This is a genomic window from Natribaculum luteum (genome assembly GCF_023008545.1).
Lineage (GTDB): Archaea > Halobacteriota > Halobacteria > Halobacteriales > Natrialbaceae > Natribaculum > Natribaculum luteum.
In genome coordinates this window covers 113829-344514 of the sequence record NZ_CP095398.1, presented here as the reverse complement: position 1 = coordinate 344514, position 230686 = coordinate 113829, and the positions used below count along the sequence as shown (strand labels likewise).

The window sequence follows — 230686 nt, the reverse complement described above, 5'->3', positions numbered from 1 at the left end:
CGTCTCGCCACTCGAAGACTCCTTTGTAGAGTCCGGCTTTGGTGACGGAGATGGCTTCGACGGCGGCGTCTCCGCCAGTCTCGAGTCCGTGCCTCAGTAGGGGAGCGACCGCCGCCCAGTCCGGGGAACACGTGACGACGATCGTTCCAACAGTCTCGATGACCGTCTGGTCGACGGTTGCAGCGTCCGAACGGATCGCGTCGTGGAAAAATTGCCGACCCCGGTCGAGGTCGACGTGGCCGTTGACGATTCCGTCCCGAACGCCAGCAATCGCCTTCGCGACCGTGTCGGGTTGTCGGTCGAACGTCGCTTCCAAGACCGACCGCCAGGTGGTAAACGGAAGGTCTCCGACAGACACGCCCTTCGCAATGCCGGTGATCGCCACGTGGACCGGCCGATCGTCTGCTCGATCCGCTCCCCGTTCGAGAAGCGGCGCAACTTCGGCCCACTCGACGACGTCTTGCGACGGGAGTCCGACGACGATTGACAGGGCGTCGTTGGCTACACTCGAGGACGGGTCGTCGACGGCGGTCGCAAAATCGTCCTCGACTGCCGGCCATTCGACGTGATCGGAGACGAGCGCGGCCCCGATGGCTTTGACCGCTTCGCGTCGCACCGGCACGCGGTCGCTTTCGAGCGCGCCGATCAGGATGCTCCGGCACTCCACCCACGACACGGTCGAGTCGGTCGCCTGATCTCCAAACCGGGCCGACAGATCGTCGGGGAACCTGACGTCGTCGCTCCCGCTCCAGTACAGTCCACTGCCAATGGCGTGGATCACCATCTTCCCGGCGACGCCGCCTGCCTGCTCGAGCCCGTACCACAGCAGGTGTTCGACGTCCTCGAACACGAATCCGCCCATCATCAACCCAACCTGTAACACCGTGTACCCGGCGCTGACCACGTCGTCGGCTGGATGTCGAACCACGTGTTCGAGCAGGTCGACCAATCGATCGCGAGCCGCCGTCTGGGAGATCGTCGCGTGGAGTAATGCCCCGACGGCCTTGTGCGCCACGAGGACCGATTCGTGGAACAGTCCGTTCCGGATCAGGTCCTCGAAGGGCTCCAAACGGAACCGCTCGCGTTCGACCTCGACTGCGATCAAGGTCAGGACCGCCACCCAGGTATCGTCGGGAGCGCCCCTGACACCCCGGTCGAGGATCGTCGCGACCACCGTCGTATCGACGGTTCCGTTCTTGAGGACGCCAGTGAGGAACCCAACGACTGCCTCGGCGGTTTCGACCGACCCGACCCTAAAGCAGTCCGTCAGAAACTGTTCGACGACCGGAAGGCCGATTTGTCCGTCAGTAACCTGTTTGGATACGACCGGCAGTACTAGCTGTCGCTCCCGGTCGGTAAGGTTTGCCGGTAGGTACTCGACAAGTGATCCGATCTGATCGGCGTCGACGGCACCCCGGTCGAGCAGCGTGTGGACGAACAGCGACGTGACCGGAACCTCGTCACCACCGAACTCGTCGGAGAGGGTCACCGTCGAATCGGAACCGAACAGCGGCCCGAAACAGTCGAGGGCGTCGCGCCAGGGGACGAGATCGTCGTCGACCGCCCGCGCGAGCGAGCCCGTGATGGTGACTCGAACCTCCTGGTTACCGACCTGGAGACCGCGTTCGACGACGTGAGCGAGCGGTCCCTGACGCCAATCGACGACGCCGCGTCCGACGAGGAAGACAGCAGCGAGTGCAGCCGCTTCGGACGGCTCGTCTTCGGATTTGGTGACTGCAGTTCGGTAGATACTCTCGACGTCGTCCCAGTCGGCGACGCCTGCCTGGACCGCAGTCGTCGCGGTCGTGACTGCCTGCTCGGCTATCTTCGGTGGTCGTTTGGCGACCGCCCGTTCGATCCGCGATGCGACGCCCTCCCACTGGACTACCCCGGCGTCGAGGCAGTAGCCGATGCCGACCAGCGCCCCGTGACAGGCTGCCGGATTCTGACTGGACAGCGCGCTGGTGAGCAGCGGACCGGCGCCAGCCCACGCCGCTTCGTCGGTGGCTACGGCCCGTCCCAGCAGTTTCAACTCGAGGTTGAGTCGAATCGGCCGACCGGCGCGGGCCGCGAGCGTCTCGTTCGGCGTCCCGTCCAGCAGCCGATCGAGGTCGTGGACCTCGTTGAGCTGTCCGGGTGAGATGGCTTCGTCGCAGAGCGCGTCGTCGAGAGCTCCGAAAGCCGCGATCTGGACACGGAGATCCGGGTCGTCGATCGCCGATCGGAGTCGATCGGCGACATCGCGCCAGGGGTACGCGACGGCTGACTCAAAAGCATCCCAGGTGGCCTGGATCGCGGCCTTCCTGACGGTCGCAGCGTCGTCCTCGATCGCCTCGTCGATGAGCGCGTCTAGCCGCCGTCGATCGTCCCGGTCGATTTCGTCGGAAGCCGACTGATAGCGTTCGGCGATCGCCCGCGTGGCAGCGATGCGGTGCTGTGGCGTATCTGCCTGGTGGAAGTACTCTTCGATCGCCGCCACCGGATCCGCTGCCGTCGTCAGCTCGGTCACACGATCGTCGAACCACTGCTTGCGCTCGTCGGGGCTCCGCGAGTCGGCAGGGGGTCGCTCCGAACCGTCGTCGAGATCGGGGCGCCGACAGCCCCCGCCGTCGACCGAGGGGGATCGCTCGGATTCAGATCGATCGCTGGAATCACTCGACGCGTTCCGGCCGCTCTGGGACGCGACGTGGTTGCTATCGTCGCCGTCGTCGACCAGGCGAAAGTTTGGCCGCAGGCTGCCACTATCGAGTTCGTCGCCGTATTCGTCCCAGATATCCAGGGCGAGTGCGTGTGTCCGACGGTCCGAGAGCACGTACTCGGAGACGGCGACCGCGAGCAGTTCGTCGAGGTGGGCTCGAGGATCCGTAGTTCCACTTTCGATGACCGACCGCTGGAGATCGGTCGCGTCCGCCGCCCCGTCGAGATACCGCTCGACGGCCCGCAGCGTCGACCGGCGGACCTGTTCGCGCGTATCAGTGATCAAGTGCCCCAGCGCGAATAGGGCGGTATCCCTCGAGCGATCGGTTTCGGCTGACGCGAGGGTGTGTCCGATCGCGTGCGCAGCCGCTTTGCGACGGTCGGGGGCATCGGCAGTCACCAGCGCCGAAAGCTGCTCCGTGGCGGCTTCGGCAACCTCTTCCGGACCATCGAGCGCGCGACAGGCGGCGACAGCACTGGCCTGGAGCAATCGAGGTACCCCATCGTCTACGTCGAGTGGCTCAGCGCCGATCGACCCTGCCCCCACACTCGTCGGAGAGCAGTCTTCGGATTCGGTCGACGACTCCGATCGGGGCTCGAGCGCCGCCTCTCCGGACTGCGGTTCGAGTGCGGCTGCAGACGGGTCGTACGGGCCCCCGTCTGCACACAGGTCGCTTTCGTCGATCGGGGCCGGCGCTTCGCCGAGCAGCATCCTCGCGGCCGCCCCGTCGACGTTCACCTCGAAGATCGCTTCGTCGGGTTCGATACCGAGATCGACAGCCGAACCCGAACCCAGGGAAAGGTCGCCGTTGCGGAACGCGACGGCGAGTTCCGTTCGCGGGCGGTCAGCCGCGAGCGCAGTCCCGGCTGCGCCGATGGCGACGGCACGAACTGCCGGGGACTCGTGGTTGAGCGCTCGCGAGAGCAGTCGAACCAGCGCGTCGGACTGCGGGTTCGCACACAGTCTTTCGCCCAGCAGTTCGAGAGCGTGTCCGGTGACGGACGTGGGCGGACCGTCGAGCGACCTGCGAATCAGCGGTTCGTAGTGGTCGTCGACGGGCCCAGCATCGACGTGTGGCGCGAGATCGCCGAGCAGGTCGATCAGGCGGATACTGCCTGTAGTGTCGACCGACTGGGCGAGGTTCGCTATCCGAGCGATCCGATCCTCGGTCGCGAGTTCGGTCGGTGAGCGCTCGGCGATAGCTTCCAGTGCCTCGATGGCCGCGTCCCGGACGTCGTTGGGTCCGGTTCCCGTGATCCCCGCCGCGATCCGATACTTTTGCCCGACTTTGCTAGCGTCCGTGAGTGCGTCGAGGACGAATCGGAGGCGATCGATTCCCTGAACTGGATCGTCCGTGACGGCGTTCAGTGCCGCAACGATCTCTGCGTCCGATCGATGTGATAGCCTGCTATCTGGATCTTGCATGCGTCCCAACCCCCGCAGGCGGCCGCTGGCCGCCTCGATCGTCGTTCGGAGTTGTGGGATAGGACTGTTAAGTATACTGGACGGGGCAATCCGATCGTTCGAAGCGGGACTACGGTATCGGCAGTGTGTCGACGTCGGGGGTCCCGCTACGTCCGATTTTATACGAGGCGACATTACCGCTGATGTATGTCTAGAGCAGTCCGCCGCGAACTACGAACGATCGACGACCGGCTCTCCGAGCGCGGCGACGGGCAGTTCACTGACGACGAATTGCAGGTGATCTCTGGGGCCCTGACCGACTCCGACCCCCGGACACAGGGGCGCGCTATCACCCTCCTCGACGACGAAGACGTCGACGAGTCGTCACTTCCACTCGAGCGTCTCAAGCCAGATCTGGCTTCGGTCATCAAGACTGGTATCGATGCCGACGACGTCCGCCCCAAGCGAAACGCCGAACGTGCGACCCGCGTCTTAACGAGTGGTGACGGCGATGACCACGAACTCGTCGCCGACCTCTCGCACCTCGGGGAGTCGATGCTCCAGGTTGCCGATCCCCGACTCAGGACCGGCGGCGCGACGCTCCTGGCGCCGGTGACGACCTTCGGCGAGTACATTCCCGGGGCAGACGAGGTCGAGGCGATGGCTGACCACGTGGCATTGAGCGTAACGTATCTCGATGGCTTCGAGCGCCAGATCGACGCGATCGCCCCCGCGTCGTTGACACTCGCCCACGCGCCTGAAGAGCACATGGACCTGATACCACCGCGGCTAGAGCCGATCGATCTGGGACCGTTCCTCACCGGCCCACACGCCAAGGGCCGTACGATGGTCGCGGAACTGTTGCGCTCGCTGGCCGGGTCGGAGCCAGAGGTCGTCTCCGACTACACCCTGGAACTGACGACGCGACTGGACGACGAGGAACCGCTCGTGGCGCAACTGGCGAGCGTGGCGCTGGTCGAACTCGCCGACGAGACGGAGAACGACGCTCTTCGGCCGGCTGTGCACGTCCTCCCCTCGGCTCTCGATCACGACGAGGAGAGGATCATCGAAGCGGCGTTCCGGGTCGCCGACGCGATTGCAGACGCGATTCCGCGTGAACTCGATCGATTGCCGATCGAGCGCGTAGAGGCGATCGCACGGGAGACGGACCCGAAAACGAAACCGCAGCTCCGGGCCCGCAGCGTTCGGGTCATCGGTGCACGTGCCACGGCGACCGAGTCGGCTGCACTGGCCGAGTCGGCCACGTCGATCGCGTACGAAACGCTCACAGCGGCCGACCCGACGGACCTACTGGCCTCGCTAGTGCCGCTCCAGAACGGACTTCGGGACGCGTTGCTCGCCGCCCCCACCGACGCTGCGGGTGCGATCCCGACAGACGCGTCGTGGCCACAGGTCGCCGACCTGGGGCCGGAGCTGCCGCTCGTCCAAATGCGTGAGATCATCGAGGACAGTGAGCCGGACCTCCTCGGTGTAGACGCTCCCGACCCCTCGACATCCGACGACGACAGGTCTTCGCCCACTCCAGCTCTGCTGACGTACTGGACGACCGGCTACGCAGTCCGGGAGGCGATCGTGACCGACGAGACAGTCCTCGACGCAGTCGCTGCTTTCGTAACCGACGGCGAGCAGCCGACGCCGCGGCGGCGACTCCTCGCAGGCGCTCTGGGTGTGCTCCAGGTGCTCGAGCGAACAGAGGAGACGACGCTCGATCGGATCCGATCGGTCGGGGACGAACTCGAGGAGGCAGACGACGATTCCCTTTCGCGGGTCGGCGTGACGTTGTCCGCGAACTGACGGCCCCGGTCTGGACAGCCGTACGGGCGTCGGAGCGTCGATCGAACGTAACTCGCGACGGGAGTCGGTAAGAAAGACGACAGACAGTTCCCTGGCGAGTCGGTTGGCTAGAGCTGTCGTGTCGACCACTCCCTGCTTCGACTGGTCCGCTTTTCGCCTGGACGATCCCGATCGGTCGTCTAGCAAACCCGCTCGACGAGCCGTTGGTTTCCGCCGATAGGCGCGGCTCGAGCTGGTGGCCGAGCGAGCAGTCAAACTATGGACAAAAACGTAACGGTTTCCCCCGCTCCGACGAGCAAGTTACCAGCGAGCGATTCGACCCCATATACATGAAGATCGGACTGATCTCGGACGTCCACGCGAACCTGCCAGCACTCGAAGCGGTACTCGACGATCTGCCAGCGGTCGACGAACTGGTCTGTGCCGGTGACGTCGTCGGATACAACGCATGGCCGGCAGCGTGTCTCGAACGGATCCGCGAGGAAGCGTCGATCGTCGTTCAGGGCAATCACGACCGAGCAGTACGGAACTCCCGCCGGTACGCCGGCAACCCGATGGTGAAGGCAGGGCTGGATCTGGCGAACGACCGACTCTCGGACGAGCAGATCGAGTGGCTCGAGAACCTTCCAAAGCGGACCGAAATCGCTGACGGGAGGTATCGGCTGGCGCACAGTCATCCCGACCCGGACCTCCTCGGCGACTACGTCCGTCCGAAGGATGTCCCGCAGATGCGTCCCTACCTCGAGCACCACCGTGGAATCGTGCTCGGGCACACGCACATTCAGCACAAAGCACGGATCGACGGTCGGCTGATCGTCAACCCCGGCAGCGTCGGCCAACCTCGAGACCGCGACCGTCAGGCAGCCTACGGCGTGCTCGATACTGACACCGACGAAGTCGACCTCCGACGTGTCGACTACGACGTCAACCGCGCACAGCAGGGCGCTCGAGACGCCGATCTCCCGCACCTGACAGCCAAGCGTCTCAGGAAAGGAAAGTAACCGCTAGTTCGAGAGTTAAAAAAGTTACGTCGACTGTAGGTAGACCACAACCGATCTTGTCGACGTGAGGTGACCCTCGAACGGGAATGATCGACACCTATGCGGAGGTAGATCTGGCGCACCGACCGACGACCGGAAGTTTCGACAGAGACCTCAAACGCGTCGTAGACTGTATGAAAACGGCCATGTCCGTCGGACGTGATCGCGAACAGTTCGACACGACTGCGTTCGAAGAGGCCAGACGACTGCTCCGACAGTACGAAGCCGACGGGGTCCCACCGGAGACGGCGGTCGCAGCAGCCTGGTTCACGATCCTCTTTCTGAACGGCCAGACGGGGAATACGCTTCAGTGATCACAACGACTATGTGCGACCTACACACCCACGTATTTAATACAGTTCGGCTAGAGATTGTTTACAATATGGGAGACAAAGGCGACCGGCCACTCGCCTGTACGGGGGGAGGGCATGACTGAATCTCGAACGCCCGACAGCCGCGAGATCCCGATCGTGGACTTCGAGTGGAGCGATAACAGCGTTCGTTACTGGCAAGAACTCTGCGATCGCGTATTCCCCTTCGAGAAGCGGTGTGAGATTCTCGACGCGATGGCAGAGACCGACGGCCTCGCGATGACGAACAAAGCACTCGCGGCCGATGTGTCCGACGAACTCGAGCGTGAAGTAACGACACAGACGTTGATCGGGCACCTAAAGGTGTTCGAAGAACTCGGAATCGTCGCCCTGCTGCCGCGGTGGGACAGAGACCAGAATTCCGTGATCCAGCGGCGGCCCCTGACGGAAGATTGGCTGTCTGCACAAGAGTACCAGAAAGGCGCTGAAGTCGCACCGCTGTCACCGGCCACGCAGCTGGCGATCGAGTACATCGGCTGGGAGTATCGGCCGGTGTCGCCGGACGACGTGGTCCTCGATCCGAATGACGGTCGATCGCTGCTGCCGTTGAAGGGGACGCTGTACGCATTTCTCCTCTCGGCGACAGAGAGAGTCGATCCAGGTCGGATAGCCCGGGATGGCAAGCTCGTAAACGGGATCGACGATCCTCCAAAAATCGAACTCGAGATCGGCAGTCCAGAGACGCTCTCGGATGCAGCCTACGACCAACTCACAAACCTCGGCATCGAGGTGCCCGAAGAGGAGCCGATCGGCGACTACTGGCACACCCGAGCGGTTGTCGGTCGGGTGTCGGACGTCGAGTGGGGGGATCGGGAGAAGGTGCCGATCGATCAGACGCTCCGACGGTTCTCTGACTCGTGGGTCGCAGCACCGATGGAGCTGTACCCGCGACAGAAGGCCGACGACGTGGATCCGCCGGGGATCGATACGGAAGCGGTCGAGGCGCCGGATCCGGAACTCGTCGTCCAGCGGATCGGCGAGAACGCCATCGATAGCCGGAAGTCGGCATTCGTCGGCCACCCGTCGACAGGAGGCAGTTCGCGGTTCGCACAGGAAGTCGAGTTCGGCGACGGGGACGCGATTACCTTCGGAACGCTCGTGAGAGATCGGATCACCCCCGACGAGGGGTCGATTCAGTACTCCGAGGACGAGTCGACGGCGGATCTGCACAGAGGTGAATGACGATGCCTGTCGACGACAGCGAACAAGAGCAAGAACTGGTCGAGGAAGTCTGGCAGCGCCGGCTTCGCGAGGCCGGTCTCGACGAGACGACGGCCAAGGCAGTCACTGCACGGTTGCAATCGAGCCAGGCCCTGACCGTGGGGGCGACGGATCCAGAGACCGTTCTCCAGCAGATCACGCACGCGATCGAGCGCCTCGATCTCGACGCCTTCGACGTGCCAGAGGCGGAGCAAGAGGCCGTCAAGGCGGACCTCCTCGAGGCACTCGAGGCCGCTGTCGATGGTCGACTCGACGGACCGGTTGCACTTCGAACGCCCGGTGCCAAACGAACGTTACAGCCGACGAACGAGTCCATCGATTACGATACCGATGATAGCACTCGAAGCGAGCGAGAGTTGGTCGAGGAAGTCTGGCAGCGCCGGCTTCGCGAGGCCGGTCTCGACCCGTCGACTGCCAAGGCGGTCACCGCACGGTTGCAATCGAGCCAGGCCCTGACCGTGGGTTCAGCGGACCCGGAGACCGTTCGCCAGCAGATCACGCACGCGATCGAGCGCCTCGACCTCGACGCCTTCGACGTCGACGACGAGATATCGGAGATCAGGTCTGACCTGCGTGCGGCACTCGAGGCCGCACTCGAGGGCGATCTAGCGGGGCCGATAGCACTCCGATCGCCAAGTAACGAACCACGGTACCGCCCGACGAACGCTGCTATGGGGGACGCAACCGACGATACCGGCAGCGAGGATCCCTCGGAGCCGGGAGAGCCAGACCAGTCGGTCGATTCCGAAGCAAGACCTGATCCCCGTCTTGGGGCGGCAAATATCAACTTCGGCGCCGCCGACCATGTCGCAGACGAAGCGGACACGTCGGGGCAATCCGATGGGATCGAAGCGTTCGCCGAGGAGATTGGACGGATCGCCCGTAGTGTCGGACTCACTACCGGAGAGCTGCAAACGGCGGTAACGGTAGTGACCGGCGATCGCTCCGTCGAGGAGCTAGAAGAACCCCTTCGATCGCTGGCGGCAGACCTCCGACAGCTGGTCCAAGAGAGCAGTGTCACGGAGCGCGACCTCCATGCTGCCGTCCGATCGCTCGAGAACGAGGATGAGTGACGAGCGTAGCGGCGCCGAGTCACTACCGATCCACCAACACCCCCTGTGGCGGACCGCACACCAAAATCTCGCCATCAGCGAAACCGACGCGCGCGCCGCGGCACACTACGCGAGCAACACGTTGTTGCTCAACGTCCCCCCGAACGATCTGGCGGATATGACGGTGATGTACGCGCTGGTTTCCCGCGAGGAGTTCATGCACGGAGAATGGAACGAGGCGCTACTCAATACTGCGGCCCACCTCCGACACGCAGCGGCAGACTACCTACTGGCACTCCTCCACCCCGATCGCGACAGCAACGACGCATACCTCCGGGCAATGCTCGCGGCCTTACAGGTCGCCGACGAGATCGACCGCGTCACGGGACCGTTTATCGAGGCTGTCGACCGGTTCCACATCATCTCGACGATCGGTAACGACGACGAATACTACCGGTCTGTCAAGGAGAACTACGAGGCAGTCGTCGACGAGGACGACACAACGGACATCACAGACAAACTCAATCGAGAGATCGAAGAACAACGAGCACTCGCGCGCGGCGAGTCGACCGTGACTGACGCCAGGACTGTCGTCCAAGGTGGACAGGACCGTGCCTCGACGGAGTACGTCAATCCGCTCTACTATCATGCTCTGACTGAAATCGCGAAGACAGACTGGTCGACCGCGAACGAGATCGGCGAACGAACGCTCTCGACCTACACTCGAAGCGGGTTGTTGATCGCCGAGGAGGTAGCAAAGGCCGTCTTGGACGTCCCTTATCCGATCGAACCACTGGGATCGCTCGAGGCGAGCGAACTGTTCGATCCAGATACCGTCGACGTTGAGCCAAAGTCACTCGACGACCTGCAAGCGATCGTTACGGTTGATGACGAGGCCTACGATCACTACTTGCGACGCTATGAGTCACGGGTTGACCTGCAGGTGGCACCCGCTCGAACGTGGCTGAGTGACCTGTTCGTGCAGACCGTACGGGAACTCGAACGAATAGCTGCTGAGGAGCCTGTGACCGCCAAGACGGGTGACGAACTTCGCCGCCAACTCGTCGAAGGCGTATTCGAAACTGAGGTAGGGTCGACAATGCGGGATCAACAGACGCCGCTGCTAGAGGTGCCCCAGCGCGCACAGGCTGCAGTGCCGGAGCAGCACTTCTCCGACCTCGACTACGAACCACTCCCGAAGCTGCTTGTCGAGGCATTCGAGAAACACGGTGCGTTCGCAAGCGTTCTCTATCGTCCCCTCGGAGACCGAGCGAACAGTCGTACCCGTTACCAGTATAATTACAACATGATCGGGTGGGAACTGGATCAGGATCGGTACACCCTGCCGCCAGGTGTCGAGACCTACCGCGAACTCTGGGAACGATACTTCGTCGGTGACGTCCTTATCAATGAGGTGCTCAAGCGGCGCGACGAGTACCGTACACACCTGGTCGAACAACTCGGAACGGCGTTCGATACCCGGGCCGCACTCAAAGCCGCCGTGGACGGAAGGGGCGATCCCGATCGGTCCGACAACGAGAACGAATTCAATCTGTTGCAGCGAGATCGTATCGACAGCATTCTTTCAGATCCCGGCGTGTTTGATCCGGTGGAAGTCACTAAAGAATACACGACCGGCAGACTCCTCTGGGCCGTCGAGGAGGCAGAAATCCCCCACACCTCCATCGACGAGTTCGACTTTACACCGGTGCAGTGTCCCCTGTGTGCCGTCCAGCGCGGCAGTTGCGGTACCGACGGGTGTCGGAATCAGGAACTGGTCAAGCCACTGAACGCACCGCTCTCGACCTACGTCGCGAGACTGCTCACGGCTGAGTTCTCGGAGGTGACAGAAGAGCCAGGTCGGGTGCGGGACAGTTGACTAGAGCATGATGACCGGATCGAGCGACCACCTGAATCGGAACTTGCGCTGCTCTCGATTGAACGTTTCGAACGAACTAAAGTCCCGAATTGCCCGCCGACGTGCGTCGGTTCGGGTGTCCGTCTCGTCGTCGGGACGGGCGTAAACCCCGATCCGGAAGATATCCTTCCCGTGGGCGGCGTATTCGACGTACTCCGCACACAGAGTCTCAAGCTCCGACATCAGATCGGTGTCGTCGTCTGACCCTCCCTCGGAATCGGCCTCGAGTTGGCCCTCGATGACAAACCCACGAGCGTGCTCGTGATCGGTCACGCTCGGCCGGAACGTCGTGAATGTCACGCGGTCGACGTCGATATCCAGCCGCAGGGCGAGTCGGACGGCGGTGTAGAGTTCGATCGCGAACGGATCGATCGGGAGGTCCCGGACTGTACCGGACTTCCTCCGGGATTTGGTGTGGTCCCGTTCCTGGTTCCGACGGTAGTATTCGATTGCGAGTTGAACGGATTCCGCGGTCGGTGCGTGGTATGGGTCGACGAGGTACTGACAGAGGTCCCGGAACGGGACGACGTAATCCACGCTCGGGCGGGCGATCTTCGGGATCGGCAAGACGGCCCCGACGTCACGCAGGGGCTCGAGGTCGCCGTTATCCCCGAGATCCCCTCCGCGGAGCTTGTCGCGATCGCTGAAATGAGGGTATGAAAGAGCCCTCGTGGCGATTTCGGTTTTCTCTAGACAGCACCGCTCCGAGGCCAGATCCCGTACCGCGAGGAAGACATCACGTTTCCGTGACGACCCGAGGATGTCGTTCCACACTGTATTGCGGAATGCCGGATCGACCCGCTGCCGAGGGTTCCAGGCCGCTCCCTGATCGGACGTTCCCGCCTCCTCCGTGTGCTGGGCTGGGGTCATCACTGTGACCGTTCGAATCCTCTGGACAGGATGCTGTCTCTGACTCCCCTATCGACGTGCGTTTTATACGAACTCTTCTTGTCACTCTTCATCGGTCAGGTTGTCGACCTGGATGAGGGGAAGTTCATCGTCGACGAGGAGGTGAGAAGCGACTCCAACCACGAAACACGTGCCGACGACGAGCCCGATTTCGAACGCGCCTCCCGACTCGAGTGCCCGTCCGACGGTCGTGACGACCGTACCGAGGACGGCAGCGAGGCCGAGGCCGACGGTGATGCTGTGGGTTACCGTTCTGTGAGAGGGGCGAAGCACGGGAATCATCCGCGTGGTCAACCGATATACCGCAGCGACCGCGACTGTGCAGACAGCGCCCGCGATAAACGCCGCCCTTCCTGGAACTGGGAGCAGCTCGATCAGCTCGATCACAAGTGTACGTTCTGCAACGAGTACGGTCCCAGTCACGGCAGCAAACGTTCTCGGAAGCCAGATCTTCGCGAACAGATACGGCTTGCTGCTAGGATGGTCAACGTCGGGAAACCCAGCGCCAGCGATCGTTGCTGGATAGCCAACGACGACACCTGTCAGGATGGCCGCCGGCGCACCCAGTGCCGTTCCCAGGACGGCCGCGAGCGCGAGTCCGAGGTACGCTGCCGTGGCGTACCGCACATGACTCTCGAAGCTAGGCATCCTCTTGTCTTTCTCCAGGTTCGAACGTCGGGCTTGATGGTGCGGCGTCCGATTTGATCTGGCTCGAGTCGATGTACGGAGCCCCATTCGCACATACCGGACTGACCGGCCTGACGACGCGTCGTGTCGCTTTCATCGGCTGGAGGCTGGGGCCGACGCGAATCAGTACTAGCGTCGTCGATACCTCCGACGTTTGGTTTTTATGAGGGAGATACGAACTGGAGGTCTATTCCCGTTGATACAGGAAGGGATCAATATCCGTCGGGGACTGCCGGAGATGTGCCAGAAGCAGCCGCCAGGCGGGTCAACAATCCGACCATTGGCACCTTAATCGAGGGATCGAGTTCTGGAACAGCACCCAGGAACGCCTCGATGCGGCGTCGTGCGTTCCGCCGGTGACGGAGGATCCGAACGATCCGATCGCGGTCCGCAGTGGCCAGGTCGACGATCGTCTGCCCGGTTTCGATCTGGACAGCCAACTCCGCATCGGGGTCGAGAAACCGATTGAGTACCGTCTCGAGCAATGTCCGCTGAAGTGGCCGGTCAATGTCGGTATACGTGACGGCAGCAACCCCGAGTGCAGCCTGCCGAAGGTCACGATCCGCTGTATTAACCCCTTGCTCGATCGCGGTAACGAGGTCGGCGTTGGGGAGGACCGTTGTGGGAACGTCGACGAGGCGACTGAACGCGACGACCCGAGCCCCAGTTGCGAGTTCACGATCGCTCGCTACCTTGACCAGCAGGTGGGCGTAGCGTTGATCAGAGGGGGCGAACCGCTGCTCTGCCGCGTCAAGTACGGCGACCTGCACGCCGAGATCATCGTCGCCGAGCAACTGGTCGTAGAGTGCCCTGGCTTCGGTATCGTCTCTGATGACAGCTCTGTCGCTCAACGCCTCGCGAATCAACGCGTCTCGCACACCAGCCTCGAACGTCTCCAAGAGAGTCTCGACAATGGCAACCGCGTCCACTGGGGAATAGGCCGTCTTGCGAAGCCCTGAGACGATTCCGAAGGCCGCTGCGTCCGGCGGATCAGGACACGCCGCAAGCACCGTCATGATGAGCGGTTCGAGATCGGTCCATGGTGTCTGGACCTCGTCGCTTCGGATGACCCCATCAGCAAGCCGGAGGAGTTCCTCGAGCACCGGAGCGGAATCGCAGTCCACGGCATCGTCGACGATCGCCTCCGCATCCTGCCACTCGAGCAGTCCCGTCGAGAGCGCCTCCCGGAGAAGTCTAAGGCCATGTTTCACAGCTTCGTCGTTATTATCGTCGATCGCATCTCTGAGAATCGAATGCACGGTGCCAAACTCGATTTTGGATTCGAGAACGCCCAGCGCGATAGTCTCGAATGCCCGCTTCGTCACGGCAGGTGACCGGCGGTCGATCGCCGATCGGAGAAGCGAAAGCGCATTCGTCCAGCCGATCTGTTGCTCGTCGAGCCCCTGTTCGAGTGCAGATAGACCCACGATCGTGGCGGGCTCCGCACCGTCTTCGACCGTCGACGCGATCACTGTCGTCGCGATCGTAGCGTCAAAGTAACCTGCAGGAAGACCAATCTCGAGGACTCCCATCGCGGCGGTAGCAACGGGTGCACGATCGTCTTGAGCCGTTCGTTCGAGGAATGCCCGTGCATCGTCCCTGTTGGGCCAGCCGCTGACGATCGCATATCTGAGGCTTTCGGCAGCGGTCATTGCTACCGGATCGTACTCGGAGTTCAGCGCGTCAGATACGAAGGGTTCGACGTCGTACCACGCCAGCGTTCCTTCGCTGAGTCCTGTGTTAACAACTTTTACAGTCTCGAGTTCAACTTCAGAATCAGGGTGGGTTCGGGCGCTCCGGAGCAGGCCCGCAATCGCATCCCACTCGACTGCTCCGCTTTCGACCGCGGCACCGATCGTCTGGACGGCTTCGTGAGCCGGCCGCCCCGGCGTACTGCTGATCGTCTCGGCGAGAAATGATCGAACTTGTGTCCAGGCCGCCATGTCTGTCGAGATTGTCCTTCGAACTGCGTTGACGCCTTTTTCGGCGACCGCCGCGTTCTCGGCATCCCGAACTGTCCGGAGAACGGGAACAACCTCGTCCCAGCGGAAGGTCTCCGTCCTTAGCCCGACAGCGATCGTCTCGATCGCCCGTTTCCGAACGGAAGACGGCTGATCTGGAGCCACGTTCGCCTCTATGAAGGACTCGAGGTTCTCCCAATCGACCGCCCCGTGGCGAATCGCTATGCTGGCAGCGTACACCATCCGGACTGCGGTCTGTTCGTGTTGGTGGCCGAGACCCGCCCATAGAATCGGCTCGACATCGTCCCATTCGAGGGGTCCATCTCGGAGGCTGACTATGACAGCTCGTGTGACCTCCTTCGTGACGCGGCATTCGTCGTGGTTCAATGCCTCCCGGAGCAGGGGTCGAACTTCATACCACTCAAAGGTGCCCACCTGAAGACCAGCACCGACCGTCTCGACAGCTCCGAGGGCAATATCGGCCGATCGCTGCCGCAGACACTCCCGAACGATCGGGGCGACAGCGTGCCACTCGGGATCGTACTTCAGGGTGAGAAGCTTCGTTGCGCTGGTCACCGAGTTACCAACGTCGTCCTCGGGGCGTTCCAGTGCGGCCTCGATACAGCTTTCGACGTCATCCCACGCCAGGTCACGCTCTTTGACGCCGTACGCGGCGGCGGCCGTCGCTTTCGCGGCGACGGACGCCTCGCCGGTCTCGATGGTCTCGATCAGGAGCCGCTGCCCCGCAGACCACGGGATCGCTTGCGCTGCCAGCCCATGTCCAAGTGCTTCCACAGCGGCCCTTGCGATCCCGGCGTCGTCGTGTACGAGTCCCTGTCGAATGATTGGAGCGACCTCGTCCCAGGTGAAGTTTCCCTCGACGAGTCCGATACGGGTGACGACGACCGCCCCGCCTAGATCGTGGACCTCGAGTGCGTCTTTGATCGTCGTCCCAACGCTCGACCACTCTAGGTCATAGGTCTGCATCGCTTCCCTTATCAACGTGACTGCGAGCGCGCTCGCGTCGGGATGGCCAAGCGCATCCCGGAGTATCTCGTGGACCCGTTCCCAGCGGATCGATTCCGTGTCGATCCCTGCCTCAATTGCCCTGAGAACGATCGTATCGGCCTCGTTGACGCCGGATTCGAAGGTTGCCTCCAGGAATTCCCCCACCTGCTCCCACTCGAGCTGCTCATGACCCAATCCGGACACAACAATCCCGACAGCCTCCGTCACCAGTTCGGCTCGCTCCGTACGGAGAACGTCCCAGAGCAACCGCTCGATCTCCGGCCAATCCAGCTCGTAGTCACCGACTGCGGTTCTGATAGCTTTCAGCCCGTCGACAACCGCTGACGGAGCGCCGTCCGCGACGACGACCCGAAGGACAGAACAGGCAATCGAGAGTGGAATCGTCTGGTTACCGAGTTCAGTCTGGAGTACCTCCACGACAGCATCGCCGACATCGGCAACATTGACGGCCTCGCGGAGGTACTCCTCGCAACCGTCTGGGTATGGCGGCCCACGACTGAGCAGTATGCCGACCACGAAGACGCCGTTGGTGACGACCTCGTCGTCACACTCTTCTAGGACCCACCACAGGGTCGCACTCAGGTCAGCCCAGGTCACCGTGGCCTGGTTGACGAGACCAGCGAGATACTGAAGGACGGTGACTTGAGTCTGAGCGGTTCCGGTTTCGACGAGCGTACGAACGACAGTCTCTACCGACGCCCAGTCGTATCCCTCTTCGCCAACGCCGACCAACGATGCTCGCGCTACCTGATCGTGAATCTGGGGATCGTCTACTGCGATCGCCTCTCGCAGCACTGGTTCGACAGTCGACCAGGCCAGCGTTCCTGTCATCGTTCCCAGGGTAAGTGCCTGACACAGCTCGTGTGTGACCGCGTTGTCGTCGACCTCGAGAGCGGTATCGAGGAACGAGCCGATATCGATCGACTCCTGTTGGTTGATGGCGACCCCGAACAGCCGAATCGCTTCGATGGCTACGTTCGGAGGACGTTTCAACCCTAAACAGGCGAGGTTCTGAACCTGTTCCCACTCTAAGAGTTCCCGCTGGACCCCCTCCCGGAGCAACTCCAGTGCGGCCGTGGTGACTTCCTCGTCAGGATGCTCCAGCGCCGTCGAGAGGTGGTCTACGGCATCGTCCCACTGGAACCGATCACTGTTGAGCAGAAGCCAGTGGACGTCGACAGTCCGTCGCGCGACCGCTGTCGAGGCGTCGTTGAGCCCGGCCGTCAGCGTCGTCTCCACCCATTGCCGGCTGATCGCATCAGTTGTAAATCCCTGACACGCAGCTTCGATCGCCCCTTCTCGAGTCTGCTCGTCCGAATGGTCCATCGCAGCCGACAGCACTGGTTCGATTAGTCCCCAGTCGAGCTGGCGCTCCTCGAGGACGTCGGCGATCGCGGCCATTGCACTGGGCGAGCCAGGTACCCCGTCGGATTCGACGCCTTCACGGAGGAACGCAACGACGGCAGCATCGTCGATATCGGCGGCCAGTGCAGTAGCGGCAACAGAATGAACCCGCCTGACGACGCGTATAGACCCGCTGGCCCTAGCACGTCGAAGTGCCGGCTCAACCTCGATCCACTGAAACGAGGTGCCAAGGCCGGCCTCGACCGTATCCAGCGTCGTGAGCGTAAGCACCGGCGGAGCGCGATCGATCGCCTCATTGAGCAAGGGGGCTACGTCCTCCCATGTCGCTACGCTAGCTTCGACCGCGGCGGAGACGACCAGGAGAATCGACTCGGCGACATCCTCGTCCTGGATCCAAAACCCGTGCCAGATAATGTCGTGGACATCTTCCCAGCGTACGCTGTCGTGTCTAAAGGCCGCCTGAAGCGCTCTAGTCGCCTCCAAGGCGAGCTCTTGCTCCTCGTTCTCCAGTGCGCTCGTGAGGAACGGCTCGGCTGCCGACCAACTGATCGCATCCGCTTGGAGCCCGTGGCCAACGACCACGAGCGCGCGACGACAGACATCGGTGTCGCTGGATTGGAACGTCGCCTGAACGGTGGGTTCGATCTGTGTCCACGTGAGGGAGCCGGTAACCAATCCGGTTCGAACTGTCTCCATCGCTGCCGTCGCGAGAACCCGCGAGTCACTGGCAGCTTCCCGAAGGAAACGCCCGACTGCGTCCCAGTCTGCGACGCCGGCTTGCAGCCCTTTCTGGACGACTGTAAGCGCTGCCCGACGAACAAGGTCGATCCTGCTTCGGAACGTCTGATGCAGAAGAGGTACCACGTCGGACCATCGCAAGTCGCTCTCATATAGCGCCGCGCGCAACACGTGGTGCGTTTGCTCGACGAAAAGGAGGTCCGCTCGACTTGGCGTCGCATCAGGAGCAACCCCCGTCAACTGGTCATCGCGGAGAGCCTCTGTGACCTGGCCATAGATTCCAAGGTCGCTCCACTCCACCACGCCCGCACGAAGCAATGTCGCGATTGTCTTCATCGCCTGCGCGCGGACGCTCGAAGCGTCGTCGTCGATCGTTACGTCAATGTGATAGGACGCGGTGTCCCAGCCGATACCAGGATGATTAACGATCGCCGCCCGGATTGCTCCCGGGACGGCCCGTCGAACCGCCGGCGACTCGTGATGGGTCGCATCCGAAACGACCTCCCACAGCGCCAGCACCTCTTCACGATCGAGCTGGTTGTCGGCTGCCTCGAAACACTCCTCAACCGCCTCGACCTGTGCACGGGACTCGTCGACCGAGGTCGCGCTCTCGTACCCAGAGCGGATCGCCTCGGGCGATCCGGCGTGGGCAGTTTCCGAGACGGGAGCTGATCCGTTCTCCGAAGAGGCAGATTCCGATTGGTCGGTCGGATCGGACTGCTGAAACAGGGGATCAGGATCCGAGCGCTCGGCATCGAAGGATGTGTCGTCGAACAGATGTTGCTGGAGATACTGCGCCTTGCCCCGGAGTTGGTGGTCCTCGTGTTCACTCACAGCAGTTTCAGCGATCCGTTCTTGGAGGGCCTCTTCGGCCGAATCCCTCTCTTTGTGCAGTCGATCCCCGTAGGTACCGTACACCCCGAGTGCGAGGTCGTAAGACCGACGATCGGAACCATCGAACGTCTCGATCACGTGTCGGACGAGGACACCGAGATGTCGCTCCGGATCAGTCCCGTCACCGGTCAGCAGCGCCCGCTGGAGGTCGGTCCGCTCGGTCGCGTCAGTCAGGTACGATTCGACGGCTCGGAGCGTCTCGTATCTGATCGTTGGGCCGTCGTCGACTAGATGGCCGAGCAACAAGAGCTGAGCGTCCGTGGCACGGTCACTCTCGACGTTCGGTAACGCAGTCCCGATCGCGACTGGAATCAAGGCGCGTACGACGACACGATCGCTGGAGAGGAGCGTCTCTAAGATCTCCTTTCCGATCCGAAAGGCGGTATCGTCCCCGTCGAGCGCCTTAGCTGCAGCAATCGCCTGCGCCTGTCGGAGTTGGAGTGTACCCTCGTCGCCCTGTATGGGATCGACCTGCGGCAGCGTATGATGAGCACCAGCGGAGGAATCGTTACGCTCTCGATGGTCCAGCGAGCCAGAATCGGACGCAGGACGTCGATCGGCCGTTCGACGCTGGCTCGATTGCATCAGGCCGGCGTCGAGTTCCCCATCCTTCGAGGTGGACGTCGCCGATGCGTCTTCGTGGTCGAAGCTTCCTACCTCTGGCGGGTCGTACCCACTGGCCGACGACTGTAGGACGTCCTCGTCGGACTCATCAATCTCCAGAAACGGCGCCAGTGGTTGTGATCCGACGTGATCCTCTGCCAGCGGCATTCCGAGTGCGGTGACCGTCACTATCCGAACTGCGCCGTCATCGTGGTAACGTGCCTGGCGGAGTAGGTGGCCGACCCGCTTGTCGTTGGGATAACACGCGTAGGCGCCAGCGAGAATCTCCGTTGCGAGAAGTCCAACTCGATCGGTCCGCCCAGGCACGTATTGCCTAATCGTCGGCAGGTAGACTCGGTGGAGTGTCGCCCGCGGTACCTCATCGCTGACTGCCCCCAAAACCGACAGCGCTTGGAATTTCTCCTCGGCTGAGAGTTGCTTCTGGATTTCTGCGAGGCGGGGGAGCGCACCGCTTCTGATCAGGGCATCCGGACGATGCAGTGCGATCTCGGAGAGAGCGTCGAGCGCAACCGCACGAAGATCTGCGGACGTGATCGCTTTGAAATCGGCGAGGATTTCCGTCTTGCCGGTCACCGCCTCCTGTTGTAGCACAGTGACGATTTCGTTCACCGGTAGCGCTCGTTGAGTCGGCTGTGTCGCGATCGTTCGCAGTGCCTCGTGCTTCTCTCGATCGGTCCCCGTTCGTAGAACGGTTGCGACCCGTTGTGGATCGAAGCTCACGTTCAAATATCCCCCCCGGCGGCTGTCATGCTCGACTATCCCACCGAAGACGATTCGGACCACGGAGAGGAATCCCTTAAGCGTTCATCAGACTGCAATCGACGCTGGCCATTATGGGGAGACCGTGGTCGCGATAGGTCGACCAGACTCGGTCTCGGTGAAACAGTCAGTCGCGAGTCGTACCGACCGGTCGACTCACCCGAGAGAAGAGCCAACACGTCCGGCCCCGTCGATCGTCGTCCTTAGCAGGCAATACAGACGCGCATCGAGCAGTATCTGCGACTCAGCCTTCGAGTCGAGCAATTTCGAAGGGGCAGGAAGACATACTGAGCGAGTGGCGACGCCGCCTACCGGGCGGCGGCGACCGCTCGTACGCGACGACCAACGGCGGTGCATCGGCACGCAACCGACCACGAGACACGAGAGATCACACACGCTACACATGGGACAGACCGTTCGACTCGAAGGACAAGAGATTCCGATCGAGAGCAACATGACCGCGGCCGAACTCAAGGCCGAAGCGAACGTCGATGAGGACGCAGTCCTCACCTACCGCACCGACGACGGCATCGAATCACTCAACGACGGCGACGTGGTTGCCGACCACGTCGACGACGGCCAGGAGATTCAGGCACAGCCCCTGGCCGACTCCGGGGTGTTCGGCACGAAATGAACGTCGAGCGGACGGTGAGTGAACTCCAGGAACTTCGAGAGACGCTGGCCGAGCGCGGGCAGGTCCGGGTCAGCCACGATTTGAAGAACCGTGGCGTGATCCGGATCGACGGGCTGGAGTTCCCGCCGGGCTGGGAAACCCACGACGGCAGCCGTCGCGGCGCCATCCTGCTGGACCTGCCCGAGGAATACCCCCAGTACCGCCCCCAGATCTACGTCACCGAGGCGATGCAGTTCCGCGGAAACCGCCCGCCGGTGATGGCCCCGGAACGGTTCGACGGGGGCGGTCGCTGGGCGCTGGTCGACGTCTTCGCCACGGAGGCGGAGTGGGATCCGGAGACGGACGACCTGACGACCGTGGTAGAGGCGCTAGAGCGTCGGCTCCGCGCCTGCGGAGGGGCAGACGCGACGAGCGACGCAGAGAACAGGTAACGACCACCCGGCCTGCGTGCCGGGAGTTCGAGATACTACGATCATGACCGACGACACGACCACGAACTCGAGAGCGATCGGGAACGCACAGCGGCCCGAAGAGTCCGACGCGAGGCCCTCCGGAAGCTCCGGCACTGACGGCCGAAACGCCTCCGCGGACGAGAACCGAGACACCACGGAACTGGTATCCTACCGGCTGGAAGGCGAGGAAATCCTCGTTCCGGAGGGGACGGCTGCCAGCGCGCTCAAGCGCGACCACGACATCAGCGACGCGGCGGTACTGACCTTCCGAGACGAAGACGGGGAGGGGATCGATGCGCTCAACGACGATGATGTCGTCACCGATCGAGTCCCCCCGGAAACAGAACTTCACGTCCAACCGTTGGCCGAATCGGAGGTGTTTGGACGCCGATGAACGTCGCCGAGGTGATCGTCGAGATCGAGGAACTCAAGCAGGAGATCGGACGCCGACAGAGCGCCAGGATGGACTACGACCTCACCAAGGGCGTCGTTACCATCGAGCGCCTGACCCTGCCGGAGGGCTGGGAGAACGAACACGGAACCCGGCACGCCGACGTGATGTTCGACCTGGACGACTCGTATCCCCGGACCCAGCCGACCGTCTACATCAGCGGTGACGTCCGATACGAGGGATCGAGCCCACATGTGCTGTACGCCCGATCTTCGGCGCCACCCGGCTACATCAAGTACTGTATCCACACGATCACAGACTGGGATCCGCAGGAGCACGACCTGGTGACGATGTTTCGCATCCTGGAAGTGTCCCTCGAGGATCCCCACTCCGACAATCCACTGATGGAGGCCTGAGATGACGGAACAACGTCACCGCGAGACAGTGACCGACGAGTACACGCTCGTTCTCACGGCCACACAGGTCCAGGAGCTCCAGGAGTGGCTCCTCCAGGAGGACGGTATCGAGCGGTTCGCGTACGTCTACTGCGAGCCCTCGAACGGCCGTCTGCTGGCGACGACGATCGACCCCGTCTCGGGCGCAGAGTGCGAGGTCCAGGAGGCGACTGCCGTTCGGCCGAAACTGTCGGTCGAACGCGAGCGGATGGGGTCGGCGCTGGAATCGGGACTGGTTCCGATCATGCTGCACAGTCACCCGTTCAGCGACCACCCGACGTTCAGCGGCCTCGACGACGACATCATGGAGTCGTACCGCGACTGGTTGGGACCGCTGTACCCGGAGACGCCGCTGTGCTTTGGAGTCGTCGGGCACGAGGGGATAGACACCGCCGTCTACGTCGACCCCGAGTCCGAGCGGCGGAGCAGGCTCCCGGTCGAGGTCGTCGGCGACTGGGCGCTCGACGCGCCCCTGGAGACCCCCAGCCCGGCGACGGCGGTGTCCGTCGACGACCAGCGGTACGATCGGTCGATCCGGGCACTGACCGCGGATGGCCAGCGACGACTCGCCGGAACGACCGTCGGCGTCGTCGGCCTCGGCGGCCTCGGCTCCATCGTCGCGACGCAACTGGCCCGCATCGGCGTCGAGGACTTCCTGTTCGTCGACCCCGACCACGTCGAGCGGTCGAATCTCCCGCGGATCTACGGCGCGACGGAAGATGACGTCGGACGAGCGAAGGTCGACGTCGTCGGCGAACACGCCGTCCGAGCGAACCCGAAGGCGACCGTCGATGCCTACGAAGCACGCGTGCAGGACGTCCCCGAAGACACGCTCGCCGAGTGTGACGTCCTGATCGGTGCCGTCGACCGGCTGACCGCCCGCCTCTACTGCAGCGAGTTGGCGGTCCGCCACCTGCGCTACTACGTCGACGCCGGCGTGGCGATCAAGACCGGCGACGAGGGCGAGATCACCGAGGAACGGGGGCTCATCCAGCTGGTGGCACCCGGCGTAACCGGCTGTCTCGACTGTCTCGGGCGGACCGATCCCGATCGCTTGCGACTCGAGTCGATGGACGAAGCGGAGATCCAGGCCGACGTCGAACGGGGATACCTCGACGAGGACGTCACCGCCCCTGAACCTGCGATTACGCCGCTGAACGCCCTCGCGGCCACCACCGCGGTCCGGATGATGACCAAGCTCGTCACCGGGTACGAGGAGCCCGCGGATTACGTCCGCCTCGACGGTGTCTCCAACGAACTGGTCTCGGTCGGCACCCACCCCTCCGACGACTGCATCACCTGCGGTGCCGACGGCTGTCTCGGCGAAGGTGTCCAGAGACTCGACGAGGAGATCATTGCCGAGGTAGAATCGATAGGCCTCGACGTGGACGTCGAGGAACTCCGAGGCTTCGAGGCCGACGAGCCTGTCGAACCGACGGAAATCGTGGGCGATTCGGTCCGCGAGGACGCCGGAGACGGGGTCGAGTCCATCGCCGGCGACGACGGCGACCGCCACGTTGAACAGTCGTCTCCGGTCACGGGTGGCTGGCACAGCATGGAGTCTGCCACTGCGTCCTGGAACTCCGACGCCGGCGACGACGCGAACGGTACTCGTGGCGAGGGTCGGGTCGGTCGTTCGGCCGAGCGCGACCGTCCTACGACTGCCGACTGGACCGTCGCAATGCTCCGGGCCTACGGCTGGCCGCTCGCGCTCGGGTGCGTAGGTGTGCTCGCACTCCGTCGGCTTCTTCGTCGGTGAACACTCGGCGACTGCCCGTCGCTTCTGCTTTCTCGTGGCGTGGCCGGCGTCTGTGCGTGATCGGAGTTAAAAACCCGAGATCGATCGACCGACGACGTCAGCGTCCAGCCGACGGCGATCCCGAAATGAGGTACATGTCGTCGAACACCGACACCATGGAGGGCAACAGGACGACTGACTCGGTCGCCGTCGACGCTCGCGGTCGTCCCGGGCGACTCACGGCGTTCTTCTGTGACTGTGGCGGACTCTTGGTCCCGGGTGACGAGTGGACGTGCCAGGCTTGCAACGCCTCGAGCGAGATGGACGGAGTCACGTTCAGTACAACGACCGAGCAGACCCGCCGAGAGCTCTCGATCGTGACCGATCGGTTCTTCCGCGGGCCGAAGACGAGTGCGACGTGCCCCGAATGTGGTCACGACGAGGCGTACTTCTTGCTCGCACAGCTCCGGAGCGCCGACGAGAGCGGGACCCAGCTCCTCACCTGTGCCGAGTGCGAGCACAACTGGCGTGAGGACGACTAGTCGGACCCGTAGGTCGACGTTTCCGAACGACAGCACTGGCTCCGTCGACCGCCTCGTCCTTCTCAGAGACCACCAAACGATACCGACAGCGGTCGCCTCGACGTCGATTCGATGAGAGGCTGTCACTCGTTCAGGAAGGCTTCCGGAACAATCGTCGGGCGAGGTCCCGCAGCGTTCTGTCGACCGACGATGGCTCGGCATAGAGGATCCGGTCGAACCAGGCGGCGTGTTCCTTGATCGTGTCGGTGACGTAAATCCCAAAGACCGGAAACGTACAGCGGTCGAGCTCTCGCTGATATGCCTCGCCGTTGTTAGGCACCCCATCTGTCAGTACGATCATCAGCGGCACCGACCCACTTCCCTGGGACAGTCGGTCCCGACCGATCGCGATCGCCTCACTCAGCGGCGTTCCGCCCTGAGCCCGGCCGGAGAAGATTGACTGGGCGTACTGTCGAGGCTGTGCGCCAAGGGGGAGTTCGAGCCGCGGCCGTTCGGAGAGCAACGACAGGACGCTCACGTCGACGCCGACCGAGGAGAGCGCGACGACGAGCTGGGCCGTCGCGTCTTCAGCGGCATCGATCGAGTCGCCGAACATCGATCGCGATCGGTCGAGCACGATGAGACAGGAATAATCCCGGTCATCGCCGTCGGCACGACGCCTGAACACGTGCGATCGGCCTTGTGACGCCGCGACGAGCCGGTGCGGATCGATGTCCCCGATCCGATGGCCAGGGTCGGGCGAGACGCGTCGGAGACGGCGAAGCTGCGCCCGGAGATCGGATTCGAGAGCTCGAGCCGCCTCGCGCGCACTGAACCATCGCTGGGGTGGCTGTCCCCCTGGATCTGGCTCGCAGACGTCGACGGCCTCGACGGGTGTTTCGTCGCATCGAACGGTCCTCAAGAGCGCACGCGCCTCGCGTTCGATCGGTGGCTGCCGATCGTCGTCACTCGTCCCGAGACGGTCGACGAGCGTGTCGATAGCGGCTAACGAGGACTGATCGCGGGTGGGTGTCTCCCGAACGGCAGTAGTGACGCTAACGGTGGCGCCCGCGTCGGGATCGGCCAGGTCATCGGCCCGCTTCGCAGGACCGAGATCTCGCGTCTCAGACTCGAAAGAGCGCGGCTCGCGTGTCTGGACGCGTTTCAACTGAACCAGCGGCAGGTCCTCAAGCACCGGTCGGATTCGCTCGAAGCACTCGAAGACCCGGTCGACGCGGCGAGTTCCACAGGGTATCGATCCGACGTCTTCGACCATGGAGCGGACCTCTGGCAGCACCTCCAGGAGGGCGGCACGTCCCTCGCCGTGGACGCAGCGCGCGTCGACGGACGTATCGAGGATCGCCGGCTGCCGATCCAGTCGACCGAACCCCGAATCCTGAACGAGGACCGTGAGCGCCTCGAAGACGGTGTAAGTGAGCGGCTCGTCGTCGGCATCGAAAAACAGCTCGACGTACCGGCGGTGCATGTCGTCCTGGAGTCGGCGGAAGGCGTCGTTCGTGACGGCGAAGTCGGCTCCGATCGAGAACTCGCTGGCCATCTGCCGTTCGATCGCGACGTCTTCGGCGGAGTTGCAGATCGTCCGGAACAGCTCACGGAACGGGCCGGAGAGTCGTGCTTGTCGTTCCTTGAAGCGGCTAAAATCAGAATACTTGACGTGTCCGAGCTCGTGAAAAAGGATCGCGATCCGCGCCCGAGCAGAGATACTCCGTTGCTCACCCGTCGCTGGCTCGCCGAGGGGGTGCTTGGGGACGTGAATCTCGTACTCTGCAGTGTGTCCCTCAGGAGCCGGCCTCGCGAAGGCGCCGTCCTCGTCGATCGCGACGTGAATCCGTGGCTTCGCGAGGACGTTCACCAGCCGTTCGAGGCGGCGGCGGGTCTCTTCGATCGCTTCCCCCTCACCGGAGAGGGCGACGAGCTCTGTATCGGAGGTTTCTGGCGTCAGTTCCATCGCTACAGACACCGGGTGATGAGCGTGTCGACCAGGGCTTCGTCGTGACTGTCGACCCGCGGGAGGAGTTCGTTCCTGGTCGCCTCCTCCAGCCGCATGAAGTCGTCGCGCATGAACGCCGCGACCCGCACCAGCTCCCGGGTCGTGATCGGCGTCGACAACTCACCGTCCTCGTAGGCGGTCCGGAGACGGTTGGCAAACTCCACGAGACAGCGGACCGCGTCCTCATAGGACCGGTCGAGACCGCCGCGTTCGAGAACGAGGGTCACTTCGACGGCGGGCTCGAGGTAGTCGAGCGAGACGTGCTTGAATCGCCCCTCGAATGCGTCGTTGAGTTCGTAGGTTCCTTGGTACCCAGGGTTCGCGGTCGCGATCACCCGAAACTCGTGGTGCGGCTCGATCGTCTCACCGGTCTGTGCGACGGTCAGCGACCGCGAGGACCGCTGCTCCATGACTGCGTTCAGCGCCGCAGCAGTGTTGGCGTCGGCCGCGTTGATCTCGTCCAGCAGCAACACGCCGCCGACCCGCGCTGCGCGGGTGAGCGGTCCGTCGACCCAGGAGGTGACGCTCTCGCCGCTGGGGGCCGAGACGAGCTGGAGATGACCCAGCAGATCCTCGCGGTAGGTCGTCTCCGAGAGGGTGATCCGGTACAGCGGGCGGTTCGTCCGCGAACAGACGTACTTCGCGAGGAAGCTCTTGCCGACGCCCGGCGGGCCCTTCAGCAGTACGTTCATCCCTTCGGCCAGGGCTCGTGTGACGATCTCAACGTCGGTCTTGCCAGCCATCGTCTCCCGTTCGTGGTAGGCATCCTCGAGGACTTCGGGGACCTGATCGTGGCCCACGTCCTCCAGGACGGGCAGTGCCCCGAGGGTTTCGCCGGTCGCATCGCCGACGGTCATCACGTTACGCGCACTGTCGCCGGCTGCTCCAGCGTCGATCGTCGAACCACCAGCCATCTCCGTGTCGGCGACACCGCCGTCCGAAGTGCGGAGCAGCGAGACGCACTGCGCGACGGTCTCGCGGTCCACGTTCTGGAGGCTCCGGGTAATGTCGTCGACGATCGTCGCATCGCTCACGCTCCCGTTCTGGTCGCCGATGTACTCGCTAACGGCAGCGGCGAGCAGCTCGTGGTCCCGTGTCACGATCCGATCACCCGTCGACGACGCCCGCGGTAATCGTCTCGACGGTGCCTGGCAGCGGACTCGCTACCGACGTCGAACGGATTTCGGCAGAATTCACTTGGATCACACTCGTCACGAGTGGGTGGGAGGACGATACGGAGTCGTCGGAACGGCCCCACACGTCACCTTTTAAACGATAGGCAGCGCGCGGCAACGACAGACGCCGCGCGGAGCGATCTCGTCGGTTCCTGGAGACTACCCGTGGCTTCGCGAACCGACCGGCGCTCGGCCACCGACCACGCTACACACTTCACCCGACCCGACAAGTCAGTACCTGCGTGACGAACCAGTCACGGACGTTCACAGCTCCAGTTCGGACGCATTCTTCACATCCATCGAGGAGTGGCAGTTCGCTACGCACGCTGTGGTCGGGTGCGACGCCCCCACGGAATCGACCGGATGGTTCCGTGCGATCGCTCCGAACACCGTCCCGACTGTACCGGTCGGAGACGCTGCTGCGAACGCACGATTACCCGTCGCCGTCGACCGGATCAGTGGACGCGAGCGACAGCGCGTTCGAGAGAAGCACGGCGCGTTCGCGCCCGATCCTGGCACGGAGCCGCGCCGTGGCCGCGTCGAGAGCGTCCCGACCTGCGCCAGAGGGTGGCTTCGAGAGTCGGGTCAGCCGCTGGAGATCCGAGCGGTCGCCGACGTGGCCGAGTCCGCGGATTGCCGCCGTGGTGGTCTCCGGGTCTGGGTCGTCGAGACCGTCGCGGAAGACTGCTCGAGCTCGACCCCGAATCCGACCTCTGCCGACTTCCGCCACGTCCGCGAGCGCCTCCATCGCCCGACGGCGCGGAAGGTCGTCGTCGGCTGCGACGAGATCACAGAACTGATCGACGGCGACCGACTGGACGCTCACGTCGATCTGGGCGATCTTTCCGAGCGCCAGTGCGACACCGCATCTCGCGGAGCGATCGCCGCGCCGAGAGCGATCGACGACCTCGGAGGTCACCTCCATAGCGTCGACGGCGTCCGTTTCGACGAGTTCGGCGAGGGCGTCCGCCGCCCTGGCCCGAACCGTGGGACGTTCGTCACTGAGACATCCGATGGCGGCTGACGCTGCCATCGCCGACGACAGGAGATCATGATGGCCGGCGGTAGGGAGCAGAGAGACGGCCGTACTCCGGAGGTCCCATCCGCCGTCGAGTGCGTCGAGGATCGCGCTTCCCACCCGGTCGCGGTTGGCGCCCGCCGAGAGTCCTGCTCCCACCCGGACGAGGGCATCGAGAGCGATCGCTCGCTGGCGTTCGTTACCGGCGGTCGAACTCGCCAGCAACCGATCGACGACCGAGACGAGGAGGTCGTCCGGCAGGACGTCGGCGGCGAGGTCGGCGACCTCGCGGCGCGTCTCGCAGTCGGTCGAACACAGATACGCCGCCGTCGGCACGGGATCGAGCGGTGCGATCGGATCGCCCTCCTTGTAAGACGAGACGAACTCGGAAAACTCGTCGTGACCGATCCACGCGATCGTGCGGGCGATTGCCTGCTTCCCCGGCTCGTAGAGGTCGGTCCCCGTCGCGAGGTCGATCAGATCGTCAGCGAAGTCGGTAATCGCACCGGGACGCTCCCGGGCGACCGCTTCGGTGGCGAAGACGAGCGCCCGCGTCGTGTCGGAATCGTGCGCACTATCGGCCACTGTATCGAGGTCACCGATAGCACGCCCGACAGCGGTCGGATCCGCACGGGCGGCGGCGAAGAGGCGGTCAGCAGCCCCTGCGCGATACCGGTCCGACTGCACGGTGATGTCCGCTGGGGGGACCGTGCCGTTTACGATCGAGACGAGGATCTCCGGGCCGCCCTCGACGTCGACGATCGCAGAACCAGGAAGCGCCTCGATCGCCCGAAGCACGGCAATCGGAAAACCCTCCTCCGGCGGAGAGGTAACGAACTTGAGGGGCGGGGCAGCGATCATCGCCCCGGCGTCATCGCTGGCGAGTGCAGCCCTTTCCATGGTACGCGCGGCGTACCACCGCCCGATTGGATCTGTCGACGCGAGCGGTGGAAGTGCATCGACGATCCGCTCGGCGGAAGAGGGGTCTACGGTCGTCAGTTCCGCCGCCGCTCGCATGGCAGCCGGTCCCTCGAGGCCGTCGGCGCTCTTGACGAGCGCGTCGGTAGCAGCCGATTCGGAGACTGAGAGAGTGGCGGCAACCGCTCCCACGGCGTCCGCGGATCGGGCCCGGACGAACGGGGCGGGATCGGAGAGCCCGTCGACCAGCCCCGACCTCACCGCCATCGACGCACCACCGAGATCGGACCCGACCGCCTCCGCGAGACTCGCCGCCTGTGCCCTGACCAGCGGGGCCTGATGGTCGAGGAGGGCCCCGATCAGGCGATCGAGCTGATGGGACCTATCGGCCGGCGACTCGGTCCTCGTGTCGTCGTCAGCGTGCGCCGTAAGCGACCTGACGGCGGCGATGGTCCGGTCGGCCTCCGCAGACCGCTCACTGGCAGCCAGACACAGGAGCAGGTGGCAGATCGCTCGCGACCGAAGCGCCGGGGCAGCCTCGGCGCTCGTCTGGACGCGATCGATCGCCGCGGACGGATCGGTCGCTAACCCGGCGGCAGCCGTGTCGATGACGGCAGGGGACGGGTCGACGGGGGCTCCCTCCGGCATCCAGTGAGAATCCGTCGGATCGGCCAGCGCGGACGACGCTGCCGCCCGTATCGATTGGTGCGGATGACCGGTGAGTTCCCGGAGCGCCTCGCGTGTCGACGGCGTGTCGGTTGCAGCGAGGCCGGGGATCGCCGCCAGTACGAGTTCCGGGTCGGCGTGATCGAGAAGGCCGATCAGTGCCGACTCGAGTATCGGACCGGCGTGGGGCCACTCGGTGACGAGTCCGCTGGCGATCCGGGTGGCGCGGACGCGGTCGGCAGTGTCGGGGTGCCGGAGCCAGTCCTCCAGAGCCAGTGCCAGCGGAAGTGCGTACGCTGGGTGAGCGGTCCCAGCCGCGACAGCGGCGTCGGCGACCGCCGGACCGAGGTCCGGAACAGTCTCGTCGGGAGCAGTATCGGGCTCCCGGTGCCGCTCTTCCAGCGGATCGGAATGGCTCCGTGCGCGGCTCGCCGCGATCGCGTACTCGACGACCGGGGCGGCAGCCCGATCGGTCGCCGGGGCGAGTTCGGCGAGGACGGTGCAGGCGTCCTCGGGTGACCGTGAAAGCAGCCGCGTGAGCAGATCGAGCGCGTCCGACGCCCGGGCGGAAGTCGGATCCACCGCTGCGATCGCGCCCGCGAGAGGGATCGATCTGACCGAATCAGTCCCCGGATCGGCGAGGATCGATTCGAGTTCGTCGACGCGGCCCTCGACCGAATCAGGGTCGGCAACGGCGATCCAGAATACCGCCCAGGCGGCCTCGGACGCGCCGTTCGACGCGCTGTCGATCGCTGCATCGATCATCTCATCGGCTCGATCCAGAACCACCGCCGGCTGCTGCCGTGCTGTACTTGCGATCCACCGATAGACTTCCTGGTCGTCGACTCGGTCGGCACCGAGCGCACCAACAATGTCGTCTCCGATCTCCGGTGCGAGATCCGGGTAGCTGTCGACGAGCGAACACAGGGCGTCGACAGCGGGTTCGCCTCGGTCCAAACGCTCACTGAGCGCCTGTCGGAGCGTAGAGACAGCACGAGGTGCCTGGCGCGGCCAGAACCGGGCAGCAGTCGCGAGCCAGTCGGCGACGACCGCTGCAAACTCGGGATCGGCCGCTGCGAACGCGTCCGAAAGTGCCGCAACGATAGCCGGCCTGCAGCCTGGATGACAACAGCCCAGATCGATCAGGCAGCGAACCGCGGTCTCGCGAACGTCCTCGTCCTCGTCGTCGAGTCGCTCGATGAGAGCTTCCACGCCGAACCAATCCACGACTGCCGCACCGCCACTCGCCAGGGCGACCAGCGCGAGGCGCCGGCGCTCGTGACGGTCGGCAGAGAGCTGGGACAGCGGGAGTACGTACCCCTCGAGCCGCGATTCCGGACAGTGCCGCCAACAGCACGCGATCGTACCGAGAACGCGTTTGACCGGCCAGAACTGGTCGGCGATCCCGGGAACGACGAGGGCGTCGAGACGGTCGGCAAAGACGTTCGGCCGGGCGTGCGCGATCCGGTGAATTCCCCAGACAAGTGATCGTGCGAGCGGCGACCGCCAGTTGCACCCCTCTCGCGATTGGAGCGTCAGGTACGCCTCGAGAACTGTCGACGCGGCATCGCGGGTCGCATCTCGTTCTCCTGCGGGCAGGCCGACCGGATCCAGGCGTCCGTCCCGGCCGGCCAGCCGGACGCCGAAGTAGTCGGCAACCGCGTCGATCGCCTCCGCGGACATCGACTCAACGTCGGTCGGATCGAACAGTTCGTGCGGCTCGAACGAGGGAATCGCATCCGGGTTCGAGAGGCCAATCTGGCCGAGGTCGCTCGCCGCCTCGTGGACGGGGCTCGGCTCTCGGCCCTCGCTGAGCAGTTCGCTGAGCCCACTCTCGTCGTCTTCTTCGCCGGTCGATAGATCGGCCGTTCGAGGCGGGGTAGCCGTCCCTCCCGACTGATCGATCGCGAACAGCCGATCGGTAATCGCACGTCTGACGACCGCCGGCTCAGCGTGTAGAAGTCGATTCACCAGTCCAAGATGCTCGTCGACGGGGAAGACGTTCGAACCGAACCGGGACAGAAACATCGCGGGGGTTTTTCGACCGATCGCCATCGTCGCCCACGTCCCACTGTCCGTCAGTTTAAGATGCGGTGGGAGCTGGTCGACAAACTGGAGCGTCGTCCCCACGGGCAGCCGCGCGATCTGGAACGCCGAATGTGCGTACAGAGAGTGGACCATGCTAAACGGGAACCCGTCGATCGCGTCGACGACATCGTCGGCCAGGGCCGGCCGCCGGTGCGCCGCTTCGAGGAGGACGCTGACCGCTCGTGGTCCGACGTACCGTTCTCCCGAACCAACGTGAGACGAGAGCCGATCGAGGACGTCTTCGGGGTCACGCCGGCCAGCCTGGAGATCGAGACGCAGCTGTTCGAGTGTCCGAAGATCGATCGATGGCTGGTGGTCCGTCGTCGGGTCGTCGTCGATCACGAGCGAAACCACCCGACAGGGTTGTGGACGACCGATATGGAGCCGGTCAATCGCCGTCTGCAGTTCGTGTATTTCGTGTCCCTACTGATGCCGTCACCACACTTGGTGCACTCCCAGCGGTCCTCGGAGTCGGAGGCGATAACGCCCGAACACCCGCCGCGGTGGTGTGTGGGGCACTTGCCGGTCCCGCAGTCGGGATAGCGGTCCTTCTTCACGCGGAGTTCCGCGGGCATATTTCGATCGACGGGAGTGTCCCCGTCTACTCTTACGTGGCGGGGGATCGGCAACGTGCCTTTTATTATCTGCTCGATCTCCGGGCAGCCGATCCGAGTTGAGGCTGACGATACTCCTGGAACTTGAAGCTTACGTGTCGATTACGATGGCCGTCACACCCGACCGAACTGAGTACACAGTTTGAACCGCGATGTCGACCGACTCCGAGACTCCGACCAAGGGCGACGAGAACTGGCAGAACGATACCGACGAGGGGAACAGCCCGTCTCCGAACACGCCGAGCGACGAAGGAACCGACGTTGCTGTCCGTATCGACGAGCAGGGTGAACGGATCACCGAGACCGTCACGGAGATAATCGCCCAGCGACGGGTGGACAGCGAGGTCGCCCAGCAACTCCACGACGACCTTGGCTCACAGCTTCGCAAATTGACGCACGAGCACGAGGAGGTGACCGTTGCCGAGGTTGCGGTTGCGCTGTGGAGCGAACTGGAATATATAGTGGAAGTGATGGAGGAGGCGAACCAGGATACCGACGAAGGGGAGACTGGTACCGCAGACGAAGACGGTGATGGGGCCGAGAGCGCAGAGCGGTCCTCGAGCGCGCTCTTCTCGGACGATGAGAAGGTCGAGGAGCCGCCAACGGATCCGGCGTTCCATTGACGACGTCGCCGGCATTTCCTGACAGAAAGACGAGGGAGATCACACGACATCAGTCGCGGGTGGATGTCTATCTCTGTTCCTTGTGTTCATTCCGAACGGATTCGCTAACGAAGTGACCTCGAGATCAATACAAAAACCACGGGTTGTGCAGGGCCTCACGTCACTCCTCCCATGCGTCCGTCTCTTGGGTCAACTGCGATGTCCGCAAACCACTACGCGAGCGAGACCGACAACCAGTCCGCACAAAATGACTTCGAAGCGGATCTCGAACGGATCGGAACCGTTGCAGGTGGCGCGATCAAGCAGTCCGTGGAGAAACACGAAGACAAGATGACCGCAATGCAGACGATCGGAGAACACGTCGCGGAGATGAACGATCTCCTCGACGGCCAGGACGTCCCACACGACGAGCAGGCCGCCGCTGCCTGGTTCTTCCTCCTCCAGTTCGCGCAGTAGCCGTCGAGTCGTCTGAGGGTCGGTTAGCCCTCACAGGAAACGCGAATATTTGGATAGACTGGCCGAAAGCACGCATAACAGCGGTTTGAGGAGAACACCCACGACTGAAGTCCTGTCTCTTACCCACACGTTGCGCCACCAATCTGTGAGCGATTCACCGGAGAGTGACTATCGAGACACCAGTATTCAGCGACTTCACCCGGCGAAAACCCGTGATTTTGGATCCACAGGCAGTCGACTCGAGTACCACTCTCCGTGACCAGGCGTCGATCTCGTCTCTCTTCCGGTGGGTCTCAGCTCGTGCTCGCCGGTCTCGAGAGTCTCTGAAACGCCGACTTCGCGAGACTCCGACGTCTGGGGAAGAGACAGGACGTCAGTCATGAGTGGATGTCAACACTGCTTCTCTCGTCTGCCAAGTCATCGGATAGGTGTCACTACTCCCATCGTCGTGGCTCGGCCGTCGGATCGATCAACAGTTCGACCACTGGTGTAGTTTTCTGCGGGTCCCGACGAGGACCCGAAGCGAGCCGCCCTCGACACTGGACGACTGGCGTGCGGACGTTCGTCGACGTACGAACACATAAACCCGACGTTGAACGGGGGGCAAGATCAACAGCCACCCGTTCCGAGTCCGTCTGCTCGATCAGATGCGCGCTCGGCGACGACGGCCCGACATCCGTGCCGGTGATCGCACTCCGACTTCGAGTGTGGCGACGGATAGACGCGCATCGCATCCACGATACCATGAGTGAACGAAAGCACCTCATCATTTCGGTCGGTACGAGCGGCTTCCGGACCGCGCGGACGCTCTACAGGCTGGTCAACGAGCACGGGCTCGGCGATCAGTTCAAATTCGTCTCCATCGAGACTGCGGCGCTAGACGACGAGGACGTCCCCGAGTCCCTGGAGGCGGTGGAGCTGCGCCGAGACGACGCCGCAGCCCAGCGGTTCGAGCAGCTGAAGGCGGACGTTCCCTGGCTCGACGAGAGACTCGAGCTCGCCAATCAAGGTGCTACCAGCAAGCCCCCGATCGGACGTTTCCTGCTGGAGTACTACCACTCGACCGTCTACAACAGCGTCGACCAGATCCTCGGCGAGTTCGTCGATCCCTACGAGACCGACGAACTGTCGACGTGGCTGATCGGTGCACTCTCCGGGGGCACTGCCGCGGGAATGTTCCCGTTGCTGAGTAGCATGGTAGAGCGGATCGTCGGCAGCTACGCCGACCAGTACGACATCGAGCCCCGGCTACTGGCCGCGGGGACGGTCTCGAAGTTCGAGCACCGCCACCAGCAGACGACTCTCGGTCCGATCCCCTCGACGTACGTCAATACCAACATCTCGCTCCAGCAGTTCACGACGCTGCTGAACATCCCCGACGAGACCGGGCAGTGCCCGGATCCGTACCCGGTTACGCTGCCGATGGACGCGGCGCCCGACAGCAACGTCCTCGACGACGAATTCGAGATCACGGAGCCGCCGCTCGACGCGCTGCTCTTGCTGCCGGTCGACGAGGAACGGATGTACAACGCCTCGCGGAGGGGCGACAACGAGGTCGAGAACTTCCGCGAACGGGTCAACTGGACGATCGCAAGCGCGGTGCTGTCGATCACGCAGACCGACGACGGATTCGAGAACATCACCACGCGGACCTTCGACAACCGACTCATGACGGTCTCGGCAGCCAGTGTTCGCGTTCCTCTCGACGAGGTGTCGACGTACTTCGAGAAGTTCGACGAGCAGGAGGCGTTGAACCAGGTGATCGACGTACTCGAGGAGTGGGAGGACGAGCTGGAGGACTCGGTCGATCGGGTCGATCGGCTGCTCGCGCACGTAGAGGAGACGACGGACGAGGACTCGACAGACGAAGACTGGATAGCGTCCAACGAGATCGAGGAGCTCAGCACTCCGGTCGCGAGTGATCTCAGCCGGATCCGACAGACGGTTACCAGTCTATCGCTCGCCAGCGTCGCCGTCGAGAATCTCGAAACCCACGCCGACGGGATCGTCGAGAGCGACACGCCGACCGCGGTCCGTCTCGAGCGGGTCCGTCAGACGATCGACGACCTCGCCCTCGCAGACGCCGATACCGAGGACCTCCGGACCTACGCGGATCGACTCGCCACCCGTATCGAGGGGGACGACGATGCGATCCCTCACGGGACGATCGCCAGACTGCTGTTCTACCAGCTCGTCGCCGATCGGATCGACGACGAACTCGACGTCCACGAGTTCGTGACGGAGGTGGAGGACTTCTGGATCGACAACAACGAGACGATGACAGATCGGGCACCGAGTCTCGACGACGCCGGTGCCGTCGAGAAGTACGAGCAGGCGATCCGACCGGCGCTCCGAGAGAAGCGGTCGACGATCAAAGCCAAACGCGAGAACACCCGCTCGATCCGCATCGGCGTGCGCAGAACGCTCAAGGATCGACTCGACGCCGTCGAGCAGCGACTCGGCGTGTTCGACCACCTCCACGACGAGTACACGTCGCTGGTGGACCTCCGAGAGACGCTCGACGAACAGCTCCTGCCGGACGTCCGGGTCACGCTTCGCAACCATCGGGACGCCCTCCTCGCGGAACTCGAGACGCTCCGCGAGGAGGAGCTCCAGGAGTTCCGGAACAACAAGTCGGACGTGGAGTCGGAACTGGCCTCGGCGAAGAATCGCCTGACGGGTGACCGAAAGAACTCCATCCGGATGCTGCCGCTGAACACCGACTCCATGGACGAAATCAGCGAGCGCACCCTGGAAAATGCCGGGAACGTCCACGACCTCATTGACGCCGGCGTCGTCGATCAGGACGACCTGGTCGAGGCGCTGCGACAGGCGCTCGCGAGTCACCTCGACGAGCCTCTCGAGGATTACATGCACAACTCGCTGAACAACATGTCACAGGGTACGCTAGCGCTGTTGACCGATAGCGACAACCGGAACGCCCTGGACTTGACGAACTCGTCTGGCCAGGACGCCGAAGCGGTGATGGCGGCTCAGGACATCGATCGACGGCTCGACGTCAAGGGGATCGACGCTCCGTTCGAGCTGACGCTGGTGGCGCTGTACGAGAACGTCTACCTGACGAACACGTCCGAACTCCGGCGCATCCACGAGCGGTGGGAGTGTGGGACGCTCGACGAGCTGTTCGAGGATGAGGTTCCATTCGAGCAGAACATCGCGTACCCGCAGCTGTTCGTCTCCGGAGCGACCGGCGCCCCGGATCCGGACCAGGGTACCATCACCGAGACGAGGGGTGACTGACGATGCGAGGGCGATACGCGAACCTGGTACTGGTCGTCGTGTTGGTCGTCGGGCTGGTCGGCGGAGGCGCCGGTGCGGTCGCGGCGGCGGGAGCGGAGAATGGCGACGCCGCCACCACGGTAACTGCCGAAGACCCCGGCGCGCCGTTCGAGGTCGAGACCGAGCGCGACCCGGACCCGGCCTCGAACCTGGTCACGGTCAGGGTGACGATCGAGCCCGATGACGCGTCGCTGGTCGACCTGCGGATCGCGATGGAACGCCAACCCGAATCGTTACTGGTTCCCAACAGCTACACGACGACTATCTCTCCGAGCAACAACGCCGTCGAGGTCGATCACGCCGGCGGCAACGAGTTCACCGTCGACGAACTCCAGCCCGGCGAACGAGTCGTCATTGAATTCCAAACGGTCACGACCGTCTCGGAAACGGAATCCGTGGACGTGGCCGATATCGACGTCGGGTACACGCGCAATGGACAGCGTCTCTCGACCGAATTCGTGGCGACCGGCGACACGACCGTTCCGAAGCAAAACGCCAGAGACGACGTGTCCCTGTCGTGGCTCGCCGGCACTGGCGCGATCGCACTCGTGGTCGGGCTGGTCGGCGGCGTCACGATCGGCAGGGGAGGCGGCGGGAGTTCGGACCGCCGCGAAGAGTGGGTTGAGACGCTCGAAAACGTAGAGCAACTCGTCGAGAACCCTATCGCGTCGTCACGACTCCAGAACCTCAAACAGCAGATGGCGGTCGAAGAGTCGGACGCCACCTCACACAGCGTCAGCGGGTACCAGGATCAGGCGGACGAGGACGACTCGAGACAGTCGGTCCTGGGACGGGTCTCGTCGCTGTTCAGCCGAGACGAGTCGTCCAGCGAAGCGGAAGACGACGAGTTCGATCTCGAGCTGTGAGCGACCCGCAGCAATTCGCCCTCATCCACTGGGCACTGTCGGCAAAGCGACGGTGGCCCGAAGCCAGTTTGTGTCCCTCTCGACCGGTGGTCTGACGCGAGAATAGTACGTCGTCGGTCGACCACTGCACTGTCGATGGGAAAAGCATTATCCAGCAAAGCGACTCTCTCAGAGAAATCACATGATTGACCACCTGCAGCCGGCGGTTGGGACCGCATGCGCGGTAGCGTCCGTCGGCAACACGGCGATCGACCAGAATCATCATCCGACAATGACGAACAACCAGGAACTTCACGACCACGAATGGGTAGAATCGGCATGGAAAGAGCGATTGAGACGGGCCGGAATCGACGAGTCGACCGCCCGCAAGCTGGCGGCGTGGTACCAGTCGGACCCGGCGCTCACTACGGGGAACGCTTCCCCAGCGACTGTCCGGGACGTCGTCGAGCAAACGATCGACCGGACGTCTCTCGCATCCCACGGCGTCGACGATCCGGGTGCTGTCCGGCAAGACCTTCGACGAGCGCTGGCTGCAGGGCTAAATGGTCGACTCGAGGGTCCCGTTGCGCTACTGTCACCGTCGACGGCGCGACAGTACGGTGTGTCGGGGAGCGACGAGTCAGCGACGGGCACAACGGGTCGGCGGACGATCACTCTCGACGGCACCGGAACCGAACTGGGAGACCCTCGATCGACCCGGAGCCGGTCGGCCGGTTCGCGGGTGCAGACGGAGCCCCTTCCGAGCGACCGGCGAGTCAGCAGGGACCACCTCCGGACGGAGGTCGTCGACGCGGTCCGCTGGGACCTTCACCAGACTGTCGACTCGAGGCCCGTGACCAGGGCTGACCTGGTCGTCGCGGTTTCGATACTGACCGGAGCATTCGGCAAGGACGACGTCGAACCGCCGGTGAGTGGCCTCGTCGACGACTTCGAGCGCCTCGTCGCACGGGGAATCAGAGTTGAGGAGCTCATCAGGGCGATCAAGATGGTGGAGTGACGGATCGCAGAACAGCACGACGAACCACGCGATCACCGACTACAGGGTGGATGCCCCGGTATCGGCCGAACTCCAGGCCGGACTCCTCGTTGGCGGGGACGACGAACTGCTCATCGGTGATCGTCCGCAGGACCCGGTGGCCACACGCGTGTGAACCACCAGCATACTGAAATTGGACGCGATCTTTCCGGGGAAAACTCGACTAGAGAAGCGGATTCTCCAGAGAAACGATGTCACCCGGTCGCCTACTGCCGGCAGGCACCAGTCGGCGCGAGACGGCGAATAGCCTCGTCAACGCTCGGACTGGAGGGCTCGGTCCGGGTCGGCACCCGGTCGAACCAGGAGGTGTTCACCGCGCTTTATGTACCGGAAGAGTTCGGTGACAGGAATCGGCTCGAACCCCAGGAGTTCGACCGAGACGTTGATCCGCCTGGCATCGGGATCGAAGAACGGAAACTCATCTTCGTGGTTGTTGTGGTGATGGCCGTAGATCCCCCAGCCGCCCCAGTCGTCGGGGATGTCACTCGGATAGTGCGTGAGGTACAGGCTGTAATCGTTGACTTCGTACTCCAGGTACTCGTGGGTCTCGATCGGGACTGTTTCGTCGTGGTTGCCGACCACAAACGTGATCGACCCGTCGAGCTTATCGAGCCAGCCCTGAACCACGTGCGGACGATCCTCGAACGGTACGAGATCGCCCAGGAAGAGCACTTTGTCGTCCGGCTCGACGACGTCGTTCCAGTTCTCGACGAGTGTCTGGTTCATCTCGCTGGTCGACTCGAAGGGTCGATCGCAGTACTCGATGATGTTGTCGTGACCGAGATGCAGGTCGGAGACGATGTAGATCATGACGTTGTCGGTGAGAGGGTTCTCCGGGGAAGCCGGAGTAGTGACGGCAGTCCACCGCACGACGTGATGCTTTTGTGGATGGACTGACGTCCAACACCCCACGCAGCATCGATCGCGAGACCGTGCCCGGTGGATACCGATCGTGTCCCCAATCCCCCCCTTCCCCCAGGACGATTGTTTGGGCGTCGAAGTGCTTAGTCTCGAGGGCGACGTCGGTCGATTTCACTCTCTGACTCTGTCCGCAGTCGACCCAATAGTGACCGTCGGGGATCGCTCGGACGAACGTCTTTCATCGATGTCCAACAACAGATAACCGATCGACAGTCTATGCCTGAGGTACCGCTCAGAACGACTCGAGACCAATCGCTCGACCCGCGCAGCAAGTACAAAGACCGCTGTCGACTCTCGCGACACCTGGCCGACGAGCTCGATCTTTCGGCGGGAAGCCATGTCAGAGTCGACGAAGGGCCGTATTCGACGTACTATCGAGTCCAGGAGATCGACGACGCTCCAGCCGCGCCGATCGTCGTTCACGAGGACCACCTCGACCGATTCGGGATCGACGGCGAGACCACGGTCGAACTCTCGACGACGATCCCACAGGAGTCCCGGACCGAAGCCAGGAAAGGCGGCGGACTGGCAGAGACGCTGCTCGACGACGGATCCCAGGACCGAATCCTGTTGACTGCACCCCACGGCGGCGCAGTCGAACGAGGGACTGACGAGATGGCCGAACGCACCTACGAACTGCTCGAGCGCGCCGGCGTGTCGGCATCGCTGTGGATGCTTCACGGGCACAATCCGCCGGGCGACAGCGACGTGACGGCCCACAGACGGTGGCACGTCGGGAAGCTCGCCGACGGGATCGACGGCTATCCCGGACTGCGACGGATCGCCGACCGGGAGTTCGACCTCGTCGTCGGCTTCCACCGCTCCGGGTACGATCAGATCGAGGTGGGCGGCCGGATCGGCGATGCGACGAGAGAACGGGTCGCCGAGCGGTTGCGCGAGCGGACAGGGCGGAACGTCTGGACCGATCTGGACCGGCTCCGACTCCCCGGGACGCACCCGCGAATCTCGACGAATTACCTGTCGAAAGACGGCGAGCGGGGACTCCACCTCGAGTGTACGCCAGGGACGTGTGACCGGTATGCAGAACAGGCCGCACAGGCGGTCGTCGACGGGATTCGACCCCACTTCGGCTGATCGACGGCTCCGCCACTGACGGCGTTGCCCCTGGCAGTGCGACCGGGAGAGCACCAGCCACTATCGTCACTATCTGGATACAGCGCGCAAAAAAACAGGCCTGCAGTGTGAGCCGGTTACTCGCCGACGTCACCGGCGTTGACGGTCGGTCGTCCAGAGTCGGCGGAAGACGAGGAGGACGAGGAGCGACCCCCGAACACACCGAGCCCGCCGACGCCGGACGAGGACGACGAAGACGACCGGCAGTCGCGGCACTTCAGTTTCTTCCGACTCGTTCCGCGGACTCGAACTCGCTTGTCGGCCTTGTGGCCGGAGTGTCGTTTGCCGCAGTCTGGGCACTTGTACCGGGACTCTGTGATCAAGATTCCCATGTCTGCACCGTTGCGCCAGTGAATATAAAAGCGGACGTGCGGGTGGAGGTGAACGTCAGGCTCGATGGGGTCGTTCGAACGCCTCGTAAAAAGCCCGCGTCCGGGAAACCGGCGACGTCGGGGACACCGTCCCGCGAATCGGACGCCAGACTATGCATCCGACGAGTCGACCGACGATGATCCAGACGGCACGCGACGGCGTCCGGCCTACGTTTTTTATCCACCTGTTATCAAATGTGACTGTGACCTGCGACGAACTGAAGTGTGACAGTCTGATCGGCAAGGAGTGGGGGGACGCATGAGCGGGCTCGAAGGGAACGTCGCCCGCGCCGAGACGGTTCAGTCAGCTGGAGAGCGGACCGGAGACCGATTTCGCAACCTCGGGATCCTCGAGGACGTCGGCCACAGGCGCGTGCCGTCGCTCGCACAGGACACCTATCACGAGCGGACGGGTGCGGGCGGCCGCACGGACCTCGAGGTGGTCACGCACGCGCTCGAACTCGGCATGAACGTCGTCCTGAAGGGACAGCCGGGTGTTGGCAAGAGCTTCCTGGTCAAGTACGTCTGTGCACAGACCAACCGTCCCCTGTACCGGATCACCCTCTCGGAGACGACCTACCGCGAGGACCTGCTGGGGACGCTGCACCTGGTGAGTACCGACGGCGGCGAAACCGAGACGGCGTGGATCGATGGGCCGTTGACTCGTGCCGCCCGCGCAGGCGGGGTCCTGTTGCTCGACGAGATCAACGCCGCGGCCGCCAATACCGTGGCTGCACTCAACGCCGTGATGGAACAACGGCAAACCCGGACGCTCACCATCCCCCAGACCGGCGAACAGATCGACCCGCACCCGGAGTTCAGGGTCGTCGCGACGGCAAATCCCGGCTACCAGGGCACCTACGAACTGAACGACGCCTTCGAGGACCGCTTTCGGCACGTAAAACTGGAGTACCTGCCGGAGTCCGTCGAGGTCGACCTCGTCTTCGAACGAACGGCTCTCGACGAGGGCAAGCGGCCGGAGATCGAGCGGTTGGTCGCCTTTGCCAATCGGCTCCGGGGGGCCTACGAGGACGGCGAACTGTCGACGCCGATCACGACCCGCGAGATCGTCCGCATCGCCCGGTTCATGGAAGGTGAGTTCATGTCTGTCCGGGAGGCGACGCGGAGCGAACTCGTTGCCCGGGTCGACGAGTACGACGAGTCGTTCGTTCGAACGCTCATCGACAAGCAACTCTGAAATGCGCGTTGGACCCGACACCGACCCGGACCTGATCGACGAGTCGTGGAGCCGACAGCGTGACTCCGAGGTTCGGCGCGAGGAGCTCCAGCGGCTCGTCAACTTCTGTGTGGATCGATCGACGACCGTCGACGTTCGTCTCCAGCCGTCGGGAGCCGCATGTCGGCTGAACGACGATGGCGACGGCTACGTCGTACTGGTTCCGACCCGAAAGTACGAACAGGTCCACACCGACCTCGAGCCTGCGATCTGGGACAGGGCGATGCAGATCGCCTTCCTCTTTCACGAACTGGGACACGTCCGCTACTCCGGGTTCGACACCTTCCACGACTACCTCGACTCGATCGATCCGCGGTGGATCCACCTGTTCAAGCACGTGTACAATGCAGGCGAAGACGTGGCGATCGAGTCCCAGATGGCGGCAGAGCTCCGTCTGCGGGACGACTTCGCTCTCAAGAACGCGACACTGGGTGCAACCATCGATCGGAAACACGCACGTTACGTCGAGTTGTTCGGTCTCATCGATGGAGAGACGCCAGTCCGTACGTACACCGTATTCGAGGCGATTCAGTTCGGGATTCTCGACTACGAGTTCGGTGCAGCGAATCGGTTCGACGAGATCATCGATCCCTCGGAACCGGGACGAGTCGTCAAGGGAGGACGCCACGACATCGTCGAATCCATCGAACCACATCTGCGGGCGTACGTCGAGGACATGCTCTCGGAACCCGATCCAAAAGCGCGAGTCGATCGTGCGTTCGAGTTCTTCGAACTCGTCCGCTCGGAACTCGAAGTGCTGCCCCCGTTGCAGCGCCAGCGGCTCCAGACACCGGACGTCCGGCCCGCTGATGTCCGCGCGGTGTCCGGGTGGTCGCCGGACAGCGCGGATGCATTGAGCAGCGACGCCAGGAGAGGTGGCCACGGCGGGCGATCCCCCGCCGGAGGCACCGGAACCGACGAATCCGACGCGGAGTCGTGGAAGGACGAACCGAGTGCAAACGCGTTGCGGCGAGCCGCTCGTCGGTGGGGAGACGCCGGCGGCGAGGCGACGTCCGCGTTTCGCCGAACCGTCGAGCGCCTCGTCGGGATCGTCAGCGATGAGGAGACCGCGGTCGACGAGGTGCTGGTCGTCCCGCCGGCGGAGGAAGGTGGGGACACCGACCGATGGACGACCGTCAAACAGTCGGCGAGGCGGCTCCTGACGGACCTGGACGCTCAGCTCCGGCAGGAGCGACGACCCAGACAGTACTCGGGCGCTCGACGTGGGACGGTCGACTCGCGGAACCTCGTCGCTGCCGTTCGGGGCTCCGAGCGCGTGTTCACGCGCACTCGACCCGGCCGAGAGAAGGACTACTCGTGTCAGGTGATCCTCGATCGATCGACCTCGATGTCGGATCGGATCACGGCTGCCGAGGGTGCCACGGCGCAACTCGCGTACGCCCTGTACGCACTCGGCGTCGACGTGTCGGTCCTCTCGCTGTACGAGCACCGCGTCGGCCTCGAGTTGCCGTTCGACGTCGATCCGGAGACGCAGATCGACCGGCTCGTTACGGGACGGTCCAGTGGCTCGACGCCGCTCTCGGACGCACTGGCCGTCGCACGGCGCCGCGTCGGTCGGGGAGACGGGGCGGTGTCGTTCGTCATCGTCGTGACCGACGGCGAAGCCAACGACGTCGAACAGTACAAGGCGCAGCTGGATCGCTGTGGCTGCCCGGTCTTCGGCGTCTACGTGGGCGATGGACCCGACGATCACGAGCAGTACTTCGATCGGGTCGTCTACGCCGCGCCGGCGGAACTGGACGTTGTGCTCGGGCATCTCGCACGCCGCCTGTTCCGGAGGGGAGCATGAACGGGGCCGACGACCGGTTGTCGGCCGCGGACGTCCGCGCCGTCACCAGTCGATGGGCGGCAGGCCGCATCGACGACGACGAGGCAACGGCGAAACTCCTGGACGCGCTCGAGGCGAGGGACGCGGTCGTACGGACGAACGCACTCCACGGACTCACCGAATTCTACGAGGAGACCGACCTCGAGGCGGTCGAGATCGTAGACCGGATCGCGACGGCAGCCGCGGCAGGGAAGCGCGTGCTCGTATCGCAGGGCGACGACCTGCGGTCGCTCTATCGCGACGATCCAACGGCGATCACGCCGCTGCTGGAACACTTCCGGCAAGTTCTTGGCGGTGGCGACGTCCCCGCCGAAACGAACGTCTACTTCACCTGTGGAGTCGTCGGCGACGTCGGATCGATCGCTCCCGGCGTCGTGAAGGGGCTGCTCCCCACGCTCGTCGGTGCGATCGGAGCCGACGACAGCAGCGTCCGGTGGCACGCGACCTGTTCGCTCGCCCGCATCGGCCGGACCGAACCGGCGGTCGTTCGGTCGGTCGTCGCCGGACGGATCTGGACGCTCGATGCCGACTCCCCGCAGCCGATCGCGACTGCCTGCATCGAACTGGGTTACGTCGGAATCGCACTCCCGGACCTCGTCCCCGTTACGGCGGAATTCGCCACGCTCAGTGATCACCACGACCCGGACGTCCGCACGGCGTTCGCGGAAGCGATCGGCCGGATCGGTGGACTCGAACGGAACGACGACGGGTGGTACGGCGTCGCGGCACTGGAGGCGGTCGCCGACCACTACGACGACCTCGCCGCGCTCGCAGCCGATCCCGACGACGACGTCCGGGTCGCGGCTGTCAGTGCGATCCGCCGGCTCTGTGCCGCCGATCCGTCGCTCGTCGGCCGGTTCCAAACGGAGCTACGGGACGCGATCGACGACGCGAATTCGGTCTCGACGGAGGCTATCCACGCGGTGAGAGCAGCGATCGAAGCAGGAGAGCCGTGTCCGTGGGCGATCGATCCACTCCGTCGGGCGCTCGCAGCGGACACTAGATGCCGTGTCGTGGCCGCTCGAGCGCTCTGCTGGGTCGCAATTCGCGACGGGTTCGGGTCTCGAGCGGCCGCACGCCACGCCCTCGCGCTCGCCTGCTGGGCCCTCCTCAACCGGCGAGTGCAGCCGTCGAGGATCGACGATCCGGCGATCGCGCGGCTGGCCGAGGCCGTCGACGAGGTCGGCCTCGAACGCGACTACCTCTCGTGGCTGCTGGAAATCGAAGGAGACCTGCGGTCCAGCACGAACCGGACGATAGCGCTGTTGATCGCCCGGATCAGTGCGGAGACGGCAGCCGACGCCGATCGCGTCTGCTCGCGACTCGAGATGGCGGCGACGAGTTCCTCCTCGAACGAACGGAAGGTCGGACTACTGGGTCTGCGGTTCATCGCCGGAACGAACGAGGCGTTCGATCGTCGAGTCCCGCCGGTCGTCGAGGACTACCTCGAGAGTGAGCACGAGACTGCCCGGGACGTTGCGGCCGACGCCGTGGTCGCGGCGACGGAGCAGGCACCCCTGGAGGCGGTATCGGTGCTCCGACTGTGCTGCCGGCAGGTGACGGCCGAGGACGACGGTTCGACCGTCGGTCCGGCCGAAACCCTCGAATCGATCGGGACGCGCCGCCCGCACGCAGCCGCCGAGCTCCGGACGGAGCTGTTCGACCTCGTTGCGAAAGGTGGCGAGGGCGGACGGGCGGCTGCGGCCATCCTCTCGGCGGCGATCGCGGCGGACGAACTGGCGCTGACGCCGTCGGAATGTGGTCGGCTCCGGACGGCACTCGAATCGGCGGAGGGATCGTGGCAGTTCCAGGGGGCTGTCGCGACGTGTCTCCTGCGGGCCGATACCGACCAGGAGACGGCTACGCTGGCCCGCCGACGGACGATCCAGGCGTTCCGGTCTGGGTCGTGGTCGGGCACAGCGGACGAACCGCTGCTCGCCGAGGATCGAGAACTGGCCCTCGCGATGGCGGGAATCCTTCCCCACAACCATCCGACTAGCGGGAAGCCCTACTACGTGCCGGCAGCGACACACCTCGATTGCGCGGCGAAGTCGGTCGTGGCCCTGGATCGGATCGTCACGAAGATCGGCGGCCACGCGGTCGACCGGTCGGCCATCGACCTGCTCGCCGAATTCGGCGATCAGCACCCACACGCGCTGTCGTCGACCATCGGATCTCCCGACGAGATTATGATGTACAGCGAGTCGAACGCCGTCGTAAAGTGGATCTCGCTGGCGCGATCGAGCAGCTTCGGGTTCGACGATCAGGAGGGCGTCGTCGCATCACACCCGGATCCGACGGTTAGAGACGCCGCTGCCGCCGGCGGTCTGTCCGATCCGTCACCCCTCCCCGATCCGGAAGCGGTGACCGATCCAGAAGCGATCGACGACCTGGCGGCCGACCTCGCGTCGACGACAGTCGATCGCGAGCGGGCGGCGCGACGCCGACTCGTCGCCGTCGCCACGTCGAATCCCGAACACCGCGAGCGCGTCGTCCTCCACCTCCTGCTCCGGGTGACGGCACTCGATCCAGGCACGCGGCACGACGAGACCGTCGACGCGCTAGCGAGCCTCGCCGACCAGCCGGTATCTCCGTCGGCGTCGCTGGCGGACGTACTGGTGGCGTATCTCGACTCCAAATCACCGCGGCTTCGCCGCCAGGCGATCACGGTCGCGACCGCTCTGGCACCGACCCTCGCGGCGGACGGGCTCTCCGGTGACCTCGAGGTAGCGATCGTCGACCGACTTCGAGACGACGACGCTATCGTCAGAGAGTGGGCCGCATTCGCGACCAGGCGATACTCGAGATCGCTGGCCACGTCCGATCGGGTGGTTCCCCGGCTGATCGACCTGCTTACCGACCGGTTTCCGGTCGCTCAAACCGCGACGTACGCACTTTCGCTGCTTGCGCGGACTGCTCCTGACCGGGTCGCGGCGGAGCTAGACGGGACCACCGTCTCGGCGATGCGACCCTCGCTCCAGGACGGGCTGCTCTCTATCCTGCGGAACCTCGCGAGTGCCGACCCGGCGTACGCGGAGCTCGCACTGGACCTGCTCCCGGCAGACGAACTCGTCGGGACAAGCGGGCAGGCCGTCTTCGAGTTGCTCGGGTACGCACCGATCGACCGGGTGGCGACTCAGCCCTCGATCCTGAACTGGCTCGTCGACAGACTGGAAGCGACTAGCAACGTCGACGAGGCGCACGCGATCGGTCACCTCCTGGTGCGGTCCGCCCGGGTCAGGCCGGAGGCTGTCTGGCAGGCCCTCGAATCCACCGCCGCCGCTCTCGAGTCCGAGAGGGTCGCCGTCATCCACGCCGAAGACGCCGTCTATCGGACGCTCGCCGTGCTGGTGGCGGAGAGCGGATCAAACGTTGCCGGTCCGTTCGCGGAGCCGATCGCGTCCATACTCGACGTCGACGGCAGTAGCTACGGCACCGAGTCCAGCACCCAGGAGTCGGGGACGGTGAACCTGTCGCACAGAGCACTCCGCGGCTCTGCCGCGAGGGTCGCCGGCCTCGCGGGGCTGGACTGTTACGCGACGGCGGTCGACTCGTTCCCGTCGACGACCGACGCGCCTGCACTCGATCCGACGGTGACCGCACGATTCCTCGTGACCGGCTCCGACGACGCCGTCACGGCGGTCCGGGATCGACTCCGCGACCACTATCCCCGGGAGTTCGTTGCGGCCACGGTACGTGAACTGGCGAGGCTCGAGCTCGCCGAGCGCTGGCGTCGGCAGGCCCGACTCGACGCGTTCGTGGCGCTCCTACCGGTTGTAGACGAACCACCGGTCCGACGTCGAGCTGTTGACACGGTACTCGACTCGATCGAGGCACCTAACTGGACGACCCGGTCTCGAGCGGTCGAGACCCTCGGTTCGCTTGCCGACAGCGAGCTCATCCCGCCCGACGAGGTGATAACCCATCTCCTGCCGGCGGTCACTGCCGACCACGAGCAGGTCTGGACCGCTGTCCGCAATATCCTCGTAGCGGCCTGTAGCCGGGCAAAACTGACGCCGCCCTCGCTCGTGCGACTGCTTCGCTCGTGGTGTGATCGCGCCGCCGACGGGTATGGAATCGAGCCGATCGTCGCGGACCTCGGTCGGCGCCACCTCCGTGCACGTCCGGCCGCGGTCGGGGTACTGGCCGACCTCGTCGGTCACGAGGCCGTCGCAGTCCGCAAGCGAGCACTCCAGGGGCTGACAGCGATCGCAACAGTCGATCCGGCCGCGATCGAGACGGTCGTCGACGCCGTCGAAGACCGGTTGGACGACGTCGATCCCAACGTTCGGGCTTACGCCGAAGAGTGTCTGGCGACTGCGGGAACCGACGGACGGGACCGATCACTCAATTAAGTCATTCATAAGGGTTTCTTCGCTGTACTGCTGGAGAGGGTAATGACTGTCGAGTTCTCGCTCGATCACGAACGTAGAGTTCGTTCGATCGACTTGGTCGAGGTCTTCGAACTCAGAAATGAGTCGTTCAACGCTATCACTACCCGGTAGCCGAGCTAATGCAATGAAGTCCGTGCTTCCCATTGTGAAGAAGACCTTTGTAACTCCTTCAATATCGGCGATCACCCGGCCACTCTCAGCATGGGATTGATCATTTTTTGTGAATATCTGGACAAGAACTGTCACTCCTAAGCCAAATTCGTCGAGGTCGAGATCCAATCGATCATTCGTAATGATGCCAGCGTCTCGGAGATTGTTGAGGCGGTAGTGAATCGTCGATAGCGGGATTCCTGTCGCTTCACTCACCGCTTCGGTACTCGTCGTCTCTAGGTCTTCAAGTGACTTCAGGATCTGAATGTCCTTCTCATCCATAGCGTATGCATACCCACAGAATTCGTAGTGACTTCAACTTTTACTGAGCTCGCCGGCTCAATATCGAAGTTCCTCCAGATAGACCGAAACTCGAGCGGAGGACTGCCGTATTCGTCTCATTATTGCCAATTCTGAATCTACTAGCTAACACAACATGGGAACGACAATCCAGAACCGGTTTCATATCCCGGCGGGGCTTGCCCTCATCGGATTGGGTTTTCTCTGGGGTGCAGGCTTCCCCGCCATCGATATTGTAGTAGCACAGCTCCCCCCACTTGGTGCGGCGGGTATCCGCTACGCTGTCTCCGGCTGTATCGTCCTCGGATATGCACACATAGCGACTAACCGACTGCTGCCGCAGACAAACCGTGAACTCATGAGTATCGGTATCGTGGGCGGATTCATGTTTGGTGGTTATCAGGCAGGCTTATACCTAGGTACACAGCACGTCTCGGGTGCGGTTGCGTCTGTCGTCACCACAATGTCGCCAGTCGTAGCAGCCCTCGTCGCTGTCCCCATTCTCGGTGAATCTCGAGGCTTGCTCGACGTTATCGGGTTCTGTCTCGGTCTGAGTGGTGTCCTGGTTCTCGCACAACCATCGACTGGTACCATGTCTCTGTCGTCGACGGCACTCGGCGTTGGATTGGTCTTCTTGGGAACAACACTATTTGCAGTTGGCTCAGTCACGCTCCAGTTGTTCGATGACGAACTACCGGCGGAAACGCTCCAAGGATGGGCGATGCTTCTCGGGGCGGCACTATTGTTCTGCGGAGGAATTCTTCGCGGTGAATCGCTTCCGACCGTCCAGTCTCTCACTCCGGTGGCACTCGCCTCGTTGCTATATATTACCCTCGTCGCTGGCGCTGGTGGTTACCTCTTGTACTTCCGGCTGGTACAGCAGGTTGGAGCGACAGAAACAACACTCGTAGCGTATTTAGAACCGGTTGCCGCGACACTCGTGTCGGTTTTATTTCTAAACAAGGCAATTTATATGACAACAATTGTCGGATTTCTTGCCGTTGCTGCAGGATTCACACTCGTTAGTCGAAACACGATGCGCCGAGCGATTGCCAGACTCCGAACGGCAGATTCAACCACGAATTCCACACATCGAAACCGTAGTAATTGATGTCAGAAAGTGGGACAGCGGCGAACTCGAAATCACACTCTCCAGTGGGACCGCGGTCGAACACAAGATCCACGACAGCCACGAGCGCAAACACGGATGAGAGCAGATCAAATAACTGCCCGGTAGCAACTAGCCCGGGGATGTCGGCCAGATGATCGAGGCACCAAACTCGATCGAGCACGACGGCCGGTACGATCTGATAGGGAGTAGCAAAACAATCCATAGTTTTGCTTCAGTGTTCTTCAGAGACTGACAGATATGCGGTGATGGATACAGCGCGCGAATGAGGCATTGGCTGAGATCCGATCTGCGAAGAGTAATGATCGATCAGTACAGGCAAACGATGGAACGCTGCGTGGGATCTACTCAACATCTATCAAGAACGGCGTACGAATCCATCTGACAACTACCAAGAACAACGTTTTGAGGGGCCACTCGTTTATTCATCCGAGTGGAAGGTGCGCCTCGACTCGTTTTTTTTTCGGGAGTACTATCTCATGTCCAACAATTGTGTAGGACTGGTCTATCGGGTAACCAAGACGACCCCAATAACTGCGAACGCTATCCCGGCAAGTCTCGTTATCGTAACTTCGTCTCCGAGGACGACCATACCGATGATGGCCGCAACGACGAAGTACATCGCACCGAGAGTAGAGACGATTGTTGTTGACCCTCCGGAGAGGCCGACGTACATCGAAATAAGGCCGATTCCGGTGAACAATCCGGCCGTGCCAGCGAGCAGTCCTCCCCTCGCAGTAATGGCGAGCGAGGCGTCTGAAACGAGGATGAATCCGAGTGCAAGAGGTCCCGCAACAAGATAGGAGATCGCGGCGGCCGTCCTCGGGTCGATGGACTCCGACGCAGCGTTGCCCAAGACTACCCAGATTCCCCACGTTACCATTGTAATCGAACCAAAGAAAACAGCCGAATCTATCTCGGGGAAACCCATCAGTGTACGATCTACATCGCCACTGAAAAACACCTCTCCCTTTATTATCTGTGATTCTTAAATGGCCCCTGTTCAAGAATGGCGGTGTTTAGTTACGCGTGAAAAGTGAGGCGTGCTGATTTTCAGCTGGTTCATGGCAGAAATCGCATGCCTCAATGGTAGTAGCGACTGGATTGATTTGGATTTTGTGGAGCGCGAGCGGACACCGCGTCAGCTGATGGAATTAGGTATTCGGCTGCATCTGTCCGAACTATCGCTTTCGAATACAGTTCGAGAATTGAAGAGGTTTGGTGTTAATCGGTCGCGGAAAGCTGTTCACAATTGGGTTCGCAAGTGCAATCTACAGCTCGCCGACAGTGCGTCGCCGAATCACGTTGCGTTCGACGAGATGGTGATTCGGATCGACTACCAACAGCACTGGCTGTACGCCGCCGTCGATCCTAAATCGAACGAACTGCTGCATATACGGCTGTTTTCGACAACGACGACCGTCCTTACAGAGATTTTCTTACGTGAACTGAGCGAGAAACATGACGTCAAGGACGCTGTGTTTCTCGTCGATGGCGCAACTCATCTCCAGACAGCACTCCGCCGACGCGGGCTCCGATTTCGATACGAGAAACACGGAAATCGGAACGTGGTCGAACGTGTCTTTCGAGAGGTAAAACGACGTACTTCTTCGTTCCCAAACTGTTTCAGTCACGCCGATCCAGGAACGGCTGAATCGTGGCTCCAGGCCTTCGCCGTCTAGCATAATGCGACTAACTACTTGACTTCGCACCAATATTAAGAGGCCTTCGACTTCGTGCATGAGATCGTCGATGCTTCGGCTTGGGCTGGAAAGAGCCCATGAAAGGAGGTTTTGAACGGCTTCACGGAACAAGAGCTTGAGATCAGCTCGAAGTGACGTGGCTCGTGAGATCACCGTTCCTAGAGCGCTTTGTGCAACACCGAACTTCAGCAAACTGTAGGCGAGCATCAGCAGGTGCCAGTGGCGACTGGCCCTGCGAGGCTTCGCAGCTCGCAGTCTCCCAAACCGAGGTCCTGCTTCGTGTCTCTGAAGAACGTCTCGATCCGCCATCGCATCGCGTACAGCGCGATGAGATGGCTCGCTGGCGCGTCGAGCTTGTTACTCACAAGATACTTGATACTCTTCTCACCGTCTTCGTTGCTCGATTCTTTCTCCGTAATCAGTACTTTCACCTTCCCAAGTTTCGGTACCTGCAGCTTCTTCGTCCAGATGTGGTAGGTCTCGCCATCGACACGCATCCGGTCACCTGCATAAACGACGTTTCGGTCGCTTTTGATCGCAGACACTCACTCTTTGTTGTATCCTTCGAGATGCTCAATGAATTCGCTCGACCAGTACGGGAACGGGATATCGAAGAGACAGGTATCCGCCGGGGCACCTATCTCGATGCACTCATCGACGAGTTCTTTCGCTAGCTGGACGCGAGTTTTGCTGTGTTTCTCGTAGAGTCTGAAACCCAGCCGTTCCCTGTTGAGGCGGCACTCATCCCAGTCGTATTCAGTGAGGAGCTTGTTGAGCGCCCGTTCACTTTTCGCCGGTAAGACGTGTGTAGCGATGCCATTTACGGTCTTGTTACGGCCAGCAACAAGACCGGTGACGTACGTCTTTGCGTGGTGTTTCTGATGATACGAAAATAACTCATCGATTGGATCTGTGCAGGAGAGAAACGACGTGATCGGGAGCATCTTGCCATCTACAGGAGATAGGCGTCGAGCGAAAATAAACGTGCGAAGTCAAGAAACTAGACAGTGACAACTCGGTATTCGCCTTCATCTGGCGATATTATCAATTTAAAATATAGTATCTGAGATTCAGGAGTTCGATGTCAAACGGTCGCGGAAAACCGTTCACAACTGGGTGCAGAAGGCCGATCTACAGCTCGCCAGCGATACGAATCCGGTCACGTCGCGCTCGACGAGACGGTGATCCGAATCAACACCCAGCAGTTCCGGCTGTACGCCGCTGCAACGACATCCCTCCATTCCTCGGCATCCCGGTGGGTCCGAGAATTGCGAGGACTGATAGTTGTCTCTTTCGTCGAAATCTCTCGAGCACTGTTTAAATTCTAACTCACCACCACTCGAATATACAGGCAAATAGTTTTCAAACGAACGACCGACTCACGAATGTGCGAATCACAATCGACAGAGATCGGTTCGTGGAAACGATGAAAAAACAGGCGGAGATCGGAGCCATCGACGGTCGCGGGCTCAATCGATTGACGCTGACCGACGCCGACCGCGAAGCCAGGGACTGGTTCCGCGACCAAATGGAGGCAGTTGGGCTTGACATCCGCGTCGACGAAATGGGCAACATGTTCGGTCGACGTCCGGGAATCGACCCCGACGCAGGAACGGTCTTGCTAGGATCCCACCTCGACTCACAACCGCAGGGAGGGATCTACGACGGTCCGCTTGGGATCGTTGCAGCCCTGGAGTTCGTGCGAACGCTTGAGGACGAGGGTATCGAGACAGAACGGTCTGTCGAGGTCGTGAACTGGACAAACGAGGAAGGATCCCGATTCCAGCCCGCGATGATGTCGAGCGGCGTCTGGGCGGGCGAAATCTCTCTCGAAGATGCCTATGAGACGATGGACGTTGACGGTCACCGATTTATCGACGAACTGGAACGAATCGGCTACTGCGGGGACGTCCCCGCCGAACCCCAGTACGACTACGATTCATACCTGGAATTACACATCGAGCAAGGTCCGTATCTCGACGAGGGTGACTACGACGTCGGGATCGTGACGGGTATTGCGGCGCTCCGGTGGGGCGAGGTCACCTTCTTCGGCCAGGCCAACCACTCGGGAACAACGCCGATGCACTACCGGAGTGACGCGTTAGTCGCTACAAGTGACGTGGTCACACAGGTCCGTCGTCTCCCGGGTACGCTTGGCGAGCGAACTGTCGGGACCGTCGGTGTCCTCGAGGTCGAACCTGGATCAATCAATATCGTTCCAGAAGAGGTACGCTTCACCTTCGACGTTCGCGATCCGGACGATGCCGTCGCCGATGAAGCCGTCGAATGTGTGAAGGAGGAGATAGTGGCGGCCGCCGCGAGAGAAGGGGTAGAGTGGGAGTACGAAAAGCGGATGGAAACGGAGAGCGTTTCGTTTGCCGACCGCTGTATCGAAGCCGTCCGGGCTGTGGTCTCCGACTTAGGATACGACGGTAGGGAACTCGTCAGCGGGGCCGGCCACGACGCCACGTATGCAGCCGTAGTTTGCGATGCAGCAATGGTGTTCGCCGTAAGCGAAGACGGGAAGAGCCACACGCCCGAGGAATACACAAGCTGGGATGACTGTTACAAGGCTGCTAACACGTTGGCGAACGCTGCGCTTGACCTTACCGGCGTCGAGACTGTGGGCGAGAATTGACAGTGGATCAGGATCAACGGGACGTGGCCACCGGTCGTTTCTTCAAGCCACGTTTCCATTTACATAACAAGATTAATATATTATTATAAATAATTAAGAGGTACAACTGATAGTGAAATTCGGCACAAAACTGCCGTTTCGTATGAGGCGGACTCCATTGGCTTCGTCTCAGCCCCCGGTCTGTCGCAGTCGTGAGCGTCTATTGGGGATCGGTCGTTCTGGTCACTCTTCTGAGTGTCTTCGATCAACCGTTCCAACAGCGGCGGCGGTGAGTAGTCGAGGTACTCGTCTCGTTCCTTAAGGATGGCAATCAGAACTTCGGAGACGCCGCCGACATACATCGAGAACGTGTCACGAGATTCGGCGCTAATCCCTTCCTCGTTCTCACGAGATGTTCGTGGCCGAGTCCACAGCGTCTGTGGGAAACTTGATGTCCTCGTCGAGGTGTTGGGCGATGAGTTCGTCCACGCGTTCACGATAGTGAAGCACCACGAACTCGACCTGTTCAACGCTGAGACCACGGAGTGGAAACATCGCTACTTCGAGGTGCTGTAATCGCGGGTACGGAACGATATCGGATATTTCGTTCCGCCGCGCTCGGTCGTGGTGCAGCCACAACAGCATGCGAAATGGCAATCGGAAACCAGGTCGCGGCCGGTGGCTATTCGTTTTCGACGATGTCGCAGTGTCGTGCGAAGTTATCAAATACACGAGGCGTATTCACTTCGTCGAACGAGTGGTCACCGGGGTTCCAGTCGCTCACACCGTCACTGATCCCCTCGGTGAACTCGGGGTGAAACTGGACGGTCCAGACTGGCGCGTCACGGTGGCGACTGCAGAAGTTGTCGTCGTATCTGGTGCGTGCAACCGATCGCATCCCCTCTCCGAGTTCGGTCACGAGATCACCGTGCAGCACCGGAACGACTGGATCGACACCATCGAGAACGCCCTCGTCCGACTGGTCGTATTCGATCATCTCCACGAAGGTCGCCCGTCGGCGATCCTCTTCGATCCGTCCTCCGAGTGCATAGTTTACGATCTGGTGACCATAGCAGACTCCCAGTAGCGGGATCTCCTCGTCGAGACACTGGTCGATTAGCTCGAGTTCGACATCGAACCACTCGTCGTGATCGTCGTAGACACTGTCGGTGCTCCCGCTGAGCACGACCCCGTCGAACTGATCGACGGGCGGGTGGTCAGGGTCGTCGACGATAACGTAGTACTCTGCGTCCGGGAGATGTCGAGCAATCTCTGGTCCGAGGATGCGATAATCGGGCTTGATCTCGTTATCGAGTACAAGTATCATACAAAAACATAGCGTGAGGGGGAAATAAATCCATACACTCACCGTGCCGATTGTCAAACTGAGCGTAACGACAATTTATTCTGCTAGTGAACTACCCCTGCCTACTCGCCGCCTTCGGCGGCTCTTTGGGGAAGGGAGCTTACCGCCTGTGATTAGCTAAATAGCTTATTGGTTCTGCCATACCACGACGGTGCGTAAGGGGTAAAATAGATGTCTACGAGCAGCAAATCGAAGAGATCTAAAACAGGGATAATCTTGCCGTAGCTGAGGAGATCATTGCACCGAAATACGTCAATCACTACTGCGATATAGTGGGTCAAGAGGAGTACAAGGGAGTCGTCTCCAGGTTCGGGAAAGCGTTTCCAGATTACCAGTATTCCTCTGACGGACAGTCCAGGGACTCCGATTTCTCAACCCAGGTCCCCTGGACAGCCGTTTAGGAGTGGTACCGGGGGACGGTCGACGCCGCCGGAACCGAGCAGATAATGTACACCCCGTCCAGAGCCGAGGAGCCCCACGTCAGCCGGCAGGTTCGCGAGATTACTTCAAGGAGTCGTTGCAGCGTTTGCCGATGGTATCTGTCCTGCGATCACTCTTCGACCTCATCGGCGATTTCGGATTCGATATCTCGTTTCGTCTCTTCCAACTGGTCGATGAGGCTCTGATCAAGCCCCTCATCGAAGAGATAAGAAGGCCATCCGATACTGATCGCCCCAAATATCGTATCATCAGGGTACTTCACCACGGTGGCGGCGTTCTCGAACCCCTCATGGACTTCTTGGTGGGCCATTGCGTATCCCTTTTTTCGAGCCGCTTCCAGCTGCTGATACAGGGTATCACGGTCCGTTACCGAGTATGGTGTCTGTTTGGGGAGCCCCCACTTATCGAGAATCTCTTCGACCCGTTCGTCGGACATCTCCGCGAGCATCGCCTTTCCCGAGGCAGTGTTGTTCATATAATAGAATATCCCGACTCCTTCCCAGTCGTCGTCGATGTTACTGTATCCCGGGGCGTTTTCGGTGATATCGATGAGAGAGATAATGCGCCCGTGCTCCTCGACGAGGAACTCTACTTCCATGTTCGTCTGCTTCGAAAGTTCGTTCGCATGGCGCCGTACGATCTGAAAGAAGGGTGTGTTACGACGGGCCGACCGGCCGTAATGGAGAAATCGAAATGGTATCTTGTATACGTCGTTCTCCTTGACGAGCCACTCCTGTTCGTAGAGGGTCGCCAGATGATTGTGTGCCGTGCTGTATCCGATATCGAATTCTTTCGCGATGTCCGTCAATCTCGCCCCCCGTTCCTCTCGGATGAATTCGAGTATCTGTAACGACGTCATCGTGGACTGAACCAACCGCGACGCGTTGTCTTCGGTCATATCAATGAGTCTCCATGGTTTGTCATTAAATTTTCGCCATATGTGAAACGATTCTGCCGAACAGAGGGAATTCATCGGTGTGAGTGAACCAGACCCAGTCGATCACATCGATTTAGAGAGCGGACGAGACGGAGGCGCTGTACTTCTCCCAGGCGAAACGGGGAACCACCGCCTTTGATGCCTACGTTAAATCGTTTGCTTATGACCGGTTTGGCACCATTCCAGAGAATTTTGAACTGCATGGAACATTTGAAGCAACTAAAGTATCAATAGGTCATTTAGACTGCTGTCGTTTACGCAGTATCGTTGGTATCCGATCATGGAATGATCGATTCTATTTACAAATATATCTCATTCGACGAAAGAACCGAAGGGTAGAATATCAGTACAGTATATCCGTTTAGGAATGGAAACGATTCTTCGAGTTGAAGATGAACTGATTACCGAGAGAACGCACCACTAACGACAGCACCAATCACCATAATTGTGATAAGAACTGTCGAGAGAGCGCTGATTTCAGGACTCAAGCCTGCTCGGAGCATCGTATAGATAATAACGGGGACCGTGGTCGTGTCAGGGGAGATTAGAAACTGCGTTGCTGTGAATTCTCCGAACGATACAACGAAAGCAATCACCATCGCAGAAACAACGGTCGGCGAAATAATCGGTAGAGTTATGTTGAACACCGTCTCGAGACCGTTCGCACCGAGAACGCGCGAGGCGGCCTCCAGATCCTCGTCGAAGGTGACTAGCCGGGAACGGACGATCAGGAAGACGTACGGGAGCGTCAGGATGGTGTGTCCGAGTATGAGCGTCAGATACCCGTTCGAGAGTTCGAATCGTGTGGCGAACTGAATCAGCGCGAGCCCCGTAATGACTGGCGAGATCATCAACGGGAGCAGCATGAACGTCGCGAGTTCTTCCTGGTAGGGAATGTCGCTACGGACGAAGCCGAACGCCGTCGTGGTCCCGATGATGCCGGCAAGAATTGCGGCGACGGTCGCCACGATGAAACTCGTCGTGAGCGTCCGCATCAGTTCGTCGTTCGACAGCATTTCGGCGTACCACTGGAAGCTGATGCCGTCGCTCGGAATTGTCGGGAAACTGGACGGGGTCAGTGACGTGAGCACGATCACGGCGATCGGGATCAGCAGCAGTCCAAGCACGACTGTCGCGAGAAGCCACGCCGCGAACCGCTCGGCCGTGTCGTAGAGCTTCATAGTTTTTCGAACACCTCGCCGAGATTGACGTAGGAGTTGAACGCCGCGATCAGTGCGAGCAACGCACCCGTGTAGATGACCGACAGCGCTGCGGCCAGTTCGATGTTGTACAGTTCGGTGTACGATCGTTCGATCATGTTCGCGATCATGAAGGTGTCGGGGTTACCGAGCACGGCCGGTGCGAGGAATGACCCGGACGCCAGAATGAAGACGATGAGCCCGCCGGCGACGATCCCGGAAACGCTCAACGGAAGGATCACCGAATAGATCGTTCGCAACTGTCCGGCCCCGAGTATCCGAGAGGCCTGCACGTAGGACTGGTCAACCGCGCTCATCGAGTTGTAGATCGGTAGGATCGCGAACGGAAGGAACGCGACGACCAGCCCGAGAATCACGCCGCGCGTCGAGAACAGTAGGCCGAAATCGGACCCGAACAGTTCGACGAACGGGCCGGTCGGCGAGAGGAACAGTTGGATTCCGAGGTAGCGAATGATATACGCGATCCAGAGCGGGAGCACGACGAGGACGAGGAAGAGCCGCTCCATGGACGTCCAGAAGACCACGAAGTACGAGAACGAATACGCCAGCGCGAGCGTGATCGCCGTCGTGACGATTCCGTAGAGGAACGATCTGAGGATCGCTCGAAGATAGAGTTCGGAAAACGCCCGCTCGTACGCGGCCAGCGGGTTGCTCGTTCCAAGACCGAGGCTCTGCCAGAGCAACACCAGCAGCGGGACGACGAAGAACAGCACCAGCCACCCCAACCCGAACGCGAGGAGGTGGACCGGCGTCGTCCGCTCGCGGAGCCAGTCGGGAACGGTGAGGCCTCTCACGATCATAGGACGATCACGTCCTGTGGGTGGAAGCCGATGGTCACGTCGTCGCCGACCGAGAGGTCAGGGAACCGATCCGATTCGACCACTACCGGCGTCCCGTCCTCGAGTTCGAGTTCGAGTTCGCTGTGGCTCCCGACGTTCGCGACGTGCGAAACCGTCGCTTCGAACTCGTTCTCGTATCGGCCCGCCGGTTCCAGAACGATGTCTTCCGGTCGGACGTAGAGAGTCACCTCGCCGGGTTCGATCGAGCGGTCCGGATCGACGACGAACGTCGCGGTCCCGTTCCGGATGACGGAGGGATCGCGCTCGTCGGTACTGCCGGTGAACCGAGACGACTTCCCGATGAACTCCGCCACGAACGAATTCGCGGGACGTGCATACAGCGACTCCGGATCGCCCTCCTGCTCCTTCCGCCCGTCGTTGAGGACGATCACCTGATCCGACAGCGACAGCGCCTCCTCCTGATCATGGGTCACGAACAGCGTTGTGACATTGATTTCGCGCTGAATCTGCTTGATCTCGTCCCGGATCTGTTCGCGAAGGACCCGATCGAGACCCGTCAACGGCTCGTCGAGCAGGAGGATATCCGGTTCGTACGCGAGAGCGCGAGCGATCGACACACGGCGCTGTTGACCGCCGCTTAGCTCGGTCGTCAGGTGGTCCTCGTACCCTGCCATCTCGACCAGCCCGAGGTACTCGCTGACGCGCTCGTCGATCTCGTCGTCCATTCCGTGCATCTTCAGCCCGTAGGCGATGTTCTCCTTCACCGTCATGTGGGGAAAAAGCGCGCTGCTCTGAAACACCATACCGATGTTGCGCTCGTCGGGCTGGCGGTCGGTCACGTCCTCGCCGCGGAGGCGGATAGTCCCGTCGGTCGGTTCGATCAGTCCGGCGATCGTGTGGAGCGTCGTGCTCTTACCACATCCGCTTGGACCGAGGAGCGTCGCGAAATCGCCCTCGTCGACCGAAAACGAGAGGTCGTCGACTGCGAGGAGATCGTCGTAGTACTTGGTGAGTCCGTCGATTTCTAACATAGATCTATGACGGTATCGGTATTTGTCTTATTTGACTTGGTCGAACGTCTCTTGCCAGTCATCAAGCACTGGGTCGACAACCGACCAATCAACCCATGCCAGATCATCGGGATCGTCGACGTAGTCTGGGAGGTTTGTGATAACGTCAGGGGTGTCGACAACCGGAATTGGATAACCAAGCATATCGGAGAGATCGACGAGATTCTCCCGCTGGTAGACGAAGTCCAGTAAATCGTAGACAGTCTCTTTCTTTTCACTGTCCGCAGGGATCACGAAGTCTTCCGTGATCGTTGCAGCACCTTCCTCGGGAATGATATACTCAATGTGCTCATAGCCGTCTTGCTGAAGTGCCCGAGTTCGGCCACCCCATGCTTCGGCAACCATTGCATTCTCTTCTCGGAGGTACTGCATCGCTTCCGCACCGGCCCCCCAGAGACCGAAGGCATTTGCATGTTGAGCCTCAAGTTCGGCGACGACGTCGTCAAAGAGCTCGTCATCGTCGGGGATTGCGTTCACGTCCTCTCCAATCGCTAGCGCTGCGTTCGTGAAGCGGCTCGCGGCGGCGTCTCGTAGAGCAAGCTCACCATCAAATTCGTCGGCTTTGATATCCTGCCAAGAGGCCATCTCTTGATCTACTTCATTAGTGTTTATCGAGTAACCTTGGGTTAGAGCGTCACGGAAGAAAGCATCATTCTCGATATACGGCATGTCTTGCCATTCTTCCTTCATGTTCTCTCCGTAGTTTGGGACCTCGCTGTAATCAACCTCCGATAGGAGATCTTCTTGCCGTGCCAAATGAACGCCGTATGAGGACAGTAGGCATAGGTCGACATCACCGCGGTTTTGTTGGAAATATGAAATCATCTCGGCGTCTCCACCCGCGGACTCATGTCGAACTTCAACGTCCGATTCTTCGCTCCAGCGCTCGAAGATTTCAGCAGCCGAATCCTGCGTATTGCCGCCCCATCCGAGATACCGTATGTAATCGTCACCGCTACCTCCCATACACCCGGCTAGTCCGATCGTCGTCGTCACGGACGCAGCGAGGTACTCTCTCCGATTAAATCCTTGTTCGGTATTACCTGATCTTTTTCGCATGGTTTCCTATGTATGTGATAGGGTTCGAATATTATAACTTATTACAGTATTCATACAAGAATATGGTGATCTTTATCACGGATGTCAGTATCAATCACTCTAACAATGCGAGCGCTCGATCGAACGTGGTCGCGATCGCTTCGAGGTCGTCGTCGTCCATCGCCGTCGAGAGGTTCCCCATTCCGCGCGGGGCGACGAAGACACCCTCTCGGCGCATCGCGTGGAAGAGCTGTTCGGATCGAGGACCGCCGGCCGCGGACGTGTGGTGGTTCCGAACCGGACCCTCCGTGAAGTGGATCTGGAACAGCGATCCCTCGCCGGTGATCGTAATCGCGTGCGCCGAGTCGTCGCCGATTCGTTGCAACCGCGTACGCAACCGGTCGCCGTGGCGGTTCAGCGCCTCGATGGCGTCGCCGTCGAACGCCTCAAGAGTTGCCGCGCCACCGATCATCGTCGCGGGGTTGGCGTTGAACGTCCCCGAGTGGTCGACCGAGCCGGTTTCGGGATGGAACTGCTCCATGAGTTCCTCGCGACCGGCGACCGCGCCGACCGGAAGACCGCCGCCGACGAGCTTGCCGAGCGCCGTCAGATCCGGTTCGACGCCGCGACGCTCCTGCGCGCCGCCGGGGGCGAGCCGAAACGACATCACTTCGTCGAAGATTAGCGGGACATCGGCGTCATAGGTGACGTCCCGTGCGGTTTCCAAGAACTCGTCGCTCGCGGGAATCATGCCACTGACGCCTAGAATCGGTTCGAGGATCAGACAGGCGAGGTCGTCTCCGAGGACCTCGAACGTCGCCTTGAGCTGCTCGACGTCGTTATAGGTCACCGTCTGGACCCGACGTTCGACAGAGCGGGGAATGCCCTCGTGCTCTCGACCGTCGCCGGAAACGCCGACTTCGACGATGTCGTGGGTGCCGTGATAGCCGCCGCGAATCTTGCAGATCCGCTCGTTGCCCGTCCGGGCCATCGCCAAGCGGATTGCGTTCATCGTCGCTTCGGTCCCCGAGTTACAGAAGCGGACCCGATCGGCCGACGGCAGGCGGTCGACGAGCCGCTCGGCCAGTCCGACTACTGGTTCGGTCGGCGCGGCGATTCCGTTCCCCGCGCGAAATTGGTCGCATACCGCCTCGACGACCGGCTCGGGCGCGTGCCCGAGGACGCTCTGCGTGTAGTTGTTGAGGGCGTCGAGCAGCGTCTCCCCGTCGACAGTCGTCAGTTGCGCGCCGCTCGCGGAATCGACGTAGGAGGGGTACGGCCGGTGGTAGGTAACGGATCGGGTGTCACCGCCCGGCATCACCGCTCGAGCCCGGTCGGCCAGGGCTCGAGACCGCGGCGTCCTCCGTTCGTACGCCTCCCGGAGATCGTCCGGAATCGCTGTGTCGTCAGTCTGGTTCGTCATCGACTCAGGCGTCCGGCCACCGCTCAATGTAGATGGCCTTGTCGGTGTAGAACTGAATCATGTCTTCGCCCTGGGCGTGAAGGTCGCCGAAGAACGAGTCCTTCCTGCCGCCGAAGTGGAAGAATGCCATCGGCGCGGAGGTGCCGACGTTGACTCCGAGGTTGCCGATGTCGGCCTCATGACGGAACTTCCGCGCATCCGCGCCGCTGCTGGTAAAGAGGCTTGCGGCGTTCCCGAACCGACTTTCATTCATCCGCTCGATCGCCGCGTCGACGTCCTCGACAGGCGACAGACCGAGCACCGGTCCGAAGATCTCCTCCTGGGAGATAACCATGTCCGACGTGACGTCGCCGAAGACCGTCGGTCCCAGGAAGTTGCCATCCTCATATCCTTCGATCACGACGTCGCGACCGTCGAGTAGGAGTTCCGCGCCCTCCTCGATGCCTGTCTGGATGTAGTTGCGAACGGTCTGCTCGTGGTCCTCGCTGATGAGTGCCCCAATATCGGTCTCCTCGTCGAGGCCGTAGCCGACGACCTGCGATTCGGCCTCCTCGACGACCAGTTCGGCGAACTCGGCGTAGACCGACTCCTCGACCAGGGCGATGTCGTTGGCGAGACACCGTTCCCCGCCGCAGGCCGTGGCCGACGAGACGGTCTTCTCGGCGGCGAACTTAAGATCGGCAGTCTCAGTAACGATGATGTGGTTCTTCGCGCCACCCTGAGCCTGAACGCGCTTGCCGTTCTTCGCTGCGCGCTCGTAGACGAGCTTCGCGATGGGGGTGCTGCCGACAAAGGATGCGCCCTCGATGCCCTCGTGATCGAGCAGCGCGTTGACGGTGTTGGGACCGCCGTTGACGAGTTGGACGACGCCGTCTGGGAAGCCCGCTTCGTCGATCAGTTCGAACAGCCGCTGAGCGACGAGCGGGTTCTGCTCGCTGGGCTTGAGGATGAAGCTGTTACCGGTCGCGACGGCGTAGGGCAGGAACCACAGCGGGATCATCCCGGGGAAATTGAACGGCGTGATAGCGGCGAACACGCCGAGCGGCTTTCGAACCGCGCTCTCGTCGATCTCCGGCGCGGCGTTCAGCAGGGAGCCGCTCTGCATCATCGAGGGGATGCCGCAGGCGACCTCCACGTTCTCGATTCCGCGGCGGAGTTCGCCGCGGGCCTCCGCGCGAGTCTTCCCGTGGTCCTTGACGAGCAGTTCGGCGAGTTCGTCCTGGTGGTCCTCAAGGAGCGTCTTCAGGTGGAACATGGGCTGGATCCGCTCTTCGACTGGGCGAGCGGACCACTCCTCGAACGCCTCGTTGCCGCGTCGCACGATCTCGTCGATGTCGTCGATAGAACTGAACGGAACGGTCGCCAGTTCCTCGCCCGTCGCCGGGTTCACGCTCGTCAATTCCTCGTCGCCCGAGGCGTCTCGCCACTCACCGTCGACGTAGTTTCGAACTGTTCTGTTCTGACCGATCGCTTCTAGTTCGGCCATGGGGTCGGCTACTGCGAGCGGGGAAATAAAATCTTTGATGCATCAGGAAATTGTTCGATCAATAGTCGACCTATTTCAATCCACTCCTAATATCCATGTTCTATTCAGTATTCTTATAATAAATTATATCTGGGTGGAGAAATTAATTACTCGGTGTCCCATAGGCCTGCAAAAGGATGGCAGACGAAACACCATTGTCCGACGAGCGGACCGAGGTAGAGCGACTCGACAAGGAGTACGTCTTCGGGACGTGGTCGTTCCAGAAAGAGGTCGATCCCACTGAAGTCGTGGGCGAAGAGGGCATCCGGTTCACCGACGCGAACGGGAACGAGTACATCGACCTCTCCGGGCAGCTCATGTGCTCGAACCTCGGCCACTCGGCCAATGGCGTCGTCGACGCGATCGCCGAGCAGGCCCGCGAGGGAGCGTACTTCGCACCCGGCTTCGCGACAGAAGCGCGTGCTCGTCTCGGCGAGAAGCTCGCCGAAGTGACACCGGGGAACCTCTCGAAGACGTTCTTTTCTACCAGCGGCACCGAGGCCGTCGAGGCCGCGATCAAGATCGCACGCATGTACACGGGCAAGCAGAAGATCTTCTCCCGATATCGGTCCTACCACGGCGCGACGGCCGGCTCGATTAGCGTCACCGGCGATCCCAGTCGACTGAAGGCCGAACCCGGCATTCCGGGCGCGATTAAGGCACCCGATCCGTACGCGTACGGCTCGACGCTCACCCCGATGGAGAGTCTGAAGTACATCGACGAGATGCTGATGCTCGAAGGAGATACGGTTGCAGCGGTCCTCGTCGAGCCAATCGTCGGCTCTAACGGCATTCTGGTTCCGCCGGACGAGTACCTGCCGCGACTGAAGGAGATCGCTCACGACCACGGCGCCTTGCTGATCTGTGACGAGGTGATGGCTGGCTTCGGTCGCACCGGCGAGTGGTTCGGTTGCGACGTCTTCGACGTCACCCCGACATCATGACAATGACGAAGGGACTCTCGGGGGCCTACGCGCCGCTCGGGGCGACGATCGTTACTCCCGAGATCGCCAATCACTTCGAGGACGAGATGTTCTGTCACGGCCACACCTACGCCGGCCACCCTGTCGCCTGCGCGGCCGGTCTCGCCGCCGTCGAGACCTATCAGGAGGAGGACCTCATCGAACACGCCAGCGAGGTCGGCGACTACCTCGGTGACCGCCTCGAGGAACTTGCCGAGGCCCATCCGAGCGTCGGCGATACACGGGGCATCGGCCTCTTCCGGAGCATCGAGCTGACGAAGGACCCAGACGAGCGCGTTCCGTTCGGCGAGCGTGAGGACAAGATCTCGACGGGGTCGACAGTCGTCGACGAGGTCGCGGCGGCCGCCGCCGACGAGGGCGTCTACGTCGCCAACATGATCAACACGCTCATCATCGCGCCGCCGCTGCCGATCACCGAGTCCGATATCGACGAGGCCGTCGCGGCCCTGGACACGGCGCTCGACGTCTCCGACACGGCGATGAATCGCTGACGAGCGAGCGTCGTCGCTCGCGACGTTCGACAGGCGCGAAACCGACCCGAAATCACGTATCTCGGTACTATTGCACACGAACTATGCCCGACGAATCTATCGGACAGAACGAGCCGTCCGCGAACATCCCTCACTGGTACGCCCCGTCGAAGACCAGCATGACGATCCCCGACGGCGATGGCACGCGCGTCGTCGCCGACGACGGGACGGAGTATCTCGACTTCGTCTCGCAGCACTACTGCGTCAACGCCAGCCACGGGAACGAGGCGATCGTGGACGCGATGAAAGAACAGCTCGAGCGGATTCAGTACGTCTCCTCCGCGAAGCGAACGCCGGCGCGGGCTAGACTGAGCGAGGATCGTGAGCTAATTCGGGTACGGTACGCGATGTTCCCGTGTTACAGCACCTCGAGGTAGCGTTGCTCCCAATCCGAGACGTGGTCGTTGAACAGGTTGAGTTCGTGCCGTTTCACCGTCGTGAACGCGTGGACAAACTCTTCGCCCAGCGCTGCGACCAACTCGTCGTCCGCTTCGAGCGATCGAAGCGCGACCTCGGGGGAACGCGCCAATGCTGGGCGCTGGCCCTGCGCATCGCCACTGACCGGTTCACCCGGATCGAGTCCCGCACGGACACCGTGCAAGCCGGCAGCGAGCGTTCCCGCCAGAACGAGATACGGGTTGGCAGCAGCTCCGGAGATACGGTTCTCGACTCGGGTCGGCGAGGATTCAGGAACTCGAACTGCAGCTGTGCGGTTGTTGTACCCCCACGATTGGGTGAACGGAGAGAAGCTCCCAGGAGTGAAGCGCTTGTACCCGTTGAGGGTCGGACAGCCGAGGGCAGTGAGCGCATCCGAGTGTTCGAGGAGCCCGCCAACGAATGCCTCGCCCGTCTGGGAGAGCCGGTTATCGTCGGCAAACAGATTCTCCGACCCGTCGAACGCACTCAGGTGGAGATGGTATCCGCTTGCTGAAGAATCGGTCATCGGTTTGGCCATGAAGGTTGCTTTCCATCCCTCCGCAGCGGCGGCTTCTTTCACCACTTCACGAAACGTAAACGCGCGGTCGGCTGCTTCGAGTGGTGGAGCATGGTCGAACAGTACCTCGAACTGGCCGGCACCGTACTCGTGTTCGATGCTCTGGACTGGGATACCTAGCGCCTCGCTCCAGTTCTTTACTTTATCGTAGAACGTCCGAACTCGCTCGGTATGGTGTGTCACACATTCGTGTGGGTGATCGGTGACTGGTTCGTAGCCACCGTCGATTTCCTCGAGCAGGTGAAACTCGAGTTCGTTACCGACGCCGAAAGACGCGCCGAGTTCGTCACGAGCTTTGGCGAGTACCCGCTGTAGCACGCCCCGGGTGTACGCTCCCGCTGGTTCTCCTCGGAACTCGAAGTCACAGATTACCCGTGCTGTGTTCTCGCACCACGGAACGGGCTCGAACGTCTCCGGGTCAGGAATAACGACGCCGTCTGCGAAGTTAAGTTCCTCCCCGTAACCCGTTCCTTCGGGGACGTCGGTCATCGACGATACCGCGAGGAGAAGCATGTTCATTGAGAACCCGTCCTTCCACTTGTCGCGTGCATAATCGGCGTCGATCTGCTTCGAGCGCGAGACCCCGTCGATATCCGGGAACTGGACGAGCAAATGTTCGATGTCCGAATCCTCGAGTACAGTCTCCATTTTGTCTCCCGATGTCATTGCTATGCGATGCGGTCGCACAGTTCTTAAACGTTCGGTCTATGTTTAGCTGAGCTACTTCCGCTACTATTCCTTCTGGAAGCGTTTCGGGAGAAAACGATGGCAATCTCGCCGATTACGTCGTCTCACACGCCAGTCAAGCGGTATTTTCCCGTTCGTATTAACTGATCCACGACGGCGGGCGTCTCACGTTCTTCGGCGCCTCCATCGGGTACGAGATGGCGGTCCTCGGTAAGGGAGGATAAGCCACGCCGGACGAGATGTAAGGATGGACGAACCGCTGGCCCGGACAGGGTGTCCTCGTGTGGTACGGGACGCCCGAACAGGTCACCGGACTCGAAGACGCCGTCGGCGAAGCCGCCATCGAGAACGCCCTCGACAAGCTCGCCCGGGTTGCAGTCGTCACAGAGACGGACGCACAGGCCGAGTACGTCGACTCCGAGTACGACGTCGGAGGGACAGTGAGTATTGAGACTCTGGCTGCGGAAGACGACGACTTCGAACTCGTCGATCCACTTCCGCCACCGGAGTCGCCCGACCTCCTCACCGTCGGTGCGTACTCCAACAAGACGCTCAAGCCGCTGGGGAAGGCGGTTGGAAGCCTGCTGAAGACTCCGAACAACCCCGAAGTTATTTTCGAACGGGCTGGACAGGGCACCCTTGGCGTGTCCGCCATGCTGTGTGCCCCCTTCGAGGGCGGAATGATCTACCCCGAGTATATATCCGGCCAGCGTTACCCCTTCTACGCTCCGCAAGTGTGGATGCGTCAGCGTCGAATTATAATTCAGACAACATAAATCTCCGGGACCCACATGAAGAACACCTACGAGGTGATCCTCGGCTGAACTACCCGTGTGGTCAATGTTCTGTTGTGAGATGTCCTTCTGAACGCGAGAGGACGGTTGGATCGGTTTCACACTCGGTGTTGCCCTTGCACTGAGAAGCCGGCGATCAGCAATTCACGGGTTTAGCCCGCAAGGGCCCGCATACGCACCTAACAAATCGCAGGGCCTGTTCTGACTCTCCAGAATAGTCAATCAACGAGGGTCTGTCCCCTGTATACTTTCGAACTTCGAGTCATCATTCCATGACGTTGAAGAAATATTTAAGGACTGGCGGACCAGTTCACAGCTACATGTTGTCATATCTTGGTCAGCAGGGGAGCGAACGATGACCGACGTACCATTGGGAGCGGAGCCGCTCGTTGCCCAGCCCCCGACGTTCGATGAATCGAAGGCTGCGAGGATTGCCGAACGAAGTTTCGGGAAACGTGGAACGGTGACGGAACTCGGCGGCGAGCGGGATCAGAACTTCCGGGTCGATACCGACGATGGAGAGGCGTACGTACTGAAAATCTCCAGTCCGGCAGACGACTCAACAGCGCTCGACCTACAGACCAAGGCCCTGCAGCACGTGTGTCGGACTGATCCCGACCTACCGGTGATGCGGATCGTTCCGACGGTCGACGGATCACCCTGGACGTCTGTGGAGGACGGTGAAACTCACTTCGTCAGGATGTTTACGCACGTCCCGGGACAAACTGCATCGGGCGAAGATCTCGACTACGACTCCCTGTACGAGTACGGGGCGATAGTGGCGAGACTCGGAAAGGCCCTCCGCGGGTTCTTCCATCCCGACGCGGAGTATGACATCCTCTGGGACCTCGGGCACGCGTCCGAGTTACGCTCGTTCCTCGACAGCGTTGCTGATGACCAACGCCGTGCCCTCGCCGAGCGCGTTCTCGACCGGTTCGATGATCGCGTCGAACCAGTGTTCGATACGCTCCGCGCGCAGGTAATCCACAATGACCTCACGCTCGATAACGTGCTGCTGGACGACAGCACCCGGGTAAGCGGCATCGTGGATTTCGGCGATCTCACCCACACGGCGCTTGTGAATGATCTCGTTATCGCACTCGCAAGCGTGATGTACCGCCGCGAAGATCCAATCGATGCCGCTCAGGCGGTTATCAGGGGTTACGTCAGCGTCACCCCGCTCGAAGATGAGGAGACTCGCCTGCTCGCGGATCTCGTCGCGGCGCGACTCGTCACTTGGGGCGTCATCGTCGCGTGGCGGGTCGACGAACATCCGGAGAAGACTGACCACACAGTCGACGGCGTCGACGATGGGTGGAAGCTGCTGCGGTCGTTGGACGAGATGGGTATCGACGTCGCCAGTCGACGCCTGCGAACAGCCGCACTCGCCAGTAACGTCCCGTACTCCCGGATGGACACGTCCGAACTGGTATCCCGTCGGCGCCGAGTTCTCGGATCGTCGCCGCTATCGTACCGCGACCCCACCCACTTCGTCCGCGGGGAAGGGGCGTGGTTGTTCGATTCATCCGGCCGGCGCTACCTCGACGCGTACAACAACGTGCAGGTGGTGGGCCACGCACATCCCGGGGTCGCCGCCGCCACCGGGGGACAAGTACGTAAACTCGCCACCAATACTCGCTACCTGCACGAAGCACCCGTTATGCTGGCCGAACGAATTCTGGCGACGATGCCTGACGAACTGGACAGGGTCATGTTTGTCAACTCCGGGAGCGAGGCCAACGATCTCGCCTGGCGTCTAGCGACTGCTGCCACCGGAGGCAATGGGGCGATCGTCTCCAACTATGCCTATCACGGGATCACCGATGCCACAATGGCGCTCTCGCCGGATATTTGGCCAGACGGCTCTCATCCGGACCATGTAGAGACTGTCCCACCACCGGCCGACGCATCCACACGCCAGAGAGGCTCAATCCTCGACGCAAGCGAGGCGATGACAGAGGGGCTCGAACGTCTCAGGAAGCGAGGGGTTGCCCCTGCTGCGTTCGTGTTTGACTCGCTGTTCACCAGCGACGGTATCTTCCCGCCGGACGCGGAAGGACTGAAAGCGATGACCGACCGCATCCACGACGCGGGCGGGCTCGTCATCGCCGACGAAGTGCAGGCTGGACACGGGAGGACAGGTTCGAACCTCTGGGGTTTCCAGGCAACGAACGTCGTCCCGGACATTGTCACGATGGGCAAGCCGATGGGCAACGGGCATCCTGTCGCGGCCGTAGTGACGCGTTCGGACATTGCGTCGACTCTCTACGATCAGACGGGATTCTTCAGCACGTTCGGCGGAAATCCGGTGTCCTGCGCGGCCGCGTTGGCGGTCCTGGATGAAATCAAGGATCAGGATCTGTTGGCTCACGTCGTTGACGTCGGCGAGTACCTGAACGATGGCCTGAAAGAACTGTCTGCTGAATACGACCTCATCGGCGAAATTCGCCAGCAAGGACTCATGATCGGCGTCGAACTTGTTCGAAATCAGGAAACTTGGGTGCCGGCACCAAGTGAGACGACGGCAGTAGTAAACGAGCTCCGCCAGCGTCAGGTTCTCATCGGTTCTGTCAGTGAAGCCGGCAATGTGCTGAAGATCCGTCCACCGCTGGTGTTCGAGCGGAATCACGCGGACCGTCTCCTTGAAGCGCTCGACGACGTCTTCTCCGAGCAAAACGACGAAAGCAGCTAGTATATCCGGGTAGACCACTGAACCCGCCGTAGATGAAGCAATTCCACCTTCTCATTGGTCAGTCCGAATCTGCTTCAGGGTATCCGTTGAGCCAAATTGTCGATGTGTCTGTGATTCTCGCCGGCTGAACGGACAGTCACCACTTTCGCAAGAAACGAGAACAGCGGCGACTTTCTCACCGTCGTCGAACTCCTGTGTGTTTTCCTGGCGTCGTGACTCTCCCAGAAGTGGGTTCCATCCGTGATCGAACCCTCTCCGTCGACCCGGAGAGACTTTTTGAATTCATAGTTGTTCCGGAAAGTCTACTCCTATCTATCAGTAGCCTTGACTTCATGGGGTGGCCCCGTGCCAGTAATACATCACTCGATTGACTCCACCGATCGTGTGTGGCTCGGTACCTGCAGCAGCCGACCTGCTCCACTAGGAACACTCACGTGGCGGACAACTACCTCCCGGTTCAGTTCTAACAGGGTCACAGAAGCGGCCGACGCCATCTCTGATTGTCCCCGGTCGTTGAGCGATGCGATGGACAGCTACATGCAGGTGCTGATGCATGAGTACGGTGAAGGATAGAACGACGACGTCCTGACGGAGGCACCGGGCGAGGAGATTATGCGTGCGTACACCTCGGTCAAGCGCCACGAGCCGGGAAGTTCGACGACCCTTTCGCTGACTGGGAACGACGATCTTTGGGAGTCTCTGACAGCGAAGCCGAGTGAACAAACGACATACCCAAGTACCGGGCCACGGTAAATCGGCGTATGTCTGCTGAACGGCGAGACGTAGTCGTGGTCGGTGGCGGAGTCGTCGGCTGTGCCGCCGCGCGATGGCTCGCACCCGACCACGACGTCCTGCTCCTCGAGAGCGATCAGATAGCTGGAGACGCGTCCGGAAAGGCGTCTGGGTTGGTGACCAACGGTGCGTCCTTTCGGGCACATCCCAAGTTCGCACGCACGGCCGCGGACTTCTTCCCCAAATTCGACGGCACCGGTTCGTTCACCTTCACCGAACGCGAGAGCGTGGGCCTCGTTGCCGAGGGAAGCGGCGACTGGGCACGTGATGAGGCAGAACGGATGCGGGCGTCCGACTTCAGCGTGGAGTTTGCCGATGTGCCGACGCTCGAAGACCGCTATCCCGACGTCTTTGACCTCGACGCCTACGAGGGCGCACTCATCTACCACGACACCGGGTGGCTCGACCCCTACACCTACACGGTGACGCTCGCGGACGGGGCAGCCGACCGGGGAGCAGACGTGCGGACCGGTGTACGGGTCACAGATCTCCTCGTCGATGATGGTGCGGTGGTCGGCGTCGAATCGACAGACGGGACTGTGCACGCTGACACTGTCGTCGCCGCCGCGGGGTGGCGAACGCGTGAGTTGTGCCTCCCCCACCTGGAACTCCCGGTCAGGCCGTTCCGCTGGCAGGCGGCGACACTCGATCCGGGACGGGACATCCCTGACTGGTACCCAATGGGCTGGGATCCGACGGTGAATCGATACTGGCGACCGGAACACAACGGCTCGATACACATTGGTGGTGGCGAAGCCGCTGTGACGAATCCGGGATCGCGGCGTACGACAGTTCCAGAAGATTTCAAGCTCCAGTTGGCGACGGAGATGCCCGATCGGCTCCGCCACCTCAAAAAGGCAATGTTCGTCTGTGGCGACACCTGCCTGACCGGCGACGCCTCGACACCGGACACGTATCCCATCATAGATGCACCCAGCGAAGGCCCCGAGAATCTCGTCGTGGCGACCGGTCTCCACATCGGCGGCATCATGTCGTCGCCCGCCATCGCCGAAGCGGTTCGGTCGCTCGTGACCGGTGAAGAACTCACCTTTTCGCTCGATCCGTTCTGTCTGGATCGTTTCGATACGCGAAGTGCGGATTTCCCGTTCGTGCGCCACATGGCAGAGACGGAGATAACCGAAGCGCGAATCGAGGCCCGTAAATCACGGAACGAGGCTGACTGAGACGTCCACACCGGAGATCATTCAGGATCCAGATCGCGGCTACGAACGAACGTCGTCTATCTCACCTGCTTTTTCTCTCGGTCGATGCTATTCTCGCATCGCACCGCCACCGATCGGCTGGAACTCGAAGTCGACACCCCGAGAGTCGAATCTGTCCAGGGCGATCCCGTCGAGCGAGAATGGCGTGTCCTCACCGGTAATCAGCGAGCGCACGGCTGTCCCGGTAATCGGCGATAACATCATTCCCAGGCCGTGGAAGCCGGTGGCGATTACGAGTCCGTCTGGCGCATCGGTGGGCGCGTCAACGATTCCGACCGCGTCTGGCGTTGCGCCGTCGATACACGCCCAACTGTCGGCAATTCCCGCCTTCTCGAAGTCCGTCAGGCAGGTAGGGAGTGTCTCGGCCACGAGGTCGACGTACCACTCGTCGACATCATCGCTGGCCGACTGTGGCTCGTCGAGCGTGTACTCGCCACCGCCGACGTGGATGTGTCCTGCAGCGTCGGGCCGCCAGTAGAGGTCGGTGCGTGCGTCCCACGCCATCGGATACTCGTCACCCAGTTCTTGGCCGGGATCGAGCGTGACGATCTGAATGCGGAATGGTCGGACGGGAATTTCGATCACGTCAGAGAGCATCTCTCGAGTTCGCCACCCTGCCGCACAGACGACGTAATCCGCCTCTATGTGGCCCGTCTGCGTCTCGACGCCCGTCACGGCGCCGTTATCGAAGGTCACGTCCTCGACCTCAACGCCTGTCCGGAACTCCGCCCCCTGAGATTCGGCCTCCTGCTGGAGAGTGGTTGTGTAGGTGTAGGGATCGACCCACCCCACGTCCTCGTAAAGGACGGCGCCGGCGAACGAGTCCATTGTGAAGGTATCGGGGTAGTGGGCTTCGAGCTCGTCCGGCTCCAGGTAAGTCACTGCGAGGCCGTCTTCCTGAAGGTCGGCGACGTAGTCACGAGCGCTGTCTTTCTGGTCGGGTGGGACGAGTTCGATCCCCGGACGCTCGACGAACTCGAACTCACCAGTGCCGTCGAGGTCGCGGACGTAACTGTTCACGTGTGATGCCATTGCCGGAACGTCAAGCATCTCCGCTCGTGGCACGAGAACGTCAGTGGTGACTGTGATAAGTCCCGAAGAGCGACCTGTGGTTTCGCCCGCTACCTGCCCTTTGTCAATCACGAGCACGTCGTGATCCGGTGCGAGTTCATATGCACTGATACACCCTGCGACACCTGCACCAACAATGACAACATCGTAGTCTCCCGTCGTCATGGTGCGACCGAAGCACCGCTGTGAGTAAACTCTTACGACAGTCTCGGAAATGGAAGAATACGAGCGGCTCGCATGGGTGACCAATTCGTCTCAACAGCTGATCGGGTTTCTACCGTCTAGGTGACCGAGGCATAATCTGCTGCAGCTCTGCTCTCGCCGATTCGGTTCACTGCTCAGAATTCGCTGGCAACCCCACACTTCACGCCGATGGTACTGCCCTCACAGGTGGTGACGACTGTTGTCGTTCTGGCGATACACCTCGGTGGCGAGGTCGTCGTCTGATACACCCACTTTCGTCGAACTCCCGACTGTGAGTATCTGTACTCGGCTTTGCACGTTAGCCTCGGCTGTTGAGTGAACGAAGCGGTCGTCGATCTCGTCCATGAGGTCATTGACGCCGCGATCACCGTTGTCTCGAACCCACGAGAGGAGATTATGGGCTGTTTCTTTCAAGATCAAGACGAACGAGACTGTAGGCAGCTATCAGAAGGCGCCAGTGGCGACTGGTACCTTCGTCGTCCTGCATCTCGCAGTCTCCCAAGCCGGTATCCTGCTTTAAATCCTCACGCTCTTCTAGCGGAGATTGTTGATCTTCTGTAGCTGTCGCTCAGAAGTCGAAGAGGGCAAGGGCACCGCGCCAGCGGTGCCCATCACGAATGATTCCGCTGGATGTGTTTGTCTCGGAATCGCTCGCAGCGGACCTGTTGCAGCAGGTTCGCTGGCGTGACGGCGTTGAATGCCCCCGCTGCCGTTCTGACCGGGCGGTCAAGAACGGCAGCTACGGGCACTTTCAACGGTATCTCTGTAAGGATTGCGACCGCACGTTCAACGACAAGACCGGCACGATTTTTGCCTACTCGAAGATCGCGCTCCGCAAGTGGTTGTTTTCGATCTACGCGTTTCTCCGGTTCAACACCAGTATTCGACAACTGCAGACCGAGATCGACGTCACGTACGAAACGATCCACCGGCACGTCGAGCGCTTCGTCACAGCGCTCGACGCGCCTCACCTCGACCTCGTCGGCCCCGTCGAGATCGACGAAGTGTACGTGACCGCCGGCAAGAAGGCTCGCGACCGCGAACGGGAGTCGCGGTCACGTGGCCTCTCCGCGCGTGGACGCGGATCGTACCAGAGCGACAAGCCACCGGTGTTCATTCTCGTGGATCGTGACACCGGTGACCGCTACGTCGTGCCCGCGAAATCCGCCGACGAACCGATCGTCCGACTCCTCCTCGCCGACCGCGAGGAGGAGTCGTTGACCGTCTACACTGACGGATTTCGGGCCTACGACCCACTTGACGAAGACGATGAAATCACCCGAGAATACGTCGTCCACAGCGACGGTGAATACGCCGACGACGAGGTCCACGTCAACACCTGCGAGAGCCACGGGTCGCTCCTGCGACCCTGGCTCTCGCCCCATCGAGGCGTCTCGAAAGACAAGCTCACTCCCTACGTTCGGGCGTTTCAGCTAGGCAGAGAACTGTTCCGGAAGCCGGGGAAAGCAGCGCTCAAACACGCTATCCGAGCAACGCTGTGAATCAACAATGTGCCCTAGAAGAGCGAATCCTCAAAAGCCACGGTTGATGGTGGTCCCCGCTACTCGGTCGTGCGTCCGAAACGAGCCACCATTCGATTGTCATTTGGTGGCGTATGCATCGCCGTGCAGGCTCCAAAGACGACATCACCGCTGATCTTGGAGCGCGCTTTACGATTTCGTTCACAAATATTTTCACCTATGCTAAAATTAGGCGCGATATGTTGCTCCGTTCAACCATTGTCCGCTATCTCTCATTTACTGTTTGCCATCATATACCGTGGCCATTAGTGCCAGATAGTGATTCGACCTTGGATGGTTTCTGCTATCGTGAAATACTCCGGCTCAGTGGACGTAGTATCGTTATGTATAACAACGGTACTTCTGTTATGTTTGTCCAGAGTTAATTGTTGTCATACCTCACTTCGGGGCGGATTGCGGTGGTAGATCAGTGATAACTCTGTTTCACCAGATGTGAAAAACTTCAATGAACATCAACGTAGTTTGTAGTTGGATCATCCACCGATTCGTATGTACCGAGCTCATATTGCCAACGTATTCGTATGGCTTCGGCGGCCCAACCTCTATCGCTAGCCACATCGGTCACAAGAATGCGGAATCGTCGACCCGTTGTACTGGAGCTGATCGTGCTATCGAAAAGCCTCACTCTGCAAGAGGAAACGCACTGTCCGATTAGCGCTGGGGCGCCTGCAAGCCAGTCACGTAGTCGCACTCGAACTCGGCCGATAGGTCCTCGAATCTATCGAGACTGAACGGCTCAACTGGGAACGGTGCCGTTTCTTCCGTCACGATCGACCGGACAGCGGTAGATACGAACGGCGAACACATGATACCGCCAACGGGGCCGGTGATCGCGACGACCAGACCGTCGGGTGCGCCGTCGGGTGCGTCAATGATAGGGTGATCGTCGGGTGTCGCTGCGTCACCCGTCGGGCAACAGTCCTCGCTCTTGAATCGGGCGTCCTCGATATTCTGGACGCGCTCGCCGATGGTCGTGGCAACCGCGTTGCGAAAGCTTTCGGTAATAGTCGAGCGGACGTCGCCAGAGTCCTCGACGAAGTAGGTTCCGCCTCCAACGTGGAGATCTCCGTTGTGTTCCGGGCGCCAGTACATCCGGGACTGCCGATCCCAGCATATCGGGAACTCCTCACCGAATTCGCGACCGACCTCCAGATTGACTGTCTGCCAGCGGAAGGGGCGGACGGGCACCTCGACGAACTCCGAGAGAAGTTCTCTGGTCCGCCAGCCGGTCGCACAGACGACATGGTCGGCCGCTATCGTCGCTCCCTCCACACGCACACCGGTTACCGAGCCGTCCTCGATCACGATATCCGTCACTTCAGTGCCGGTCTCGTATCGGACACCTTCGTCCTCTGCTTCTGATTTCAGCGTCATCGTGTACGTGTAGGGGTCGAGCCAGCCCGACTGAGAGAACTCCACGCCGCCGACGAACTGGTCGAGCACGAGTGCACCTGGATAGCGGTTCTCGATTTCCGCGGCCGTCAGATACGTCACGTCGAACCCCTGGGCGGCTTTCGTAGCGGCGTGTTCTCGGCCCCAGCTCTCCTCCTCGGCGGTGACCAAATGTATCGCTGACCGTGACGTGAATTCGAACTGTCCCGTGCCGTCGTACGACTTGAAGAATTCTAGGGCATGGCGTGCAGCAGCTGGATACTCGGGGAGGTCGGCGACGATAGCCATCAGCCCGGAGGCTTTCGGGCTCGCCTCTCCGCCTGCAGATCCCGCTTCGAGCACCAGCACGTCGTGATCGGGAGCGAGTTCCCGTGCTACTGCACAGCCAATGACACCACCACCGACGACGATGACGTCGTATGCGTTGGTCGAATCCATCAGAGTCACGCTGACGTGTCCCTCTTGTCTTTGCCTCGTTCCTCGCCTGACAGGGGTTTCTTCTTTGACCAGCGCAACCATCGATCGCGTTGCTTCCAGTAATGGACGTGCAATGGTGGTCTCATGGTTCTCTGATGACTTCACCGTCGTTCGAATTAAAGCCAACACTCAGTTGGTCACCCTCACTATACATCCGCACGCTGTTCGATCGCTGCTGTTGGACTTTCAGAATTCGGTCGCCAACATCGATCTCGTACAGGGTTGTTGACCCTTTGTATATCGCGTCCTGGACTGTCCCCGTCCACATGTTGTCGCACTCTTCTTCTCCCTCCTCTGGAATTATCATACTTTCCGGGCGAACCGTAAACGCGCAGGATGCGTTGTCCGCAAGCCTGTCACTGTCCACGGCACCGGTATTGAGTTCGACGTTGATCTCGTCGCAATCCAGCTTGATGTGACCGTTCTCCCGGTGGGCCGTCCCTTCGAACAGGTTGGTCTCGCCGAGGAATTCGGCGACGAACGTACTCTTTGGGTGTTCGTACAGCTCCGTCACCGGACCGACCTGTTCGACCTTCCCGTCGTTCATCACGGCGATCCGGTCGCTCATGGTGAGCGCTTCCTCCTGGTCGTGGGTCACGTAAATGAAGGTAACTCCGAGATCGTCCTGAATGTTCTTTAATTCCACCTGGAGACGCTCACTGAGGCTTCTATCGAGGCTCGCCAGAGGTTCGTCCAGGAGCAACACATCTGGCTCGATGACAAGTGACCGGGCCATGGCGATCCGCTGTTTTTGCCCGCCTGAGAGCGCCGAAACCTTGCGGTCCTGGTAGCCAGATAGTTCGACCAGTTCGAGGGCGTCCTTCACTCGTTCTTCTCGCTCGGATTTAGTGACATCGTTCATCTCGAGGCCGAACGAGATGTTCTCACCCACCGACATATGTGGGAACAGCGCCCATTCCTGAAAGACGATACTCGTGTTTCGGTTGTTCGCCCGCAGGTGAGTTACGTCGTCGCCGCTGATCGAGATGCGTCCTGCCGTGGGAGTCTCCAGTCCCGCGATACACCGAAGTGTGGTCGTCTTCCCACAGCCTGATGGGCCGAGTAGCGTGAAGAACTCTCCGGCGTTGATCTCGAGATCGATTCCGTCGACGGCGACGACGTCACCGAACTCCTTCCGAAGGCCTTCGAGACGAACGCTGCCTTTTCCCTCCATGGTTACTCCTTCTATTGCAAACAGATAATAATATTGGTGGTCTGCCCGAACTGACTGTCTCAGAGATCTGGGCACGATATTATCGAAAATACTAGAAAAAGTCTAAATACGGGTGACTAAATCGTGTTTATGTGCCATGAGAAACCAAGACATGATATTGAACCGGAGACAGGTACTGGAAGGTGCTACAGTTGCTGGGGCGGCGGCACTTGCTGGCTGTGTTGGCGGAGATACCAGTGGCGGAGGTGGCGGTGACTTCGCAGGCGAGACACTCAACGTCCTCTCGTGGGCCGGTTATGAAGGGATTGCCAAGAGAATTGAGGAACAGACCGGGGCCACGGTCAACCTAAAACTGATCTCGAGTGACGTCGACGGGTTCAACACGCTCCAGGGTGGCGGTACCCAGCAGTTCGACATCCTACTTCTCGATAACACGTGGGCGTTGCGTAATGCCAGGGCCGACACGATCATACCGGTCGAGAAGGACGATTATCCGAGCACCAACAACTGGATTGACCAGTTTAAATGGCCGTACCCCACCTTCACTCACGAGGACAACATGTATGCGGTTCCGCCTCGGTGGGGCTGGGGCGGGCTCGGCTACAACGACAACGAAGTCGACGTCAGTGTACTGGAGGAGAAAGGGTACGAAGCCGTCTGGGACGGGACGTTCGAGGGAGAGGTGACGCTAGCGGACTGGCCGACGTGGGTCATTCCACTGGTGATCATGCAAATCTTCGATATCGGGGACAATAACCCGATGGATATCGAACTCTCGGACTCCCAACTCGAAACGCTCGAGGAAACGTTGGTGCAGATGTTCAACAACGCGGTGGCGATCCATGGTGGAGCGGCAGCGTTTCGGCAGGATATGCTCCAGGGGAATGCTAATCTCGTGTTCGGAACCGGGAACTTCGGCCTCAGCCAGATCAGAGCGGAAGGGAACGACTGGATGAAGATCATGTATCCACCCGATGTCGGTGGCTGGTATTGGACCGAGGGACTCTGTCTCGTCAATAACCCCAATCTGAGCCGCGACCTCGCGAACGAGTACATCAACGCCTGTATGACTCCTGAAGGTCAATACTCTATCTGTTGGGAAGACGCGAGTTCCAAGGGAGCACCGGTGAACACCGAAGCGTTCGACCAGTTCAGCGAGGAAGAACAGAAGAAGATCATGATGTACGAAGACAAAGGGTTCGAGGCGACGGATACGCTCCTCCAGAACCTCGTCCAGTACAAGATTTCCCCTCAGCAGGACAAGTGGCTGGATATCTGGTCATCCGCGAAGGCAAGCTCGGGCATCTGAGTCAGAAACCCACCTTCTCGATATCGGGACGATACTGTCCACCGTCACAGCGTGGGCTCTCGGGTCCCTGCGTCTCGGTTGCTCCCCCGAAAACCCATAACGTTTATTTACTATCCTGTTCCACGCCATGGTATGACACTACAGCACTGGCCGCAATCCCGAATACCAATTCAGCGGGATGGAGGAGATCACGATGGCAGGTAGCGTCAAACAGACTTCGGACTCTCTTTCTAACAGTTTCGACGAGTTTACCGACAACGAGTACATCACGCTGATAGCTACCGCCGGACCGGTGTTACTGCTCGAAGGGATTTTCTTCCTCGGTCCACTGTTTATTATGTTCATGATCTCAACGATGGCGATGGAGAACTACAACCTCATCCATGATTACGGTCTCTCCAACTTCATCGACGGGATCACCAAGCACCAGAACATAAGTGCATTCAAGACGACTACGATAATTGCAACCCTGTCGACGATCTCGACGGGAATTATCGCGTTCCCCATCGCCTACTTCATGGCAAAGTACGGTGGTCAGTACAAGAATCAACTCGCCGCAATCGTCATTGTCCCCTTCTGGACTAACTACGTCGTTCGCATCTTCGGCTGGCGAATCATCCTCTCGAAGGATGGCGTTTTCAATACGATTCTCATGCGTATCGGCATCATCAACGAACCGCTGTCCTGGATCCTTAATTCGCGGTTCGCCATCTGGTTGGGACTGGTCTACCTCTGGCTTCCCTTCATGATACTGCCACTGTACTCGTCTCTTGAGAACATCGACGACGTACTCCTTGAGGCCGCCCGTGACCTGGGTGCCTCCCGAATAGCGGTGTTCACTCGCGTCATCTTGCCACTGTCTGTTCCTGGATTACTTGCTGGGACAATCTTTGTATTCATCTTTAGCATGGGGGCGTTCGTCGTCCCGTCGCTGCTCGGCGGCGGCATCCCGTTCGTGGGAACGCGCATCCAGTACGAGTTCGGATTCGGTGCAGACTGGCCCGCCGGCGCCGCACTGGGGAGCATCCTGATGTTTATCGTGGTGCTCACTCTCGGACTGCTACTGCGCCACGCCGACCTGGAGGAGCTGTTCTGATATGAGTACTGATAACCCACCGTCGACGAAGGAGAACAGGTTCTCGAAAGCGGTCCGACTAGTTGAGAGACACTGGATGCGAGTCTGGGCTGTCCTCGTCATTCTGTTTCTCTATACGCCGATTATCGTTATCGTGCTCTTCTCGTTCGAGAAGGGGTCTTTCTCGGGGTTCCCATGGGACGGGTTTACCCTTGAGTGGTACCAGACGCTGCTTGAGACACCGTCAGCGATCAACGCGACGATCAACAGTCTGTGGGTCGCCCTGTTCGTGACGTTCTTCGGGACGGTACTCGGAACGCTCGGGGCCATTGCGCTCGTGCGACACAACTTCCGGCTGAAGCAGACGTATCGGATGCTCGTCATCGCCCCGATGACCATTCCGGGGCTTATCCTCGGCGTCGCCCTTTTGATGATGTTCAATTACCTCGAGATTTCCCGCTCGCTCAGGACCGTTATCATCGGCCAACTGGTGTTCGTGGTCCCATTCGTGCTGGTGACTGTGAGTTCTCGGCTCGCGGGATTCGACCCGACGCTGGAGGAGGCTGCACGTGACTTGGGCGCAAGTAAATGGACGACCTATCGGAGAGTCACCCTACCGCTCCTGGCGCCCGGGATCATCAGCGGCGCACTGTTCGCGTTCACTCTCTCGTTCGACGATTTCCTGATCGCGTTCTTCACCAGTGGCGTGGAGAACACGCTTCCCGTGTACATCTTTTCGACCATCCAACGCTCGCAGTCACCGGTCATCAACGCGATCAGCACCGTCGCACTCGTCATTAGCATGCTAGTTATCGCTGTCAGTCTCTACTTCCGAAACTGATAGTCGGTAACTCTCCAGAGGGCACGTGCGTTACCGTCTCGCATTCTGGTCGGCGAGTCCATTCGTCCGCCAGCAGCGGTTGCCGTCTTCACACTTACTCACCAGCGTGAACACGTAACTCGACTGTTCACCGTCTGCACCAGTTGCCGTCACACTCTGTCTCACCCCCGACCCGAATCTGACGCCGGGCCGTACTCGGTGTGCTGTGGGCCGAGCAGGTTCTCGAACGGATAGCTCGTTTGAACCCGTTGTACGTCCCCGCATGGCGGCGGAACTCGTGACTTTCGAATTCCCAGACAGCCTGGACTCCATCCGCGGTTCCGAGCGCTTCGATCTGGTATTTGACAGCCTCGTCGGGTAGGTGGATACCTTTCATGGCGAGTCGCGGTGTCGAGCGTGTCGACATCTGCCTCCTCGGCACCTGTGATACGTGTTCCGTCCCTTCGCGTGATGACGGCGTCGGCCCGTTCCGGCTAGATTCGGAACCAGATGCTTCTGTCCTTGACGGCGAGTCGCTCACGACGCATCTGCGACCTCGATTCGGCTGACCGTGTCACAGTGATCACCCGGCAGTCGATCTGCGTCTCCCATCCCCGGCACGCCAGAGGTCGGCCACGAAGACCATGACGGGTTCGTAGCTGAGTTTCCGAAGCTTGCGTCGGAACACTTGATGCGAGATGGACTCCATCGGTCACCTACAGCTATTTTCTTCAGTGATATGAATAATGTAGCGAGATCACACGGCCCACGACGAAACCACGAAACGGGGAGCCACGGAGGCGAGCCGTCGTTGCCTGCTGGTCGCTGTTGTCTCTCTTCCTGTCGCTACCGTTGCGTCAGAGGCCAGTACGTGGCGTAGTAGTCGGCAACGTCGTCGACGGCTCGTCGGGCGGAGTCGAAATCCTCGTCCATCCACGCCATCGGGTCCTCGATTCCCGTCTCGCATTCCAGCACGCCCTCGAGGACGCCTAGCGTGGCGTACGCGAGATGACTGATCTGGTAGCCCCCCTCCTGGATCAGCGCCAGCCTACCACCAGCAGTAGCCGCGGCGAGTTCGCGGACCCGCCGGCCCAGCATCTCGAACCCATCCTTGGTGAGTACGTTTCGACCCAGCGGATCGACAGTGCCACCATCTTGGCCCGCACTGGCGATGATGAGGTCCGGATCGAAGTCGGTAACGACCGGCTCGACGATTCGATCGATGGCGTACTCGTAGCCCTCGTCGCCGGTCCCGGGTGGGAGCGGGACGTTCAGGTTGTATCCCTCGCCAGCGCCACGACCGTGCTCGTCGACGTCACCCGTCTGCGGATGCGCTTCCGGATCCCACGACCAGTGGTCGTTGTGGATGCCGATAACGAGTACGTCGTCGCGTTCGTAGAAACACTCCTGTGTCCCGTTTCCGTGGTGGACGTCCCAGTCGAAAATCACCACGCGCTCTGTCTCTGTCGTCTCGAGTACGTGTTCGGCAGCGACGGCCACATTATTGAAGAAACAGAAGCCGTCGGCCTGTGCGGGCTGGGCGTGGTGTCCGCTCGGTCTGACGAGAGCGTACGGGATGTTCTGCAGGCCGTGCTCGAGTGCGTGTTTGGCCGCCTGAACCGCCGCTCCAGCGGCATGTTCGGCGGCAGGGTAGCTCGCCTCGTTGGCTCCCGTCTCGACCGTCAGACGTCCACCACCAGTCTCGCAGAACGCTTTGAACTCGTCGATATACGCCGGATCGTGGACGCGCTCGAGCTGTATACGGGTCGCCGGCGATACCTCGGCCCACGTGACCTGATCGGTGATTGTCTGCTCGATTATGTGACGGATGTTTTGAATGCGTTCCGAGCGGTCGGGGTGTGGTTCCTTAACGGCGAGGCGGCCGGTCCACTCCGCTTCGAACTCCCCCGCGGGGGGTTCGTGGTCAAGACATCGGTCGTCCCAGAAGACGGTGAGCTCGTTGGTTTCACTCATAGTCGGATTCTGAACCCAGTGGTTGTTTGTGAGAGAGTCGTATAAACTATTCTGCACACCGATCGAGTCCAGCGACCGGTCCGAGGACGGAACGCCCGGTACAGAACAGACGGAGAACCTATGGTACAACCATGAGCTATATTAACAAGTACCTCTAACCGGTGGTTGCAATGCAATTGTGGGAATCGGTTGAAGCAGAGTATCGCGAACGGACTCCGACGAGTAGGAAACTGTACCGCGAGGCTGGCGACCACGTCCCGGTGGGCGTTGCGAGCTCGTATCGGGCGTGGGACCCCCATCCGTTGTTTATCGACAAAGCTCAGGGAGTGTATCTCCACGACGTGGACGGGAATTCGTATATGGATTTTGATATGAACAACGGCGCTGGGATGAGTGGGCACGCTCACCCCGCTGTGACGGAGGCAGTGACCGAGCAGCTCCAGCGTGGGACTCTCTTCACTCATCCACACAAGCTGCTCACTGAGGCGGCGACGGAGCTGAAGAAACGCTGGGATTTGGTGGACAAGGTCCGTTTCACCAACTCTGGGACCGAGAGCACGATGCACGCCATCCGCATTGCCCGGGCGTACTCGGGCAAGGACAAGCTCCTCAAGATAGAGGGGTCGTACCACGGGTGTCACGATTACGTGCTCATGAGCAAGTCTGCGCCCGGCCGGCTCAGCGGGCACCCCAAGCGCCCCGCCCGTGTCGTCGAGAGCGAAGGCGTCCCGGAGAAGGTAGCGGAGACGGTCGAGATCGCCCCATGGAACGATCTGGATGCGGTCGAACAGATCATGCACGACAACATCAACGAGATCGGGGCGCTCATCGTCGAACCGATCGTGATGAACGTCGCTATGACCCAGCCGCACGGGGACTTCCTGCAGGGGTTACGCGAGCTCTGTGACGAGTACGGTATCACCTATATCTTCGACGAGGTGAAAACAGGGGTGAAGGTCGCCCCCGGGGGAGCAGCCGAGTACTACGACGTCGAACCGGACCTAGTTGCGATGGCAAAATCCATTGGTGGGAACTTCCCTGTCGGTGCGATCGGTGGTAAAGAGGAAGTCATGGAGCGGATCGACGACGGTGCCGCCCACTACGGAACGTACAACGGCAATCCCCTCGTCCTGCAGGCGCTCGTCACACAGTTGAAGGATGTCCTCACCGAAGATGCCTACGAACACGTTGATGCGCTTGGTGAACGGATGGTTCGAGGGTACGAAGACGTCATGGAGGACGAAGGCATCGTGGGTCACGTAGAACACGTCAACTCTCAGGGAAGCATCCTCTTTACCGACAAGCGGATCGAGAACTACCGTGACTGGATCGACAACATCGATTACGGCCTTCACGAGAACTTTTGGTTCTCCATGCTCAACCAGGGAGTCATGCCCCATCCACACAGCGCTGACCAGCAGTGGACGATCAGCGTCCAGCACACCGAGGAGCACATCGACGAGACAATCGAGGCGTTCAAGAACGTTGCACCGAAGCTGGCCGAGGAGCAACAGTCCTGACGGAACGACCGTCCCGCAACGGTACTAGAGCGTCTCGACGTACTGATCGCGTTCCCATTGCGTGACAGTCGACCAGAACGACTGCAACTCCTGTCGCTTCGACGCGAGATACGCTTGAATCACGTCCTCACCGAGAAGCTCTCGGAGTGCGGTGTCGGCTTCGAGTGCTGCGAGCGCCTGAGATGGTGATCGCGGGAGCGGCGTCCGTTGTCCAGCAGGATTCCCCTCGACAGGGTCGCCTGGCTCGAGTTCGTTTCTAACGCCGTCGATGCCGGCTGCGAGAGTGGCTGCAATCACGAGATACGGATTGGCGTCGGCGCTACCGATACGGCTCTCGACGCGGACGATTCCAGAGGGAATACGGACTGCAGTCTGCCGGTTGTCGTACCCCCACGACGCCGTACAAGGGACGAACCCGTCAGGGACGTAGCGCTTGAATCCGTTGAGCGTCGGCGTCCCAATAGCAGCGAGTGCCGGTGCGTGTTCCATCAAGCCGCCGACGAAGTACTGTCCCATGTCCGAGAGCGTGTCGCCGTCGGCGAACGCGTTCTCTTCGCCCTCGAACCCGCTCACGTGGAGGTGGTATCCGCTTCCCGACTCGTCCGCGAACGGTTTGGCCATGAACGTCGCGTATCGGTCGGAAAGACGAGCCGTCTGCTTGACGAGACGCTTGAAATCGAACGTCCTGTCTGCCTGTGAGAGCGGGTCTCCGTAGTCGAACAGAACCTCCAGTTGTCCCGGACCGTGTTCGTGCTGAAGTGACTCTAGTGGCACGCCGTACTGCTCTCCCAGCTTCGAGAGCGCCTCGTAGAACGGTCCGACTTCCTCTGTCGCCCACGAGACACACTCGTGTTTGTCGTCGGTCACCGGAGCGTACCCTCCATCCGTCGCTTCCAGCAGATAGAACTCCAGTTCGCTGCCGACGAACAGATCGATCCCGAGCCCATGTTCGTCGAGCAATCGATTCAGGACCTGTCGTGGCGCAGCCGCGACGGGCTCCCCGCGATACTCAAGATCACAGAGGACCCGTGCAGCGTTCTTACGCCACGGAAGAGGTCGGAACGTCTCCGGAAGGGGTCGGAGTCGGCCGTCCGCGAAGCCAATCTCCTCGGCCAGTCCAGACCCCTCTGGAACTTCGTTCCGGGGCGTCTGGACCAGTACGGCGAGGTTCATCGTTGGACCGGTCTCCCACGTCGAAAGAAACTTCTCGGCGGAAAGCTGCTTCGACCGGGAGATTCCGTTTATGTCCGGAAATTCGACGAACACGTGGTCGATACCCAATTCGTCGATCTGTCGCTCCATTTCCGTGCCCGAGCTATCGCGTTCCATACATATGATGGACTAATTTACCACTTATACTTTACCCAGAAGAATTCACAGCTAGGCTTCGTCCGCCGGATGGCGCGACCGTCTGCGTCGAAACACTCGGGCACCGGCGGGAGGAATCGAGCAGTTCCCGATGTCGCGGCGTACCGTTCGTTCTACGTTCGCGCGCGTCTCCAACTCTCCAGTGAGACTCGCTGCCCCGTACGTCCCGCCATGATATGACCGCCACCGGGTGAGTACCTTGGAGGCGTCCTTGTACTCCCGAGCGAGCTGGATGGCGACCTCGTTTGCCTCGCTACCGAAGATGGCGAAATACGCGCTCACACCAGAGAGATGCTAATGACGGTTCCCCGCATCATTCGCTTCACGTCGGTGAGAACGATAGCCTCGACTCCCGTCGCGAACACCGGCGAGAGCCCTGAAAGTGCCGAAGAGATCGCCACTGAGCCGTGATCGAACGCCGAAACCAAGCCACCACTAGCGGTCTGTGAAGCAGAATGTTTTTATCTGTTCGACCCAGTTAACACGTACGCCATGGCTGAAACAACGAAGTTACAACACGGTGAAGTCCAGAACTACGTCGACGGGACGTGGGCCACCGCCAGTGAGGACGGTCAGCGAGTCGACAATCCAGCGACGAACGAGTCAATCGCGAGGGTCGGATTCAGCTCCGAGAGCGACGTCGACGACGCGGTGACGGCTGGACAAGACGCATTCAAAACGTGGCGGCGGACGCCTATCGAAGAGCGAATCCAGCCGCTGTTCGAATTCAAACAGCTCCTCGAGGAGCACCAGGACGAACTCGCCGAGCTTCTGGTCCAAGAGCATGGCAAGACCATCGGCGAGGCCAAGGGAGAACTCCGTCGCGGGATCGAGAACGTGGAGGTGGCCTGTGGGATGCCAACCCTGATGCAGGCTGGGCACGTTGAGAACGCCGCCCCGAAGATCGACGAGACCGCAGTCCGCCAGCCGCTCGGCGTGTTCGCGGCAGTTACGCCGTTTAATTTTCCGGGAATGATCCCGCTGTGGTTTCTCCCTTACGCGGTCGCGACTGGAAACAGCTTCATCCTGAAACCGAGCGAACAGGCCCCACTGACCGCACGGAAACTGTTCGAACTTCTAGACGAAACGTCTCTCCCCGACGGCGTCGTCCAGCTTGTCAATGGTGGTGTTGATACGGTCGACACCATCCTCGAACACGACGGTATCGAGGGCGTTTCCTTCGTCGGGAGTACCCCGGTCGCGGAGACCATCTACGAAAAGGCCGCCGCCAACGGAAAGCGCGTGCAAGCCCAGGGTGGCGCGAAGAATCACGTCATCGTGACTGAGTCGGCGAACCTCGAGTTCGCTGCCGAGAAAGCCGTCTCGTCCGCACTTGCCTGTTCGGGTGAGCGGTGTCTCGCCAACGACGTCGTGGTCGTGGAGGAATCCGTCTACGAAGACTTCGTCGATCTCGTGGTCGCCGAAGCCGACCGACAGGTGGTCGGCTACGGCCTCAACGACGACACGACGATCGGTCCGCTGATCTCCCCTGAACACGAACAGCGCGTCCGCAACTACGTCGAAACCGGCATCAGTGAAGGCGCGGAACTCGTCTACGACGGGCGTGATGTGACGATCGACGGCTACGAGAACGGTAACTTCCTTGGCCCCTGCATCTTCCGAGACGTGACCACCGATATGGTCATCAGCCGAGAGGAAATCTTCGGACCAGTACTCGGCCTAATGCCCGCCGCCGGTATCGACGAAGCCATCGAAATCATGAACCAGAGCCAGTTCGGCAACGCTGCGAGCCTCTTCACGGGCAAGGGGAGCGAGGCGAAGAAATTCCGGCACGACGCCGAAGCCGGGAACCTCGCGGTCAATGCCGGTACCGCCGCACCGATGGCGTTCTTCCACTTCGGTGGACAGAAGGACTCCTTCTTCGGAGACCTCCACGCCCAAGCAGAGGACGTGGTTCGGTTCTACACCGACGAGACCGTCTACATCGAGCGCTGGCCGGACAACTGACTCCACCGTCAGGCACTACTTCACTTCGGTTTGTGAGTCCGTACTGTCAAAGTGGGGAGTGACACGGCAACTCGTACTGGCGCCCGGCAAAGCGAAAGTAATTAGACGACTGCTGTCCATATGATACCCAGTAGCAATGAGCCAGAAGTACGATGTTATTATCGTCGGTGGAGGAATCGTCGGCTGTATGGCCGCTCGAGAGCTGGCACCGGACCACGATGTCCTCGTCGTCGAACGGGACCAGATCGGTGGAGGCGCCACGGGCAAGGCGTCTGGGCTCGTCACGGTCGTAGAAGAGTACTCCGATACCCCGGCCGCCGCAGCACACGCTATCGAGTTCTTCCGCGAATACGACGGAACCGGTCACTTCTCGTTCCACGAGCGATCGTACGTGGAGCTCCGGTCGGATGAACACGACGTCGCGTCACTGCGTGACCACGCTGCGACGCTCCGTGAAAACGGGTTCGACGCGGCGTTTCACACCCCGGATGAACTGGAGAACCGCTTCCCCGATACGTTCGAACTCGACGGCCACGCAGGTGGCATCGTCTACGAGGACGCCGGCTGGCTCGATCCGTACACGTTTGTGACGACGGTGAAAGAGGACGCTGAGCGTGACGGGGCGACGTTCCTGACTGGCGTCGAGGTTGACGATCTCGCTGTTGAAGACGGCAGCATCGTCGGGGTCGACACCGAAGCAGACGAGCGAATCCGGGCTGAACAGGTGGTCGTGGCCGCCGGCTGGCGGACCAGACAGTTTGTTTCCGAACACGTCAGCATCCCGACTCGACCGTACCGGTACCAGACGTACAACCTCGACCACGAACGCACCCTCACAGAGGAGTTCCCGATGGCATGGGACGAACACTCGCACCTCTACTTCCGTGCGGAGCCAAACGGGGAACTGCACATCGGAGGTGGAACGTACTTCGTGAAACCGCCAGGAACGCCTCGGTCGACGACGACAGAAGGGTTCCAGCGTCTCATCGCGGGAACAATTCCCGAGCTGATCACCAACCTCGGTGAGGCGCAATTCGTCGCCGGTGACACCTGCCGATTTGGCGATTCTGCCACCCCTGACCGGTATCCGATCATCGATGCCCCTGCTGAAGCGCCCGAGGGGCTCGCCGTCGCCACCGGGACACACGGATTCGGAATCATGGCAGCCCCCGTGATCGGCACGGCGATTCGGATGGTCGTCACCGACGAGGATGGCCCGTTCTCCGTGGACGAGTTCTCGCTCGACCGGTTCGAGGATCGGTCCACCGACTTCGGTTCGTCGTACATCGCCGAATCACCGGAGTTGGTCGGTCCACAGAGTTGAGGAAACGCGTCGGCAGGTTGGAAAAGCCAACATACCCGCAATGGTACTGACCGAACGTTACCTTGCGATCCTTCGATCGTGGATTACAGTAGCGCTCGAAACGGAGGACGAGGTCGTGCCTGCCCTCACCGAGTATCTCGGCGCGCACCAACCTGCAAGCACGGTCATCGAGGTACCGCTAGTTGAAGAGGAAGATACTCGTCGATATCGAATTTGATGCAGTCATCGAGGGCGAATCGGTCCGAACTGCCAGGGACAGCCCGGCGTCCGAGAAGTGCAATGGCCATGCGATGGTAATAGCGGTAGATGACAACGGCGAAAAAACGGCGAGTTACCTGTGGAATGACTAAACGGCGTCCAACTGTTCCATGAGTCCCAACATGTCGGCGCTCTCGTAGGTCGCCGTGATCTCGCCGTCGTCGATGTGGAAGAAGATGGAGCCAGCGAACGAGATTTCCTTGCCCGTCGGCTCGATACCCCCGTACTCGCCTTCGTGGGTTCCCGTCGCAGTGAACCGGAGGGCGACCGAGTCGCCGTTCACGACGAGTCCCTCGATGTCCTTCCCGAAGTCGGGGAAGCTCTCCCGGGTCTCCGTGACATACTCCTTGAGCCCCTCACGGCCGCGGACGTTGGGCTCGCCCGCGAAGTAGTCGACGTAGTCCTCGGAGACGATCTCGTCGATCACCTCGAGTTGGCCCTTGCTCCAGACCTCCTCGATTAGTCGCTGCGCCAGTTCTGCACCGTCCGATCTCGTTGTCGTGTCGGTCATGAACCTCAAGATAGATCATTATCCGTGAATTGTTAATTGTTTTGTTGAAGGGTCACTGCGAGGCCGTCCTCCTGAGGGTCGGCCACGTAGTCACGGGCGCTATCAACCTGGTCGGTCGGAACAGGTTCGCCGCCCGGGCGCTCGAAGAACTCGAACTATCTGGTTCCGTCGACGTGAGACGCCATCTCTGGAACGTCGAGTATCTCCGACCGAGGCACGAGCACGTCGGTGGTGATGGTGATGAGTTCCGACGAACGGCCGTGATTTCTCCTGCTACCTGCCCATTTGCAATGACGGGCACGTCGTGGTCCGACGCTAGTTGATAGGCACTGATGCACCCAGCGACGACTGCACCTGTAATTACGATATCGTACCCCACCGTGTTATGTGAGACTGTAATGGGGATGAGTTCTTTTAGCTGCTTGTGCGGCCGTGTGCGATTCGAGCCGTCCCGGTCCCCGTGAGCGTCAGTCTTCGCCAAGTCGAGGTGCAAATTCGAAAGACTCGACCGAGACGCCCTCTGTCGGGCCCAAACCACCACGACGCCTGTACTGCACTCCCCTCGAGACTGTGAGCAGACTTCTCTTCGACCCCGTGATTTACAAGTGACTGGGACAGTAATTAGTCATGGGTCTTATTCCAGACGTGTATCTGTTCGCACTCCTCGCAGCGCTTTTTTGGGGAGCTAGCCCCGTGCTGACGAAGTCTGGTATCGTTCGTGGTGGGACGTCACTCCAGGGATCTCTCGTTGTCGTCGCCGTCGGAACGATCTGCTATTTTGCTAGCCTTGCTGTTCTCGGTGATGTCACTGACCTCCTGTCGCTCTCGCCGATTGCAGTGCTCGTGTTTACTTCGTCGGGGGCGGCCGGTGCGGTAGCGTGGATGGCGTCTTTTACTGGCGTCGACCGAGTCGGGGCAAGTATCAACAGTGCCGGGTTCAACACTCATCCGCTCTTTGCCACAGTCATCGCGCTACTCTTCCTCGGAGAAGCAATGTCGCTCCAGACTACGTTTGGGATCGTCGTCATCGTCGTCGGCCTCACAGTTGTCGCCACGTCGAAGGGCGGAGATAAAGCTGGATGGGACATCGCCGAGCTCGTCTTCCCGCTTTCGGCTGCAGCGGCCTACGCCGTCTCGAACGTGGTGCGACGGTACGGACTGACGCGTACGAGTGTGACGACGCTAGAGGCGATCACCGTGAACGCGATCGCTACTCTCGCCGCTCTCCTCGTCTACGCCGCGGTGGCTCGCGACAGACAACTCGTTCCGCCGGTAGATGCACTACGGCCGTTCATCTGGAGTGGTCTGCTCTCGGCATTTGCGCTCTTCTTTCTGTTTGAGGCGTTCGCCCGCGGATCAGTTGCGATAGTCTCTGCCCTCTCTGGTCTATCTCCCGTCGTCGCTACCGTTGTCAGCGCTGTCGTTCTCACCGACATCGAACGAGTGACTCTCGGAATCGCCACCGGTGTGTCTCTGGTTGTGTGTGGGGCGACGCTCATAACGTTGGCGTAGTGGACTCATAAGCCGTGGCTAACGCTATATTCACATTCTAGTATACAGTATCACTACCGGCAGTTTGGTTCTCTCTCGCTCTCTTCGCAGCCCATCTCGAAATATACCTATTCGAAATGTCAAGTTCAATTTCGTAATCTGATCGAATCTCTAACGGCGCTATCGAGGGTTCAAAGAGGTCTCAAAACATAGGCCGATTTTGCTTCAGTCGACCATGCTAGTAGTTCACTTGTCGGAAATCGCCGCGAGTGCCTCGATCTCGATCAGCAGTCTGGGTGTGGCGAGCCCGTTGACGACCGCGAGCATTCCGGTCGGATACGGTTCCGAGAGGTACTCGTCGCGGACGTCTTTGACCGTTTCGTAGTACTCAAGTTCGGTAATCGAGTAGCGAAGTTTGAGTACGTCGTCCATCGATGCATCTGCTGACTTGAGCGTCCGGTCGAGATTCTCGAACGCCTTTCGCGTCTGTTTTTCGATGTCCCCGATGCCGACGACGTTGCCGTCGTCGTCGTAGGCGACTTGTCCAGCCGTAACCACGAACGAGTGATCGGCGGGGACCGTGGCAACCTGTGAAAACGCAGCGTCTCCTTCCCAGTTCGTCCCGGTGTGGTGTGTCTCGAACGTCATGTTGGGGTCTCTCTTGGTGGTATCTGTAGTCGATGCTCAGAGTTCCGTGGCCGTCTCGAAGGCCTCCCAGACTGCCTCGTCCAGCGAACGAGGGGCCCAGCAGTCACCGACGCGATGTACCGGCACGTCGCGTGTCGCGAGGGCGCGGTACTGTTCGTAGTCAGCCTCGCCGGCGTGTGCGAAGACCACCGTGTCGACGCCCGTTCGCCGTTCCTGTTCGTCGTTGAAAACGTTCTGGAGAACGACGGCTTCGGCCTCGACGGCGTCGACGCGATGGTGCGGTGTCAGCGTCACGTCTTCGGCGTAGAGGTCGCCCAGCAGTGTGTTCTGAATGTACTGTTGAACGGACTCACCCGCCGTATACGCCGACGTGACGATTTCGACGTCGGAACCGGTTGCGACCGCTTGCTTTGCCACGTCGAGGGCCGCCTCGTTGCCCTCCCAGTCAGAGATGAGAACGAACTCGCTGAACGGGTCGTCTTTCTCGAGTATCTCCACGTCGGTGTACGTCGACGCCCCGTCGGCAATCTTCACGTCTGGTGTACGTCCTTTCGCCCCTGTCGCAAGGATGAGTTCGTCGGGATCGTACACGGTGACGTCGTTGGGAGTGAAATGGGTTTCACACTCAACGGTCACGTCGTACTCGCTCAGGCGCGAGACGAGCGTATCCAGCCAGTCTTCGTACCGCCCTCGGTGCTCCAGGTCGGCGTAGGCTGTCACCTGCCCGCCGAGTTCATCGGTGGCTTCGAGAAGCGTCACGTCGTGTCCGCGTTTGCCCGCCGTCGTCGCCGCGACGAGGCCTGCAGGCCCACCACCGACCACGAGGACTGACTTCGGCGTGTCCGCGAGGTCTGGGTCGCTGTACTCGGTCTCGCGGCCGGTGACGGGGTTTATTGTGCAGCGGATTGGCAATCCCTCCTGATACCGGCCGATGCAGCCCTGATTGCAGGCTACGCAAGGTGTAACGTCGTCCCATTCGCCAGACTTCGTCTTCCGTGGGAGAGACGGATCGGCGATGAGGGCCCGTGTCATCCCGACGACGTCGGCTCCGGTCTCTTCAAGCATCCGTGTCGCCTTCTCGGGAGTGTTGATACGTGACGTGACGATGACCTGTCCGTCGACCATCTCGTCGATGACTGCGGCGGGTGACCGGGTCACCGTTTCTGATTCGGTGGCCGGAGGGACGATGTAACTGCAACCCTCTTGCGTACTGGAACTACCGACGACGATACTCCAGTAATCGAGAGATGTCTCGTCGTCAATCTGCTTGACGATGGGGAGTGTTTCTTCGAACGAGAGCCCCTGTTCGGATCGTTCCTCGGCACTGAATCGGAGACCGACGCCGAAATCGTCGCCCGTCCGGTCGCGGATGCGATTGATAACTTCCGTCGTGAATCGACAGCGGTTCGCGAGACTGCCACCGAACTCGTCGTTTCGGTCGTTGACGTTCGGGCTCCAGAACTGCGCCGGCAGATACGTGTGTGACCCGACGACTTCGACACCGTCGAGACCTGCGCGCTCTATCCGCGCCGCAGCGTCGGCAAACGAGTCTATCATTTCGTACACTTCCTCGCTCTCCATCGGCCGTGGCACGACGTGGAGCCGATCCGTCGGTTCGGCAGACGACGATAGTGCAGGCGGAGCGTACTCCCCAGCGTAGCGCTCTCGGCCGCCGTGGAAGAGTTGTGCCACAACGCGGGTGTCCGCGTCGTGCATCGCTTCTGCGAACGGCTCGTACAGATCGACGATCGCATCGTTGGACGCGTCGATAGTGTGGTCGGTCAGCAATCCACTTTCGTGGACGGCGTGAGCCTCGAGAACGACGAGTCCGACCCCACCGCGAGCACGTTCGAGGTGATACGCGTTGAACTCCTCAGTCGGCAAGTGGTCGTGTACGAGCGTCGTCTGATGTCCCGAACTCATGATACGGTTCGGCAGCCGGATTGGTCCCACTTGTGTCGGCTCGAAAAGTGTGTCGTGTGCCATAGCGAGTTTTCGCGTTTGTGTGCGCACATGTCGGACTGTTCGTCCCACTGGACGGCCATCCGACGAAGGCGCCTGAAACTGTAATGTTTATGATTACTTATTAACCTTGTGCCGCGAGAGACGCTGGGGGCTCGCCAAATCCCACTGACTGTGATCGAGAACTGCTCGTGGCTCCAGTCGGCGGATCCAACTCGGCTTCACGACAGATCACGATACTGCCCCTGTCTCACCGAGACATCTTTATGCGATGGTTGGCACATATCTGGTAATGGAAAACACGAGTTCCGGACGGTTGGTCCAATCGACGATACGTTCCCTGCGGATTCTCGAGTACGTCGAAAAACACGGAAATGCGAGACTGACCGACATCGCCTCCGAACTCGATATCGGACACAGTACGGCTCACAATCATCTGACCACACTCGAACATGAGGGTTTCCTCGTCAAGAAAGACGGCAAGTACACTCTTGGAATGAAGCAACTCAAATATGGAATGTCTGCCCGAAGGAATATTCCGTTCATACGAGAGATCAGGCGCAATATATTCGAGGTCGCCCAACAAATAGAACTGGATACAGAGTTTCTCGTTGAGGAAAACGGCCGTGTCGTTTCTGTTATCGATACAGGATACGAGTTGACAAAATACTCCACCATCGACACAAGCCTGAACGTCGGAAAGTTCTACCCGATGACCTGTACAGCCTCCGGAAAAGCGATACTCGCAGAAATGACCGACGAACGGGTCGAAGAGATACTGGATATGTGGGGGCTTCCCGAGATGACGTCGTACTCGATAACGAGTCGGGATACATTATACGAACAGCTAGAACAGATACGAGAGAGGGGGTACTCCAGAGCCGATCAAGAAGTCGTCGAAGGGTTCGACAATATCGGTGTCGTCCTAACACATCCTGACGGAACGATAATCGGGGCTGTAACCGTGGGATGGCCGACCTACCATTTCGAGAATGACGTACCTCAATGGATAATCGACAAACTACTCCGCACTAAGGAGTCCATCGAAGCTGATATAGCAGCCACAGAGTCGTAAGATCATCTGCTAACAATTGTTTCACACAGCTCATCGACGATTCTCAGAGGGTTGTTTCCTGTTCCGATTCAAGTCGGTATCGACCCTCCTCTCTATGCTTCCTCGATCAGTCGTTGCGATCCTTAGCGTGACACCGCTCAGCAAAGCGGCTCAACCACTTTCTGATGCTTGAAAGTATTTCTCCGCCGAATTATTCGGTTGAGTGCACACACCATTCGAATATTTCGTGTCCCCAAGTTGCAGTCCTTCTGGAAATCTGAAACAATCATTGGACTAAATAATCACGACTCCGCAGCGTAGTGTGAACACAAGATTCAGAACATCAGACGACAATCTGGAGGGGTTGTTCGGCAACACCTGCACCGCATCTTGTCGCAGGACGATAAACTCAACAGGGCGTAACAGTTAAGTCGACACCAAGTTACCATATAGCAATGCCTGGTACCTCTTTTGACGCCGTTGTCGTCGGTGGTGGCATCGTCGGTGCAAACTGTGCGGTCCAGCTCGCCCGTGCCGGCGTGGACGACATAGTCATGCTAGAACGTGATGCGCCCGCGAGCAAAGCCAGTGGTCGTGCAGCGGGGAGTCTGACCATCTATCGGCACGAACGGTTCGGTGCAGAGGCTTCCCGCGTCGGGCGTGACCTCTACGAAGAATACGAACGAGCGTACGATGGCCTCACATTCCACCGGGAAAAATCGTACTCCATCGCGTACAGCGACGAAGGGGCTCACTACCTCAGTTTAAAAGACGAATCGACGACTGTCGAAACGGAGCTATTGAGTGCTGCCGAGCTAGCCGATCGAGAGCCGGAATTTGCTACTGACGACGTCACAGCAGCCCTCTGTATAGATGAAGCAGTTTACACTGATCCAGAACAGCTGACGCACGCAGCCCACGCCGTCGCCCGCGACGAAGGGGTCTCTCTGAAGATCGAGGAGGTGAGAGATTTCGAGGTAGAGGGAAAAGATATCTCCGTAAAGACGACCAACGGCAGTTACGAGGCACCCGTCGTGATCATCGCCGCCGGTGCATGGACGAAACGTCTCCTCCAACGGGCCGGGACTGACGTCGCTCTCCGACCGCGAACGAGCCAGATTGCTATCCTCGATCCGCCAAACAATATAGACCTCCCTATGTGGGGTGCGCCTGATTGGAGCGTCTACGGACGACCGACGCCAGACGGCAGGGTGCTGTTCGGCGGCGGAACCACAACACCGGTGACGGATCTAGAAGACTTCCACAATCGGGCCCGGGTACCTTTCCTCCGACAAGTCGGGGAGCGTGCCCCCGAAATAATACCGCTCCTCGAGGACGCAACTCTCCACGACGACTGGGCCGGACGCGTTTCGGCAACGCCCGACCGGTATCCCCATATCGGTGAGACAGACATCGAGGGGCTTTACGTCTGCAGCGGATTCAATGGTGAGGGTATCTCCAATAGCCCATTCGGTGCTCGACTGCTCGCTGATCTGATCGGCGGTGACGACCCCCTCGTCGACCCCTCAGAGTTCGATCCGACGAGGTACCAGGGCGGCGAGGAGTTTGAAATAAATGACGCCGTTGAGTGGTGGGACGACCGCTGAGAAAACGGGGGTGTAGTAATGTTTGCATGATATTAACGTAATTTTACGCCCAATCACTTGTTCATATATGGAAGAACAGCCCTATCACCTATCTATTCATGTCACGGTTTGATGAGACAGTGGCACATTACGGGAGCAGTCTTGAGATGTGATCTCGAATCAGAATCCAGGCAGCGATCCTCAACTAACTCTCTCGAAACGCCGTGTAGATATTCATCAGTGGGAAATCAGACGAGCGATCATCAAATCGGGAGAGTTGGAACGGTTCTAGCGAGAACGGCGCAGGCTCGTCTGCCACGAGTGACCGAATCGCGGCTCCCGTACACGGAGAACTCATGATTCCACCTTTCTGGAACCCGGTGGCGATAACCAGTCCATCGGGCGCGTCTGCAGGCGTGTCGTAGATCGGCAACGCGTCCGGAGTCGCGGAGTCGCCTGTGGGGCAACACTCCTCCCGAACGATCGTCGCGTCCTCTAAGACTGGAAGGAGCTCGGGGAGTTGCTCCCGAACCATTGTTTGGAAGGAGTCCGTGATCGTCGACGGCTCCGACGCCGGGGAACCGACCGTAATAGGCCTCCCGCCGATCAGGAGATTGTCGCCGTTGATCGGTCGCCAGTACACCTCCATCGATGTCTCGGATCCCATCGGGTATGCAGTGGGGAGGCCGTCGGAAAGCTTGACTTCGACGGCTTGCCATCGGAACGGGCGGACCGGGAGTTCGGCGTGGTCGGCGAGCAGTTCGTTTGTTCGCCACCCAGCAGCGCAGACGACCTTCGGAGCGTGTACGCGCCCGTATTCCGTCTCGACACCGGCAACAACGTCATTATCTACTAAAACGTCCAAAACTTCTGTGTCTGTTCGGAACTCCGCACCTCTGCTCTTGGCCTGGTTTTTCAACGAGTGAGCGTAGTCCATGGGATCTATCATCCCGGTACGCTCGTACTCTAGGACACCGTCGTACCCTTCGAGAGCGTCGAGACGGGCGACGTTCGGGAATCGCTCGTTGAACTCGTGTGGGTCGTAGTAGTGGACCGGATTGTCCTGTTCAGATTGCTCTTGTGCGTGTTGTCGTGCCGCCGCCTCTCCACCGTTCAACACCGGTTGAATCTTTCTTCGAGGCTTGTAAGAAAATATCCCGGTTCCGCTGAACTTCTCGAAGAAGTCGATTGCATAGGCACCGAACGCGGGCATGTCCGGAAATACCTGTGGGGTCGAGATGAGACCCGACGCTCGGCTCGTTGCGTCGTTTGCCACTCGCCCTTGATCGATGACGAGCACGTCGTGATCGATGGCGAGTTCATAGGCGCCGATGATTCCGGATATTCCAGCACCAATTACTACGACGTCGTAGTTTGATTTACTGTCTGTCATACATTAGTGTGCTACCTATTCACTAATAAAACTGGGGAGTCGACGGGGGTAGTTCGTCTCGTACCGTAGGGTTGACGCTACGAATGCAGCGTCGCTAATCAGAATCCCCGTCATCCTCCACGACACGCGGGCACCCCGCTCACAGGATACAAAAGCGCAGTGTAAGGGTTCGATTTGGACGTAGTCGCGGATGCCTGCCCATCTGTGAATCTGTTATCGGTGTCGAAAATCACTGATCATCGACTCGAGCTGCCAGACGTCGCGGTTGTCTCGGGATGGGACACACAGCCCAAACACCCTTCGTCCGCATCTCCAACGAGCCGCCGTGATCAGGTCTGCGAGGACCCTCGACTGGTTCTCGAACAGTTCGTTCTCGGTCAGTGTGTCATCTTAGTAGATTGCTAGTTTCAGAATACGTTCACTACAGTCCGGGAACCGCTGTTGAGTTACTTGACTTCGCACGTTAGACGACCATGCCTTCGATCTGGTGCATTAGCTCGTCGGTACTTCGGTTTGGGCTGTTGAGCGCCCAGGACAAGAGGTTTTCAACGCTTTCGCGGAAGGATCGTTTGATGTCGTTACGCAGTGAGGTTGCACGTTCGAGGATCGTTCCAAGGGCGCTGTGTGCACCTATGGAAATTCTGCTGGCTGAGCAAACCACGTTTGCCAAGATAATTTTTCGGGGTACGAAGACTTGCTCTACTCGTTGAGCAAAGAATCGACAACCGGCGAACCGATGGCTACTGTAACAACCATCAGGCGGGGGACTTCTTGTTAGCGAGAGCAGTCGCTAACGTTACCACCGGCCGGCCAATGAGCGCCGCCGGGGCGGCGCTCAGGCACTCACCCCTGGTGGATCGTACACCTCCTCACGGTCAAGCATGTGATACATTGAAACCAGCAACTTCCGAGCGGTTGCCACAATCGCTGTTTTCGAGTTCTTCTTCCGAGCTAACCGGTTGTAAAACCGGCTGAGGTACTCGTCTTCGCATGTATGAACCGCCGTGTACGACGCTTGAACGAGCAGCCACCGGACCCGTCCTGATCCTCGCTTCGAGATGCCTCCCTCAAACCGCGAGTCGCCAGACTCGCGGATTATCGGGTTCAGCCCGACGTAACTTACGACCTCTTTGGCCCGGTCAAACCGGTTGACCTCGCCCAACTCCGCGTAAATCGTCAACGCCGTAAAGTAACTCACACCAGGAATCGTCATCAGGAGCTGGGTCTCCTTCAGAGACCCAGCTCGTTCCTCGATCTCCGCTTCCAACGACTCGATCTGCTCAGTGAGTACCTGAATGAGTTCCAGGTATGACTCCAGCAACGCATCCCACGGTTCCGGGAGCGAGAGTTCCGCCAGGAACTCTCGTCCCTCCACACTCAACGGCTTTACCTCCCGAGTGATGCCGTGATCACTCAACAAGCCGTGGATCTTGTTCGCGTACTCGGTCCGGTTCTCCACGAGTTTCTGTCGCCCGCGCACAAGTGCGCGGGCTTGCCGAACCTCGTCGGTTGGAACGTAGCTCTCAGGAATCGATTCCAACCGAACCATCCGAGCGAGTTGTTTCGCGTCAACGCGGTCAGTTTTCTTATCCGAGTCGGAGATCAACTTCAGTTCGCCTGGATTAGCGACACTAACATCCAGATACTCTGAAAGAGTATCATGGATGTGGTAGTAGTTGCTGGTCGCTTCAAGCGCGGCTTTGGCCCCAGCGTACCGCTGGGCAAAGTCGTCGAGGCTCGCGTTTTCGACGCGAACCTCTTCGACGATCTCACCGTTTTCGTCCAGTACTGCGATCTGTGAGTACCGCTTGTGTACGTCGATTCCAATGAACATTGGATTCACCTTGGAACGCCGGTGCGTGAAACAGAGATGCACCTATACGGGCTTTCCCGACTGCCGCTCCTGGCGGCAGTCGGGCTGTGATGCCCATGACTCGGCTTCCTACGCACTCGGACCAGTCAGCACCACGTGCTCTCGGGCACGGCATACAGCACGGTCTCTTGCGTCCCATACTTGTTTCACGCTCTCATGGGATATAGCAGAATTTCCATCGAGTCAGCACCGAGCTTGAGGAGGCTGTAGGCCAGCATCAGCAGGTGCCAGTGGCGACTGGTACCTGCGGCATGCCGGAGCTCGCAGTCTCCAAAACCGAGATCCTGCTTGGTGTCCCTGAAGAACGTCTCCACTCGCCATCGCATCGCGTACAACGCGATGAGATAGCTCGCTGGTGCATCGATTTTGTTCGAGACTATGTACTTCACGCTCAGTTCTTCCTCGTCGTTGTTGGATTCTTTCGTTGTAATCAGGAGCTTCACCTCACCAAGACGGCTCACTTCGCGTTTTTGTGTCCAGATGTGGTAGGTTTCGCCGTCGATCGTGCGTGGAACGGTGTCGATGCGCTCGGCCAGCGCATCGACTCGGATTCGCTCACCACCGTACATGACGCGTGCGTCGCTTTTAACGGCTGAAACCCACTCTTTGCCGTAGGTTTCGAGGTGAGTGACGAACTCCTGGGAACAGTAGCTCATGTCGAAGAGATAGGTGTCCGCCGGGACACCTATCTCGATGAGTTCATCGACGAGTTCAATAGCTAACTCAACCCGTCGCTGTGCATCTTTTTCGTAGAGACGAAATCCGAGTGGATAGGTGGTTTTCTCGTCGGCGTAGAGTGCATACACCAGATTCTGGCCCCAGATATAGCCGCGAATCGTGTGGTCGTAGAATTTTCCGACGTTCGGGATTTTCTCGCCGGTTTTGTGCGTGAAGGTGTCGTCAATGATGACGACACCGTCACTGCTCCACTTCGTGTCGTTCGTCTGTTGGAGAAGCGCGAGACGTTCTCTGTTGAGCTGGTCTTCGTCCCAGTTGTACTCGGTGAGGAACTTGTTCAGGGCACGCTCACTTTTGGCCGGAAGAATGTGGTTCGAGATGCCTTGGACGGTCTTGTTGCTGGCCGCAACAAGACCTGTAACGTAGGTCTTGGCGTGGTGTTTCTGCCTCGTCGAGAAACACTCTAACTGGTCGATTGGCTCAGTGCATGACAGGAACGACGTAACAGGGAGCATCAGCGTTCAATGCTGGTTCTACGCGTTCTACCAGCATAAGGTGCGAAGTCAAGGAGTTAAGAGATCAAGGTGCAAGTGACTCCGAATCACGGTGCACGTCTATCTACAAGGATTCGAAAGCTCCTTCTGTGATATATTGGCCCCAAATAAAGAAATACTTACACAACATTTTTATTGGAGGGTTGAGTGATAGTGGGTGTAGCTATGAGAAAAGAGGACAACCAACATAGTCGTAGAGACTATCTTAAAGTGAGCGGAACAGCAGCAACAGGTATTCTAGCTGGCTTTGCGGGCTGTACTGGTGGTAGCGATAACTCCGGTAACTCCGACCAGTTGAACCTGTTCAGCTGGGGTAGCGGATACGCCGACGATCAGTTCATCGAGCCGTTCGAAGAGGAACACGACTGCGAGGTGGTAGTCGAGACGTTCACCTCTAACGCCGACGCCGTCAACAAACTGCGGTCGATCCCCGAAGGAACCTACGACATCGTGCAGCCGACGAACTACGCTGTCGAGCGGATGATGGGGAACGACATGCTCGAACCACTCCGGCTGGAAAATATCCCGGCGTACGAGGAGTATATTTTCGACGAGTTAAAACTCGACGTGTACGAGGAGGACGGTGACGTGTACGCCGTTCCGGCGACGTTCGGGTCGACCGGGTTCACGTACAAGACCGATACAGAGAGAGAGATCAGCACGCCCCCAAGTATCGATATTTTCTGGAACGATCGATTCGAGGGCCGAATGTCCACCCGGGATAACGCAAAGGTTCAGGTGTTTTACGCGGCACTAAAACTCGGCCAGGACCCGAATAACCCAGACGATCTCGAAGCAATCGAGGAGGAACTGTACAAACATGCAGAACTCGTGCGCACGTTCTGGACCAGTGGAGAGGAAGTTCAACAAATTATGAAATCCGGTGAGGTCGACATCATGTACACGTGGGACGGCGACGCGAATCTCCTAAAGGATGAAGGCCTCCCCGTTGAATACTCGTTCTTCGAAGAGGGGACTAAGGGCTGGGTCGACAATCAGTGCGTGGTCAAGGGTGCGAAACACCGCACACTCGCCGAGAAATGGATCGACTTCTGCGCCAGCGACGCAGCACGTGATTGGATGGAACTGAACGGATACGCCATCCCATCCAGTGCGGTCGATTACACCGAAGAAGAGACAGAGAAGTACCGGTTGAATTCCCTGGACCAACTAACTATCATGAACATGGTTAGTGACGAGATGCAGCGCGAGTACGACGAGATTTGGTCTCGCGTGAAGTCGCGGTAACAGAACGAAAATCTCACTTGTTATAAACTATGGCTACGAACAACGCGAACAACGACGTTGTGTTAGATGGCGTCACCAAACAATTCGGTAACGTTGTCGCTGTCGACGACCTCGACCTGTATGTGGAACAAGGGTCGTTCCTGACGCTTCTCGGACCATCGGGGTGTGGAAAGACGACGACACTTCGAATGATCGCCGGCTTCGAGGAGCAAACGGAAGGGACGATCACGATCGCCGACGAGGACGTCTCCTCGGTGGCGCCCTATAGCCGTCCGACGAGTATGGTGTTCCAGAGCTACGCGCTCTTCCCGCACAAAACCGTGGGGGAGAACGTCGCTTTCGGACTGAAAATGCGGGACGTGTCCAAAGAGGAACGACAGAGACGTGCCGAGGAAATGCTCGAACTGGTCTCCCTCGGCGGGTACCAAGACCGGAGTATCGACGAGCTATCTGGAGGGCAACAGCAGCGTGTCGCGCTTGCGCGAGCGCTGATTACGGAACCAACCATACTGCTTCTGGACGAACCGCTCGGTGCACTCGACATGAAACTGCGCGAAGAGATGCAAGTCGAGTTGAAGAATCTCCAGAACCAACTAGGGACGACCTTCGTGTACGTCACTCACGATCAGGAAGAGGCGCTGACGATGAGTGACTACATCGCAGTGATGAACGACGGGGACGTTGAGCAGGTGGGCACCGCGACGGAGATTTACGAGGAGCCCGAAACGCGGTTTGTCGCCGATTTCATCGGTGACACCAATCTGATCGACGGTAGGTATCAGACCCGGGGCAGTGAAGCTTTGGTCGTGTGGGGTAACATCGAGATCCCAGTCAAGGATACCGACGGGTTCTCCGACGGGGAGAGCGTAACAGTCTCGATTCGCCCCGAGAAGATCCACCTCACCGGCGACGATCCGCGTCTCTCTGGAGCTGTCGATGATGTCATTTACCAGGGGAACACGATGAAGATCCACATCGACATAGATGGTCAGACACTAGTCGTCGAAGAACACGTTGAACGGATCGACGAGCTACCGACGATAGGGGAGGAGGTATCGATGACATGGGACGATACGCAAACGAAGCTATTCAGGAATTCAACCGATGAGTAATAAATCACCGGTTCGTGAAACCGATCTCGCCACAGAGGGAGCACCTACCAGCCCGGACGGGGTTAGAGCGTGGGTCATTGACGCCCTTCGGTCGGAGTACCGGAAAGGGTTGGCGACGTTTGGTCCCGTCGCGCTGTTGCTGACGGTCGTCTACATGTTACCATTCTTCCTCCTGTTCCTCTACAGTATTAACCAGTTCCAAGAGGTTCCGATGGAGCGCTTCGCCTTCACGATCAACCACTACGTGGCATTCCTGACCCCAGACGCGCTTCTCTCTTTCAACTGGGAAAATGCCACGTACGTTAAACTACTCCTGAAGTCGTTGCGTGTATCTCTCGTCGTAACATTCATCTGCCTGATCATATCGTATCCGATCACGTACTACGTCGGGCAGAAAGCGCCACAGCGGTACAAGACGAGCCTGATCATGCTGGTAATCATCCCGTTCTGGACGTCGTATCTGATCCGAACGTACGCCTGGGTTCCGATTCTCTCGCAAAACGGGATCATCAATACGACGCTCTCGACGCTGGGGCTCCCGAAACTGCAGCTGCTGTACACGGGACTCGCGACGACGGTCGGCCTCGTCTACGTCTACATCCCGTTCATGATCCTCCCGCTGTACGCGAGCATGAACGGCCTCGACAACTCGCTCATCGAAGCCGCACAGGACATGGGTGCGACCCGCGTCGACGTCTTCAAAGAGGTCATCTTCCCACTGACTCTGCCGGGAGCAGCCGCCGGCTCACTGTTCATCTTCATCAAGTGCGCCGCGGCGTTCATCACCCCCACACTTCTCGGCGGCAGCAACGGAATCCTCTACGCCAACGTCATCGTCTCACAATTCCGTGAACTGTTCAATTGGAACCTCGGCGCTGCCCTGTCGTTCATCCTCTTGGTCGTTGTGCTGTTCCTGTTGTGGCTTGGCAGTCGACTGGGACTGAACGTCAGCTCGAGGAGCATGGGGTAAAACATGCAGGTGAAGGAACTCTATCGGTACGGTCTCAATGCGGCCACAGCGGGGACGTATCTCTATCTGTACGCTCCAATTCTGGTCGTCGTCGCTCTTTCGTTCAAGAAAGGAGGAGAGGGATTCGGCTTCACGCTCGAATACTACAAAGCCCTATTGAGCGCGCAGGCACTGACGAGTGCACTGCTACTCAGTGTGAAGATTGCACTCGTCGTAATGGTTATCACGACGATACTCAGCATCATGGCTAGTTTCGGCATCGTCCGATACACCTGGCCGAAGCGGAAGAGCTTTGCAATGGCATACCTCAGCCTTCCACTGATGTTACCCGTGATCGTCTACGCCATCGGACTGTTCGCGGTCCTATCGAACCTCGGCCTCCAGCGGGGTGAAGGAGCGATCATAATCGGCCACATCGTCTATGCGCTTCCGTTCGCCACACTTGTGATGGTTTCCGGGTTACAAGACTTCGACACGTCGCTCGAGGAGGCGGCAATGGACCTCGGCGGCGACGAACTGACCATCATGCGTGAAGTGACGCTGCCGCTGCTCGCGCCGAGCATTATTGCCGCTGCGCTGTTCAGTTTCACCCTCTCATTCGACGAGTTCCTCATCGCCTTCTTCGTTGGAGGACTCGGCGACACGACGCTCCCGATGGAGATCTGGTCGCGTGTCCGACGAGGTATCACCCCCGAGATCTACTCGATCAGCGTCGTGGTGCTGGTAATAAGCATCTCGATTGCGGCGCTCGCAACGCGGCTTGAACGCTCCTAGCTGGTTCGACCGCGTTGTCTCTTCGACGCCGGATGTTGGCTCGGTTCCTCGGAGGCGATTCCCCACGTTTGTTCGTTTTGTCGTCGGAGAGATACAACTCTCCCGGCTTCGATACGTTTCGACTATATTGTGCCAGCAAAACCGCCCATACGGTGCCGCCGACTAGTTTCTCCTCATTCGAACGGTTCACCGACGGTATCCATCAGACGCGGCTCTCAACCCAGCGATCCGGGTTACGCCTCGAACTGTTCTATCAGCGCCGGCACTACGTCGAAGAGATCGTCGACGATCCCGTAGTCGGCGATGTCGAAGATTGGAGCGTTCGGATCGGTGTTGATCGCGACGATCGTCTCCGAGTCCTTCATGCCGGCGACATGCTGGACGGCTCCGGAGATACCGATCGCGATGTAGACATCTGGCGTTACGACCTTGCCGGACTGACCGACCTGTCGACCTTTCTCGAGCCAGCCGCTGTCGACGATTGGACGCGAGGCTGACACCGTTGCGTCCAATTCGTCCGCCAGGTCAAAGATGAGGTCCAGGTTCTCCTCTTCGTCGATCCCGCGACCGACGGAGACGAGGATTTCAGAGTCCGTGATGTCGATATCGCCACCGGTGGTCTCTTCGAATCCCCTTACCGTGGATCCGATCGTGGACTCGTCAATCGTCACGTCGGCGGTTTCTATCTGGGCATCTCCGATCGCCTCGGTTTTCGGCCACTCCGCAGGCCGCACCGTCACGGCGGCCCGTTCGCTCCCGACTGCGATCGATGTCTCGACTTTCGATCCGTACAGCTCCCGGGTTACCACGAGGTCGTCCTCGACCGCCAGACCGATCGCGTCAGATACCAGCGGCCGATCCAGGCGTGACGCCACCGCAGGCGCGTAATCCAGCCCGTTCACCGTGTGTGGCATCAACAATACTGCCGGATCGAGGTCCACGGTGAGTTGTTCTACTGTCTGGACGGAGACATCGTGGTTGAACTCCTCACCTTCGGCGACCGTGTAGACGACGTCGACGCCCTCGCGGTTGAGTTGTTGAGCGTACTCGTCGACCCGGCCGCCGATCACCGCCACATGGAGGTCGCCGTCCGTCGCTGCTGTGACCTGCCTCCCTGCAGTAATCATCTCGAGGCTCACGTCCCGTAGCTCCCCACGACGGTGCTCAGCGACGACCAGCACGCTCATTGGCCTACCCCCTTCTCCTGAAGCAGTCCAGCGAGTTCGCCGGCCGTCTCCGAAGGCTCACCCTCCCACAACGTCGCTTCGCCCTCTGACTCGGGTTTGTACAGCCCGGTCTGTTCCAGCGGACTGTCGACCAAGCCCGCGTCGAGATCGAGGTCCTCCAAAGAGTAGACGTCCAGTGGTTTACGCTGAGCCTGTCGAATGCCACGCAAGCTCGCGTACCGGGGCTCGTTGATCCCCGACTGGATCGTCAACACCGCCGGTAGTTCCACCCCAACAAGCTCCTCGAGTCCGCCTTCCAGTTCGCGGTGGACGTTCGCCAGGCCCGCCTCTTGGTCGAGGTCCAGTTCGTTGACCACGGCCGACCATTGGAACCCCAGTACCTCCGCGAGTGTCACGCCGGTCGCAGCGTTCGCCTCGTCGTCCGACTGGACTCCGGTCAGCACGAGGTCAGGTGATTCTTCGGCGACAACGGCGGCGAGTAGGTCGGCTTTCGCCCTGGTGTCAAGATAGCCGGCCTCCGCAAGCGCGCCGTCCCAGACGCGGATTGCGCGATCGGCACCTTTCGCCAGCGCCATCCGAATCGTCTCCTCTGCCCGCTCCGGTCCGATCGTCACTGTCACGACCTCAACGTCTTCCTTGGCTTCACTCAACTGGACGGCCTCCTCGACCGCGTAGTCATCCCATTCGTTCAGGTCGTACTCAAGGTACTGCTCGGGGATCGAGAGGTCCTCGATCTCGAACTCGTCCGCGACGTCGGCAACCTCACTAACCGCTACGAGAATTTGCATACTCACAGGAATATATGTTGTATCATTATTAAGTGTTTTCATAGTCTCGGTCGAACGGAGGACAGATATCGCGAGCGCGACCAGATCCGACCGCAGTAGCGACTCACGAGGGGGTATCGTGACTGGCGTGATTCGGGGGGTCCAATTCGGAGAGTGGCAAAGATTCGCGTTCAGGTTCCGATTTCATCTGGTGATTCGTTGATGAAGGTCGCACTCCAGTCGTGTGGTCCGTCGTCGAAGCGGTCGAGGGCGTACTTCGATATGGGGAACGGTGCGTCCTCGCCGGTGACGAGAGAACGCACGGCCGCACCGGTGACGGGCGATCCCATGATTCCGAACCCGTGCATCCCCGTCGAGATGATGAGACCGTCGGGACAGTCGTCAGGAGCGTCGTGGATGGGGCGCTCGTCGGGGGTCGCAGTGTCGCCGATGTGGCAAGTGTCCTCACTGGAGACGCGGGCATCCCCGACGTTACTCACCTGCTCGGGGATGGTCATGGCGACGTGACGCCTGAAGTCCTCGATGGTCGTCGTGCGGACCGAACCCGGTTCGTCCACGAAGTAGGTGCCGCCCCCGACGTGGAGGTCGCCGTTGTGTTCGGGGCGCCAGTAGAGTTGACTCTGCCTGTCCCAGGCGACGGGGCAGTAGTCGGGGAAGTCCCGCTCGACCTCGAGGTTGACCCACTGATAGCGGAACGGTCGAATGGGAAGGTCGACCCATTCGGAGACGAATTCTTTGGTGTGCCAGCCCATCGCCACGACGACGTTATCGGCGGCGTACGTGCCAGTATTGGTCTCGACGCCGGTAACGGCGCCGTCCTCGGTGGTGATGTCGGTTACTTCGACACCGGTCTCGAAGTCGGCACCAGAGTCCTCAGCGTCCTCCTTGAAGGTCATCGTCAGCGTGTAAGGGTCGACCCAGCCACCTTGCTCGACTTCGATGGCGCCGACGAAGGGGTCCAACTCGAAGATTCCTGGATATCGGTCCTCGATCTCACTCGTCGACTCGATGTAGTCCATCTCGAAGTGCTCCTCGATGCGTTCGGCCTCGGACCGGGCGAGTTCTTCCGTCCCCGGCGGGATGAGGCGGAGATTCGTGCGCTGCGTGAATTCGAAGTTTCCCGTGCCGTCGTACTCGTCGAAGAAGTCGGCCGCGTACTTGGCGGCCTCGAGATGGTCGATGTAGTCGTGCGCGACCGAAATAAGTCCCGACGCCTTCGCGGTCGTTGCACCCGCAATTTGGTCTTTCTCCAAGACGAGTACGTCGTGGTCGTCGGCGAGGAACTTCGCCGCCACGCACCCGTTGATGCCGCCGCCGATGATCGCTACGTCGTAACTATGGCTTGCCATAGGTACTCAAGTAACAGTATTCCGCGCTCCTAACTCTTTGGGTTCTCGAACCGTTGTCAGCGTTGCCTCTTCGACTGACTGCGGAGTCGGGGGCGGGAGATCCGCCACATCGAGGAACGAGGGCGGCCTGACACGGATGGAGTCGTCGCTCCGACGGTAGTATCCCACGTGGCTCTCGACGTCCTCGGCGAAGCATCCCAACAATTATACCCCCATACGATAACATTTACGCCGCCACTGTCGAACTATGAGTTCACAAACGTTCACAGAGTCCGTCGAAGAGAATCACACGAAGGCTATCGAACGAGCGGCGGCAGACACGACGTTCGGTCACTGGATCGACGGGCGGACCGTCGCCCCGTCGAGTGGTCGCCAGTTCGAGACGATCGACCCAGCCGTAGCGCAACCGATCAGCGACGTGGCACGCGGAGACGCCGAGGACGTCGACAGGGCTGTATCCGCCGCACGTTCCGCGTTCCGAGAACACTGGCGACAGATGACACCCGCTGACCGCGCCGGGATCATTCGAGAGTGGATGGACCGGATTCGAGAGTACGCCGACGAACTCGCGCTGCTCGAATCGCTCGACACGGGGAAACCGCTCGCGTACGCCCGTGATGAAGTCCTCGACGCGATCGAGTACTTCGAGTACTACGTTTCGGTCGCACGGGCCCACGAAGGTTCCCACCTTCCACAGGGTGAGGACAATCACGTCTACATCCGCAACGAGCCATACGGTGTAGCCGGCCAGATCCTGCCGTGGAACTATCCGATCGACCTCTTCGCTTGGAAAGCAGGTGCGGCGCTCGCGGCCGGCAACACCGTCGTCTGTAAGCCATCGGAAGAGGCACCGCTGTCGATCACGCGGGCCGCACAGCTGTCCGAAGATATCCTGCCCGACGGCGTGTTAAACGTCGTCAACGGGTACGGCACGGAGGCCGGTACTCCGCTCACAGATCATGAAGACGTGGACAAACTGTCGTTCACGGGCTCGGTCCCGGTAGGCAAACAGGTGATGGAGACCGCGGCCGATCACGTGACACCGGTGACGCTGGAACTCGGCGGGAAGTCGCCGTTCGTCGTCTTCCCGGATGCGGACATCGAGCAGGCCGCCGAGACCTCTGCCGCGGGGATCTTCTATAACACTGGCCAGTCGTGTGACGCCTGCTCTCGCATCCTCGTCCATGAGGACGTACACGAGGAGTTCGTCGACGCCTTCACCGAAGCGGCCGCCGATTGGGAACCCGGCGATCCGCTCGTGGACGGGACGACGATGGGGCCGCTGACCTTCCGGAATCAGTACGACAAGGTCTCAAAGTACGTCGGCGTCGGCCGAGACGAAGGAGCAGAGCAGGTCTACGGCGAGGGTGTCCCGGACCGGGAAGATGGTGAGGGATTCTTCGTGGGGCCGATAGTGTTCGACCAGGTTGACAACCAGATGCGGATCGCACAGGAAGAGATCTTTGGTCCGGTGCAGTGTCTCATCACCTTCGAGAACTACGACGAGGCAATCGAGCTCGCCAACGACGTCGAGTACGGCCTCGCAGCGGGAGTCGCTACCCGGGATGCGTCACTGGCACATCGGGCTGCGGCGGACATCCAGGCTGGGAGTGTCTGGATCAACGAGTACCATGGCGGCGGGCCGGGAATTCCTTTCGGCGGCTACAAGGCTTCAGGTATCGGCCGGGAGTGTGCCAAGGAGACGCTCGCCGAGTACACCCATACGAAAGCGGTCAACCTCTCGCTCGACGAACCGTCCTTTTGACCGCCCACTGACCGGCATCACCTCGGCGCGATCTACGGCGCTTAAACGAATCAATTGCATCCGAGCGAACTCCCAGCTGTAGCCGCAGACTATACTTCGACGACGTCCGAGATTTCGGCGTAGCTGGCGGGCCATCGAACGTTAACATCGTACACGAGATGATCTCCTGAAATCACGCTGGGATGCGCGGCATCACGGACACTCGATCATCGACCAGCACCTTCCATCTCGAACGTGCCCCGCAGGTCGAAGTCTCCGGTGCTGTCGGAGAATCTATCGACGTCGAACTGCTCCAGCGAAAACGGCGTATCCTCGCCGGTCACGTGGGATCTGACCGCCGCTGCCGCAACTGGGGAGTTCACCATCCCGAGGCCGTTGAACCCGGTCGCGACTACGATCTCGTCCGGGAGCGAAGCCGAAGAACCGAGAAGGGGGAGGGTGTCAGGCGTGGCCGCGTCGATGCCAGACCATCCGTCGACGAACTCCGCCCGTTCGAACCCGTCGAGGAAGGTCGGAACAGTACTCGCAACGTGTTGGCGAAACTCGTCGTCGATTCCCGACCCGGACGAAATCGCCTCCGGATGTTCCTCGAAATACTCGCCACCGCCGAGGAGGAGGTCGCCGTTGAGTTCACCACGGAAATAGAGCTCCTCCCTGGCGACACGGCCGAGCGGGAACGTATCATCGAGATCCTCATCCAGCCGTAGCATCGCACACTGGAGACGGAACGGGCGGATGGGAAGCTGGACGTATTCGGCCAGAAAGTCCCGCGTCCGCCAGCCAGCAGCCATCACGACGTACTCGGCGGACAGCGATCTCTTCGACAGTTCGACCTCTGCTATTCCGTCCTCCACGTGAAAGCTGCTCACCGGCGTGTTTGTGAACACATCGACGCCCCGGTCCTCGGCGGCTTTCTGGAGGGATACAGTGTACTCGTAGGGGTCGACCCAGCCCGTGTCCGCGTACTCGACGGCGCCGGCGAATCGCGACGCGTCGAACCACGGATACTCCTGCTCTACCTCCTCCGGATCGAGGAACGAGACGGGGAATCCCTCATCTGAGAGGTTTGCGGCGCGTCCACGCGCGATCTCTTTGCTGTCCGGCTGGACAAACTCGATCCGTGGACGTTCGTGATACGAGAAGTTCTGGGTACCGTCGAACGCTCGGAACCACTCGTTCGCGTACCGCGCGACGTCCGGGTGGTCACCGTAGAACAGCGTCGGTGCGACGAGTCCGGCCGCCAGGCCGGACGCCTCGCCCGCGATCTGGCCTCGTTCGACGATGGCGACGTCGTGATCGGATGCGAGATGGTACGCGGAGGCACAGCCGGCCACGCCGCCACCGACGATGACGACATCGTAGTCTGTATCGGAATCTGTCATCACTGGTTGTATGGGATCCCCAGTATTATAAAAGCTGACCGTACCTCACGACGATCAGTAGTGAGACGCTGACCGCCGTCTGTCCGGAAGGTTCACGAGAATGACCCGACGTACTCAGCGTCAACCGGTACACTCCCCTGGGGACTCTTTTTCCCGGTGACGTAGTCGGGCTCGAAGTCAGTCGACGGTCCTGGAGCCGAGCGAGACGGTGTGGATCGGCCGGAAACGGCGCGGTCTCCTCAGTTACGAGTGAACGGACAGCTGTCGCAACGAACGGCGAGCACATGATGCCTCCGACGAGGCCCGTGATTGTGACGACAAGGCTATCGGGTGCGTCGCTGGGCGCATCGATGATCGGAAGGTCGTCGGGCGTGGCCGCGTCGCCCGACGGACAACAGTCCTCGCTTTTGATTCGAGCGTCTTCGACGTTCTCGACGCGATCTACGATGGTCTCCGCGACCACTTTGCGGAAATTCTCGGTGATTGTACTGCAGACGTTACCGGAATTCTAGACGGAGTACGTGCCACCGCCGACGTGGAGGTCCCCGTTGTGCTCCGTGCGCCAGTACCTTCTGGAGTGTTGATCCCCGCCATCGGGAACTCCTCGCCGAATGCTCGGCCCACCTCCTGGTTCACTGTTTGCCAGCGGAACGGGCGGATCGGGGTCTCGACGAGGTCCGAGAGGAGGTTTCGGGTACGCCAGTCCGTCGCGCATACCACGTGCTCCGACGAGATAGTATCTCCGTCCACACGTACTTCAGTCACCGAGCCGTCTTCGGTCTCGATTGCCTCCACTTCCGTTCCCGTCTTATAGCGTGCGCCAGCGCCCTCCGCGTCCGCTCTTAGCGTCATCGTGTACGTGTAGAGATCGACCCAGCCGCAATCAGTGAACTCCACGCCACCCCACCAACCGCGTTGGACGTTTGAATATTCCCCTGCTGACCGATCCTGCCACCCAGTGTGAACCGTAGGCCCCGCGAAAACACCATGGTTTCACACATAGAGAAATTTTCGCACATACATAGTCGAGTTGCCAGTGCCATTACAGACATATGGTTGTAATGTTATGTGTGTTGTTATCTCTACTCGATGCGCTAACAAGCAGTTTGAAGGACGTTTTGGCGTTTCACGAGACGTGAAATGCTACTCTCCCCGTTTTCTTTATCTCCGGGAGTAATGGCTGATGAGATAATCTTTGATGACGGAATCTCCATCGTAGTTGGATAGCGTGACCAGAATTCACCAGCCAGTGATACCTCTCATCCTGATCTGAGTTCTTTCCCACCGAGATGGACTGGAGCTGTTCGGGCGGATCTAGTCCTCGCCGTTTCCACGTGGCCAACATGGTCGTGATCGTCTCGTGAATCTGGACCCCTTCGGCTGAGCGGAGGGTCCGGAACATCTTCCGAAGCACAACTTGCTCGCGCAGAGCGCGCTCTGCGCGATTATTCGTCGAACTTACGTCTGGCTCTGTAACGAACGTCAGCCAGTGCCCTAACCCGTTCCTGATCTTCTCGATCAGCTTCTGAACCTCCTGTGCCTCGTGGTCTTCCCTGATCAGGCCTTCCAGATGTAACGACGCCTCCGCCCGCTTTTGCTCGCGGGCGGAGGCGGACAGAGCCTCCTCGTCGAATGACGTTAAATCGTCGTGAAGAGCGTGTAACTCCGCAGATAACCTCTCTGCTTCCTCGTACCGTTCAGCAACGTACTCCGCCTCCCGCAACAGATGTGCCCAGCACCGCTGGAGCTTCGTGTGATAGCTCGGATACGCTGACCAACCGTCACAGCTGAACGTCGAGTCCTCGGCGAATTCCTCGTCGAGGACGTCCTCTAACACCTGGCTTCCACGACTCTCATCAACCCAGAACAGCACCTCTTCGTCAGTAACGAACGTCCACGCCCAGTGTTGCTCTCCGTCAACAGGAAAGCCCGTTTCATCGCAGTAGACGACATCACTTTCCTGAATACGGGCTTTGAAATCGTCATACGCGGGTCGCAGCCGGTCTGCGACCCGCTTGGTCAGGTTGTAGATCGTCCGATAAGAGATGGGTGTATCGAGCTCCCAGTCAAACAGCTCCGCCTGTTTGCGGTTTGGAAGTCGCTGATGGAACCTACCGAGGGCGGTTTGGGCCATGATATTTGGCCCAAACCGCCCGGTTTTCGGGCAGTCAGGATGTTCAGCAACGACTTCGTTTCCACAGGAACAGCGGTGTTTGCCGAGTTCGTACTCGACGACAGTGGTTGGAATAGGGAGAGGTATGTCGATAATCGTCCGTGAGACGTAGCTGTCCGGGTTAGAGAGGATTTGCTCACAGTCTGGGCAATATCCCTGATCGACTCGGATAGTTTCCTCTGGTTCAGGTGGCGGTCGAGTTGTCCCTTCGTGACCTTCGTTACGTCCAGGGGACGAGTCGCTGGCGGCGTCAGCGTCGCCGCCAGCGTCGTCTTTCTGGTTTTCGTTTTCTTCCTCGTCGCTGTCGTCGCTGCCAGGTGATCCAGCCGCACCACCCTGCTTACTGGGTGGTGTGTTTGGGTTTTCGTACCGCTTGAGACTCGCCTCAAGTTCCTCTATCTGCTGTTGCTGTGCAGCGAGTTGGCGACGGAGAAGACGGTTCTCAAGCTTTTGGACGACGAGTTGCTGGCGGAGATACGTACTGTTCTCGGTGCGGATCGCGGAATCTATCGATTCCGGCGATCCGCCAATCCCCAGCGACACACTTAGCTCACCATTGAGAGACCATTCATGAGACTGCTACGAAATTGGTCTGACGGCAAATCGCTATCCAACTACTCTCCATCTAGCATCCTTCATTTGAGGAAAGCGGTAACGAGCGTTGCTCTGATTTCCAGTTCAGTATCGGAACAGCCGGCGTTCAGAACTGCAGACAGTAGTGTCGCCAAGCGGGCTGCCTATCACGTGCGACTACTGCAGCACCGAATTTAGCCAAGACGCTTGGATCGTTGAATTGCAGGGGATACTCAATGCGGTACGTTGACACCATCGTGATTTCGTAGCGTTCACAACTTCCGCTCCGAGATTTTGTACAATTTTGATCAGTTGATCGACAGTCTCCTGGCCATCGTCATCATCGAGGATCTACGAAGACCATCCGATACTGAGTGTACTGATAATCGAATAGTTCGGATACTTGATCACTACCACGACGTTTTCAAGTCGATTGGGCCAACCGAGATGAGGTGGTGGTCATTGCACACAGTGGTATCTGTGAGAAAGCCCGGTTCTCTCAAGAGATTGGTGTATGGAACGAGTTTACACACACCACGAGAAACTCCCTCGAGGTACCCGTCGAAAGATCCTCTAGCATCAAGGACCGGTTAACATAACGTGACGATTCTCCCTTCCGACCGATCGTGTTCAGCTATGCTCGTGAGTCATAACCCGACGAAGAGTGGCTATTATGGCGCTTCTTGGGCAGAAGAGGAATACCGCCGATGTCCGCTGTGTAGCCGGTTGGCGATGGCTGAACGGCTTGATTCACTCTCTTGACCGGTTATGAATCACAGATACCGAGACCTGCACTAATTGATTACAATGAGTATTGTCTGAACACTATTATCGACGGACCCCAATCTATTAGACGACTCTCTCGCTATGACTCTATGATGGAGCAACTCGAACGACTGTTCGATCCGCAAGCTATTGCCGTCATCGGAGCATCCCAAAACCCGAAAAAACGCGGTCACACCACGCTATCGGATCTCCAACGCTGGGGATACGAAGGCGACATCTATCCGGTGAATCCAAAATACGAGGAAGTACTAGGGTTGCCGACGTATGACTCGGTTCTCGCCATCCCGGAGCAGGTCGACCTGGCGTTCATCGCGATCCCTGCGCAGTACGTCCCTGATACGATCCGTGAGTGCGGCAAAGCGGGCATCGCGGGTGCGGTGATCAACACGGCAGGATTCGGTGAGGTAGGTGAAGAAGCCCTCGAGGAGGAACTCGCCGCGGCCGCCGAAGAAAGCAACGTACGGATCATCGGGCCCAACATCCAGGGTGCCGATTTCGTCCATCAGCACGTCCACTTGTTAGGCGGCGTCCGGACGAATCCCGGGCAATTGGGAATGGTAACCCAGTCCGGGAATATGGGGGTAGCGCTCTCGATCGACGCCGAAGACAGGGGAACCGTCGGGTTCAGCTACAACATTGGTGTCGGGAACGAGACCGACCTCGAGTTCCACGAGTACCTCCAGTTCCTCGGCGAGGATGACAACACTGACGGCGTTGTCGCGTACGTCGAGGGGATGAACGATGGACGAGCCTTCCTCCGCGAGGCCCGCAGCGTCTCGCGCGAGAAACCGATCGTGGCATACAAATCCGGACGAACCGCTGAAGGAAGGGAATCCGCCAAGTCCCATACCGCGTCACTGGCTGGCAACATCGACGTGGTGGAAGCGTCCTACCGACAGGCTGGGGTCTACCCTCTCGACAACATCGACTTACTTGTTCCCGTTGCTGAGGCACTGACAACCTGTCCGATCCCGGACGGTCCAAATGTGGCCGTACTCACAGACGGGGGAGGTCACGCGACGGTAACGGCTGACGCCATCGAACGAGCCGGCCTTGAAGTCCCGAATCTGACCTCGGAGACCCAGAAAACGCTTGAAGAACTCTACGAACTGTCACCAAACCTTACCAATCCGGTTGACGTGATGGGGCTGTCTGACCACGAGACGATGTGGTACGACACCGCACGTCACATCCTCGAGGATCCGAACATCGACGCCCTCCTGATCACGGGAGCGGCGCTCGGTTACGAGGAGTGCTGGGACGAAGACGAACCCGAACGCGATATCGCCATCGCTCGCAAGCTCACGGCGCTGGTCGACGAGGTCGATAAGCCAATCGTATTCAACAGTATGTGGGAGGAACTTGGGTGTTCGACTGCGCTGAGTCACCTCTCAAAGAACGGTGTGCCGGTGTACGAACAGATCGACACGTCGGTGGCAGCACTCAGAGCGCTCGCCGAGTACGGCGACCACCTGTCTCACGTAGACGAAAAGTCGGATTTCAGTCTCGATACCAACGAGAACGCGAGCCCTGTCGTCACCGACGCGGTCCATGACGGCCGGACGACTCTCTCCGAGTTCGAATCCAAGACAATGCTCGCAGATCACGGTGCCCCAGTGACATCGTTTGAACTTGCGGAAACGGCCGAAGAAGCCGTCGACATTGCAGACGAGTTCGACGGATCTGTCGCTATGAAGATCTCGTCGCCGGACATCGTCCACAAGACCGAAGCTGGCGGCGTCGAGCTGGATATTGAGGATGAACAGGGAGTTCGCGACGCGTTCCACCGGATTCGTACCAGCGTAAGCGACTACGATCCGTCCGCCCAAGTAGAGGGTGTCCTCGTCTCCCCGATGGTTCCGAACGGGGTCGAACTGCTGGTGGGCGTGGTGAACGATCCTGAGATAGGACCGGTCGTCACCTGCGGAATCGGTGGAACCCTCGTCGAGGTAGTTGACGATGTCGCGTTTCGAGCACTCCCGGTCACCGAGCACGACGCCCGAACGATGATAGACGATATCGAAGCCCAGGCGCTACTCGACGGCCCACGCGACCTCCCAGCAGTCGATAGAGACGAACTGGTCGAACTCCTCCTGTCCGTCTCCGATCTCGTGACGAACAATCCCGCAATTGAAGAACTGGACATCAATCCGGTGGTCGCCACCGAGGACGGACTGTCAGTACTCGACGCGAGCCTCGAACTCGACGCCGAGTGACTCTCAGGACAAACGCTGACGAGCGATTGCAGTCTTGACGGACACGGCTCACAAGAAAATGGACTCCGGCGCGGATTTAGCGTTGTCGACGCGACACCATCGCCCATGATGGTGTGTGTACGATGACTCTCCCACTTCTGAGCAGTAATTACGGCTCGTCAGGGATACTGTAGCGTTCTTCCGCTAGTCCTTCTCCGTGGTGTTCATCCACTCGATAGCCGCGCTCACACCCTCTTCATCGACGATCTCGTGAAAGCGGTGGGCTGTCTCGGTTTCGGAGGTCACCGCAAAGAGGTACTCATCGATCTGTCCTGCCGAGTTCGAGCGATATCCCTGCGTCTCCTGGATATCATTGAGCGTGTCCTTCAGGAGCTTCACGACCGAACTGGGGGTCTTCTTGATGTGGGAAACCTCTTCCTCGACTGCCGCCTCGAGCGCGTCTTCATCTTCGACGACTCGATTCACCAGCCCCATCTTCGCGGCTGTGTCAGCGTCGATGTGCTTGCCGCCGTACAGGAGTTCCCGTGCCTGTTTCAGCGAGTCAGTCACGAACGGCAAGATCAGACGCGGTGGAAGTTCGCCCATGTGAACGTCTGGAAAACCGAACTCAGAACGCTCCGTCGCGATTGTCAGATCACATACCAGCGCCAGATTACATCCGCCTGCGAGCGCGTATCCATCCACGGCTGCGATCACTGGCAGGTTCAGGTTGAAGATGGTATCGAGGTGCGTGTACGACGATTTTATCAGATCGTCCATCGTCTCGATTCCCTCCTCGCCGAAGTCGTATCCCGACGAGAACGCTCTTCCCGCTCCAGTTAGGACTACGGCACGGATCTCGTCGTCGTCTTCCGCGGTCAGGAGCGCGTCCTCCAGTTCCTCGCGCAGGGAGATGTTCAGCGCGTTGAGGGACTCTTCGTTGTCAAGAGTGATTGTCAGTGTGCGATCATCCGTCTCTGTCTCTAGGTATTCGTAGTCGAGCACGGACAAGTATTCCGAAACAGCATTCTTATAGATTTCGGTGGTCCTAATTCTCACGGATGATGACGGGTCAGGTCCGGTAGAGAACGCTACGTCAAGGCCGATCTCCGCCATGAATGTTCGTCCACGGACACTGCTGTCGCTGCTGCCGGCATGGAGCCAGCGAGGACGCAATCCCCACGAGGACCTCAACCGAGTCATCCCGAACAACAAGATGGTTTCACGAGCTCACGCTGTGCCAGCTATTGTGTCTACGGAGTGTATGATTGCAAAAATTATATAAATGGGGAGTTAGTCATAAACGTCACAACGACTCATGACAGACGGTAACTCAGCAGCGGACGATGAGGTCAGTGACTGTAAAGACGTAACCGTCGGCGTCGAACCCAGTGACGAGGTGATCGAAGAGTTGGTCGAAGCCGACGAACTGCTTGAAGTCGGTTCTCCCTTCTTACCCGACGAGACACCGATCCCCGACTATCAGTTCGCGTGGGGCATCAACAGCGACGAAGACGGGAATCCAAACCACGGGACACCACTCGGTGACGGCGCAGAAAAAGAGCTGCTCATTCCCGTTGAGGAACCAGGCCCGAACGAGGCGCTGGTCTACATGCTCACCTCCGAAGTGAACTACAACGACGTCTGGGCGATAACGGGGATCCCGGTTTCGACGTTCGGTAATCACGACCGCGACTGGCACATCACAGGCTCGGGCGGCCTCGGAATCGTCACGGACATGGGCGACGGCGCCTCAGCCGACAGCCGCTTCGAAGTCGGTGACCTGGTCACCATCTACTCCGGGCAGTACGACGCGTTCTCACCGGAGGTGGGGCGCGACCCCATGGCTGCCAACTTTCGTATCCAGGGATACCAAACCCCCGACGGCTCCCACCAGCAGTTCATGCTCGCGCAGGCCACGCAGCTGTTCGAGCCGCCCGCGCCGCTCAATCTGGAGGAAGCTGGCAGCTATCTGCTGACGATGGGGACGATCCACCGGGCGCTCTTCAACACGCTCGACGTCGAAACCGGATCGAATCTCTTCGTCGAGGGTGCTTCGACGGGGACCGGGCGCGACACGGTCGTCCTCGCGGACACTCGCGATCTGGACATAACGGGACTCGTCTCCAGTCCCGAACGTGGCGAACGTGCCCTCTCCGCCGGTGCGGACGCGTACATCAACCGCAAGAGCGACGAGCATGCGGACGCCATGCGTATGGTTCCCCACGACCCCGACAAATGGGAGGACTGGCGGGCCGCAGGTGACCCCCTCCTAAAAGAGTTCCGGGATAAAAACGACGGCGACCTCGCCGGTTACGTCGTCTCGCACGCCGGTCAAGCAGCGTTTTCCCGTTCGTATCAACTGCTCGATGACGGCGGACGTCTCACGTTCTTCGGCGCCTCCACCGGGTACGAGATGGCGTTCATCGGAAAAGGTAAAGAATCCACGCCGGACGAGATGTACGACCGCACGAATCTCCGGCCCGGCCAAGGTGTCATGGTCTGGTACGGGACACCCGAACAGGTCACCGGACCCGAAGACGCCGTCGGCGAAGCCGCCATCGAGAGCGCCCTCGATAATTTCTGTCGGGTCGCAGTCGTCACAGAGACGGACGCGCAGGCCGAGTACGTCGACTCCGAGTACGACGTCGAAGGAGCAGTGAGTATCGAGACCCTGGCGGTGGAAGACGACGACTTCGAGTTCGTCGATTCGCTTCCGGAACTTCCACGGCCGGAGTCGTCCGACCTTCTCCCTACCGTTGGTGCGTACTCGAACAAAATGTTCAAGCCGCTGGGGAAGGCAGTCGGAAGCCTCCTGAAGACTCCGAACAATCCCCGTGGAAATCCCGATGTCGTCTTCGAACGGGCCGGACAGAACACCCTCGGCGTATCTACCATGCTGTGTTCGTCCTTCAAGGGAGAGGTGATCTACTCCGAGGACATGTCCGGCCAGCGCTACTCCTTCTACGCTCCGCAGGTGTGGATGCGTCAGCGTCGGATTATCATGCCGACGACGGAAATCTTCGGGACCCACATGAAGAACACCTACGAGGTGATGAAGTTACACGAGGAGATCGAACAGGGGACCATCGACGTTCCGAAGACCAATCTATCCGCGTGGGCGGACACGCCGAGCGTGCACGAGGATATGTGGAACAACGAACACAAAGAGGGGTCGTACGTCATCAATCACGCCCTCCCGGACTCCTCACTCGAATCGAAGGAGGACCTGCTCGACGCCTGGAAGAATTGATCACTCCTGACACGGGCGAATCCCTCGGCTGAACTACCCCCTGCGGGCAATGTAATGAGGGAAACCCGAACACGAGAAGATGGCTGGATCGTTTTTCCGACCCGGTGTTGAATTCTTGCTGAGGGGGACCCACTGTCGTCGTTCTACGGTATCAGAAACCGCGTACGCGACGACTTCCTCGGTGTCATCGTACTCCGTCATCCCGAATCGCCAGGAATCGAGCGCGATGCTATCGTTGCGATACGAGGAACGAACCGTCGTTTCGGTATCGGCGAGCATCACTGTGCCATCGTCAGTGTTGATGACCTTGTTGTATCCGTCTGCAGCCGATCTCGAGAGCATATCCGAGACGGTGGTCGATGAGTCGGTACTGTGGCCGCGTTGTTCCTCGTAGAACGGATCGCTACTGGTTACCGTGATCATTACGGTCGTTTCGCCGTCACCCTGTGAGACTGGGCTACGGAACGAGATTACCTCCCGTTCGCCGTATTCGTACGTGTTCGTGTAGCTCGACTCGAAATTTGTCGTATCGATAGAACCGGACGACGTATCGGCGATGGCGACCGATCCTGACGTCTTCGTCCTGTGATGGCAGCGCCGGTATCCGGGAATCGGAGTCGACGGATACGGCGAGAGTTGGAACGGAGGCATGGTACCGCCGCGTCGGAACGGCACCCCAGTCGACCGTTCGGTTCTGTCCAGCCACAGGAGTCGTCGGCAATCACGGGCGACCGGTCGTCCACAGTGGGTGATTCGGGTACTTATTTATACGCTGAATAGAGTATGATTGGTAATGTCACGGGCAACTGTCGAGGTCCCAGAACAGGTAACGCAGTTGGATAAACTCGTCAGAGTTGATCTCAGCGAGCGAGAGGTTACGATCGAAACGATTCCACAGGAGTACCGGGACCGGTTCATCGCCGGGAAGGGGCTCGGAGCAGCGCTGTTACTCGACGAGGTCGAGGCCGGAACGGACCCGCTTTCGCCCGAGAACAATCTCTATTTCCTGTTCGGGCCGCTCACGGGATTCGCCCCGGGTACTTCGCGGTACGCTGCCGTCACGAAATCACCACTGACGGGGGCGTTCGTCGACTCGTATTCCGGCGGCCACTTCCCGACGATGGTTCGGTACGCGCTTCCGAACGTCCTCGCGATCGCGATCGAGGGTCGTGCGGATGAACCGGTGACGCTGCGTATCACCGAGGGGGAGATAACCCTCGAGGACGCGACCGATCTGTGGGGGCTCGACACGAAGGAGACTGCGCGGCAGTTCGACGGAAAGCAAACGAAGACAGCCTGTATCGGACCAGCGGGCGAAAACCAAGTCAAGTTTGCGACGATATCGAGCGACGAAGGCACGCACCACGCGGGTCGTGGCGGAGTCGGTGCCGTCATGGGGTCCAAAAATCTGAAGGCCGTCGTCGCGACCGGTGACTCACCGCCGACTGCGCCGAACGTGCAGGAGTTGAAGGTCAAACACACCCAGCGTCTCGGGACCGACGACGAAGTCTCGTGGGCGAGAAACGGCGGCACACAGCTCATCGTCGACTGGACGCAAGAGGTCGGCGCGCTTCCATCGCACAACTGGTCCCGCGGAATGATCGAAGACGTCGACGACCTGAACATCGACGCATTCGAGGCAGGACACGTCGACACCGATTCGTGTTTCGGCTGTCCGGTCGCGTGTGGTCACGTCGTCGACTTCGAGGAGAGCGACGTCGGAGGTGCGTTCCCGAACGCGAACGTCGACTGGGGACCGGAGTACGAGACGATCGGCATGATGGGTGCGAACACGGATATCACGAACGTGACCGAAGTGACGGAGCTGGCGAACCTCGCTGATACGCTCGGGATGGATACGATCTCGCTCGGAAACGTCCTTTCGTGGTTGATGGAGGTGACGGAAAAGGGACTTGTTGACGCCGACCTGCGCTGGGGCGACGCCGAGGCGGCTGCCGAGGTCATCCGGAAAATCAGTCACCGCGAGGGAATCGGCGACGATCTCGCGGAAGGGACCGCGCGCGCGGCCGAGTGCCTCTGTGACGGGCATCCGGACGCTCGCGAGGCTGCGGTCCAGATCAAGGGTCTCGAACTCCCCGCGTACGAGCCGCGTGCATCGTTCAGTATGGCGCTGGCGTATGCGACGTCCGATCGGGGGGCATGTCACCAGCGCGCGTTCCCCATCGGATCGGACGCGTTGGGTGGCGAGCGGGATCCCTTCGACACCGACGGTCACGCATCGGTCGTCATCGAGGAGCAAAACGAAACTGCGCTGACCTATAGCATGGTTTCGTGCTCGTTTACTGCGTACAACTATGAGAGAGTCTGCGAATGGTTGAACGCGCTCGCGTACGACGTAGCGGTCGACGATCTCCATGTGGTTGGTGAACGCGCCTGGAACATGACGCGGTTGTTCAACGTTCGTGAGGAATTCGACAGGGATGACGACGCGTTACCGCCACGGTTCACCGAACCTCTTGAGCGTGGCGGGCCCGCAGACGGGAACGCCATCAGCGAAGCCGAGTTTGAGACGATGCTCGAGGAGTATTACGACCAACGCGGCTGGACGTCGGACGGGAAACCCACCCGCGAAACGCTCGAGCGGCTGGACATCGCGCCGCTCGCTCCAGACTCCCTCGTCACGTAAGTCGTCTCACCCGCTCAAGTGTTCGCCGGCCGCTGTTTGCGACTTACATCTCGTCGAACTAGCGTCGAGTGCGTAACGAGTCTCTTTCGAGGCTCTCAGTGAACGACCACCGAACGCTCAGCTTTCAGCAGGGTAGTATCTCAAGACAAGAACGTTCGGATCACGAGCTGCTTGGTTGAACCTTCCATAGCATTATTTCTAAATTATTATATATTGATAAAATAAAGTATTGGCAATTTTTAAAATGTCTGATGATTTTTCATAAAAAGATGGAGGAGTACCGGTCGGCCCTTCTTGAACTAGGCAATGGTAACGATGGGGAGGAACAGAGAAAATAGCGTCCTCTGATTGACAGTGCTCCGGTGGTCGTGTCCGTCTATGCCAGACAGTAGTACGCGAAATTCTCGAGCACCCGCGTCGCGTTCGAGTCATCGAACGAGTGATCGCAGTCGGACCAGTCACTCGGCTCGTCTTTGATCTGCTCGGTGAACTCAGGATGAAACTGGACGGTCCAGATCGGTGCATCGTTGTGACGGCTACAGAAGTGGTCATTGTATGCCGTCCGTGCGGTTGTGACCAGTTCGTCACCCGGCTCGATGACCAAATCAGCGTGTAACACGGGTACGATAGGGTCGAGGCCGTCGAGCACGAGATCGTCTTCGATGTGCTCAATCTCGATGAACGTGGCCCGTCTGCGGTCTTCTTTGACAACGCCACCGAGTGCGTCGTGGATTAGTTGATGACCGAAACAGATCCCGAGCAACGGGACCTTCTGATCGCGACAGCGATGGACGATTTCTGCCGCCGGTTCGATCCAGTCGGCGTGGTCATCGTCGTAGACACTCGCGGTACTGCCGCTCAGAACGACCCCGTCGTACTGCTCCAAGTCGGGACGAAACAGCTCGTCAACAAATACCTGATACTCCGTTTCACCGGGGAGCAGACGATCGATGTTTGGACCGAGGTAGCGATAATCCGGTTGTACTTCGAGGTCGAGGACAAGTATCATTGGCGTATAGATAGTAACCTATTATATTGAGTCTGACGGAATGCGATTTCGCTCGTCGGCAATCCAGTAGCTGCGGTCAGTTCACGCAACGCCGCGTCAGGGTCCTCGAGATCGCGTCAGTCGTCCGGTTCAGCATGCTCACGAACGCCGTCGACCCGTAGTGTGGCTCGAGCTCGAAGTCAGTGTCACGCGAACCGAATCATCCGAGTTGATACGTCCCCAGGAAAAACGGTGCCATGCTCCCGGCAGCCAGTTCACGAACAGCCGCACCGACGACAGTCGAAATCCTGATTTCGCCGATGTGGGGGTCGTCACGACGAAATCGTCTGGTGCTTCGAGCGGATATCTATGATGGGACACTTATCCGGTGTGGTCGTGTCGCCGGTTGGGAACAGATCACCGCATACGAATCGAACGTCCCTGAACCGACTGGAGCGTTTCGGAACCACCGTCCTGGGTGGTGTCGAAACGATTCCCTGACAGAATTACTGACCGAACCGGAATCCGTAATGCGGTACTCGCCGCCGACGTGGTGCGTTCCGACCGTCAGTAACGTTCCATCACCGGATCCGCCCCGTCGAGAAGTCGTCTCCGAGTTCCCCGCCGAAATTGAAGACCGTGTTCTGCCACCGGAAGGAATACGCAGTCAATGAACGTACTCTGTAACGAGACTGCGGGTTGCCTGCCGGCCGTGGCGACGACCCGATCGGCCCTAATCGTGCCGTCGAACGTTACGACCGCCGTTATTTCGTCATGGTCGGCCGCGATGCCTCCTCTCGTGACGCCGGTCTCGGCCGTGAGTCGGCCGCCGCCATCAGCACAGAAGTCCCGCAGGTCGTCCACGTGATCGGCTGGGTGGGTCCGTTCTAGTTGGTCGCGAGTCGCTGGTTTGACGTCGGCCCAGTCGACGTACTCCGCGAGTTGCCCCTGAATGATCGATAGACGTTCTTCATCCGCTCGGGTCAATCGGAAGGCAGTTCGCGGTACGCGATCCGACCCAACCACTCGTCTTCGAACTCGCCAGCAGGTTGTTCGTGGGCGATGAAACTGTTTCGATACTCTGAGGATTCGTGGCGTTCCGTCAAACCCCCTCGAGAACAGCTACTGCGATCGTTCGGGTCGATAGCATCTCCGTCAGATCGCGCATCGCGATCCGAACGCGAGCGTCCGCCGGTTACGATGTGGAGAGCAAATCGAACTCCGTACCGCTCCCGCTCTGCCGTGCGTTTTGGTAGGTGACGTGTGCCGCTGCCACGTCCTGAATCGCCAACCCGGTGCTATCGAAGACAGAAATACCGTCGTCCGCTCGTCGCCCCTCTTTTTCACCGACGATGATCTCTCCGAGATCGCCGTAAATCTCGTCGTCGGTTAGTTCGCCCGACGAGTACGGCACGTTGATTTCCCCCGAATGCGTGGTCTGGGCGTGATCGTCGATGACCAACTTGGCCTCGAGACCAATTTCGGTAGCGAGTTCCTGCTTTCCTTCGGCATCTGCCCCCATCGCATTGATGTGTGTGTGGTCACCAACGTCGTCGAGGGAGACGATAGGGTCTCTGACCGGCGTTACCGTAGAGAGGACGTCGGACGACGCAGCGTCTTGGATCATCCCTTCCTGGACGTCGTACCGATCACTGAAGTGGTCGATAAAGTCGGCTATGCGTTCGTTATCGGGATCGCTGACAACGATTTCTTGAATCGGCCGGATCTTCGTGATCGCGTCGACCTGCGCGTATGACTGGATTCCTGCACCGACGATTCCAAGCGTGGTCGCGTCCTCGACCGCGAGGTAGTCGGTCGCGACCGCGGCAGCGGCACCGGTCCGCTTCATAGTCAGCGCTGTCCCGTCCATGATCGCGAGCGGAAGTGCCGTTTCTGGATCAGAATAAATCATCGTCCCCATCACCGTCGGGAGATCGTGTTGGTCCGGATTGTCCGGGTGGACGTTAACCCACTTGATACCGGCAGCATCCCACTCTCCAGCATCCATGTACGCCGGCATCGAGCGGAAGTCTCCGTTGTACCGATCGAGATCGATGTATGACTTTGCAGGCATTTGTGCAGTTCCGCGCTCGTAGGCTGCGAACGCGTCTTCGACTGCCGGTATAACACGTTCCATCGTTGCGTTTTCGTCGACCTCCTCGCTGGAAAGCAAGAGTACGGACATACATGAAGAATCGAACGCAGAGTAATAATATTATTTCAACCGGCAATATTTCACTATACTATGTTCGAACTCTGGTAGTGGAACTGACTCACGTTTAAGAAGACATCTTTCACGAAAAACTTTATACTACTGCTATCCCATTATCTTCGTATGTCGCTCAATTCGGAGTCTGAATCGACCGATTCATCGTTTCATTCAATTCCGCACTGGTACGGTCCTGACGGCGATCCGCTTGAGATCACCGACGCATCTGGTGCGTGCGTATACGACGAGGGGGGGACGGAGTACCTCGATTTCATCGCCCAGCTGTACTGCGTCAACGCCGGGCACGACGAGCCTAGGATCATCGAGCGAATCAACGACCAACTCGAACGGGTTCCGTACGTCTCATCGGCGAAACGGAACGACACACGCGACGAACTCGCGAAACGCCTCGTAGACGTTGCGCCCGACTCGTTCTCCGACGTCTTTTTCTCCATCTCCGGGAGCGAAGCGAACGAATCGGCTATTCAGATCGCCCGCGAGTATACGGGCGCGCAGAAGGTGCTCACTCGATGGCGATCCTACCACGGGTCGACGTACGGCGCTGCCAGCCTGACGGGTGATCCCCAGACGCGCTCGGTCGTTGAACGACACGCCGCGGTGACCGGAGCCGCGAAATTCCTCCCCCCGATGATCCACCGATCCCCGTTTGACGGGGACACGCCGGAGGAGATCGGTCGGCAAGCTGCGGAACACCTCGAGTTCGTGATTCGAAACGAAGGACCGGATTCGATCGCTGCAATCCTCACCGAACCGATCGCCGGTACAAGCGGTGCGTATCCAGCACCGCCGGGCTACTTCGAACGCGTTCGCGAACTGTGTGACGAGTACGACATCCTGCTGATTTCTGACGAGGTCATCTCGGGCTTCGGTCGGTGCGGAGATTGGTTCGGCATCCAGACCGAAGACGTCGAGCCGGACATAATTACGTTCGCCAAAGGCGTTACGAGTGCGTACGTTCCGCTCGCCGGAGTCCTCATGAACGACGAGATCGGAACGTGGTTCAACGAAACCGGAACCGACCTCGGTCAGACGTTCGCCGGCCATCCGGTGGGGTGTGCTGCCGGACTCGGCGCACTCGAGGCCTACGACGATGGCTTGCTCGATAACGTCCGCGAACTTGAAGACGACTTCCGCGAGGGACTCGAGGCGATCAAAAACCGACACGACGCCGTCGGGTCGGTCCACGGACGGGGGTTCCTCTGGAGCGTCGAGTTCACTGATCCCGAGACGGGCGAGCCGTTCTTCGATCCGCGCGTCGACGACGGTGAAAATCCGGCCGAACACGTCAGACAAATTGCGAAGGAGAACGGCGTACTCTTCGGGAGCGGTCGACCCGATCTACAGGTTCTCTTGAGTCCGCCGCTCTGTATTGATGGCGACCAGCTGGAGGAAGCGATCTCGGTGCTGGACCTGGCGATCGGCGAAATATTCGGTTGAAACGTCTGAAAACTGAGGAGCAACTATGTTCGAGATAGAAAAATTACGACGCGGAACTGACCTGGTAAAACGCGGGTTCGCCCGAATGCAGAAAGGTGGCGTCATCATGGACGTCGTCAACCCCGAGCAGGCGCGCATCGCCGAAGACGCTGGTGCGGTCGCGGTGATGGCACTCGAGGCCGTCCCGGCCGACATCCGGAAACGAGGCGGCGTCGCCAGGATGGCCGATCCTGCGGACGTCGAGGAGATCATCGAGGAGGTCTCGATCCCCGTGATGGGCAAAGCGCGGATCGGGCACACCAAAGAGGCCCAGATTCTCGAGGCCGTCGGCGTCGACATGGTCGACGAGTCGGAGGTGCTGACCCCCGCCGACGACGCCTACCACATCGACAAGCGCGACTTTACCTCCCCGTTCGTCTGTGGCGCACGGAACCTCGGCGAGGCGCTGCGCCGGATCGGCGAGGGCGCAGCGATGATCCGCACCAAGGGCGAAGCGGGCACTGGTGACGTCAACCAGGCCGTCCACCACCAGCGCACGATCAAAGGCGAGATCCGCAAACTCGAGGGGATGAGCCACGAGGAACGCGAGGCCTACGCCCGCGAGATCGAAGCGCCTGCCGAACTCGTCCACGAGACCGCCGAGATGGGTCGGCTGCCCGTCGTGAACTTCGCGGCCGGCGGCATCGCGACGCCCGCCGACGCCGCGCTCATGATGCACCACGAGTGCGACGGCATCTTCGTCGGCAGCGGCATCTTCGGCGCGGAGGACCCCGTAGCCATGGGCGAGGCGATCGTGAACGCGACGAACAACTGGGACGATCCCGAAGTGCTGGCCAAAATCTCGAAAAACCTCGGCAAAGGCATGAAAGGCGACGCCAACGTCGACCTTCCCGAAGAAGAACAGTTGCAGGGACGGGGCGTCTAGTGAGGCTGGCGAGATCCGTTTTCTCTCGCGCGGCGCGAGCGGGTCGTCAAGTCGGAAGCCAAAGATGACGACCGATCGATCCTAGAATAGAGTTCGGGTATATCAAGTCACCTGGGATGCTATTTTGTTTTACACGAACAGGTCGTACATTGTAATCATCGCCGAGGAATTCACTTCAATTGTTCTAATACATCTCCCGTGGTCGAATTGGATTCGTTAGGCCAAGACAACACGGTTCGCAACTACGTCGCCGACGACTGGGTAAAGCCCGGCAGCGACGAAGACGTACCGACGATCAATCCCACAACTGGCGCGGAATTGGCGACGGTCCCGCTTAGCTCCCAGGCGGACGTCGACGAGGCCGGCGAGGCAGCGAACGATGCGTTTGCGGAACGGTCGAGCCCCGCCGCAGAGGAGCGAATCCTGCCGCTGTTCGAACTAAAAATCGCTCCTTGAGGGCTACAAGGACGAATTGGCGGAATACTCGTTTGGGATCACGGGAGGACTATCGGCGAAGCGCAGGGCGAACTGCGGCGAGGCATAGAGACTGTCGAGATAGTGTGTGGAATTCCGTCAATGTGCAGGCTGGCACGCTGTTGTGCACGCACAGGGCGGGGATATGATCCAGTTCTATACCGACAAGACGATCTTCATCGAACGGTGGCCCAACGCCTAGGGGTAGATCTTGAGGAGGGGCCTTTTCCGAACTGTTTCGATAGCACTGCTGTTCTCACAACAGTGGCCGAAGACGATATGAACTGGACTCCGATGGCAGATCGTGTTTCGATGGAAGCCAGGTCATAGTGTGATTTATCTACCGACGCCCGGTCACCGTTTCGTCGCGACCGGAAGTCTGGTTACTGTTCCTCCGCGAACTTTCGTTCGAGGAGCGTCACGAGGAGGTACGCTGCCAGCGTCTGCGTCGATCGCGTTGGGTCGTAGTTCGGCGCGACCTCCATCAGATCGACGGCTCCGACCTCGTCGTACGTACCAGCGATTTCCATAATCGTGAGTGCCTGGTGACTGCTGAGACCGGCGGGTTCGGGGGTTCCCGTCCCGGGTGCAACGCTCGGATCGAGTGCATCGATGTCGAACGTCACGTAGACGGCGTCGGTGTTTTCAGCGGCGCGTTCGATCGCTTCGGTGACGACGTTCCGGATCCCCGACTCCTGAACGTCTCGCATCGTGTATAGGTTCAGGCCCGACTCCGCGACGAATTCGAAGAAGTCCGGGGACTCGTAGCCGCGAATCCCGATCTGGCTTATGTTGTCGTACGCACCGTATTCGGACTCCGCGATCAGTCGAGTCGACGAGCCGTGAAACCGCTCACCGAAGATCGGGCTCTCCTCGGCAGTATCTGTGTGGGCATCGATCTGCACGAGACCAACGGAATCGGCATCTATCGCCTCGGCGAACCCGAGATACGACGGATAGGTACAGTAGTGATCCCCACCGAGAACGACCGGAAACGCCCGGTCAGCCACGGTTGCAACATGAGCAGTAATGCTCTCGGTGGACATCGCTATATCCTGGGGAAACACCGGGACATCCCCACAATCCGCTACGGTCACGGAGCTGAAGTCGACCGCCTCACGAGTATTTATGTTCGTCAATCCGCCCTTGTATCCGGACAGGTACGCCCACCACGAACTCGCCCGCCGAATAGCATCTGGTCCGTACCGGGCTCCGGGTCTGTTGCTCGCAGCCCCGTCGAAGGGAATTCCGAGAACGCCGATATCAGCGGTTTCGAGGTCCTCTACGTCCCGCGGTTCTCCCTTGAGAAACGTATTGTGGCCCGCATAGGCGAGTTCCACAGTCGAACCCTCGTGAGCTTCGCGAAATATACGTACACGTGATTGATCACTTGCCATTGTTTGCTCTCGTACAGAATACGAGCTCGACTTCTATGAAAGTTCGTCTGGATAGCCAGGGCGCGGTTCAGATTAGAGTTTGAAGGACTGATAATGATGTCTGTGACTGGTTGCCGACGCAACCGCGAACCGTCTTGCGGTTGCGGCGGTAACGACTCACAGCTATCGTTATGAGGCGGTGGAGTTCGTGGTGCCTATGCCAGAATCCACCGTCCTCAACGGCTCTAGCACAGAGATTCAGTTAGGTTTTGTGGAGCGAGAAGCGACACCGCGTGATCTGATGCGATTGAGTATCCAGCTCTATTTGTCCAAATCATCACTTTCAGACACTGTTTCTATACTGGAGAGATTCGGTGTCGGACGTGCAAGATCGACGATTCATAATTGGGCACAAAAGCCGATCTACAGCCGACAGATTGGAAAGAGCCGAATCACGTTGCGCTCGACGAAACCGTGATCCAACTCGACGATCAGCGCTACTGGCTGTACGCTGCGGTCGATCCAGAGACGAACGCAATACGTCTCAAGGCCTCACTCGACAGATCTCGGGTCGAGTCCGTCGTATAAACAGGAAGAAATTGGCGTATTTCACCATTAGTTCTAGAGTGGAAAATTAGGTCACCCGTAGAACTGAGACCAGTAAGTACAGAGCTTGTGAAGACTTCTGCACCACCGCCTGTTCTAGAATTGGTAAATAGTTGGCACAGATATCTATCTTCAGGCGGAAGTAGAGGCACCGGCGTCCGCTGACTAACGTCGTTCTGCCGCCTGTCGCCGACGTGTTTTTTGAGACCCGCCAAGGGGCGGCGGTCTTCTCGAGCTCGACTCGAGAAGCACTGATCGAACACGACTACGAGCAGCACCCAGGAATCGTTCGACAATTCGGACACCCGGCACGACGAGATGCATCGTCCGATCGGAGCGTGGGTTGAAGACCGTCTCGAGGAGGTCGATGACGCCGTCTCGAGCGGCCAGTTCAGAGAGTGGTTGGACGGCCAGAGTCGCTTCCACGACTACTTGCACCAAAGCACGCTACTGATACAACGTCACTGCCGGCACGCAACGAGCGGTCGTGTTTGTTGATGGTTTACGTGACTGAAACAGTTTGAGAACGAAGACGTCCGTCTTTCCATCTCTCTGAAGACACGTTCGACAGCGTTCTGATTTTCCTGCTTCTCGTCTCGAAATCGAAGTCCACGTTGGGGGTGTCGTCTGGAGCTGACGTGCTTCATCGACGAGAAACACGATGTTGTCGACGTCGTTTTTCTCGGCCAGTTCTCGCAGAAAGAGTTCAATCAGTACAGCCGTAGTCGTCGAAAACAGCCGTGTGTGGAGAATCCTGTTCGTTTCGGGATCGACTGCGGCGTACAGTCAGTACTGCTGATCGTCGATGCGAGTCACGGTTTCGTCGAGTGCGATGTGATTCGGATTTGCATCAGTTGCAGACTGTAGATCGGCTTTCTGCACCCAATCATGAACGACCTTGCACGACCGCTTGACACCGAACTTCTCGAGTTTCAGAACAGTATTCGAAAGCGACAATCCAGCAAGATGAAGGCGAATGTCGAGCGCCAGCAACTGTCGCGGTGTCTGTTCTCGCTCCACAAAACTCCAATTGATTCAGTCGCGACAGCCGCTGTGACGGTTGATTTTTGCCATAAACCAGCACAAAACCGTACCGTCTCACTGTTCACGCTTAATTTAACACCGCCCCCATCAGAACGCTTCACGTTCTGAGGACGGCACAGCCGTCGCGGCTTGGAATTGATAACACAGTTGTTAAGATCAATAGGAATTGGTCTTGTGTATACTCTGCAATAGATATTGAGTCGAAACTGATTCTCGACGTCGCAGTTTTTGCGCAACGAGGTGCCGATCCAGCCGTTGCATTCCTGCATCGCTTAACCGAGAAACACGATTTCTCTGAGGTTGTGCTTCTTGTCGATGACTACCACTATCAGACTACCTTCTCTCGGTTAGGGTTGAGCGGCCAACTCAACTGTGTCGACTGAAACCGTATCGAAAAGTGGTTTCATACATTCAAGATGCGCGTTAACCGCGTCCACAACTCGTGGGTGGGCAGTCGGGCCAATATCAGAAGGTGACTTGAACAATTAGTACACTACTATAACACACAACGTACACACTAATCACATAACGGACAGACGTCACCGGAGGCGTTAAACGAAACAGTGGCAGAGTATAGTATAGAAATCCGTGAAATAAACCATATTGGGATGGACTACTATCATATAATATTCGTTTCTTTTATACCTATAGAACATGGCCGATTCGGTCGGAACGACCGCTGTAGCTTGGATATTTCGACAGTGGTTCAAACCGACTCTCCGTTTGGATGGCTGAATCGACTCGGGAATCAGGAAAGGAGAACGAATTCGGTATTGAGTCTAGCCTTCGTGCCGATCCAAATCCGTATCTGTTATATATATTTATCTGTTTCAATGAGTCTTCCACCGAGATGTCGTGTGAAGATGCAATCTGCCCAAGACTATTTACGGCCGAAAAGAGAGAGTCACTGGCAATCACACCCGCCCTGTTCGATCAGTTCGTCGACCCCGTAATCAGTCCCGCACTTGTCACAGACGACGCGAACGTTAACGAATACATCGTAGTCACTGTCAGTCAATAGGTCAGCGCGGACCAGTTCATCGAGCGTCGAGTCCGTGACGACTCGCGTCTTGTTCGCTAACCGCTGGATGGTCTCTTTTTTGCGTTCGGCGCGATCTTCGTCGTCCCGCGTGAGCTCGGCTTCCCGAACGTTCGTGAGGTACGTGTGGACCGCTTGATGCGTGACGAAGTCCGAAAGAACCTCGTCGACGTCGACCCCGTTGCGCTCGAGTTCGCGTCGTTTTCGGATCTTGTCAGATTGAGAGACGTCGTCGTCCGTAAGCGTGTGGTACGTGCTCTCGACGTCGGCCGTGATCGTCGACATTCCCGCATCGCGCAGCGCCGCTCGTAACACGGCGAGATTGAATTTGGTCGCGAGATCGCGCAGACTCGTCCGTTCGGTACCGTCGCCGATCCACTCTGCTTCGAGACGCGCACCCCACCCCTCGAGGTCGTAGTCGTCTATTACCCGCTCGACCTTGGTTCGTCTTCGATTATCCGTTTTATCAGTCATAGTTTACAATTGGACGTGGCCATTACAAGTGTTCCGCTCTGTCGTTTCACCATCTGAGATAACGTTCTAGTGGCTCCGATGCGGTCCTGAGAACGAGTATCTTTACACACGTACTCGTGTCATACTCGGGTCGGAGGAGACGGCGATCAACGTCACTACAGCGGTTCGACGAGTGGCACACCGAGGGAAAGTCGGGCAGTTCCACCCCGATAGACTCGAGCGTACTCCCTGGGGCAAACTCACGCAATATCTCAGAGTGTTCCAACTACGGCGAGAGTTATATCGAAAACCGGGACGAGATGCACTCAAACACGCTGTCCGAGCAACGTTCTGAAATCAACAATGTGCTACGCAAGAGCGACTACTGTAGTGTTGCTTCTCGCTCCACAAAACCTACCCCAATCTAGTCGAGACATCGATTGAGACTAGCGTTTTCGACCATAGACACGCAGAACACGTTATGCCTCACCTTTCAATCCGCATCTGAACACCGTTCTTCAGGGCAGGAAGAGCATAAAGTACCCACGCCCCCAACTGAACGTATGGACGAGAATTCAAACCCGCGCACGTGCCACCGCCGCGATTGCGACGAGCCGGCGGCGTTCGTCGTCCTCGAGCGCTACCAGGAAGAGACCGGACACGGCGCCGTCGAGGCGGAGGCTGTTTTGTGCCGAACGCACACCGCCGAAGAACACCCCACGAACCTCGATGGCGTCTACGCCGACTACGTCTTCCGCGTCGAGCCCCTCCCGGAAGCGACTGCCACCGATCGAGCCGAGTAGAACTCCCTCTCACCGCTATCGGGATAGTGGATGTCTGCTCCATCGGTGCGCAGCGGTGCAGTCACTTCACTCGCCGGCGGCTTCCGCAACCGCGTCGCGAACCTCCATGACGAACGCGTCGAAGTCCGGATTGTCGCCGTCGCGAACCCACTTGTAGACGACGGTGCCCTCGTCGTCGAGGACGAAGACGCTCCGCTGGGCTGCCTCGACCAGTCCGTACATGTCCTCGAGAACGACGTCGTACTGGTGGATGACGTCGTGGTTCCAGTCGGAGAGCATCGAAAAGTTGAGATCGTGCTCCTGGATCCAGATGTTCTGGGCAAACGGTAGATCGACGCTGATCCCGTAGACCTGCGCGTCGAGGTCTTCGAACGCGTCCATCGAATCGCGGAACGAGCACATCTCCTCGGTGCACCCGCTCGTGAACGCCGCCGGGTAGAACGCAAGGACGATCGGTCCGTCGCCGAGCGCCTCCGACAGGGTGAACTCCGCGACGTCGTTGTATGCGTCCCCGTCTGCCCGTGGAACCACGAAATCCGGTGCCTTCTCACCAACGTGTACCATACCTCATCTCCCCGCTACTAGTATAAGTGACCTCCTCTTCGCCGTACACGGCGAGGTTCCCCACGGTACCGTACCGCTAGGTGAGGATACCGGTGATTTATAAGACTACTGGTAAGATCTACGGCGAGTGGTCTTGGATATACACTACAATAAATATCGAGTCACAGCTGATTTTCGATGTCGAAGTTTTTGCACGACGAGGCGCCGGTCCAGCCGCTGTGTCCCTGCATCGATCGACCGAGATACACGATCTCACCGACACTGTGCTTCTCGTCGATAGTTACCGATATATGACTGTCATATCTCGGTTAGAATCGAGTTGTGATGTTGATTTCGACTAACTAATATAATCAAAAATCAGCCTTACACCTTCAGAACACGCGTTGACCGAGTTAATAACTCGTGAGTGGACCGTTAGGCGAAAGTCAGAGAATGACTTGAATAGTTTTCACACGACTATAAAATTCCATATAGGATAGGTAAATTGATATATGGGAACTAGCGAAGGCGCTAAACTAGACCGTCCTTCCGGCCTTCGTGATGGGACGCGGACCGAGCTATCGTGAAAACGGTTGCGACGCACCGATCACCTTAAATCCGAGTCGGCTCTCGGCGTCTTTGACCGCAAAACGACCCTCCGAGAAGTCCGAAAATCCAAGGTGAGGCGTTCATAACAGGTACTAACAGATGGCATTCGAGAAACGCAGAGAAGTAGACGCCGATGGAGCGCTCGCCGTCGACGACCGAGCCGACTACGACTACGTCGGTGACGACGTCGAACGACCGGAGCTGGTCGACGACCTCCGTCTCCGGATCGATGGAGAGGTTCGATTCGACGTCTATACCCGGCAACTGTACGCAACTGACGCATCCGCCTACGAAGTGACGCCGATCGGTGTCGTCTTTCCGAGGACCACCGAGGATGTCGCCTCGGTCATGACCTACTGCGCCGACCGGGAGATTCCGGTCCTTCCCCGCGGCGGCGGGACGAGTCTCGCGGGGCAGACCGTCAACGAGGCCATCGTCCTCGACTTCACGCGACACATGGACTCCATCCTCGAGGTCGACGCCGATTCTCGACTGGCGCGTGTCCAGGCGGGAACGGTACTCGAGGACCTCAACCAGCGACTCGCTCCCGAAAACCTCAAATTCGCGCCCGATCCGGCCTCCGGGAACCGGAGCGCGATCGGCGGTGCCATCGGAAACAATTCGACCGGTTCTCACTCCCTGAAGTATGGCAAGACTGACGCGTACGTCGAATCTTGCGAGGTCGTGCTGGCCGACGGTACCGTCGCGACGCTCGGCGAGATGGACGTTTCGGAACTACGAGAACGGGCCGACAGCGATGCCGACGACCTCCTCCCCCGGATCTACGCGTACGTGCTCACGATTATCGACGAGCACGCCGAGGAGATCGAATCGCGCTATCCTTCACTCAAGCGCAACGTGTCGGGGTACAATCTCGATCGGCTGCTCGAGGAGGCCAAGACGGGAACGGTAAACCTCGCGCGGTTGCTCGCGGGCAGCGAGGGAACGCTGGCGATCGTCACGGAGGCCACGGTCTCGCTCGAGCCGGTCCCCGAGACGAAAGCGATCGCGCTGTTGGCCTACGAGCGCCTGTACGACGCCGTCTCCGACGTCGAGAACGTGCTCGAGCACGATCCTGCGGCGGTCGAACTCGTCGACGATATGCTCCTCGAGCTGGCGGGCGAAACCCCGGAGTTCGAGGAGACGGTGTCGCTTCTCCCCTCGGGAACCAACGCGGCGTTGCTCGTCGAGTTCTACGCGAGCGACGATCGGGACGGCCGCGAGCAAACTGCGGCCCTCGTCGAGGATCGCGTCCGCGGCGAGGTTGAGCACACCCAGACCAATGGGGGAGCAGAGAGGCAGACGGCGCGCGCGGAACGGTACGCCTTCGAGGCACTGGAGGCCCACGAGGCCGACGACCGGGCGATGTTCTGGAAGATGCGCAAGGCCGCGAATCCGATCTTGCTCTCGCGCACCTCGGACGCCAAACACATTAGCTTCATCGAGGACTGTGCCGTTCCCGCCGAACACTTGCCGGAATTCGTCGACCGGTTTCAGGCAATCCTCGAGGAGTGGGACACGTTCGCCTCCTTTTACGGCCACGCCGGACCAGGCGTCTTGCACATTCGGCCGCTCATCGACACGAAGTCGGCGAGAGACCGCGAGGCGATGGTCGCCATTTCGGATGCTGTGACGGACCTCGTCGTCGAGTTTGGCGGGGCGGTCTCCGGCGAACACGGCGACGGTCGGGCCCGGACGCAGTGGAACCGGAAGCTCTACGGCGAATCACTCTGGCAGGTGTTCCGCGAGTTGAAGACGGCGTGCGATCCAGACTGGCTGCTCAATCCGGGACAGGTCTGTGGGGACGTCGATATGACCGAAAACCTTCGGTTCGACGGCGAGTCCGGCGTCGACCTCGAGTTCGAGCCAACCCTCAACTGGGACAACGAGAACGGCATGCAGGGGATGGTCGAACTCTGTCACGGCTGTGGGGGCTGTCGCGGAACGCAAGAGACGACTGGGGGCGTGATGTGTCCGACCTATCGAGCCGCAGACGAAGAGATCACGAGCACGCGCGGTCGAGCGAACATGCTCCGACAGGCCATAAGTGGCGACCTTCCCGACGATCCGACCGACGAGCCGTTCGCCACCGAGGTCCTCGACCTCTGTGTCGGGTGCAAGGGCTGTGCGAGAGACTGTCCGAGCGGTGTCGACATGGCGAAGCTCAAAGTCGAGGTCAACCACGCCCGCCATCAGCGAGACGGTGCAGCGATCCGGGACAGGCTATTTGCGAACGTCGACACCCTCGCTCGCCTCGGAAGCCTGACTGCACCGTTTTCGAACGCGCTCCCGAAACTTCCCGGTGCTCGACGCCTCGCCGAACGGACTCTCGGGATCGCCCGAGAGCGCACGCTGCCGACGTTCGAGCGGGAATCGCTCCAGCGGTGGTTTCGCGAGCGCGGCGGTTCGAAGGTTAGCCGATCTGACGCTGAACGCCGAGTGATTCTTTTTCCGGATACGTACACGAACTACAGTCATCCGGAAGTCGGCAAGGCAGCGGTTCGGGTCCTCGAGGCCGCAGGCGTCTACGTCGACCTCGCGGAGCGAACCGACAGTGGTCGCCCCGCCCACTCGAAGGGTTTCCTCGAGAAATCCCGCCAGACTGCAGCCGAAAACGTGGCAGCGCTCGCCCCACGCGTCGAGAATGGGTGGGACGTCGTCCTCGTCGAGCCCTCGGACGCGGTGATGTTCCAGTCGGACTACCGCGACTTGCTCTCGGGGAAGCGAGTCGAGACTCTCGCCGAAAACACCTACGGCGTCTGTGAGTACCTCGACGTGTTCGAACTGGGCGACTCGGTCGACTTCGAAGCGGCGTCGGTCTCGCTCGCCTACCACGGCCACTGCCACCAGAAGGCGACGAAGAAAGACCACCACGCGGTCGGCGTCCTTCGACGTGTAGGATACGCGGTCGATCCGATCGACTCGACGTGCTGTGGCATGGCCGGAACGTTCGGGTACGAGGCCGAACACTACGCGATGAGCACGGCGATCGGTGAGATTCTCGAGACCCAACTCTCCGACAGTTCCGGGGAGGTCGTCGTGGCACCGGGGGCCTCCTGTCGGACGCAACTCGAGGATCTGAACCTGGACACGCGAGCAGTCGATCTCACGCCGGACACCCAGGGACCACTGACGCCGATCCAGGCGCTTGCGGCCGCCCTCGAGAACTGAGACCGCTCTCGATCCTGCCCGTCCTCTCGTCCTGCACTCGCTCGATCGGATCAGCCGTGTTTCCGGGATCAGATGCCAGTGTCGGTGGGAAACCGCTCTCAGGCGTTCACTCGATCGCGTAACTGAGCGCGTTGGTCGCCTTGTTTCCGGCCCCGGTGTTGATGATGAGGACCTCGTCGTCTTCGTCCAGTTTCCCTTCTTCGGCCATCTGCATGGCCGCAGCCAGGGCGGCACCGGGTTCGACACACATCTCGACGCCGGCGTGTCGTGCGCTCGCCAGGGCACCCTCGAGTGCCTCGTCGTCGGAGACGGCGACCCCGGTGCCGCCGGTCTCGTAGACGGCCTCGAGCATCCAGGGTGAGGCGCCCGGATCGGGGACTTCGATCCCGCGGCCGATGGACTCGGGACACTCCCAGGCGTCGTGTTCCTCGCGGTGGTCTTCGATCGCCTCGACGACCGGAGCACAGCCACTCGACTGGGCAACGTGCAGGCTAGGTGGTGTCTCGTCCTCGAGCCAGCCCAGGCGTGATAGCTCCTGATAGGCTTTCCAGATGCCGATCAGGCCGACGCCGCCGCCGGTGGGGTAGAAAATCTCGTCGGGACTGTCCCAGTCGAACTGCTCGAAAATCTCGAGTCCCATCGTCTTCTTTCCCTCGTGTCTGAACGGTGTTTGAAACGTCGCGACGGTGTACCAGCCGTGTTCGTCTCGCAACTCGCCGAACGTTCCGCCGGCTTTGTCGAGTTTGCCGTCGACGAGGTGAAGGTCCGCGCCGTGAGCTTCGACCATCGTCTTCTGGATGTCGTTCGACTGGTAGTTGAGAACGACGTGACAGTCGATCCCGGCTCGAGCGGTGTACGCCGCCGCCGCCTGACCGGCGTTTCCGGCCGAGGGGATCGCGACCTCCGCGATGTTCTGCTGGGACGCTCCGGAGATGGACGCGGAAGCGCCGCGATCCTTGAACGTGTTCGTCGGGTTCTGTCCCTCGTCTTTGATCGCGACGCGGGCGACGCCCATCTCCTCGGCGAGTTCGGGACAGTCGACGATCGGCGTGTCCCCTTCGCCCATCGAGACGACATCGTCAGTGTCGCGGATGGGAAGGAGTTCGCGATACTTCCACATCGACCCGTTTCGCGACTCGACTTCCTCGCGGGAGACGTCGATCTCGTCGTAGTCGTACTTGGGATCGAGAATACCCCCACACTCGGGACAGGGGAACTCGGTGTGCTCTAAGTCGTAGGTCGCGCCGCAGTCGTAACACTCGAAGTGGCTAACGAGGCTCTCTGTTTGAGTCACGGTAACGAGGGTTGATCGGTCGCATCTAATAAAAAATATACGTTTTGTGGTGAATTCTGCCGCCAAGGATTTAATAGACGTCGTTTGGAGGGAGTATGCATGGATCTCGAGGCAGTGATCGGTAACGGTTGTGACCGCGACTGGGAGAGGGTCGACCCGAGCGACGTCGAGCCGGTTCGATTTGCCGTGATCGGACTCGGCTGGTTTACCAAAGGGAGAGCCCTCCCCGCACTGGAAGCGAGCGAGCGATGCGTTCCGACTGTACTCGTCAGTGGGTCGGCCGAGAAGGCCGAGCGAATTGCCGAAAACACGGACGGTGCGACCCACGGGATTTCCTACGATGAGTTTCACGATGGCGTCGCGACCGACGCCTACGATGCCATCTACGTCGTCACTCCCAACGCCCTTCACATGGAGTACGTCGAGACGGCTGCCGACCACGGCAAACACGTCCTCTGTGAGAAGCCGATGGAACGCTCGAGCGAGCGCGCACGTGAACTCGAGGCAATCTGTGCGAGTGCGGGCGTCGAGTTGATGATCGCCTATCGGATGCACACCGAACCCGCGGTGCGGCGGGCCCGCGAACTCATCGATGCGGGTTACGTGGGCACGCCGATGGCTGTCGACGGAGACATGTCCCAGCGACTGCTCGACCGCATCAATCCCGACCCCGATCAGTGGCGCCTCGACGAGTGGCTCGCCGGCGGCGGTGCACTCTTCGATATCGGGATATACCCGCTCAACACCGCCCGATTCCTTCTCGATACGGATCCGGTCGCCGTCACCGGGACCACCTCGAGCACGCACGACGCCTTCGACGACGTCGACGAAACGGTCTCGTTTGCGCTTCGGTTTCCCGACGGCGTGACTGGTCGCTGTTACGCCAGTCACAACGCCCGTCAGTCCAGTTCGATCACCGTTACGGGCACGGAAGGACAGGTTCGCGTCGAACCCGCCTTCTTCCAGGACCAATCTCGGGCCCTCCACGTCTCGCGCGGCGACGGCCGCGCCCGCATCGAACTCGAGCCAGTCGACCAGATGCTCGAGGAGTTCGACTACTTCGCTGACCGTATCCGCGGCGACGCGCCCATCTATCCGGACGGCGACCACGGTCGCATCGACGTGGAGATCATGGAAGCGATCTACGAAGGGGCCGCGGACGATCGGTGGGTCTCTCTGGAGTGAGCGAGGGCGAACAACGGGTGAAGATAACTGAACAGCCTACACGTCCGTGAATCCCTGGTGAAACCCGACGAGTTTCTCCCGCGAGAAGTGCTCGACTGCGTATTTGATTCCCTCTTTTCCGACGCCGGAGTCCTTGAACCCGCCGTACGGCATGTGATCCGCCCGGAAGCCGCTGACCGTGTTGATGTTGACGCCGCCGGCGTCGATTTCGTCTGCCGCCCGTTTTGCTCGATCGATATCCTGGGTGAACAGTCCTGCTTCGAGGCCGTAGTTCGTGTTGTTGGCCTCTTCGACCGCCTCGTCGAACGAAGCGACGCTGATGACTGGGACGAGCGGACCGAACGTCTCCTCTCTGGCTGCTGGCATCGCCGGGGTCACGCCCGAGAGGACGGTGGGTTCGAAAACTCGCTCGCCGAGCTCACCGCCGTAGTTGCCGCCGCATTCGACGGTCGCCCCCTGTGCGACGGTCTCCTCGTATATCTCGACGACGTCGTCGAACTGGTCGTCGTCGACCATCGCCGCAATCTCGGTCGTTTCGTCGAACGAATCGCCGATCGTCAGGTTTTGACAGGCATCGACCATCGCGTCGACGAGTTCGTCCGCTACCGACTCGTGGACGATGACTCGTTCGACGCTGTTACAGACCTGCCCCGCGTTCGCACATGCCCCGCCGACGACCTGCTTGGCTGCCGCTTCGACGTCTGTATCGTGCCAGACGATCGTCGGATCGTTCCCGCCGAGCTCGAGAGTCAGCTCTTTCATGCTGCTGTTTTCGGCGAGGTACTTCCCGACGTCGGTGCTGCCGGTAAAGGAGATCGCCTCGACGGCGTCGTGGGCCAGGATCTCGTCGCCCACCGTACTGCCGCTGCCGGTGACGACGTTGACGAGACCGTCCGGAGCGGGCGAGTCCTCGAGCGCTTCCTGGAGGCACTCGAACAGCAGAAGGGCGCTGAGCGGCGTGTTCGTCGCCGGTTTGCCGACGACGGTGTTTCCCGCCGCGAGCGCGGGACCGACCTTGTGAACCATCAGGTTGAGCGGAAAGTTGAACGGCGTAATGGCGGCGACGACACCGAGGGGTTCACGCTGGGTGAAACAGTGGTCCCTGGCGAACCCCTTCTGGGCGTCCATGGGAACGTACTCGCCGAACAGTCGCTTTGCCTGCTCACCGGAGAGGCGCAGGGTCTGAACTGCCCGGTCGACCTCGGTTCGAGCCTCGGTGATCGGTTTCCCCTGCTCGCCCGTGATAACTTGCGCGACCTCCTCTGTGCGTTCCTCGAGTCGATCGGCGGTGTCGATCAGCAGTTCGTATCGCTGGTAGGCCGAGAGCGTCGTCGATTCGAAGGCAGACTGAGCAGCGTCGATGGCCGTCCGTACCTGCTCGGCATCGGCCATCGGAATCGAGCCGATCCGTTCACCGTCGTACGGGTTGATGACGGCTGCTCGTTCCTCGCCGTCGACCCACTCTCCAGCGACGAGCATCTGCATGTCGAGACTGCCGGCTACGTCAAGACTCATGACCGAACAGTCGGGAAACGAAGAAATAAATCTTGTGTCGAGCTACCATCCATCCCAAAATATAACTTGTCGGTAGACAACTACGGCGTATGGAACTGTCGGGAACAGTCGTTCCCATGGCCACGCCTATCGACGCCGATGGCCAGGGAGTCGACGAAGAGACACTCGAGGAATTCACACGTACGTTGATCGACGGGGGCGTTCACGGCCTCTTTCCAGGAAGCTCGATCGGTGAATTCTCGAGTTTGAGCACTAGAGAACACGACACGATCGTTCGAACGGTCTCCTCGGTCGCCGACGGGGATACCACGGTACTCGCAGGGTGCTGTGGAACGAGTATCCAGGAGGTACGAGCGAAGATGGAGACGGCAGCCGATGCCGGGGCAGACGCAGCCGTCGTCGTCGCCCCGTACTATCTGAATACGACCCAGCGCGGTCTCTCGCGTTTTTTCACCTCGCTTGCCGAGGAGAGTCCGCTTCCGGTGGTACTCTACAACATTCCGGCGCTGACCGGCAACGAACTTGCCGTCGAAACTGTCGCCACACTTGCCGAGCACGACGCGATCGTCGGCCTGAAAGACACCTCGGGGGATCTCATCTACCAGCACAGAGTCGTCGAGGCAACGCCCGAGTCGTTCGCCGTCTTTAACGGGACGACTGCCACCGCCATCCCGTCACTCGACGTCGGTATCGATGGACTCATCGCGGGTCCGGCGAACGTGTTTCCGGCGGCTCTGACCGAACTGTACGAAGCCCACCGACGCGGAGACGACCGGACGGCCACGCGACTCGCTCGAGAACTCGTATTGCCACTCGTCAGTACCTATCAGAATATCCCAACGGCGGCGGCCATCAAACACCTGGTGAAACTCGATGGGCTCGATCTCGGTGAACCGCTCCCACCGCTTGCACCGCTCTCGAGGGACGAACGGAACCGACTCAGCGCGTGTCACAGGCAGGTTACGGAGCGGTTCGACGCAGATATCGTCGAGTAACGTCGACTCTTGGACCGACTGGCCACAGGCCTCGTTCTGAACGTAGGTACATTCACGGACACGATACGGTCTGGGACTATCGCATTCACGGACACGATACGGTCTGGGACTATCGCATTCACGGACACGATACGGTCTGGGACTATCGCATTCACGGACACGATACGGTCTGGGACTATCGCATTCACGGACACGATACGGTCTGGGACTATCGCATTCACGGACACGATACGGTCTGGGACTATCGCATTCACGGACACGATACGGTCTGGGACTATCGCATTCACGGACACGATACGGTCTGGGACTGTTGATTCCCAACGTGATCCCTCTCGCCAACGAACCGAGAAAACGAAAAAATCTGTGAAGACGGACCTGGTCAGGCCTTGCCGACTCCGGCAGTCATGCCCTCGACGATCTTCTTCTGGAAGACGAGCATGAACACCATAAGCGGGACGAGTGACATGAAGACCGCTGCCGTAATTATCCCCCAGGGGGAGTTGAACTGGCCGCCAAAGAGCGCGATACCCACCGTAATCGTTCGCTTTGAATCCTGCGTCATGAACGTCAGCGCGAACAGGAACTCGTTCCAGGCGTAGATGAAGACGATGATTGCCGTCGTCGCCATCGCTGGCATCGATACCGGGAGGATGATGCGAAACAGCACGCCGACTCGTGAGAGCCCGTCCATGAGCCCGGCTTCCTCGAGCGAATCGGGAAGCTCGTTGAAGTACGCCTGGAAGATCCAGACGGCAAACGGCATCTGGAACGCCGCGTAGGGAAGGATCAATCCCAGATACTGATTGAGTCCGAAAAACGGTCCGAATACCGTTCCCTGCAGGTCGATCGCCAGCTTGTACAGTGGAATGAGTCGGGAAATGAACGGGAGGAGTGCTGCAAACAGGATGAGCAGTAGCACGTGCAGTTTGTACGGGAACCGAAGTCTCGAGAGCGCGTATCCGGCCATCGAACCGAGGACGACGTCGATGATGGCCGTCCCCGAGGCGACGATTGCACTGTTGATCAGATATCGTCCCACGGGACGTTCCTGGAGGGCAGCCCGGTAGTTCTCGAGGGTGAGCGGGAACTGCTGGACGACGGTAAGCTGTCCGTCCTGAATCGTGATCACGTAGGGGAGAAATTCCTGGGGGAAGACGAAGAGTTCCGACGGCGGCTTCAGGGAACTGAGCAGGATCCAGAAGACGGGAAACATCGAGATCGTGACCATGGCCGCGATGGAGCCGTAGAACCCGAATCGTTTGCCGATGTCCCAGAGTGCGACGTCCTCGAGAGTCATCTCTCGGGCGGAGTCGACGAGGCTCATACTAGCGCACCTCCGGTTCGTAGAGAGTAGCAACGTAAATCAGCGCGATCACCAGTGCGATCATAGTGATGACGGTGGCTGCTGCCGAACCGAGAGCGAACCCGCCGTTGGTTGGTCCGGGATTGTTGTACGCGGCCTGCTGGGTGTAGAGGACGAGCGTCGTCGTCGCCTCTCCTGGTCCACCGCCTGTGAGCCCGTAGGGCAACCCGAACGCCTGGAACGCGGGCAACGTTCGAAAAATAAGTGCCACGAGGATGGTCGGTTTGAGCAATGGCAGCGTAATGTCCCGGAACTGGCGCCATCTCGACGCCCCGTCCATCCGTGCGGACTCGTACAGGTGATCCGGGATACTCGAGAGTCCGGCGAGCAAGATGAGCGCCATAAACGAGGTCGTCTTCCAGATCGTAATCGCCGTCATCGAGTACAGTGCGACGTCGGGACTGGAGAGAAACGGGTACGGCTGGCTGAGGATACCCACCCGCACGAGAATGTCGCTTATGACACCGTAGTCGGGATTCAGCAGCCATGCCCAGATTTTCGCATTGATTACCGTTGGCAATGCCCATGGGAAGAGGATCGCAGCCTGTGCGAAGTACTTCCACTTGAAATCGGCCTTGAGGAGCAAAGCCAGTCCGAGCCCGAAGACCAGTTCGACCGGGACGCTCACGAACGTATAAAAGAGGCTCACCCCCAGCGCGTTCCAGAAGCTCCCGTCGGTAAAGAGTGCCCGGTAGTTTTCGATTCCGACGAATTCAGTGGTCTGTGTGGGAAGTTGAACGACGTATCCCGTATGCAGGCTCGCCCAGACCGTGTCCACGATAGGATAAAACGAGACTGCGAGTAAGAAGGCCAGCACCGGCATCAACAACACGACTGCAAGCTCCTCTTCGGTGATCCTGAGTTCGCGATAGCGTTCGAGCCGCCCGCGTAAACCCTCCTCACCGATTCGGGTGATATCCTGTTTTCCCGTGGTCGAATCTACCATCACTTCTCGTTGTGGTCTCATGAGCCATAAATGTGTCTGACGATACCACAAGTCACGAAAAGGCGAACGTCCGGCTATCCGATAGACTGTGGTCGGACTCCCGAGTCGAAACAGCGAATCGGGCCCGGCAAAGAGCCGATCTCAGGCGTTGTTGATGTCGCTATCGATCTGCTCTTGAGCGTCGTCGAGCGCCTCCTGTACACTTTTCTGTTGAGTCAGTGCGTTATTGCACTCGGTGTACACGATGTTAGACCACTGGGAATAGTTTGAAATTGCCGGGCGGGCGCTCGTCTGATCGAGGATCTCGCTAAATCGGTCGAGGAATGCGGGTTTGTCGGTATCACTGTCCTCCCAGTACGCGTCCTCGTAGAGTTCAGCACGGACCGGAAGCCGGCTCCGGTCGACGGCTAGTTTTTCCTGCGCTTCGGCCGTGCCGACGTAGGTCGCCAGCTCCTGGGCGGCGGCCTTGTTCTGCGAGAAGCTGTTGATGAACAGGCTCCAGCCGCCGATACACGAGTTGCTTGCGTCCTCGTGTCCCTCGGCTTTCGGCATCGTCGTCACGGCGAAGTTGTCTGTAACGGGGGTGTCGTCCTGAAAGAGTGCGTACGCGTACGGCCAGTTGCGCATGAAGATCGTGTTCCCCTGTTGGAAGGTTTGCCGATTCCCGTCGGTCCCACTCGAGGGGATGGATTCGGGCGTAATCTCGTACTCGTGGATGAGATCGACGGCGTGCTGGAGCGCCTGGACACCCTCTTCGGTGTTGACGACCAGGTTGCCGTCTCCGTCTCTCACCGAACCGCCCATCCCCCACAGCCAGTTGAGCCACATGATCGTCAGCCCCTCGTTGGCACCCCCCTGCCAGATGTAGCCGTTGAGGTCCTCGTCGGACTGGCCCATGATATCCTGTGCCATATCGACGAGTTCCATATACGTCGATGGCGGTTCGTCGTATCCGGCTTCCTCGAGTAGGTCCGTCCGATAGTAGAGCCCGTTCGCATCTGTGAACATGGGCATCCCGTACAGAGAACCGTCGATAGTGACGGTTTCGACCGGGGTCGGGAGCATCTCGTCGGTGTGGTTCTCCGGATCGTCGACTTCCGACGCCCAGCCCGCACTGACGAACTCCGCCGGCCAGACCACGTCCATCATTCCGACGTCGAATTCCGAGGACTGCGCGGCAAACTGGTTGACGTAGTATTCCCGGCTCGAACTCGATTCGGCGGGCGTCGACTGAACCTCGAGGGTGGCGTCGCTCTGACTGCCGTAGGCTTCCTTGAAGTCGTTCGCCGACGGCTCGAACGAAGAGATGTGGACGAAGTTGATCGATCCCGAAGAGGATCCGCCGTCATCGTCGCCGTCGCCGCCGAGACAGCCCGCAACGAACGCGCTCCCCCCTGCAGCAACCCCTTTGATGATCTGACGCCGTCTAATAGCACTACTATCCCATGCCATGTGAATGTCATACATTCATGTTAAATATATACTTTTTTATTGTGGACCTGATACGAGAGCACCGGCTGGCCGGTTAGATAGGCACAGAAGCGAAGTAGCGAGTACCAAGCGTAGTGGGTAGACGAGCGCTGAAATAGCTATAGACGCGGGTGCATCCACGAGCAGATTACCGATCTTCCCCAGAGAGACGACTCACTGGTCTACTCGAGTGTCGGGAAAATTCGACCGGCGTACGTCTAGACGATGAGTTCCGAGTCGTCGGCCAGGAACTCTCGGCACAGGTCACGGTCGAGCCGCACACCGAGTCCGGGGCCTTCAGGAAGGTCGATGTAGCCGTCTTCGAGAATCGGACCGCTTCCCTCGACGCGTTCGACCATGTCGTTCCACCAGGGGACGTCCCGGGAGTGGTATTCCATCATGAGGAAGTTCGGAATCGACGCCGAGGCGTGGACACCGGCAACGGTTCCGAGCGGGCTCGAGATGTTGTGAGATGCGACAGGAACGCCGTACAGATCACAGATCGTAGCGATCTTGCGATACTCTCCGAGACCGCCACACTTGTTCACGTCCGGTGCGGCGATATCGAAGATCCCCTTCCGGGCGGCCTTGTTGAACTGGTGTGGCTTGACGAGGTTTTCACCGGTCAAAACCGGGATATCGAGCGCATCGGTGACGCGTTTTTGGGCTTCGAACTTCTCCGGTGGCACGGGGTCTTCGAGGAATGCCAGGTCGAACGGCTCGAGTTTCTTGCCGAGGCGGGCCGCCGTCTCGACGGTAAAGTTCCAGTGGAGGTCCATCCCGAGGTCGATGTCGTAGCCGATCTCGTCCCGAACGGCCTCGACGAGACTCACTTTGTGTTCGATGGCCTCGTTGTCCATCCGCCGGTTAGCCTCGTCGTACGAACTGTGGGTCGGGACGTCGAGATCGAGTTTCAGCGCCTCGAAGCCCTCGTCGACGACCTCGCGAGCGGCCCGTGCGTACGACTCCGGTGTGTAGACCTCCATCGGGTCGTAGGCTGCGGCCTCGCCGAGGGATTCCCCGCCGTGGGTATCACAGTATATTTTGATTTCGTCGCGGTACTTCCCGCCGAGCAGTTCATAGACGGGAACGTCGAACACTTTCCCCTTGATGTCGTAGCAGGCTGTCTCGATGGCGGTGAATGCGGCCTGCCCGATGCGGCCCGTCGCGGTGTAGCGCTGCTCGAGGAGTTCGACGATCCGGTCGGTGTCGAGTGGATTCTCTCCCTCGAGGTCGATCGACATCCTGTCGGCCATATCCAGAGCGGCCTCGGCACGGAAGGTTTCACCCAGCCCGTAAACGTCCGAGTCGGTTTCGACCTTGACGATGCCCCAGGTGAAGTTTCCGGCGATAGCCATCGTCTTCACGTCGGTGATCTCGATGTCTCGATCCGCGGGGCGATGCGATTCCTCCATCCCCATGCTCCGCCAGGGAACGCCGCCACCCTGTGGGATACGGTAGTCCGGTTCGTCCTCGTGCATCGTCTAACCGATCCGTGAACGCTCGAATAAAGCTTGTGGTACGTTTACACTGCCGACCGGAATGGACGGTCGTCCGTCGATCGCGGCCGCCGAAAACGGGCCGTCACCGGTCGACGGTGCTATCCGAAAACGCGACTGGTGACGATGGCGGTGTCGGAGCGCCCGTCACTGCGATCGTCTCACGCAGCCGGATATCCGCCGCAGAGCGCCCGACCTGTACCTCGAACGACCCCGGTTCGATCGTCCACTCGGCGTCCCGATCGACGAGTGCAAGTGCGTCGACCGGCAGCGAGAACGAGACTCGTCGACGCTCGCCAGGCGACAGGGAGAGCCGACAGAAGCCACGGAGTTCACGATCTGGACGCGTCACGCTGGCCTCGCGATCTCGAACGTAGAGCTGGACGACCTCGATACCGGGTCGGTTCCCGACATTTTCGACCTCGAGAGCGAGATCGATCGACCCGGCCATCGAAACCGTCTTCGCGTCGACCTCGAGTTCGCCGTACTCGAAAGTCGCGTAGCTTTCCCCGTGGCCAAACGAATACCACGGATCGGCGGCCTCGTCGACGTAGTGCTGGTTGGTCGAAAGCGCCGTCCGACGGTAGTGGGCGGGAAGCTGACCGACCGACCGCGGAATCGACACGGGGAGTCGTCCGACGGCATCCACGTCCCCGAACAGCACGTCCGCAATCGCTAGCCCGCCAGCCTGTCCCGGAAGCCAGGCCTCGAGGATCGCACCGGGCGCGTCGAAACGACCATCGAGCGAGAGCGGACGGCCGCTGACGAGCACGACGACGACTGGCGTTCCGGTTTCGGTAACCGCCTCGAGCAGCGCGTGCTGATGCCCCGGCAGCCCAAGTGTCGCCCGGTCGAGTCCTTCCCCAGCGGTGCCGGTCGCGTCGCGTTCGACGTCGATACCGGATCGACCACCGACGCAGGCAACGACGACGTCGGCTGTGTCGGCGATGGTCCTGGCCGCATCGAACTCCTGCGACTCGAGGTCGGCCTGCCCGCCCTCGGCCAAGATACCACAGCCCCGTTCGTATCGGACCGATGCCCGTCCAAGTCGGTCACGGATGGCCTCGAGTGGCGTGGTGACCTCGAGACCGTCGTCGTCGGACTCCGCCGCCGCGTAGGTGTAGTTGCCGAGTAGATGGCGCGGTTCGTCCGCGTTGGGCCCCACGACCGCGACGGACGCCTCGTCCGAAATGGGGAGAGTCCCGTCGTTTTCCAGCAGAACGAGCGATTCTCGAGCAGCTTGTCGAGCGAGGAGGCGCTGATCGTCGGTACCGAAGGCCGCGCTGGCTCGTTCCGGGTCCGGAGCCGCCGAGTCGAACAGGCCGAGACGGGACTTTTGCTCGAGGTGGCGACAAACTGCCCGGTCGACGAATTTCTCGTCGATCCGTTCCTCACGGACGGCCTCGAGAAGTGACGCGCCGAAACACTCGATCTCGGGAAGTTCGACGTCGATACCCGCACGGAGTGCGGTCGTTCCAGCACTCGCGTGGTCGGACACCACGTGATGATCGTCACAGAGAAGTTCGATCCCACGGCCGTCCGAGACGACCGTGCCGTCGAACCCCCACTCTTCGCGGAGTATCCCCGTGAGGAGGCGATCGTCAGCGTGGCAGGGTACGCCGTCGACGGCCTGGTAGGCAGCCATGACAGATTCGACCCCGCCTCGTTCGACTGCCGCCCGAAACGGCCAGAGGTCGTTCTGTTTGAGCGTGCGAAACGAGTGGGTCACCGGGGCGCGGTTCCGTCCGCCTTCGGGGCGACCGTGGCCGACGAAGTGCTTGGCGGTTGCGAGGACCGATTCTCGATCTCCGGCCTGAAATCCCTCGATTGCGGCGAGCCCCATAGAGGCCACGAGGTACGGGTCCTCGCCGTAGGTCTCCTCGACCCGCCCCCACCGTGGATCGATCCCGATATCGAGTACCGGTGCGAGCGTCGCCTGACAGCCGACGGCCCGGAGCTGTCCCGATATCTCGTCTGCCACCTGCTCGAGCAGAGGCGGATTCCACGTACTCGCCATCCCGATACTCTGTGGGAACGCGGTACCGCGCCGGCCGGCGTAGCCACAGAGGGCCTCCTCCCGGCAAATAGCCGGAATCCCGGGACGCGTTTCTCCCTCGAGAAACCGCTGTATATCGTGGACGACGCGCGAGAGGGCTTCCGGATCGAGACGACTCTCCCGGCCAACGCGCGTGACGCGGCCGATCCCGTGTGGAATCGTCTCGAACGCGCGTTCTCGAGAGAACTCTCCATCCTCGAGCAGCGAGCCGATCCGAACCGTGCCGAGCTGGGCCACTTTCTCTTCGAGAGAGAGGTCCGCGAGAATCGTAGCAGCTATCTCTCTGTCTGTCGCTTGCATAGTCAGCCGATGAAACGCTTCGGGGAATACGCATATATATCCCGTGGCAAGTGACGGAGACGGGTCCAAAACCGGCCGATACCTCGACGGAGACTTTATTACCCAGAGACACACCACTCCAGGTACCGATGAAGCGTGAGCGACTGACGGTTTCGGCGGTCGAATCATACGATATCGAGGACGGCACGGTTCGACTGGAGTGTGCGGTCGAGGGCCCCCCCGAGGCCACTGAACGGACGTGGCCCGTAACGCTTCGGTTCTACGACGATCGGACGTTTCACTTCGAACTCGAGACGAATCCCGAGGTATCTGCCGATCGGCCGTATCCGGAGTACGACGAGTCGGCTCTGGAGGAGCCTGTCGACCTCACGACTGCGGAACACGACGGTGAACTGCATCTCGACACGGGCGTACTCACAGTCATCGTCGGTCTCGAGGAGTGGCGTTTCCGCGTCGAGGACGAAAACGGGGTCGTCTTCGAAGAACAACGCGAGGACCAGGACGTCTTCGGGGTCGACCGCGTCGAACCACTCGGCGGCGTCCAGGAGCAGATCAACCACAACCCACGACGGATGGCGGAAACGGGAACGGGATTCCGACTGACGCCCGACGAGAAACTCTACGGCGTCGGCGAGCAGTTCGTGGAGTTCGACCGTCGAGGCCGCACGATCGAGGCCTGGCACAAGGAACCCCTCGGCACCGAGACCGAACGTGCGTACAAGAACATCCCGTTTCACCTCTCGATCAACGGGTACGGGCTCCTCGTCGATACGACCGCCAGAGTCACCTACGATTTCGGCACTGAATCGACCGCCAGCGGTACCATCACCGTCGACGATGATCGCTTCGCGTTCGTCTTCTTCTACGGGCCGTCGTTGAAAGAGATCGTCCGCCAGTACACCGCCTTCACCGGTCGACCCGATCGGCCGCCTAAGTGGAGTTTCGGAACGTGGATGTCCCGGCTTGGCTACGAATCGAGGGCCGAACTCGAGGAGATCGCCGATCGACTTCGCGAGGAGGAGATCCCCTGTGACGTCTTGCATCTGGACCCGTTCTGGATGCCACCCGGCGAGTCCTGCACCCTCGAGTGGGACACCGACCAGTTCCCCGACCCCGAGGGGATGATCGCGGGGTTGCGCGATCGGAACTTCCGACTCTCCCTGTGGGAACATCCTCACGTCCCCGTCGGCACGGACGCGTTCGGCGAGGGCGTCCGGAACGGGTATTTCGTCACCGACGGGGCCGGAAAGCCGTACGTGATGGACGACACCTGCCAGGGGGAGTATCGTGGCGCCCTGGTCGATTTCACGAACCCCGAAGCCGTGGAGTGGTGGAAAGATAAACACCGGCGGCTTCTCGAGATGGGCGTTGCCGTCTTCAAGACGGACTACGGCGAGTACGTTCCCGAGGATGCGATCTTCGACAACGGGAAGAGCGGTCGGATCATGCACAACCTCTATCCGTACCTGTACAACCGGGCGGTCTACGAGACGGTCGGCGAGGTCAACGGCGACGAGGAGGCCCTCGTCTGGGGTCGAGCCGCCTGGACGGGCAGCCAGCAGTTCCCGATGCACTGGGGTGGCGACCCACAGACTTCCTGGAATGGAATGGCCGCGGCACTCCGCGGTGGACTGTCGGCTTCCCTCTCGGGAATCGCCTTCTGGAGCCACGACATCGGCGGCTTCCGTGGCTCCCCGAGCGACGACCTGTACGTCAGGTGGGCGCAGTTCGGCCTGCTCTCGAGCAACAGCCGATGTCACGGCACGACGCCGCGAGAGCCCTGGGCCTTCGGCGAAGAAGCCCTCGACATTTTCCGCACGTACGCACAGCTTCGCTATCGGCTGCTCCCCTATCTGTACACGTATGCCGAGATCGCTGCTCGAACCGGTCTCCCCGAGGTTCGTCCACTCGTCCTCGAGTACCAGGACGACCCGCAGACCCACCGACTCGACACCCAGTACCTCATCGGCAAAGACCTGCTCGTGGCACCTGTCTTCCAGTCCAAGACGACCCGCGACGTCTACCTTCCACGAGGTGAGTGGCGCCACCTCTGGGACGGCGAGCGATACGACGGCGGACAAGCCGTCGCGATCGACGCTCCACTCGAGACGATGCCGATTTTCGTCCGTGCGGGAAGCGTCCTCCCCCAGCAGGAACCGACCCAGTTCGTCCAGCCGGGAACGCCGGACGACCTCATCCTGCAGGTCACCCTCGCGGACGGGACGGCAAACGGACGCTATTACGACGAGACCGCGGATCGACTCGTGACCGTTTCGGCCGAGACGAACGACCAGGTTCTCAACGTGGAGGTTCCGTCGCTCTCGGCCACCCAGCTTCGACTCGAGGTGGTCGATACCGACGACGTCTCCAGTGTCGTTATTAACGGAGAATCGCTCTCGCATACCGGGGACGACCCGAACCCCGGTGAGTGGACGCTCTCGTCAGATTCACTTATCGCCGTGGTATAAAGACCCATCGATGCGCCTCGTTGTCTCGGAGCAAGGAATTTAATATCGTGGCCTGAAACGCTATAGACACGACTCAGGATCATGGGAAAACTCGAGCTGAACGATCTGACGAAGGTGTTCGACGAAGGCGGCAACGACATCGTCGCCGTCGACGAATTGAACGTAACCATCGAAAACGGGGATTTTCTGGTCCTCGTCGGGCCGTCTGGATGTGGAAAATCGACGACACTTCGGTGTATCGCTGGGCTGGAGCGTGCGACCAGCGGCGAAATACGGCTCGACGGGCGGAACATCACCGACGCCAAACCGAAAGACCGGGATATGGCGATGGTGTTCCAGAATTACGCACTGTATCCCCACATGACGGTCCGAAAGAACATTGGCTACGGGCTAAAGATGACTACGGACCTTTCGGACGACGAAATCGCCGAACGGGTGGAGTCGACGGCGGAACTGCTCGAGATCAGTGCTCTTCTCGAGAAGAAGCCCAAGGAACTTTCGGGTGGACAGCAACAACGCGTCGCGCTGGGGCGGGCCATTATCCGTGAGCCAGAAGTATTCCTGATGGACGAACCCCTCTCGAATCTCGACGCGAAGCTCCGAACGGCGATGCGAACGGAGATCCAGCAACTCCAGCAGGACATGGACGTCACCACGATCTACGTCACCCACGACCAGACGGAGGCGATGACCATGGGTGACCGAATCGCCATTCTCAACAACGGACGACTGCAGCAGATCGGCACACCGCTCGAGTGTTACCACCAGCCCAGTAATCGGTTCGTCGCTGGCTTCATCGGCTCACCGTCGATGAACTTTTTCCCGACGACTCGCGAACAGGACCGGTTGCTCAACGACTCGTTCGAATACGAACTCTCGGAGGAGACGGTATCCACGCTCGAGGGGGCACCGGATCAGTTGATACTCGGAATTCGTCCGGAGCACATCGAACTGAGCGACGGATCCCAACCGAACGCTATCGTAACGCAGGTAGACGTCGTCGAACCGATGGGGGAAGTGACCTATGCCTATATCCAGATCGGTGACGAAACGTATACTCTCAGCGTCGACGGTGAAACCCGTATCGACGCAGGTGACGACGTTACCGTACATTTCCCGGAAGAGAAGATCCATCTGTTCGATAGCCGATCTGGTGACGCAATCAAAAACAGCACGTCGACCGATCTCGTCGAGCCGACACAGCAGTTGTAGTGTAGCTGTTTGGTCATTGCGAACAGTTAAGTCACTTCTCTAGGTATGGCTAGCCATGAGCAACCCATCGACATCGTCCGAAGGCGGACGACGGATACAGGCGGTGGAAACGACGTGTGAACTGCTGAATGCGCTTCGGGAGCGAGGCGGTGCGGGCGTCTCCGAGCTCACTCGAGAGACCGGCTACTCGAAGGCAACCGTTCACGCCCACCTGGCGACGCTCCTGGAAAACGAATTCGTGGTCAAGCGTGGAAAGAGATACGAGATAAGCCTCAAGTTCGTCGACTTTGGCGAGTTCGCAAAAAATAGCGTTGCCATTCACGACATCGCCAAACAGGAAGTCGATAAACTGGCCGAGCAGACGGGAGAGGTCGCCCAGTTCATGGTCGAGGAACACGGTCGTGGTGTGTACCTGCACAAGGCCCGTGGGGAAAATGCAATTCGAACCGCCTCATACACGGGAGAACGAAAGGACCTCCATTGCACCGCACTTGGGAAGGCGATTCTGGCGCAGTTTCCCCGCGAACGCGTCGAGGAAATCATCGACGAACACGGAATGCCTGCACATACCGAGAACACGATCACGACTCGAGAGGAACTGTTCGACAATTTAGAAACGATTCGTCAGGAAAACGTCGCCTACGACGACGAAGAGGCGTTATCCGGGCTTCGGTGTGTTGCGGCACCGATCGTCTATAAGAACGGCGATATTCAGGGTGCAATCAGTATTTCGGGGCCTACCAGTCGATTCAAAGATGAACGGTTTCGTGATGAGTTAGCGGAGGTCGTTCGGGGTGCAGCAAATGTGATCGAAGTAAATTCGACACAGGTCTGACCTTTCGTCTCTCGCGAACGATTTCGTACCCTGGATACAACGATATAATCAGAAATTCCTCAGGTAGAGTTCATTTCCACGACTATCTCTGGCGTATGGGTATATCGATCTGGTATTTCGCTGTGGTTCACCGTGTTTGTAGTCGCCAAACGCATGATCGGGGCGAACAAACGGAAGCACGACGAGTAGTGAGGGGTCGCGATATCGTCGATACGGTTCGGGTATGGCCATCTCCGTTACACGCATAGAACCGTAATATCGTTCAGAACAGGCGGTGTTCAGCTAGTATCCGTAGTAACACGATCGTGAGGGAACGGCGATAGCCATCGGGATATTCTCTGTTCAGCTTCACGTAAATCAGTTATTCGCTCCGAGAGGCAAGAGCCATTCTCCGTCTGAGTAGCGTTTAACACTCTTATCAAGCGGTCTGACAGCACACATATTTGATATCTGACAATAAACTAGACCCGACGACGGCCGCACCGTCGCAGATCGAAATTGATAAAAATAATACTAACCCGAACGATAGCTAGTCTTGAGTATCTATTTCAATATACCCTGATTCACGGCTCACTCTTGATATCGTAATCTTGTGACGACGAGACACCGAGCTAGCCACTGGAGTTCTGCACAGATCGATCGAGACACGATCTCTTCAAACCGATATTTTTCGTCGGAGCTACGACTATCTGATACTCTTTTGATTAGAATTACGAAGTTCAATTGGCTATGACAAGATCGATTTCGGCGAAAAATGGTCACACGCCTCCAAGTCCGGATTAGCTGCTTCGATCATTCGTGTATCAGCAGTCGGTTGGTCGTCAGAAATATATTGATTAATTCATACACTACTGTGATGAACAGCAGTTGAACTAATCACATAACAAATATATACTGTCGGGGTGCATTAGACGGCGCTATCAATTGAATGATATCATATATCTGGGACTAATCGATGGCACTCAACGAGTGCGGAGAAGTAGACGACGTAGCGCTCCCCATCGACGATCGAGCCGACTACGTCGAACGACCGAAGCTGATCGACGAACTCCGGCCGAATCGAGGGTGAGGCCAACTGCTGGTTGATTCCGTACTCTCGTCCAGAGTTCAACCGATTCAGCTACCAGTGTCGGTGGAAAAGGGCGCTCTCAGGCGTTCACTCGATCGCGTAACTCAGAGCACCGGTCGCCTTGTTTCCGGCTCCGGTGTTGATGATGAGGACCTCGTCGTCTTCGTCCAGTTTGCCTTCTTCGGCCATCTGCATGGCCGCAGCCAGGGCGGCACCGGGTTCGACACACATCTCGACGCCGGCGTGTCGTGCGCTCGCCAGGGCACCCTCGAGTGCCTCGTCGTCGGAGACGGCGACACCGGTGCCGCCGGTCTCGTAGACGGCCTCGAGCATCCAGGGAGAGGCACCTGGATCGGGGACCTCGATCCCGCGACCGATGGACTCGGGACACTCCCAGGCGTCGTGTTCCTCGCGGTGGTCTTCGATCGCCTCGACGACCGGAGCACAGCCGCTCGACTGGGCAACGTGCAGGCTAGGTGGTGTCTCGTCCTCGAGCCAGCCTAGTTTCGCCAGCTCTTGGTAGGCTTTCCAGATGCCGATCAGGCCGACGCCGCCACCGGTGGGATAGAAGATTTCGTCGGGGCCGTCCCAGTCGAACTGCTCGAAAATCTCGAGTCCCATCGTCTTTTTGCCCTCGTGTCTAAAGGGCGTCTGGAACGTTGCGACGGTGTACCAGCCGTGTTCGTCTCGCAACTCGCCGAACGCTCCGCCGGCCTTGTCGAGTTTGCCGTCGACGAGGTGAAGGTCCGCGCCGTGAGCTTCGACCATCGTCTTCTGGATGTCGTTCGACTGGTAGTTGAGAACGACGTGGCAGTCGATCCCGGCTCGAGCGGTGTAGGCTGAGGCTGCTTGACCGGCGTTTCCGGCCGAGGGGATCGCGACCTCCGCGATGTTCTGCTGGGACGCTCCGGAGATGGATGCGGAGGCGCCGCGATCTTTGAACGTGTTCGTCGGGTTCTGTCCCTCGTCTTTGATCGCGACGCGGGCGACGCCCATCTCCTCGGCGAGTTCGGGACAGTCGACGATCGGCGTATTCCCTTCGCCCATCGAGACGATGTCGTCGGTATCGAGGATGGGAAGGAGTTCACGATATTTCCACATCGACCCGCTTCGGGATTCGACTTCCTCGCGGGAGACGTCGATGTCGTCGTAGTCGTACTTCGGATCAAGAATGCCCCCACACTCGGGACAGGGGAATTCGGTGTGCTCTAAGTTGTAGGTCGCGCCACAGTCGTAACACTCGAAGTGGCTAACGAGGCTCTCTGTTTGGGTCACGGTAACGTGGGGTGGTCCGTCGCACCAGATAAAAAACGTACTGCTTGTAGACATTCTTGCCGGAGAGGTTTTAGCAGGTCACGAACGTTCGCTACGATGGGTTCTCCGACGAAAATGACCCGCTTCGCTCGACGTCTATAAGTGTCTCTGTAACGGTGATACTTGCGCGGTTAACGCTCATAATCGCCAAAGTCGGGTACCCAAGCGGAACCGAATCCTAAATGGGTCTTCCCACCTGGTGGTGACGGTTCAGATGGAGAATTCCAGACAGCGCGACGAAAGCCAGCCCCAGAATGATGAGAGTAAAGAACTCTATCGGAACCAACGACGCTGGCAGGATCAAGAGGATCGCTCCGACGACCGCCAACGATCGCGCAATCTGTCCCTTGACTGGCCATCCCCAGATACCAGCCTGGATCGCGATCACTGCGATCAAGAGGATACCTAGGTCGAGCAATACGTACTCCCACGACATCTGGATCAGAATGGCTGGATGCAAGACGTAGCGAACCGGGATGATGAACGTCGGGAGCACCATCTTGATCGATTTGAATGCGATCCGGATCGGGTCCGCGTCGGCGACCTGGCCAGCTGCGAACGCCGCAAGTGCGACTGGCGGCGTCAGTGTGGAGTAGACGGCGAACGTGAAGATAAAGAAGTGACCTGGGAGACCAGAGAGTTCGACTGCCGATAGCGCCGGCGCCAGCAGCGACGCGGCAAGAATGTACGCTGCGGTGGTTGGCATTCCGAATCCGAGGATGATCGAGAACGCTGCGACGGCGATTAGCAAGAGTGCGACGCTACCTCCTGCAAGCGATACGATAAACTGACCAAAGACGACGCCCAGCCCAGAGATGTTCAGCGAACCGAGGACAATCGACGCGGCGGCACACGCCATGGCGATCTGCGTGGCGTTTCGCGCTCCTTTGTCCAGAGCGACGACTAGGTGTTTGACTCCGACTCGAGAGTCAGCCTGAACTGAACTGACGATCATTAGGATACTGGCTGCGAGGAATACTGAGCGGTAAATCGTGTATCCACGAACGAGCATGTAAATCAACACGGAGAGCGTTAGCAGCAACGTAAGGGCCTGTCCGGGGGCGTCGCGCAATACAGCCAGCGCATTTTTCTGCTCCTCGCGGGGAAGCGGGTCAACGTTCTGAACGATCGATTCGGCATGCACGGAAAAGTACACAGAGATATAGTAGAGAAATGATGGAATGATCGCTGCCAGAGCGATAACGGTGTACTCCACACCGAGGAACTGCGCCATGATAAACGCGCCTGCACCCATGATCGGCGGCATAAGTTGCCCGCCGCAGGAGGCAGTTACTTCCGTTGACCCTGAGAAGATACGGTCAAGACCGCTGTTTTTCATCATCGGAATCGTGAATATTCCGGTCCCGTATACGTTTGCAGCTGCGCTCCCCGAGAGGCTCCCAAAGATCGAACTAGCGACAACCGCGACCTTCGCCGCGCCGCCCTGTAGATGACCGACGAGCGAATTTGCTAGATCGATCAGGAACCGACCCGCTCCCGTACTCTCGAGAAATGCCGCAAGAATCACGAACAGGAATATGAAGGTCGCGGAAACGCGCGTTGGGATTCCCCACAGTCCCTGTGTGGTGACGAACATCCCGTCGACCCAGTTCGAGGGGGGCGCCGTGGGTGTCGTCATCGGCTGTGGTAGCGTGTTCGAGAAAAATCCACCCATGAGGAAGAGGACGACGACGGCGGCGAGCAACCGACCAACAATTCGCCTCGTCGCTTCCACCACGAGTACGATCGAAATGACTGCGAAGATCCAGTCGTAATACTCTGGCGGGGTGACGTATGGTGTCGCGTTGAGGAGTCGTGAATAATTTACTAGTACGTAACTCATCGAAACGAGTGCCAGTACGATCAACCCGACGTCGACGAAACGGTATCGGATTTTCTTCCCATCGATAAACGGTACGATCGCGAACGTCAGTGCAGTCAGGAGATACACGTGTACCGAGCGCTGGACGAGTCCACCAAAGATCCCAAACGCGCCCGTGTACAAGTGAAACAACGACGTAGTAATTGCGATCATCGATATCGCGTACGCGCCCACCAATCGTACACGTGACTCCCGTACAACCGTTACCATGATGGTAGATATCATTACTCACTAATATTAATGTTTCCCTGGCTGATCGTGAGACACTATACCATCGAGCCGATGGATGATTGGGGATTAACCTGAACGTATCTTCTAGACTCGAAATTACAGATTTTTAAAACGAAAGCCCACGGCTGTAACTGGTGGGGATGTCAGAAAATATTATCACTCTATAACTGGAGTACCTGGATATGTACCGAGTGCTACTGGCTGTCGACGAGGATGAACAGCACGCGGTTGACATGGCGAATGCGGCTACGGAACTTCCCGACACGTCACAATCAGTAGAAGCGACGGTTCTCCACGTTTTCCAGAACGTGGAGGCGCCACCAGCTGCTGCCGTACAGGAACCACCACGTCGAGAATCCCCCGAAAGCAACGATACGGGGGATCGGAATCGTTTTCCCACCAGCGTTGAGCGTGTGTGCGACGTATTCGATACTGCCGGTATATCATATACTGTTCGGGGAGAAACCGGCAGTCCGGATGAGGAGATTCTTGCTGTTGCGGACGAACTATCCGTGGACGCAATCTACATCGGCGGAAAGAATAGGTCCCCCACGGGAAAGGTATTGTTCGGTAGCGTCACGCAAGATGTGTTATTCAACACTGAACTCCCAGTCACGATCATCGGTGCGATCGAATCGTAGATGGAGGGGATATATTCGCCGAATATTCCTAATTAAAAACAGTAACATATATACCTCTGGTTTGTATTATCGATAACGATGCATGAGTGAGATTGACATCCTCGAGCTGGTTCCGCTCGAGTTGTTGTTCGTCGTGGCGTTTGCAGTCATACCGATCGTCAACACGATTTACGAAGAAGGGTGGGACTCGATAAGCCTTCGAGAACGCCTAGCGTTCGGCGTTATTCTGGCAGGGGCAGTTATGCTGGCGGTCCTGTCGATGTCCGTTGGCCGGAACCAGTTCAACGTGTGGCCCCCCTTGTTGGTTATGGCCGGTGGATTCCTGTGGTATCTCAAACTCATGCGTGATCGTGATCAGCTCCACGAAGAACCCGAAATGGGTGGTACGAGCTACGAGTGAAAACAATGACGGGTAACGACTCACACAATGGTGCTCGGCGACGTAGAGTTCTCAAGACGATTGGCGTAACTGGCCTCGCCTCCTTCGCTGGCTGTATGGGTGGCGATGGTGGCAATGGCAACAGTAGCGATGGTGGTGGCGGCGGTGGCACTCAAGGACAATTAACGACCGCTGGCGGGACGCCCGGTGGGACCGGCTATGCGATCATGAACGCGGCGCTATCGACTGCGTCTGCGGAGTTCCCTGAACTCGGGTACAACATCCTGCCGGGTGGTTGGGTCGGAAACAATACCCGGCTCCAGAACAAGGAACTGGACATCGCTCACACGACGATCGTCGCCGCCACCCTGGCGGCCAACGGACAAGATCCATACAACGACAAAGACTGGGAGCAGCCGCCAGCGAACCTGCGAGCAGTGATGGCAGACCAGACCGAATTGTTCTACTACGTCGTAGCCCAACCAGATTTCCAGTACGATACCCTCGCTGGGGCCGCCGAAGACGAGGCCGCCCTCACGGTGATGAACCAACCCGAGGGCACATTTGGCGGGTTCGTCTGGGATACGGCCCTCGAAGAGCTAGGGTACGGGCAGGACCAGATTGAGGAGTATGGTGGCGAGTACCGCCGGACGACGTGGGACGACGCTGCGCAGATGTTCGTCGACGAGGATCTCGACCTGATCCTCGCAGTGAGCGGGAGGTCGGTCGGGTGGCTGTCGACGATTACGGCCACTAGAGACGTCAACTATCTCGATTGGACCGAGGAGAACCGCGACTACTTCAGCGAGGAATACGGCCTGCAAAAGGCCGATCTGGAAGCTGAGACGCTCCCGCAACAGAGCGATACGCTCAACACGATGCAGGATAGCGGTCTCATCGCTGGTCAGGTCGACGCACCGGACGAGGCAGTTCGGAAGGTCGTGCAGGGTGTTATCACGAATGCGGATCAGTTCCGTCAGTCGACGGATATCCTCGCGCCCTTCGAGGCGAGCGAGGCCATGTTCGACTCGCTCCCATACGAGCTTCACCAGGGTGCTCAGCAGGCTTACGAAGAGGAAGGGATGATGTAGATGACAGACCTGAGTGACTGGGACTTTCCGATCCCAGACTCCCTGATCGCACTCTGGCTCTCGGTGCTCGAGAGCATTATCGTGATAGGGATGCTCACGTTCGTAGTTGCGCTTTTCGAACGTGGAGGGATCGTCCCGCCGTTACCACTTCCCGGCGGAATGACAATCTTCCTTGGCGCGATGCTCCTCGTCACTGTCGTTCTCACGTTGTTTCGGTTGGAGCGCTTCCCAGGCCAGTAATCCTGTTTCGATGAGCCTTTGATCCCTCGTTTTCGGGTGCACCGGTTACCCTCTCAGGTAATTCAATCCGTCGTCTATCGGCCGACCACGACGGCCAGTGGTTCACTGTTCTGCGCCGCTAGACGATAGCACAGCCGTGTTCGAAGATCAGCAACCCAGGTAGTCAGTCTAGGGCGTTCCAACTGGGGATGACCTGGAGATAGAGATACCACATACCGAAGTAGATCACGAAGAACGACCAGATCGGCCAGTCGAGCTGATCGATCATGTATGCGACGGCACCGGTCCACAGCAGCGCGACGCTCACGTCTCGGAGGACGTGTTTACGATTGAGACGATAGTAGGCATACGTTCTCTCGAGCGGGTCGTCCCTGTCTGTCATGGAATGTGGATGTCGGTGACGCGATAAGTATGTTCGGTAGCAACTAATTCGCAACCCAGCTACGGCGGCGCTGACGAGTACTCGTCACCGCGTCTACGAACTATACTGCGACGATCGGTGTTCTGGGTTCTGCTAGCCAACGAGTCGATAAACGAACAGTGAGAGGACGAAAAGGCCGACGAGCCAGATTATGACCGTCTTCAAGCGGGACGACAGACGCGTCTCGAGTGTCGTCGCTCGCACTCCGAGAAACGCATGCAACAGGACGATTCCGAGTGTGAGGCTGAGAAGGGGCTGATAGATATTATACTGGTATATCGCGTCGAATCCGTACTGCGGGTACACCTGGACGCCGACGTGAATCGCTAGCAGTGGAACGAGCGCGAGCGCGCTCAGTCGGTGGAGAAGCCACGACAGATATCCGACCCTCGCAGGATCTCGCGTCGGTGGGGTGTACTCTGTACTCATAGTACCACCCCCAGCAAACTAATCAGGATTGCAGATAGTATGATGGAGAGAAAGAACGCGACCCGGTTGTGGTCGGCTGTCGTTCCCCCCAGTTCAGCCAGTATTAGACGGATTCCGTTGAACCCGTGAAAGACGAGAATCGCAAGTAGGGAGACGATCACCGCATTCGACCCTGGAATGTGAACTGCATCCGGCGATGTTCGGACTGCAGGCACGACGAGGTGGATCAGAATCCAACCGAGTAGTAGCCACCCAGTCAAGCGATGCAGAACGAACGCCGCGTGTCCAGTCGAGAAATCCGTCCAACTACCGAACTCGAGCAGCTTCCGCCGGTAGATCACACGATCTTCTTTCATCGAAGCGACCTCTGGTGCCGTGTCATTGTATGCCATATTATTTGTGGTTTTTGGATGATTGATGACATATTGTGTTTCTCAGGGCAGTGTTCAGCGGGATAGCTGGCGGCTCATGCGGGAGTGTCCTCGAGTAATCGCTGACGCGTACTCATCTCGAGGTTGGACGGTGGGTTGGTTGGGAGGCTGCTCGCGATGCAACGCCGAGGCCGCTTCGCCCGGTATCCTCGATTGGCTGTGACAAGGCATCCTCCTTCGGTAGAGATACTAGGGCGTCGGACGACCGCCGAGACGTGCCGGTGTTCTCCAGGGGCGCTCAGGTTGAGGGACCGATACGGTGGATCGCGAACTGGCTTTCACCGAGCACTTCACTCAACGTCTGTTTACCATTCACCACATCTATGATCTCGTTCCAGAGCTGGTCGGTCGCCCACTCGATCGTCTGGTCGCCGACCAGCGCCTCGCTGACGTCGACGTCGGTCTCCTCGGGCACGCGTTCGGCGCTGCCAGGATTACCTGTGATCTTGATCGTCGGCATGATGGCGTTCGAAAGCGTGTGTCCCTGGCCCGTCGAGATGATCATAAAGTGTGCCCCGCCTGCGCCGATCCCCGTCACCGATTCGGCGCCGTGGCCTGGCGTGTCCATGATGTACATGCCACTGTCGTCGGGGATCTTCTCACCGTAGTCGACCAGATCCTGGATCGGCCCGTCGCCGGATTTGACGAGTGCTCCGAGCGCTTTTTCCTCGATTGTCGTGAGACCGCCGTCCATGTTGTCCGGTGTCGGCTGGGCACCCCGCACGTCGTAGCCCGTCTCCTGCAAACGCTGTTCCCAGCGGTCGACGTAATCGAGGATTTTCTGTGCGACTTCGTCGTTGACGGCGCGATCCGCTAGCCCCTGTTCACCACCGAAAAACTCCGGCGTTTCCGCGAAGACAGCACGGCCCCCCTCGTCGATTAGTCGCCACGCTGCCCCTGCAGTCGCCTTGTGCTGACAGAGCCCGCTCGTGGTGTCCGACGTCGCGCAGTTGATACCGAACGTCAGGTTCGAAACGTCGTGGGGTTGGCGTCGCTGAGCGCTGGCGTCCTGTACCATCTCCTGTGTAGCCTCGACGGTCGCTTTCAGTCCGTTCATCACACCGTTCTCGTCGTGAATGTTGATGCTCGCGCTGGGGCGACCGGTCTCTGCGATATCCTCGGCCAGCTCGTCACCGTCGACGATCTCGCCAGCGTGAGCGACCACGACTGCTCCGTACGTGTTCGGATGCGTACCGTAGCCCAGTAGCGTTCGGTACGTCTGGAACACGTCGGGTTTGGTCTGACACCGACCGAGGGGATGTGTGATCGGAATCGCGTCGTCGACGATTCCCGCAGCGCGCTCGACCGTGTCGTTGGCGTACGGTGCAGTCGCGATGATGGGGACGAAGTTTCGAATGCCGATACTGCCGTCGGGTCGTTCGTATCCCAGGAAGTCTGTCATGGTCCTCTCTGGATCGTAATTCTACGCGGTAGCGCTTTCGTCTGCCAGGTCGCCACGGCCGTAGTTGCTCTCGACGTTGTGGACGTGTACCCACTCGCCGGCCTCGACGTCTTCCGAGGCAGTTCCGATGCTGAGCCCGTACTTGTACACTGTCTCGCCCTCGGGGATCTCCTCGAGTGCGATCTTGTGCCCAAATTGGACGTCCTCTGCGACTTCGACCGTGACTTCGTAGTCGCCGACATCGACGGTCACCGTCTCACCGCTCGTTATCTCACGGATAGCCGTCGCAACATTATCGTCTGGTTCGACTGCGACGATGTGGGTGTCACCCATAGAAAGTAGATACGACTCGTGGATGATATAACTTACCACGCCAATCACATCATGATTCTTGAATTTTATCTTGTGCCCGGGGCAATCAACCTGGCGAGTATCGAGGGAATCGTCGGCGCTGATTCAGCGTATCGGCCACTCGACGCGGATCGTCCGGCCACGAGTCGTTTTTGGCTGCCCCGCGAGTCTGGGTGTTGTCTAGAGCCCCCTCGAAACGAGTGCCCACAAAAACCAGCCCCCTTTCCGGAATCCGCGCCTTTGTGTCAGAATAGATAACAGACACCGAAAAACACATGGAATAATCAGAGTAATCTATCAAAAGACCAATGGAGTTGGGTGCACTCGCCTTCGCTGGCGTCGAAGTCACCGCAGTCGGTGTACTAATTGCGATCGCTGTCCTGTTACTTGGCGGGTTCGTCAAAGGAACGGTCGGGTTCGCAGTCGGCCTCATCACTATCGCCGGAATCGTGCAGGTGTTTCCGCCGCAACTCGCTCTCGTAGCGCTCTCGATTCCGTTTCTCGTGTCCAACGTAGTTGTCTTAGTTAATGACGGTCTCCCCATCGAGTTTCTCCGGACGCAGATCGGGTTTTTGATCACGCTCACGGTTGGATTGTTCGTCGGCGTGTGGCTCCTCGAGGCCCTCTCAGCGCAGTTACTCTATCTCTTCATTGCCGCCTACGTGGGCCTGTTTCTCGTGTTTCAGCACGTCGAAGAGAAAATATACGAGTACGCTGAGCGTCCCAGTGTGAGCGTCTTCGCCGGCACACTAAGCGGATTACTCGGTGGTGCGGTGGGCGCTCCGGGACCGCCGCTCGTCATTCACTCGTATCTCAATACGATCGACGAAAATCGAACTGTGTTCGTCACGGGGACGTCTGCTCTATTTCTGGTCGCACACGTCGTCCGGGTGGTCTTTCTCGCGAACGCTAATCTACTGCAAACGACAGAGTTCGTCCTGGGTGCCCTCTTTACGGTGCCCGTCTTCGTCGGCGTGTATCTCGGGACGGTATTCCGCCCGTATCTCGACGAACGCTTATTTGCGCTGTTCATCAAACTGCTACTCGTACTGATCGGGATTCGACTCTTTCTGAACGGCATCGGTTGGTGAGACACGACGAGTCCACGTCGGCTGCAGTCCACCGATCGCGGCCTCACTGCAAATCTGCCTGTGAACGCGAATAGAGCGTCCAAAAACGAACGAGGCGGATATCGAGCGGTCAGGCGTAGATCGATTCGACGCGATCGGCGAGTTCCCGACTCGCGTCCTCGATCTTCTCGTGACGATTCGCGACGTCGACCCTATCCTCGTCGAGGGTTGCTCGGCGATCCTGGATCATGCGCCGTACTTCTCGCGGTGCCGGGCCGCCAGGTACGTCGTGGGCTTCGACGAATGCTTTGGGATCGAGCGCAGACTGGACGAAATCGTCGTCGATGTCGAGCGACTCTCCGGTAATCTCGCGTGCCGACTCGTTGACGAGTTCGGCGTCGACCGCTGTCGCGTCTAGATCTCGACTCAGCGCACGCTGGACCAGATCGCCGACGATCCGGTGTGCAGTTCGGTAGGTTAGATCGGTCTGTCGGTCGATCTTCGCTGCGAGTTCGCTGCACGAGGCGAACCCTTCTGCGGCACGTTCGAGCATGGTGTCCGCCTTGAACTCCGCACTTGCGACCGTTCCATCGAGCAGCCGTAGCGCTCGATCGACCTCCTCGAACGCCTCGAACAGCGGGTGGACCGCGTCTTCCTCGACGTCTTTGATGTCCTGGAAGTTCGTGTTGTGCAAGGTTTCGTGGACCGAGCACATGTAACCCGTCGCATGAGCAGCCCTGGCACGGACGTATTCGAACGGATAGGGGTTCTTCTTTTGAGGCATCATACTGCTGGAGCCCGAGAACTCATCACCGATCTCGACGAAGTCGAACTCCCAGGTGTGCCAGGTGTACAGGTCCTGGCACAATCGACTTAGCGTCACCATCATGTTCGCCATCGCGGCTGCAGGCTCCATGTGGTGATCACCACCGCCGACACAGTCGATCGTGTTCTCTTTGAATCCGTCGAAACCGAGTAAATCCGCGACGAGCTGGCGATCGAGGTCGTAGGACGCGCCAGCCAACGCGCCACACCCGAGGGTACACTCGTTTACCGTCTCGTAAGCGTTGAGCAATCGTCGTGTATCGCGCTCGAGCGAATCGACGATCGCCAATAGGTAATGGCCGACGGTCGAAACCTGTGCGTGCTGGTAGTGCGTCCACTGTGGCATGACCGTCTCGAGTTCCCGTTCGGCGAGATCGAGGAGCGTTCCCCGAAGCGACAGCGCCTGCTCGAGGATGTCTAGCAGCTGTTCGCGGGTGACCATCCTGGCGAGCGGCTCGGGCCGCGTGCGCCCGATATTAATATTTCCAGCTACGTCTTCCCCGATTCGCTCGTTGAGCTGGTGTTCCATGTGCGAATAGAAGTACTCCAGTTGCGGATTGTACTCGCCGAGCACCTCGGGCCCCGTCGCCTCGAGATCAGCTATCGCGTCGAGGAGTTGGGTACCGTCCGATTCGTCGATCAGTCCCGTCTCGACTAGCATCACCGTCCAGGCCTTGTTCGTTTCGATGAGGTGATAGAAGTAATGCTCACGTTTGAACTCGTACGTCGGCTCTTGGATCGTCTCGGTGTACACGTCACCGGGCGCTGCCCCTAGTCGCTCTCGAGAGATATTCTCGTCTGCGGGCATCACTAGAAATTTCTATTTCGTTTGTTATAAAACCGTGGGTGGAAGACACACAGGAGGTCAACGGAATAGATGGGAACGTTATTTGATTCCGATAGCAACACAGTGACCGGTGCGATCTTGGCCAGGGACCGGGTACTGGTGATCGGGGAGGTGGGGGAGTAAACTGAAATACTTCTAACGAAATGCATAATGTGAGATGCCAGCTCGAAGAGTACGAGAGACGGATGTGCTAGTCGTCGGCGCCGGCGGTGCAGGGCTATTCGCCGCGATGTATGCCGACGAAGAGAGTCCTGACGACCTCGATATCACGATCGTCGTGAAGAAGTTGGCGGGAAAGAGCGGCTGCACGCGGATGGTGCAGGGTGGGTACAACGCCGTCCTTCATCCCGACGACTCACTCGAGGCACACTACCGCGACACGGTAGAAGGCGGAAAGTGGATCAACGATCAGGAACTCGCGTGGACGCTGATCGAGAACGCTCCAACGGTGATCCGAAAACTGGAGAACGATCTGGGCGTGTTCTTCGACCGCGACGAGGACGGATACGTACACCAGAAGCCATTCGCGGGTCAATCGTTCGATCGAACGGTTCACAAGGGCGACCTGACTGGCATCGAAATTATGACGAAGATCCGGGACGAACTGTTGACCCGCGACGTGACGTTCCTCGAGGAGACGAGAGCGGTCGATCTCCTCACGCACGACGACGAGGTGGTCGGCTGTGTGGTTCTCGACATGCGTTCGGGCGAGTTCGAGGTGATTACCGCGAATGCGGTCGTCCTCGCGACCGGTGCAGGTGCGACGATGTACCGGATTTCGACACCCGCACTCGAGAAGTCTGCGGACGGCCAGGCGATGGCGTTCCGTCGGGGAGTGCGACTCCAGGACATGGAGATGATGCAGTTCCACCCGACCGGGCTCTTGGCCGGAGATACGAAACTCACCGGCGGCGTCATCGAGGAGGGAATCCGTGGTGCCGGCGCACACCTGTACAACACGGAGGACGAGCGGTTCATGAGCCGGTACGCACCCGAGGAGATGGAACGCGCCACTCGAGATATCGTCTCTCGAGCGAGTTACCAGGAGATCATGGACGGGCGCGGGACCGACCGCGACGGCGTACTGCTCGATGCGACCCATCTCGGTACCGACTTCGTCGAAGAAACGTTCCCCGGGATGACCGACCGAACACGCAACGTCGGACAGGACCTCTCGGAGCAACCCGTCGAGGTCTCGCCGACGTCTCATTATCACATGGGTGGTGTGACGATCGACGGCAACTGCCGAACTGAACTTCCTGGACTGTACGTGGCTGGTGAAGACGCTGGCGGGGCTCACGGAGCAAATCGACTCGGTGGAAACGGCGTGGTCGATTCGACGGTACTAGGCAAGCAAGCGGGCCAAGCGATCGCGAGTGAGGTCCGCGACCGAGAGCCCGCCCCGTACGATCCCGAGCAAGTCGAAGCGATAATTACGCGCGTGACCGCGCCATTGGATCGATCTGACGGAGCCGACATCTACGAACTGCGTGAATTGCTGGAGGAAACGATGTGGGAACACGTTGGCGTCGTACGGACCGAAGAGAAACTGATCGAGGGCATCGACGAGATACGGCGAGTGCGGGAGCGCCTCGACGAGGTTTCTGTCTCCGGTAGTTGTCAGTACAACCTGGAGTGGAACGAGTACATGGACGTAGAAAACCTCTCGCTCGCGGCCGAAATGGTCGCTCGAAGCGCCCTCTATCGAACCGAAAGTCGCGGCGCTCACTACCGTGAAGACTACCCGACGCGAAACGACGACCGCTGGTTAGCGAACGTGTACGTACAACGAGCCGAAGACGGAATGCACATTTGGGACGAAGCAGTAGAATTCTCACGGTTGACACCCGACGAAGAAGAGGGAGTTGCTGCCGCTCCTCCAGAGCGTGAGCACGCAGACGAGGGCTGATCTACCCGCTGACGTTCGACCTCACTCACGAAAGTTCACACGTGTGAAACGCAACAACATCAACGCACCAGACCATGACTAAGACGACGTTTACCGTTCACCGGTACAACCCAGAAACCGACTCCGAACCAACCTTCGAATCGTACGACGTCCCGACGAGCGAATCGACGTCGGTGCTCGACGGACTCTTCCATATCCAAGAGACGATCAAAGAGAACCTCTCGATGCGGTTCTCTTGCAGACAGGGCGTCTGCGGCAGTTGTTCTATGGAGATCAACGGACAGGCACGACTCGCTTGCCAGACGCCAGTCTCCGAGTTGGAAGGTGAGATCACCGTTCGCCCGATGTACAATCTTCCAGTGATAAAAGATCTGGTTGTCGATATGGAACCCTTCTTCGATAGCTTCGCCGAGATCGAACCCTCGTTCGAATCAGACGAACTGGACGAGGAGACCGACCCTGCGGTCGTAAAACCTGATTCTGACGAACGGCAAGTGATCGATCCCCGAACGGATTGCGTCGGCTGTGGTGCCTGTTACTCGAGTTGTAGCATCGCAGACGAGAACTATCTCGGTCCTGCGGCGATCAACAAGGCGCTGACGCTAGTGAAAGATTCTCGAGAGTCGAGAACCGAAGAACGGCTCGAACGCCTCATGGACGCTGACGGCGTCTGGAGCTGTCACGTTCAGGGCGAATGTACGCAGTCGTGTCCGAAAGATCTCCCGATTTCAGAAGGAATTCAACTCCTGAAGCGAGAGGCAGTAAAGCACGGAGTCAAACAGCGATTGTTTCCCTCTGACTGAGTGCATCCACAGCTGTGGTCGCGACTCTTGTAGATCGATTTTCGTTTTGCCGTTCCACCGGAAATTCGACCTGATCGAACGAAGTTTTTTGCGTGATTAAGTTGTATGGTGTCACATGTCACAGAAAGACGGTCAAGGAAGGACGATCAAATCGGACGAAAAACTGTTCGACATCGTCGAATTCATTCGCGAGAACGAGGACGTAGGTGTAACCGAGATCGCAGAGGGTGTCGGAATGGCCAAGAGTACCGCACACGGGCACCTCACAGCGTTGCAGCGGCGTGGATACGTAGTCAAAGAGGGCAGAAAGTATCGACTGGGATTAGAGTTTCTGAATCACGGTAAGCACGTGCAGACCTCGTACGATCTCTACTCGATTGCCCCGAAGAAAGTGAAGCAACTGGCTCACGAAACCGGGGAACGAGTCTGGTGCATCGTCGAGGAAAACGGACTCGGGTACTATCTGACTGGCGCTGAGGGTGAACATCCGGTCAACCCTCCCGTCCGGATTGGTGAGGGGGTGCACTTGCATACGATCTCTGCTGGTAAGGCGATCCTCGCAAACCTCCCGCGTAGTCGCGTCGAAGAGATTATCGAGCGCCACGGACTGCCCGAACAGACGCAGAATACGACTACACGAGAAGATGAATTATTCCAAGAACTTGAAACCTCACGAGATCGAGGGTACGCAATAAACGACGGGGAGTCCCTCTCGGGTCTGTACGCCATCGGTGCGCCCATCGTCGGTGAAAACGACGAAGTCAGAGGAGCATTGAGTATCTCCGGACCCGCAAACCGACTTCGCCGCGAGGAGATTAGCGGTGAGCTTGTCGATCTCCTGTTGGGAGCGACGAACGAATTAGAGATCAATCTCACTACTCTCTGAGACGACGATTCGATGCTGTCGAACGATACACGTGAAAACCGCGAACTGTCTCGTGTACTTCTAGCCGACACTTCAGCCAGTTCCGGGAGTGGTGTAACACATACGATGAATTCTGCTCGCGGTCGAAGCGAGCAGGACAGCACCTCTAACGTCCTGATAACTGGGTCCGCCCTCGTGAATTACACGCATACATCTGTAATGAGTGCTATTTCCTTTAAGAATTCATAACTGTGACGTCCTACTACATTCAGTAATAGCTTGACTGTAATATTTCTACAGCCACATTCGATAACAAAGAACAACTGTTACTGACTGGACAATCATGCCCTCAAATGTCGTCTTTGGAATTTTCGAATTCCGGTCCTAATAGCCGAGTTCAGTAAACACTGAAACATAGATGATGTTCGAAATAATCAATGTGTGACCGCTATTCCCTGATGTTTATTAATAACTGCAGTCACACGTAATTCTCTCAGCCGCGCCTATCTATCGTAGACAGACAAGAATTAGTGTTGGTGCCACCAGTTGTTAAGTATGGACGACTCAAATACGGGGAATTCGCCCGGGAGACGAAGCAAGGTTGTGCGACTCATCGACGAGTACGAACTCGAGGGCATCGGCGCTGAGATGGAGCGACTATGGACGACGTCGGGCGACGACCGGATGAGTCTTCGGTCGCTGGCGGATTACTTCAATCAGCAATTGCTCGCAGAAGCGATGGCCGCAGCCGGCATGCAGCCGCTGACGGGGGAAGTTGAAAATGTATATGAGTTGTTAACAAGTGAAGACACGAACAGCGCAGATCGAACCCGAGCACAGCGCCGACTGGAACGCGAGGGCGTCGACGTCGAAAAACTCACGAGCGATTTCGTCACGTATCAGGCTATCCGGACGTATCTCAAGGAGTACCGTGATGCAGAGTACGCCACAGACAATCGTGATCGGACTGTTATCGAAGCCGAAAACGTTCGGCGGTTTCGGAGTCGACTGGCGACGATCACGGAGAGTAAACTCGAGCAGCTCGAGAACAGTGACGATCTTATACTCGGAGAATTTAGACTTTTCGTTGATATTAACGTCCTTTGTGAGGACTGCGGTCAACAGTACGAGATCGAGGAGCTTTTGGAACGGGGCGGCTGTGACTGCCCGGAACTCGATAACGAGTAGATGGATCACAGGTGTAGGGACGTTCGATAGCTCGAAACGGGGTCGATTCAGAGTAGGCGATACTCAGACCGTCATACAATATAAAGCGTTATAACCAACGGAGTCTAACGAACGGACATGGAACTGCAACAGTCCAGTCAGCCAGACGGGACGATTCACGCCGAGAATATCGGCGGAATTCAGGAAACGACCGTCGAGTTCTCGCCGGGAATCACGATCCTCGTCGGCCGGAACGCGACAAACCGGACGTCGTTTTTGCAGGCAGTAATGGCGGCACTCGGCAGCGAAAACGTCTCTCTCAAAGGCGACGCCGACGAGGCGTCCGTCGAACTCACCCTCGGCGACGAGACGTACACACGACGGTTGAGCCGGCGTGCCGGCGGCGTCGTCACCGATGGTGATCCCTATCTGGAGGACCCAACCCTGGCAGACCTCTTTGCGTTTCTCCTCGAGTCGAACGAGGCACGCCGGGCAGTCGCGGCCAACGACGATCTGCGTGAGCTCATCATGCGACCGGTCGACACTGAGGCGATCCAGAACGAAATCGACCAACTCGTTCAGGAGCGCCAGTCCCTCCAGCGCAAACTCGAGGAGATCGACGACAAGAAAGGTAAACTTCCCCAATTAGAGGCGCAACAGACGCAACTGAAAGACGACATCGCCGAGAAGAAAGCCGAACTCGAGGCCAAAGAGGAGGAACTCGAGGCAGCAGATGCGGACGTCGAAGAAACGCGTGAAGAGAAATCGGAACTCGAAGACAAACTCGCCGACCTCCGTTCGAAACGGTCCGATCTCGACGACATCCGGTTCGATCTCGAGACCGAACGCGAGAGCCTCGAGGCACTCACGAGCGAGCAGCGAGAACTCGAGAACGAACTGGACGAGCTTCCAGAGACGCCGCTCGGCGAACTCGAGGAGATCGACTCCGAACTCGAGCGGCTCCGTAACCGGAAGCGGGCACTCGAGACCGAAGTGAACGAACTCCAGAGCGTCATCGGCTTCAACGAGGAGATGCTCGAAGAGGCAGACTCGGACGCGTTCGAGGCGCTCACCGAGGATTCGTCGGGAGACGTCACCGACCAGTTGCTGCCAGACGAGACCGTCACGTGCTGGACGTGCGGGAGCGAAGTCGAAACCGCACAGATCGAGTCGACGCTCGACCAGTTGCGCCAGCTCAGCCAGACGAAGCTCGGGGACGTAAACGACATCGACGACGAGATTTCGGAGGTGAGTGATCGAAAGCGCGAACTCGAGCAATCCCAGCGAGAGCGCGACCGCCTCGAACGCCGACTGTCTGACATCGAGACCGAAATCGACCGCGGTGAGGACACGATCGACCGTCTCCAGACGCGCCGCGAGGAGCTAACGGACGAAATCGAGACGATCGAAGCGGCAGTCGAAGAGCGAGAAGACGAGAACTACAGCGCCGTGCTGGATCTGCACAAGGAGGCAAACCAGCTCGAGTACGAACTCGGACGGCTCGAAAACGACCTCGAGCGCGTCGAAGGAGAGATCGCCGACATCGAGAGTCAGATCGACGAACAGGACGACATCGAAGCGCAACTCGAGGAGGTCAAAGCCGAAATCGAGGACCGTCGGACGGCGATCGATCGAATCGAGGCGAACGCCGTCGAGGAGTTCAACGAGCACATGGACACCGTCCTCGAGATGCTCGACTACGCGAACATCGAGCGCATCTGGATCGAACGCGTCGAGCGCGACGTACGTGAAGGCCGGCGTAAGGTCACCAAGAGCATCTTCGAACTGCACGTCATCCGGACGGCGGAGTCGGGGGCGGCGTACGAGGACACGGTCGACCACCTCTCCGAGAGCGAACGGGAGGTGACGGGGCTGGTGTTCGCGCTCGCTGGCTACCTCGCTCACGAAGTGTACGAGAAGGTCCCGTTCATGCTGCTGGACTCGCTGGAAGCGATCGATGCAGACCGGATTGCCACGCTCATCGACTACCTCAACGAGTACACCGGTTACTTGCTCGTCGCGCTGCTCCCCGAGGACGCTGCTGCCCTTCCCGATGAGTACGAACGTGTGACCGAAATCTAATCCAGAATGGCCTAGTAGTCTTCTTCAAAGCAGTACAGTGAATCACGGCGTACTTCACATATTTGCGCTCCACCGCTGACGAGTAATATTGGCTGTATATTACTGTGAATTTGATTTAGATATCCACTAGATAGAACGCTTGAAGCGGCCAGAAACAAGGTCATAGCAAGTTAGTTCCTGGGTGAATTATACGAGAAAAACGACGTCGGCGATATCGTGTTTCCCGTTGATGGTAACAAATCACCAAACTACATTTATCAGCGACAGATCTCGATGCAAATACGGACGGCATAGTGATCAAAGCCATCTCGAATAGGTCCTTGAGAGACGTACAGTTAAATACTCTAATTCCAAACTATTCTATATAATCCACTCATCTGGACTCAACTATCCGAATTAGACATTACATGCCTATTGTCGTAATGAGAATGGGTCGTCATCATAGAGAGAGAGACTGTGTTCGAGTACATCCGAACTGGCCTGTGACACCTCCTTCACTCGTGATATTCGAGTCTCACGTCCAGATCTAGTCCTCGTCTGTAGCTAGTAGCAGATGTTCCCTGATACCGAACACAAAACGGGAATTTAATCAATTAAGGAACAAATTATCGGATTGTTATATATTTAATAGTTGTATTTGGTGTAATTTGGCTTAATTTAGAAATTATCTCGGGAGAAACACCAATCAGCCAATAGTCGATCTGCGATGAGAGAGGTATTACAATCGTGAACAGGGCAGATGTTCGGTGACGCTGAACACGTCCTCGAGCGATTCTCCATCGAGAGGAGAATCACGGAGCTCGATCGCGTGTATCGGGTCTTACCTTCCTTTCTTTCGCGACGGATTCAGTGTTGGTCGTCTCAGTGGCATCCAGTATCGACTGTTCGCCAGTAGGGAACTCCTCTAAATGAGACCCGTCTCGGTCGACTGGTGAGAGCATACGGGGGAGATGGGCATCGTCAAGGGCCTCAAACGGACCTGTATCCCTAGTGGTCGAGTGCTGTGTTTGATGTTTGCCATAAACCGGTACTGACAAATGGCCGTCGGTAGCCTCTCGCGCAGGCCGGTACGGCGCACCAGTACACAGCTCGCCGATGTGTTCCCTCATGGCGAACAAGTGACCGGATAGTACGGACAAAGGGATAGCCAGCTACGAAGATGGGTACAGACCGATTGAGTAGCGAGACTGGACAGAAGTTAGTCCTTTGTCGTCGCATTTCCGTTCATGTCTACCCCAAGATTTGAATACTGTATCTCCGAAGCCGTACGTATGCCTCGTAACTACCTTCGGACACGCAGTGCAGTCAACTGTAATACTTGGATGCCGACGAGTACCGTAGAGCGTGCTGTGAGGGAGCGGACCGGTTTCTATTACCTTGGAGGGATGGACCGATGAGCGCACTCGAAGGAAAGGTCTGTCTCGTCGGCGGCGGTGGAAACGGGCTGGGGGCAGCAACTGCCCAGACGCTAGCCGACCACGGTGCCCGTGTCGTCGTCAACGATCTCGGCACGTCCGTCCACGGGGAAGGATCGGACCCGTCCGTTGCCGGGGAAGTTGCAGCGACTATCCGGGAGAACGGCGGAGAGGCCGTCGCGCACGCGGGCGACCTGACAAACGCCGAGTACGCTGCCGATCTCGTGACCGCCACTGTCGAGGAGTACGGTCGGCTGGATGCCGTCCTCAACTTCGTCGGCATTCTCCGGGACAGTATCGTCTACAAACTTGACCCAGATGACTGGACCGCTGTCCTCGAGACGAATCTCACGGGCCAGTTCACACTTCTTCAGGCAGCCTGCCAACACTGGCGACAGGAAGCTGGCGATGACGGGTTGGACACACAACGTTCCTATTTGGCGGCCAGTTCGTATGCGGCTCGTGGGAACGTTGGTCAGGCCAACTACGCAGCCTCGAAGGCCGGCGTCCTCGGGCTGGTCAGGACGGTCTCGTCCGAGATGTACCGTTCGAACGTCCGGGTCAATGCAATGATCGCCAACGCGTTCACACGAATGACCGAGACCGTCCCTGAAGAGCACCGCCCGTACACACGCGAGGAGATGCCGCCGGAGCGCGTCGCCACCTTCGCTACGTACCTCGCCAGCGACGACGCGACCGACGTGACTGGCTGTACCCTCTATGCCGGCGGTGACCGAGTCGGCGTCTTCTCTCCTCCGTCCCTGGACCACGTCGGCGTCAGGCCCGGGGGCTGGTCACTCGACTCGCTGGCCGAACACTTCAGGGCAGACGTCGCCGGAGATCTCGACCTCACCAGAACGGAGAGTTATTTCTGACGAACCGGCTACCGATCAGCGAACCGCTGCGCGCGACTTCTCGAGGCCGCGACGTCATTACAACCAGCCCAGTGGAGGGCGTCAGTTCCCTCTCGGACGGCGATGCGATCGACGTAGCGATCGAGTTCGTCAGTTCGATGGTAGTTCGGTTACGACGGTTTGGCCTCGGCGTAGAAGTTGAACGCTTCGAACACCGGACGGTCGGTGATTCCGAGAAGGATCGCCTCGTCGTCGGGTTCGTGGTGGTGAGTCTCGTCTGGCGGCACGAGGAAGATATCTCGCTTACTCCACTCCAGCGCCTCGTCACCGACGTGAGTCACACCGTCACCCTCGATGACGAAGTACGCCTCGGTGGCGTTGTGGAAGTGCGGGTCTGTCGCGTCCTGCAGCAACTGTGCGCGGAACGACATCGTCGGGAATAGCGGTGGCTCGCCCGTCGCCGGGTTGACGTAGGAAAGGCTGTACCCGTCGTGGGGGTCCGGCTCGTCGTTCTCGGCTCGCTGTCGAAGTGCTTCCTGCGTGTCCGACCACTGGAAACGGTACGGGGGTGTCGCTTCACGATTACCCTGGAACGGTCCCGGAATATCGTCTTCCTTCTTGTCCTCGAAGGGGCGGGCCCGACCGTACTGTGACTCCCAGTAGCCCCGGGACTTCGTGACAGGTTGGCGTTCGAGTTCGTGGTTCTCGAAGGTGTTTCGGGCGTTCAACGAGTCCAGCACGAGTGGCAGGTCGAGCACGTCGAGCCACGCCGCTGTTTCGCTGGAGTCGTTGACGTGATCGTGCCACTCCCACTGTGGCGTCGTGATGAGATCGTTGTCTAGCATGGGGAACTCCTCGCCTGCAACGACCGTCTTCATGTCCTCGTTTCCGTCGATGGTGAATCGAAGAGCGTTCGCCCCGTGTCGGTGTGACGGCGCAGTCTCACCGGGTGAGACTGTCTGAATGCCGAGATAGATAGTATTCGAGACCGCGTTTCGGTAGCCAGTATTGACCGGAACCGCAACGCGGCGCTGGAATCCAGGGGGGAGATCGGCTATCGGAACGTCATCCTCGATGCTATCGATCGCGTTCTGAATGTCCTCCCACTTCCAGATGTCCGGGTCGATGTCGCCGACGAGGTTCCCTAGGTCCTCTTCGACTTCCCAGAGTGGCCGGAGGTCGTTGTCCTCGAGGATACTCCGCGTATCTGCACTCAGCTCTAGGAGGTCCTCTGGCTCTTGCTGTGCCATACATGGACACTATGTATGATTCTATATAAGTGTACTGGACGTATCAACTAAACTTATGACGGACCGAACAGTGCGTCGATGGTACGTGGATTAGAGCGAAGAAACGCGCTGCACTGGTTACGGTTTCACCTGTGCCTCGAAAACCTCGTCAGCGGAGAAGACCGATCGACAGTCTTCACAGACCATCTGTCGCTGAATCGCGTACTCCCAGAGTTTCCCCCCACAGTTCAGGCAATCGAAGTGCGCTTCGACGAACGGATCCTCCTCTGCGTACGGGTTCGTGAACTCCGCCATACCAGGGTCTGTGTGTGGCACTCATAAAAGCGTACCGTCCGCTGACGTACATTACACTACGCCCGTCTTTGAAAGACAACACCGGGCGGTTTTCATACATGTTCGACACTCGGAACACAGGCCCACGTCGACATTCATCTGCTAGAGTGTCCGACGAGGGAACGAGATGGCGTTTCGACCTGTGATCTTCGACTCGCTCGCCGCTCCAACTGGAACACCTCGCTCCTTGCGGAGTCAACAGTAACGAACAACGTCAGAGACGTCTCCGCGATCGCGTTCTGAACAACGGACTTTTGTTTTCAGCTGCCGTCGCGGATTTCCTCAACCGAAGTGTTCCTCGACAACACGTTCCCGCTCTATCGTTCCGGTCTCCGTCCGTGGGAGGGGTTCGGTGCGCGTTGCGTACTCACGAGGTCGCTTGAAATCCGCGAGAGAAGGGTGTTCCCTGCAGAAATCGTCCAACTTTTTAGGGCCAGCCTGTCCATCAACGACGACGACGGCAGCCACCTTGTTTCCCCAGTGATCGTCGTCGAGGCCGACCACGAGTGCCTCGCTGACATCCTCGTGTGATTCGAGAGCGTTCTCGACCTCGGTTGGATAGATGTTCTCACCACCACTGGTGAACATGTTATCAACCCGATCGACAATGTAGAGAAAGCCGTCTGTGTCGACCTTCGCGACATCTCGAGTTCGGAGCCAACCGTCGAAGAAGTTTCGCGCCTCCGCTTTCGGGTTGTCGACGTAGCCGTCGGGGAGACCGGGACCGCGAGCGATAATTTCGCCTCGTTCACCCGGTTCGACTGTCGCCTGGGGGTCAGGACGTTCGTCCAATCCGACCTGTTCGACGACGCGTAACTCCCAAGAAAATGACTTCTTGCCGATCGTTCCGGGGTGGTCATCTTGCACTGATGGGTGTGCGAATGTCAGATTCGGACCCGCCTCGGTCATTCCGTAGGTGTTGTACACCGCTTCCGTGAACTGATTTCTCACGCGGTCGATGAGCGTCTCCGGAACGATTGCCCCACCAGTCCGGACGTACGAGAGCGAGTCGACGTCGTAGTTCGCGTCGGCTTGTGATTTACAGAGTTCGTCTAGCTGTGCCGGCACTGCGAGCAGCCCTGTCGCATCGTGTCGCTCGAGGAGGGAGAGCGTATCGTCGGGCTCGTACTGTGACTGCAACACCGTCGTCGCCCCGGCGGCCCAGTGTGGGTAGAGCCACGAGGCGGACGTGACCATGTGGTACCAGGGCGTTATTACGACTGCGACGTCCGTTTGATCGATGCCGTGTTCCATGACGGCCTGGTACGCCCCGATCCACATCTGCTCGCCGTCGAACCTCACTGCTTTGGGTAAGGTCGTGGTTCCGCTTGTGTAGAAGACGTTCGTCTTCCCGTCGGCCGGGAGGTGTTCGGGGAGGTCCCGCGGTGCCTTCGCAAGTACGGATTCGTAGGATTCAGCCCAGTCCACGCCGAGATCCCTCCTCCCAGCGTGAATTCCTGCATCGAAATCGCCTAACTCGAACAGACGACGAGCCGTTTCGGCGTTCGCATCGTCGAAGACGAGCGCCGTGGCACCGGCCGTCTCCGCCATCTGGACTAGTTCTGCAGGTTCGTCGCGAAATGGCAGTTGGACCGTCGGTGACCCCCGTTTGTGGCTTGCAATCATCGACTCGGCTGCTTGGAGGCCGTTGCAAGCAAGGACGGCACACGGACTGTTTCCAACGCGTTCGTCGAGTGCGTTCGCGAGTTGTGTACTTCGATTGTCGAACTCGGTGTATGTATACGTGTCACCATCCATGGTGACTATCGCTGTGTCTGACCCGTGAACGTGCACTGTTCGATCGAACGCTCTGAGATAGTCCATGTGTTTCGTGTCCCGAAAAGCTCACTAGTAGGTAATAATCTTAACGATCAACCCGGTAAGATGGTACAGAAAACAGTGCGAACGAGCCGACGGTGCTCTCGCCAGAACGACGGTCCGCTGGCGGGTCTTTCGACCATAAGACCGAATACTGTCCGACTTCTGACCGGAGTGTCCGAGGTAGCTCTCATCTGGTGGTCGATACTGCCCCGTCGACGCGGACGCCCGTTCGTGGCCCCATCGCTCCTGCGTCGAAAGCCGATCGCTCGTATACGGTCTCCGAACGGATCAGTTGATAGGGGCGGACAGTCGCCACATCGAACGGCGAGACAGGTCAGTGTTACAGCGACTCAGGTGTACGCGAGATTGAGTTCGATGTCGTTTCTGGCTGCGAACAGCATCTCCGCGAGTTCGTTCTCACAACGGTCGAGATCGACGCGATGTGCCGGACCGGCGATGGAGAGCGCACCCTTCACCTCACCCTCGAATACGAGCGGCACCCCGACCGCGTGGATCCCCTCGAGGTCTTCGCCGAGGTTCAAAGCGTAGCCTTGCTCTCGAATCCGTTCTAGTTCGGTAAAGAGCTCGTCGGAGTCAGTGATAGTGTTCGATGTTTGAGCTGGGAGGCCGTGATTGTCGATTATCGCCTCTACCTCGGAGTCGGGAAGCTGTGAGAGAATGGCTTTCCCGGATGAATTGCAATGCATGTATGCCCACGAACCGATGAGGGAGTTGGCGTCGATGTTCGTATTCCCGGCGAACCCATCGATACACATAACGCGGCCGTTCTCGTGGGTGAACAGCCACACCATTTCTTCCGTCTGATCGTACAAGGAGTCGATGACGGGTTCTGTGGCCCTGTAGATGTCGAATCGATTACGAACCGATTGGCCGACATTAAAAAACTCCAGCCCCAGCTGATACTCGTGGTCGCGTTTCACAATGAACCCGTGCTCGCCCATCGACGTCAGGTGGTCGTGGACTGTGCTCTTTGCCAGGTTGAGATGCGCTGCGATCTCGGTTACACCAGCACCGTCGACGTCCCCCAGGTAGTCGATGATAGACAGTAGCGTCTCGTCCGATTTCACCCCCGGCCGCGTCGTACGTTCGTTGGGCATTCCTACCAAATACCGTGGGACCTAGATCCTTAGTCTACTCGGTTCGAAAATGCGCCATGTCACACGTCACTAGAACTCCGCGTCTTCCACACGACGGCTGACGGACGGCTGACGTTGTCTTTTGCTACTGGGCCGTTCGCCGTCCGGAGACGATGTTCGATAATCGAACTGTTCTAGGCTCCTGAACAATGCCCGTTCACTAACTCAGTAGATGCCAACAGCTTAGCTGCATAATCCGGCCGAGATATCAGCTCTCATTGCGTCCGGCAGGAGTGAGAACTCTGCCACCTGACGGAATTTTGTGACTTCTGGACAGATACGTTCCGAAAACCACAGGTAGGTGTTGTTCCAAACGGGAAATAGTAGATGAGTTCAGATTACGACGAGAGCGAATCCCGGCTAGATCCGTCTCCCGCTGCGCACGACGACCGATCCGACTACGAGTTCGTTTCTGGAGACGTCGCACGTTCTGACCTCGTACGCGACCTGCAACGACGGGTCGATGGTGACGTTCGGTTCGACACCTACACGCGCCAGCTATACGCAACGGACGCCTCCGCTTACGAGGTGACTCCCATCGGTGTCGTGTTCCCCGTCGCCACGGCTGATGTCGTCAGCGTCGTTGAGTACTGTGCCGACCGAGAAATTCCAGTCTTACCTCGCGGTGGCGGGACGAGCCTCGCCGGTCAAACCGTCAACGAGGCAGTCGTCCTCGATTTCATGCGATACATGGACGACGTGCTCGACATCGATCCATCAGCTCGCGAAGCCCGCGTCCAGGCAGGGACGGTGCTAGCAGACCTGAACGCGACGATCTCCTCTCATAACCTGAAGTTCGCTCCTGACCCTGCAGCCGGCGACCGAAGCACTGTTGGCGGGGCCATCGGCAACAACTCGACGGGCGCACACTCGTTAAAATACGGCAAGACCGAGGCATACATCGAGGAGTGTGAGGTCGTCCTTGCGGACGGGACCGTTACGACGCTTGGCGAGATCGAAGTCGAGGAGCTCCGGACGAAAGCCGACGCCGATGCCAGCGAGTTGCTCCCGCGTATCTATGCCGGCGTCGTCTCGATAATCGACGACCACGGCGATGAAGTCGACGAGCGCTATCCGGATCTCAAGCGGAACGTTTCGGGGTACAACCTCGATCGGCTGGTCAAGGAAGCCGAGACGGGGACTGTCAACCTCGCCCGACTGCTCGCGGGCAGCGAGGGAACGCTGGCGATCGTAACGGAGGCAACGGTATCACTGGAACCGATTCCGGAGACGAAATCGGTCGTCCTCCTCACCTACAACGGCACGGTCGACGCAGTCGCGGACGTCCAGCACGTTCTCGACCACGATCCTGCGGCTGTCGAACTCATCGATGATACGCTCATCGATCTAGCCGGTAATACTGCAGAGTTCGAGAACGTCGTCGCGTTGCTCCCGGATGGCACTGAAGCGGCGCTGCTCGTGGAGTTCTATGCCGAGAACGAGGAGGACGGACGCGAGAAGACCGCCGACCTGATCGCCGACCGAGTGAGTGATAGCGACGAGCAGCACGCGTTCGACGGGTTGGAGGCTCACGATGCCGAAACGCGCACCAAGTTCTGGAAACTTCGGAAATCAGGGCTCCCTATCCTCCTCTCGCGCACCAGCGACGCTAAACACATCAGTTTCATCGAGGACGCCGCGATTCCGCCCGAACACCTCCCAGCGTTCGTTACCCGGTTCAGAGAGATCCTCGACGAGAACGATACGTTCGCTTCCTTCTACGCTCATGCTGGCCCGGGCGTCTTGCACGTCCGCCCGCTGGTCGATCCGAAGTCCGAGACCGACCGCAAAGCGATGGAGAACATCGCGGACGCAGTCACGGACATGGTCGTCGAGTTCGGTGGGTCGGTGTCGGGTGAACACGGCGACGGCCGTGCACGGACCCAGTGGAACCGGAAACTGTACGGCGATGAACTCTGGGAGGTGTTTCGCAACCTGAAGACGGCGTTCGACCCCGACTGGCTGTTGAATCCCGGGCAGGTCTGTGGCGACGTCTCGATGACAGAGAATCTCCGGTTCGGTCCCGGATACGAGTTCGACGCCGGATTCGAACCGACGCTCGAGTGGGACATCGAGAACGGCTTCCAGGGAATGGTCGAACTCTGTCACGGCTGTGGTGGCTGTCGCACCCAGAAGGACACAGGTGGTGGCGTAATGTGTCCGACGTTCCGGGCGGCGGACGAAGAAATCACGAGCACTCGTGGACGGGCGAACATGCTCCGCCAGGCGATGAGCGGGGACCTTCCCGACGATCCGACCGACGAGGAGTTCGTCAGCGAGGTGCTCGATCTCTGTATCGGCTGCAAGGGATGTGCGAGAGACTGTCCCAGCGAAGTCGATATGGCGAAACTGAAAGCCGAGGTGATCCACGAGTATCACCAGCAAGAGGGAGCAAGTCCCCGGGATCGACTGTTCGCAAACGTCGACACGCTCGCACGTCTCGGAAGCACACTCGCACCGCTGTCGAACGCAGCATCGAAACTGCCAGGTGCGCGGACGCTCCTCGAGCGGACGGTCGGCATCGCCCGTGAGCGTTCCCTGCCGACCTTCGAGCGAGAGACGCTTCAAGATTGGTTTGCGGCTCGTGGGGGATCGCGAGTCGCTGCAGCAGCGGCGGAGCGACGGGCCGTACTGTTCCCGGATACGTACACCAACTATAGCCACCCCGAGATCGGAAAGGCGGCCGTCCGGGTCCTGGAGACTGCAGGGGTTCACGTCGACCTTGCTACCAACACGGATAGTGGTCGACCCGCTCACTCCAAGGGATTCCTGGATGCGTCACGAAAGACTGCCCGGGAGAACGTCGGTTCGCTCGCACCGCGCGTCCGCGATGGGTGGGACGTCGTTCTCGTCGAACCGTCGGACGCGGTGATGTTCCAGTCGGACTATCGGGACCTGCTCTCGGGCGACGCGGTCGAGGCCGTTGCCACGAACACGTACGGTGTCTGTGAATATCTCGACATTTTCGGACTCGCGGAGAATATCGATTTCGAGCCGCCGTCGCTTTCGCTGGCCTACCACGGCCACTGTCACCAGAAGGCGACCAAAAAAGACCACCACGCCGTCGGCGTTCTCCGGCGAGCGGGCTACGAGGTCGATCCGCTCGACTCGGGCTGTTGTGGTATGGCCGGGTCGTTCGGCTACGAGGCTGAACACCACGCCATGAGCACTGCCATCGGCGATGCCCTCGTCGAGCAGGTCGACGATAGCTTCGCTGAGGTACCCGTCGCTCCCGGTGCATCTTGTCGGACACAGCTCGAGGACATGCTCACGGACGCCGACACCCATCCAGCACTCCCAGACCGCGAGAGCCCCCCGACCCCGGTCGAGATGCTGGCAGCTGGGCTGACGGAGTAGCCTCTCGGTTTGTCGACCACTGCTGGCCTTCCCCCTTCCCCCTTCCCGGCGGATTTGTCTCTAAGATTTCGTCTGGACGATTGAGGCATTGAATTTTGGTCGTTGACGGTAGATTTTCAAGATGCCGCTTCCGACAGTGACAGGATAGCCGAAGTTATCAGCAATCACGGAATTACCCGCATTCTACGTAGCTGTGACGACACACTGACAGCCAGGCAGGTTCCGATGCCAATCTGTGGAAACCTATAGCATTTATATTGTCGGAATGAGTGTTCTCTGCCACCGAATGGTACACACTGATTACGAACTTGTCGTCTTCGACGGTGACGAAACGCTCGTTGACGGGGACATCATCCATGCTCTCGGGGCTCACGCAGGAGTCGGTGACGAAATCGAGCGTATTCAGGAGCGCGTCTGGCAGGACGATCTTGAACCGATGGAAGCGCTATCCGAACATATCTTCCCGCTTTTTGAGGGGCTTACGATCCAGGAAATCGAGGACGTCGTCCAGTCGCTTCCGTTCGCGCCCGGAGCGACAGACGTGGGACGTCACGTCAGTTGCCAGACGGCGATTTTTACTGCCCTCACACCGCTCGCCCGTCACGTCGCGGCGGAACTAGACATGGAGTACTACCGTGCGAATGAGCCGGTCATCGACGACGGAGCACTGACTGGCGAACTCAGGGGAGACATCGTCGAGCGGGGCAAAGGCCCAGTACTCGACGATCTCGTAGCGTCGCTAGGTATCGACCACGATCAGGTAATCGCTGTCGGTGATGGCCCCCAGGATCGCCCGCTTTTCACCCGTGCTGGCTTCTCCATCGGTATCGATCCGAAACCAGCCGTCCGCGACGTTCCTGATGTCGTCGTCTCGGAACGAAATCTCTACTCTGCCGCACCACATCTGGCGGAAAAGGGTGTTCTCGATCTCGGTGAATTGAACGAGTAACTTAGCGGCTGAACCTGAGTCGCTGCTTCGATCGCCGAGCATGACGCCGTCTGACTGTAGCTGAACAGCCCTACAGGCAATCGAGAATCCGATCTGCCGTACTTTGACTTCCGGAACTCGGTTTGCTCTGTTGCTCGTCCGACTTCGCCTCTTTCTCCTTGTTCCACGTCGTCTCGGGGCGACTCTGAAGCACGTAGAATCGCTTGTCGTCCCCGTTCTCTTCGATGGCCCACTCGATGTCCTGTGGCGCACTGTAATGTCGTTCCACCATCTTGGCGATGTCCGTCAGTTCGACGATTTCGTCGGCAGTGAGCGATGGGACGTCTCGTCTATCGTCGTCGACCGGGATTTCCTCGGTCCCCGCATCAGTGGGCGCCGTCATGATGTTCTTCTCTTTGATGTCCCGGTCGACGATCTTGTACACTGGTTTGTCGACGAGGAAGCTATCGGGCGTAACCGTCCCGCTCACGACCGCTTCGCCGAGTCCCCAGTTCGATTCGATGCGGACCTTCGACCGGTCGCCGTTCGCGGGGTTCACGGTGAACATCACGCCGGAGGTGCGTGCCTCGACCATTTTCTGGATGCCGACACTGATGAGGACCTCGTCGTGGTCGAAGCCGTGCTCCTCGCGGTACGTGATCGCCCGTGCGGTAAACAGACTTGCCATGCACATCTTCGTGCGCTCTTTCACTTCCTCGAAGTCACGCACGTTGAGGTAAGTGTCCTGCTGGCCGGCGAAGCTGGCATCTGGCAGGTCTTCGGCGGTAGCCGACGAACGAACCGCGACTTGGAGGTCGTCCGATGGGTCGTCTGCTTGGAGTTGTTCCCACGCATCCTCGAGTGCTGCCTCGAGAAACGACGGGAACTGTGCGTTCTCGATGTGATCTCTGATGTCGTCACTCGCTGCTGCGACCGCGTTGTCGTCGCTGTAGTCGACGTCGGCGAGACGGTCGGTGATGAAGTCCGTCAGATCTTCTTCTTCGAGGAACGCCTCGTAAAAGTCAGTCGTCACTGCGAACCCAGGTGGCACTTGCACGGACTCACCCGCGTCCATCAGTTCACCGAGCGAGGCGTTCTTTCCACCGACGAGTTCGACATTGTCCTTGTGACACTCCTCGGCTTCGAAGTGAAGCGTGTACGTTGGTTCAGTCATGGACTAGTATATCAGTATCAATAGTGAAGATTGGTATATATCTGACGATTACGCTGCCTTTTCGAGAATTTCTACTTCACCCGTCTCGCCGTCGAGTCGGACTTTGTCACCCGTCTCGATGAGCGAGGTCGCGTGTCCGGTTCCGGTTACGGCGGGGAGGCCGTATTCGCGACAGACGATGGCCGCGTGACTCGTGATCCCGCCGTCGTCGGTGACGGCACCCTCGGCGCGCGGGAAGACCGGTGCCCACGCGGGATTCGTGAGCGGGGCGACGAGAATCTCGCCTTCCTCGAGATCGTCGATGTTCTCCGAGTTCTCCACGACGCGTGCTCTCCCTTCGACCTGTCCGGACGACGACCCGAAGCCTTCGAGGACAGTTTCGTCGCCGGTCTCGGACTCGATATTGAGCCAGTTGTTGACCTTCTCGGTGGTGATGCCCCATAGCATCTGCATGAGCGGGTCGGTGACCTCCTCTGGGGGTTCACCCAGCGCAGGCGATGGGTCCCACTCCTTGGCAGCCTCGAAGACCTCACGGCGGTCGGCTGCACGGTCCTTCCAGCGACTCGAGACGAACGCGCCCTTCCCGAGTGCCCAGCTTTCACAGGCCTCCTCGAGGAGTTCGGCGACCTCGAACCGGTTGAACAGGAAGACGTCCTCGGGGTCGTCCAGCAGGTCGTGGTTGACCAGGAACTGGCCGAACTCACGCATCTTGCCGAAGATGATCGTGTGGAGCCAGTTTTCGATCCAGAACTGGTGGTTCTCCGCGTACTCGTAGACCGTCATGCAGGTCTCGTAGGCGTGGTCGAACTCCTCGCGCTCGTCCGGGCCGAGGTACCGCCGATACTCGTCGACGACCTCGTCGCGCTCGGCTTGCAGTTTGTCGAAGTCACGTCCGAGTTCTTCGCCGGATTCCAGCCGATCGATCTTCGACTCGAGGTGGTCGAACGGCGCCTCGAGGTCTTCGATCCACGAGCCCTTGTAGCTATGAAACCCGTCTCCGTAGGTCATGTAGAACCAGGGATCTTTGACCTCGTCGAACAGGTCCATGAACTCACGTCCCTGCTCGTCGTTCCGAAGCGTCTCTATTTTCTCCTCGGGCGTCCGGTCGGACGTCAGAATCTCGGGAACGTCCCCCCCGAGCTCGAGGGCCTTCTCCGCCAGCCGGTTCAGCTCCTGGTCGGGGCGGAAGACGTCGGCTTCGACCGCGGAAACCATCTTCCCGATTGCGTCGTCGGAGATGTCTGGGAACAGCTGGCGACTCGTCTCTGTGAACTGCATGTACGCGAGGTACGCGAGATACAGGAACTCGAAGTGGCGCTGCCACCCTTCCAGCGCGAGTTCGGTAAGTCGGTTGTAACTCCGGATCACGTCCACCGTTTGATCGCTCTGCCCTTTCCCCTCCGTAATTACAGCGCCAGGAACGTACTCGGGAAGCTGGTCGGGAACCTCGAGCGAGCGGATCTCCGTCCCGATGTCCTTGACGGCTGGCAGCCAGACGCCGTTGTACAGCGCGTCGTAGTTGTCGTAGTAGTATTCGCTTCGCTCCTTGAAGATCTGGCTGCGTTCTTTCAGCAGTTCCTCGTCCTCGACTTTGATGCCGCTGAAGTACGCATACCCTGCCACGACGCGGATATCGACCGACATCGACGGCGGGATCGCAAACACGCGACTCGTGTTCTGTGCCATCGCAATCTGCCACGCCTGGGCGCTTATCGTCATATCCCACGGCATCAGTGGCTCCGTCGTGTCCTTCTTGTCCCAGAACCAGAACCGGTCGCGTTCGTACTCGGCTCGGTCTTCGGACAACTCGAACTGGAAGTATTCCGGGTACATTTCCTCCCACCCCTCCAGTTCGTCGGGTAGCTCCAGTTCCCCTGCAAATGGGAATCGTTCTCTTACCTCACTCCGTTCTTCTGCTTCTGTGGACACTTTCTCCTCTGTCCCCATGGCAACAAGGATCGTACTAGTGGTATTTATACTTGACGGGGCATCGATTATTTTGGAATACTTGAGGGAGGTTTCGGCATTTTTTGTCTTATGAAACTGGCTAGGTCTCCTCCAATATTCGATCCAAGAGGAAACGTTGATTGTAATACGCTAATAACGGTCATACATGAAAATTGGATTGCTAAGCGACGTACACGCCAACCGACCAGCACTCGAAGCCGTCCTCGAGGATATGCCCGATGTCGACAACTACGTCCATGCAGGCGATGTTATCGGTTACGGCCCGTATCCTCGAGACGTGATCGAGCTATTCCAGGAGTACGACATCACCTCGATACAGGGCAATCACGACCGGGCCGCGCTCGGTGAGTTTCACGACAATTTTCACGAAATCCCGAAAACGGTTGCCCTCTGGACGAGTGACCGCCTCGGCGCCGACGAGAAGGAGTACGTCGACTCGCTGCCGCTCGAACTCGAGTTGTACGACGGCCGCGTACACGTCGCACATGGAGCACCCGAAAAGCCGAACACGTACACGTATCCGGAGGATTTCTCGGCCGATCTTCTTGGCGAGGAATCTATCCTCGTCCTCGGCCACACGCACATGCAAGCCAAGTCCGAATTCGACGAGGGAATCGTCGTCAATCCGGGAAGTGTCGGACTTCCGCGGGACGGAGACTGGCGCGCGGCCTACGCCATCCTCGACCTCGATGCTGAGACCGTCGACCTCCACCGCGTCGAGTACCCGAAAGCGGAGGTGCAAGCACGCCTCGACGAATACGATCTGCCCGAGGCACTAATCGAAGGGCTCGAATACGGGGAACTGGTGTTTGGTCGCGCAAAACGGTCCGTCGACGATGCTGTCGAGTAACGCCACATCACACGTTGGCTTCGTCTCCTTTCTGGCGTCTTCTGAGTGAGTTGTCCTGCTATATTCCGTTTCACCCACGTTCGGAGGGGACTGCGACGATCGCCCGCCGTTCGATCCGCCTAGAAGGAATAATCCCGCGGCTCGTGCTGGATCGAGGTCCACTTCGGCTCCGTAAGCTCGTCGATAATCCACTCTCCGTTGTACCGGCCCATCCCGGACGCCTTGGTCCCGCCGAACGGGACGTGTGGTTCATTGTTGATGGGCTGATCGTTGATGTGGACCATTCCGGCTTCTATCTCGTCGGCGACGTCGCGGGCACGAGAGATCGTCGTCGAGTGCACCGATGCAGCAAGCCCGTACTCGGTCGCGTTCGCGAGCTCGATCGCTTCTTCGTCGGTTTCGAACGGAATGATGGGCGCGACGGGGCCGAAGTGTTCGTTACACGCGGCGGCCATGTCGTTGTCCATCTCCGACAGCACCGTCGGTTCGACGAATAGGCCGTCGGCCGATCCGCCAAGTTCGAGTGTCGCACCCTGTTCGACCGACTTCTCGACGTATTCGAGGATGTTGTCCCGTTCAGTTTCGTTGATTATGGGCCCGACGATTGTATCCTCGTCGAGCGGGTCACCGACTGGAAGTTCTGACGCTCGCTCGACGAACCGCTCGACGTACTCGTCGTATAGCGATTCGTGGACGAGATGTCGATTGATGGAGATGCAGATCTGCCCCTGGTGCATGAACGACCCAAAGATGCCCGCGTCGACGGCTTCGCCGACGTTTGCGTCCTCGAGTACGACGTGCGGATTGTTTCCTCCAAGTTCCATCGCAGGAAGTGCCAGCTGCTCGGCCGCGTTTTTGGCGACCCGCTGGCCGATCTCCGTCGAGCCAGTGAACGCCACGGCCGACAGCTCCGGGTGGGAAGCCACGCGGTCACCGATCTCCGAACCGTGCCCCGTGACGACGTTCAAGACGCCATCGGGCAAACCTGCCATCTCGAAGAGACGTGCGATAAGCAGGCCGCCGCTGATCGGCGTCTCGGAGGCGGGCTTCAGAACGACGGCATTGCCGAGCGCGATGGCCGGAGCAACTGCCCGCAGCGAGAGCTGAAACGGAAAGTTCCACGGCGAGATGACACTCACTACTCCGACTGGTTCGCGCTTGACGATGTTTTCCTTGCTCGCGATCTTCGACTGGCTGTGACTTCCCGTCATCCGGAAGGGGTAGGTCACCACGTCGTGCATCATCTCGCCCGTCGAAGTGAACTCGCGGGACGCCTTCGGGCGTGCGCTCCCGGACTCTATTGCCAGCAGTTCGGTCAGTTCGTCGTGGTGTTCCTCAACGAGGTCCTGCACCTCCTGGATTATTTCACCGCGTTCTTGCGGCAGGACGTCCTGCCACTCCTCCTGGGCGGCAGCAGCCACCTCGAATGCCTCGTCTACGTCGTCGACGGTCCCTGCTGGGACCTCGTTTACCGTCTCTCGAGTGGCCGGATTCTCGACTGCGATCGTCTCGCGATCGCCCGGTGAGCGCCACTCACCGTCGATGTAGAGGCCATTCCAGTCTGCGTCTATCGTCAGTTCTGTCGTTTCAATCTGATCGCTTCGTGCCATGGTTGCTGTAGCTGTCGAATCGTGTCGCGGTGGTCAGTCTCTCAATGCGCATGTCCGCCGGGGCCGTGGGGCGTCTCCAGGAACTCGGAGAAGATGGTGGTGTCCTGCTGGGCCAGGGCCTCGAGCCCTTTCGCATCTACCCGCATACTAAAGTGTTTTTTCGGCGCCTCGATGACGAGGCGGTCTCCGTTGGGCGTCCGGAGACCCCGGACGACGATGTCGGCGTACTCGTTACTGAGGGTAAACTCACAGATGACTTCGTCGCTCTCCTCGCTCTCTGACCGCCCGGCGAGGTCGTACTCGTGTCCGAGGAAGTCGGCGAAGACATCCAGGTCTTGCCACGAGAGGCTCTCCAGACCCAGTGCGTCGGCGCGGATTGCGTCGTCTGCCGATCGCACTTCCACTCGTTCGCCCTTGGGCGTCTTTATTCGACGGACGGTCACCGTTGTCTCGTTGCCCTCGATTTCTATCTCTTCGGCGACGTCAATGTAGTGTTCCGTCGGTGTGGTGTCTGTCATAAGAATATCGAGACGTTGTCCGTGCTCAGGACGGTCTGGTTCAACAGGATCTCACGGTCGACGAGCTCGAACGTGTCGTCGCGTCGCCTGAGCCGGTCGTGTCGTTTGGCCGAGTAGAACGAGTGGTCTTCACTGTCGCCACGACTCAGGTACACGAGAAGATTGTTCGTGACCTGTACCTCGTCGTCGTCGTACTCGTCGACCACCACGTTCGTCACGTACCGTTCGGTTCGGGTCGGCGGTCGTTCCGCCCAGGCGTACTCCGAATCGAATCGTTTCACGCGAGCTTCGAGCGAGCCGTAATCCTCGTTGAAGTAGTACCCTTTCTCGCTAAACGACGCGGCCGTGTTCTCGTGCATCAGTCGCCGCGGCATACGATAGCTGATATCGTCGGCGACGTGATCGAACCACTCGTGAAGGTTTCGTTCGTCGAGCAGTTCGGCCTCGTAGTTCAGGAACTGTCTGACCTCTCGCTCGACGAGCAGTTGCTCGAGTTCGTCTTCGCGTTCGCTCAGTTTCATCGTTCCTCCTTGATGTTCATCGGGACGCCGATGGCGTCTTCGCGAGCGTTCCCCGCAAGCATCTCGTACCACTGTTCGTGGAACAACCGCATACCACCTTCCTCTAGGTTCTCCGAGTACGCAAATCCAGGGCCGTCCCACTCCTCGTCGAGGTCCATCTCGCTCATCCAGTCGAGACCCATCTGGTAGTTAAGCTGGTAGCCCTGCTTGCTCGCGAACTGCCCGCCAGCGACGTCGGTAATACCCTTCCAGATAGGAACGTCGTCCTGCTCGAAGTTGCCCGTCGGTCCGAAGTTCGACGTGTACATCTTGTACATGCGCTCTTTGAACTCCTCGGGCGCGTTCTTTGGGGCGAGACCCCAGCTCCACAGTTCCATCTGGTCGGGACCGAGTGGCCGCCACTTCCGGATGGTGAAAAACGGCGCGACGTCCTTGTTCGGGTCGTCTGTCGTGTCCCCGAAGTGCAAAAACCCGAAGTTCGGGAAGATGCCTCCTGTAAAGGAAAGCGCCTGTCTCGCCACTTGCCACTGCCCCTCGGAGAGCCCCTCCTTGGTGAACAGGTCCGCTACGACCTCCTCGGGGTAGGTCAAGAACACGTCCTCGTCTTCGAACCCACGAATACTCGTCGTGTGACCGTCGCAGTGGATGTGGCGGTCCATACTCTCGCCGGTTCCGGCGTGGCCGACCGTCTCCTCGCCGCCGAGTTCGAGGTCGAGCACCGACCCGTGTGCCCAGGCCGTGTGGTAGCTGTCGCCGTTGAAGTTATCGGCGATGGTTTTCCAGTTCGCGTCGATAACCCATCGGTGGGGCTCCCCGATGACTTCCATCCCGCCCTCCGGGAGTTTCATGTGGATGTCGAAGTACCACTTGAAGTCGCCGAGCCACTCCTCGAGTGTCGGACCCTCCTCGGCGAGGGAAGCAAACACGAGCCCTTCATACGTTTCCAGCCGCGGGACGTGCGCGAGTCCGTACTCTTCCCGATCGAGTTCCTTGAATGCCTTGGACTTCTGGGGAATGCCTGCGGCCTCGCCGTTGTTCTTGTACGTCCACCCATGGTAGGGACAACGGAAGTGAGACGTGTTGCCCTGTTCAGCCCGACAGACCTTCGCACCCCGGTGACGGCAGCTGTCGAACAACAGATTTACTTCGCCACTCTCGTCACGGACGAAAATAAATGTGTCATCACCGATGTAGCGACGTGCGTAGTCACCCGGTTCGGGAATTTCGGACTCGTGGCCGACAAATACCCATGCCTGGCCGAAGATCCGCTCCATCTCCAGTTCGTGCAGGTCGTCGTCGTTGAAAAACTCCAGTGGAAAGAACCCCTCGTCGAGTGCCTCTCTGGCATCTTGTACCGCTTGTTCCGGTACTTTTGGCTTGTCATCAGCTGCCATGCTCGCTCGAGTATTTGTCACCACCGTACTTAAAGATGGCGGGAATAGGCACAATTGTAATGTGAATCTCCGTTTTGTAGGTATACTGTATTCTAATATTACAAATATGAATCCAAATTATGGGTGAATTATAGTAGGGCGAGTTCGTCCAGTCTGGGTGGACTACGCCACGAGAGTACGACTGCACAGCCACAGCAGGCGAAATTGGCGAAAATGGAGCAGCGATGTGCGAACCGGTAGACAGCGGCGTCTAGGTCGTAGGACTATGTGACTACTCCGACGGCTTCAGTCGTGGGCGCGTTGGTGAGAAGAGGTGGAAATCGTTTCAGCCGTCTGTAGCCATACGTCGCCATGAGAGACCAACTAATGTACATTAGTGAAAGGCAAAACTTCACCCGCTCGTGACTTCTCCCACGACTAAACAGGTCGTGGGCTTCCCTCACTGAGGGTTAGGCCCACGTCGTCTGGGGAGTTCGCAGGTTCCATCTCACCGGTGGTTCCTTCGAGTACGACCTGCGTTTCGGGCTGAGCCACAACAGCCCCCACCGTCGATAGCGGACTCTGAATGTTCTTACCGACGGCTCGTTTGCCAATGTTCGTCGCACCATTCTTGTCGCCGTTGTCGTCCAGTCCACAGTCGTGGCACTCGACACGCCCCTGCACTTCCCGCGATGTGTTCTGCGACCCACACCGCCAACACGTCACAGACGTGTCGTACTCGTTCACGGGGAGGCACTCTCGCCCGTCGAGATGGGCTTTGTACGTGAGGATGTTCGCCATCTTCGCGTATGGCATCTTGTGGGTCTTGTCGTTCACGTACCGACCCTTGTCGTTGTCGAAGCGCAACCCAGTCATCTCACCGAACACGATGACGGCGTTGCGCTCCCGAGCGCGAGCGACGAGTTCGTTCGCCACTTGGTGCAGTTCGTGTTCGACCGTTCTGGATTCCTTGTCCCCGAGGCGTTCGATGACCTGCGCTCCCGAACGCACCTTCGCCTTCCCGATGCTCTTGCGGAGTTGCTTGTAGTGTTCACGGACGCGACGGACTTCCGCTCCGTGGAACTGCGTGTTTCGGTCGGAGATGAACGTGCTGACGGCTATCCACTTCGCACCCATATCGACGGCGAGAACGTCATCGTATTCGTCTGCGACGGCCACAGACCGCTTGCAGACGAGGTGAACGTACCACTCGCCGTCCCGGTGGACGAGTTCCGAGTCGCGGATGGACTCGTCTTCGTCTTCGAGGAGGTGCGTGTCCTTCTCGGGGACGCGGACGGGTACCCAGATGCTATCCCCGCGTTCCGTCTCGGGATTGTAGACGGGGAGTTTGAACCACCACGACGAGAGAACGGTGTCCTCGTCGTGTTCGATGGTGATGCAGTCGTTGCGGAGAACGACAGGTTGCTCGGTGTCCTCTCGCGGGTTCTGGTTCGACCGGACTTTGCCCGCCTGTTGTTTGGTGGCGGAGTAGAGGTTCGCTTTGTCGTCACCGTGAACGGCATCTTGGAACGCGCCGTACTCGCGTTCGATGAGTCGGGCTTTACGTTCGGTGAGCGAGTGGAGTTTGACCCGTACCGTGGTGGTGACGTCTCGATGCATCGTTATCGTCCGGTCTGTGCTTCGATGTACTCCTCGATGGTCTGACTCGACACCTCTCCTGCCGAGGAGACGAAGTACGAGCGTGTCCACAGCGAGGGGAGGCCGAAGTCGAACTCGTCGCGGAGATTCCGCGAGGTGTAGCCCTTGACCTGCTGGATGATTTTGCTCGGGGCAAGTTTCGGGTCGCCAGTGATGAACAGGTGTACGTGGTCGGGCTGGATTGCCAGTCGGAGAATGTCGAGGTCGAGTTCGTCGGCTTTCTCCTCGATGAGTTGTTCGAGACGGTCGGCAACCTCGTCGGTCAGCACCGGCTTGCGGTACTTCGGGCACCACACGAAGTGGGAGTGGAGGTTGTGAACCGACGTTCGCTCTCGACTGTACCCGCGTGGCATACGAGTAGATAGAAGTCAATCTATATTACATGTTACGACTCCATCAACCCTCGGTCGGCTATCGAGGATGGTTTGTGTCGTGTGTGGTCGGATTCATCCCACGACTGAACAGTAGTTGCTGAAGTGGCCAAGCGACGATTGTCGTCGCGGTCGTTGTCTCGATATGGTCGAGACAACCGAAGCAACGCAGGTGACTCGAGCAGCGTCGTCGCTACTATTTCCGGAGATCAACTTCGAGATTGCTGCTAACGGCACCTATCCGAGCGAGGAGTTCCAACAAGTCCTCGCTCGGATTGCCTTCGACAACGAGTTCGCCAACACTGGCGCGAAAGCCTATCAGCTCGCTCGTGGCGACGATATTTCCATTGACGCAACCGCTCGAAATCCGCTCGCACGGGCACTCCTCTACCATTTGCGTGGGCTTGATGCGGATGCGGTCGACGATCAGTTCGACCGCGTCCGCGACGCAATCCTCGACGAAGCGGCTCGCAACCGTGTGTTTACTCGGCCAGTCGACGTCGCAATCGACGTTCACGACTGGCTCTATTACGGAGACGAAGAGACTCCTCACGTCTGCACAACGAATCCAGCGCAGGGTACCGATCGCGCGTACAAGTTCGCTACCGTCTGTATTGTCGATCCGAGCGTCCGATTCACGCTCGGATCGGTAGCGGTGGAGGGGAGCGATACCGACGAGTTGGCGGAGGCGATCCGCCAACTCGTCTCAGACGCCCGCGAGTACGTCGACATCAACCGGCTCTACCTCGATCGTGGCTTCTATCGTGTTCACCTCGCATTGACGCTCGAAAATCTCGACGTTGAGTTCCTAATGCGTGCGCCGCAAACACGAAAGGTACAGCAGTTCATCGATGAGCACGACAGCGACACGTTCATCGCAGAGTACGAGATGGCTCGATCGAATCCGCCGACGGGCCGGACGACAGTCCGGCTCGTCGTCGTTCCGCACCGAACACGAGACGACGATCACTTCTGTCTGGTCACCAACTGCGATCTCGACGTCGGCACTGACGTCGAGATCGCTCGGCCTCTGGCCGAAGCGTATCGCCGTCGCTGGGGCATCGAGACGTCCTATCGAAAGATCACGGAGTTTCTCCCGAGAACGTCGTCACCGACGTTCTCGGTACGGCTGTTCTACTTCCTGTTCGCCGTTGCACTGTACAATCTGTGGGTGTTGACGAATCTGCTCGTAACTCCACATCGGGCGGTCGGGACTGAGCCAGTCGTCCCGACCGCCCTGTTTCGCGCGTTTCTCGGGCAAATACCGTACGGATAACGGTTGTCTCGGCGACTGACTCGGGCTGAGAAGCCCGAGTCAGTACGCCGTTCAGTACTGGCAAGACTGGAAAAACAACGGCTGACGAAAAGCTTCGGCAGCTGTTCCACTCTCTGGACAGCACTGAGCACGATTTCACGAAGTCGGAGTTGAGTCTGAGACTTCAATCCTTGCGGCTTTCCTGATCGAATCAGCAACTACTGTGAAGCCGTGGGCTTTCTCCTCGATTTCGTGTAACGGGCGAATATCAATTATCCGAGGTAAGTTCCTCGAAATACGAGTAGTAGAGGAGAGCTAATGCAGTTTTCATGTCCGTGATGTCCCCATCGCGTACCATCCCTCGTGCAGTTTCGAGCGACAGACATCGGATCCGAATGCTCTCGTCTGCATCCGGATTCCTGTCTCCGGTCGGCCGGCACTCTTCTGCCACAAAGTAGTGGATCGACGCGTCGATGAGGCTGTTAAGAGGTTCGAACGACCCCAGTGACACGAGTCGACCGACCTCGTAACCCGTCTCTTCACGGAGTTCCCGTCGAGCGGCGTCGGCAGGAGTGTCGTCGACCGGCTCGATCTGTCCACTCGGGAGCCCGACGTCGGTGCGTTTTACGCTGTGTCGCCATTCTTCGGCCAGTATCACTCGTCCATCTCGCCTGAAAGGGAGGACCGTGACGGCGTCTGCCGTCTCGAGATACTCGACCGATAGCTCCCGTTCCAGGCCGGTTACGACGTCGCGACGAACGTCGAAGTCGCCGCTCGAGTATGCGACGTCGGTGGACTCTACTTCCCAGTTTGTGATGTCGTCAGTCATTACAGTTCGTCCTTTCTATGGCGTTATCGAACCCAGCGTATGAATTTTGTGACGAAGAGGTGGATAATCGTCCCAGCAGTTCACGTTGTCTTTCGGCGTGACCGTTTATCGGCGATCGGCGGCTGCTGGACATACTCTGCCGCCCCCTGTCGAGGTCGACATACGTCGAGGTTTGGCGCTGTTCGGACGAGATATCGAAGCCGATCGATGATCGCGCGCCCGTTTTCTGTGTCGACAGAGGCATATTCTTCCGTCGAGGTGACTCGAGAATCGGGCTCGATCCTCGAGCGTGAAACCGTTCGGGCGTAATCCTTACCCGGGTTGCACCTGATAGAACCGGTACCGACTATGGATGACGACACACTAAACGACGTCGAGCCCCGGGATATTGCGCTGCTACAGGCACGGATCGCGAATCCCACCGCATCGAGCCGTGAACTTAGCGACATTCTCAAGGAGGAATACGACATCTCGCTCTCTCACAACCACGTGAACACCCTACTCCGAGAGATGGAAGACGACGATCTGTTTCGGCGGACGGTAGTCCCGCGACGGACGCTCTTCCAACATTACCAGTTCCGAATCGGGTTCCACTATCCGAACTTCAAGGATAACTGGGAGGAGTGTCACCAAACGCTCGTAGAGGATCCCCACGTCCTGATGTTCTTCAACGCCGACAGCAAGTATCGCTGGCAGCTCATCACTCAGTTCCGCGCAACGGAACAGATGGACGAATGGGTGACCGAGTTCTTCGAAGAGCACGGCGATATCATCGACGAGTTCGAGACAACGTCCCTTCACAACCTTCACAAGTTCAAAACCGACGCCGCGATCTTCGACGATATGCTTTCCGAGACCGAAGAGGGGAGACAGTACTTGGAGAACCGCGGCGAACTCGAAACGGAACTCGACTCCGAGACCGATTCCGCGTCGCCGTGAGGTAGTCCCACACGTTTCTCTTCGAATATTCACGACTATCTGTGTCAGCCGATGGTGCGATAGAGAGCCACTTCGATAATTGAGAATAGACAGACTGGCTACGCAGTACTGGCTGCCAACTCAACATCACTGGAGCCGCAATTCGGACAGTCGATCTCTCCTATAGGCTTGCTTTCGCGTCTCGAACCACTTGACCCCGAGGCAGTTGACCACAGGCCAAAATAGTTAATGTATTCTGATGAGAATGTGATTACCAACCAATGGCAGAAGTGAAAGGAAAGTTCATTACGATGGTCGGGGAGAAAATGCGGCAGGGAACATCAGACAATCTGGATGATGCGAATGCGATGCTCGAATCTCATATCGGTCTCACATACGACGAACTCGATCCTGAGGGGTGGTACGACACGGAATTGTTCGGGAAGTTTATGAAGATGTATGCGGAGGGGAGTATCGCCGGTCGAGAGGCCATTCGAATCGCTGGCAAGCAGGTATACCCTACAATCAAGTACACGACTGGCCTCCCGGATCACGTAACCAGCGTCTACGATCTGATTCTGTTTGAGGCCGACGGATTCGAGCAAAATCATAGAGGGTCTGATGTTGTCCCTCGGAATTTTCTACGAAAGAAAGAGGGCGATGTAATAGTCGAGGCGGACGCACCCGGATACGACTGCAAACTCTTCGAGGGCGTTTACGAAGGCCTGTTCGTACTCTTCGACGAGAGCGGGGACGTAGAACACAGCGAATGCACTAAGCACGGAGCCGACCGTTGCAAGTTTCGAATTACATGGTGATCGCACGAGACGACGATCAGAGTCGTGTTTCGGCCTGGTATCGGAACGATGGCGGTACGCCCAAAACATCAAAAGCTGTAACGAAGCTATGATCCGCCGCCGTATCACATTTTCAATAGGGGAAATCACGAATATATGAGGGGTGTTCGTCTGATCGACTCGCGCCGATTTTCTTGTGCTACGGAACTAAGGATGAGAAACATTGTAGATACATTCTCATGAGAGATGATTGTAATGGATACCACCTCTATCGTTGTATCATAGACTATTTGGCACCGTAAACGTATTACAACAGTGCATCCAAGATGGGTTCGATGAAAGCAGTAGTTACTGGACAGATCACGCACAGAAACACCAATCCAAAAACCTGTTCCATCCTCACCGAGGCGAAATAGAATGCGTGAAATCGAGGCAGCAGTCGTTCGCGGGTCCGAAGAACACACGATAGAACAATTGCAACTTGATGACCCCGAGCCAGGTGAAGTTCTCGTCGATATTCGCGCAACAGGGGTTTGTCATACGGATTTCCACGCCTACACCAGTGACGATACTGATTTTCCAATCGTGCTGGGCCACGAGGGCGCAGGTATCGTTGAAGCAGTTGGAGAAGACGTTTCTACCGTCGAGCCGGGCGATTCGGTCGTCCTGTGGGTTCTTCCATCGTGTGGTGAGTGCCAGTACTGCCGTAGCGGTCGACCGTATCTTTGTCAGCGTCGTCGTGACGTCCGGGGGCGGATGATGGACGGGACGCACCGCCTTCACCGCGGCAATGAATCGATCAACCACTTTTACGCCCAGTCCTCGTTCGCGACGATGTCCGTCGTTCCCGAACGCCAGGTAGTCCCGATCGAAAGCGACGTGCCTCATGAAATCGCCGCGCTGCTTGGGTGTGGAGTGACGACGGGTATCGGAAGCGTGTTAAACATCGCCGAAGTCGAAAGTGGGTCTACCGTCGCCGTCTTCGGCTGTGGGGGCGTGGGTGCCGGGACAATTCTTGCCGCCAGCGCGGTGAGCGCAGGGACGATAGTCGCTGTCGATCTGGACACGGAAACGCTGGACACAATGGAAGATATTGGCGCAACTCACACCGTCGACGCGTCTTCGAACGACCCCGTCGAGCGCGTGCGCGAGCTCACAAGCGGTGTCGATTACGCGTTCGAATGTATCGGTAATCCAGCGACGATCAGACAGGCCGTCGATACGCTTGGACCCGGAGGAACCACTGTGATCACCGGAACGAGTGCTTCGAAATCGATCGAGCTAGACCTGGGTGCATTTACAAAGGGCATAAGTGTGATCGGAAACATCGTCGGATTCACACAACCACAGATCGACATTCCTCGATACATTTCGATGTACAAGAACGGCGATCTGCCGCTCGAGGAAATCCTAAGCAACTCGTTCAGACTCGATGAACTCGACGACGCGTTTGCAGCTCTTGGAGAAGGAGGAGATATCAAGAACGTAATCGAGTTCGAACCAGGGCCATAACGGGGTCGATCCGTAGGCAGCAAGCGAATCGTACCCTCGAGGTCGGGGTTGTTGACGGTGGATAGTACATTGCGATCGACTGACTTCCACCAGCTGAATTTAAGGGCAATACATGTGGGGGCGATTAGTAATATTCCTACAACTGGTAGATTAGTAGTACGATGGACAGTTGTTCTTACTGGAATCCCGAGTCCTGTGAAGGAAGCCCACATTGTCCACCGCGGTGTCCACGGTTTCTCGACAAACTCGGTGAACCGACTCTAATATCGCCATTCACGTCACGATACTACGAGGATCTCGTCGCCATGTACCTGCGGTACGACTCCGAAAACCGTTCGATGGGGCTCCCGCCGGCGCGACGAGAGCTCGTCGAAGCGTGGCTCGACGCGCTGCTCGATCGGGGAGTCCACTTCGTTGCTCGCCAGGCTGGCCAGCTCGTTGGCCACGGGGCATACGTCCGCTCCGCAACTTCGGAACCGAAGGTCCTCGTCTTCGTCGATACGGATCACTACGATCGCGGAATCGGTAGCGAACTGTGCCGGCATGTGGTTGCACATGCTGCCGAGGCTGGACACGAATCCCTCGAACTCGACGTCGGAAGTACGAACGAACGAGCCATCCACGTTTATCGCCGGATGGGGTTCGAAATCGTAGAACGACGCGATACGACGCTTCGAATGCGACTTCCGTTTGATTCGACCGTTGTCGAAACGGTACGACTCCCTCCAGCGAAACGGTGAATAGAGCGCACGCTATGTCGAATCATCTTTCGCTTCGAAGAAGCCGTCTCCTGACGCTACGCTCTTTCTGACCCGGACTTTGGGCCAGGAATTTCCCACCCTGAGATCGATCCATGATGTCTTTGTTCAACGAGGAATGGAAACTCTTGATTTGCAGATACGGCGAGAATAGCGAGAGCGTTCTGGAGGGGCCCACTGTCTCCTACGACGAGACGCGGAAAGGGTTCGTAGTACTGGATCTCGAGGGTAGAGTTATTCTGTTTCTGTGACCGAGTCGATTAGTGCTGCAACCGCGTTTGCACCGCGCTCTGGCGTATCGAACGTTGGAATTCCAACTTCCTCCATTTGCATTCGTTCATCGGCAAGTGCCTCGTTCGGTCCAGCGACCGTGAACAGAACTGGTTTATCCACCTCTTGGGCGAGCGTCTCGAGTTCGTCGACGGGATACCCGAGCGAATCCTCGTAGATCTCGTAGACGAGTACGATGTCGATGTTCTCATCACGAGCAACGGCATCGACGACGTCCCCGAACTCGGGCATCGGGCGGCCTGTGTCCACGGGGTTTTCCTTGTACGTTATACCAGCTAGAATCTCGTCGACTTTCTCCTGGGTTTGTGCCGTCAACTTGGGAAATTCAGCCCCGGCCTGTTTGAGATAGTCGGTGATCATGATGCCGGGCCCAGCCTGTGCTGTAACGAGGCCAACGTTCGGTCCGTTCGGCGTTGGCGAATCCGCCAGAGAGCGACCCGCATCAATTAGTTCAGTTACTGAAGTGGCCGTCGAGAGACCCTGCGTCGAAAATGCTGTCTCGTATCGTTCGTTGCCCTGATCCGGTGCTCCGGTGTGAGACTGCACGAAGTCGCCGACCTCTTCTTCTCCGACTTTGAACGCGACGATCGGTGTTTCAGTGTTCTGGCATACCTCCAGTACATTGTCGACGTCGTCGGTGCCTTCGATATGGAGGGCGATCACATCCGTTCGGGGATCGTCGTCGAGCATCGGGATGATCTCTGCGAACCCGGTATTCGCACGGTTCCCGAGACCGAACATCGCCGAGACCCCATATCCTTCACGCTGGAGCTGGAACGCTGCAGTGACGCCGACGCCACCACTTTGAGCGACGATCCCAACGTTCCCGGTTTCGATTTCGTTGATCCGGGGGACGAACGAGCCATAAAAGTCGAGATGCGGAATAATGTATCCTGCCGTATTCGGACCGAGGAGTGTAATTTCGTATTTATTTGCAATCTCGGTGATCGTATTTTCTAACTGTGCACCGTCCTCGTCGACCTCGGAGAAACCGCCGGCGAAAATCACAGCAGCGCCGATGCCAGCCTCACCGCACTCCTCGAGGACGTCTGGTAAGGCAGGACCCGGAACACAGCAGAGAGCCAGGTCAGCATTCGTCTTAGAGACGGAATCGACAAACTCGTACCCAAAGACACTCCCGGAACTCGAAGGGTTCACTGGATAAATTTGACCCTCGTACGATTGAATGTTCGTCATCGCATCATTACCGAGTTTTCCGGGCGTTTTCGATGCGCCAACAACTGCGATACCGTCAGGTTCGAAGAGGTCGGAGAGACCCATACTGGAAAAATGACGACTCATGTGATATAAATTTCCCTTCATAATTACAGTAGGCATACTTCCACGAGAAAACACAATCTCTGTAATATAGATGGCCAGAGATAGTTTACATCATCTCGAACCCCTCTGGTCAGAAAGCCGATAACGTCACGCACATCATCGTTGGCCATCTCGAGTACGGTAGTTCCTAGTGCGCTGCTGCTGGCCACAACTGGCTCCAGTCGAGACACCCACGCGCCTGCGCTATGAGCCCCGAGCCGGACTGATCACCTCCACGTTCGGCACGCTTCGTATCGTTGACCTGAATACTACAACCGGGACTGGCCACATCAAGCGCTCGGTATCCCGTACACCCATCAGGGTCGTGAACTAGACAGCGCTGAAGCTCCTGCATTCATCGGAAGAACTTCCGGAAGGACGAATTCAATTTTTCATCATAATGAGAAGGATATTAACTAAGGCCCGACAAGAGGTCTGTAAAATCGCATCTTATATGCTATCGAACGATACCCGGTAAAGTTATGGTATAGTCGAACAACGGAGTGGATGCATGAAGTTCGTTAGATTCGACAGTGATCATCTGGGAGTGGTTGTAGACGAGGGTATCGTTGATCTCACCGAACGACTCGAACTCACGTCAAACGATCCACTCCGTGAGTACGCTCGGAGTGATCTTGATGCAAGCGAGTATACGAACGTGACTCCGGATTACGATCTGGACGACGTTCGAATTGAGTCGCCCATTCGTCGCCCGGGTAAGGTGATCGCAGCGCCACTTAACTACGAAAAGCACGTCGAAGAGGCACTATCGGACAAAGACATCGTCACTGACGACTGGTTCACGATCGAGGACAAGGGATACTTTTTGAAAGCCCCATCGAGCGTCGTCGGTCCCGAAGACGGTATCGAGATTCCGTTCTCGGATCGGCGTATCGATCACGAGATCGAGCTCGCATTCGTCATTGGTGAAGATACGAAAGACGTTACCGCAGACGAGGCGTGGGACCGGATCCTCGGATACACGATCTTGCTCGACATTTCCGTTCGTGGTGATCAGGATCGCTCTAACCGTAAGTCGTACGATACGTTCACCGTCGTAGGTCCCTACGTCGTTACACCTGACGAGATCGACGATCCACATGACCTCGAGATGGAGTTGCAGGTTAACGGCAACACGCGCCAACAGGAAAATACTAGTGACATGATTTATTCGTGTGCGGACATCGTCCAGTACGCTTCGATCGGCGCGACGCTCGAGGCGGGCGACCTCATCACTACTGGAACTCCCGAGGGCGTTGGGCCGCTTACCGATGGTGATGTCGTCGACGCTGAGATCGAAAACATCGGATCGATGACTGTTGACGTCACTGAACGTGATATCGCGTTTTCGGATGTCGACGTCGAGAAGAGCCAGCAAAATAACTGATCAACCCGACCAGCGCGTTTCGACTGGCAGTTAACGGGATTTCTAACGGACTCCCGGTGAGGACCTCCGTTTTGGATGTCTGGACTGAAGGATAGTTTCCAAATGGTACTTGCGATTCGCTACATCATCTCTCCGCCTCGACCTGTTCTGTTTCCTTCTCCTGTTTTCGAGAGAGGTACTGCCGACCTTCCTCAGTTTCTCGAAGAATATCGTCAAATATCTCGGCATCAGTTTGGAACTTGTGAACATTATGCAACATTGTGTTGTGGAACTGACTAATTAGTTGCCCGTGTTCCTTGAAGAAGTTGTGGACCCACCGTTGCATTTGTTCGTTAGTCCGGAATTGAGCGATAGCATGCCACTGATAGTTACTGTCTGCATTGAAGAACATGAGAATGTTTGGATCGTTCACGAGGTCCCAGTAACAGTCCTCCCAGTACTCTTCGAAGTTCGGGTAGTAGAACCCGATCCGAAACAGATAATGTCGAAATAGATTCTCGTGGGGAAGGATGGTTTTTTTGAAGATGTCCTTTTCGGACATCTCCCGCAGGATCTCGTTGATCCGGTTGTGTGATAGTGATATCCCGTATTCGTCTTCCAGGATTTTGCTCAGTTCTCGTGTCGACGCTGTCGGATTTGCTACGCGAGCTTTGAGGATTACGATATCACGCGCAGAAATCGAATCAGATGGAACATCGGGTTTTGCCATGCATGAGGGGTTACTTTCGAACAATAATAATGCTCCCGGTCAACAGAGCCGAAAGTTGTAATCAATCGTGTGGAACAGAGTGATTATCGGGAGTGAGTTCCAGAATATCTGAATATCTATCCGTCGCCCCTCGTTCGTGACGGTAGCGGGAGAGACGGGATTCCAAATTTTGATGGGGTTGATCAGTCGACATCGAACCAAGTTATCGCCGTATCAGCCTTTCAAACTGCGGTGCCCACCGACGGACAAACAGTTAATCACGACCAGAAACCGATTTCAGGCGGAAAATGTATTACAATCAAATCCGCACTTATAAGTACATAGTTCTATAGCACGAAGTATTTATGTAGGATGAACACAGTTGTGAGAACATGGAGTTGGAAGAAAGAATTGCACACGGAGACACCATCGAATCCGGCGACGAACTCACTGACGAGTATCGTAATTTGGTGACCGGGATGATCCAATTCACGGCGAACAGCGAATTGGTCGGTGCGTTCACTGAGCGGAAGTGGATCCCGAAGGCCCCCAGTTACCACCGGAAGCTGGCCCTGACTGCGAAGGTTCAGGACGAGATTGGGCACGCTCAGATGCAGTATCGGCTAGCTGAGAATTTAGGTAACGACCGGGAAGAGATGCTTATCGACCTCCTCGAGGGGAGATCCGGGTTCGGTAATGCCTTTCATTACCACGCAGACGAGTGGATCGACATCGCACTAATTGCCTGGCTCATCGATGGAGCGGCGATGAAACTGCAGGGATCACTCCTCAAGACGAGCTACGGACCCTATCAGCGGGTTATGCGACGGATCTGTCGCGAAGAAGAGTTCCACGTGCGCCATGGTGAACACATCATTCGGGAGTACGCGACCGGATCGCGTGCAAAACAAGAGCGGTTACAGGAGGGAATCAACCGCTGGTGGCCCCGTGGCATGATGTTCTTTGGCCTCTCGGATCAACAAAGTGAGAAAACCCGTCGGATGGTCGAGCTGGGGATCAAACCCAAAACGAACGACGAACTTCGGCAAGAGTACCTTGCCGACTACGTGCCGAAGATCAGAGAACTCGGCTTCGAAATACCCGATGACCAGATCGAGTACGATGACGAAGCCGATCGGTGGCTATACACGGACCCCGACTGGGAGGAGTTCAAGATGATCACCACAAAAGGTGGACCAGCGATTCCAGACCGACTCGATCGTAGACAGGCAGCGTTCGACGACACCGCCTGGGTTCGCGATGCCTTAGCTGCATACCACGGACAGGCGTCCTCGAGCAGGCTTACGAACAATCCCGGTATGACAGCCAGTGATTGATAGGAGGGTGATAAGAGATGGACGAACACGACGATACAACCAACACGGAAAACAGACTCGAGCCGTATGAAGTATTCGTTCAGTGGGAGCGAGGAAAGGCCCACGAACATGCCGAAGTGGTATCCGCATCTGACCACGAGATGGCGTTGACTCTCGCAAAACGAAATATCGACGTCCGGAGCGATCCGGTCAGCGTCTGGGTCGTTCCGCGTCGAGAGATCACCGCCTCTCAGGACGATACCGAACTCACTCCAAGCACTGATCGGGCGTATCGCAATGTGAGTTGGTATGCACAAAACACTGCTGGAGGATCACACTAACCCATGACACTCGACGACCTCAGTACTGACGACCGCACAGACGTACTCGAGTTCCTGCTCGCACTCGCCGATGACGACTTCGTTGCGGGGCACCGCTACACAGACTGGACTGCAGTCGGACCGACGCTAGAGGAAGACAATGCCATCTCTAGCATGGCCCAGGACGAACTCGGCCACGCCCGCCTCTGGTACGACCTGATCGAGCAGTACCGTGGGGACGACACCGACGATCTTGCACTCAACAGACCGGCCGAGGAACGTCGAAATTCGGTTTTGCTCGAGGTGGACCACGAAGACTTCGCGTACGCGATCGCTCACAACTACCTGTATGATACCGCCGAGAAGCGCTTGCTCGAGACGTTGCTGGATGGCGAGGTCGATGCACTGGCCGATCGCGCCGAGCAAATCCTCGAGGAAGAGACCTATCACCGAGAGCACGCCGAGGCCTGGCTCGATCGACTCGTCGCGACCGAAGAAGGTCGCGACCGCCTCGAATCTGCCTTCCGAGATGCACTCCCGCGGGCAGCAGACGTGTTTGCCTTCGACGACCGACGAGTTACACGGCTGATGGATGCTGAAATCTTGGCCGAGAGTCCCGCTTCCCTTCGTCAGGAGTGGAACTCGGACGTTTGCCAGCGAATAGCCGGTCTGCCGCTCGGAATCACTGCCGCGGAAGCCGACGAGTTGTTGTCCCAGCCACCTGAACAAAATGGTCGTGCTGGCGAGCACACAGACCACTTGGCGTCGATGATCGATGAGATGCACTCCGACAACCTCGCAGGCGAGCATCCCGTCTCCCGAACTACCCCACCATGAGTTCGACGTCAGGGCCTGACGACCCTGCAACACAAATCGCGGCTGCCGGTCCGGTCGAAAAAGCAGTCTGGGAGGCGTTACGAACGGTCGAAGATCCCGAACTTCCGGTCAGTATCGTCGACCTGGGACTGGTGTATGATGTTTCCGCCGAAGATGGGGAAGTGACGATCGACATTACGTTGACGTATTCAGGTTGCCCAGCGCGCGATCTGATCGTGATGGACGTCGAGAAAGCAGTCCAAGCGGTGCCGGAAGTGAAAACTATTGATACAAATATAGTTCATTCACCACCGTGGTCGTTCGAGCGTGTTACGGACCGTGGCCGTCGACATCTTAACCAACACGGTCTAGCAGTGCCTGGTGACGAAGCCGCGCATGAACCTGATTGCCACTGACGACGATGACTAACGCTTCGACACCATCGACTGGGAAGGGATCGTCTGGCGGAAGCGCCGACACGCCACAGGACGATATCGTCTGTCCGTTCTGCGGATCGGCTGACACTCACGTCGAGCAACAGAGGGGACCGGCACTGTGTCGGACAGTCCACTACTGTAACACTTGTCAACAACCCTTTGAGGAATTTAGCTAACTCCCCGAGCCCGGTGGTGGAAAAGAGTCCATCTCGAGGCCTGACGAAACCGATCTCGGGTGCTCTCATTCATGCTCGTGGGAGAGCGGTATACGGCGTTGAATTTCGATAGTCCACGATGTAACTGATATTGTATATCTCTCCTATCAAAACATCCCGTGAAATACTCGACACCATCGACGAATCCCAGTACGACGTGACCGTCGACGACTCACTGGTTGCTCGGACGTCGACGAGGCGGTTGAACTCGCCAACGACACGGCGTATGGCCTCTCGAGTTCGGTCCACGTCGGCACGAACAACGTACGCGAGAGCAACGAAAAGAAGTGGATCTCGCTCCAGCACGAGCCCCACGAGTTCCCGTTCTGCACAGCCCATCATTGAAGCCGTCGAACGACGGGGACCACGTTCGTTTGCCGGCCCCGCCGTCTCGTCGATCCGCCGATCGCGAATGGGATGGATTTACAAGGTATCGACATCGAATGGAACCATGGCGCTAGAGATGGATATCAGAGCAGCTGCAGAGCAGCGTGACGACCTCCCGGACGCCGAAAACGTACACGACTGCGACGATGAGATTCCCATCACCGACCTGTTCGACACGGCGTTCGTTCAGGCCAACACCGAGTTCGAATCGTTTGACGACCTGGTCGCGGCCAGTCCCAGCGACGCCGATTCCGCCGCCAAACTCGAGACAGTCTCCCACGGCGAGTGGGACGAGTTCGTCGCCGAAACGACCGACTTCGAGGACGAGAAGGAACTCGTGATGGCTGCCCGGGACCATTGGATCGCCGAGAAACTAGACCTGAACTGACCCTTCTTTTCGTCGCGTTTCCGCCGACAGCGCTATCGATTCGCCGCCGATAGCGTAAGAACTGTCCGTCGCGAAATGCGGTTCAGTAATTTCCAGTCGAGACGATCGGTGGCGTCCCGTGCGGGCCGTAAGGTGCGTCGTCGAGCCACTCGCCGGCGATCTCGAAGTGATCGGCCAGCGAAGCCGCGGCTTCCTTTCGCAGGACTGTCACCGGATCCTCACCCTGGAGATACTCCAGTGCCTGGCCTGCCGCGTCGAGGTTGTACTCTGCAGCCTTCTCACGTCGTGCGGCGTACAGTTCGACTTCCTCGCGGACGACCGCGTCGGTCCTGGCGTCGATCGCAGCCGCGATTGCCGAAGCCGCCTCGTCCGCGTCGGCGACACCGGAGTTCATACCGCGAGCACCGAAGGGAGCCAGCAGGTGGGCCGCCTCACCGGCGAGTAACACTCGTCGATGTTCGTCCACGAAGGTGTCCGCCATCACTTGCAAGAAGTAGTAACTAGAGACCCACTTGAGGTCGTCCTCGTACTCGTTGCCCATGATGTCGCAGACGAACTCGCGCATCCGGTCTTCACTGCTGAGCTCTTCGGGGTCGTCACCCTCGATACACTGGATATCGAGCCGCCAGCCGCCGGTGAATGGAACTAGCAACACGTTCCGGCCGTCAGCTTCCGGAGCGTCGTAGTGGAATATCCGCTCAAGGTCTGGCTGATCGCCGTCGATCTGTTCGTCCTCGATGTCGGCAATGATGAAGGCGTTCTCGGACTGGTCTCCTTCGAAGTTCGCACCGATCTCCTTGCGGACGGTCGAGCCGCCGCCATCGGCGCCGACCAGGAACTCGCCGTCCCACTCGCGGCCGTCACTCGTTTCGACGTGGACGCCGTCGGGCGAGGAGTCGACGATCTCGACCTCGGCGTTCCAGTGGATGTCGATTCCAGCGCCCTCGAGCGCGTCGTGCATGTACGCCTCGGTCACGACCTGCGGGACGCTAGTAAAGTGGGGGATGTCTCCGGATCCGCCGGGCGAATCGTACGTCCGGCTGAATACTTCCTTCCCCTGGTAGAGCGTCCGTCGCGTCGGCCAGACGAGTCCCTCGTCGACGAGGTCGGTGCCCAGTCCCGGGTGAATCCGTTCGAGCGTTCGCAGCGTCGAGCCGTGAACGTAGATCGCCCGGCTGCCAGACCGGTCTCGGTCTTCTGACTCGGCTTCGAGGATCGTCGCTTCGACGCCCCGTGCGTGCAGTGCGAGGGCTGTCGTCATTCCAACCGGTCCAGCGCCAGCTATCAGTACAGGAGCCGCTGTCGTATCACCGCTCATAAACGGTAGTGTTGGAGTAAACCATGATAACAGTTGTGGTCACCGTATTGCTCTTCGTGTGAGGATCGCTCCGTCGTCACGCGGCGAACGCTTACGTGTTCACGTCTGCACACGCCCTCGTCGGGCCCCGTTCGATCGACCACTCCTTGTTACGTTACACGGCTATGAACGTAATATCTGACCATATGTTGTCTAGTAGTGCCATCTATCGCAGATCCAGGGACAGAACACTGGATAGATTACACATTCATCATAATATCCTATTTAGCAAGCCAATATAATGTATATCCAAGAAAGGTCGTGGTTTGTAACACCTATTGCTCGAATGAAAGGGCTCGGCAAGCGGGAGCGGGGGGACGACACGTGGTCCTCGAGTCCTGACGGAATTGATGTGTGATCGAATCACGAGCCGTCGCGGGACGAGAATGAAGAAGACAGTGTTCGACATATCAGTCACATCGATGTGTGCTGGTAAGAATTGCCCAAATATAGCCAGTATTTTTATTATCCATGATCGATGTGGTCGAACTATGTTCGGTAGGTAGTTGGATAGCGTGACCAGGATTCACCGATCAGTGATACCTCTCATCCTGAACTGAGTTCTTTCCCACCGAGGATGGACTGGAGCTGTTCAGGCGGATCTAGTCCTCGCCGTTTCCACGTGGCTAACATGGTCGTGATCGTCTCGTGAATCTGGACCCCTTCGGCTGAGCGGAGGGTCCGGAACATCTTCCGCAGCACAACTTGCTCGCGCAGAGCGCGCTCTGCGCGATTATTCGTCGAATCGACGTCTGGCTCTGTGACGAACGTCAGCCAGTGGCCTAACCCGTTCCTGATCTTCTCGATCAGCTTCTGGACCTCCTGTGCCTCATAGTCTTCCCTGATCAGGCCTTCCAGATGTAACGACGCCTCCGCCCGCTTCTGCTCGCGGGCGGAGGCGGATGGATCCTCCTTGTCGAACGCCGTTAAATCGTCATGGAGAGCGTGTAACTCCGCAGATAACTTCTCTGCTTCCTCGTACCGTTCAGCAACGTACTCCGCCTCCCGCAACAGATGTGCCCAGCACCGCTGGAGCTTCGTGTGATAGCTCGGATACGCTGACCAACCGTCACAGCTGAGCGTCGAGTCCTCGGCGAATTCCTCGCCGAGGACGTCCTCTAACACCTGGCTTCCACGACTCTCATCAACCCAGAACAGCACCTCTTCGTCAGTAACGAACGTCCACGCCCAGTGTTGCTCTCCGTCAACAGGAAATCCCGTTTCATCGCAGTAGACGACGTCACTTTCCTGAATACGGGCTTTGACATCGTCATACGCGGGTCGCAGCCGGTCTGCGACCCGCTTGGTCAGGTTGTAGATCGTCCGATGAGAGATGGGAATATCGAGTTCCCAATCAAACAGCTCCGCCTGTTTACGGTTCGGAAGTCGCTGATGGAACCTACCGAGGGCGGTTTGGGCCATGATATTCGGCCCAAACCGCCCGGTTTCCGGGCAGTCAGGATGTTCAGCAACGACCTCGTTTCCACAGGAACAGCGGTGTTTGCCGAGTTTGTACTCGATGACAGTGGTTGGAATGGGAAGAGGAATGTCGATAACAGTTCGTGAGACGTAGCTGTCCGGGTTAGAGAGGCTTTGCTCACAATCTGGACAATATCCCTGATCGACTCGAATAGTCTCCTCTGGTTCAGGTGGCGGTCGAGTTGTTCCTTCGTGACCTTCGCTACGTCCTGGGGATGAGTCGCTGGCGGCGTCAGCGTCGCCGCCAGCGTCGTCTTCCTGGTTTTCGTCCTTTTCCTCGTCGCTGTCGTCGTTGCCAGGTGATCCAGCCGCACCACCCTGCTTACTGGGTGGTGTGTTTGGGTTTTCGTACCTCTTGAGGCGAGTCTCAAGTTGTTCGATCTGTTGTTGCTGTGCAGCGAGTTGGCGACGGAGAAGACGGTTCTCAAGCTTCTGGACTACGAGTTGCTGGCGGAGATGCGTACTGTTCTCGGTGCGGATCGCGGAATCTATCGATTCCGGCGATCCGCCAATCCCCAGCGACACACTTGGTTCACCATTGAGAGACCATTCATGAGACTGCTACGAAATCGGTCTGACGGCAAATCGCTATCCAACTACTTCGGTAGAACTGCGTGGGAGAATGACGAACATGTGTCCGGTGATTCTGCAGCGCCGGACAGCAAGACGATCGACGATGTTGATCTGAGAAAAAAACGACCTCGGCCGTTGCTGAAATTCATCCTCGCGTTCAGTATCGGCTCATTTTTCTTCCTGTTCCCGATCGGGTGGAACGGGCAGACGACGATTCCACTCGACGTAGTCGTCGGGCTCATACAGGAAGCGTTCCCGACCCTTCTCGAGTATTTCACGTTCGGCCTGATAGTCGCCGGGGGTCTGCTGACGACCGTCTCGATGGCCAACTATCACGGTATCGTGACGATCGACGACGAGCTCGTCGGCCGATTCCAGCTGGATTACTGGCAGACGTCGAAGATCTTCTGGCTGTTCCGCGTCGTGGGGATCGCCATCGCGGTCCCAATTCTTCTGGACACCGGCCCGGACTGGCTGCTCAGCGGGAGTACGTCAGGGGTCGTCTGGGACGGGCTGCTGTTGACGATCGCACTCGTAATTCCGATTGGTGCCGTGTTCGTCAATCTACTGGCCGAACTCGGCGGACTCCAGTTCGTCGGTACGCTCTCACAGCCGATGATGCGGCCGCTGTTTAAGTTGCCCGGCCGCGCGGCCCTCGATAGTGCGGCGTCGTGGCTCGGTTCGTTCAGCATCGGATACTACCTTACGCGAAACGTGTTTGACCGTGGTGGGTACAACAAACGGGAGGTCTTCGCTATCTGCACCTGTTTCGCTACCGGAAATCTGGGGACGGTCGGAGCGATTGCTGCCGTCCTCGGGATTCTTCACGTCTTCCCGATCGTCGTTTTCCTGTACCTGATCAGCGTGATCCTAACGGCGGTTATCCTTGTTCGGATTCCACCGCTCTCGACTGTTCCGAACGAATTCGTCGCAGAGCCGGATCCTGAACCGGAGTTCAGCGGCTCGTTTAGCGACTACGTCCGGTTCGCGTTCAACGAGGCTATCAGAACCGCCGAAGTGGGGGCCTCGATCCCGCGCTCTGCGGTCGAGGGACTCATCGACGGCATGAAACTGACCGGAATGATGCTCGGCACCATTCTCACGATCGGAATGTCCGCCGTGATACTCAACCAGTACACGCCGGTGTTCGCGATTCTCTCGACGCCACTCGTCCCCATCCTGTCGGCGTTTGGTATTCCGGACCCGCAGATGGCCGCGACGTCCGTGATCCTCGGCGGCGCGGAGATGTTCATCGGCGCGACGTTCGCCGTCGGAACCGATCTGATCACGAAGGTATTCGTCGTGATCGTGGTGAGTTCGCAGGCGATCTTCTTTGCCGCGTCGGCCCCGATGATGGTCGACATGTTCGACGACATTCCCATCCGATTTCGGGACCTCTTCGTGCTGTTTCTGATGCGGACCGCTCTTCTCATTCCGATCACCGCAGCCCTGGTCCACGGCGCGCTGTTCGTCGGCCTCCTGTAAACATACTGATAGTGTGTCGTGGTTCGGTCGCCTCGAGACAACTGCACGAACGATTCCATCGGACGATGGATCTCGACCCGGTCACTTCCGGCGCGATCGGAGCGACCAGACGATACGCTGCGGTGCGTCTCGATTCGACGGCGAAAATCGGCCCTGGATCTATTCGTCTGCGGAACAGAGCAGCACCGGCCGATTCGATCGGAGACTCACCTGCTGTGTAACGCTACCGAAAAGTGCTTTTCCGGTCGGAGACCGTTTTCGGCCAGCGATACTGATCACGTCGGCATCGACGTCTGTTGCCGTCTCGCGGATGTTTCGAACCGCATCGCCGCTCGACTGCCTGACGTCCACGTCGAAGCCCGCGTCCTCGAGCGCGTCGGTCGTGTAGGCGACGGATTTGAGATCGCTTGCGTTTGCGCCGTCGTCGTCGGTACGGAAGACGTGATAAACGACGACTCGGACGGCGTCCGTTTCCAGCGGCAGCGTCGTGATCGACGCGACATGGTTCGCTACTCGTTCGGTGTCGGTGTCGGCACACAGTAGTATAGTTGCCATCGGTTATAACTATTTGCATTGTATACAGTCACGTCGTCTGAACAATCCATCAACAGGACGTTCGTCGGGATGTTCGACGAGAAACGCCTCGAGCGCCGACGACGGACCGTCGAGAGTTCGACACATCCACAGCGGGCACAGGTCCTCGTGACGTTGATCGGCTCGATTTCTGTCGAGGAGGAAGCGGATCCAAGCGGGTCTCGTCACGATCCGTATTCGCGTTAGGATCACCGCGATAAACGGCCAGAAATCACGACAGCTTTATTGTCTCGCTATTGAGAATGGATCGATGACACGTTCCGGTGCCCTCGAGACGCTCCGCTCGCCAGTAGTGGCCTTTCCCCTGGCCGCGATCGTCGCTATCGTGGCGTGGCTGGCCGCATCGGGAGCAACGGCGATAATGCTCGCGATTACGCTCTTCTCGATCGTCCTCTGGATGCTGACGCCGGTTCCACCTTCGTATACCGGGCTGATCGGTCTCGGGCTGATCGCCGTCACCTTTTCGACGGAACTTGCCCTCGTCGGCTTTCAGAAACCGGCGACGTGGCTCATCGGCTTCGGGCTGCTGATGGGCGAGGCGACACGCCAGAGTGGCCTCGCGACCAGGATTGGGCGGTGGATCGCGACCAGAAGTCTCGGTGACCCAACCGACGCCAGTTCGATTCGTACCTATCGTCGGTTGTTGCTCGCGCTATCGATCGGGGCCCACACACTCGCGTTTCTCGTTCCCTCGGCGCTCGTCCGTATCCTCGCGATCGCACCGATCCTTCGAGAACTCGGCTCACTTTTCGACGCTCGAGAGGCGCGAGTGGGACTCTATCTCGGCCCGCTGTTTGCGACGTTCTACGGCTCTGCGGGGATACTGACTGCGGACCTCCCAAATATCATCATTTCGAGTTTTAGTCAGTCGATCGCGGGTCACACTATCTCGTGGTCAGAGTGGTGGCTCCATATGTATCCCATTATGGGCTTTGTTCGTGTGTTGCTGGTCATCGGTATCGTCTATGTCCTCTTTCGGCCGCCGTCCAACTCGGGTTTCGAGGTACCCGAGAACGGAAGCCAAGACGATAGCAGGACCGAAAAACGGATGTTGGCGTTCCTGCTTGTAGGGACGCTGATCTGGGCAACGGACTTCGTTCACGGGTTCCACCCGGTGATCGGTGCAGTCACCGTCGTTGTCCTCTCGTTCCTGCCGACGATTGGCGTCGCTGACTTCGAAACCGTCGGGAGCGACGTCGACTTTTCGATCCTCTTTTTTATTGCGGCGGTGTTTGCGATCGGTGACGGACTGACTCAGACCGGATTTACCGATAGCGCGGCAACCTATCTCCTCGAGTTGATTCCGACAGACGGCCCGCTTGCAGTAGTACTTATCTCCATTTTTGCAATTACGTTCGCGCTCACCTTACTAATGGAGGGGCTGGCCGTCGCTAGCGTCCTGACGCCGATTCTGATTCCCTACATCAGCGCGGCGGGGCTCCCGTTCACGCCTGTTTTGTTGGCAGAAACGATGGCGCTCAGTTCATACTTCTTTCCCTACCAGTCAGCGGTTCTCATTGTCATCCTGAACGAGGGCAATCTCGAGACGCGGGAACTGATCGTCACGACGATCTCGTGTTCAGTCGCGACGATCCTGCTGTTACTCCCGGTCCAGTTTGGACTATTCAGTCTGTTCTATTGACTGCGGTTCGGCTTCCCACCTTGGATGCAGGCAGACGATTCGGACTGAAATGTAGGTGACTGCCGGATATCGCTTCCGGGCAGCTGACTGCATCTGGTTGGCTCTCGACAGTGACACTCATCCCGATACATTCTAAGACACTACGAGAGTACCCATTAGAACTATTTGCTCGTATCGTCCCAGACTGGATCACCCCGACAGCTCTGTCGAAGAGCTGCAAGATGCTCTCGACAACGTTGACAGAAAGAAGCAACACAACGGCTCTTAGCCGCGATAGCGTACAAAAACGGCGTCACGAAGACTGAACTCGCCGAATGGGACGACGTGCAGCGATGGACGATCGATAGCTGGCTCAAGCGACTCGATACTGATGAGTCGCTTGAGCAGGCCGTTACTGATGCTCGTCGATCTGGGAGAAAGCGACCGCTCTCAGATAACGAGCAAGAAGAATTCGAAGAAGCTGTCTACGGATCTCCCGAGCAAATTGGCCTTGACGCGCCGGCGCTCGTCCAGCGATATCTTGCCGAAACCTACGATGTTGACAAGATATCCGTGCAAGTCGAGCAGCGTGCCGCGTGGTTTCCGCGTAGCACACGACTGTCTGTCGAATTATCCGGTCAACGCGACTGGCCGTGTCTCTTCGGCGCGATCACCGAGATGGTGATCGCTTTTTTCTCGATTTGAAGGGTATGTTACTGCCATTCACGCAAAAACTGTATTTATCCAGTCATGAATGACTTTGAAGATGGTCTGCTCGTTGTGCTGGATTGATTGCCGTATTTCCAGGCATCGGCCGTCACGGACCTGGCGGCCCGTGACGACCTCGCCTTCGTCACGTCATCAGCGTACTCGCCAGAGCGAAATCCTGTTGAGGAGTGCTGGAAACAACTCCAAGCCGCTCTTCGCAACCGCTTCTTTGCGTCACTCGACGATCTTACAACGGCGATTGATACAGCTCTCGATCATCTCTCTGTACCAGAAGTGAGTAATTATTTCTAATTTTTACTATAGCTGTGTACCGTGTTTTCGCGTGGTTGTCACGCGCATTTCGAGAACCACGCTACAGCACGGCGAGCCAGGTGAATTCGCTGCCTCGAGGAGTACTGGAGCAGACTCGTACGGACCGCTGTACGTCCGTCTCGCAGCGACCGCGTCCCGTCGGGCGGTCGCTGCGGAAACTCGGGACAGCAGACCGTCTCAGTCCGTGGCGTCTCGACTCCCTCGCTCGAAAAACGTCGGCGGTCGAATGGCGTGACTGATGCCCGTCGATTCTTCGATCTGAAACTCGTATACTCGAGTTTCACCAGTCTCGCTCGCCGTCGCGATCAGTTCCGGCTGCCACGCCGGAGTCTGGGCCTCCGTCATCTTCGATCGTTCGTCCTCGGGAAGCCGTCGAATCGGTCCCTGGAGGAGGACGCTTCGCCAGTGAAACATCGTCTCGGCGTTGTAGACGAGGAAACTGCCGACGTCGGCCTGGTCGGCGAGTTCCGCTTTCCGACTCTGTCCCTCGACGAGAAACGCGAAGTAGAGGTGTGATCCTCCGTCGAACCCGTACGACATCGGGAGCAGATACGGTGCACCCGACGTGGGGAGTCCGAGAATCCCCGTGTGCTGGATCGAGAGGAAGTTCTCGATCGCCTCGTCGTCCATCTGCTGGATCCCGTAGTCGCGGAGTTCGTCGACTGTCATTCTCGTCTCGAGATACGGCTCCGAGATCCATAAAGCGAACACCGACGTGCAAGAAAAACCGAACGTAGCCAGAATTCGTTCCCTCTCGAGGAGAAAACAGCGATACCAGCGCTTCGGGAGGATGGTCCCGCAGACTGTAACGCGGCGAAGCAACGGACCCGCCGTTCGATCCCGTTTTCTTGGCTCCGTCGAAATCTCAAAACGCGACAGGAACGGCATGCTGGATTCAGCAGATCGGAACGTCTAGAGGTGGTGTCTTGTCGGTCGACGTTCGACACTGTTCTCTGCCGTCGAGAGGCATCCTACCAAGTTACGCTGGAGTCCAGCGTAGACAGTAGTACTATGACTGGATTAACTCCACAAGTAGATGTGAAGGAGAGAGTAAAAGACACCTCTGACGTTGTCGGTAGCTGGTGGGTGTACCTCGCCGTGGCGGTGGGGGGGACGTGGGCCTTCTGGCTTCCAGCGATTGTTCTCGGCGTGAGATTCGACAGTGCCGCAGGACTCGCGTTGCTCCTCGTCGGCCTTGCTGTCCCTGGCCTCTCGGGTATCGTTTTCGTATACCTTCACTATGACGAGCGTGGGCGGACTGACTTCTGGAATCGCGTCACCCAATCTCGACGCTTTGGAATCCGCTGGCTCACCGTGATTCTGCTGGTACCCCTGGGTATTGGCGTTCTCGCTGGCGTCGTGGACCTGCTCCTCGGTGGAACTGGACCAGTGTGGGGCGGAGGCGTGACCCAATTCGGCGTGAACCCCCTCGCCTTACTCCCCACGTTGTTCTTTGCGACTCTTCCACCGATCCTCGAAGAGTTAGGATGGCGAGGGTATGCGTTAGACCGGCTGCAGCTGAAGTGGTCGGCGTTGAGTGCGAGCGTGATTCTGGGCGTCGTCTGGGCGCTCTGGCACCTCCCCCTGTTCTTTATCCAGGGGTCGTATCAACACGACGCGGTCGGGTTTGGGACCACGGGATTCTGGCTGTTCATGGCCGGCATCGTAGCGCTCTCAGTCGCGTTCACGTGGATCTACAACAGTACGGAGCGTAGCATCCTCGGCATCATCATCTTACACGGGTGGGTGAATTTCACTGCCGAAATCATCGTCGTGCCGGACCTCGTGTATTACGCCCTCTGGTTCGTGCTCGCCGGCGCGATCGTCGCAATCTGGGGGGCAGAGACCATGACGGCTGCCGACGAGGTGCCTCACCCACCGGAGCCGGCCACCAGGTAGAGCCGTCTAGTGGTCCAGAGTACTCATCGATCAATTCGAACTGAACGTCGTTGCGAGAGACGCGGCCTGTATTCAGCAGCACCTAGCCATACGATCTCGTCACTGTCAGAAACTGTGTGCTGACTCGATGGAAATTCTGCTATATCCCATGAGAGCGTGAAACAAGTATGGGACGCAAGAGACCGTGCTGTATGCCGTGCCCGAGAGCACGTGGTGCTGACTGGTCCGAGTGCGTAGGAAGCCGAGTCATGGGCATCACAGCCCGACTGCCGCCAGGAGCGGCAGTCGGGAAAGCCCGTATAGGTGCATCTCTGTTTCACGCACCGGCGTTCCAAGGTGAATCCAATGTTCATTGGAATCGACGTACACAAGCGGTACTCACAGATCGCAGTACTGGACGAAAACGGTGAGATCGTCGAAGAGGTTCGCGTCGAAAACGCGAACCTCGACGACTTTGCCCAGCGGTACGCTGGGGCCAAAGCCGCGCTTGAAGCGACCAGCAACTACTACCACATCCATGATACTCTTTCAGAGTATCTGGATGTTAGTGTCGCTAATCCAGGCGAACTGAAGTTGATCTCCGACTCGGATAAGAAAACTGACCGCGTTGACGCGAAACAACTCGCTCGGATGGTTCGGTTGGAATCGATTCCTGAGAGCTACGTTCCAACCGACGAGGTTCGGCAAGCCCGCGCACTTGTGCGCGGGCGACAGAAACTCGTGGAGAACCGGACCGAGTACGCGAACAAGATCCACGGCTTGTTGAGTGATCACGGCATCACTCGGGAGGTAAAGCCGTTGAGTGTGGAGGGACGAGAGTTCCTGGCGGAACTCTCGCTCCCGGAACCGTGGGATGCGTTGCTGGAGTCATACCTGGAACTCATTCAGGTACTCACTGAGCAGATCGAGTCGTTGGAAGCGGAGATCGAGGAACGAGCTGGGTCTCTGAAGGAGACCCAGCTCCTGATGACGATTCCTGGTGTGAGTTACTTTACGGCGTTGACGATTTACGCGGAGTTGGGCGAGGTCAACCGGTTTGACCGGGCCAAAGAGGTCGTAAGTTACGTCGGGCTGAACCCGATAATCCGCGAGTCTGGCGACTCGCGGTTTGAGGGAGGCATCTCGAAGCGAGGATCAGGACGGGTCCGGTGGCTGCTCGTTCAAGCGTCGTACACGGCGGTTCATACATGCGAAGACGAGTACCTCAGCCGGTTTTACAACCGGTTAGCTCGGAAGAAGAACTCGAAAACAGCGATTGTGGCAACCGCTCGGAAGTTGCTGGTTTCAATGTATCACATGCTTGACCGTGAGGAGGTGTACGATCCACCAGGGGTGAGTGCCTGAGCGCCGCCCCGGCGGCGCTCATTGGCCGGCCGGTGGTAACGTTAGCGACTGCTCTCGCTAACAAGAAGTCCCCCGCCTGATGGTTGTTACAGTAGCCATCGGTTCGCCGGTTGTCGATTCTTTGCTCAACGAGTAGAGCAAGTCTTCGTACCCCGAAAAATTATCTTGGCAAACGTGGTTTGCTCAGCCAGCAGAATTTCCATAGGTGCATACAGAGGGTGTATCTCGTGACTACTCGACGATCACCCGAACTGCTGTCAGTAGCGAGGTGCGAGCCCCGTCCAGACGCGAGAAATCGCAACCGTCGGGCCCGTCTCCGACTGGGCGGGTACCAAGGGCAGACCGCGATGAGCACCTTCTTGAGACGGGCGGTCCATCTCCTGCTCATGTACCAGGTCGGAATCGTCGGCTGTGGCGTCATCGGGACACGCCTCGCGGAGGCGTTCCACGAACACGAACGAACTACGATCCGGGCAGTCTGTGACCGCGTCGCCGAGAAAGCGGAGTCGATGGCGGCAACGTACGACTGCGAGGCGGTCACCGTGGTCGAGGACCTCGTCGAGATCGACGCGGTCGATATCGTCTACGTGGGCGTCCCGCCGAAGCACCACGCGGCCGTCGTCCGGTCCGCACTCGATGCGGAAAAGCACGTCATCTGTGAGAAGCCCATCGCGGAGAACGCAGCGGTCGGCCACGAACTGACCGACCGGGCACGCGAGAGCGACCGGACGACCGCTATCAACTTCCCGTTTCGCTACACGCCGGGGTTCGTCGAGATGCGCGAGCGGATCGCAGCCGGCGAAATCGGCACGCCGAAACGCGTCACCCTCCGGTTTCGCTTCCCGCAGTGGCCACGCGAGTGGCAGGACGTCGACTGGCTTGCCGACCGCGAGCAGGGCGGCCCGCTCCGGGAGGTCGGGAGCCACTTCGTGTTCGGTACGCAGGAATTATTCGGCGGTCTCGTCGACGTCACTGCGGGCGTCCGGTACACGGCCCCAGAGAAGTACGAGGAGTCCATCGTCGGCACGTTCCTCGCCGGTGGCGATGTCGCGGGTGCCGACGCGAGCGAGGCGGATCGAGCGGCTGTCGAGGCCGTCACCGACGCCGGCGGCGCTGTCGCTCTCGACGAGAGTGTTCACGGGACTATCGACCTCCTCTGTGACTGTGCCGGCGGCGAGGAAAACAGCATCACCGTCGAGGGGACCGAGGGATCGCTGTCGCTCCAGGCGTGGCGCCGTCTCGTCGCCAGCCCCGGTGAATCGGACGAGCGCGTGATCACCGAGGACCCGGGCAAGACGACGCTCACACTGGTCGACGAGTTTGTGACCGATCTCGAGGGCGGCGACGGCGACCTCGTCTCCTTCGCGGAGGCGACGCGCGTGCAGGCGGTTGTCGACGACGTCCTCGGCGTCGACAGCGTCTGAGAGATCTGATCCTCGAACACGCGTGAATATGCGATTTGTAGCCTGCAGCCGGTCCAAGATACACATATTTCCTTTCAGAAAATTGCACGCAAGAGGTAGAGGGCGTATGAATCACTTCCGTCCTAGTCTGCTGGCTTCACGTTTTGATTCAGCCGGAAGCGGTTATCCGGGTCGTACTCGTTTTTCGACTCGACGAGTCGGTCGTAGTTCTCTCCGTATGCGTTCCGCTCGCGGCCTTCGCGGTCGCCCTCGAAGTTGACGTACGTCCCGCCCGTCGCACCTTCAGCGAGCGCGTCGTGACACGCTCGCACCCACGCGATGCACTCGTCGTCTTTCGCCGGATCCTCCCAGCGTGCGCCGACGGTTACGATGTACTCCGTGTCCCGGTGTGGGTATGCGGTCGCATCCGACGCGACATCGTTGACGGCCCCACCGACCTGATGGATGAGCACCTCGGACTGTGGGGTCGGGGACTGTTCGGCGTACTCGACGACGGTGTCGATCGTCTCCTCGGAAAGCGCCGTAAAATTCGGCGCCTTCCAGTAGTTTCGGGCGCCCTCGGTGTACAGCTCGTCAAGCAGGCTCTGGATCTCGGTATAGCGCATCGGTTCGACGGCGTCGGCGATGGGGTCACCGAACTCGCGGAGCGGTTCGAGCACCGCCTTGCCCTCATCGAGATCGCCGGCGTAGAATCCCATCAGTATGAGAACCGTCGTTCCGTGGATCGCTTCGGGAAGGAACGGGAGCGGCGGTGCCGCGACGCTGTTCGCCCAGACGGCACACTCCCGCGGTGCGCCTCGAGTGAACTCCTCGTAGCGGGCGAGCACGTCGGGTGCGTCCTCGTACGGGTAGACGATCGGCCCGAACAGCACTTCCGGGCCGACTTCGTGGAGATCGAATTCGAACGACGTGATGATCCCGAAGTTGCCGCTCCCCCCGCGAATCGCCCAGAAGAGGTCCGGGTTCTCGTCTTCATTTGCGGTTACAAGCTCCCCGTCCGCGGTGACGACATCGACCGACCGAAGGTTGTCGATCGAGAGGCCGTATTTGCGGCTGAGCCAGCCGATCCCGCCGCCGAGCGTGACCCCGGCGACGCCGGTCGTCGAGATGACGCCGCCGGGCGTCGCGAGGCCGAACGCCTGCGTCTCGTGGTCGAGGTCGGCCATCGTCGCACCGGGCCCGACGCGAGCGGTTTGTGATGTGGGATCGACCCGCACCGACGACATCGAAGACAGGTCGATGGTGAGACCGTCGTCACAGATGGCGTTACCGGCGACGTTATGGCCGCCGCCTTTGACGGAGAGCGGGAGGTCGCGATCGCGGGCAAACTCCACCGCGGTCATCACGTCGGCTGCCCCGGCGGGGCGGACGACGACGGCCGGTTCTCGGTCGATCATCGCGTTCCAGATCGATCGGGCCTCGTCGTAGCCGTCGTCTCCGGGCCGGAACGCCTTGCCGTGGATCTCTTGAGCAAGCGATTCGTATTCGGGTTCGTCGATCGGAGCGTTGATCGTCATTAGTCACGTCCCCTGGCTAAGACACGATCACGACGAATAGATAGGCATCTAGTGACAATCCGGCAGCTACTGCTGATCGTGCAACCGCTGCAAGGGCACACTGCGGTGCACGATAAGGGGATTCTTCGAATCGACGTTTCACTCGAGTGAATTCCCAGCACCAACTGACGGCGAGACGGCAGTTCTCCGTCCCGACCGGCCAGCCTTACTCACCGAGTGATCATCGGCATCCGCTGGATACGCGCGTTGAGGCTTGTTCAGACGGGTAACCGCAACGCGACGCTGTACATCCGACCGACTGATTCCTCACCGATCTCCGTCGTGAGGCGATCGGCCGCTGCCGTCAGGTACTCCCCCAGTTTGCCCGACACCTCGGAAGCCGCAGTCCGCGCCACCTCGGCGTGGGCCTCGACGTGGCCTGCAGTCCACGGAACCGGGTCCAGCAAGGTCTGCTCCCGGTCGAACTCCCACCCGTAGCCGACGAACAGTCGGCAGAGCACCGCTGCCGGATAGAACGTCAGTGCAGGCCGCCCCTCGGCCAGCTCGGTTGCGGCGTTCTCGAGTGCGAAGAGTTCGCTCACGGCAGCGTCGGCGGGGAGCGGTGCGTAGTCGTCGACGACGAGATGGCAGCCAGGAGTGGCAACGCGCGTTAGCTCAACTGCGATCGACTCGAGCGACGCCGGCGGGAGCACGTTGAACAGACCGTGAGCAGTGATGAGACCGACCGAATCCGATGCCAGCGGGAGAGTTCGCAGGTCAGCCTCCAGAACGGCGGTCCGTTCGGTGTCGGTACCATCGATCCGCTCGCGAACGAGGTTCGCGTGCTCATTATCGTTGGTGACGGCGTAGACACGGCTCGCACCAGCCTCGAGCAGCCCGGCGGTCGTGTTGCCGACGCCTGCGCCGGCTTCGAGGCAAACCCTCCCCGCCACGGGACGGTCTGCGAGCGCGGCTGTGACTGTTTCGGGGACGTCCATTGGAGATTTCGTGACTCTGTACCCTCGTCTCAGTGGTGGAGCTGCTCGGGAACGGGACTCTGCTCGTGGCGCAGTCGTTCGACGAGCGACCGCTGGACTTCCTCGAGCATCCCGTCGTAGCGGTCGGCCGCATCGAGTACCATCGCGACGAGCTTGGGGTCGCCCGGGCTGACGACGCTCGTCAGGCCCTGCGAGGCCGCGAAGTCGAACCGCTCCTGGATCTCGTCGGGTGTATCGACCGGCTCGTACCAGTTCGCGTACGGGCGGTCACGCTCGGGCAGTTCGTCGGTCGATGGCCACGGCCCCTTCGCGAAAGCCTTGATGCCGAGCGTCCCCACGTCCAGTTCAGCCGCCCGCTCGAGTACGGCCTCGTAGTCGTACTCGTCGTCGTCCTTGCCGACGACGACCGGGTTCAGTGGGAACATCACGGTTGCCAGATCGTCGATGCGGTCGAGGGCATCGAGGATGAGCTGGGGATCGCCGTGGCTGGTCAGTCCGATATGGTCGACGAGCCCCTCCGCTTTGGCTTCGCGGAAGGCCTCGAGGGCACCACCCTCGTCCGTGATCGTATCGAGTTCGTGTTCGTACTCGAGACCATGGATCTGGTAGAGATCGATGTGTTCGACGCCGAGGCGAGTGAGTGACTGCTCGAGCGTTTGCTTTGCCTCCTCGTACTCTCGCTCCTGAGTCTTGCAGCCAAGAAAGATCTCCTCGCGATGCTGGCGGAGTTTGGGGCCGAGCTTGAGTTCCGCGTCCCCGTAGGTCGGGGCGACGTCGAAGTGGTTGACGCCGTGGTCGAGCACGAGTTCGACCAGCTGGTCGGCGCCGTCTTGCTCGAGCCAGTTGAGCGCGATCGCGCCGAAGGTCATCACAGTGCTGTCGTGGCCAGTTTTGCCAAGCGAACGCGTCTCCATATGCGGCCGTCAGCGTCGACATACATAAATTGTGCATCCCGCCGTCCCAACGAGGTGACGCGCTCGAGGTGCCCGCTTATCGTCGGGCAGTTCCGACGGCAATGGTCTACATCTCGGCCGGTCACGGCGAACGGTAGTGGGCCTCGGTATCGTCTCGGACTCCGATCCGGATCACGGTTTCGTCGATTCCTCGAGACGCTCGCATACGTTCTCCCGATGGTGACTGTCGTCCACTTTCGTATTGGCCGTTTTTGCGGCTGGCTCGTGTACGTTCGAGCGAACGATGATCGCTCGTTTTCGCTTCGGGGTGACCCGATGACGTACACCGCAACGCTCGTCGACACGTACCGACTCACGCCACGAGTCAGGGGATTCCGGATTCGCGTTCCCGACCACGACCTCGACTACGACCCCGGCCAGCACACGACCGTCCAGTTCGAGACTGACGGAAAGGAGGTCGTTCGCCCCTACACGCCGACGACTCTCCCTGACACCGACGAGTTCGCGCTCGCGATCAAACGGTACGACGACGGACTCGCCTCGTCGTACATGCACACCCGTTTGCCGGGCGACGAGCTCACCATCGGAGAGTTCGAGGGAAATCTCACCCTCGCAGATCCGGACCGCGACGTTGCCTTGCTCGCGAGTGGCACTGGCCTCACGCCGCTACTCGCGATCCTGAGACACTACCTTCGAGTCGGAGACGGCGACGCACACCTCGTGTTCGGCGAGCAGACCGCAGAGTCGATCACCCATCGGAGCACGCTCGACGAGTTGGCGGTGATGCACGCGAACTGCGAGGTGACCTACACCCTGTCGGATCCCGACTGGGACTGGCTCGGCCGGATCGGGTACGTCCAGGAGCACCTCGACGAGCTTTTCGACGAGTTCGAAACGCGGGACTTCTACGTCTGCGGCGTCCCGGAGATGGTCGTCGAGACGACCGAGCGGCTTCGCGACCTCGGCACGCCAGAGGAACGGATCCACAGCGAAGGCTGGGAGAACGACGCAGTTTCAGACGGGGACGGAGACGACGAGTAGTCGGTCGAAGACCGAGTATCACCGACGTGAGAACTCGAGGTCGTCTGGTCGAGAGCGCCACTCTTGCCGAACACACTCTGCGGACGAAAGATGGATAGGCGAGACGATTCTCTGCCACCCCAATGCTTTTCGGGATCACAGGACTGGTCAGGGTATGGCAGATCAGACGGTCGAGTATGCAGACGACATGGCGTATACGACCCTAGGAGAGACAGGACTCGAGGTGTCCCGTTTCTGCCTTGGATGTATGAACTTCGGGAACAGCGAACCCTGGATGATCGGCGACGAGACGCAGTCCCACGAGATCATCGCCCGCGCGCTGGAGATGGGGATCAACTTCTTCGATACCGCCAACGTCTACTCGCACGGCGAGAGCGAGGAGATCGTCGGTCAGGCACTCGAACCGTACGATCGCGACAACCTCGTGATCGCGACGAAGGTGTTCGGTCGCATGGGCGACGGACCGAACAAGCAGGGCCTCTCCAGGAAACACGTCTTCGATCAGTGCCAGGCGAGCCTCGATCGGCTGAGAACAGACTACATCGACCTCTACCAGATCCATCGCTGGGACGAGTCGACGCCGATCGAGGAGACATTGCACGCCCTCGACGACCTGATCGAAGAAGGGAAAATCCGGTACGTCGGCGCCAGTACGATGTCGGCCTATCAGTTTACCAAGGGGCTGTACACAGCCGACGTCGAAAACGTCGAGCGGTTCGTCTGTATGCAACCGGAGTACAACGCTGTTGATCGTCACGAGGAGGCGAATATTCTCCCAGTCTGTACCGAAGAGGGAATCGGCGTCATTCCGTGGTCACCGCTTGCCGGCGGCTTCCTAACCGGAAAGTACGACAGGGACGCCGACCCTGAGGGGGACCTCCGCGCAGCCGCAGACGAGTACACGAAACAGCGATTCACCGACGAGAACTGGGCCGTCCTGGACGTCATCGAGGAGCTTGCCGAAGCGAAGGACGCATCGCCAGCGCAGGTATCGCTCGCCTGGCTCCTCCAGAAGGACGTCGTCGACGCCCCGATCATCGGCCCGCGGTCGATCGAGCACCTGGAAGAGAACGTGGCTGCGATCGGCGTCGAACTCTCTGTTGACGAACTCGAGCGTATCGAGGACCCGATCGACCCTCGGTGGCCCG

Annotated in this window: 172 protein-coding genes and 13 pseudogenes (2 of these 185 only partly in view); 99 read left to right on the top strand and 86 right to left on the bottom strand. The window is 59.2% G+C overall.

Going from position 1 to position 230686, the window contains the following annotated elements; all coding sequences use genetic code 11:
* On the bottom strand, window positions 1-4123 hold the 5' portion of the coding sequence (locus MU558_RS20280) for a hypothetical protein (protein WP_246976471.1). Its footprint begins 1955 nt before the window's first position; only the first 4123 of its 6078 coding nucleotides appear in the window; it begins with the start codon at window positions 4121-4123; the stop codon falls past the left edge of the window.
* Window positions 4124-4309: 186 nt separating this feature from the next.
* Between MU558_RS20280 and MU558_RS20275 the strand changes: the two genes are divergently transcribed.
* From MU558_RS20275 to MU558_RS20250, 6 genes are all read left to right on the top strand, one after another.
* A complete protein-coding gene (locus MU558_RS20275) occupies window positions 4310-5917 on the top strand; it encodes a hypothetical protein (RefSeq protein ID WP_246976468.1) in 1608 nt (535 codons plus the stop codon).
* 329 nt (window positions 5918-6246) lie between these two features.
* On the top strand, window positions 6247-6918 hold the full coding sequence (locus tag MU558_RS20270; RefSeq protein ID WP_246976465.1) for a metallophosphoesterase family protein: 672 nt from the start codon (window positions 6247-6249) through the stop codon (window positions 6916-6918).
* Window positions 6919-7091: 173 nt separating this feature from the next.
* Window positions 7092-7271, top strand: a complete 180-nt coding sequence (locus tag MU558_RS20265; protein ID WP_246976462.1) for a hypothetical protein — start codon at window positions 7092-7094, stop codon at window positions 7269-7271.
* A 114-nt stretch (window positions 7272-7385) separates the two neighbouring features.
* Window positions 7386-8510, top strand: coding sequence for a hypothetical protein (locus tag MU558_RS20260; RefSeq protein WP_246976460.1), 1125 nt, complete (start codon window positions 7386-7388; stop codon window positions 8508-8510).
* Between the two features lie 2 nt (window positions 8511-8512).
* Window positions 8513-9622, top strand: a complete 1110-nt coding sequence (locus tag MU558_RS20255; RefSeq protein ID WP_246976457.1) for a hypothetical protein — start codon at window positions 8513-8515, stop codon at window positions 9620-9622.
* Window positions 9615-11480, top strand: coding sequence for a hypothetical protein (locus tag MU558_RS20250; protein WP_246976455.1), 1866 nt, complete (start codon window positions 9615-9617; stop codon window positions 11478-11480). The genes MU558_RS20255 and MU558_RS20250 overlap by 8 nt, the downstream gene beginning before the upstream one ends.
* Here MU558_RS20250 and MU558_RS20245 read toward each other — a convergent pair whose 3' ends face one another.
* From MU558_RS20245 to MU558_RS20235, 3 genes are all read right to left on the bottom strand, one after another.
* On the bottom strand, window positions 11481-12389 hold the full coding sequence (locus MU558_RS20245; RefSeq protein WP_246976452.1) for a hypothetical protein: 909 nt from the start codon (window positions 12387-12389) through the stop codon (window positions 11481-11483).
* Window positions 12390-12470: 81 nt separating this feature from the next.
* On the bottom strand, window positions 12471-13076 hold the full coding sequence (locus MU558_RS20240; RefSeq protein ID WP_246976449.1) for a metal-dependent hydrolase: 606 nt from the start codon (window positions 13074-13076) through the stop codon (window positions 12471-12473).
* A gap of 251 nt (window positions 13077-13327) precedes the next feature.
* A complete protein-coding gene (locus MU558_RS20235; protein ID WP_246976447.1) occupies window positions 13328-20335 on the bottom strand; it encodes a hypothetical protein in 7008 nt (2335 codons plus the stop codon).
* 553 nt (window positions 20336-20888) lie between these two features.
* Here MU558_RS20235 and MU558_RS20230 point away from each other — a divergent pair.
* From MU558_RS20230 to MU558_RS20205, 6 genes are all read left to right on the top strand, one after another.
* Window positions 20889-21119, top strand: a complete 231-nt coding sequence (locus MU558_RS20230; RefSeq protein WP_246976444.1) for a hypothetical protein — start codon at window positions 20889-20891, stop codon at window positions 21117-21119.
* Window positions 21116-21550: a hypothetical protein gene (locus MU558_RS20225; RefSeq protein ID WP_246976442.1), complete on the top strand. Its 435-nt coding sequence runs from the start codon at window positions 21116-21118 to the stop codon at window positions 21548-21550. The genes MU558_RS20230 and MU558_RS20225 overlap by 4 nt, the downstream gene beginning before the upstream one ends.
* Before the next feature lie 43 nt (window positions 21551-21593).
* Window positions 21594-21965: a hypothetical protein gene (locus tag MU558_RS20220; protein WP_246976440.1), complete on the top strand. Its 372-nt coding sequence runs from the start codon at window positions 21594-21596 to the stop codon at window positions 21963-21965.
* On the top strand, window positions 21962-22378 hold the full coding sequence (locus tag MU558_RS20215; RefSeq protein WP_246976437.1) for a hypothetical protein: 417 nt from the start codon (window positions 21962-21964) through the stop codon (window positions 22376-22378). The genes MU558_RS20220 and MU558_RS20215 overlap by 4 nt, the downstream gene beginning before the upstream one ends.
* Window position 22379: 1 nt before the next feature.
* Window positions 22380-24176, top strand: a complete 1797-nt coding sequence (locus MU558_RS20210) for a HesA/MoeB/ThiF family protein (protein WP_246976434.1) — start codon at window positions 22380-22382, stop codon at window positions 24174-24176.
* A 134-nt stretch (window positions 24177-24310) separates the two neighbouring features.
* Entirely contained in the window at window positions 24311-24697 is a 387-nt protein-coding gene (locus MU558_RS20205) for an RPA12/RPB9/RPC11 RNA polymerase family protein (protein WP_246976431.1), read from the top strand.
* Window positions 24698-24827: 130 nt separating this feature from the next.
* On the opposite strand, the gene MU558_RS20200 is transcribed toward MU558_RS20205, so the two are convergent.
* The 4 genes from MU558_RS20200 to MU558_RS20185 all read right to left on the bottom strand — a co-directional run bounded on the left by MU558_RS20200 (window position 24828) and on the right by MU558_RS20185 (window position 33127).
* On the bottom strand, window positions 24828-26645 hold the full coding sequence (locus MU558_RS20200) for a vWA domain-containing protein (RefSeq protein WP_246976428.1): 1818 nt from the start codon (window positions 26643-26645) through the stop codon (window positions 24828-24830).
* Window positions 26646-26647: 2 nt separating this feature from the next.
* Complete coding sequence (locus MU558_RS20195; RefSeq protein ID WP_246976425.1) at window positions 26648-27787, bottom strand: AAA family ATPase; 1140 nt, start codon at window positions 27785-27787, stop codon at window positions 26648-26650.
* Between the two features lie 508 nt (window positions 27788-28295).
* Window positions 28296-32894, bottom strand: coding sequence for a hypothetical protein (locus tag MU558_RS20190; protein WP_246976422.1), 4599 nt, complete (start codon window positions 32892-32894; stop codon window positions 28296-28298).
* The gene (locus MU558_RS20185) at window positions 32891-33127 is read right to left on the bottom strand and encodes a hypothetical protein (RefSeq protein WP_246976419.1); all 237 of its coding nucleotides are present in this window, start codon (window positions 33125-33127) and stop codon (window positions 32891-32893) included. Before MU558_RS20185 ends, MU558_RS20190 begins: the two co-directional genes overlap by 4 nt.
* 191 nt (window positions 33128-33318) lie before the next feature.
* Here MU558_RS20185 and MU558_RS20180 point away from each other — a divergent pair, with 191 nt between their 5' ends.
* The 5 genes from MU558_RS20180 to MU558_RS20160 all read left to right on the top strand — a co-directional run bounded on the left by MU558_RS20180 (window position 33319) and on the right by MU558_RS20160 (window position 39408).
* A complete protein-coding gene (locus MU558_RS20180) occupies window positions 33319-33789 on the top strand; it encodes a hypothetical protein (RefSeq protein ID WP_246976416.1) in 471 nt (156 codons plus the stop codon).
* 198 nt (window positions 33790-33987) lie between these two features.
* Window positions 33988-34245 carry a hypothetical protein gene (locus MU558_RS20175; RefSeq protein WP_246976413.1) on the top strand — a complete coding sequence of 86 codons (258 nt, stop codon included), beginning with the start codon at window positions 33988-33990 and terminating at the stop codon, window positions 34243-34245.
* Window positions 34246-34989: 744 nt separating this feature from the next.
* Window positions 34990-37506: a tubulin-like doman-containing protein gene (locus MU558_RS20170; RefSeq protein ID WP_246976410.1), complete on the top strand. Its 2517-nt coding sequence runs from the start codon at window positions 34990-34992 to the stop codon at window positions 37504-37506.
* 2 nt (window positions 37507-37508) lie between these two features.
* Window positions 37509-38411, top strand: coding sequence for an efflux RND transporter periplasmic adaptor subunit (locus MU558_RS20165; RefSeq protein WP_246976407.1), 903 nt, complete (start codon window positions 37509-37511; stop codon window positions 38409-38411).
* A gap of 181 nt (window positions 38412-38592) precedes the next feature.
* On the top strand, window positions 38593-39408 hold the full coding sequence (locus MU558_RS20160; protein WP_246976404.1) for a hypothetical protein: 816 nt from the start codon (window positions 38593-38595) through the stop codon (window positions 39406-39408).
* 291 nt (window positions 39409-39699) lie between these two features.
* On the opposite strand, the gene MU558_RS20155 is transcribed toward MU558_RS20160, so the two are convergent.
* Window positions 39700-40257, bottom strand: a complete 558-nt coding sequence (locus MU558_RS20155) for a metallophosphoesterase family protein (protein WP_246976401.1) — start codon at window positions 40255-40257, stop codon at window positions 39700-39702.
* Window positions 40258-40584: 327 nt separating this feature from the next.
* On the opposite strand from MU558_RS20155, the gene MU558_RS20150 reads away from it, so the two are divergent.
* From MU558_RS20150 to MU558_RS20135, 4 genes are all read left to right on the top strand, one after another.
* Window positions 40585-41463: a poly-gamma-glutamate hydrolase family protein gene (locus MU558_RS20150; protein ID WP_246976398.1), complete on the top strand. Its 879-nt coding sequence runs from the start codon at window positions 40585-40587 to the stop codon at window positions 41461-41463.
* Between the two features lie 669 nt (window positions 41464-42132).
* Entirely contained in the window at window positions 42133-43071 is a 939-nt protein-coding gene (locus MU558_RS20145) for an AAA family ATPase (protein WP_246976395.1), read from the top strand.
* A 1-nt stretch (window position 43072) separates the two neighbouring features.
* A complete protein-coding gene (locus tag MU558_RS20140) occupies window positions 43073-44920 on the top strand; it encodes a vWA domain-containing protein (RefSeq protein ID WP_246976392.1) in 1848 nt (615 codons plus the stop codon).
* The gene (locus MU558_RS20135) at window positions 44917-49314 is read left to right on the top strand and encodes a hypothetical protein (RefSeq protein ID WP_246976389.1); all 4398 of its coding nucleotides are present in this window, start codon (window positions 44917-44919) and stop codon (window positions 49312-49314) included. The genes MU558_RS20140 and MU558_RS20135 overlap by 4 nt, the downstream gene beginning before the upstream one ends.
* On the opposite strand, the gene MU558_RS20130 is transcribed toward MU558_RS20135, so the two are convergent.
* Entirely contained in the window at window positions 49303-49785 is a 483-nt protein-coding gene (locus tag MU558_RS20130) for an Lrp/AsnC family transcriptional regulator (RefSeq protein WP_246976386.1), read from the bottom strand. The genes MU558_RS20135 and MU558_RS20130 overlap by 12 nt on opposite strands.
* Before the next feature lie 154 nt (window positions 49786-49939).
* Between MU558_RS20130 and MU558_RS20125 the strand changes: the two genes are divergently transcribed.
* Window positions 49940-50914, top strand: a complete 975-nt coding sequence (locus MU558_RS20125; RefSeq protein ID WP_246976383.1) for a DMT family transporter — start codon at window positions 49940-49942, stop codon at window positions 50912-50914.
* Window positions 50915-51437: 523 nt separating this feature from the next.
* Here the strand turns inward: MU558_RS20125 and MU558_RS20120 are convergent.
* On the bottom strand, window positions 51438-51863 hold the full coding sequence (locus tag MU558_RS20120; protein ID WP_246976381.1) for an EamA family transporter: 426 nt from the start codon (window positions 51861-51863) through the stop codon (window positions 51438-51440).
* A 133-nt stretch (window positions 51864-51996) separates the two neighbouring features.
* Between MU558_RS20120 and MU558_RS20115 the strand changes: the two genes are divergently transcribed.
* The gene (locus MU558_RS20115; protein WP_246976378.1) at window positions 51997-52614 is read left to right on the top strand and encodes an IS6 family transposase; all 618 of its coding nucleotides are present in this window, start codon (window positions 51997-51999) and stop codon (window positions 52612-52614) included.
* A 33-nt stretch (window positions 52615-52647) separates the two neighbouring features.
* Here the strand turns inward: MU558_RS20115 and MU558_RS20110 are convergent.
* Window positions 52648-53579: pseudogene (locus MU558_RS20110) on the bottom strand (transposase); the annotation flags it as partial.
* 67 nt (window positions 53580-53646) lie between these two features.
* Here MU558_RS20110 and MU558_RS20105 point away from each other — a divergent pair.
* The 3 genes and pseudogenes from MU558_RS20105 to MU558_RS20095 form a co-directional block, all read left to right on the top strand.
* Window positions 53647-53861: pseudogene (locus MU558_RS20105) on the top strand (IS6 family transposase); the annotation flags it as partial.
* A gap of 161 nt (window positions 53862-54022) precedes the next feature.
* Window positions 54023-55273 (top strand): Zn-dependent hydrolase, encoded by a 1251-nt coding sequence (locus MU558_RS20100; RefSeq protein ID WP_246976375.1) that lies wholly within the window; start codon window positions 54023-54025, stop codon window positions 55271-55273.
* 303 nt (window positions 55274-55576) lie between these two features.
* Window positions 55577-55828 (top strand): glutamine synthetase, encoded by a 252-nt coding sequence (locus MU558_RS20095; protein WP_246976372.1) that lies wholly within the window; start codon window positions 55577-55579, stop codon window positions 55826-55828.
* Between the two features lie 106 nt (window positions 55829-55934).
* Here MU558_RS20095 and MU558_RS20090 read toward each other — a convergent pair whose 3' ends face one another.
* From MU558_RS20090 to MU558_RS20055, 8 genes are all read right to left on the bottom strand, one after another.
* On the bottom strand, window positions 55935-56579 hold the full coding sequence (locus tag MU558_RS20090) for a type 1 glutamine amidotransferase (protein ID WP_246976369.1): 645 nt from the start codon (window positions 56577-56579) through the stop codon (window positions 55935-55937).
* 589 nt (window positions 56580-57168) lie between these two features.
* Window positions 57169-57957, bottom strand: coding sequence for an IclR family transcriptional regulator (locus tag MU558_RS20085; RefSeq protein WP_246976366.1), 789 nt, complete (start codon window positions 57955-57957; stop codon window positions 57169-57171).
* A 440-nt stretch (window positions 57958-58397) separates the two neighbouring features.
* Window positions 58398-59177: an ABC transporter permease gene (locus tag MU558_RS20080; RefSeq protein WP_246976363.1), complete on the bottom strand. Its 780-nt coding sequence runs from the start codon at window positions 59175-59177 to the stop codon at window positions 58398-58400.
* A complete protein-coding gene (locus MU558_RS20075) occupies window positions 59174-60016 on the bottom strand; it encodes an ABC transporter permease (RefSeq protein WP_246976361.1) in 843 nt (280 codons plus the stop codon). The genes MU558_RS20080 and MU558_RS20075 overlap by 4 nt, the downstream gene beginning before the upstream one ends.
* On the bottom strand, window positions 60013-61047 hold the full coding sequence (locus MU558_RS20070; protein ID WP_246976358.1) for an ABC transporter ATP-binding protein: 1035 nt from the start codon (window positions 61045-61047) through the stop codon (window positions 60013-60015). The genes MU558_RS20075 and MU558_RS20070 overlap by 4 nt, the downstream gene beginning before the upstream one ends.
* Before the next feature lie 27 nt (window positions 61048-61074).
* Entirely contained in the window at window positions 61075-62082 is a 1008-nt protein-coding gene (locus MU558_RS20065; RefSeq protein ID WP_246976355.1) for an ABC transporter substrate-binding protein, read from the bottom strand.
* Between the two features lie 157 nt (window positions 62083-62239).
* On the bottom strand, window positions 62240-63547 hold the full coding sequence (locus tag MU558_RS20060) for an aspartate aminotransferase family protein (protein WP_246976351.1): 1308 nt from the start codon (window positions 63545-63547) through the stop codon (window positions 62240-62242).
* Between the two features lie 4 nt (window positions 63548-63551).
* A complete protein-coding gene (locus MU558_RS20055) occupies window positions 63552-65033 on the bottom strand; it encodes a CoA-acylating methylmalonate-semialdehyde dehydrogenase (RefSeq protein ID WP_246976349.1) in 1482 nt (493 codons plus the stop codon).
* Window positions 65034-65209: 176 nt separating this feature from the next.
* Here MU558_RS20055 and MU558_RS20050 point away from each other — a divergent pair.
* Together MU558_RS20050 and MU558_RS20045 are read left to right on the top strand one after the other, a co-directional pair.
* A pseudogene (locus tag MU558_RS20050) lies at window positions 65210-66546 on the top strand (aminotransferase family protein).
* Window positions 66547-66629: 83 nt separating this feature from the next.
* Entirely contained in the window at window positions 66630-66962 is a 333-nt protein-coding gene (locus MU558_RS20045; RefSeq protein ID WP_246976346.1) for an aminotransferase class III-fold pyridoxal phosphate-dependent enzyme, read from the top strand.
* Here the strand turns inward: MU558_RS20045 and MU558_RS20040 are convergent.
* On the bottom strand, window positions 66944-68245 hold the full coding sequence (locus tag MU558_RS20040) for a glutamine synthetase family protein (RefSeq protein WP_246976344.1): 1302 nt from the start codon (window positions 68243-68245) through the stop codon (window positions 66944-66946). The two genes, MU558_RS20045 and MU558_RS20040, sit on opposite strands and share 19 nt — an antisense overlap.
* 302 nt (window positions 68246-68547) lie before the next feature.
* On the opposite strand from MU558_RS20040, the gene MU558_RS20035 reads away from it, so the two are divergent.
* The 3 genes from MU558_RS20035 (at window position 68548) to MU558_RS20025 (ending at window position 73728) form a co-directional block, all read left to right on the top strand.
* Entirely contained in the window at window positions 68548-69042 is a 495-nt protein-coding gene (locus MU558_RS20035; protein WP_246976341.1) for an MDR/zinc-dependent alcohol dehydrogenase-like family protein, read from the top strand.
* Between the two features lie 373 nt (window positions 69043-69415).
* Entirely contained in the window at window positions 69416-71752 is a 2337-nt protein-coding gene (locus MU558_RS20030; RefSeq protein ID WP_246976338.1) for an aminotransferase class III-fold pyridoxal phosphate-dependent enzyme, read from the top strand.
* 761 nt (window positions 71753-72513) lie between these two features.
* Entirely contained in the window at window positions 72514-73728 is a 1215-nt protein-coding gene (locus MU558_RS20025; RefSeq protein ID WP_246976335.1) for an NAD(P)/FAD-dependent oxidoreductase, read from the top strand.
* Between the two features lie 87 nt (window positions 73729-73815).
* Here the strand turns inward: MU558_RS20025 and MU558_RS20020 are convergent, their stop codons facing one another.
* Both MU558_RS20020 and MU558_RS20015 read right to left on the bottom strand, forming a co-directional pair.
* Window positions 73816-75003, bottom strand: a complete 1188-nt coding sequence (locus MU558_RS20020) for an NAD(P)/FAD-dependent oxidoreductase (protein WP_246976333.1) — start codon at window positions 75001-75003, stop codon at window positions 73816-73818.
* Between the two features lie 327 nt (window positions 75004-75330).
* A pseudogene (locus MU558_RS20015) lies at window positions 75331-75568 on the bottom strand (IS701 family transposase); the annotation flags it as partial.
* A gap of 91 nt (window positions 75569-75659) precedes the next feature.
* Here MU558_RS20015 and MU558_RS20010 point away from each other — a divergent pair.
* Window positions 75660-76544, top strand: a complete 885-nt coding sequence (locus MU558_RS20010; protein ID WP_246976330.1) for an IS1595 family transposase — start codon at window positions 75660-75662, stop codon at window positions 76542-76544.
* A gap of 690 nt (window positions 76545-77234) precedes the next feature.
* Here MU558_RS20010 and MU558_RS20005 read toward each other — a convergent pair.
* Together MU558_RS20005 and MU558_RS20000 are read right to left on the bottom strand one after the other, a co-directional pair.
* Window positions 77235-78413 (bottom strand): NAD(P)/FAD-dependent oxidoreductase, encoded by a 1179-nt coding sequence (locus MU558_RS20005; protein ID WP_246976327.1) that lies wholly within the window; start codon window positions 78411-78413, stop codon window positions 77235-77237.
* Between the two features lie 121 nt (window positions 78414-78534).
* The gene (locus MU558_RS20000) at window positions 78535-79701 is read right to left on the bottom strand and encodes an ABC transporter ATP-binding protein (RefSeq protein ID WP_246976324.1); all 1167 of its coding nucleotides are present in this window, start codon (window positions 79699-79701) and stop codon (window positions 78535-78537) included.
* Window positions 79702-79762: 61 nt separating this feature from the next.
* Here MU558_RS20000 and MU558_RS19995 point away from each other — a divergent pair, with 61 nt between their 5' ends.
* The 3 genes from MU558_RS19995 (at window position 79763) to MU558_RS19985 (ending at window position 82851) form a co-directional block, all read left to right on the top strand.
* Entirely contained in the window at window positions 79763-80935 is a 1173-nt protein-coding gene (locus MU558_RS19995; RefSeq protein WP_246976322.1) for an ABC transporter substrate-binding protein, read from the top strand.
* Between the two features lie 193 nt (window positions 80936-81128).
* Complete coding sequence (locus tag MU558_RS19990; protein ID WP_246976319.1) at window positions 81129-82031, top strand: ABC transporter permease; 903 nt, start codon at window positions 81129-81131, stop codon at window positions 82029-82031.
* Between the two features lies 1 nt (window position 82032).
* On the top strand, window positions 82033-82851 hold the full coding sequence (locus MU558_RS19985) for an ABC transporter permease (protein WP_246976316.1): 819 nt from the start codon (window positions 82033-82035) through the stop codon (window positions 82849-82851).
* Between the two features lie 825 nt (window positions 82852-83676).
* On the opposite strand, the gene MU558_RS19980 is transcribed toward MU558_RS19985, so the two are convergent.
* Window positions 83677-84804, bottom strand: a complete 1128-nt coding sequence (locus tag MU558_RS19980) for a class II histone deacetylase (RefSeq protein WP_246976313.1) — start codon at window positions 84802-84804, stop codon at window positions 83677-83679.
* Between the two features lie 170 nt (window positions 84805-84974).
* On the opposite strand from MU558_RS19980, the gene MU558_RS19975 reads away from it, so the two are divergent.
* A complete protein-coding gene (locus MU558_RS19975) occupies window positions 84975-86324 on the top strand; it encodes an aspartate aminotransferase family protein (RefSeq protein WP_246976311.1) in 1350 nt (449 codons plus the stop codon).
* A gap of 24 nt (window positions 86325-86348) precedes the next feature.
* Here MU558_RS19975 and MU558_RS19970 read toward each other — a convergent pair whose 3' ends face one another.
* Together MU558_RS19970 and MU558_RS19965 are read right to left on the bottom strand one after the other, a co-directional pair.
* Window positions 86349-87653 carry a glutamine synthetase family protein gene (locus MU558_RS19970; RefSeq protein WP_246976308.1) on the bottom strand — a complete coding sequence of 435 codons (1305 nt, stop codon included), beginning with the start codon at window positions 87651-87653 and terminating at the stop codon, window positions 86349-86351.
* An 80-nt stretch (window positions 87654-87733) separates the two neighbouring features.
* Window positions 87734-87962: pseudogene (locus MU558_RS19965) on the bottom strand (aminotransferase family protein); the annotation flags it as partial.
* Between the two features lie 222 nt (window positions 87963-88184).
* Between MU558_RS19965 and MU558_RS19960 the strand changes: the two are divergent.
* From MU558_RS19960 to MU558_RS19950, 3 genes are all read left to right on the top strand, one after another.
* Window positions 88185-89660 (top strand): CoA-acylating methylmalonate-semialdehyde dehydrogenase, encoded by a 1476-nt coding sequence (locus MU558_RS19960; RefSeq protein ID WP_246976305.1) that lies wholly within the window; start codon window positions 88185-88187, stop codon window positions 89658-89660.
* Between the two features lie 136 nt (window positions 89661-89796).
* A complete protein-coding gene (locus MU558_RS19955) occupies window positions 89797-90984 on the top strand; it encodes an NAD(P)/FAD-dependent oxidoreductase (RefSeq protein WP_246976302.1) in 1188 nt (395 codons plus the stop codon).
* Between the two features lie 182 nt (window positions 90985-91166).
* Complete coding sequence (locus MU558_RS19950; RefSeq protein WP_246976299.1) at window positions 91167-91334, top strand: hypothetical protein; 168 nt, start codon at window positions 91167-91169, stop codon at window positions 91332-91334.
* Here MU558_RS19950 and MU558_RS19945 read toward each other — a convergent pair.
* Complete coding sequence (locus MU558_RS19945; protein ID WP_246976296.1) at window positions 91331-91753, bottom strand: ester cyclase; 423 nt, start codon at window positions 91751-91753, stop codon at window positions 91331-91333. The genes MU558_RS19950 and MU558_RS19945 overlap by 4 nt on opposite strands.
* Before the next feature lie 627 nt (window positions 91754-92380).
* On the opposite strand from MU558_RS19945, the gene MU558_RS19940 reads away from it, so the two are divergent.
* Window positions 92381-93265, top strand: a complete 885-nt coding sequence (locus tag MU558_RS19940) for an EamA family transporter (protein ID WP_246976294.1) — start codon at window positions 92381-92383, stop codon at window positions 93263-93265.
* 225 nt (window positions 93266-93490) lie between these two features.
* Here the strand turns inward: MU558_RS19940 and MU558_RS19935 are convergent, their stop codons facing one another.
* A complete protein-coding gene (locus MU558_RS19935; protein WP_246976291.1) occupies window positions 93491-93892 on the bottom strand; it encodes a RidA family protein in 402 nt (133 codons plus the stop codon).
* Window positions 93893-93928: 36 nt separating this feature from the next.
* Window positions 93929-95878 (bottom strand): oxidoreductase, encoded by a 1950-nt coding sequence (locus MU558_RS19930; protein ID WP_265781608.1) that lies wholly within the window; start codon window positions 95876-95878, stop codon window positions 93929-93931.
* A 268-nt stretch (window positions 95879-96146) separates the two neighbouring features.
* Between MU558_RS19930 and MU558_RS19925 the strand changes: the two genes are divergently transcribed.
* Together MU558_RS19925 and MU558_RS19920 are read left to right on the top strand one after the other, a co-directional pair.
* On the top strand, window positions 96147-96929 hold the full coding sequence (locus MU558_RS19925) for an IclR family transcriptional regulator (protein WP_246976285.1): 783 nt from the start codon (window positions 96147-96149) through the stop codon (window positions 96927-96929).
* A gap of 434 nt (window positions 96930-97363) precedes the next feature.
* On the top strand, window positions 97364-98515 hold the full coding sequence (locus MU558_RS19920; RefSeq protein ID WP_246976282.1) for an NAD(P)/FAD-dependent oxidoreductase: 1152 nt from the start codon (window positions 97364-97366) through the stop codon (window positions 98513-98515).
* Between the two features lie 184 nt (window positions 98516-98699).
* Here MU558_RS19920 and MU558_RS19915 read toward each other — a convergent pair whose 3' ends face one another.
* The 3 genes from MU558_RS19915 to MU558_RS19905 form a co-directional block, all read right to left on the bottom strand.
* Complete coding sequence (locus tag MU558_RS19915; RefSeq protein WP_246976279.1) at window positions 98700-99887, bottom strand: NAD(P)/FAD-dependent oxidoreductase; 1188 nt, start codon at window positions 99885-99887, stop codon at window positions 98700-98702.
* An 835-nt stretch (window positions 99888-100722) separates the two neighbouring features.
* Complete coding sequence (locus MU558_RS19910; protein ID WP_246976276.1) at window positions 100723-101721, bottom strand: IS110 family RNA-guided transposase; 999 nt, start codon at window positions 101719-101721, stop codon at window positions 100723-100725.
* A 185-nt stretch (window positions 101722-101906) separates the two neighbouring features.
* Window positions 101907-102953 (bottom strand): IS701 family transposase, encoded by a 1047-nt coding sequence (locus MU558_RS19905; protein WP_246976273.1) that lies wholly within the window; start codon window positions 102951-102953, stop codon window positions 101907-101909.
* A 204-nt stretch (window positions 102954-103157) separates the two neighbouring features.
* Here MU558_RS19905 and MU558_RS19900 point away from each other — a divergent pair, with 204 nt between their 5' ends.
* From MU558_RS19900 to MU558_RS19885, 4 genes are read left to right on the top strand one after another with little or no spacing between them, the layout of a single operon-like run.
* Entirely contained in the window at window positions 103158-104240 is a 1083-nt protein-coding gene (locus tag MU558_RS19900; protein ID WP_246976270.1) for an ABC transporter substrate-binding protein, read from the top strand.
* A gap of 29 nt (window positions 104241-104269) precedes the next feature.
* Entirely contained in the window at window positions 104270-105352 is a 1083-nt protein-coding gene (locus MU558_RS19895) for an ABC transporter ATP-binding protein (protein WP_246976267.1), read from the top strand.
* Window positions 105345-106322: an ABC transporter permease gene (locus MU558_RS19890; RefSeq protein WP_246976264.1), complete on the top strand. Its 978-nt coding sequence runs from the start codon at window positions 105345-105347 to the stop codon at window positions 106320-106322. The genes MU558_RS19895 and MU558_RS19890 overlap by 8 nt, the downstream gene beginning before the upstream one ends.
* 3 nt (window positions 106323-106325) lie before the next feature.
* On the top strand, window positions 106326-107096 hold the full coding sequence (locus MU558_RS19885) for an ABC transporter permease (RefSeq protein WP_246976262.1): 771 nt from the start codon (window positions 106326-106328) through the stop codon (window positions 107094-107096).
* A gap of 233 nt (window positions 107097-107329) precedes the next feature.
* Here MU558_RS19885 and MU558_RS19880 read toward each other — a convergent pair whose 3' ends face one another.
* From MU558_RS19880 to MU558_RS19870, 3 genes are all read right to left on the bottom strand, one after another.
* Window positions 107330-108283, bottom strand: a complete 954-nt coding sequence (locus tag MU558_RS19880; protein ID WP_246976259.1) for an electron transfer flavoprotein subunit alpha/FixB family protein — start codon at window positions 108281-108283, stop codon at window positions 107330-107332.
* Entirely contained in the window at window positions 108280-109071 is a 792-nt protein-coding gene (locus tag MU558_RS19875) for an electron transfer flavoprotein subunit beta/FixA family protein (protein WP_246976257.1), read from the bottom strand. Before MU558_RS19875 ends, MU558_RS19880 begins: the two co-directional genes overlap by 4 nt.
* 170 nt (window positions 109072-109241) lie before the next feature.
* On the bottom strand, window positions 109242-110420 hold the full coding sequence (locus MU558_RS19870; RefSeq protein ID WP_246976254.1) for an NAD(P)/FAD-dependent oxidoreductase: 1179 nt from the start codon (window positions 110418-110420) through the stop codon (window positions 109242-109244).
* A gap of 247 nt (window positions 110421-110667) precedes the next feature.
* Here MU558_RS19870 and MU558_RS19865 point away from each other — a divergent pair, with 247 nt between their 5' ends.
* Entirely contained in the window at window positions 110668-112185 is a 1518-nt protein-coding gene (locus MU558_RS19865; RefSeq protein WP_246976251.1) for an aldehyde dehydrogenase family protein, read from the top strand.
* 206 nt (window positions 112186-112391) lie between these two features.
* Here MU558_RS19865 and MU558_RS19860 read toward each other — a convergent pair whose 3' ends face one another.
* The 3 genes and pseudogenes from MU558_RS19860 to tnpC (MU558_RS19855) all read right to left on the bottom strand — a co-directional run bounded on the left by MU558_RS19860 (window position 112392) and on the right by tnpC (MU558_RS19855) (window position 116283).
* Window positions 112392-113567 (bottom strand): NAD(P)/FAD-dependent oxidoreductase, encoded by a 1176-nt coding sequence (locus tag MU558_RS19860; protein WP_246976248.1) that lies wholly within the window; start codon window positions 113565-113567, stop codon window positions 112392-112394.
* 441 nt (window positions 113568-114008) lie between these two features.
* Window positions 114009-114473: pseudogene (locus MU558_RS23440) on the bottom strand (NAD(P)/FAD-dependent oxidoreductase); the annotation flags it as partial.
* 353 nt (window positions 114474-114826) lie between these two features.
* A pseudogene (gene tnpC / locus MU558_RS19855) lies at window positions 114827-116283 on the bottom strand (IS66 family transposase).
* A 908-nt stretch (window positions 116284-117191) separates the two neighbouring features.
* Here tnpC (MU558_RS19855) and MU558_RS19850 point away from each other — a divergent pair.
* Window positions 117192-119315 carry an acetate--CoA ligase family protein gene (locus MU558_RS19850; protein WP_246976245.1) on the top strand — a complete coding sequence of 708 codons (2124 nt, stop codon included), beginning with the start codon at window positions 117192-117194 and terminating at the stop codon, window positions 119313-119315.
* A 183-nt stretch (window positions 119316-119498) separates the two neighbouring features.
* On the opposite strand, the gene MU558_RS19845 is transcribed toward MU558_RS19850, so the two are convergent.
* A complete protein-coding gene (locus MU558_RS19845; RefSeq protein ID WP_246976243.1) occupies window positions 119499-120410 on the bottom strand; it encodes an enoyl-CoA hydratase/isomerase family protein in 912 nt (303 codons plus the stop codon).
* A gap of 202 nt (window positions 120411-120612) precedes the next feature.
* On the opposite strand from MU558_RS19845, the gene MU558_RS19840 reads away from it, so the two are divergent.
* Entirely contained in the window at window positions 120613-122547 is a 1935-nt protein-coding gene (locus tag MU558_RS19840; RefSeq protein ID WP_246976240.1) for a zinc-binding dehydrogenase, read from the top strand.
* Between the two features lie 33 nt (window positions 122548-122580).
* On the opposite strand, the gene MU558_RS19835 is transcribed toward MU558_RS19840, so the two are convergent.
* Window positions 122581-122970, bottom strand: a complete 390-nt coding sequence (locus tag MU558_RS19835; protein WP_246976237.1) for a hypothetical protein — start codon at window positions 122968-122970, stop codon at window positions 122581-122583.
* A gap of 370 nt (window positions 122971-123340) precedes the next feature.
* Here MU558_RS19835 and MU558_RS19830 point away from each other — a divergent pair, with 370 nt between their 5' ends.
* Complete coding sequence (locus MU558_RS19830; RefSeq protein ID WP_246976235.1) at window positions 123341-125194, top strand: aldehyde ferredoxin oxidoreductase family protein; 1854 nt, start codon at window positions 123341-123343, stop codon at window positions 125192-125194.
* A 376-nt stretch (window positions 125195-125570) separates the two neighbouring features.
* Here MU558_RS19830 and MU558_RS19825 read toward each other — a convergent pair whose 3' ends face one another.
* Together MU558_RS19825 and MU558_RS19820 are read right to left on the bottom strand one after the other, a co-directional pair.
* Window positions 125571-126080, bottom strand: coding sequence for a type 1 glutamine amidotransferase (locus tag MU558_RS19825; protein WP_246976233.1), 510 nt, complete (start codon window positions 126078-126080; stop codon window positions 125571-125573).
* Between the two features lie 1297 nt (window positions 126081-127377).
* Window positions 127378-128367: an ornithine cyclodeaminase family protein gene (locus MU558_RS19820; protein ID WP_246976230.1), complete on the bottom strand. Its 990-nt coding sequence runs from the start codon at window positions 128365-128367 to the stop codon at window positions 127378-127380.
* 150 nt (window positions 128368-128517) lie between these two features.
* Here MU558_RS19820 and MU558_RS19815 point away from each other — a divergent pair, with 150 nt between their 5' ends.
* The 3 genes from MU558_RS19815 (at window position 128518) to MU558_RS19805 (ending at window position 131230) form a co-directional block, all read left to right on the top strand.
* Window positions 128518-129849: an aminotransferase family protein gene (locus MU558_RS19815; protein WP_246976228.1), complete on the top strand. Its 1332-nt coding sequence runs from the start codon at window positions 128518-128520 to the stop codon at window positions 129847-129849.
* Window positions 129850-129874: 25 nt separating this feature from the next.
* Complete coding sequence (gene pdxS, locus MU558_RS19810; protein WP_246976225.1) at window positions 129875-130774, top strand: pyridoxal 5'-phosphate synthase lyase subunit PdxS; 900 nt, start codon at window positions 129875-129877, stop codon at window positions 130772-130774.
* Between the two features lie 207 nt (window positions 130775-130981).
* On the top strand, window positions 130982-131230 hold the full coding sequence (locus MU558_RS19805; RefSeq protein ID WP_246976222.1) for an aldehyde dehydrogenase family protein: 249 nt from the start codon (window positions 130982-130984) through the stop codon (window positions 131228-131230).
* 401 nt (window positions 131231-131631) lie between these two features.
* Here MU558_RS19805 and speB read toward each other — a convergent pair whose 3' ends face one another.
* Window positions 131632-132645, bottom strand: a complete 1014-nt coding sequence (gene speB / locus MU558_RS19800) for an agmatinase (RefSeq protein ID WP_246976220.1) — start codon at window positions 132643-132645, stop codon at window positions 131632-131634.
* A gap of 196 nt (window positions 132646-132841) precedes the next feature.
* Between speB and MU558_RS19795 the strand changes: the two are divergent.
* Window positions 132842-133164, top strand: a pseudogene (locus MU558_RS19795) (transposase domain-containing protein); the annotation flags it as partial.
* 384 nt (window positions 133165-133548) lie between these two features.
* Window positions 133549-133710 (top strand): annotated as a pseudogene (locus MU558_RS19790) (DUF955 domain-containing protein); the annotation flags it as partial.
* On the opposite strand, the pseudogene MU558_RS19785 reads toward MU558_RS19790, so the two are convergent.
* Window positions 133692-134265, bottom strand: a pseudogene (locus MU558_RS19785) (IS6 family transposase). The pseudogenes MU558_RS19790 and MU558_RS19785 sit on opposite strands and share 19 nt — an antisense overlap.
* 119 nt (window positions 134266-134384) lie before the next feature.
* On the opposite strand from MU558_RS19785, the pseudogene MU558_RS19780 reads away from it, so the two are divergent.
* Window positions 134385-134795 (top strand): annotated as a pseudogene (locus tag MU558_RS19780) (DDE-type integrase/transposase/recombinase); the annotation flags it as partial.
* 383 nt (window positions 134796-135178) lie between these two features.
* Here the strand turns inward: MU558_RS19780 and rdfA (MU558_RS19775) are convergent.
* Window positions 135179-135787 carry a rod-determining factor RdfA gene (gene rdfA, locus MU558_RS19775; protein WP_246976217.1) on the bottom strand — a complete coding sequence of 203 codons (609 nt, stop codon included), beginning with the start codon at window positions 135785-135787 and terminating at the stop codon, window positions 135179-135181.
* 235 nt (window positions 135788-136022) lie between these two features.
* Here rdfA (MU558_RS19775) and MU558_RS19770 point away from each other — a divergent pair.
* Together MU558_RS19770 and MU558_RS19765 are read left to right on the top strand one after the other, a co-directional pair.
* Window positions 136023-136121, top strand: a pseudogene (locus MU558_RS19770) (IS1595 family transposase); the annotation flags it as partial.
* Window positions 136122-136329: 208 nt separating this feature from the next.
* Window positions 136330-136569 carry a hypothetical protein gene (locus MU558_RS19765; protein WP_246976214.1) on the top strand — a complete coding sequence of 80 codons (240 nt, stop codon included), beginning with the start codon at window positions 136330-136332 and terminating at the stop codon, window positions 136567-136569.
* Window positions 136570-136635: 66 nt separating this feature from the next.
* Here MU558_RS19765 and MU558_RS19760 read toward each other — a convergent pair whose 3' ends face one another.
* A complete protein-coding gene (locus MU558_RS19760; RefSeq protein ID WP_246976212.1) occupies window positions 136636-137133 on the bottom strand; it encodes a redoxin domain-containing protein in 498 nt (165 codons plus the stop codon).
* A gap of 687 nt (window positions 137134-137820) precedes the next feature.
* Here MU558_RS19760 and MU558_RS19755 point away from each other — a divergent pair.
* Complete coding sequence (locus MU558_RS19755) at window positions 137821-140892, top strand: FAD-binding and (Fe-S)-binding domain-containing protein (RefSeq protein ID WP_246976209.1); 3072 nt, start codon at window positions 137821-137823, stop codon at window positions 140890-140892.
* A gap of 106 nt (window positions 140893-140998) precedes the next feature.
* Here MU558_RS19755 and MU558_RS19750 read toward each other — a convergent pair whose 3' ends face one another.
* Window positions 140999-142186 carry a threonine synthase gene (locus MU558_RS19750; protein ID WP_246976206.1) on the bottom strand — a complete coding sequence of 396 codons (1188 nt, stop codon included), beginning with the start codon at window positions 142184-142186 and terminating at the stop codon, window positions 140999-141001.
* Window positions 142187-142285: 99 nt separating this feature from the next.
* On the opposite strand from MU558_RS19750, the gene gfo6 reads away from it, so the two are divergent.
* Window positions 142286-143371, top strand: coding sequence for a D-xylose 1-dehydrogenase Gfo6 (gene gfo6 / locus MU558_RS19745; protein WP_246976203.1), 1086 nt, complete (start codon window positions 142286-142288; stop codon window positions 143369-143371).
* A gap of 36 nt (window positions 143372-143407) precedes the next feature.
* On the opposite strand, the gene MU558_RS19740 is transcribed toward gfo6, so the two are convergent.
* Window positions 143408-144886: an aldehyde dehydrogenase family protein gene (locus tag MU558_RS19740; protein WP_246976200.1), complete on the bottom strand. Its 1479-nt coding sequence runs from the start codon at window positions 144884-144886 to the stop codon at window positions 143408-143410.
* Between the two features lie 89 nt (window positions 144887-144975).
* Here MU558_RS19740 and MU558_RS19735 point away from each other — a divergent pair, with 89 nt between their 5' ends.
* A complete protein-coding gene (locus tag MU558_RS19735) occupies window positions 144976-145881 on the top strand; it encodes a dihydrodipicolinate synthase family protein (RefSeq protein ID WP_265781607.1) in 906 nt (301 codons plus the stop codon).
* Between the two features lie 379 nt (window positions 145882-146260).
* Here MU558_RS19735 and MU558_RS19730 read toward each other — a convergent pair whose 3' ends face one another.
* The 5 genes from MU558_RS19730 to MU558_RS19710 form a co-directional block, all read right to left on the bottom strand.
* Window positions 146261-147205 carry a carbohydrate ABC transporter permease gene (locus MU558_RS19730; protein ID WP_246976194.1) on the bottom strand — a complete coding sequence of 315 codons (945 nt, stop codon included), beginning with the start codon at window positions 147203-147205 and terminating at the stop codon, window positions 146261-146263.
* Window position 147206: 1 nt separating this feature from the next.
* On the bottom strand, window positions 147207-148190 hold the full coding sequence (locus tag MU558_RS19725) for a carbohydrate ABC transporter permease (protein WP_246976191.1): 984 nt from the start codon (window positions 148188-148190) through the stop codon (window positions 147207-147209).
* A gap of 141 nt (window positions 148191-148331) precedes the next feature.
* Window positions 148332-149642, bottom strand: a complete 1311-nt coding sequence (locus tag MU558_RS19720) for an ABC transporter substrate-binding protein (RefSeq protein WP_246976189.1) — start codon at window positions 149640-149642, stop codon at window positions 148332-148334.
* Window positions 149643-149878: 236 nt separating this feature from the next.
* Window positions 149879-151141: a mandelate racemase/muconate lactonizing enzyme family protein gene (locus MU558_RS19715; protein WP_246976186.1), complete on the bottom strand. Its 1263-nt coding sequence runs from the start codon at window positions 151139-151141 to the stop codon at window positions 149879-149881.
* Window positions 151142-151244: 103 nt separating this feature from the next.
* A complete protein-coding gene (locus MU558_RS19710) occupies window positions 151245-153515 on the bottom strand; it encodes a glycoside hydrolase family 3 N-terminal domain-containing protein (protein WP_246976183.1) in 2271 nt (756 codons plus the stop codon).
* 128 nt (window positions 153516-153643) lie between these two features.
* Between MU558_RS19710 and yicI the strand changes: the two genes are divergently transcribed.
* The 3 genes from yicI to MU558_RS19695 all read left to right on the top strand — a co-directional run bounded on the left by yicI (window position 153644) and on the right by MU558_RS19695 (window position 158030).
* The gene (gene yicI, locus MU558_RS19705; protein WP_246976181.1) at window positions 153644-155983 is read left to right on the top strand and encodes an alpha-xylosidase; all 2340 of its coding nucleotides are present in this window, start codon (window positions 153644-153646) and stop codon (window positions 155981-155983) included.
* A gap of 81 nt (window positions 155984-156064) precedes the next feature.
* On the top strand, window positions 156065-157195 hold the full coding sequence (locus MU558_RS19700; protein ID WP_246976178.1) for an ABC transporter ATP-binding protein: 1131 nt from the start codon (window positions 156065-156067) through the stop codon (window positions 157193-157195).
* A 55-nt stretch (window positions 157196-157250) separates the two neighbouring features.
* Window positions 157251-158030, top strand: coding sequence for an IclR family transcriptional regulator (locus MU558_RS19695; RefSeq protein WP_246976175.1), 780 nt, complete (start codon window positions 157251-157253; stop codon window positions 158028-158030).
* 1156 nt (window positions 158031-159186) lie between these two features.
* Here MU558_RS19695 and MU558_RS19690 read toward each other — a convergent pair.
* Together MU558_RS19690 and MU558_RS19685 are read right to left on the bottom strand one after the other, a co-directional pair.
* Window positions 159187-160374: a threonine synthase gene (locus tag MU558_RS19690; RefSeq protein ID WP_246976173.1), complete on the bottom strand. Its 1188-nt coding sequence runs from the start codon at window positions 160372-160374 to the stop codon at window positions 159187-159189.
* 217 nt (window positions 160375-160591) lie between these two features.
* Window positions 160592-162448 (bottom strand): TRAP transporter permease, encoded by a 1857-nt coding sequence (locus tag MU558_RS19685; protein WP_246976170.1) that lies wholly within the window; start codon window positions 162446-162448, stop codon window positions 160592-160594.
* Window positions 162449-162708: 260 nt separating this feature from the next.
* Between MU558_RS19685 and MU558_RS19680 the strand changes: the two genes are divergently transcribed.
* The 4 genes from MU558_RS19680 (at window position 162709) to MU558_RS19665 (ending at window position 164877) form a co-directional block, all read left to right on the top strand.
* A complete protein-coding gene (locus tag MU558_RS19680) occupies window positions 162709-163167 on the top strand; it encodes a universal stress protein (RefSeq protein ID WP_246976167.1) in 459 nt (152 codons plus the stop codon).
* Between the two features lie 82 nt (window positions 163168-163249).
* Complete coding sequence (locus MU558_RS19675) at window positions 163250-163567, top strand: hypothetical protein (protein WP_246976164.1); 318 nt, start codon at window positions 163250-163252, stop codon at window positions 163565-163567.
* A 95-nt stretch (window positions 163568-163662) separates the two neighbouring features.
* Window positions 163663-164637: a TAXI family TRAP transporter solute-binding subunit gene (locus MU558_RS19670; RefSeq protein WP_246976162.1), complete on the top strand. Its 975-nt coding sequence runs from the start codon at window positions 163663-163665 to the stop codon at window positions 164635-164637.
* A complete protein-coding gene (locus MU558_RS19665; RefSeq protein ID WP_246976160.1) occupies window positions 164638-164877 on the top strand; it encodes a hypothetical protein in 240 nt (79 codons plus the stop codon).
* A 163-nt stretch (window positions 164878-165040) separates the two neighbouring features.
* Here the strand turns inward: MU558_RS19665 and MU558_RS19660 are convergent, their stop codons facing one another.
* The 5 genes from MU558_RS19660 to MU558_RS19640 form a co-directional block, all read right to left on the bottom strand.
* On the bottom strand, window positions 165041-165259 hold the full coding sequence (locus tag MU558_RS19660) for a DUF8119 family protein (protein ID WP_246976158.1): 219 nt from the start codon (window positions 165257-165259) through the stop codon (window positions 165041-165043).
* A 132-nt stretch (window positions 165260-165391) separates the two neighbouring features.
* Window positions 165392-165727 (bottom strand): succinate dehydrogenase/fumarate reductase transmembrane subunit, encoded by a 336-nt coding sequence (locus MU558_RS19655; protein WP_246976155.1) that lies wholly within the window; start codon window positions 165725-165727, stop codon window positions 165392-165394.
* The gene (locus tag MU558_RS19650; RefSeq protein ID WP_246976152.1) at window positions 165724-166119 is read right to left on the bottom strand and encodes a succinate dehydrogenase/fumarate reductase transmembrane subunit; all 396 of its coding nucleotides are present in this window, start codon (window positions 166117-166119) and stop codon (window positions 165724-165726) included. The genes MU558_RS19655 and MU558_RS19650 overlap by 4 nt, the downstream gene beginning before the upstream one ends.
* Before the next feature lie 277 nt (window positions 166120-166396).
* Window positions 166397-167560, bottom strand: coding sequence for a UxaA family hydrolase (locus MU558_RS19645; RefSeq protein WP_246976148.1), 1164 nt, complete (start codon window positions 167558-167560; stop codon window positions 166397-166399).
* A gap of 21 nt (window positions 167561-167581) precedes the next feature.
* The gene (locus MU558_RS19640; RefSeq protein ID WP_246976145.1) at window positions 167582-167893 is read right to left on the bottom strand and encodes a UxaA family hydrolase; all 312 of its coding nucleotides are present in this window, start codon (window positions 167891-167893) and stop codon (window positions 167582-167584) included.
* 326 nt (window positions 167894-168219) lie between these two features.
* On the opposite strand from MU558_RS19640, the gene MU558_RS19635 reads away from it, so the two are divergent.
* Window positions 168220-169002 (top strand): sulfite exporter TauE/SafE family protein, encoded by a 783-nt coding sequence (locus tag MU558_RS19635; protein WP_246976142.1) that lies wholly within the window; start codon window positions 168220-168222, stop codon window positions 169000-169002.
* A 109-nt stretch (window positions 169003-169111) separates the two neighbouring features.
* Here MU558_RS19635 and argH read toward each other — a convergent pair whose 3' ends face one another.
* On the bottom strand, window positions 169112-170614 hold the full coding sequence (gene argH, locus MU558_RS19630) for an argininosuccinate lyase (protein ID WP_246976139.1): 1503 nt from the start codon (window positions 170612-170614) through the stop codon (window positions 169112-169114).
* Between the two features lie 226 nt (window positions 170615-170840).
* Here argH and MU558_RS19625 point away from each other — a divergent pair, with 226 nt between their 5' ends.
* The 6 genes from MU558_RS19625 to MU558_RS19600 all read left to right on the top strand — a co-directional run bounded on the left by MU558_RS19625 (window position 170841) and on the right by MU558_RS19600 (window position 179769).
* Window positions 170841-172562 (top strand): FAD-binding protein, encoded by a 1722-nt coding sequence (locus MU558_RS19625; protein WP_246976136.1) that lies wholly within the window; start codon window positions 170841-170843, stop codon window positions 172560-172562.
* 74 nt (window positions 172563-172636) lie between these two features.
* Complete coding sequence (locus MU558_RS19620; protein ID WP_246976134.1) at window positions 172637-173365, top strand: succinate dehydrogenase/fumarate reductase iron-sulfur subunit; 729 nt, start codon at window positions 172637-172639, stop codon at window positions 173363-173365.
* Window positions 173366-173480: 115 nt separating this feature from the next.
* Window positions 173481-174251 carry an IclR family transcriptional regulator gene (locus MU558_RS19615; protein ID WP_246976132.1) on the top strand — a complete coding sequence of 257 codons (771 nt, stop codon included), beginning with the start codon at window positions 173481-173483 and terminating at the stop codon, window positions 174249-174251.
* A 534-nt stretch (window positions 174252-174785) separates the two neighbouring features.
* Complete coding sequence (rdfA, locus tag MU558_RS19610) at window positions 174786-175418, top strand: rod-determining factor RdfA (protein ID WP_322987061.1); 633 nt, start codon at window positions 174786-174788, stop codon at window positions 175416-175418.
* A 117-nt stretch (window positions 175419-175535) separates the two neighbouring features.
* Window positions 175536-177479: an archaea-specific SMC-related protein gene (locus tag MU558_RS19605; RefSeq protein ID WP_246976127.1), complete on the top strand. Its 1944-nt coding sequence runs from the start codon at window positions 175536-175538 to the stop codon at window positions 177477-177479.
* Between the two features lie 1393 nt (window positions 177480-178872).
* Window positions 178873-179769, top strand: a complete 897-nt coding sequence (locus tag MU558_RS19600) for an SDR family oxidoreductase (protein ID WP_246976124.1) — start codon at window positions 178873-178875, stop codon at window positions 179767-179769.
* A gap of 149 nt (window positions 179770-179918) precedes the next feature.
* Here MU558_RS19600 and MU558_RS19595 read toward each other — a convergent pair whose 3' ends face one another.
* The 4 genes from MU558_RS19595 to MU558_RS19580 form a co-directional block, all read right to left on the bottom strand.
* Window positions 179919-180998: a cupin domain-containing protein gene (locus MU558_RS19595; RefSeq protein ID WP_246976121.1), complete on the bottom strand. Its 1080-nt coding sequence runs from the start codon at window positions 180996-180998 to the stop codon at window positions 179919-179921.
* 117 nt (window positions 180999-181115) lie between these two features.
* Window positions 181116-181292, bottom strand: coding sequence for a hypothetical protein (locus MU558_RS19590; RefSeq protein ID WP_246976118.1), 177 nt, complete (start codon window positions 181290-181292; stop codon window positions 181116-181118).
* A 321-nt stretch (window positions 181293-181613) separates the two neighbouring features.
* Window positions 181614-183155: a class I adenylate-forming enzyme family protein gene (locus tag MU558_RS19585; RefSeq protein ID WP_246976115.1), complete on the bottom strand. Its 1542-nt coding sequence runs from the start codon at window positions 183153-183155 to the stop codon at window positions 181614-181616.
* Between the two features lie 347 nt (window positions 183156-183502).
* Window positions 183503-184240, bottom strand: a complete 738-nt coding sequence (locus tag MU558_RS19580) for an IclR family transcriptional regulator (RefSeq protein WP_246976112.1) — start codon at window positions 184238-184240, stop codon at window positions 183503-183505.
* 396 nt (window positions 184241-184636) lie between these two features.
* On the opposite strand from MU558_RS19580, the gene MU558_RS19575 reads away from it, so the two are divergent.
* Together MU558_RS19575 and MU558_RS19570 are read left to right on the top strand one after the other, a co-directional pair.
* On the top strand, window positions 184637-187666 hold the full coding sequence (locus tag MU558_RS19575) for an FAD-binding and (Fe-S)-binding domain-containing protein (RefSeq protein ID WP_246976109.1): 3030 nt from the start codon (window positions 184637-184639) through the stop codon (window positions 187664-187666).
* Window positions 187667-187952: 286 nt separating this feature from the next.
* Window positions 187953-188615, top strand: a complete 663-nt coding sequence (locus MU558_RS19570; RefSeq protein ID WP_246976106.1) for an HAD-IB family phosphatase — start codon at window positions 187953-187955, stop codon at window positions 188613-188615.
* 70 nt (window positions 188616-188685) lie between these two features.
* Here MU558_RS19570 and MU558_RS19565 read toward each other — a convergent pair whose 3' ends face one another.
* Window positions 188686-189768 (bottom strand): PEP/pyruvate-binding domain-containing protein, encoded by a 1083-nt coding sequence (locus tag MU558_RS19565; RefSeq protein WP_246976103.1) that lies wholly within the window; start codon window positions 189766-189768, stop codon window positions 188686-188688.
* A gap of 48 nt (window positions 189769-189816) precedes the next feature.
* Window positions 189817-191715, bottom strand: coding sequence for a PEP-utilizing enzyme (locus tag MU558_RS19560; RefSeq protein ID WP_246976100.1), 1899 nt, complete (start codon window positions 191713-191715; stop codon window positions 189817-189819).
* Window positions 191716-191881: 166 nt separating this feature from the next.
* Between MU558_RS19560 and MU558_RS19555 the strand changes: the two genes are divergently transcribed.
* Window positions 191882-192586: a metallophosphoesterase family protein gene (locus MU558_RS19555; protein ID WP_246976097.1), complete on the top strand. Its 705-nt coding sequence runs from the start codon at window positions 191882-191884 to the stop codon at window positions 192584-192586.
* A gap of 119 nt (window positions 192587-192705) precedes the next feature.
* On the opposite strand, the gene MU558_RS19550 is transcribed toward MU558_RS19555, so the two are convergent.
* The 6 genes from MU558_RS19550 to tnpA all read right to left on the bottom strand — a co-directional run bounded on the left by MU558_RS19550 (window position 192706) and on the right by tnpA (window position 198620).
* Entirely contained in the window at window positions 192706-194196 is a 1491-nt protein-coding gene (locus MU558_RS19550) for an aldehyde dehydrogenase family protein (protein ID WP_246976094.1), read from the bottom strand.
* Window positions 194197-194237: 41 nt separating this feature from the next.
* Entirely contained in the window at window positions 194238-194714 is a 477-nt protein-coding gene (locus MU558_RS19545) for a hypothetical protein (protein WP_246976091.1), read from the bottom strand.
* Entirely contained in the window at window positions 194711-195235 is a 525-nt protein-coding gene (locus MU558_RS19540) for an aromatic-ring-hydroxylating dioxygenase subunit beta (protein WP_246976089.1), read from the bottom strand. Before MU558_RS19540 ends, MU558_RS19545 begins: the two co-directional genes overlap by 4 nt.
* Entirely contained in the window at window positions 195232-196629 is a 1398-nt protein-coding gene (locus MU558_RS19535; RefSeq protein WP_246976086.1) for an aromatic ring-hydroxylating oxygenase subunit alpha, read from the bottom strand. Before MU558_RS19535 ends, MU558_RS19540 begins: the two co-directional genes overlap by 4 nt.
* Before the next feature lie 417 nt (window positions 196630-197046).
* On the bottom strand, window positions 197047-198228 hold the full coding sequence (locus tag MU558_RS19530) for an RNA-guided endonuclease TnpB family protein (protein ID WP_246976083.1): 1182 nt from the start codon (window positions 198226-198228) through the stop codon (window positions 197047-197049).
* Window positions 198229-198230: 2 nt separating this feature from the next.
* Complete coding sequence (gene tnpA / locus MU558_RS19525; protein ID WP_246976080.1) at window positions 198231-198620, bottom strand: IS200/IS605 family transposase; 390 nt, start codon at window positions 198618-198620, stop codon at window positions 198231-198233.
* Window positions 198621-198783: 163 nt separating this feature from the next.
* On the opposite strand from tnpA, the gene MU558_RS19520 reads away from it, so the two are divergent.
* Window positions 198784-199914 carry a transposase gene (locus tag MU558_RS19520; protein ID WP_246976077.1) on the top strand — a complete coding sequence of 377 codons (1131 nt, stop codon included), beginning with the start codon at window positions 198784-198786 and terminating at the stop codon, window positions 199912-199914.
* Between the two features lie 247 nt (window positions 199915-200161).
* On the opposite strand, the gene MU558_RS19515 is transcribed toward MU558_RS19520, so the two are convergent.
* Window positions 200162-200722 (bottom strand): NUDIX hydrolase, encoded by a 561-nt coding sequence (locus MU558_RS19515; protein ID WP_246976074.1) that lies wholly within the window; start codon window positions 200720-200722, stop codon window positions 200162-200164.
* Between the two features lie 348 nt (window positions 200723-201070).
* On the opposite strand from MU558_RS19515, the gene MU558_RS19510 reads away from it, so the two are divergent.
* The 4 genes from MU558_RS19510 to MU558_RS19495 all read left to right on the top strand — a co-directional run bounded on the left by MU558_RS19510 (window position 201071) and on the right by MU558_RS19495 (window position 204689).
* Window positions 201071-201661, top strand: coding sequence for a helix-turn-helix domain-containing protein (locus MU558_RS19510; RefSeq protein ID WP_246976072.1), 591 nt, complete (start codon window positions 201071-201073; stop codon window positions 201659-201661).
* A 260-nt stretch (window positions 201662-201921) separates the two neighbouring features.
* The gene (locus MU558_RS19505; RefSeq protein WP_246976069.1) at window positions 201922-202458 is read left to right on the top strand and encodes a hypothetical protein; all 537 of its coding nucleotides are present in this window, start codon (window positions 201922-201924) and stop codon (window positions 202456-202458) included.
* 396 nt (window positions 202459-202854) lie between these two features.
* Window positions 202855-203949 (top strand): alcohol dehydrogenase catalytic domain-containing protein, encoded by a 1095-nt coding sequence (locus MU558_RS19500; RefSeq protein ID WP_246976068.1) that lies wholly within the window; start codon window positions 202855-202857, stop codon window positions 203947-203949.
* 161 nt (window positions 203950-204110) lie between these two features.
* Entirely contained in the window at window positions 204111-204689 is a 579-nt protein-coding gene (locus MU558_RS19495; protein ID WP_246976065.1) for a GNAT family N-acetyltransferase, read from the top strand.
* A 252-nt stretch (window positions 204690-204941) separates the two neighbouring features.
* Here the strand turns inward: MU558_RS19495 and MU558_RS19490 are convergent, their stop codons facing one another.
* On the bottom strand, window positions 204942-206279 hold the full coding sequence (locus MU558_RS19490) for a CoA-binding protein (protein ID WP_246976062.1): 1338 nt from the start codon (window positions 206277-206279) through the stop codon (window positions 204942-204944).
* 550 nt (window positions 206280-206829) lie between these two features.
* Between MU558_RS19490 and MU558_RS19485 the strand changes: the two genes are divergently transcribed.
* On the top strand, window positions 206830-207705 hold the full coding sequence (locus MU558_RS19485) for a fumarylacetoacetate hydrolase family protein (protein WP_246976059.1): 876 nt from the start codon (window positions 206830-206832) through the stop codon (window positions 207703-207705).
* Window positions 207706-207829: 124 nt separating this feature from the next.
* Here the strand turns inward: MU558_RS19485 and MU558_RS19480 are convergent, their stop codons facing one another.
* Entirely contained in the window at window positions 207830-208414 is a 585-nt protein-coding gene (locus tag MU558_RS19480) for a helix-turn-helix domain-containing protein (RefSeq protein ID WP_246976056.1), read from the bottom strand.
* A gap of 371 nt (window positions 208415-208785) precedes the next feature.
* Here MU558_RS19480 and paaA point away from each other — a divergent pair, with 371 nt between their 5' ends.
* Genes paaA through MU558_RS23435 form a run of 5 tightly spaced genes read left to right on the top strand, consistent with a single transcriptional unit; the run spans window position 208786 to window position 211458 of the window.
* A complete protein-coding gene (paaA, locus tag MU558_RS19475; protein ID WP_246976054.1) occupies window positions 208786-209730 on the top strand; it encodes a 1,2-phenylacetyl-CoA epoxidase subunit PaaA in 945 nt (314 codons plus the stop codon).
* Window positions 209731-209747: 17 nt separating this feature from the next.
* A complete protein-coding gene (locus MU558_RS19470; RefSeq protein WP_246976051.1) occupies window positions 209748-210050 on the top strand; it encodes a hypothetical protein in 303 nt (100 codons plus the stop codon).
* 3 nt (window positions 210051-210053) lie between these two features.
* Entirely contained in the window at window positions 210054-210866 is an 813-nt protein-coding gene (paaC, locus tag MU558_RS19465; protein WP_246976048.1) for a 1,2-phenylacetyl-CoA epoxidase subunit PaaC, read from the top strand.
* Window positions 210863-211261 (top strand): metal-sulfur cluster assembly factor, encoded by a 399-nt coding sequence (locus MU558_RS19460; protein ID WP_246976044.1) that lies wholly within the window; start codon window positions 210863-210865, stop codon window positions 211259-211261. The genes paaC and MU558_RS19460 overlap by 4 nt, the downstream gene beginning before the upstream one ends.
* 5 nt (window positions 211262-211266) lie before the next feature.
* Window positions 211267-211458 (top strand): PaaD-like zinc ribbon domain-containing protein, encoded by a 192-nt coding sequence (locus MU558_RS23435; RefSeq protein WP_425607635.1) that lies wholly within the window; start codon window positions 211267-211269, stop codon window positions 211456-211458.
* Between the two features lie 69 nt (window positions 211459-211527).
* On the opposite strand, the gene MU558_RS19450 is transcribed toward MU558_RS23435, so the two are convergent.
* Entirely contained in the window at window positions 211528-211836 is a 309-nt protein-coding gene (locus tag MU558_RS19450; RefSeq protein ID WP_246976041.1) for a hypothetical protein, read from the bottom strand.
* Between the two features lie 112 nt (window positions 211837-211948).
* Here MU558_RS19450 and MU558_RS19445 point away from each other — a divergent pair, with 112 nt between their 5' ends.
* A complete protein-coding gene (locus MU558_RS19445; RefSeq protein WP_246976038.1) occupies window positions 211949-212272 on the top strand; it encodes a hypothetical protein in 324 nt (107 codons plus the stop codon).
* 82 nt (window positions 212273-212354) lie between these two features.
* On the opposite strand, the gene MU558_RS19440 is transcribed toward MU558_RS19445, so the two are convergent.
* Both MU558_RS19440 and tnpC (MU558_RS19435) read right to left on the bottom strand, forming a co-directional pair.
* On the bottom strand, window positions 212355-213590 hold the full coding sequence (locus MU558_RS19440; RefSeq protein ID WP_265781603.1) for an FAD-dependent monooxygenase: 1236 nt from the start codon (window positions 213588-213590) through the stop codon (window positions 212355-212357).
* Between the two features lie 585 nt (window positions 213591-214175).
* Window positions 214176-215633 carry an IS66 family transposase gene (gene tnpC, locus MU558_RS19435; protein WP_246966203.1) on the bottom strand — a complete coding sequence of 486 codons (1458 nt, stop codon included), beginning with the start codon at window positions 215631-215633 and terminating at the stop codon, window positions 214176-214178.
* 27 nt (window positions 215634-215660) lie between these two features.
* On the opposite strand from tnpC (MU558_RS19435), the gene MU558_RS19430 reads away from it, so the two are divergent.
* Window positions 215661-217166, top strand: coding sequence for a YjiH family protein (locus tag MU558_RS19430; RefSeq protein WP_246976032.1), 1506 nt, complete (start codon window positions 215661-215663; stop codon window positions 217164-217166).
* A gap of 159 nt (window positions 217167-217325) precedes the next feature.
* On the opposite strand, the gene MU558_RS19425 is transcribed toward MU558_RS19430, so the two are convergent.
* Entirely contained in the window at window positions 217326-217721 is a 396-nt protein-coding gene (locus MU558_RS19425) for a universal stress protein (protein WP_246976029.1), read from the bottom strand.
* A gap of 69 nt (window positions 217722-217790) precedes the next feature.
* Here MU558_RS19425 and MU558_RS19420 point away from each other — a divergent pair, with 69 nt between their 5' ends.
* From MU558_RS19420 to MU558_RS19410, 3 genes and pseudogenes are all read left to right on the top strand, one after another.
* Window positions 217791-217946: a hypothetical protein gene (locus MU558_RS19420; RefSeq protein WP_246976024.1), complete on the top strand. Its 156-nt coding sequence runs from the start codon at window positions 217791-217793 to the stop codon at window positions 217944-217946.
* A gap of 64 nt (window positions 217947-218010) precedes the next feature.
* Window positions 218011-219402 carry an SLC13 family permease gene (locus tag MU558_RS19415; protein WP_246976021.1) on the top strand — a complete coding sequence of 464 codons (1392 nt, stop codon included), beginning with the start codon at window positions 218011-218013 and terminating at the stop codon, window positions 219400-219402.
* 184 nt (window positions 219403-219586) lie between these two features.
* Window positions 219587-220401: pseudogene (locus MU558_RS19410) on the top strand (transposase).
* Window positions 220402-220599: 198 nt separating this feature from the next.
* Here the strand turns inward: MU558_RS19410 and MU558_RS19405 are convergent.
* Complete coding sequence (locus MU558_RS19405) at window positions 220600-221091, bottom strand: pyridoxamine 5'-phosphate oxidase family protein (RefSeq protein ID WP_246976018.1); 492 nt, start codon at window positions 221089-221091, stop codon at window positions 220600-220602.
* A 369-nt stretch (window positions 221092-221460) separates the two neighbouring features.
* On the opposite strand from MU558_RS19405, the gene MU558_RS19400 reads away from it, so the two are divergent.
* The 3 genes from MU558_RS19400 to MU558_RS19390 all read left to right on the top strand — a co-directional run bounded on the left by MU558_RS19400 (window position 221461) and on the right by MU558_RS19390 (window position 225089).
* On the top strand, window positions 221461-222321 hold the full coding sequence (locus MU558_RS19400; protein ID WP_246976016.1) for a type II CAAX endopeptidase family protein: 861 nt from the start codon (window positions 221461-221463) through the stop codon (window positions 222319-222321).
* A gap of 345 nt (window positions 222322-222666) precedes the next feature.
* Window positions 222667-223665, top strand: coding sequence for an IS110 family RNA-guided transposase (locus MU558_RS19395; protein WP_246976013.1), 999 nt, complete (start codon window positions 222667-222669; stop codon window positions 223663-223665).
* 386 nt (window positions 223666-224051) lie between these two features.
* On the top strand, window positions 224052-225089 hold the full coding sequence (locus tag MU558_RS19390) for a Gfo/Idh/MocA family protein (protein WP_246976010.1): 1038 nt from the start codon (window positions 224052-224054) through the stop codon (window positions 225087-225089).
* Between the two features lie 122 nt (window positions 225090-225211).
* Here MU558_RS19390 and MU558_RS19385 read toward each other — a convergent pair whose 3' ends face one another.
* The 3 genes from MU558_RS19385 to MU558_RS19375 form a co-directional block, all read right to left on the bottom strand.
* Entirely contained in the window at window positions 225212-226606 is a 1395-nt protein-coding gene (locus tag MU558_RS19385) for an FAD-binding oxidoreductase (protein ID WP_246976006.1), read from the bottom strand.
* Window positions 226607-226863: 257 nt separating this feature from the next.
* Window positions 226864-227583 carry a class I SAM-dependent methyltransferase gene (locus tag MU558_RS19380; RefSeq protein WP_246976004.1) on the bottom strand — a complete coding sequence of 240 codons (720 nt, stop codon included), beginning with the start codon at window positions 227581-227583 and terminating at the stop codon, window positions 226864-226866.
* Between the two features lie 29 nt (window positions 227584-227612).
* Window positions 227613-228497, bottom strand: a complete 885-nt coding sequence (locus tag MU558_RS19375) for an aldo/keto reductase (protein ID WP_246976001.1) — start codon at window positions 228495-228497, stop codon at window positions 227613-227615.
* Window positions 228498-228812: 315 nt separating this feature from the next.
* Between MU558_RS19375 and MU558_RS19370 the strand changes: the two genes are divergently transcribed.
* Entirely contained in the window at window positions 228813-229538 is a 726-nt protein-coding gene (locus tag MU558_RS19370; protein ID WP_246975997.1) for a ferredoxin--NADP reductase, read from the top strand.
* A 187-nt stretch (window positions 229539-229725) separates the two neighbouring features.
* Window positions 229726-230686: the 5' portion of an aldo/keto reductase gene (locus MU558_RS19365; RefSeq protein ID WP_246976649.1), read on the top strand. 17 nt of this gene lie beyond the right edge of the window; only the first 961 of its 978 coding nucleotides appear in the window; the start codon lies at window positions 229726-229728; the stop codon falls past the right edge of the window.

Excerpts from the sequence above, each read along its gene's own strand:
- MU558_RS20275 (WP_246976468.1), top strand. The coding sequence starts at position 4,310 with ATGTCTAGAGCAGTCCGCCGCGAACTACGAACGATCGACGACCGGCTC.
- MU558_RS19590 (WP_246976118.1), bottom strand. The coding sequence starts at position 181,292 with ATGGCGGAGTTCACGAACCCGTACGCAGAGGAGGATCCGTTCGTCGAA.
- MU558_RS19835 (WP_246976237.1), bottom strand. The coding sequence starts at position 122,970 with ATGATCACGGTAACCAGTAGCGATCCGTTCTACGAGGAACAACGCGGC.
- MU558_RS20075 (WP_246976361.1), bottom strand. The coding sequence starts at position 60,016 with ATGATCGTGAGAGGCCTCACCGTTCCCGACTGGCTCCGCGAGCGGACG.
- MU558_RS19870 (WP_246976254.1), bottom strand. The coding sequence starts at position 110,420 with ATGGCAAGCCATAGTTACGACGTAGCGATCATCGGCGGCGGCATCAAC.
- MU558_RS19905 (WP_246976273.1), bottom strand. The coding sequence starts at position 102,953 with ATGCTCCCTGTTACGTCGTTCCTGTCATGCACTGAGCCAATCGACCAG.
- paaC (WP_246976048.1), top strand. The coding sequence starts at position 210,054 with ATGACACTCGACGACCTCAGTACTGACGACCGCACAGACGTACTCGAG.
- MU558_RS19415 (WP_246976021.1), top strand. The coding sequence starts at position 218,011 with ATGACACGTTCCGGTGCCCTCGAGACGCTCCGCTCGCCAGTAGTGGCC.
- MU558_RS20005 (WP_246976327.1), bottom strand. The coding sequence starts at position 78,413 with ATGGATTCGACCAACGCATACGACGTCATCGTCGTCGGTGGTGGTGTC.
- MU558_RS19720 (WP_246976189.1), bottom strand. The coding sequence starts at position 149,642 with ATGGCATGGGATAGTAGTGCTATTAGACGGCGTCAGATCATCAAAGGG.
- MU558_RS19730 (WP_246976194.1), bottom strand. The coding sequence starts at position 147,205 with ATGAGCCTCGTCGACTCCGCCCGAGAGATGACTCTCGAGGACGTCGCA.
- MU558_RS19930 (WP_265781608.1), bottom strand. The coding sequence starts at position 95,878 with ATGGCACACGACACACTTTTCGAGCCGACACAAGTGGGACCAATCCGG.
- MU558_RS19925 (WP_246976285.1), top strand. The coding sequence starts at position 96,147 with ATGGAAAACACGAGTTCCGGACGGTTGGTCCAATCGACGATACGTTCC.
- MU558_RS19600 (WP_246976124.1), top strand. The coding sequence starts at position 178,873 with ATGAGCGCACTCGAAGGAAAGGTCTGTCTCGTCGGCGGCGGTGGAAAC.
- MU558_RS19490 (WP_246976062.1), bottom strand. The coding sequence starts at position 206,279 with ATGGGTCTCTCCGACCTCTTCGAACCTGACGGTATCGCAGTTGTTGGC.
- MU558_RS19420 (WP_246976024.1), top strand. The coding sequence starts at position 217,791 with ATGTTCGACGAGAAACGCCTCGAGCGCCGACGACGGACCGTCGAGAGT.
- MU558_RS20030 (WP_246976338.1), top strand. The coding sequence starts at position 69,416 with ATGACCGACGTACCATTGGGAGCGGAGCCGCTCGTTGCCCAGCCCCCG.
- MU558_RS20250 (WP_246976455.1), top strand. The coding sequence starts at position 9,615 with ATGAGTGACGAGCGTAGCGGCGCCGAGTCACTACCGATCCACCAACAC.
- MU558_RS19640 (WP_246976145.1), bottom strand. The coding sequence starts at position 167,893 with ATGGGTGACACCCACATCGTCGCAGTCGAACCAGACGATAATGTTGCG.
- MU558_RS19920 (WP_246976282.1), top strand. The coding sequence starts at position 97,364 with ATGCCTGGTACCTCTTTTGACGCCGTTGTCGTCGGTGGTGGCATCGTC.
- MU558_RS20090 (WP_246976369.1), bottom strand. The coding sequence starts at position 56,579 with ATGATACTTGTACTCGATAACGAGATCAAGCCCGATTATCGCATCCTC.
- MU558_RS19985 (WP_246976316.1), top strand. The coding sequence starts at position 82,033 with ATGAGTACTGATAACCCACCGTCGACGAAGGAGAACAGGTTCTCGAAA.
- MU558_RS20270 (WP_246976465.1), top strand. The coding sequence starts at position 6,247 with ATGAAGATCGGACTGATCTCGGACGTCCACGCGAACCTGCCAGCACTC.
- MU558_RS19665 (WP_246976160.1), top strand. The coding sequence starts at position 164,638 with ATGACAGACCTGAGTGACTGGGACTTTCCGATCCCAGACTCCCTGATC.
- MU558_RS19550 (WP_246976094.1), bottom strand. The coding sequence starts at position 194,196 with ATGGCACGAAGCGATCAGATTGAAACGACAGAACTGACGATAGACGCA.
- MU558_RS19515 (WP_246976074.1), bottom strand. The coding sequence starts at position 200,722 with ATGACTGACGACATCACAAACTGGGAAGTAGAGTCCACCGACGTCGCA.
- MU558_RS19505 (WP_246976069.1), top strand. The coding sequence starts at position 201,922 with ATGGCAGAAGTGAAAGGAAAGTTCATTACGATGGTCGGGGAGAAAATG.
- MU558_RS19735 (WP_265781607.1), top strand. The coding sequence starts at position 144,976 with ATGGAACTGTCGGGAACAGTCGTTCCCATGGCCACGCCTATCGACGCC.
- MU558_RS19715 (WP_246976186.1), bottom strand. The coding sequence starts at position 151,141 with ATGCACGAGGACGAACCGGACTACCGTATCCCACAGGGTGGCGGCGTT.
- pdxS (WP_246976225.1), top strand. The coding sequence starts at position 129,875 with ATGTTCGAGATAGAAAAATTACGACGCGGAACTGACCTGGTAAAACGC.
- MU558_RS19485 (WP_246976059.1), top strand. The coding sequence starts at position 206,830 with ATGAAGTTCGTTAGATTCGACAGTGATCATCTGGGAGTGGTTGTAGAC.
- MU558_RS20205 (WP_246976431.1), top strand. The coding sequence starts at position 24,311 with ATGTCGTCGAACACCGACACCATGGAGGGCAACAGGACGACTGACTCG.
- MU558_RS19880 (WP_246976259.1), bottom strand. The coding sequence starts at position 108,283 with ATGAGCGTGCTGGTCGTCGCTGAGCACCGTCGTGGGGAGCTACGGGAC.
- MU558_RS19740 (WP_246976200.1), bottom strand. The coding sequence starts at position 144,886 with ATGAGTCTTGACGTAGCCGGCAGTCTCGACATGCAGATGCTCGTCGCT.
- MU558_RS19890 (WP_246976264.1), top strand. The coding sequence starts at position 105,345 with ATGAGTAATAAATCACCGGTTCGTGAAACCGATCTCGCCACAGAGGGA.
- MU558_RS19370 (WP_246975997.1), top strand. The coding sequence starts at position 228,813 with ATGACGTACACCGCAACGCTCGTCGACACGTACCGACTCACGCCACGA.
- MU558_RS19460 (WP_246976044.1), top strand. The coding sequence starts at position 210,863 with ATGAGTTCGACGTCAGGGCCTGACGACCCTGCAACACAAATCGCGGCT.
- MU558_RS19935 (WP_246976291.1), bottom strand. The coding sequence starts at position 93,892 with ATGACGTTCGAGACACACCACACCGGGACGAACTGGGAAGGAGACGCT.
- MU558_RS19385 (WP_246976006.1), bottom strand. The coding sequence starts at position 226,606 with ATGACGATCAACGCTCCGATCGACGAACCCGAATACGAATCGCTTGCT.
- rdfA (WP_246976217.1), bottom strand. The coding sequence starts at position 135,787 with ATGACTGATAAAACGGATAATCGAAGACGAACCAAGGTCGAGCGGGTA.
- MU558_RS20215 (WP_246976437.1), top strand. The coding sequence starts at position 21,962 with ATGAACGTCGCCGAGGTGATCGTCGAGATCGAGGAACTCAAGCAGGAG.
- MU558_RS20175 (WP_246976413.1), top strand. The coding sequence starts at position 33,988 with ATGTCCGCAAACCACTACGCGAGCGAGACCGACAACCAGTCCGCACAA.
- MU558_RS20185 (WP_246976419.1), bottom strand. The coding sequence starts at position 33,127 with ATGCCCGCGGAACTCCGCGTGAAGAAGGACCGCTATCCCGACTGCGGG.
- MU558_RS20170 (WP_246976410.1), top strand. The coding sequence starts at position 34,990 with ATGAGTGAACGAAAGCACCTCATCATTTCGGTCGGTACGAGCGGCTTC.
- paaA (WP_246976054.1), top strand. The coding sequence starts at position 208,786 with ATGGAGTTGGAAGAAAGAATTGCACACGGAGACACCATCGAATCCGGC.
- MU558_RS20020 (WP_246976333.1), bottom strand. The coding sequence starts at position 75,003 with ATGACGACGGGAGACTACGATGTTGTCATTGTTGGTGCAGGTGTCGCA.
- MU558_RS20115 (WP_246976378.1), top strand. The coding sequence starts at position 51,997 with ATGGCAGAAATCGCATGCCTCAATGGTAGTAGCGACTGGATTGATTTG.
- MU558_RS19815 (WP_246976228.1), top strand. The coding sequence starts at position 128,518 with ATGTCGCTCAATTCGGAGTCTGAATCGACCGATTCATCGTTTCATTCA.
- MU558_RS19670 (WP_246976162.1), top strand. The coding sequence starts at position 163,663 with ATGGGTGGCGATGGTGGCAATGGCAACAGTAGCGATGGTGGTGGCGGC.
- MU558_RS19650 (WP_246976152.1), bottom strand. The coding sequence starts at position 166,119 with ATGGCATACAATGACACGGCACCAGAGGTCGCTTCGATGAAAGAAGAT.
- MU558_RS19860 (WP_246976248.1), bottom strand. The coding sequence starts at position 113,567 with ATGACAGATTCCGATACAGACTACGATGTCGTCATCGTCGGTGGCGGC.
- MU558_RS19585 (WP_246976115.1), bottom strand. The coding sequence starts at position 183,155 with ATGGACTATCTCAGAGCGTTCGATCGAACAGTGCACGTTCACGGGTCA.
- MU558_RS19390 (WP_246976010.1), top strand. The coding sequence starts at position 224,052 with ATGTACCAGGTCGGAATCGTCGGCTGTGGCGTCATCGGGACACGCCTC.
- MU558_RS19470 (WP_246976051.1), top strand. The coding sequence starts at position 209,748 with ATGGACGAACACGACGATACAACCAACACGGAAAACAGACTCGAGCCG.
- MU558_RS19990 (WP_246976319.1), top strand. The coding sequence starts at position 81,129 with ATGGCAGGTAGCGTCAAACAGACTTCGGACTCTCTTTCTAACAGTTTC.
- MU558_RS19840 (WP_246976240.1), top strand. The coding sequence starts at position 120,613 with ATGACAGACGGTAACTCAGCAGCGGACGATGAGGTCAGTGACTGTAAA.
- MU558_RS19895 (WP_246976267.1), top strand. The coding sequence starts at position 104,270 with ATGGCTACGAACAACGCGAACAACGACGTTGTGTTAGATGGCGTCACC.
- MU558_RS20155 (WP_246976401.1), bottom strand. The coding sequence starts at position 40,257 with ATGATCTACATCGTCTCCGACCTGCATCTCGGTCACGACAACATCATC.
- MU558_RS20255 (WP_246976457.1), top strand. The coding sequence starts at position 8,513 with ATGCCTGTCGACGACAGCGAACAAGAGCAAGAACTGGTCGAGGAAGTC.
- MU558_RS20200 (WP_246976428.1), bottom strand. The coding sequence starts at position 26,645 with ATGGAACTGACGCCAGAAACCTCCGATACAGAGCTCGTCGCCCTCTCC.
- MU558_RS19655 (WP_246976155.1), bottom strand. The coding sequence starts at position 165,727 with ATGAGTACAGAGTACACCCCACCGACGCGAGATCCTGCGAGGGTCGGA.
- MU558_RS20265 (WP_246976462.1), top strand. The coding sequence starts at position 7,092 with ATGAAAACGGCCATGTCCGTCGGACGTGATCGCGAACAGTTCGACACG.
- MU558_RS20040 (WP_246976344.1), bottom strand. The coding sequence starts at position 68,245 with ATGACATCGGGAGACAAAATGGAGACTGTACTCGAGGATTCGGACATC.
- MU558_RS19865 (WP_246976251.1), top strand. The coding sequence starts at position 110,668 with ATGAGTTCACAAACGTTCACAGAGTCCGTCGAAGAGAATCACACGAAG.
- MU558_RS19820 (WP_246976230.1), bottom strand. The coding sequence starts at position 128,367 with ATGTCCGTACTCTTGCTTTCCAGCGAGGAGGTCGACGAAAACGCAACG.
- MU558_RS19660 (WP_246976158.1), bottom strand. The coding sequence starts at position 165,259 with ATGACAGACAGGGACGACCCGCTCGAGAGAACGTATGCCTACTATCGT.
- MU558_RS20230 (WP_246976444.1), top strand. The coding sequence starts at position 20,889 with ATGGGACAGACCGTTCGACTCGAAGGACAAGAGATTCCGATCGAGAGC.
- MU558_RS19535 (WP_246976086.1), bottom strand. The coding sequence starts at position 196,629 with ATGGCAGCTGATGACAAGCCAAAAGTACCGGAACAAGCGGTACAAGAT.
- MU558_RS20010 (WP_246976330.1), top strand. The coding sequence starts at position 75,660 with ATGATTCCGCTGGATGTGTTTGTCTCGGAATCGCTCGCAGCGGACCTG.
- MU558_RS19970 (WP_246976308.1), bottom strand. The coding sequence starts at position 87,653 with ATGGAACGCGATAGCTCGGGCACGGAAATGGAGCGACAGATCGACGAA.
- MU558_RS19510 (WP_246976072.1), top strand. The coding sequence starts at position 201,071 with ATGGATGACGACACACTAAACGACGTCGAGCCCCGGGATATTGCGCTG.
- MU558_RS19620 (WP_246976134.1), top strand. The coding sequence starts at position 172,637 with ATGACTAAGACGACGTTTACCGTTCACCGGTACAACCCAGAAACCGAC.
- MU558_RS19915 (WP_246976279.1), bottom strand. The coding sequence starts at position 99,887 with ATGACAGACAGTAAATCAAACTACGACGTCGTAGTAATTGGTGCTGGA.
- MU558_RS19980 (WP_246976313.1), bottom strand. The coding sequence starts at position 84,804 with ATGAGTGAAACCAACGAGCTCACCGTCTTCTGGGACGACCGATGTCTT.
- MU558_RS19695 (WP_246976175.1), top strand. The coding sequence starts at position 157,251 with ATGAGCAACCCATCGACATCGTCCGAAGGCGGACGACGGATACAGGCG.
- tnpA (WP_246976080.1), bottom strand. The coding sequence starts at position 198,620 with ATGCCACGCGGGTACAGTCGAGAGCGAACGTCGGTTCACAACCTCCAC.
- MU558_RS19680 (WP_246976167.1), top strand. The coding sequence starts at position 162,709 with ATGTACCGAGTGCTACTGGCTGTCGACGAGGATGAACAGCACGCGGTT.
- MU558_RS19615 (WP_246976132.1), top strand. The coding sequence starts at position 173,481 with ATGTCACAGAAAGACGGTCAAGGAAGGACGATCAAATCGGACGAAAAA.
- MU558_RS20130 (WP_246976386.1), bottom strand. The coding sequence starts at position 49,785 with ATGGATGAGAAGGACATTCAGATCCTGAAGTCACTTGAAGACCTAGAG.
- MU558_RS19595 (WP_246976121.1), bottom strand. The coding sequence starts at position 180,998 with ATGGCACAGCAAGAGCCAGAGGACCTCCTAGAGCTGAGTGCAGATACG.
- MU558_RS20085 (WP_246976366.1), bottom strand. The coding sequence starts at position 57,957 with ATGACCGAAGACAACGCGTCGCGGTTGGTTCAGTCCACGATGACGTCG.
- MU558_RS19635 (WP_246976142.1), top strand. The coding sequence starts at position 168,220 with ATGGAGTTGGGTGCACTCGCCTTCGCTGGCGTCGAAGTCACCGCAGTC.
- MU558_RS23435 (WP_425607635.1), top strand. The coding sequence starts at position 211,267 with ATGACTAACGCTTCGACACCATCGACTGGGAAGGGATCGTCTGGCGGA.
- MU558_RS19575 (WP_246976109.1), top strand. The coding sequence starts at position 184,637 with ATGAGTTCAGATTACGACGAGAGCGAATCCCGGCTAGATCCGTCTCCC.
- MU558_RS19480 (WP_246976056.1), bottom strand. The coding sequence starts at position 208,414 with ATGGCAAAACCCGATGTTCCATCTGATTCGATTTCTGCGCGTGATATC.
- MU558_RS20095 (WP_246976372.1), top strand. The coding sequence starts at position 55,577 with ATGGCAATCAGAACTTCGGAGACGCCGCCGACATACATCGAGAACGTG.
- MU558_RS19995 (WP_246976322.1), top strand. The coding sequence starts at position 79,763 with ATGAGAAACCAAGACATGATATTGAACCGGAGACAGGTACTGGAAGGT.
- MU558_RS19570 (WP_246976106.1), top strand. The coding sequence starts at position 187,953 with ATGGTACACACTGATTACGAACTTGTCGTCTTCGACGGTGACGAAACG.
- MU558_RS19675 (WP_246976164.1), top strand. The coding sequence starts at position 163,250 with ATGAGTGAGATTGACATCCTCGAGCTGGTTCCGCTCGAGTTGTTGTTC.
- MU558_RS20025 (WP_246976335.1), top strand. The coding sequence starts at position 72,514 with ATGTCTGCTGAACGGCGAGACGTAGTCGTGGTCGGTGGCGGAGTCGTC.
- MU558_RS20180 (WP_246976416.1), top strand. The coding sequence starts at position 33,319 with ATGTCGACCGACTCCGAGACTCCGACCAAGGGCGACGAGAACTGGCAG.
- MU558_RS19765 (WP_246976214.1), top strand. The coding sequence starts at position 136,330 with ATGGACGAGAATTCAAACCCGCGCACGTGCCACCGCCGCGATTGCGAC.
- MU558_RS20240 (WP_246976449.1), bottom strand. The coding sequence starts at position 13,076 with ATGCCTAGCTTCGAGAGTCATGTGCGGTACGCCACGGCAGCGTACCTC.
- MU558_RS20160 (WP_246976404.1), top strand. The coding sequence starts at position 38,593 with ATGATTGACCACCTGCAGCCGGCGGTTGGGACCGCATGCGCGGTAGCG.
- MU558_RS19960 (WP_246976305.1), top strand. The coding sequence starts at position 88,185 with ATGGCTGAAACAACGAAGTTACAACACGGTGAAGTCCAGAACTACGTC.
- MU558_RS20060 (WP_246976351.1), bottom strand. The coding sequence starts at position 63,547 with ATGACGAACCAGACTGACGACACAGCGATTCCGGACGATCTCCGGGAG.
- MU558_RS19450 (WP_246976041.1), bottom strand. The coding sequence starts at position 211,836 with ATGGGCTGTGCAGAACGGGAACTCGTGGGGCTCGTGCTGGAGCGAGAT.
- MU558_RS20045 (WP_246976346.1), top strand. The coding sequence starts at position 66,630 with ATGCCCGACGAATCTATCGGACAGAACGAGCCGTCCGCGAACATCCCT.
- MU558_RS20140 (WP_246976392.1), top strand. The coding sequence starts at position 43,073 with ATGCGCGTTGGACCCGACACCGACCCGGACCTGATCGACGAGTCGTGG.
- MU558_RS19725 (WP_246976191.1), bottom strand. The coding sequence starts at position 148,190 with ATGGTAGATTCGACCACGGGAAAACAGGATATCACCCGAATCGGTGAG.
- MU558_RS19500 (WP_246976068.1), top strand. The coding sequence starts at position 202,855 with ATGCGTGAAATCGAGGCAGCAGTCGTTCGCGGGTCCGAAGAACACACG.
- MU558_RS19875 (WP_246976257.1), bottom strand. The coding sequence starts at position 109,071 with ATGCAAATTCTCGTAGCGGTTAGTGAGGTTGCCGACGTCGCGGACGAG.
- MU558_RS19700 (WP_246976178.1), top strand. The coding sequence starts at position 156,065 with ATGGGAAAACTCGAGCTGAACGATCTGACGAAGGTGTTCGACGAAGGC.
- MU558_RS20070 (WP_246976358.1), bottom strand. The coding sequence starts at position 61,047 with ATGTTAGAAATCGACGGACTCACCAAGTACTACGACGATCTCCTCGCA.
- argH (WP_246976139.1), bottom strand. The coding sequence starts at position 170,614 with ATGCCCGCAGACGAGAATATCTCTCGAGAGCGACTAGGGGCAGCGCCC.
- MU558_RS19760 (WP_246976212.1), bottom strand. The coding sequence starts at position 137,133 with ATGGTACACGTTGGTGAGAAGGCACCGGATTTCGTGGTTCCACGGGCA.
- MU558_RS20080 (WP_246976363.1), bottom strand. The coding sequence starts at position 59,177 with ATGAAGCTCTACGACACGGCCGAGCGGTTCGCGGCGTGGCTTCTCGCG.
- MU558_RS20220 (WP_246976440.1), top strand. The coding sequence starts at position 21,594 with ATGACCGACGACACGACCACGAACTCGAGAGCGATCGGGAACGCACAG.
- MU558_RS19910 (WP_246976276.1), bottom strand. The coding sequence starts at position 101,721 with ATGTTCATTGGAATCGACGTACACAAGCGGTACTCACAGATCGCAGTA.
- MU558_RS20245 (WP_246976452.1), bottom strand. The coding sequence starts at position 12,389 with ATGACCCCAGCCCAGCACACGGAGGAGGCGGGAACGTCCGATCAGGGA.
- MU558_RS20120 (WP_246976381.1), bottom strand. The coding sequence starts at position 51,863 with ATGGGTTTCCCCGAGATAGATTCGGCTGTTTTCTTTGGTTCGATTACA.
- MU558_RS19545 (WP_246976091.1), bottom strand. The coding sequence starts at position 194,714 with ATGACAGACACCACACCGACGGAACACTACATTGACGTCGCCGAAGAG.
- MU558_RS19530 (WP_246976083.1), bottom strand. The coding sequence starts at position 198,228 with ATGCATCGAGACGTCACCACCACGGTACGGGTCAAACTCCACTCGCTC.
- MU558_RS20210 (WP_246976434.1), top strand. The coding sequence starts at position 22,380 with ATGACGGAACAACGTCACCGCGAGACAGTGACCGACGAGTACACGCTC.
- MU558_RS19710 (WP_246976183.1), bottom strand. The coding sequence starts at position 153,515 with ATGCAAGCGACAGACAGAGAGATAGCTGCTACGATTCTCGCGGACCTC.
- yicI (WP_246976181.1), top strand. The coding sequence starts at position 153,644 with ATGAAGCGTGAGCGACTGACGGTTTCGGCGGTCGAATCATACGATATC.
- MU558_RS19495 (WP_246976065.1), top strand. The coding sequence starts at position 204,111 with ATGGACAGTTGTTCTTACTGGAATCCCGAGTCCTGTGAAGGAAGCCCA.
- MU558_RS20225 (WP_246976442.1), top strand. The coding sequence starts at position 21,116 with ATGAACGTCGAGCGGACGGTGAGTGAACTCCAGGAACTTCGAGAGACG.
- MU558_RS19885 (WP_246976262.1), top strand. The coding sequence starts at position 106,326 with ATGCAGGTGAAGGAACTCTATCGGTACGGTCTCAATGCGGCCACAGCG.
- speB (WP_246976220.1), bottom strand. The coding sequence starts at position 132,645 with ATGGCAAGTGATCAATCACGTGTACGTATATTTCGCGAAGCTCACGAG.
- MU558_RS20055 (WP_246976349.1), bottom strand. The coding sequence starts at position 65,033 with ATGGCCGAACTAGAAGCGATCGGTCAGAACAGAACAGTTCGAAACTAC.
- MU558_RS19605 (WP_246976127.1), top strand. The coding sequence starts at position 175,536 with ATGGAACTGCAACAGTCCAGTCAGCCAGACGGGACGATTCACGCCGAG.
- MU558_RS19755 (WP_246976209.1), top strand. The coding sequence starts at position 137,821 with ATGGCATTCGAGAAACGCAGAGAAGTAGACGCCGATGGAGCGCTCGCC.
- MU558_RS19975 (WP_246976311.1), top strand. The coding sequence starts at position 84,975 with ATGCAATTGTGGGAATCGGTTGAAGCAGAGTATCGCGAACGGACTCCG.
- gfo6 (WP_246976203.1), top strand. The coding sequence starts at position 142,286 with ATGGATCTCGAGGCAGTGATCGGTAACGGTTGTGACCGCGACTGGGAG.
- MU558_RS19540 (WP_246976089.1), bottom strand. The coding sequence starts at position 195,235 with ATGAAACTGAGCGAACGCGAAGACGAACTCGAGCAACTGCTCGTCGAG.
- MU558_RS20125 (WP_246976383.1), top strand. The coding sequence starts at position 49,940 with ATGGGAACGACAATCCAGAACCGGTTTCATATCCCGGCGGGGCTTGCC.
- MU558_RS19395 (WP_246976013.1), top strand. The coding sequence starts at position 222,667 with ATGTTCATTGGAATCGACGTACACAAGCGGTACTCACAGATCGCAGTA.
- MU558_RS19425 (WP_246976029.1), bottom strand. The coding sequence starts at position 217,721 with ATGGCAACTATACTACTGTGTGCCGACACCGACACCGAACGAGTAGCG.
- MU558_RS20260 (WP_246976460.1), top strand. The coding sequence starts at position 7,386 with ATGACTGAATCTCGAACGCCCGACAGCCGCGAGATCCCGATCGTGGAC.
- MU558_RS19945 (WP_246976296.1), bottom strand. The coding sequence starts at position 91,753 with ATGACCGACACGACAACGAGATCGGACGGTGCAGAACTGGCGCAGCGA.
- MU558_RS20145 (WP_246976395.1), top strand. The coding sequence starts at position 42,133 with ATGAGCGGGCTCGAAGGGAACGTCGCCCGCGCCGAGACGGTTCAGTCA.
- MU558_RS19445 (WP_246976038.1), top strand. The coding sequence starts at position 211,949 with ATGGCGCTAGAGATGGATATCAGAGCAGCTGCAGAGCAGCGTGACGAC.
- MU558_RS19645 (WP_246976148.1), bottom strand. The coding sequence starts at position 167,560 with ATGACAGACTTCCTGGGATACGAACGACCCGACGGCAGTATCGGCATT.
- MU558_RS19850 (WP_246976245.1), top strand. The coding sequence starts at position 117,192 with ATGGAGCAACTCGAACGACTGTTCGATCCGCAAGCTATTGCCGTCATC.
- MU558_RS19430 (WP_246976032.1), top strand. The coding sequence starts at position 215,661 with ATGAGACTGCTACGAAATCGGTCTGACGGCAAATCGCTATCCAACTAC.
- MU558_RS19375 (WP_246976001.1), bottom strand. The coding sequence starts at position 228,497 with ATGGAGACGCGTTCGCTTGGCAAAACTGGCCACGACAGCACTGTGATG.
- MU558_RS19520 (WP_246976077.1), top strand. The coding sequence starts at position 198,784 with ATGGTCGAGACAACCGAAGCAACGCAGGTGACTCGAGCAGCGTCGTCG.
- MU558_RS20150 (WP_246976398.1), top strand. The coding sequence starts at position 40,585 with ATGCCTGAGGTACCGCTCAGAACGACTCGAGACCAATCGCTCGACCCG.
- MU558_RS19900 (WP_246976270.1), top strand. The coding sequence starts at position 103,158 with ATGAGAAAAGAGGACAACCAACATAGTCGTAGAGACTATCTTAAAGTG.
- MU558_RS19955 (WP_246976302.1), top strand. The coding sequence starts at position 89,797 with ATGAGCCAGAAGTACGATGTTATTATCGTCGGTGGAGGAATCGTCGGC.
- MU558_RS20135 (WP_246976389.1), top strand. The coding sequence starts at position 44,917 with ATGAACGGGGCCGACGACCGGTTGTCGGCCGCGGACGTCCGCGCCGTC.
- MU558_RS19685 (WP_246976170.1), bottom strand. The coding sequence starts at position 162,448 with ATGATCGCAATTACTACGTCGTTGTTTCACTTGTACACGGGCGCGTTT.
- MU558_RS19940 (WP_246976294.1), top strand. The coding sequence starts at position 92,381 with ATGGGTCTTATTCCAGACGTGTATCTGTTCGCACTCCTCGCAGCGCTT.
- MU558_RS19830 (WP_246976235.1), top strand. The coding sequence starts at position 123,341 with ATGTCACGGGCAACTGTCGAGGTCCCAGAACAGGTAACGCAGTTGGAT.
- MU558_RS19440 (WP_265781603.1), bottom strand. The coding sequence starts at position 213,590 with ATGAGCGGTGATACGACAGCGGCTCCTGTACTGATAGCTGGCGCTGGA.
- MU558_RS19565 (WP_246976103.1), bottom strand. The coding sequence starts at position 189,768 with ATGACTGAACCAACGTACACGCTTCACTTCGAAGCCGAGGAGTGTCAC.
- MU558_RS19380 (WP_246976004.1), bottom strand. The coding sequence starts at position 227,583 with ATGGACGTCCCCGAAACAGTCACAGCCGCGCTCGCAGACCGTCCCGTG.
- MU558_RS19405 (WP_246976018.1), bottom strand. The coding sequence starts at position 221,091 with ATGACAGTCGACGAACTCCGCGACTACGGGATCCAGCAGATGGACGAC.
- MU558_RS19555 (WP_246976097.1), top strand. The coding sequence starts at position 191,882 with ATGAAAATTGGATTGCTAAGCGACGTACACGCCAACCGACCAGCACTC.
- MU558_RS19560 (WP_246976100.1), bottom strand. The coding sequence starts at position 191,715 with ATGGGGACAGAGGAGAAAGTGTCCACAGAAGCAGAAGAACGGAGTGAG.
- rdfA (WP_322987061.1), top strand. The coding sequence starts at position 174,786 with ATGGACGACTCAAATACGGGGAATTCGCCCGGGAGACGAAGCAAGGTT.
- MU558_RS19845 (WP_246976243.1), bottom strand. The coding sequence starts at position 120,410 with ATGGCGGAGATCGGCCTTGACGTAGCGTTCTCTACCGGACCTGACCCG.
- MU558_RS20165 (WP_246976407.1), top strand. The coding sequence starts at position 37,509 with ATGCGAGGGCGATACGCGAACCTGGTACTGGTCGTCGTGTTGGTCGTC.